Origin of the sequence: Anaerotignum sp. (assembly GCF_040307045.1) — a bacterium.
Classification (GTDB): domain Bacteria; phylum Bacillota; class Clostridia; order Lachnospirales; family Anaerotignaceae; genus Chakrabartyella.
This window is the reverse complement of sequence record NZ_JAWRKF010000005.1, coordinates 57672-288357: the sequence shown is the minus strand read 5'-3', so window position 1 is coordinate 288357 and position 230686 is coordinate 57672. Positions and strand designations below refer to the sequence as shown.

The 230686-nt window shown below is 39.1% G+C and carries 208 protein-coding genes, 6 tRNA genes, 1 other RNA gene, 2 pseudogenes, 3 riboswitches and 2 other annotated features (1 of these 222 running past the window's edge); of the genes and pseudogenes, 99 read left to right on the top strand and 118 right to left on the bottom strand.

Annotated elements, in window-relative coordinates; genetic code table 11:
* The first annotated feature begins 165 nt into the window (after nt 1-165).
* A complete protein-coding gene (locus ABVZ64_RS04865; protein ID WP_352399926.1) occupies nt 166-879 on the top strand; it encodes a GntR family transcriptional regulator in 714 nt (237 codons plus the stop codon).
* 169 nt (nt 880-1048) lie between these two features.
* On the opposite strand, the gene thiE is transcribed toward ABVZ64_RS04865, so the two are convergent.
* The 4 genes from thiE to ABVZ64_RS04845 all read right to left on the bottom strand — a co-directional run bounded on the left by thiE (nt 1049) and on the right by ABVZ64_RS04845 (nt 4197).
* Entirely contained in the window at nt 1049-1687 is a 639-nt protein-coding gene (gene thiE, locus ABVZ64_RS04860; RefSeq protein ID WP_352399925.1) for a thiamine phosphate synthase, read from the bottom strand.
* Complete coding sequence (gene thiM, locus ABVZ64_RS04855; protein ID WP_352399924.1) at nt 1674-2501, bottom strand: hydroxyethylthiazole kinase; 828 nt, start codon at nt 2499-2501, stop codon at nt 1674-1676. Before thiM ends, thiE begins: the two co-directional genes overlap by 14 nt.
* A gap of 187 nt (nt 2502-2688) precedes the next feature.
* Nucleotides 2689-2794, bottom strand: a riboswitch (TPP riboswitch).
* A gap of 27 nt (nt 2795-2821) precedes the next feature.
* Complete coding sequence (locus tag ABVZ64_RS04850; RefSeq protein WP_352399923.1) at nt 2822-3760, bottom strand: recombinase family protein; 939 nt, start codon at nt 3758-3760, stop codon at nt 2822-2824.
* 167 nt (nt 3761-3927) lie between these two features.
* On the bottom strand, nt 3928-4197 hold the full coding sequence (locus tag ABVZ64_RS04845) for a hypothetical protein (RefSeq protein ID WP_352399922.1): 270 nt from the start codon (nt 4195-4197) through the stop codon (nt 3928-3930).
* 74 nt (nt 4198-4271) lie between these two features.
* On the opposite strand from ABVZ64_RS04845, the gene ABVZ64_RS04840 reads away from it, so the two are divergent.
* Both ABVZ64_RS04840 and ABVZ64_RS04835 read left to right on the top strand, forming a co-directional pair.
* Nucleotides 4272-4997 (top strand): S8 family serine peptidase, encoded by a 726-nt coding sequence (locus tag ABVZ64_RS04840; RefSeq protein WP_352399921.1) that lies wholly within the window; start codon nt 4272-4274, stop codon nt 4995-4997.
* A complete protein-coding gene (locus ABVZ64_RS04835) occupies nt 4997-5422 on the top strand; it encodes a hypothetical protein (protein WP_352399920.1) in 426 nt (141 codons plus the stop codon). Before ABVZ64_RS04840 ends, ABVZ64_RS04835 begins: the two co-directional genes overlap by 1 nt.
* Before the next feature lie 50 nt (nt 5423-5472).
* Here ABVZ64_RS04835 and ABVZ64_RS04830 read toward each other — a convergent pair whose 3' ends face one another.
* Nucleotides 5473-6183 carry a helix-turn-helix domain-containing protein gene (locus tag ABVZ64_RS04830; RefSeq protein WP_352399919.1) on the bottom strand — a complete coding sequence of 237 codons (711 nt, stop codon included), beginning with the start codon at nt 6181-6183 and terminating at the stop codon, nt 5473-5475.
* 716 nt (nt 6184-6899) lie between these two features.
* Between ABVZ64_RS04830 and brnQ the strand changes: the two genes are divergently transcribed.
* Nucleotides 6900-8219 carry a branched-chain amino acid transport system II carrier protein gene (gene brnQ / locus ABVZ64_RS04825; RefSeq protein ID WP_352399918.1) on the top strand — a complete coding sequence of 440 codons (1320 nt, stop codon included), beginning with the start codon at nt 6900-6902 and terminating at the stop codon, nt 8217-8219.
* A gap of 219 nt (nt 8220-8438) precedes the next feature.
* Here brnQ and ABVZ64_RS04820 read toward each other — a convergent pair whose 3' ends face one another.
* From ABVZ64_RS04820 to rpoN, 4 genes are all read right to left on the bottom strand, one after another.
* Nucleotides 8439-9824: an NAD(P)/FAD-dependent oxidoreductase gene (locus tag ABVZ64_RS04820; protein WP_352399917.1), complete on the bottom strand. Its 1386-nt coding sequence runs from the start codon at nt 9822-9824 to the stop codon at nt 8439-8441.
* Nucleotides 9825-10231: 407 nt separating this feature from the next.
* Nucleotides 10232-12874 carry an alanine--tRNA ligase gene (alaS, locus tag ABVZ64_RS04815; RefSeq protein ID WP_352399916.1) on the bottom strand — a complete coding sequence of 881 codons (2643 nt, stop codon included), beginning with the start codon at nt 12872-12874 and terminating at the stop codon, nt 10232-10234.
* A 70-nt stretch (nt 12875-12944) separates the two neighbouring features.
* Nucleotides 12945-13172: a binding site (T-box leader), on the bottom strand.
* A 44-nt stretch (nt 13173-13216) separates the two neighbouring features.
* The gene (pdxR, locus tag ABVZ64_RS04810) at nt 13217-14662 is read right to left on the bottom strand and encodes a MocR-like pyridoxine biosynthesis transcription factor PdxR (RefSeq protein ID WP_352399915.1); all 1446 of its coding nucleotides are present in this window, start codon (nt 14660-14662) and stop codon (nt 13217-13219) included.
* 17 nt (nt 14663-14679) lie between these two features.
* Complete coding sequence (gene rpoN, locus ABVZ64_RS04805; RefSeq protein WP_352399914.1) at nt 14680-16041, bottom strand: RNA polymerase factor sigma-54; 1362 nt, start codon at nt 16039-16041, stop codon at nt 14680-14682.
* A 490-nt stretch (nt 16042-16531) separates the two neighbouring features.
* Here rpoN and rsxC point away from each other — a divergent pair, with 490 nt between their 5' ends.
* The 17 genes from rsxC (at nt 16532) to ABVZ64_RS04720 (ending at nt 31449) form a co-directional block, all read left to right on the top strand.
* Nucleotides 16532-17923: an electron transport complex subunit RsxC gene (rsxC, locus tag ABVZ64_RS04800; RefSeq protein ID WP_352399913.1), complete on the top strand. Its 1392-nt coding sequence runs from the start codon at nt 16532-16534 to the stop codon at nt 17921-17923.
* An 18-nt stretch (nt 17924-17941) separates the two neighbouring features.
* On the top strand, nt 17942-18904 hold the full coding sequence (locus ABVZ64_RS04795) for an RnfABCDGE type electron transport complex subunit D (protein ID WP_352399912.1): 963 nt from the start codon (nt 17942-17944) through the stop codon (nt 18902-18904).
* Nucleotides 18901-19440, top strand: a complete 540-nt coding sequence (locus ABVZ64_RS04790; protein WP_352399911.1) for an RnfABCDGE type electron transport complex subunit G — start codon at nt 18901-18903, stop codon at nt 19438-19440. The genes ABVZ64_RS04795 and ABVZ64_RS04790 overlap by 4 nt, the downstream gene beginning before the upstream one ends.
* Nucleotides 19440-20039 carry an electron transport complex subunit RsxE gene (gene rsxE, locus ABVZ64_RS04785; RefSeq protein WP_352399910.1) on the top strand — a complete coding sequence of 200 codons (600 nt, stop codon included), beginning with the start codon at nt 19440-19442 and terminating at the stop codon, nt 20037-20039. Before ABVZ64_RS04790 ends, rsxE begins: the two co-directional genes overlap by 1 nt.
* A 17-nt stretch (nt 20040-20056) precedes the next feature.
* Entirely contained in the window at nt 20057-20635 is a 579-nt protein-coding gene (gene rsxA / locus ABVZ64_RS04780) for an electron transport complex subunit RsxA (RefSeq protein ID WP_352399909.1), read from the top strand.
* Nucleotides 20636-20657: 22 nt separating this feature from the next.
* The gene (gene rnfB / locus ABVZ64_RS04775) at nt 20658-21536 is read left to right on the top strand and encodes an RnfABCDGE type electron transport complex subunit B (RefSeq protein ID WP_502892580.1); all 879 of its coding nucleotides are present in this window, start codon (nt 20658-20660) and stop codon (nt 21534-21536) included.
* A gap of 185 nt (nt 21537-21721) precedes the next feature.
* Nucleotides 21722-21979: a DUF4321 domain-containing protein gene (locus tag ABVZ64_RS04770; protein WP_352399907.1), complete on the top strand. Its 258-nt coding sequence runs from the start codon at nt 21722-21724 to the stop codon at nt 21977-21979.
* Between the two features lie 204 nt (nt 21980-22183).
* Nucleotides 22184-23212, top strand: a complete 1029-nt coding sequence (locus ABVZ64_RS04765) for a rod shape-determining protein (RefSeq protein WP_352399906.1) — start codon at nt 22184-22186, stop codon at nt 23210-23212.
* A gap of 47 nt (nt 23213-23259) precedes the next feature.
* Nucleotides 23260-24105: a rod shape-determining protein MreC gene (mreC, locus tag ABVZ64_RS04760; protein WP_352399905.1), complete on the top strand. Its 846-nt coding sequence runs from the start codon at nt 23260-23262 to the stop codon at nt 24103-24105.
* Nucleotides 24102-24614 carry a rod shape-determining protein MreD gene (mreD, locus tag ABVZ64_RS04755; protein ID WP_352399904.1) on the top strand — a complete coding sequence of 171 codons (513 nt, stop codon included), beginning with the start codon at nt 24102-24104 and terminating at the stop codon, nt 24612-24614. Before mreC ends, mreD begins: the two co-directional genes overlap by 4 nt.
* Before the next feature lie 124 nt (nt 24615-24738).
* Entirely contained in the window at nt 24739-27576 is a 2838-nt protein-coding gene (locus ABVZ64_RS04750; RefSeq protein WP_352399903.1) for a penicillin-binding transpeptidase domain-containing protein, read from the top strand.
* 14 nt (nt 27577-27590) lie between these two features.
* On the top strand, nt 27591-28223 hold the full coding sequence (gene minC / locus ABVZ64_RS04745; protein WP_352399902.1) for a septum site-determining protein MinC: 633 nt from the start codon (nt 27591-27593) through the stop codon (nt 28221-28223).
* 143 nt (nt 28224-28366) lie between these two features.
* Nucleotides 28367-29164, top strand: a complete 798-nt coding sequence (minD, locus tag ABVZ64_RS04740; protein WP_352399901.1) for a septum site-determining protein MinD — start codon at nt 28367-28369, stop codon at nt 29162-29164.
* A gap of 32 nt (nt 29165-29196) precedes the next feature.
* Nucleotides 29197-29481 carry a cell division topological specificity factor MinE gene (minE, locus tag ABVZ64_RS04735; RefSeq protein ID WP_352399900.1) on the top strand — a complete coding sequence of 95 codons (285 nt, stop codon included), beginning with the start codon at nt 29197-29199 and terminating at the stop codon, nt 29479-29481.
* Between the two features lie 111 nt (nt 29482-29592).
* Entirely contained in the window at nt 29593-30741 is a 1149-nt protein-coding gene (locus ABVZ64_RS04730; protein ID WP_352399899.1) for an FtsW/RodA/SpoVE family cell cycle protein, read from the top strand.
* Nucleotides 30738-31133 (top strand): methylglyoxal synthase, encoded by a 396-nt coding sequence (locus tag ABVZ64_RS04725; protein WP_313529748.1) that lies wholly within the window; start codon nt 30738-30740, stop codon nt 31131-31133. Before ABVZ64_RS04730 ends, ABVZ64_RS04725 begins: the two co-directional genes overlap by 4 nt.
* A 4-nt stretch (nt 31134-31137) precedes the next feature.
* On the top strand, nt 31138-31449 hold the full coding sequence (locus tag ABVZ64_RS04720; RefSeq protein WP_352399898.1) for a DUF1294 domain-containing protein: 312 nt from the start codon (nt 31138-31140) through the stop codon (nt 31447-31449).
* A gap of 141 nt (nt 31450-31590) precedes the next feature.
* On the opposite strand, the gene ABVZ64_RS04715 is transcribed toward ABVZ64_RS04720, so the two are convergent.
* The 16 genes from ABVZ64_RS04715 to tenA all read right to left on the bottom strand — a co-directional run bounded on the left by ABVZ64_RS04715 (nt 31591) and on the right by tenA (nt 54239).
* The gene (locus ABVZ64_RS04715) at nt 31591-34452 is read right to left on the bottom strand and encodes an EAL domain-containing protein (RefSeq protein WP_352399897.1); all 2862 of its coding nucleotides are present in this window, start codon (nt 34450-34452) and stop codon (nt 31591-31593) included.
* A 604-nt stretch (nt 34453-35056) separates the two neighbouring features.
* Entirely contained in the window at nt 35057-35761 is a 705-nt protein-coding gene (sleB, locus tag ABVZ64_RS04710; protein WP_352399896.1) for a spore cortex-lytic enzyme, read from the bottom strand.
* Nucleotides 35762-35782: 21 nt separating this feature from the next.
* Nucleotides 35783-36466, bottom strand: coding sequence for a stage II sporulation protein R (gene spoIIR, locus ABVZ64_RS04705; protein ID WP_352399895.1), 684 nt, complete (start codon nt 36464-36466; stop codon nt 35783-35785).
* 55 nt (nt 36467-36521) lie between these two features.
* On the bottom strand, nt 36522-37589 hold the full coding sequence (locus ABVZ64_RS04700) for a Ger(x)C family spore germination protein (protein WP_352399894.1): 1068 nt from the start codon (nt 37587-37589) through the stop codon (nt 36522-36524).
* Nucleotides 37582-38685: a GerAB/ArcD/ProY family transporter gene (locus ABVZ64_RS04695; RefSeq protein WP_352399893.1), complete on the bottom strand. Its 1104-nt coding sequence runs from the start codon at nt 38683-38685 to the stop codon at nt 37582-37584. Before ABVZ64_RS04695 ends, ABVZ64_RS04700 begins: the two co-directional genes overlap by 8 nt.
* A gap of 2 nt (nt 38686-38687) precedes the next feature.
* Nucleotides 38688-40160 (bottom strand): spore germination protein, encoded by a 1473-nt coding sequence (locus ABVZ64_RS04690; protein WP_352399892.1) that lies wholly within the window; start codon nt 40158-40160, stop codon nt 38688-38690.
* A 332-nt stretch (nt 40161-40492) separates the two neighbouring features.
* Complete coding sequence (locus ABVZ64_RS04685; protein WP_352399891.1) at nt 40493-41662, bottom strand: TolC family protein; 1170 nt, start codon at nt 41660-41662, stop codon at nt 40493-40495.
* A 345-nt stretch (nt 41663-42007) separates the two neighbouring features.
* Nucleotides 42008-45013, bottom strand: coding sequence for a stalk domain-containing protein (locus tag ABVZ64_RS04680; RefSeq protein ID WP_352399890.1), 3006 nt, complete (start codon nt 45011-45013; stop codon nt 42008-42010).
* A 509-nt stretch (nt 45014-45522) separates the two neighbouring features.
* Nucleotides 45523-47760, bottom strand: coding sequence for a copper amine oxidase N-terminal domain-containing protein (locus ABVZ64_RS04675; RefSeq protein ID WP_352399889.1), 2238 nt, complete (start codon nt 47758-47760; stop codon nt 45523-45525).
* 728 nt (nt 47761-48488) lie between these two features.
* Entirely contained in the window at nt 48489-49337 is an 849-nt protein-coding gene (locus tag ABVZ64_RS04670) for a YihY/virulence factor BrkB family protein (protein WP_352399888.1), read from the bottom strand.
* 5 nt (nt 49338-49342) lie between these two features.
* Nucleotides 49343-50098 carry an SDR family NAD(P)-dependent oxidoreductase gene (locus tag ABVZ64_RS04665; RefSeq protein ID WP_352399887.1) on the bottom strand — a complete coding sequence of 252 codons (756 nt, stop codon included), beginning with the start codon at nt 50096-50098 and terminating at the stop codon, nt 49343-49345.
* Between the two features lie 296 nt (nt 50099-50394).
* Nucleotides 50395-50832 (bottom strand): allophanate hydrolase-related protein, encoded by a 438-nt coding sequence (locus tag ABVZ64_RS04660; protein ID WP_352399886.1) that lies wholly within the window; start codon nt 50830-50832, stop codon nt 50395-50397.
* A 207-nt stretch (nt 50833-51039) separates the two neighbouring features.
* Complete coding sequence (locus ABVZ64_RS04655) at nt 51040-52059, bottom strand: ABC transporter substrate-binding protein (protein ID WP_352399885.1); 1020 nt, start codon at nt 52057-52059, stop codon at nt 51040-51042.
* A gap of 2 nt (nt 52060-52061) precedes the next feature.
* Nucleotides 52062-52805, bottom strand: coding sequence for an ABC transporter permease (locus tag ABVZ64_RS04650; protein WP_352399884.1), 744 nt, complete (start codon nt 52803-52805; stop codon nt 52062-52064).
* Entirely contained in the window at nt 52802-53557 is a 756-nt protein-coding gene (locus ABVZ64_RS04645; protein ID WP_352399883.1) for an ABC transporter ATP-binding protein, read from the bottom strand. Before ABVZ64_RS04645 ends, ABVZ64_RS04650 begins: the two co-directional genes overlap by 4 nt.
* 16 nt (nt 53558-53573) lie before the next feature.
* Nucleotides 53574-54239, bottom strand: a complete 666-nt coding sequence (gene tenA / locus ABVZ64_RS04640) for a thiaminase II (protein WP_352399882.1) — start codon at nt 54237-54239, stop codon at nt 53574-53576.
* Between the two features lie 222 nt (nt 54240-54461).
* Nucleotides 54462-54572, bottom strand: a riboswitch (TPP riboswitch).
* Between the two features lie 184 nt (nt 54573-54756).
* On the opposite strand from tenA, the gene ABVZ64_RS04635 reads away from it, so the two are divergent.
* On the top strand, nt 54757-55512 hold the full coding sequence (locus ABVZ64_RS04635; protein WP_352399881.1) for a threonine/serine exporter family protein: 756 nt from the start codon (nt 54757-54759) through the stop codon (nt 55510-55512).
* 15 nt (nt 55513-55527) lie between these two features.
* Nucleotides 55528-56007: a threonine/serine exporter family protein gene (locus tag ABVZ64_RS04630; RefSeq protein WP_352399880.1), complete on the top strand. Its 480-nt coding sequence runs from the start codon at nt 55528-55530 to the stop codon at nt 56005-56007.
* A gap of 82 nt (nt 56008-56089) precedes the next feature.
* On the opposite strand, the gene recR is transcribed toward ABVZ64_RS04630, so the two are convergent.
* The 9 genes from recR to ABVZ64_RS04585 all read right to left on the bottom strand — a co-directional run bounded on the left by recR (nt 56090) and on the right by ABVZ64_RS04585 (nt 62916).
* A complete protein-coding gene (gene recR / locus ABVZ64_RS04625; protein WP_352399879.1) occupies nt 56090-56686 on the bottom strand; it encodes a recombination mediator RecR in 597 nt (198 codons plus the stop codon).
* Nucleotides 56687-56707: 21 nt separating this feature from the next.
* On the bottom strand, nt 56708-57043 hold the full coding sequence (locus ABVZ64_RS04620) for a YbaB/EbfC family nucleoid-associated protein (RefSeq protein ID WP_352399878.1): 336 nt from the start codon (nt 57041-57043) through the stop codon (nt 56708-56710).
* 78 nt (nt 57044-57121) lie between these two features.
* Nucleotides 57122-58714 carry a DNA polymerase III subunit gamma/tau gene (gene dnaX, locus ABVZ64_RS04615; RefSeq protein WP_352399877.1) on the bottom strand — a complete coding sequence of 531 codons (1593 nt, stop codon included), beginning with the start codon at nt 58712-58714 and terminating at the stop codon, nt 57122-57124.
* Between the two features lie 396 nt (nt 58715-59110).
* Nucleotides 59111-59287 carry a hypothetical protein gene (locus tag ABVZ64_RS04610; RefSeq protein ID WP_352399876.1) on the bottom strand — a complete coding sequence of 59 codons (177 nt, stop codon included), beginning with the start codon at nt 59285-59287 and terminating at the stop codon, nt 59111-59113.
* A 152-nt stretch (nt 59288-59439) separates the two neighbouring features.
* An RNA gene (ffs, locus tag ABVZ64_RS04605) (signal recognition particle sRNA large type) lies at nt 59440-59703 on the bottom strand.
* Nucleotides 59704-59803: 100 nt separating this feature from the next.
* Nucleotides 59804-60283 (bottom strand): tRNA adenosine(34) deaminase TadA, encoded by a 480-nt coding sequence (gene tadA, locus ABVZ64_RS04600; protein ID WP_352399875.1) that lies wholly within the window; start codon nt 60281-60283, stop codon nt 59804-59806.
* A 23-nt stretch (nt 60284-60306) separates the two neighbouring features.
* Nucleotides 60307-61629, bottom strand: a complete 1323-nt coding sequence (locus ABVZ64_RS04595; RefSeq protein ID WP_352399874.1) for an FG-GAP repeat domain-containing protein — start codon at nt 61627-61629, stop codon at nt 60307-60309.
* 170 nt (nt 61630-61799) lie between these two features.
* Nucleotides 61800-62336, bottom strand: a complete 537-nt coding sequence (locus tag ABVZ64_RS04590; protein WP_352399873.1) for a spore maturation protein — start codon at nt 62334-62336, stop codon at nt 61800-61802.
* Between the two features lie 4 nt (nt 62337-62340).
* A complete protein-coding gene (locus ABVZ64_RS04585) occupies nt 62341-62916 on the bottom strand; it encodes a nucleoside recognition domain-containing protein (protein WP_352399872.1) in 576 nt (191 codons plus the stop codon).
* A gap of 355 nt (nt 62917-63271) precedes the next feature.
* On the opposite strand from ABVZ64_RS04585, the gene ABVZ64_RS04580 reads away from it, so the two are divergent.
* The 3 genes from ABVZ64_RS04580 to ABVZ64_RS04570 all read left to right on the top strand — a co-directional run bounded on the left by ABVZ64_RS04580 (nt 63272) and on the right by ABVZ64_RS04570 (nt 65692).
* A complete protein-coding gene (locus ABVZ64_RS04580) occupies nt 63272-63532 on the top strand; it encodes an AbrB/MazE/SpoVT family DNA-binding domain-containing protein (RefSeq protein WP_352399871.1) in 261 nt (86 codons plus the stop codon).
* Nucleotides 63533-63663: 131 nt separating this feature from the next.
* Nucleotides 63664-64476: an AAA family ATPase gene (locus tag ABVZ64_RS04575; RefSeq protein WP_352399870.1), complete on the top strand. Its 813-nt coding sequence runs from the start codon at nt 63664-63666 to the stop codon at nt 64474-64476.
* A 16-nt stretch (nt 64477-64492) separates the two neighbouring features.
* A complete protein-coding gene (locus ABVZ64_RS04570) occupies nt 64493-65692 on the top strand; it encodes a vWA domain-containing protein (protein ID WP_352399869.1) in 1200 nt (399 codons plus the stop codon).
* A 783-nt stretch (nt 65693-66475) separates the two neighbouring features.
* Here ABVZ64_RS04570 and ABVZ64_RS04565 read toward each other — a convergent pair.
* The 14 genes from ABVZ64_RS04565 to ABVZ64_RS04500 form a co-directional block, all read right to left on the bottom strand.
* Nucleotides 66476-67417 carry an L-lactate dehydrogenase gene (locus ABVZ64_RS04565; protein WP_352399868.1) on the bottom strand — a complete coding sequence of 314 codons (942 nt, stop codon included), beginning with the start codon at nt 67415-67417 and terminating at the stop codon, nt 66476-66478.
* 51 nt (nt 67418-67468) lie between these two features.
* On the bottom strand, nt 67469-69007 hold the full coding sequence (locus tag ABVZ64_RS04560) for an L-lactate permease (RefSeq protein WP_352399867.1): 1539 nt from the start codon (nt 69005-69007) through the stop codon (nt 67469-67471).
* A gap of 630 nt (nt 69008-69637) precedes the next feature.
* Nucleotides 69638-69955: a thioredoxin gene (gene trxA, locus ABVZ64_RS04555; protein ID WP_307884623.1), complete on the bottom strand. Its 318-nt coding sequence runs from the start codon at nt 69953-69955 to the stop codon at nt 69638-69640.
* 516 nt (nt 69956-70471) lie between these two features.
* On the bottom strand, nt 70472-71539 hold the full coding sequence (locus tag ABVZ64_RS04550; RefSeq protein WP_352399866.1) for an HD-GYP domain-containing protein: 1068 nt from the start codon (nt 71537-71539) through the stop codon (nt 70472-70474).
* A 131-nt stretch (nt 71540-71670) separates the two neighbouring features.
* The gene (gene murI / locus ABVZ64_RS04545) at nt 71671-72474 is read right to left on the bottom strand and encodes a glutamate racemase (protein WP_352399865.1); all 804 of its coding nucleotides are present in this window, start codon (nt 72472-72474) and stop codon (nt 71671-71673) included.
* An 18-nt stretch (nt 72475-72492) separates the two neighbouring features.
* Nucleotides 72493-73566, bottom strand: a complete 1074-nt coding sequence (locus tag ABVZ64_RS04540) for a D-alanine--D-alanine ligase family protein (protein WP_352399864.1) — start codon at nt 73564-73566, stop codon at nt 72493-72495.
* 333 nt (nt 73567-73899) lie between these two features.
* On the bottom strand, nt 73900-74481 hold the full coding sequence (locus ABVZ64_RS04535; protein WP_352399863.1) for an ECF transporter S component: 582 nt from the start codon (nt 74479-74481) through the stop codon (nt 73900-73902).
* Between the two features lie 183 nt (nt 74482-74664).
* Nucleotides 74665-74781: riboswitch (FMN riboswitch) on the bottom strand.
* A 273-nt stretch (nt 74782-75054) separates the two neighbouring features.
* A complete protein-coding gene (locus tag ABVZ64_RS04530) occupies nt 75055-75234 on the bottom strand; it encodes a hypothetical protein (protein WP_352399862.1) in 180 nt (59 codons plus the stop codon).
* 316 nt (nt 75235-75550) lie between these two features.
* On the bottom strand, nt 75551-75781 hold the full coding sequence (gene rpsR / locus ABVZ64_RS04525) for a 30S ribosomal protein S18 (RefSeq protein WP_313529841.1): 231 nt from the start codon (nt 75779-75781) through the stop codon (nt 75551-75553).
* A 27-nt stretch (nt 75782-75808) separates the two neighbouring features.
* Nucleotides 75809-76240 carry a single-stranded DNA-binding protein gene (locus ABVZ64_RS04520; RefSeq protein ID WP_313529843.1) on the bottom strand — a complete coding sequence of 144 codons (432 nt, stop codon included), beginning with the start codon at nt 76238-76240 and terminating at the stop codon, nt 75809-75811.
* A gap of 15 nt (nt 76241-76255) precedes the next feature.
* Nucleotides 76256-76543, bottom strand: coding sequence for a 30S ribosomal protein S6 (gene rpsF / locus ABVZ64_RS04515; RefSeq protein WP_313529845.1), 288 nt, complete (start codon nt 76541-76543; stop codon nt 76256-76258).
* A gap of 159 nt (nt 76544-76702) precedes the next feature.
* Nucleotides 76703-77140, bottom strand: a complete 438-nt coding sequence (locus ABVZ64_RS04510) for a DUF6773 family protein (RefSeq protein WP_352399861.1) — start codon at nt 77138-77140, stop codon at nt 76703-76705.
* On the bottom strand, nt 77130-77285 hold the full coding sequence (locus ABVZ64_RS04505; RefSeq protein ID WP_352399860.1) for a hypothetical protein: 156 nt from the start codon (nt 77283-77285) through the stop codon (nt 77130-77132). Before ABVZ64_RS04505 ends, ABVZ64_RS04510 begins: the two co-directional genes overlap by 11 nt.
* A gap of 14 nt (nt 77286-77299) precedes the next feature.
* Complete coding sequence (locus ABVZ64_RS04500) at nt 77300-77500, bottom strand: helix-turn-helix transcriptional regulator (protein ID WP_352399859.1); 201 nt, start codon at nt 77498-77500, stop codon at nt 77300-77302.
* A gap of 172 nt (nt 77501-77672) precedes the next feature.
* Between ABVZ64_RS04500 and ABVZ64_RS04495 the strand changes: the two genes are divergently transcribed.
* Nucleotides 77673-78716, top strand: coding sequence for an MBL fold metallo-hydrolase (locus tag ABVZ64_RS04495; RefSeq protein WP_352399858.1), 1044 nt, complete (start codon nt 77673-77675; stop codon nt 78714-78716).
* A gap of 21 nt (nt 78717-78737) precedes the next feature.
* The gene (locus ABVZ64_RS04490; protein ID WP_352399857.1) at nt 78738-80879 is read left to right on the top strand and encodes a Tex family protein; all 2142 of its coding nucleotides are present in this window, start codon (nt 78738-78740) and stop codon (nt 80877-80879) included.
* Between the two features lie 68 nt (nt 80880-80947).
* Here the strand turns inward: ABVZ64_RS04490 and ABVZ64_RS04485 are convergent, their stop codons facing one another.
* Nucleotides 80948-81541 (bottom strand): dienelactone hydrolase family protein, encoded by a 594-nt coding sequence (locus tag ABVZ64_RS04485; protein ID WP_352399856.1) that lies wholly within the window; start codon nt 81539-81541, stop codon nt 80948-80950.
* 210 nt (nt 81542-81751) lie between these two features.
* Nucleotides 81752-84346: a cation-translocating P-type ATPase gene (locus tag ABVZ64_RS04480; RefSeq protein WP_352399855.1), complete on the bottom strand. Its 2595-nt coding sequence runs from the start codon at nt 84344-84346 to the stop codon at nt 81752-81754.
* A 373-nt stretch (nt 84347-84719) separates the two neighbouring features.
* On the opposite strand from ABVZ64_RS04480, the gene ABVZ64_RS04475 reads away from it, so the two are divergent.
* A complete protein-coding gene (locus ABVZ64_RS04475; RefSeq protein WP_352399854.1) occupies nt 84720-84950 on the top strand; it encodes a hypothetical protein in 231 nt (76 codons plus the stop codon).
* Between the two features lie 106 nt (nt 84951-85056).
* A complete protein-coding gene (locus ABVZ64_RS04470) occupies nt 85057-85248 on the top strand; it encodes a ferredoxin (protein ID WP_352399853.1) in 192 nt (63 codons plus the stop codon).
* Between the two features lie 595 nt (nt 85249-85843).
* Here ABVZ64_RS04470 and ABVZ64_RS04465 read toward each other — a convergent pair.
* The 6 genes from ABVZ64_RS04465 to ABVZ64_RS04440 form a co-directional block, all read right to left on the bottom strand.
* The gene (locus ABVZ64_RS04465) at nt 85844-87349 is read right to left on the bottom strand and encodes an IMP dehydrogenase (protein WP_352399852.1); all 1506 of its coding nucleotides are present in this window, start codon (nt 87347-87349) and stop codon (nt 85844-85846) included.
* Nucleotides 87350-87569: 220 nt separating this feature from the next.
* Complete coding sequence (locus ABVZ64_RS04460; protein ID WP_352399851.1) at nt 87570-88061, bottom strand: Gx transporter family protein; 492 nt, start codon at nt 88059-88061, stop codon at nt 87570-87572.
* Complete coding sequence (locus ABVZ64_RS04455) at nt 88062-88424, bottom strand: NusG domain II-containing protein (RefSeq protein WP_352399850.1); 363 nt, start codon at nt 88422-88424, stop codon at nt 88062-88064. It lies immediately after the preceding gene.
* A gap of 91 nt (nt 88425-88515) precedes the next feature.
* Nucleotides 88516-88588: transfer RNA gene (locus ABVZ64_RS04450), tRNA-Phe, on the bottom strand.
* A 111-nt stretch (nt 88589-88699) separates the two neighbouring features.
* Nucleotides 88700-90244, bottom strand: coding sequence for an alanine/glycine:cation symporter family protein (locus ABVZ64_RS04445; RefSeq protein ID WP_352399849.1), 1545 nt, complete (start codon nt 90242-90244; stop codon nt 88700-88702).
* Between the two features lie 166 nt (nt 90245-90410).
* A complete protein-coding gene (locus tag ABVZ64_RS04440; RefSeq protein WP_352399848.1) occupies nt 90411-91670 on the bottom strand; it encodes an L-cysteine desulfidase family protein in 1260 nt (419 codons plus the stop codon).
* Nucleotides 91671-91898: 228 nt separating this feature from the next.
* Here ABVZ64_RS04440 and ABVZ64_RS04435 point away from each other — a divergent pair, with 228 nt between their 5' ends.
* From ABVZ64_RS04435 to asnS, 5 genes are all read left to right on the top strand, one after another.
* The gene (locus tag ABVZ64_RS04435) at nt 91899-93275 is read left to right on the top strand and encodes a sodium-dependent transporter (protein ID WP_352399847.1); all 1377 of its coding nucleotides are present in this window, start codon (nt 91899-91901) and stop codon (nt 93273-93275) included.
* A 229-nt stretch (nt 93276-93504) separates the two neighbouring features.
* The gene (locus ABVZ64_RS04430) at nt 93505-93732 is read left to right on the top strand and encodes a hypothetical protein (RefSeq protein ID WP_352399846.1); all 228 of its coding nucleotides are present in this window, start codon (nt 93505-93507) and stop codon (nt 93730-93732) included.
* A gap of 28 nt (nt 93733-93760) precedes the next feature.
* Complete coding sequence (locus tag ABVZ64_RS04425) at nt 93761-94591, top strand: carbon-nitrogen hydrolase family protein (protein ID WP_352399845.1); 831 nt, start codon at nt 93761-93763, stop codon at nt 94589-94591.
* Between the two features lie 40 nt (nt 94592-94631).
* A complete protein-coding gene (gene msrB / locus ABVZ64_RS04420; protein ID WP_352399844.1) occupies nt 94632-95603 on the top strand; it encodes a peptide-methionine (R)-S-oxide reductase MsrB in 972 nt (323 codons plus the stop codon).
* An 80-nt stretch (nt 95604-95683) separates the two neighbouring features.
* Nucleotides 95684-97078 (top strand): asparagine--tRNA ligase, encoded by a 1395-nt coding sequence (gene asnS, locus ABVZ64_RS04415; protein WP_352399843.1) that lies wholly within the window; start codon nt 95684-95686, stop codon nt 97076-97078.
* Between the two features lie 64 nt (nt 97079-97142).
* Here asnS and ABVZ64_RS04410 read toward each other — a convergent pair whose 3' ends face one another.
* From ABVZ64_RS04410 to ABVZ64_RS04350, 13 genes are all read right to left on the bottom strand, one after another.
* Nucleotides 97143-97391 carry a hypothetical protein gene (locus tag ABVZ64_RS04410; RefSeq protein ID WP_352399842.1) on the bottom strand — a complete coding sequence of 83 codons (249 nt, stop codon included), beginning with the start codon at nt 97389-97391 and terminating at the stop codon, nt 97143-97145.
* 669 nt (nt 97392-98060) lie between these two features.
* The gene (locus tag ABVZ64_RS04405; RefSeq protein ID WP_352399841.1) at nt 98061-98795 is read right to left on the bottom strand and encodes an S-layer homology domain-containing protein; all 735 of its coding nucleotides are present in this window, start codon (nt 98793-98795) and stop codon (nt 98061-98063) included.
* Between the two features lie 24 nt (nt 98796-98819).
* On the bottom strand, nt 98820-99626 hold the full coding sequence (locus ABVZ64_RS04400; RefSeq protein ID WP_352399840.1) for a hypothetical protein: 807 nt from the start codon (nt 99624-99626) through the stop codon (nt 98820-98822).
* Nucleotides 99623-100342 (bottom strand): hypothetical protein, encoded by a 720-nt coding sequence (locus ABVZ64_RS04395; protein WP_352399839.1) that lies wholly within the window; start codon nt 100340-100342, stop codon nt 99623-99625. The genes ABVZ64_RS04400 and ABVZ64_RS04395 overlap by 4 nt, the downstream gene beginning before the upstream one ends.
* Nucleotides 100311-103226, bottom strand: coding sequence for a beta strand repeat-containing protein (locus ABVZ64_RS04390; RefSeq protein ID WP_352399838.1), 2916 nt, complete (start codon nt 103224-103226; stop codon nt 100311-100313). Before ABVZ64_RS04390 ends, ABVZ64_RS04395 begins: the two co-directional genes overlap by 32 nt.
* A gap of 81 nt (nt 103227-103307) precedes the next feature.
* A complete protein-coding gene (locus tag ABVZ64_RS04385) occupies nt 103308-103493 on the bottom strand; it encodes a hypothetical protein (RefSeq protein ID WP_352399837.1) in 186 nt (61 codons plus the stop codon).
* 72 nt (nt 103494-103565) lie between these two features.
* Nucleotides 103566-103724 carry a hypothetical protein gene (locus tag ABVZ64_RS04380; protein ID WP_352399836.1) on the bottom strand — a complete coding sequence of 53 codons (159 nt, stop codon included), beginning with the start codon at nt 103722-103724 and terminating at the stop codon, nt 103566-103568.
* A gap of 149 nt (nt 103725-103873) precedes the next feature.
* Nucleotides 103874-104056, bottom strand: a complete 183-nt coding sequence (locus tag ABVZ64_RS04375; protein ID WP_352399956.1) for an ATP-binding protein — start codon at nt 104054-104056, stop codon at nt 103874-103876.
* Between the two features lie 19 nt (nt 104057-104075).
* Nucleotides 104076-105173 (bottom strand): ATP-binding protein, encoded by a 1098-nt coding sequence (locus ABVZ64_RS04370; RefSeq protein ID WP_352399835.1) that lies wholly within the window; start codon nt 105171-105173, stop codon nt 104076-104078.
* Nucleotides 105170-105916, bottom strand: a complete 747-nt coding sequence (locus ABVZ64_RS04365; protein WP_352399834.1) for a LytR/AlgR family response regulator transcription factor — start codon at nt 105914-105916, stop codon at nt 105170-105172. Before ABVZ64_RS04365 ends, ABVZ64_RS04370 begins: the two co-directional genes overlap by 4 nt.
* 192 nt (nt 105917-106108) lie before the next feature.
* Nucleotides 106109-106972, bottom strand: a complete 864-nt coding sequence (locus ABVZ64_RS04360) for a CPBP family intramembrane glutamic endopeptidase (protein WP_352399833.1) — start codon at nt 106970-106972, stop codon at nt 106109-106111.
* Nucleotides 106973-107275: 303 nt separating this feature from the next.
* On the bottom strand, nt 107276-108292 hold the full coding sequence (locus tag ABVZ64_RS04355; RefSeq protein ID WP_352399832.1) for an alpha-hydroxy-acid oxidizing protein: 1017 nt from the start codon (nt 108290-108292) through the stop codon (nt 107276-107278).
* Between the two features lie 170 nt (nt 108293-108462).
* On the bottom strand, nt 108463-109344 hold the full coding sequence (locus ABVZ64_RS04350) for an aldo/keto reductase (RefSeq protein ID WP_352399831.1): 882 nt from the start codon (nt 109342-109344) through the stop codon (nt 108463-108465).
* 421 nt (nt 109345-109765) lie between these two features.
* Between ABVZ64_RS04350 and argC the strand changes: the two genes are divergently transcribed.
* The 10 genes from argC to ABVZ64_RS04300 all read left to right on the top strand — a co-directional run bounded on the left by argC (nt 109766) and on the right by ABVZ64_RS04300 (nt 122403).
* Nucleotides 109766-110695, top strand: a complete 930-nt coding sequence (gene argC / locus ABVZ64_RS04345) for an N-acetyl-gamma-glutamyl-phosphate reductase (RefSeq protein ID WP_352399830.1) — start codon at nt 109766-109768, stop codon at nt 110693-110695.
* 15 nt (nt 110696-110710) lie between these two features.
* Complete coding sequence (gene argJ, locus ABVZ64_RS04340) at nt 110711-111925, top strand: bifunctional glutamate N-acetyltransferase/amino-acid acetyltransferase ArgJ (RefSeq protein ID WP_352399829.1); 1215 nt, start codon at nt 110711-110713, stop codon at nt 111923-111925.
* 16 nt (nt 111926-111941) lie between these two features.
* Complete coding sequence (gene argB / locus ABVZ64_RS04335; protein ID WP_352399828.1) at nt 111942-112799, top strand: acetylglutamate kinase; 858 nt, start codon at nt 111942-111944, stop codon at nt 112797-112799.
* A gap of 162 nt (nt 112800-112961) precedes the next feature.
* Nucleotides 112962-114134, top strand: a complete 1173-nt coding sequence (locus ABVZ64_RS04330) for an aspartate aminotransferase family protein (protein ID WP_352399827.1) — start codon at nt 112962-112964, stop codon at nt 114132-114134.
* Nucleotides 114135-114303: 169 nt separating this feature from the next.
* Entirely contained in the window at nt 114304-115209 is a 906-nt protein-coding gene (argF, locus tag ABVZ64_RS04325; protein WP_352399826.1) for an ornithine carbamoyltransferase, read from the top strand.
* 15 nt (nt 115210-115224) lie between these two features.
* Complete coding sequence (locus ABVZ64_RS04320; RefSeq protein WP_352399825.1) at nt 115225-116313, top strand: carbamoyl phosphate synthase small subunit; 1089 nt, start codon at nt 115225-115227, stop codon at nt 116311-116313.
* Nucleotides 116300-120337: a carbamoyl-phosphate synthase large subunit gene (gene carB, locus ABVZ64_RS04315; RefSeq protein WP_352399824.1), complete on the top strand. Its 4038-nt coding sequence runs from the start codon at nt 116300-116302 to the stop codon at nt 120335-120337. Before ABVZ64_RS04320 ends, carB begins: the two co-directional genes overlap by 14 nt.
* A gap of 158 nt (nt 120338-120495) precedes the next feature.
* Nucleotides 120496-121035, top strand: coding sequence for a rubrerythrin (rbr, locus tag ABVZ64_RS04310; RefSeq protein ID WP_352399823.1), 540 nt, complete (start codon nt 120496-120498; stop codon nt 121033-121035).
* Between the two features lie 144 nt (nt 121036-121179).
* A complete protein-coding gene (locus tag ABVZ64_RS04305) occupies nt 121180-121686 on the top strand; it encodes a GNAT family N-acetyltransferase (protein WP_352399822.1) in 507 nt (168 codons plus the stop codon).
* A 96-nt stretch (nt 121687-121782) separates the two neighbouring features.
* Entirely contained in the window at nt 121783-122403 is a 621-nt protein-coding gene (locus ABVZ64_RS04300) for a DUF3267 domain-containing protein (RefSeq protein WP_352399821.1), read from the top strand.
* Nucleotides 122404-122472: 69 nt separating this feature from the next.
* Here the strand turns inward: ABVZ64_RS04300 and ABVZ64_RS04295 are convergent, their stop codons facing one another.
* On the bottom strand, nt 122473-125001 hold the full coding sequence (locus ABVZ64_RS04295) for an FAD-dependent oxidoreductase (protein WP_352399820.1): 2529 nt from the start codon (nt 124999-125001) through the stop codon (nt 122473-122475).
* 80 nt (nt 125002-125081) lie between these two features.
* Nucleotides 125082-125462, bottom strand: coding sequence for a desulfoferrodoxin family protein (locus ABVZ64_RS04290; RefSeq protein WP_352399955.1), 381 nt, complete (start codon nt 125460-125462; stop codon nt 125082-125084).
* A 163-nt stretch (nt 125463-125625) separates the two neighbouring features.
* Here ABVZ64_RS04290 and ABVZ64_RS04285 point away from each other — a divergent pair, with 163 nt between their 5' ends.
* Nucleotides 125626-126285: a Crp/Fnr family transcriptional regulator gene (locus ABVZ64_RS04285; RefSeq protein ID WP_352399819.1), complete on the top strand. Its 660-nt coding sequence runs from the start codon at nt 125626-125628 to the stop codon at nt 126283-126285.
* A 38-nt stretch (nt 126286-126323) separates the two neighbouring features.
* Here ABVZ64_RS04285 and spoIIID read toward each other — a convergent pair whose 3' ends face one another.
* Nucleotides 126324-126581 (bottom strand): sporulation transcriptional regulator SpoIIID, encoded by a 258-nt coding sequence (gene spoIIID, locus ABVZ64_RS04280; RefSeq protein WP_352399818.1) that lies wholly within the window; start codon nt 126579-126581, stop codon nt 126324-126326.
* 319 nt (nt 126582-126900) lie between these two features.
* Here spoIIID and ABVZ64_RS04275 point away from each other — a divergent pair, with 319 nt between their 5' ends.
* Entirely contained in the window at nt 126901-127980 is a 1080-nt protein-coding gene (locus tag ABVZ64_RS04275) for a PTS sugar transporter subunit IIC (RefSeq protein WP_352399817.1), read from the top strand.
* Nucleotides 127981-128060: 80 nt separating this feature from the next.
* Here the strand turns inward: ABVZ64_RS04275 and ABVZ64_RS04270 are convergent, their stop codons facing one another.
* On the bottom strand, nt 128061-128999 hold the full coding sequence (locus ABVZ64_RS04270; RefSeq protein WP_352399816.1) for a carbohydrate kinase family protein: 939 nt from the start codon (nt 128997-128999) through the stop codon (nt 128061-128063).
* A gap of 158 nt (nt 129000-129157) precedes the next feature.
* Between ABVZ64_RS04270 and ABVZ64_RS04265 the strand changes: the two genes are divergently transcribed.
* The gene (locus tag ABVZ64_RS04265; RefSeq protein WP_352399815.1) at nt 129158-129883 is read left to right on the top strand and encodes an SIMPL domain-containing protein; all 726 of its coding nucleotides are present in this window, start codon (nt 129158-129160) and stop codon (nt 129881-129883) included.
* 492 nt (nt 129884-130375) lie between these two features.
* On the opposite strand, the gene ABVZ64_RS04260 is transcribed toward ABVZ64_RS04265, so the two are convergent.
* The 18 genes from ABVZ64_RS04260 to dnaA all read right to left on the bottom strand — a co-directional run bounded on the left by ABVZ64_RS04260 (nt 130376) and on the right by dnaA (nt 151921).
* Nucleotides 130376-130463, bottom strand: a tRNA-Ser gene (locus ABVZ64_RS04260).
* Nucleotides 130464-130633: 170 nt separating this feature from the next.
* Complete coding sequence (gene serS / locus ABVZ64_RS04255) at nt 130634-131923, bottom strand: serine--tRNA ligase (RefSeq protein ID WP_352399814.1); 1290 nt, start codon at nt 131921-131923, stop codon at nt 130634-130636.
* A 76-nt stretch (nt 131924-131999) separates the two neighbouring features.
* Nucleotides 132000-132203: a binding site (T-box leader), on the bottom strand.
* 116 nt (nt 132204-132319) lie between these two features.
* Nucleotides 132320-133123, bottom strand: a complete 804-nt coding sequence (locus ABVZ64_RS04250) for a Cof-type HAD-IIB family hydrolase (protein WP_352399813.1) — start codon at nt 133121-133123, stop codon at nt 132320-132322.
* Nucleotides 133124-133317: 194 nt separating this feature from the next.
* Nucleotides 133318-134136, bottom strand: a complete 819-nt coding sequence (locus ABVZ64_RS04245) for a DUF4446 family protein (RefSeq protein WP_352399812.1) — start codon at nt 134134-134136, stop codon at nt 133318-133320.
* A 6-nt stretch (nt 134137-134142) separates the two neighbouring features.
* On the bottom strand, nt 134143-135045 hold the full coding sequence (locus ABVZ64_RS04240; RefSeq protein WP_352399811.1) for a ParB/RepB/Spo0J family partition protein: 903 nt from the start codon (nt 135043-135045) through the stop codon (nt 134143-134145).
* A 3-nt stretch (nt 135046-135048) separates the two neighbouring features.
* Nucleotides 135049-135822 (bottom strand): ParA family protein, encoded by a 774-nt coding sequence (locus tag ABVZ64_RS04235; protein WP_352399810.1) that lies wholly within the window; start codon nt 135820-135822, stop codon nt 135049-135051.
* 139 nt (nt 135823-135961) lie between these two features.
* Nucleotides 135962-136873 carry a YegS/Rv2252/BmrU family lipid kinase gene (locus ABVZ64_RS04230; protein ID WP_352399809.1) on the bottom strand — a complete coding sequence of 304 codons (912 nt, stop codon included), beginning with the start codon at nt 136871-136873 and terminating at the stop codon, nt 135962-135964.
* 17 nt (nt 136874-136890) lie between these two features.
* Complete coding sequence (gene argS / locus ABVZ64_RS04225; RefSeq protein ID WP_352399808.1) at nt 136891-138585, bottom strand: arginine--tRNA ligase; 1695 nt, start codon at nt 138583-138585, stop codon at nt 136891-136893.
* Nucleotides 138586-138809: 224 nt separating this feature from the next.
* Nucleotides 138810-139538, bottom strand: a complete 729-nt coding sequence (locus ABVZ64_RS04220) for a FadR/GntR family transcriptional regulator (protein ID WP_352399807.1) — start codon at nt 139536-139538, stop codon at nt 138810-138812.
* A 77-nt stretch (nt 139539-139615) separates the two neighbouring features.
* Nucleotides 139616-140794, bottom strand: a complete 1179-nt coding sequence (locus tag ABVZ64_RS04215; protein WP_352399806.1) for a CapA family protein — start codon at nt 140792-140794, stop codon at nt 139616-139618.
* A gap of 88 nt (nt 140795-140882) precedes the next feature.
* Nucleotides 140883-141179 carry a hypothetical protein gene (locus ABVZ64_RS04210; protein ID WP_352399805.1) on the bottom strand — a complete coding sequence of 99 codons (297 nt, stop codon included), beginning with the start codon at nt 141177-141179 and terminating at the stop codon, nt 140883-140885.
* 114 nt (nt 141180-141293) lie between these two features.
* Nucleotides 141294-141809 (bottom strand): GGDEF domain-containing protein, encoded by a 516-nt coding sequence (locus ABVZ64_RS04205; RefSeq protein WP_352399804.1) that lies wholly within the window; start codon nt 141807-141809, stop codon nt 141294-141296.
* 796 nt (nt 141810-142605) lie between these two features.
* Nucleotides 142606-145113, bottom strand: coding sequence for a DNA gyrase subunit A (gene gyrA, locus ABVZ64_RS04200; RefSeq protein ID WP_352399803.1), 2508 nt, complete (start codon nt 145111-145113; stop codon nt 142606-142608).
* 246 nt (nt 145114-145359) lie between these two features.
* Nucleotides 145360-147261 carry a DNA topoisomerase (ATP-hydrolyzing) subunit B gene (gyrB, locus tag ABVZ64_RS04195; RefSeq protein ID WP_352399802.1) on the bottom strand — a complete coding sequence of 634 codons (1902 nt, stop codon included), beginning with the start codon at nt 147259-147261 and terminating at the stop codon, nt 145360-145362.
* Nucleotides 147262-147697: 436 nt separating this feature from the next.
* A complete protein-coding gene (recF, locus tag ABVZ64_RS04190) occupies nt 147698-148795 on the bottom strand; it encodes a DNA replication/repair protein RecF (protein WP_352399801.1) in 1098 nt (365 codons plus the stop codon).
* 188 nt (nt 148796-148983) lie between these two features.
* Nucleotides 148984-149196 carry an RNA-binding S4 domain-containing protein gene (locus ABVZ64_RS04185; protein WP_352399800.1) on the bottom strand — a complete coding sequence of 71 codons (213 nt, stop codon included), beginning with the start codon at nt 149194-149196 and terminating at the stop codon, nt 148984-148986.
* A 36-nt stretch (nt 149197-149232) separates the two neighbouring features.
* Nucleotides 149233-150345, bottom strand: a complete 1113-nt coding sequence (gene dnaN, locus ABVZ64_RS04180) for a DNA polymerase III subunit beta (RefSeq protein WP_352399799.1) — start codon at nt 150343-150345, stop codon at nt 149233-149235.
* A gap of 244 nt (nt 150346-150589) precedes the next feature.
* Nucleotides 150590-151921 carry a chromosomal replication initiator protein DnaA gene (gene dnaA / locus ABVZ64_RS04175; RefSeq protein WP_352399954.1) on the bottom strand — a complete coding sequence of 444 codons (1332 nt, stop codon included), beginning with the start codon at nt 151919-151921 and terminating at the stop codon, nt 150590-150592.
* A 651-nt stretch (nt 151922-152572) separates the two neighbouring features.
* On the opposite strand from dnaA, the gene rpmH reads away from it, so the two are divergent.
* The 12 genes from rpmH to ABVZ64_RS04115 all read left to right on the top strand — a co-directional run bounded on the left by rpmH (nt 152573) and on the right by ABVZ64_RS04115 (nt 163875).
* Nucleotides 152573-152707 (top strand): 50S ribosomal protein L34, encoded by a 135-nt coding sequence (gene rpmH, locus ABVZ64_RS04170; protein WP_352399798.1) that lies wholly within the window; start codon nt 152573-152575, stop codon nt 152705-152707.
* Nucleotides 152708-152799: 92 nt separating this feature from the next.
* Nucleotides 152800-153171: a ribonuclease P protein component gene (gene rnpA / locus ABVZ64_RS04165; protein ID WP_352399797.1), complete on the top strand. Its 372-nt coding sequence runs from the start codon at nt 152800-152802 to the stop codon at nt 153169-153171.
* A 16-nt stretch (nt 153172-153187) separates the two neighbouring features.
* On the top strand, nt 153188-153400 hold the full coding sequence (yidD, locus tag ABVZ64_RS04160; protein WP_313528672.1) for a membrane protein insertion efficiency factor YidD: 213 nt from the start codon (nt 153188-153190) through the stop codon (nt 153398-153400).
* A gap of 71 nt (nt 153401-153471) precedes the next feature.
* On the top strand, nt 153472-154524 hold the full coding sequence (locus ABVZ64_RS04155; RefSeq protein ID WP_352399796.1) for a YidC/Oxa1 family membrane protein insertase: 1053 nt from the start codon (nt 153472-153474) through the stop codon (nt 154522-154524).
* Nucleotide 154525: 1 nt separating this feature from the next.
* Entirely contained in the window at nt 154526-155143 is a 618-nt protein-coding gene (jag, locus tag ABVZ64_RS04150; protein ID WP_352399795.1) for an RNA-binding cell elongation regulator Jag/EloR, read from the top strand.
* Nucleotides 155144-155281: 138 nt separating this feature from the next.
* Nucleotides 155282-156667 carry a tRNA uridine-5-carboxymethylaminomethyl(34) synthesis GTPase MnmE gene (mnmE, locus tag ABVZ64_RS04145; protein WP_352399794.1) on the top strand — a complete coding sequence of 462 codons (1386 nt, stop codon included), beginning with the start codon at nt 155282-155284 and terminating at the stop codon, nt 156665-156667.
* 17 nt (nt 156668-156684) lie between these two features.
* Nucleotides 156685-158091 (top strand): MATE family efflux transporter, encoded by a 1407-nt coding sequence (locus ABVZ64_RS04140; protein ID WP_352399793.1) that lies wholly within the window; start codon nt 156685-156687, stop codon nt 158089-158091.
* 91 nt (nt 158092-158182) lie between these two features.
* Nucleotides 158183-160066 carry a tRNA uridine-5-carboxymethylaminomethyl(34) synthesis enzyme MnmG gene (gene mnmG / locus ABVZ64_RS04135; protein WP_502892579.1) on the top strand — a complete coding sequence of 628 codons (1884 nt, stop codon included), beginning with the start codon at nt 158183-158185 and terminating at the stop codon, nt 160064-160066.
* A 142-nt stretch (nt 160067-160208) separates the two neighbouring features.
* Nucleotides 160209-160643 (top strand): hypothetical protein, encoded by a 435-nt coding sequence (locus ABVZ64_RS04130; RefSeq protein WP_352399791.1) that lies wholly within the window; start codon nt 160209-160211, stop codon nt 160641-160643.
* A 4-nt stretch (nt 160644-160647) separates the two neighbouring features.
* Complete coding sequence (gene rsmG / locus ABVZ64_RS04125) at nt 160648-161364, top strand: 16S rRNA (guanine(527)-N(7))-methyltransferase RsmG (RefSeq protein ID WP_352399790.1); 717 nt, start codon at nt 160648-160650, stop codon at nt 161362-161364.
* A 543-nt stretch (nt 161365-161907) separates the two neighbouring features.
* A complete protein-coding gene (gene noc, locus ABVZ64_RS04120; RefSeq protein ID WP_352399789.1) occupies nt 161908-162747 on the top strand; it encodes a nucleoid occlusion protein in 840 nt (279 codons plus the stop codon).
* 267 nt (nt 162748-163014) lie between these two features.
* Nucleotides 163015-163875 (top strand): AraC family transcriptional regulator, encoded by an 861-nt coding sequence (locus tag ABVZ64_RS04115; RefSeq protein ID WP_352399788.1) that lies wholly within the window; start codon nt 163015-163017, stop codon nt 163873-163875.
* Nucleotides 163876-163913: 38 nt separating this feature from the next.
* Here the strand turns inward: ABVZ64_RS04115 and ABVZ64_RS04110 are convergent, their stop codons facing one another.
* The 3 genes from ABVZ64_RS04110 to ABVZ64_RS04100 are packed head-to-tail and all read right to left on the bottom strand — an operon-like array spanning nt 163914 to nt 165859.
* On the bottom strand, nt 163914-164396 hold the full coding sequence (locus ABVZ64_RS04110) for a PaaI family thioesterase (protein WP_352399787.1): 483 nt from the start codon (nt 164394-164396) through the stop codon (nt 163914-163916).
* 18 nt (nt 164397-164414) lie between these two features.
* Nucleotides 164415-164900, bottom strand: coding sequence for a PaaI family thioesterase (locus ABVZ64_RS04105; protein ID WP_352399786.1), 486 nt, complete (start codon nt 164898-164900; stop codon nt 164415-164417).
* Nucleotides 164901-164914: 14 nt separating this feature from the next.
* Complete coding sequence (locus ABVZ64_RS04100; RefSeq protein ID WP_352399785.1) at nt 164915-165859, bottom strand: alpha/beta fold hydrolase; 945 nt, start codon at nt 165857-165859, stop codon at nt 164915-164917.
* Nucleotides 165860-165971: 112 nt separating this feature from the next.
* Here ABVZ64_RS04100 and ABVZ64_RS04095 point away from each other — a divergent pair, with 112 nt between their 5' ends.
* The 9 genes from ABVZ64_RS04095 (at nt 165972) to ABVZ64_RS04055 (ending at nt 172485) form a co-directional block, all read left to right on the top strand.
* Complete coding sequence (locus ABVZ64_RS04095) at nt 165972-166178, top strand: hypothetical protein (RefSeq protein ID WP_352399784.1); 207 nt, start codon at nt 165972-165974, stop codon at nt 166176-166178.
* A 106-nt stretch (nt 166179-166284) separates the two neighbouring features.
* Nucleotides 166285-166357 (top strand) — tRNA-Thr (locus ABVZ64_RS04090).
* An 8-nt stretch (nt 166358-166365) separates the two neighbouring features.
* A tRNA-Tyr gene (locus ABVZ64_RS04085) sits at nt 166366-166446 on the top strand.
* 33 nt (nt 166447-166479) lie between these two features.
* Nucleotides 166480-166553, top strand: a tRNA-Met gene (locus ABVZ64_RS04080).
* A 256-nt stretch (nt 166554-166809) separates the two neighbouring features.
* Nucleotides 166810-167523 carry a polyphosphate polymerase domain-containing protein gene (locus ABVZ64_RS04075; protein WP_352399783.1) on the top strand — a complete coding sequence of 238 codons (714 nt, stop codon included), beginning with the start codon at nt 166810-166812 and terminating at the stop codon, nt 167521-167523.
* Complete coding sequence (locus tag ABVZ64_RS04070) at nt 167516-168208, top strand: DUF4956 domain-containing protein (RefSeq protein WP_352399782.1); 693 nt, start codon at nt 167516-167518, stop codon at nt 168206-168208. The genes ABVZ64_RS04075 and ABVZ64_RS04070 overlap by 8 nt, the downstream gene beginning before the upstream one ends.
* A gap of 15 nt (nt 168209-168223) precedes the next feature.
* Nucleotides 168224-170215: a carbohydrate-binding domain-containing protein gene (locus tag ABVZ64_RS04065; protein ID WP_352399781.1), complete on the top strand. Its 1992-nt coding sequence runs from the start codon at nt 168224-168226 to the stop codon at nt 170213-170215.
* A gap of 372 nt (nt 170216-170587) precedes the next feature.
* The gene (locus ABVZ64_RS04060) at nt 170588-171262 is read left to right on the top strand and encodes a response regulator transcription factor (RefSeq protein WP_352399780.1); all 675 of its coding nucleotides are present in this window, start codon (nt 170588-170590) and stop codon (nt 171260-171262) included.
* Nucleotides 171259-172485, top strand: a complete 1227-nt coding sequence (locus ABVZ64_RS04055; protein WP_352399779.1) for a sensor histidine kinase — start codon at nt 171259-171261, stop codon at nt 172483-172485. The genes ABVZ64_RS04060 and ABVZ64_RS04055 overlap by 4 nt, the downstream gene beginning before the upstream one ends.
* Before the next feature lie 169 nt (nt 172486-172654).
* On the opposite strand, the gene ABVZ64_RS04050 is transcribed toward ABVZ64_RS04055, so the two are convergent.
* The gene (locus ABVZ64_RS04050) at nt 172655-173020 is read right to left on the bottom strand and encodes a hypothetical protein (RefSeq protein WP_352399778.1); all 366 of its coding nucleotides are present in this window, start codon (nt 173018-173020) and stop codon (nt 172655-172657) included.
* A gap of 138 nt (nt 173021-173158) precedes the next feature.
* Here ABVZ64_RS04050 and ABVZ64_RS04045 point away from each other — a divergent pair, with 138 nt between their 5' ends.
* Nucleotides 173159-173818, top strand: coding sequence for a Crp/Fnr family transcriptional regulator (locus ABVZ64_RS04045; RefSeq protein WP_352399777.1), 660 nt, complete (start codon nt 173159-173161; stop codon nt 173816-173818).
* Nucleotides 173819-173877: 59 nt separating this feature from the next.
* Here the strand turns inward: ABVZ64_RS04045 and ABVZ64_RS04040 are convergent, their stop codons facing one another.
* From ABVZ64_RS04040 to ABVZ64_RS04030, 3 genes are read right to left on the bottom strand one after another with little or no spacing between them, the layout of a single operon-like run.
* Nucleotides 173878-174453 carry a 4Fe-4S binding protein gene (locus ABVZ64_RS04040; protein ID WP_352399776.1) on the bottom strand — a complete coding sequence of 192 codons (576 nt, stop codon included), beginning with the start codon at nt 174451-174453 and terminating at the stop codon, nt 173878-173880.
* Nucleotides 174446-174646: a 4Fe-4S binding protein gene (locus ABVZ64_RS04035; RefSeq protein ID WP_352399775.1), complete on the bottom strand. Its 201-nt coding sequence runs from the start codon at nt 174644-174646 to the stop codon at nt 174446-174448. The genes ABVZ64_RS04040 and ABVZ64_RS04035 overlap by 8 nt, the downstream gene beginning before the upstream one ends.
* Before the next feature lies 1 nt (nt 174647).
* Nucleotides 174648-174848: a 4Fe-4S binding protein gene (locus ABVZ64_RS04030; RefSeq protein ID WP_352399774.1), complete on the bottom strand. Its 201-nt coding sequence runs from the start codon at nt 174846-174848 to the stop codon at nt 174648-174650.
* 121 nt (nt 174849-174969) lie between these two features.
* On the opposite strand from ABVZ64_RS04030, the gene ABVZ64_RS04025 reads away from it, so the two are divergent.
* Together ABVZ64_RS04025 and ABVZ64_RS04020 are read left to right on the top strand one after the other, a co-directional pair.
* On the top strand, nt 174970-175488 hold the full coding sequence (locus ABVZ64_RS04025; RefSeq protein ID WP_352399773.1) for a C-GCAxxG-C-C family protein: 519 nt from the start codon (nt 174970-174972) through the stop codon (nt 175486-175488).
* A 17-nt stretch (nt 175489-175505) separates the two neighbouring features.
* Complete coding sequence (locus ABVZ64_RS04020) at nt 175506-176546, top strand: GNAT family N-acetyltransferase (RefSeq protein ID WP_352399772.1); 1041 nt, start codon at nt 175506-175508, stop codon at nt 176544-176546.
* 77 nt (nt 176547-176623) lie between these two features.
* Here the strand turns inward: ABVZ64_RS04020 and ABVZ64_RS04015 are convergent, their stop codons facing one another.
* The 5 genes from ABVZ64_RS04015 to ABVZ64_RS03995 form a co-directional block, all read right to left on the bottom strand.
* Complete coding sequence (locus ABVZ64_RS04015; protein ID WP_352399771.1) at nt 176624-177346, bottom strand: MBL fold metallo-hydrolase; 723 nt, start codon at nt 177344-177346, stop codon at nt 176624-176626.
* 128 nt (nt 177347-177474) lie between these two features.
* On the bottom strand, nt 177475-180597 hold the full coding sequence (locus ABVZ64_RS04010) for an efflux RND transporter permease subunit (protein ID WP_352399770.1): 3123 nt from the start codon (nt 180595-180597) through the stop codon (nt 177475-177477).
* A gap of 3 nt (nt 180598-180600) precedes the next feature.
* A complete protein-coding gene (locus ABVZ64_RS04005; protein ID WP_352399769.1) occupies nt 180601-181713 on the bottom strand; it encodes an efflux RND transporter periplasmic adaptor subunit in 1113 nt (370 codons plus the stop codon).
* Complete coding sequence (locus tag ABVZ64_RS04000; RefSeq protein WP_352399768.1) at nt 181710-182189, bottom strand: MarR family winged helix-turn-helix transcriptional regulator; 480 nt, start codon at nt 182187-182189, stop codon at nt 181710-181712. Before ABVZ64_RS04000 ends, ABVZ64_RS04005 begins: the two co-directional genes overlap by 4 nt.
* A gap of 622 nt (nt 182190-182811) precedes the next feature.
* Nucleotides 182812-183960 (bottom strand): M20 metallopeptidase family protein, encoded by a 1149-nt coding sequence (locus ABVZ64_RS03995; protein WP_352399767.1) that lies wholly within the window; start codon nt 183958-183960, stop codon nt 182812-182814.
* A gap of 119 nt (nt 183961-184079) precedes the next feature.
* Here ABVZ64_RS03995 and dapD point away from each other — a divergent pair, with 119 nt between their 5' ends.
* From dapD to ABVZ64_RS03955, 8 genes are all read left to right on the top strand, one after another.
* Nucleotides 184080-184793 (top strand): 2,3,4,5-tetrahydropyridine-2,6-dicarboxylate N-acetyltransferase, encoded by a 714-nt coding sequence (dapD, locus tag ABVZ64_RS03990; RefSeq protein ID WP_352399766.1) that lies wholly within the window; start codon nt 184080-184082, stop codon nt 184791-184793.
* A 133-nt stretch (nt 184794-184926) separates the two neighbouring features.
* Entirely contained in the window at nt 184927-185361 is a 435-nt protein-coding gene (locus ABVZ64_RS03985) for an immunoglobulin-like domain-containing protein (protein WP_352399765.1), read from the top strand.
* Nucleotides 185362-185644: 283 nt separating this feature from the next.
* Nucleotides 185645-185884 (top strand): DUF2508 family protein, encoded by a 240-nt coding sequence (locus ABVZ64_RS03980; RefSeq protein WP_352399764.1) that lies wholly within the window; start codon nt 185645-185647, stop codon nt 185882-185884.
* A gap of 27 nt (nt 185885-185911) precedes the next feature.
* Complete coding sequence (locus tag ABVZ64_RS03975; protein WP_352399763.1) at nt 185912-186154, top strand: pro-sigmaK processing inhibitor BofA family protein; 243 nt, start codon at nt 185912-185914, stop codon at nt 186152-186154.
* Nucleotides 186155-186382: 228 nt separating this feature from the next.
* On the top strand, nt 186383-187399 hold the full coding sequence (locus ABVZ64_RS03970) for a rhomboid family intramembrane serine protease (RefSeq protein ID WP_352399762.1): 1017 nt from the start codon (nt 186383-186385) through the stop codon (nt 187397-187399).
* A 236-nt stretch (nt 187400-187635) separates the two neighbouring features.
* The gene (locus ABVZ64_RS03965; protein WP_352399761.1) at nt 187636-188220 is read left to right on the top strand and encodes a uracil-DNA glycosylase; all 585 of its coding nucleotides are present in this window, start codon (nt 187636-187638) and stop codon (nt 188218-188220) included.
* A 107-nt stretch (nt 188221-188327) separates the two neighbouring features.
* The gene (locus tag ABVZ64_RS03960) at nt 188328-188858 is read left to right on the top strand and encodes a flavodoxin domain-containing protein (protein WP_352399760.1); all 531 of its coding nucleotides are present in this window, start codon (nt 188328-188330) and stop codon (nt 188856-188858) included.
* Between the two features lie 4 nt (nt 188859-188862).
* Nucleotides 188863-189570 carry an SDR family oxidoreductase gene (locus ABVZ64_RS03955; RefSeq protein WP_352399759.1) on the top strand — a complete coding sequence of 236 codons (708 nt, stop codon included), beginning with the start codon at nt 188863-188865 and terminating at the stop codon, nt 189568-189570.
* Nucleotides 189571-189699: 129 nt separating this feature from the next.
* Here the strand turns inward: ABVZ64_RS03955 and ABVZ64_RS03950 are convergent, their stop codons facing one another.
* Nucleotides 189700-190053, bottom strand: coding sequence for an arsenate reductase family protein (locus tag ABVZ64_RS03950; RefSeq protein WP_352399758.1), 354 nt, complete (start codon nt 190051-190053; stop codon nt 189700-189702).
* A gap of 191 nt (nt 190054-190244) precedes the next feature.
* Here ABVZ64_RS03950 and proC point away from each other — a divergent pair, with 191 nt between their 5' ends.
* Entirely contained in the window at nt 190245-191057 is an 813-nt protein-coding gene (gene proC / locus ABVZ64_RS03945) for a pyrroline-5-carboxylate reductase (protein WP_352399757.1), read from the top strand.
* A gap of 116 nt (nt 191058-191173) precedes the next feature.
* On the top strand, nt 191174-191632 hold the full coding sequence (locus ABVZ64_RS03940; RefSeq protein ID WP_352399756.1) for a cupin domain-containing protein: 459 nt from the start codon (nt 191174-191176) through the stop codon (nt 191630-191632).
* 95 nt (nt 191633-191727) lie between these two features.
* Here the strand turns inward: ABVZ64_RS03940 and ABVZ64_RS03935 are convergent, their stop codons facing one another.
* The 5 genes from ABVZ64_RS03935 to nifJ all read right to left on the bottom strand — a co-directional run bounded on the left by ABVZ64_RS03935 (nt 191728) and on the right by nifJ (nt 199524).
* A complete protein-coding gene (locus ABVZ64_RS03935; RefSeq protein WP_352399755.1) occupies nt 191728-192846 on the bottom strand; it encodes a DHHW family protein in 1119 nt (372 codons plus the stop codon).
* Between the two features lie 11 nt (nt 192847-192857).
* Entirely contained in the window at nt 192858-194276 is a 1419-nt protein-coding gene (locus ABVZ64_RS03930; RefSeq protein WP_352399754.1) for an MBOAT family O-acyltransferase, read from the bottom strand.
* Between the two features lie 52 nt (nt 194277-194328).
* Entirely contained in the window at nt 194329-194901 is a 573-nt protein-coding gene (locus ABVZ64_RS03925) for a DUF4358 domain-containing protein (RefSeq protein ID WP_352399753.1), read from the bottom strand.
* Between the two features lie 141 nt (nt 194902-195042).
* On the bottom strand, nt 195043-195699 hold the full coding sequence (locus ABVZ64_RS03920) for a DL-endopeptidase inhibitor IseA family protein (RefSeq protein ID WP_352399752.1): 657 nt from the start codon (nt 195697-195699) through the stop codon (nt 195043-195045).
* A gap of 294 nt (nt 195700-195993) precedes the next feature.
* Nucleotides 195994-199524 (bottom strand): pyruvate:ferredoxin (flavodoxin) oxidoreductase, encoded by a 3531-nt coding sequence (nifJ, locus tag ABVZ64_RS03915; RefSeq protein WP_352399751.1) that lies wholly within the window; start codon nt 199522-199524, stop codon nt 195994-195996.
* A gap of 440 nt (nt 199525-199964) precedes the next feature.
* Here nifJ and ABVZ64_RS03910 point away from each other — a divergent pair, with 440 nt between their 5' ends.
* The 13 genes and pseudogenes from ABVZ64_RS03910 to ABVZ64_RS03850 all read left to right on the top strand — a co-directional run bounded on the left by ABVZ64_RS03910 (nt 199965) and on the right by ABVZ64_RS03850 (nt 214262).
* Nucleotides 199965-200897, top strand: a complete 933-nt coding sequence (locus tag ABVZ64_RS03910) for a hypothetical protein (RefSeq protein WP_352399750.1) — start codon at nt 199965-199967, stop codon at nt 200895-200897.
* 168 nt (nt 200898-201065) lie between these two features.
* A complete protein-coding gene (gene greA, locus ABVZ64_RS03905; RefSeq protein ID WP_352399749.1) occupies nt 201066-201542 on the top strand; it encodes a transcription elongation factor GreA in 477 nt (158 codons plus the stop codon).
* A gap of 114 nt (nt 201543-201656) precedes the next feature.
* Nucleotides 201657-203099, top strand: a pseudogene (gene lysS, locus ABVZ64_RS03900) (lysine--tRNA ligase); the annotation flags it as partial.
* Nucleotides 203100-203481: 382 nt separating this feature from the next.
* The gene (gene cdaA / locus ABVZ64_RS03895) at nt 203482-204336 is read left to right on the top strand and encodes a diadenylate cyclase CdaA (protein ID WP_352399747.1); all 855 of its coding nucleotides are present in this window, start codon (nt 203482-203484) and stop codon (nt 204334-204336) included.
* Nucleotides 204333-205604 carry a CdaR family protein gene (locus ABVZ64_RS03890; protein WP_352399746.1) on the top strand — a complete coding sequence of 424 codons (1272 nt, stop codon included), beginning with the start codon at nt 204333-204335 and terminating at the stop codon, nt 205602-205604. The genes cdaA and ABVZ64_RS03890 overlap by 4 nt, the downstream gene beginning before the upstream one ends.
* Before the next feature lie 20 nt (nt 205605-205624).
* On the top strand, nt 205625-206974 hold the full coding sequence (gene glmM, locus ABVZ64_RS03885) for a phosphoglucosamine mutase (protein ID WP_352399745.1): 1350 nt from the start codon (nt 205625-205627) through the stop codon (nt 206972-206974).
* Between the two features lie 139 nt (nt 206975-207113).
* Nucleotides 207114-207187: transfer RNA gene (locus ABVZ64_RS03880), tRNA-Arg, on the top strand.
* 890 nt (nt 207188-208077) lie between these two features.
* A complete protein-coding gene (locus ABVZ64_RS03875) occupies nt 208078-208854 on the top strand; it encodes a ZIP family metal transporter (RefSeq protein ID WP_352399744.1) in 777 nt (258 codons plus the stop codon).
* Between the two features lie 269 nt (nt 208855-209123).
* On the top strand, nt 209124-210047 hold the full coding sequence (locus tag ABVZ64_RS03870; RefSeq protein WP_352399743.1) for a sensor domain-containing diguanylate cyclase: 924 nt from the start codon (nt 209124-209126) through the stop codon (nt 210045-210047).
* A 228-nt stretch (nt 210048-210275) separates the two neighbouring features.
* Nucleotides 210276-210422 (top strand): six-cysteine ranthipeptide SCIFF, encoded by a 147-nt coding sequence (gene scfA, locus ABVZ64_RS03865; protein ID WP_307884490.1) that lies wholly within the window; start codon nt 210276-210278, stop codon nt 210420-210422.
* Nucleotides 210423-210542: 120 nt separating this feature from the next.
* Entirely contained in the window at nt 210543-211919 is a 1377-nt protein-coding gene (gene scfB, locus ABVZ64_RS03860) for a thioether cross-link-forming SCIFF peptide maturase (protein WP_352399953.1), read from the top strand.
* A gap of 5 nt (nt 211920-211924) precedes the next feature.
* Nucleotides 211925-213271, top strand: a complete 1347-nt coding sequence (locus ABVZ64_RS03855; protein WP_352399742.1) for an aminotransferase class V-fold PLP-dependent enzyme — start codon at nt 211925-211927, stop codon at nt 213269-213271.
* Nucleotides 213272-213482: 211 nt separating this feature from the next.
* Nucleotides 213483-214262 (top strand): sulfite exporter TauE/SafE family protein, encoded by a 780-nt coding sequence (locus ABVZ64_RS03850; protein WP_352399741.1) that lies wholly within the window; start codon nt 213483-213485, stop codon nt 214260-214262.
* A gap of 124 nt (nt 214263-214386) precedes the next feature.
* Here ABVZ64_RS03850 and ABVZ64_RS03845 read toward each other — a convergent pair whose 3' ends face one another.
* From ABVZ64_RS03845 to ABVZ64_RS03835, 3 genes are read right to left on the bottom strand one after another with little or no spacing between them, the layout of a single operon-like run.
* Complete coding sequence (locus tag ABVZ64_RS03845; RefSeq protein WP_352399740.1) at nt 214387-215925, bottom strand: ATP-binding protein; 1539 nt, start codon at nt 215923-215925, stop codon at nt 214387-214389.
* A complete protein-coding gene (locus ABVZ64_RS03840) occupies nt 215922-217313 on the bottom strand; it encodes a vWA domain-containing protein (RefSeq protein ID WP_352399739.1) in 1392 nt (463 codons plus the stop codon). Before ABVZ64_RS03840 ends, ABVZ64_RS03845 begins: the two co-directional genes overlap by 4 nt.
* A gap of 11 nt (nt 217314-217324) precedes the next feature.
* Complete coding sequence (locus ABVZ64_RS03835; protein ID WP_352399738.1) at nt 217325-218506, bottom strand: leucine-rich repeat domain-containing protein; 1182 nt, start codon at nt 218504-218506, stop codon at nt 217325-217327.
* Between the two features lie 253 nt (nt 218507-218759).
* Here ABVZ64_RS03835 and lnt point away from each other — a divergent pair, with 253 nt between their 5' ends.
* Nucleotides 218760-220142 (top strand): apolipoprotein N-acyltransferase, encoded by a 1383-nt coding sequence (gene lnt / locus ABVZ64_RS03830; protein WP_352399737.1) that lies wholly within the window; start codon nt 218760-218762, stop codon nt 220140-220142.
* A 527-nt stretch (nt 220143-220669) separates the two neighbouring features.
* On the opposite strand, the gene ABVZ64_RS03825 is transcribed toward lnt, so the two are convergent.
* From ABVZ64_RS03825 to ABVZ64_RS03800, 6 genes and pseudogenes are all read right to left on the bottom strand, one after another.
* Nucleotides 220670-221059 (bottom strand): hypothetical protein, encoded by a 390-nt coding sequence (locus tag ABVZ64_RS03825; RefSeq protein ID WP_352399736.1) that lies wholly within the window; start codon nt 221057-221059, stop codon nt 220670-220672.
* A 137-nt stretch (nt 221060-221196) separates the two neighbouring features.
* Complete coding sequence (locus ABVZ64_RS03820) at nt 221197-222276, bottom strand: ABC transporter substrate-binding protein (protein ID WP_352399735.1); 1080 nt, start codon at nt 222274-222276, stop codon at nt 221197-221199.
* The gene (locus tag ABVZ64_RS03815; protein WP_352399734.1) at nt 222273-223070 is read right to left on the bottom strand and encodes an ABC transporter permease; all 798 of its coding nucleotides are present in this window, start codon (nt 223068-223070) and stop codon (nt 222273-222275) included. Before ABVZ64_RS03815 ends, ABVZ64_RS03820 begins: the two co-directional genes overlap by 4 nt.
* Complete coding sequence (locus tag ABVZ64_RS03810; protein ID WP_352399733.1) at nt 223070-223912, bottom strand: ABC transporter permease; 843 nt, start codon at nt 223910-223912, stop codon at nt 223070-223072. Before ABVZ64_RS03810 ends, ABVZ64_RS03815 begins: the two co-directional genes overlap by 1 nt.
* Nucleotides 223913-224490: 578 nt before the next feature.
* Nucleotides 224491-225495, bottom strand: a pseudogene (locus ABVZ64_RS11930) (ABC transporter ATP-binding protein); the annotation flags it as partial.
* A 17-nt stretch (nt 225496-225512) separates the two neighbouring features.
* A complete protein-coding gene (locus ABVZ64_RS03800; RefSeq protein ID WP_313528539.1) occupies nt 225513-226046 on the bottom strand; it encodes a helix-turn-helix domain-containing protein in 534 nt (177 codons plus the stop codon).
* A 603-nt stretch (nt 226047-226649) separates the two neighbouring features.
* Here ABVZ64_RS03800 and ABVZ64_RS03795 point away from each other — a divergent pair.
* From ABVZ64_RS03795 to spoIIP, 3 genes are all read left to right on the top strand, one after another.
* Complete coding sequence (locus ABVZ64_RS03795) at nt 226650-227834, top strand: aminotransferase-like domain-containing protein (protein WP_352399731.1); 1185 nt, start codon at nt 226650-226652, stop codon at nt 227832-227834.
* A gap of 522 nt (nt 227835-228356) precedes the next feature.
* Complete coding sequence (locus ABVZ64_RS03790; protein WP_352399730.1) at nt 228357-229541, top strand: aminotransferase-like domain-containing protein; 1185 nt, start codon at nt 228357-228359, stop codon at nt 229539-229541.
* A 265-nt stretch (nt 229542-229806) separates the two neighbouring features.
* Nucleotides 229807-230686 carry the 5' portion of a stage II sporulation protein P gene (gene spoIIP / locus ABVZ64_RS03785; RefSeq protein ID WP_352399729.1) on the top strand. 194 nt of this gene lie beyond the right edge of the window, so the window shows 880 of its 1074 coding nt (coding positions 1-880); it begins with the start codon at nt 229807-229809; its stop codon lies beyond the right edge, outside the window.

The window sequence follows — 230686 nt, the reverse complement described above, 5'->3', positions numbered from 1 at the left end:
AATAAAACATTTATTTTGTCATTTAAATTTTCATAAAATGAACAAAAACTTAAAAATTCTTGTTTTTTGGGGAATAAAGTGGATTTTTTTATCAATGTAAGATATAATGCATTTAGGGTTAAGAGAAGAAATGAAATCTTAAATTATTAAGGATGGGGAACTATTGTGGAAGAAAAAAATTTACAGCCTTTTGATGGCAAAAAACTCACACTAACAAACCAGATTTATCAAGAAATAAAAGATAGCATTACTAGAAAACAATTTTTGCCAGGGGAAAAGCTTAACATTAAAGAACTAGCAAGAAAGTACAACGTTAGCGATACCCCTGTGAAACAAGCACTTCAGCGTTTGGCAGATGAGAAAATGGTGGTAAACACCCCCAATAAAGGCATGAGCGTGCGCACGCTAACCCCTCATGAACTAAATGATATTTTTGATATGCGCTTGATGATGGATACTTTTTTTCTTAAAGATATTATCTCTACCTTGAACTACAATAATAACCTACGGCAACAGCTAATAGAAAACCTTGAGGAACAAAAGCGATTCATTCAAACCAGCGAGTCCTCTAGCCACCCCGAAACATACTTTTCACTAGATATGGAATTTCATACTCTTTACCTTACAGCATCTGGTAATCAGAAGGCCGTTGAGGTGTTTACAGAATTACAACCTTTTACATACGCTTCAGGAACATACTTAAACCAGCCACACTATCGTGACTGTGAGTGTGTAGCGGAACACGAAGCAATCTTAAAGGCCGCATTTAATGCAGACCTCAATGCACTAAACCATGCTATTCAGACTCATATTGCTAACTCACGACGTGCATTGCAATTAATTTTTAAGGTGAATCAGATGGTTCTACCTAGCGAATAAAAAAACCCCTCTTGGCATAAGCCGAGAGGGGTTTTGAATCCAAAAAAGTCTCACAAAAAATCAACTCTTTGTTGAATTCCTAGGAAATCACTAATAATTAGTTTTTTTTTTAACGATCTGAAAAATCTTTTTCACTTGTCAAACAACACTTTTTTTCGTACATCATTTTCTAGTTGACAACTCTCTCAACCTTTTCTTTCAACTCTTCTGATGCTTTTTTAATATCTTTTGCCCCAAACAAAGCTGAAACTACGGCAACACCATCAATTCCTGTTCCTATGAGTTCTTCAATATTGTCTAAACTTATGCCTCCAATGGCAACAACTGGAAGTTGAACTGTACCACAAATTCCTCTTAATTCCTGAAACGATACCTCTGATGCATCCAATTTTGTCGATGTATTAAATATAGCGCCCACCCCTAAATAATCAGCACCCCGCTCCTTGGCAAGCAAAGCCTCTTCCACCGTACGTGTAGATACTCCAATAATTTTATCCGGACCAATCTTTTCGCGCACACTGCCCGCTTCCATATCACTTTGCCCAACATGAACTCCATCAGCATCGACTGCCAAGGCGACCTCAATATTATCATTAATTACAAAAGGCACGCCATGCTTTTTGCAAACAGCCTTTACTTCTTTTGCCTGTTCCACAAACTCATCAAAAGAGGCATCTTTTTCTCGTAGTTGAACAAAAGTTGCTCCCCCTTGCAACGCCTGTTCCACATCATCAGCCAGCTTTCTATCTTTCAGCCATGTTCTATCCGTTACTGCATAAAGCAACAAACTCTTTTTATCTAGCTTCAATTTTTATTCCCCCTTCTAATGTATTGTCGTTTATCAAACTCATAGCATCAATAATATAAGTACGATAGGAGGATGTACCTCCCAATTTGGTGTTCATCAACCTTTCATATGCAATTTCTCCACACAAGCCCATGACCGCTACTGCCGCAGACGCAGCATCTAGTAAATGATCCGGATTCGCCACGCAGTAGGCCGTTACCACACCACTTAGCATACATCCTGTTCCTGTTATTTTGGACATGAGTGGATTGCCATTGCGAATTGCATATGCCCGATTTCCCTCTGCGACAATATCAATGGCGCCTGTCATTGCAATGACAGCTCCCGTTTTTTTACTTAGTTGTTTTGCAAATTGCACCATATCATCCAAATTTTCTTCCGTAACACCATCAGCAATGTCTGCATCAACACCTTTTGTTTTGCCCTCCCCCCCGAAAAGTGCTTTTAACTCTGAAACATTGCCACGAATAACAGAAAAATGGATTTCTTCTAAAAGGCAAAGAGCAGTTTCTGTACGTAATTTAGACGCACCCGCTCCTACGGGATCTAATACAGTAATATGTCCCAACTCATTTGCTCTTTTTCCTGCTAAAATCATTGATTCAATGGTACGAGCATTTAATGTTCCAATATTGATATTTAAGCCTCCACAAATGCTAGTAATTTCAACAACTTCACCCACATCATCCGCCATAATTGGGGAACCACCACAAGCAAGTAATATGTTGGCCACATCATTGACTGTTACATAATTCGTAATATTGTGTACCAAAGGTACCGTTTCTCTCACGTTTTTTATAATGTTATTATCCATTGTTTTCCTCCTTTATATATTGAAACAATCCATATTTTTATAGCAAGAATACCTACATCCAATCATGGTCCTAATTTTCCCTGTTTCACAATGTGTCTGAAAATAAACGTAACTCCATTGTTGAAAATTTACCTATTCTGACCAGGGAAATAACTATTAAAAAAAGACACTCCCTTGGGGAATGTCTTCATAAGCGAAGTATGTTCCCTACGTTGGCATTATCCAAATCAGGTTAACGGTCGAAGTATTGATACTTCCTCTCAGCCTGTCTACAAGCTCCCATTTGATTCTATTGAAATTTCTTCTTAGATTTTAGATTATCATAAGGAAATATCTTTGTCAAACTCTTTCCTCCTGACTCCTCTACGGTTCTGCTCCATTGTTTTCTGAACTGTTTCAAAAATTTTTTCGCTTAAAATAGCCTCATGGGTATGCTTCACCACTACCCAATGTTGCCTTGGCACCTCTACTGTTTTTTGAGATTTAAAGCTTATTTTTTGTTCTTTCCCTTGCACCATATGCCCAGCGTAGACGGGATTCGTCAGTATTTTCCTAACTGTACTGGCACCCCATTGGCTACAAAGTTTCCGTCCTAAATCCTGCCCTCTACTCTGTTTTTGCTGGGAGGGTGTGGGAATCCTTTCCAAGCTAAGCTGTTCCGCAATTTTTTTACAAGAAAAACCAGATAAGTACAAATCATACATATATCGCACTACCTTAGCCTCCTCCTCTAGGATTACCAAGTGATGTCGATTTTTTATATCTTTTTCATAGCCATAAGGTGCATAATTTCCTAAAAACTGCCCTAGCTCCATTTTTTTTCTTAAAACGGAGCGAATATTTTCTGAAAGCTCCTCACAATACCATTCATTTACCAAGCTATTGATTTGCCGCGCCTTTTTATTTTCTTTTTTTGCTGTATCCACTCCATCCACCACAGTTACAAACCGAATTCCCCAAAGTGGAAATTTTTCATGGAGATAAATTTCGGCCATTGCCGCACTTCGGGTAAAGCGTGATTGTGTTTTACACAGGATAATTTCAAATTTCTTCTTCTTGGCATCCTCAATCATACGGCAAAAGGATGGGCGGTCTTCCCTTAACCCTGAGTAATCTTCATCCTCATAAACATCATAAATTTCCCAACCATTTTGCTGGGCATAAGCAATCAACATAAGCCGTTGATTCCGAATGCTTTCACTCTCCTCGCCCGTTCCATCTTCCACTGACAATCGGCAGTATAGGGCAACCTTGGACATGAGAACATCCCCTTTTTTTCATCCTTACTACCTATATATACATGAAAAAAGCAGTCTTATCCCCGTTTGTAAAAAATTTTTGTGCTACGCTATACAAAAAGCATTTTGTTCACTTACTTCCAACCTTTTTCACATTAAAAAACCCGCATCTTCTGCGGGTAGATATCTTAGTCCAAATTTTTGAATAGATATTTTTCACAACGAGGGCAACAAGTATCCTCTTTTATTTTTCTCCTGCAATCCAGTGTTTTTTTACAATGGGGGCAAATGTAAACCTTTGACTCTAAAACAAAGGTAAACACAACAAGTGCAATCATTAAAACTAAATTATGTAGAAAAACAAAACTCATTGCTGCCACAGCCAGCAAAAATAAATCTATCTTTTGAAATTTTTTGTATTTATCAAGTAACGCCTGGCCTTTATCAGAAATTTTCACAGATAACCCCCCATTTTTGCATCTCTTTCTTTTTATTTTATCGCAATATGGATGCAAAAGCAACATAAACATACGTGACTCATGTCACGGGCATCGCCTGTGGCAATGGTACGCTTTCCAATGGCCGCTACTGCGGAATATCACCAGAAGCTCATATCATTTCCTTAAAAATCTTGGATCACAACGGCCAAGGCAGCTCTTCCCATGCAGTTGCCGCATTAAGATGGATAATGGACAACGCTACAAAATATAATATAAGAGTAGTAAATTTATCCATCGGTTCTAATGACAGAAAGGTTAATCAACCTTTAAAAGAAAGTGTAGAGGCACTTTGGCGCAGAGGAATAGTTGTAGTAGCTGCCGCAGGAAATCCCGACGGACGTAGGGGATACCAACCCCCACCTCCCATTAGCCCCATCGTAATTACGGTGGGAACATGGGAAGACCGTGATTTTTTTATTCGACATAAACCCTTCTCACTCTTCACCAAGGAGATTTCCTATTTACCAGATATTTGGGCACCCGGAGAAAACATTGTTTCTGTGCTCTCCCCGGATTATCAATTCTCTATGCCCAACCGAAGTCGGGAAAATATTATTTATCCCAACTATATCAGTATGAGCGGCGCCTCTATGGCCACCCCCTTGGTAAGCGGGGGGGCTTCCTTGTTATTAGAGCGATTCCCCTATGCCAGACCCAATGATATCAAGGCTGCCTTGATAAAAATTGCAACTGAAAACGGAGGACTGCTGGATAAAAGTACCTGTCTTACTCAAACAGGAAAGGTGGTTTTGGCTTAATGGAACGAAATATGGTTTATGAACTTGCAAAAACTCTTCAACAAACAGAAGGTCTGGAAAGAGACTTCCTGGAGATGACTACATCTTTACGAGAAGCAATTGAAAAAAACTATGTTCAGAAAATACAACTGGCTGCCGGAGACCAAAAAGCATTGGCCGTAGAGCATCCGCCAAAAGAAGTTACCCTTTTAAGGGCAATAGCCCCATTTTTGGACGAAAAAGGCCGTGGGCAAATTAGCGATCTAACCCGCTCATTGCTTTTCATGCACACACTACAAAGTGTAAATCAGAGTGTTTCTAGCATCGCTCAGGATGGTGGCCTTATCGCCGCGAGAAGTAGCGATGGTACAACAGAAAACCTAAACCCTCAGACTGCAAAGATTGCAGGCCTACTCATGACCCTCGCCTTAGTGGATAAATTTTGAGAAAAGAAAAAGCCTTTTTCTATTTGGGAAAAGGCTTTTTCTGATTGACATTAATTAATAACAAACATATTCATTTTCTTAATCTGCTTTATGTCTTCTTTCGTGAAAATCAATTGCTCTTTCATCTCCTCGTTCTCCTCCATAATATCAGGGGAGAGCAAAAACTTAAATGATGCCGGTAAAATCGGCTGCGTAGAAAGACCTGATAGCATTCCTACCATTCTGCTATTATGTGTAAAGGAGTTTATGGCATACATAAACACCTGTTCCACTTTATTGTTTTGGTTTTCAAAGTTAAAATTGGTAAAGGCATCAAATTTGCGCATTGTTCCATGATAAAGGAATTTGCAGTTATAGCAATTGCTATAGTCCTCCAAATCGGAATAAAAATTTGCATTATATATGCCATTTTCCCCAACACCTTGCACCTCAATAATGTTTTTAACAATACGGTTTCGTCTGCCATCGTAAAAATACAGGTAATAACGGGTTTTGCCCATTTTTCTCCTTGCAATGGCATCCCCCTCTGTTTCACTAACAGCAGTAGGATTTTCATAATCAACAAGCTGATTTACAGAAATGTCCAGGGCTTCTGATATAGAAAATAGGGTTTCTATGTCGATTGAGATATCCCCATTTTCATATTTCGAAACCGTTGCTTTGCTTTTGTTTATCATCCCTGCAAAAGCCTCGATGGTCAAATTTTTCATCTTTCTGTAAAGCCTGATCCGTTTACCCACATGGATACTGACTTCTTTCATAAGTTCCTCCTATTTTCTTTTCCCATTATTAGATTCATCTTTCTTCTAATCTAATTTAGCCTACAAATTGATAGTATTCTTCAAATTCCGATAAATTCCTTTGTAAAAACAATTTATTTTTCTAAAAATACAGATTTTGTTCATTTTTGTCCTCCTGTGAAGAACAAGTTTCATATAACAATATTTGTTTCAAAAAAAGAACAACCCAATTTGCACCATTTTCCGTACATAAATGAATTATTTTCCACTGTCAGTAGAATTTTTACATTTTTGCATATAATTTTACAATAAGTATTGTTCATCATTGTAGTACATATCATTCCAAAATTTTATGGATTTTATAGAAATTTAAATGATTTTTATTACATAAATCATAATAAAAACTACGTATTTCACAAAAAAATTAGAATGAAAAGTTTTTCACTCCCCAAGCTCACTTGCATATTGTACATTTCACTAAAATAATAAAATCTTTGAATTTGTACCGGTTTTAACTCTATTTTATACTTATTCCGCTATTTTTCAATAGTTTTTTTATTTTCGTTACGTTTTCTTAACATTTTGTTTCACTAAACTATTTTTCATCCATTTGAAATCTTGGCCATTTTGTAACATAATAATACCCATGCCGCAACTTGACTTTTTTAAGCCTAATAAAAGTTTTTTGCGTTATATGAGAGAGCAGAAAAGAAAGAAATTTTGAGGAGGTCTCATCTATGAGAGAAAAGAACAAAAGCATGATTGACGTTGCAGTAATTGGTCTTGCACTATTTGCAATGTTCTTCGGTGCAGGCAACCTGATTTTCCCCCCATACTTGGGCACGAATGCAGGTAGCAATTGGTTTACAGGATTTATATGTTTCTTTATTGCCGATGTTGGTTTGGCATTGGTAGCGATTCTAGCAATGATAAAAACAGGCGACGTTTCAATGAATGGTATTACTGGCAAGCTCGGGAAGGTTCCTTCAACAATCATCAACTCTTTGATTGTATTATGTATCGGACCCTTTTTAGCTATACCTCGTACCGCTGCAACCACCTTTGAAATGGGCGTAATGCCAATGTTCCCTTTCATTAACTCTTGGGTATTTGGCGCTATTTTCTTCGGTCTGGTACTTTTATTTACCATTCGTCCTTCCGGCGTTGTAGATGTAATTGGTAAGTTTTTAACCCCCGCTTTGGTTATCTGCCTTCTAGCTTTAATCGTCATAGGGTATGTTAACCCCATCGGTGAAATCATTCCCACAACAGGCTTTGATACTGTAAAAGAAGGTATTATGGCAGGTTACCAGACAATGGACGTTTTGGCGTCTATCGTATTTGTTATCATTATTATCTCTGCCGCAAAGGGCAAAGGATATACCGAAACCAAATCTACCATGAGTATTGTAATTAAATCCAGTGTTTTTGCTGCAGTTGCATTGTTCATTATTTATGGTGGTTTGGCATTCTTGGGCGCAACAACATCCGCTGGTGGCTTTGAAGGTTACAACCAAACTGCATTGGTTGTTGCCATTACACAGACTTTGATTGGCAACTACGGCGTATTGGTGTTAGCCATTATCGTATTCTTCGCTTGCTTAACAACAGCAATCGGTTTGGTTTCCTCTTGTGCTTCTTTCTTTGAAGAACAGACAAAAGGAAAAATTTCTTATAAAGCAATGGTTTTAATTACTGTTGGCTTCAGCTATGTTGTTTCCAACTTTGGTATCTCCACAATCATCAGCATTGCAGCTCCAATTTTGAACTTGTTGTATCCTGTTGTTCTTGTTATGATCATTCTGACATTCTTCAGCAAACATATCAAAAACAACAACATTTACATCGGTGCAGCAATCTTAGCATTATTGGCAAGTGCTGCTGACGTACTATTAGGCTTTGGCCTTCCTTTTGAATTTATCAGAACATTGCCTTTTGGTGCATATCAGTGTGGATGGGTTGTACCAGCAATCATTGGTGGATTTATTGGTAAATGTATCCCTATGTCACAGAAAGCTCTGATGGCAGCAAATAAAAGAAACTCTGATGTAGCATAATTTTATCCAACTTCCTAAATATGAAACAAATAGCAGCGAAGAAGGACAGTGTAAACTGTCCTTCTTCGTTTGAAAACCTAGGGGATCAATTAAGGATGATTCCTTTGTACGAGAAAATCTCCATGAATTGGTTAAATTTTATAGCCCAAAGATAGCACTAAAAATAGAATTATCCATTCAAAAGCCCCAATTCTAATTTTGAATTGGGGCTTCATTTATTTACTTCTTATCAACAATCTTATCTGCCACATATAAACCATTTGCCGCTGCCTGAGATAATGAACGGGTAAAGCCGGCACCGTCACCGATAGCATAGAAGCCTGGGCATCCGTCCAACTCAAACTCTGTGCACTTAGGTCTTGCAGAGTAGTACTTACATTCAATACCATACAACAATGTATCACAATTCGCTGTACCAGGGGCAATTTTATCTAAAGCATGGAGGGTCTCGATAATATTATCCAACTGACGTTTAGGCATACAGAGACTTAAATCCCCTGCCACCGCATGCAGTGTGGGTCTTGTAGTTGACTTTGCAATACGGCTTTCATCGGAACGCCTGCCGATCTCCAAATCGCCCAGACGCTGCACCATAACTCCACCACCACTAATCAAGTTAGCCAAACTCGCTACATACCTTGCATATTCAATGGGCTTCTTAAATGGCTCTGTAAAACGGATGGTCGATAAAAGTGCAAAGTTAGAGTTCTGCGTCTTTCTTTCCTGTTCACGATAGGAGTGTCCGTTTACCGTTAAAACCCCACCCGTGTTTTCCGTAACCACATTGCCTCTTTCATTAAAGCAGAACATTCTGGTTGTATCTCCGTACTGTTTAGAACGATACCAAATCTTTGGCTCATATATTTTTTTGCTGAAGTGATCCCAGATCATGGCTGGCAATTCTACACGCACACCAATATCTACTTGATTGTTTTTCAAAGAAATTTTATTCTTTTCACACCAATCAGCAAAGAAACGGCTACCTACACGGCCCACAGCAAATATAATCTTATCTGCTGTAATGACTTCTTTTTCTCCTCTATGCACCAAATGGATTTCTCTGGTGTCTTTATTTACATCTGTGGCTTCTGTATCCACAGCGATATCTACTTTATCTTCCAAATATTCAATCAGCTTACGCATCGTATCAAAGTTGCTATCTGTTCCCAGGTGTTTTAACTGAGCCTGGCTCATATGCAAATCATATTGTAAGCACAAACGCTTCAAATCATCATTGGGCATGAAACGGTCTGTGGTTGCGCCAAACTTCACCAAAACCTCATCCGCCTGCTCAATATAGTTGATTACTGTTTGAGGCTCCAAAAACTCTGTTAACCAGCCGCCGTACTCTGTGGAAATAACATATTTACCATCAGAAAACGCACCTGCCCCCGCCATACCTTCCATAATTGCGCAGGAGGAACATTTGATACATTTATCAACCTTACCTGTCACAATAGGGCAATGGCGCTGCTGTATGGCATGTCCTTTTTCCATAATCAGCACTTTCATTTCGGCATTTTTTTCAATCAAACGATATGCAGTCATAATACCACCGATACCACCACCGATAATCACTACGTCATAATGCTTTTTCAAATTCATAGAAGCACCTCCTAATGTGGCATTTTTAAATGCCTAATCAATTATTCATACTTTTACATTCATTTTGCATAAAAATTCTTCGCGCGCAGAAAAAGAGCGAAACTCATCTATACTTTGGTAAGAAAAGTTTCGCTTTACTTACGACTTATTTTAACTTACTTCTATGTATAAGTCAAGGGGTACTTTTGTCTCTATCCAATTTTTAATGATTACACTTCGCATAATCATTCACAACTAAGAAAGACCAAGAAAGCTGTTTTTTCTTCACAGACATTTCCACGCAATACTGTCCCCTTTATCCATGGCGAATTTTATTCCCGTTAGCCCTTTCTTCAAAAATGCAAAAAAGTAGCTTCCCTAATAAAGGACAGCTACTTTCTCAATTTTATGAAACGACTTGATTAAAATCACTTTACCTGCTGTGAAATTATTTCCTTTGCTGTTTCCAGAGCTTGTGCAATCTTTGTTGCATCTTTACCACCTGCTTGTGCCATATTGGGACGGCCACCACCGCCACCGCCACAAACCGCTGCTGCTGCTTTTACGACATTTCCTGCATGCACGCCCCTAGCAACTGCATCATCCGTTGCCATAACCAAGAGATTTACTTTACCATCTGCGCCGCCAACTAAAACAACAACGCCACTGCCCAGTTTATTCTTCAACTGGTCACCTAAGGTACGCATACCATTGCCATCCAAATCTTTTACCTGTGCCGCCAAAACAGCAACTCCGTTGATTTCGACTTTTGTATTTAAAATATCGTCTGCAACGCCACCAGCTAACTTTGCTTTCAGCTTTTCTAGCTCTTTTGCTAAATCCTTTTGCTCTGCCACCAATTGCTCAACCCGGGCAACCAGCTTGTCAGGAGTAGCCTTCACCAAACGGCAGATTTCTTTCAATTCGTCTTCCTGGTCTTGATAGTGTTTTAATGCTTCTGTGCCCGTTACAGCTTCAATACGGCGCACACCTGCAGCAACACCATTCTCGGACAGAATTTTAAAGGAGCCTGCCTGTGCTGTATTTTCCAAGTGGGCACCCCCGCAAAGCTCTATGCTATAACCACCCATATCAACCACACGTACAACATCGCCATATTTCTCACCAAACAGCGCCATTGCACCTTTGTTTCTGGCTTCATCAATGCTCATCTCCGCTGCTTCAATTCTATAACTTGCAAAGATAGAATCATTAACCATTCTCTCAACAGCTCTCAATTCTTCCTCTGTCATTGCTGTAAAGTGAGTAAAGTCAAAACGCAAACGATCTGGACTTACATATGAACCTGCTTGTTCCACATGACTTCCCAAAACAGTTCTCAAGGCTTTTTGCAGCAGGTGAGTTGTACTATGGTTTCTGGCTGTTGCCATGCGTCTTTCCCAATCCAGGGTAGCCATTGCTTTTTGTCCAACAGAGATAGAGCCTTCTGTCACTTGACCAACATGGGCAATTTTACCGCCAATTACTTTGATACAATCTGTAATGGCAACAATGCCGCTTTCGGTTTTGATTGTGCCATGGTCTCCTACCTGACCACCGCTTTCAGCATAAAAGGGTGTCTTATCCAAGAAAATAGAAACGCTATCACCATTTTGAGCCGCATCTGAAACTTCATTTTCTGCAATTAACGCAAGGATTGTTGCTCCCTCTACTACCTTTAAATCGTAACCAGCAAATCCTGTTACCAAGTCAACAGGCAACTCATGATAAACTGTTTCATCAGCACCCATATAGGTTGATTTCCCCCTTGCTGCTCTTGCTCTTTCTTTTTGCTGCTTCATTTCATCGGCAAATGCGTCCTCATCAACCTTCATGCCTGCTTCTTCTAAAATTTCCTTAGTCAAATCAATAGGAAAACCATAGGTATCATATAAACGGAAGGATTTCTCCCCACTCATTGTTGTCTGACCAGCGGCCCTCATCTCTTCCATGTCTGACTTCAAGATTTCCATGCCATTATCAATGGTCTTATAGAAACTATTTTCTTCAATAGAAAGAATTTTAAAAATATATTCCTGCTTATCCACCAACTCAGGATAAGCATCGCCACTGCAAGCAATTACTGCCTTAGAAAGCTCTGCCAGAAACTCCCCCTCAATTCCTAAAAGCTTACCATGGCGTGCCGCACGGCGAAGCAAACGACGAAGCACATAGCCACGGCCTTCATTAGAAGGTAAAACACCATCGGCCGTCATCATGGTTACAGAGCGGATATGGTCTGTAATTACGCGAACAGAAATATCTGTTTTTGCGTTTTTTCCATATTCTACATTTGCTCTTTGACAAATGGCATCCCGGATGGATTTTACAGTGTCTACGTCAAAGATGGAATCCACACCCTGTAAAATCGTAGCCATACGCTCTAAGCCCATACCTGTATCCACATTTTTCTGGGCTAATTCTGTATAGGTCCCATCAGGCTCTGCATTAAACTGAGTAAGAACCAGGTTCCAGAACTCCATATAACGGTCACAATCACAGCCTACGCCGCAATTAGGGCTATCACAACCGTACTTTTCCCCTCTATCGAAATAAATCTCTGTACAAGGACCACAAGGGCCAGTACCGTGCTCCCAGAAATTGTCCGCCTTACCTAATTTTTTAATTCTATCACGGGGCACACCTACCACGTTATGCCAAATATCTCCGGATTCGTCATCTTCTTCGTAAATTGTTACATATAACTTATCTTCGGGAATTTCCATCACTTTTGTTACAAACTCCCAAGACCATGGAATAATTTCATTTTTGAAATAATCACCAAAAGAGAAATCCCCCAGCATTTCGAAGAATGTGCCATGACGTGCTGTTTTACCAACATTCTCAATATCCCCTGTGCGAATGCACTTCTGGCAGGTTGTAACCCTTTTGCTAGGGGGAATTTCCTGGCCAGTGAAGTATGCCTTCATGGGAGCCATGCCCGAGTTGATAAGCAACAAGCTCTTGTCGTTGCGGGGAACCAAAGGAAAGCTCTGCAAACGCAAATGTTCTTTACTTTCGAAGAAAGAAAGGAATGCCTCTCTTACTTCATTCACACCCATATATTTCATATTAATCCTCCTTAAAATAGTACTTCCTATATCATCATTAAGAATGAAAAAAAGCCCCTGATCACTATGGATCAGGGACGAATAAACCGTGGTACCACCCTGCTTACGGTTCTAAAGGAAACCGTCGCTTTCATGCCGTTAACGCCGACCTACGCCGCAACATACTAATTTTTCCGTCACAGAGCTGTGAAAAATCCAAAAAGACTGCTTCTCTAACGGGCTTCCGAGAACCTCTCACCAATGGTCCTCTCTCTGCAAAGGCCTGCCGTTAAATACTCCTTCTTTTTATGGCTTTTGAATTTCATTCAATTAAGAAGATTATAGTAAGACGTTCTTGGTTTGTCAAGAGAAAGGATATGTTCTTTCCTCTAACATTTTATCTATCGTTTCACCCATACGTTTTAAACCAACTTCTATTTTATCATCATCCAAGCCGCAAAATCCTAGGCGAATATGCCCACTATCTTTACCACTAATTTCAAACTGCGTTCCTGGGGTTAGTATAACGTTCTTTTCTAACATTCTGCTGCAAAAAGCTTCTGCCCCAATACCTTCAGGCAAATTAATCCAAAGGCTTACACCCCCATGGGGCAGTGCATAATTCACCTTTCCCCCCAAATATTTCTTTGCCAGAGAGAGAGTCCGACGATACTTTTGACCCCCGAAATGGCGCATCGTTTTTGCATGGTGTTCCCACCCATTTTCCCTTAGGTATTGTTCCATTGCTTTTTGAATAAATCCTGACGTAGAAATGTCCGTGGTGTACTTTGCCTCCATAACTCCCTGATGGATTCTTTTGGGCAAAACCATAAGCCCCATACGAAGACCTGGCATTAGTATCTTAGAAAAACTCTTAATATATACTACCCTGTTTTTATAATCCAACGCTTTTAACGGTACTGGCGTTTCTTTGTTGTAATAGAAATCGTAAAAATCGTCTTCTTCTATGATGTAGGTATCATATCTTTCTGCCAATTCTAGCAGGCGTCTTTTCTTTTCCATGGAATAGGAAATTCCCGTAGGGGTCTGGAAATAGGCCATCATATAAATAAACCTTGGTCGGTAAAGCTTTAAGTAATCCTCCAAAACAGCCATTCTCATGCCGTCATTTTCCATTGGTATTTCTATCAACTTTGCCCCTCTGGATAAAAATGCCCCAGCCGCACCATAAAAGGTGGGGCTTTCCACAAAAACCACGTCTCCAAATTGAACCAAAGCTTTTGAAATAACATCTATACCCTGTTGAGCACCAGAGATAATCTGTATACTGTCTACTCCCGTTTTGATTCCATAGGTTTCTAAATAACTGCATAGTTGATGCCTGAGGGGCTGATAACCCATGCTGTCGGTATAACGAAAGGCTCCACCTTTTTCCCGCTCCAGCACCTCATTAAAGGCTTTTTTAAAGGCATCCACAGGGAACAATTCATGGGGCAGAGATGTATTTGCAAAGTTAATGGCTTTTTCAAAGGAAATTCCTGTGTCAAAGTTATGCAAGTTTCCCTTTGCCACAGGCTCTGGTATTGCCTCAACAGGCAAAGGAGATACGAAAGTTCCGCTTCCCTTTCGGGAATACACCATTTGCTTGCTTTCCAAATGCTTATATGCAGAAACAATCGTGACATTGTTTACCCCATATTCCTCAGCCATTTTCCGAATTGGGGGCAACTTACTATCAGGGGGCAGAGTCCCCTCTGAAATCAGCTTTGCAAGCCCATCGGCCAACTGCTGATACAACGGCACCTGCCCCCCCTTAAATAATTTTATATAAAAGATTGTATCCGGCATAGGATTCTCTCCTTTTTTTACTCGTAGCGCTTCCTACCCGATGCACCAGCAATACCCATACCTTCTCGGTATTTTGCAACGGTTCTGCGAGAAATTTGAATTCCTTCTTTTTGCAATTTTTCCGTTAACTCTCTGTCACTATAGGGTTTCATTTTATTTTCTTCTTCAATCATAAATCGTATCTTTTGCTGAATACTATCGGCAGAAACCGTTCCTTCTCCATCAGCTGATAACGCCTTTGAAAAAAAAGAATTGAGTGCAAATACGCCCCTATCACACTGGATATATTTATCCCTTACCGCACGGCTTATTGTGGATTCGTGCACCTGCATCTGCTCTGCAATATCCGACATACGCAAAGGTTTCAAGGATCCATCGCAACGTAAGAAAAATTCTTTTTGCCGTTGGACAATGCACTTTGCAGTTTCAAGCAATGTGCTTTCTCTTTTTGAAATACATTGCATTGCCCATTCTGCCTGCTTGAGTTTATTTGAAATATAATCTTTCGTTTCCTGGGAACTGCCCTCTCGTAAAATTTTGATGTAAGATTGGCTAATATAGAGCTTAGGCGTAGCCGAACTATTGATCGTGACCAAAAGCTGACCATCCTTCTTTTCCACATAAACATCAGGCAATATGTATTCCACAGGCTTATCACATATAAAACCCTGTCCAGGTTTGGGTTCGCAGCTTTTAATTTCTTCAAAGGCCGTCATTGCTTCATCTAGGCTGACTTTAAGCTGTTTTGCAACATGGCTCATCCTATTTTTTGCCAAATCATGTAAATGCTTTTCTACCATAGTAATAGCAAGCCTAGAAGCATTTTTCTGCTTTAATTGTATGAGTAAGCATTCTTCTAAACTTCTTGCACCAACCCCTGGTGGATCTAAAGACTGCAATAAATTAAGGACTTCGACACAGCAGGATTCTTCTATGGGGAACTTCTCTTGGGCGGCTTCCATGGCACCTTGCTCCAGGTAGCCACTTTCTTCTGTGCTTTGGGCTAAAAATCGCAACACCCGCTTAACCCCTTCATCCACCTTTAATATATTGATTTGAAACAATAGATATTCCCTCAGACTCTCTCTTTCCCGTCTTCCAACAGTTTCCTGTTGTTCCCTCTCATCTTCTTGCTCCACTCGATACATGCTTCGGTTTTGTTCATCAGCTTCTTCCAACCATTCTAGTTTTCGCAAAAGCTTATCATCTTTTAATGGCTCCTCCGCAGAAGTATCCTGCCATTCCAAAAGGGGGTTCTCTTCCGCCAATTCATGAATATATTCCGACAGCGTAATTGTATTCATCTGCAAAATTTCAACAGATTGCTGCATTCTTTGTGATAAAATTTGTTTTTGGGCTAGTTGCAGGGACAAATCCACAATATCACCTTCTCCACTTATATTTTAACAATAAGTTTCTCTTGTCTTTGGCACTTTTTTCATTTTATCACAGTTTCATCGGAAAAAAAAGCTACAATTCTGCCATGTTTTAATAGGTTTCTGGTTTAGAGTGTTCAATTTTTGTCAAATTGCCTTAAAATTCCTAAGGCCACACCCTATCATTTATGGTAATATATTATCATTTACTTTTTTAGATAATAATAGTAAACTAGAATAGGTCTTAATACCTAGCATACAAACTGATTGTATGCATTCCTATACATATAAATTAAGGTGAGCACAGGGAAATTTAATTTGTATCTTTTTGGTATAAATTAGGTTTTTCAGTTTTTTTCTGCAAAAATGTTGTGAAATCACCATTTTTGTATTAAAATACAGCTGATGTATGTATAGTTCTATCATTTTAATTAAAGGTATAACTAATCACCGCGCTTCCCAAGCGCAAAAACACTTGACAGAGGGGGATAATATGCAAGCTTTAACGTTTAAACGTGGAGTTCATCCGCCTGATGGAAAAGCTCTGTCCGCAGAGCAGCCTATTCAGGTGGTACTCCCAAAGGAAAACTCTGAGTTGTTCTACCCCATGAGCCAGCACATCGGTGCTCCTTGTGAGCCTCTCGTTGCAGTTGGCGATCATGTAAAAGTTGGTCAGAAAATTGCAGAGTCACCCGCATTCATGTCTTCTCCTATTTTTGCCAGCGTATCCGGCGAAGTGGTGGACATTCGTCCAATGCTGGTTCCTGGTGGTACCATGGTAAAATCTATCGTTGTGAAAAACGATGGAAAGATGGAAGAAATTGAAGGCCTGAATCAGGGAAGAGACTACACTACAATGACTAATGATGAAATTCTTGCAGCTATCAAAAATGCAGGCGTTGTTGGTCTGGGTGGTGCTGGTTTCCCCACACACGTAAAATTAAACCCACCAAAAGACACTCCTATTGATCACATCTTGATCAATGCGGCAGAATGTGAGCCTTACCTCACATGTGACTACCGTTTGATGGTGGAAGAACCCGAGCGTATTGTTAAGGGTCTGCAGATTATGCTTAAATTGCATCCCAATGCAAAAGGCGTTATCGGCATCGAAATGAACAAGCCTAAAGCAATTGAATCAATGACAAAGGCTTGTGAAGGCATCAGTAACATCGTTGTACAGCCCTTAGTAACAAAGTTCCCTCAGGGTTCTGAAAAACACCTGATCTATGCGATCACAAAAAGAGAAGTAAAATCAGGCGCATTGCCCGCAAGTGCTGGTTGTATTGTTGACAACGTCGACACTGTTATTGCAATCGAAAGAGCCATTTGTAAAGGCAGACCTTTGATGAGAAGAGTTGTAACAGTTTCTGGTAAGGGTATCAAAAACCCCGGTAACTACAAAATCCGCACTGGTATGACACTGCGTGATTTGGTAGAGGCTATCGGCGGTTTTAACGAAGAAAACCCTCCTGTAAAACTAATTGCAGGCGGTCCTATGATGGGGCCTACTCTTTATACTTTGGATGTTGCATCCGTAAAAACAACTTCCGGTTTGCTTTGCTTCACAAAAGAAGAAGCTTACATTCCTGAAGAAAAGAACTGTATCCGTTGCGGAAAGTGTGTAGACCACTGTCCTATGGGTCTTATGCCTTTCTTGCTGAACGCTTGTGCATTAAAAGGCGATGGCGAAGCTTTCGTAGCTCACCACGGCTTGGATTGTATCGAATGCGGTAGCTGCTCCTATGAATGCCCTGCAAAACGCCAGTTGGCACAGTCCATTCGTGCTGTGAAGAAGGTTGAAGCAGGCAAAAAAGCAGCCGCTGCGGCAGCTGCAAGAGCAAAAGCAGAGGCAGAAGCAAAAGCGAAAGCAGAAAAGAACTGAGAAGGGGGAGAGTAAAACATGGCTAATTTTGTAGTATCCGGTACCCCTCACGTACGTTCTAAGGAATCTATCCAGAGCATCATGCGTGATGTAATCATCGCTCTGGTTCCTGCTTCCGTGATGGGAATTTACTTTTTTGGTGTTCAAGCACTAATTTTAATGGTAGCAGCCGTTGCATCCGCTGTTTTCTTTGAATGGCTGTATCAGAAAATTATGAAAAAACCCGTTACCATCAGTGACTTAAGTGCTGTTGTAACAGGCTTACTTTTAGCAATGAACTTACCTGCATCTGCACCTGTTTGGGTTCCTATTGTAGGTAGTGCATTTGCAATTATTATTGCAAAACAACTTTTTGGCGGTTTGGGTCAGAACTTTATCAACCCTGCCCTTGCCGGTAGAGCTTTCTTATTGGCATCCTACCCCACAGAAATGACAACTTGGACATCCGCTGGTAACTTCGGTGCAGATGCAGTTGCAGTTGCAACACCTTTGGCACAGCTCAAAGGCGGCGTTATGCCTGATGCAAGCTTTGTTGATGTTTTAGTTGGTAATATCGGTGGTTGTATTGGTGAAACTTGTGCAATCGCATTGATTATCGGTGGTATCTACCTGATTGCAAAACATGTAATCAGCTGGAAAGTCCCTGTAATCTACATTGCAACTGTTTTCATTTTAACAGCAGCAATCGGCAGAGATGGCTTGCGTGTTCCTGTTTATGAAATTTTCACTGGTGGTTTAATGCTTGGTGCATTCTTCATGGCAACAGACTACGCATCTTCCCCTGTAACAGCTAAGGGTCAGATTATTTTCGCTGTTGGCTGTGGTTTGATGACAACATTGATCAGAATTTTTGGTGGTTACCCCGAAGGCGTATCCTACTCTATCCTGATTATGAACCTTTGCGTACCTCTGATTGAAAGATTCACAGAGCCTACAATCTTTGGTGCATTACCTAAAGTTAAGGAGGCGAAGAAGGCATGAACACAAAAGAAGTTGTAAAACCTGCTGTGGTATTGCTGATTATCGCCAGTGTGGCTGCTGCCGCTTTAGGTGCAGTACAATCGATTACAGCAGAACCCATTAAAATCCAGGAAGAAAAAACAAGAGCAGCTTCCATGCAGGCAGTTATGCCTGAAGCAGGCTCCTTTGAAGAAATCACAGATGCAGAATTAACTGGCTCCGTTACTGCAGTTTATAAAGCAGACAACGGCGGTTTTGTAATCACTACAGCTCCCGGCGGTTTCGGTGGTGCTGTTGATACAATGGTTGGTATTGATGCTGACGGCGTTATCACAGGCCTTCGTGTTACAAAACACGCTGAAACACCTGGTTTAGGTGCAAAATCTACTGAACCTTCCTTCTACGAACAGTTTACAGGCATGTCCGGCACGCTGGCTGTTACAAAGGATGGCGGCGAAGTTGTTCCTATCACAAGCTCCACAATCACATCCAGAGCTGTAACAAGCGGTGCGAATGACGCATTGGAATGGTTTGCTGCGAACGGAGGTGCTTACTAATGGCTAACCCATTGAAATTAATTAAGAACGGTTTAATCGACGAAAACCCTACCTTTGTGCAGGTAATCGGTATGTGTCCTACGTTGGCGGTTACAAGTTCTGCAATCAACGGTATCGGTATGGGTCTTTCCACAGCAGCGGTTTTGATTTGTGCAAACCTTTTCATCTCTCTGCTGAGAAATGTTATTCCTGATAAAGTAAGAATTCCTTGCTTTATCGTTGTTATCGCTGCCTTCGTAACAGTAATTGAGTTTATGTTGAAGGCATACTTGCCAAGCTTAAATGCATCTTTGGGTCTTTATATCCCACTGATCGTAGTTAACTGCCTTATCTTAGCAAGAGCAGAAGCATTTGCTTCAAAGAACGGTCCTGTGGCATCCATCTTTGATGGTATTGGTATGGGCCTTGGCTTTACAGTTGCTTTGGGCATTTTAGGCTTAGTTCGTGAATTTATCGGTGCTGGTACTTTGTTTGATATCACAGTACTTCCCGAAGCATTCCCTAGAACATTATTGTTCGTAATGGCTCCCGGTGCTTTCTTTACATTGGGTTGCTTGATGGCGGCGTTGAATCACTTCAGAAACAAAAAGAAAGCTTAAGAAGGAGGGAAAATTAAATGGATTTAATCTTATTGGTTTTGGCCGGGATCTTCGTAAATAACTACGTATTGTCCCAGTTCTTAGGTATCTGCCCCTTCCTCGGTGTTTCTAGAAAAGTTGAAACAGCAGCAGGCATGGGTATGGCCGTTATCTTCGTTATGTCCTTGGCGGCAGCAGTTGCTTGGTTGGTTTACGACCTGATTCTGGTGCCCTTGAACATCACATACCTGTATAACATTGCGTTCATTTTGGTTATCGCATCCTTAGTACAGTTCGTAGAAATGTTCTTAAAGAAGGCTGCCCCTGCTTTATACCAGGCACTGGGCGTATTCCTTCCTTTGATCACAACAAACTGTGCCGTTTTGGGTGTTGCCGTTTTGAATATGCAAAAAGGTTACAACTTCATCCAGGCTGTATTAAACGGCTTTGGTGGTGCAACAGGCTTCGCTCTGGCGATTGTTCTGTTTGCTGGTATCCGTGAAAGAATCGCAGACAATGATACACCGAAAGCCTTCGATGGTTTCCCTTTGGCATTGCTTACAGCAGGCCTTATGTCCATCGCATTTTTAGGCTTCTCCGGCCTCATCAAGCTATAATACAAGGAGGGTGACAAAAATGATCGAATTGATGAATATTATTAACCCGATCCTTAGTATCGGTGGTCTCGGTGTTGTTTTTGGCGCAGGCCTTGGCATCGCTGGCGAAGTATTCAAAGTTGAAGAAGACCCTAAAATCGGCCAGATTTTAGAAGTACTTCCTGGCGCAAACTGCGGTGGCTGCGGCTTCCCTGGTTGTGGCGGTCTTGCTTCCGCTATCGCCGCTGGTAATGCACCTGTAAACGGTTGTCCCGTTGGTGGTGCTGCAGTTGCTGAAAAAGTTGGTGCAATTATGGGTGTTGAAGCTTCTGCTGCAGACCCAATTGCTGCCTTCGTAAAATGTGGCGGTACATGCGAAAAAGCAAAAGAAAAATATGAATACTTTGGTATTGACGATTGTAACATGGCAGTTCAGCTAGCAGGTGGCGGCTCCAAAAGCTGCTCCTATGGCTGTCTTGGTTTGGGTAGTTGTAAAAAAGCTTGCGCTTTTGACGCTATCGAAATTATCGATGGAATTGCCGTAATTGATAAAGATAAGTGTGTTGCTTGTGGCAAATGTGTCTCCGCCTGCCCTAAACATATTATCGAACTTCTTCCTGCAAAGAATAAAGTGAAAGTTCAGTGTTCTTCTAAGGACATTGGCAAAAACGTAATGCAGGTTTGCTCTGTTGGTTGTATTGCATGTAAGATTTGTGAAAAGAATTGTCCTTTTGACGCAATACATGTAATTGACAACATAGCAGTAATTGATTACACAAAGTGTAAGGCTTGTGGTATCTGTGCAAACAAATGCCCTAAGAACGTTATCACAGGTAAGAGACCTACACCCCCTGCCCAGGAAGCCCCTAAGGCTGCACCTGCTCAGGAAGCTCCCGCTAAGGAAGAAGCGAAAGCTGAATAATTTTGTAAATTTAAGGACACATTCAAAAGAATGTGTCCTTTCTTAATATTTTTTTATATTTTCTGCCCTTTACCCACCCCCGCAAATATGTTATAATGTATACCGTTGAGCGGCAGACTAAAATCACTTTTAAATGCCGCTCACAATATATTTTATTAACAAAAGAAACTAAGGGGGCGCCTATTATGAGAGGACAAACACAGAATGTTTGGGTTTTGGTTTTACTGCTTTTAGCTGGCGTAGTTTTAGGTGGTTTTATTGGAAATGTTTTAGGAGATGTTCCTGCGTTAAGTTGGCTTGCTTATGGTAGTAAATTTGGTCTGTCATCCCCACTTGTCTTAGACTTAGGAGTACTTACCCTACAGTTTGCTTTTACCATTCGTTTTACCATCGCAGGAATCATTGGGATTATCGTTGCATTGCTGGTATATCGCAAACTATAATCGTCATAGCCGCTTGGCGGCTTTTTTTCTGTCGTTTTTTTGGTTGCAAAAACCTGCCCTTTTTTGAAAAAGACAAGGTTTTTTATTGAAAAGGATGTTAAAAAGAGTTATGATAAAATATAAGGCTTTTATTAAGGGGCCGCCTGTTTTAGCATATAAAATCTGTATATTTCACAGAGTTTCCTATAAGAAAGGGGCATGAAAATGTTTTCGAAAGATATGGGTATCGATCTTGGTACCGCTAACACACTGGTATATATGAAAGAAAAAGGCATCATCGTGAATGAACCCTCCGTTGTTGCAATAAATACACAAACAAAAGAAGTTCTTGCTGTGGGTAACGAAGCAAAAGATATGATTGGCCGTACCCCTGGCAACATCGTTGCCATCCGCCCAATGAAAGATGGGGTCATTGCAGATTTTGACGTAACACAGGCAATGCTTCGCTATTTTATCAATAAAGCTTATGTACGTTCTATGTTTGGCCCCAAGCCTCGCATCGTTATTTGCGTACCCTCTGGTGTAACTGAAGTGGAAAAAAGAGCCGTTTTGGAAGCTGCCATTGCCGCTGGTTCAAAAGATAAAGATACCTATCTAATTGAAGAACCCATGGCTGCCTCCATTGGTGCCGGCCTTCCCGTTGCAGAACCCACTGGTAGCATGGTTGTGGATATTGGTGGTGGCACTAGCGAGGTTGCTGTCATCTCTCTGGGTGGCATCGTAACCAGTACCTCCCTGCGCGTAGCAGGGGATGCCCTAGACAATGCTATTGTGGGTTATATTAAAAGAGAGTTTAATCTTGCCATCGGTGATAGAACAGCAGAAGAAATCAAAATCACCATTGGTTCAACTTTCCCGTTGGAAAAAGAAGAAAAAATGGAAATTCGTGGACGAGATTTGATAAGCGGTCTACCTAAAACCGTTGAAGTAACTTCTATTCACATTCGAGAAGCATTGTCAGAGCCTGTGGAATCTATTATCGAAACAATAAAGCAAACCCTAGAAGCAACCCCTCCCGAGTTGGCAGCTGATATTATGGAATATGGTATCACTTTAACCGGGGGCGGCGCAATGTTGAGAGGGCTAGATAGACTGATCACCTCAGAAACAGGAATGCCCGTTCATATTGCCAACGAGCCTTTGAACTGCGTTGCCGTTGGGACAGGCCTTGTTTTGGAACACATTGACACGCTAAAATCTGTGCTGATCTCTCCCAGAAAAGCACTTTTTTGAAATGAAAAATTACGGGATTACACCTAACCTTGAAGGAGCGTTTAATTTTGATTCAATTATGGGAAGAACATAAAAAGAAAATTATCGCCGTGATTGCAATCGCCATTACTGCTGTTGCGTTATTTGTAGGCGGGAAAAATTTGAATGCCTCAGCGTTGGAAAGCGTAATAGGCTTTGTTGTTACGCCCTTTCAAGATTTAACAACAGGAATCGGGAGTTGGGTGGAAAACACGGCTTCATCTGCTCAGGATAAAACAAAGCTTCTTGAGGAAAATGCTAAATTGAAGGAAGAAGTGGCAAAGTTGCAGGACGAAAATAAACGTCTAGAGCAATATGAAAAAGAAAATGAAGCATTATCCTCGTTGCTAAAAATTTCTCAAAAATACCCCAATTACAAAAGTACAGGGACCAATATTATCGCTAAAAACCCAGGGATATGGTATGATACCTTTACAATTAACAAAGGCACATCCCATGGTGTTTCTGCCAATATGATTTTAATTGCACCAGGCGGAGTGGTTGGAAAAATTCTGGAAAGTGGCAATAACTATTCCAAGTCCCAGTCCATCCTTGACAGTAGAAGTGCCGTACCTGCTATGAGCCTTCGTACAGGGGATTTAGGCGTTGTAAAGGGCGATTACTCCCTTATGAATGATGGACTTTGCAAGATGGAATATATCGATGGAGAAGCACAGATTGCTGTGGGGGACGAAATTGTTACATCCCACCTCTCTGAGGTCTATCCGGAAGGTCTTTCCATCGGTAAAGTAATAAAAATCGAAACCGATACCAATGGTCTCACAAAATACGCAGTAATTGAACCTTTTGTAGATTTAAAACATTTAGACACTCTTTTGGTAATCGATAAAAATACAATGGAGGAAAACCCTTGAGAATCATCGTTACAGCCGTTGTGGTTTTGATTAATTTCATATTGCAAACAACCCTGTTTCAACATTTAGCAATTCAGAGTATTTTTCCAAATACCGGGCTGATCATTGTGGTTTCCTATGCTCTTTTGCGGGGAAGCAAAGAGGGTTGTATCGTTGGGGTTTGCACAGGGCTCTTGTTTGATATTTTTTTTGGCACTGCTGCAGGGTATTACGCTTTGCTATTCCTTGGCATCAGCTACTTTACAGGCCGAAGCCAGAAGAACTTCTATCGCGAGAACTACCTCCTCCCCATTTTATTTTGTGCAATGGCCGCAGGGTTATATGAGTCTTTCCACTTCTTAACGGAACTGGTATTAAGAAAAGATGGAGATATCCTCTTTTTCCTAGTGAAAATTTTTCTTCCTACCCTGGTATACACCGCTGTAGTCACCATTCCCATCTACCGAATCTTATTTGGCATTAATGAATGGTTGGAACTTAAAGAAAAATACAAATATCGATTGTTTTAATAAATTTTTGGGGGCTCAAGGTAAAAACCCAAAAAAGATTCTGACACAGGTTTTATACTTTGTTTGGTGCATACATCTTACCAAAATATTTTGACCCCCCGTCTGTTTCCAATAGGAGGAACCGATGAGACACTATATTGATCATTTTATTGAATTATGTAAAAGCCGAGTTTTCGTCATGCTTTGCGGAATTTCTTTGCTTTTTTTCATATTAGTATTACGTCTATTCTCCTTGCAGATTATACATGGTGAGGAATATGATAAGTCTATTACTGCCAGCGTCTCCAAAACCGTCAACGTACCCGCATCCCGGGGAAATATTTATGACCGGTATGGGCGTCCGTTGGCAACCAATACTGTTGCATACTCTGTGCAAATAGATGATAGTATCACCGTAGATTTGAAAGATTACAAAGAAGAATTGCTCGTACAGCTAACCAGTACTTTGTGGAAGCAAGGTGCAACCCCTAATGACACATTGCCTATTTCTTCTTCCGCTCCCTACACCTTCACCTTTGAAGGCACGGAGCGGGAACAGCGAAAAGCAGAAAAAAGTTGGAAAGAATCTTTGGGCTTCCCTAAGGGCATGGATGATGCTACTGCCCAAGAAAGTTTAAACTTTTTATTTGAAAAGTATCACGCACCAACATCCTATACAATGCCTCAAAAAAGAGCATATGTGTCATATTATATCACCTTAACTGACAAAAACCTTATGGCTCTAACTCTAGCAGAAAAATTATCTGAGTTTGGCGAAACTTTGACCGATGAGCTTCCTTTAGCACGGGAGTATCCCTACACACTACAATTTAACGAAAGCGAAACCAGAGAAGAAAACTGGAAAGTTGGCGTTGGTATGGAGGATGAAGAACTGAAATATGACTCTCTTGAAACCTTAGATTATTTAAGGGACTTTTTCGGTCTACCGGAGGGCTTACCAACTGATGTAGTTAGAAATACTGTGGGCATTCGTTACTCCCTTTATCTGCAACGCTATCAGCAGTATAAGTCCGTTACCATTGCCACTAATATCAGCGAAAAAACGTTGGCCTATGTTGAAGAAAATCAGGATATTTTCCCAAATGTGCTTGTTGACACAGTATCCCTAAGAGAGTATCCCCAAGGGGAGCATTTTTCCCACATCTTAGGATATATTCGCCAGATGACCGAAGCCGATTACGCCTTATATAAAGATGATTTAGATTCAGAAGGTAACCCCATTTACTCTCAAACAGATGTTGTTGGCCAAACAGGTATTGAAAAACTTTATGAAAGACAACTTAACGGGATCGACGGCAAGGTATCTATCGAAGTAGATAACCAAGGCCGCCGTATGAGCGTCATTGATTCAACGGAACCAGTTCCCGGAAAAGATATCTTCCTTACACTGGATAGCGAATTACAAAAAATTGCTTATAATGCCCTTGAATCTGAATTGCAAAAAGCCGTAATTGGAAAATTAACTTCTTACGGTAAAAACTCTGTTTCTATTACAGATATGTTTACCGCAATGATTAAAGCAAACCATATTTCGGCTTCTAAGCTTATGAAGGCAACAAGCGGTGTGCAAAAGCAGGTTTTTGACGGCTTCTTGGCTGCAAACCCTGGTTTCTCCAAGGAGGATGAGGATGCCATTTCAATGGTTCAAACATACCTGCTGGATAATTTGACTCGAGGCACCTTCTCATCAAGGGAAGCCCTTCTGGTTGCTATGGAGCAAGGCACATTGGCAGCTTCAAAAGAAGATATGGCAGCTGTTCAAAACGGCAGCATTTCTCCATTAACCATGGTTTTAAATAAGCTGAGAAGCGGAGAATTTAGCCCCTCCGACACAGCTTTGGATCCTTGCACCGGCTCAGTGTTTGTTACAAAAATAGGTACTGGCGAAGTTTTAGCCAGCGTTTCCTATCCGTCCTATGATAACAATCAGCTTGTAAACAACTTTAACAACACCTACTATAACGACCTATTGCAGGATGGGAATACACCCTTGGTAAACCGTCCCTTAAAACAAAAAAAGGCACCAGGCTCCACGTTTAAAATGATTACAGCCCTAGCTGGACTGGAAACGGGGGCTATCTCCACAAACACCTATATTCGTGATCAGGGGATTTATAGAGATGCTGGTACACCATATGCCCGGTGCTGGATTTATAGCAACACAGGAGGTACCCATGGTATCCTTGATGTAGCAACAGCCCTAGAAGTATCCTGTAACTACTTCTTCTATGAAGTTGCCTATCGCATGGGTAATGCAAAAGATGGCACTACCAACGAAGGCATTACAACTTTAAACGAATATATGGCCGCTTTTGGATTAAACACCCTAACGGGTTTAGAATTAGATGAATATGCGCCCACAATGGCCTCCCCTTACTACAAGGAACGTACTGTAAAAACATTTAACCCAGATGCAACCACCAGCCAGACTCGTTGGACTGACGGTGATACCATTCGTGCTGCCATTGGGCAATCAGTACACAGCTATACACCTGCACAAATTACAAAATACGTTTCTACCTTGGCAAATGGTGGTACATTATACCGTTTGCACATGATTAGCCATTTGCAAAATCCAGATGGATCCCTATATTATCGTGTTGATGAAACCATTGAAAATGTAACAAATTTTCAAGAAGAAAACCTTCAAAAGGTATATCAAGGTATGAATCAGGTTACAACCGGCTCTCGTGGTACTCTGCGTTATTCCTTCAGAGATTTCCCAGTAAAGGTTGCCGCAAAAACAGGAACCGCCGAGGAGGATAAAACAAGAAGCTCCCATACATGGTTTGTTTGTTTTGCTCCCTATGATGATCCTCAAATTGCAATTACCGTTATGATTCCCTTTGGCGAGGGTAGTGGCACTCCCGCGCCCGAAGTGGCAAAGGCAATCATCACTGAATACTTGGGATTAGATTATGCGCCAGAAAATACCAACTTACAGACTGTTTTGACACAATGATACAGGAGGGTATTATGAATTTAGAAAACTATGTTATTTTCAAAGGAACCAAAGACGGCGTCACTGTGCTTTTTGATGAAAACGCAACATTTGATGAGCTTTGTGAACAATTAGAAAAAAAAGTACAAGAAGCCGGAAAATTTTTTGATAATGTGAAAACCTCTTTGGCTTTCAAAGGCCGTACATTTTCCGAAGAAGAGGAACAGCACCTACTACGTATTATAACCGACCACACAACAATGGAGATTACCTTTTTAAAAACAGAAAATAACGAACTACTTCAGTTAACAACCTTATTAGAAAAGGAAATGTCTCCTCATAACTTAACAAAATTTCATAGGGGCTCCTTAAGAAACGGTCAAAAAATAGAGTTCGATGGAAGTGTAGTCATTATCGGTGATGTAAACCCTGGTGCAGAAATTAAAGCAACGGGGAATATTATCGTCTTAGGACAGCTTAAGGGAATGGCTCATGCAGGGTGTCAAGGTTTAACAGATGCATTTGTCGCTTCGGTGTATATGGCTCCCGTCCAGCTTAGAATTGGTGATATTATAACCAGATTTCCTGAGGAGAATAAACGGGGTCCTAAGCCCCCAGAATACGCATTTGTACAAGAAGGGCAAATTTTCGTCATGGCGCTGTCGTAAAATAGGATTTTTTTTCTGTTTTAACTAAAAAAAATGGATGCAAATCTTGCTAGTTTTTGTTAATATAGTAATATATACGTAGTTCCCAATTTTCATATTTTGGGAAAAAAGAAAATTTGGCTTCTGGATTAGGAGGAACATAGATGAGTGAAGTAATCGTAATTACCAGTGGCAAGGGTGGTGTAGGTAAGACAACTACAAGTGCCAACCTTGGCTGCGGTTTAGCGGTAATGGGTAAAAAAGTTGCATTAGTTGATGCTGATATTGGTCTGCGCAACCTTGATGTTGTTATGGGCCTGGAAAATAGAATTGTTTATGACCTTGTAGATGTTGTAGAGGGTAATTGTCGTTTGAAGCAAGCCTTGATTAAGGACAAGCGTTATGACGGCCTGTTCCTTTTACCTGCTGCGCAAACAAGAGACAAAGATGCAGTTTCCCCCGAGCAGATGCAAAAGCTGTGTGAGAGTTTAAAGGAAGAAGGCTTTGACTTTATCTTAATCGACTGCCCCGCAGGCATTGAACAAGGCTTTAAAAATGCAATTGCCGGCGCTGATAGAGGGGTCGTTGTCACAACTCCCGAGGTTTCAGCCGTAAGAGATGCTGACCGCATTATCGGCCTGTTGGAAGCAAATGGCCTAAATAATCCTATGTTGATTTTGAACCGTTTACGCATTGACTTGGTTCAAAGAGGCGATATGATGAATATCGAAGACGTTACAGAAATTTTGGCGGTTGACATTCTTGGGGTTGTACCCGATGATGAAGCAATCGTTATTGCAACAAACAAAGGAGAGCCTGCCGTAACAAATCAAGAATCTCGTGCAGGACAAGCTTATAGAAATATTGTACAGCGTATTTTGGGACAAGAAGTACCAATTATGTCCTTTGAAGAACAGCCTGTAAGCTTTTTTGAAAAGTTGAAGGGCTTATTCCGTCATTAAACCTCACTACCTAGACGAAAGGATGTGTCCCGATGGATTTCTTGAGCTTTTTTAAAAAGAAAAATACGCCACCATCTGGTAGCGTTGCCAAAGATAGATTAAAACTGGTTCTGGTTCATGATCGAGTGAATTGTTCCTCTCAGGTTCTTGAAATGTTAAAAACAGACATTATCAAAGTTATTTCTAACTATATGGAAATTGACGAAGAAGAACTGGATATTCAAATTACCCAGACCCAGTCCGAAGAAAATAACGGAACAGTCCCTGTATTGTATGCAAATATACCTATCAAAAGTATGCGTAAAGTACAAGACTAAAAATACAGCAAGTGAGCCGAGAAAAGCGGTATATTTTACCTCTTATTGTCCTCGGCTTTCCTTGTTTCAGCAATACGGGTGATTTTTACCCCGGTCGGAGGAATTTGACCCATGGAATTCAAAAAATATTTTCAGAATTTTGATTGGTGGTTATTAGGTGCAGTTGCAGTTCTCACTGTTTTCGGACTGGTTGCCATCGCCAGTGCAACTCACGTAAATCTTGGAGAAAGTACAACTTTTGTTGTAAAACAGGGTGCCTTCTTTTTTGTAGGAATCCTCTTGATGCTCATTGCGGCAAATATTGACTATGAGTATTTTTCACAGTTTCATATCCCTATTTATTGTATCAACTTATTATTACTGTTAGCAGTACTATTGATTGGTACTGGTGCAAAGGGGGCTGTTCGCTGGATTGCCATTGGCCCTCTCACCATTCAGCCATCAGAATTTGCAAAGATTATGATGATTTTTTGCCTAGCACAAACAATCACAATCAACCATCATAAAATAAATCGCCTTCCTTTTTTGGCATACCTATGTGTTTATGTGATGGTTCCTATTGTGCTGATTCAAAAGCAGCCGGCCCTTTCTGCAAGCTTGGTATTGATTGCAATTTTCTGTATTCAGCTTTTTGTGGCAGGCCTTAGTTATACCTTTATACGGAACGTGCTTATTGTTGCCGTTCCTCTAATTGGTTTCATCCTATGGGACGTTGCAAGGGAATATCCATTGATTATGGATAAAATTTTTGAACCTCATCAGTTCAACCGTATCCTCTCTTTCGTAGATCCAAAAAGGGATGCAAGCCTATATTACCAAACTGAAAAATCAATCAGCGCCATCGGCTCTGGGCAGCTTACAGGGCAAGGCTTGTTCAGCGGAACACTAAACCAATTAAGCTATCTCCCTGAACCTCATAACGACTTTATTTTCTCTGTTATCGGCGAAGAATTTGGTTTTATAGGTTGTATATTTGTTTTGGGAGTCTTGCTTTTTATCGTATTTCGTTGTATAGTAATAGCAATATCATCCAGAAATTTATTTAGTCAGTTGGTAGTCTCTGGCATAGCGGGAATGTTTGCATTTCAAACTTTCGTTAACGCAGGTGTTGCTCTGGGTATCCTACCCAATACGGGTATGTCCCTACCATTCGTTAGTTACGGCGGTAGTTCCATGTGGACCAATATGGTTGCTATTGGCCTTGTATTAAACATAAGAAAAAAAGAAACAAAATCATTGTTTGAGGGAGGATTGTTATGAATATCGGTTTGATCGCCCATGATAATAAAAAGAAATTAATGGAAAATCTTTGTATTGCTTACAGACACATTCTTTGTAAACACGACATTTATGCAACAGGCACCACTGGCCGTCTTGTTGAGGAGGCCGCAAATTTAGTTGTCCATAAGTATCTCTCTAGCCGACTAGGTGGAGAGCAGCAGATGGGTGCGCAAATTGTAAACAACGATATCGATGTTATGATATTTTTAAGAGACCCTGTGTCTCCTCAGGATTATGAATCAGAGGTTAACTCTATTTTCCGACTTTGTGATATGCACAATATTCCCCTGGCCACAAACTTGGCCACTGCGGAAGTACTTCTGCTTGCGTTGGATAGAGGCGATTTGGACTGGAGAAATGTGGTGAGATAAGGTTATGCTTAATATGGAATTTAACGGTACTGCTTTTCTGATTTTGGTTGGTTATTATCTTATCATTAATCTAACAAATTATTTTATGATGACCTTTGATAAAAAGGCTGCAATAAACCAAAAAAGGCGAATACCGGAAAAAAATTTCTATCTTATGGGTATACTGGGCGGAGGTCTGGGCGGTTTACTGGCGCAGATTTTTAAAAGACACAAAACACGCCATTTAGATTTTATCTTTGTATTTACCCTAACAGCAATCCTGCATATCTTGGTGATTTATCTAATTATGGGTAAATTTGTTGTTACTTTTCACTGAAATAACCCTTTTGTATACCGATATTACAAAAAAGTAGCGGCAAAACTGTTTATTTTAACAGCATTGTCGCTACTTTCTATTTACGCTCTATGGGTACCCAAAACAAAACCTTTATTTTACACCTGAATTTTGATATCAAATTTATACGGTATGAACAATGGTTATTTCATCCGCTTTATATGCCACATATATAAATTTCCCAATCTCCATTGGCCTTGCGAAGTAGAACCCTTGGAGGTAATTACACTGAATTTGTCGTAAAAACTCGACCTGCTCTCTGGTTTCTACCCCTTCACAAACACACTGAATATTAAGGGATTTTGCTATACTCACAATGGCCGTTAACACATTCTTAGTTTTCCCAGTCAACAGTCCTTGCCTGAGAAATTGCTTGTCAATTTTAATACAGTCCACCTGCTTTCCCCCCAACATATTTAGGGAGGAATAACCACTTCCAAAGTCATCAATAGAGATTGAAAAACCGATTTTTTTCAGATTATCAAAAGATTCAAGAACCTTCTTTTCATTGCCATAAATATACTCTGTTATCTCAAGTTCAATCAATCCATAGTCTATGTCATACCTATCTGCAATCGCCTTAAGCCTTTGGCTATAATCCTCATCATTTGCATGCTGTCTGGACTGATTGACCGCAATCGGTACAGGCTGTATCCCACTGTCTATTAATCTACGCTGCAATCTACAGGCTTTTTCAAACATGTAGTCATCCAGTTTTATTATAAACCCACTTTGCTCAAAATAAGGAATAAACTCATCTGGAAAAATAATATTTCCATTTGGCTCAATCCAACGAACCAATGCCTCCGCACCACAAATTTTACCTGTCTGGGTTTCATACTGTGGTTGTAAATACATATGAAACTCTTGGTTTTCAAGGGCCTTTTGCATCTTTGCATCTATTATTTTTTCCCTTAACACTCTATTCTCCAACTCATCAGAATAAAAATAGACGGCTGTTTTCTGTCGCTTGGCTTCAAATAATGCCAATTCAGCCTTATCCAAGTTGATTTGTACATCCTCATTCAAATAATTTTGATATATACCCACATGGAAATCCAAGGCGACTGAAACAACTTCATCCCTATACTCACCAAGGTTTGAAAGCACGCAATGTAAATAATCATCTATCCTTTGTTTTTCCACAAAAGGCAAAATAACCACATAATTTAATGAGGACGTTAGTGCCAACATGGCTCCCTGATCAGTACAATTTTTTAACACTTGAGCAACAAACGCCCGTATGTCATCACCCACTTGTACTCCTAAAACCATATTAATTTGTTTTAACTTCCCAATATCTAAAACTATGGTTGAAGTATTCTCTTTACAATACTTTCCACCAAAGCGTAGAAGAAAGTTTCGATTATTCATTTTTAATTCTTTATCATAATAGGCCGCCTTATGGAGCTTACGGTAATGGACCACAGCCACGGTTAAACATAAAAGCAACAGTAACTGCCCCACACGCACAAACCATTTGTAATATTGTTCAAAAAAAGATTGGAAATTATATTCCGGAATTTTATTGTTTAACATAATTGTACTAATCTTCTCACCATCTGTTGCCATTATTGCCCGATCCATTAAGCTAAGGACTACCGATCCACTTCTATTATTAAAGTTAATGCCCATGCTTAAGTCCAGCTGAGGCACATTAAAATCGTAGAGCCTGTCCAGCTTTTCAGATAATTGGGGACTTGCACCATCTGTCATATCATCTAGCATTATAAAATCCACTTCCCCCGACTTAGCAGCCGCAATGCTACTTACTAAAGAATCATAGACTTTGACGTTCCAGTGAGGATAGTAATTTTGAATATATGTATGAACGCTTTCAATATTCCCAATGGAAGCAACATTATTAGGACTTTGAAAGTCAACTATCTTCCCCTTCTCCGTCCAATAAGAATAGACTCCATGAATATAAGGCTCAGTAAACACTAAATTGTACCGTTTTCCAAGCTGCGGTGATTCTACCATGCCAAGTAGTATATCTGATTTTTGTTTTATTGCATTGTCAATACTATCAGCAAAAATAACCTCATAGGGTAGCCCATATACTTTTGTAAAATAATCTATCAGCGCCGCATACGGCCCAATATATTTTCCCCTTTCTTCATCATATTGAATTAGCTTTGTTCCCTTTTCAATTGCAAATTTAATTGGTTTAGCGGAGTCCATAAAAGTCTGTTCCTCTTTGGTACTTGCCAATTCATATTCTATTCCTTTTAGATGCTTATCCCGCAACTGCACCTCAAAACTGGGAAAGGCAACCTGTAGTTTATGTTTTGCCTCAGCAAAATGTTTGAGGATAGGTTCATTTTTCTCCTTTGAAATAAAGCAAAGCTCCATGGTATCTATTAGATCAACCACTTTAAATCCTTCTTCGTTTTCGTAGAAAGGAAGGGCCGCTAGTTCCAGTTTCCCTTGTTTTATATCATTTTTCAAAACAGCCATATCATCATAATAGACAGGCATTACATCGATGGCATGTTCCTTTTCATATTTTTCTATCATTGCCAAGGTAGCGGGCATTGTATAACCCACATTTTTTCCACGAAACGAAGATATTCCCTTATAAAACAACTCCTGATTGGTTTTTGATGTGGAAAGGGTAAGCTGTATATCCGTTATTTTCGATGATTTAACTAGACCCTGGGACAGATTGTAAGGATAGTCAATGATAATATCCAATTCCCCCTGATTTAATTGCTCTTGCAACCTTTCTCGCGATGCAAATACGTAAATAAATTTGTAGCGCTCAAAGGGTGAACTCATAAATTTATTAATCTCTTGGATATAATCTGGAATAAAGCCTTGATGGTTTTCGTCTGCCTTCTGATTACAGAGAAATTTATTTCCTTCCACGCACCCGACCTTAACAGTACGTACCACTTGATTCACTTCGGATGCAAAACAGTTAACACCGCCTAAGCACATCAACAAAATGAAAGCCACTATCCCTTTTCTAAAGGCTGACAATGTAAATCCCCCCTATCAATCATTACTCCAAGCTTATAACCAACTTTTGTTGCCCTTTTCTCTAATGCAATCAATGAATTACTTGTCCACCAATATCATTGAGAGGTCCCTTTAATGCTTTGGCCAAACAGTACAAATCACTCATATATCCAATTTGCTTTACTGTTCTCTATTTATCCTTAGTGATAAATAGCTTTAAGCGTTATACAAGACAACTTGGTTAAAAATTAATATCAACTTCTTTTTTTACTATAAAAAGGCAGTTAAAAATCCATCTCTCAGAAACATAAGGTACATGTATTGACATTATTTCTAATGGTTATGTTTAAAACATTAATTAAAACACTACGCCAGGTATAAAATAACGTCTAATTAAAAATAAAGAATTTATTCAGAATAAACATGGCTATAACACTAATAGTATTATTTTTTAGTAAAATTTGCAATATCTGATTTTTATTTTTACATAAATTGTATAAAAATTTTTGTTGGGTACATCTGATTAAGCCAATGCACAAGTGCCTATTTATTTTCCATGCTGAACATAAAAAAGGTCTTCTATGAACTTAAATAAGCATAGAAAACCCCATTCTTATTATTTAATTTATTTTTTTCCAAATACATGTCTCCCAATTGTGTGGGTAACGGGTATGGACCAAATCCACCGACTTGTAGCAGTAGCAGGATTCCAATAGTATAATGCACCATCAACGGGATCCCACCCACTAAGGGCATCCTTAGCAGCTTGTATTGCGACTTCATTTGGAGTCAAGTAAAACTGTTTATCACGAACGGCATCAAAGGCGCCTTCTTGGAAGATAACCTCCGCAATCGTATCGGGGAAATTTTCATTTTCAACTCGATTTAAAACCACAGCACCTACTGCTACTTGACCTTCATATGGTTCACCACGGGCTTCACCATGAATAATAGACGCCAACAGCATCAATTCCTCCTCACCCAGATTTTCCAAACTACCACCTCCGGAGGGCTGCTCCGTTATAATTCCTAGGGCATTTAGTGTTGCGGTTCCGGCAATTCCATCGGGAGTAAGATTATTTACTTCCTGAAATTCTAAAATAGCTTCATAAGTCTTTTCGCCGAATATACCATCAACCGTTCCCCTATAAAATCCTAGATCTTTCAAACGCTGCTGAGTCTGTTGGACCAGCTCACCCCTAGTACCCCAAGTAACAAATTGAGCCACTGTTTGAGCTTGAGGCTCAAAACTTTGTACCGTATGTCCAAATAAACAGAGCGAAAGCGCAAGCATACAACACCATGCAACGCCTTTTCCCCATACTTTCATCCTTCCGCCCCCCGTCAATGCTTAATTTCGTTCTTGCCACCACTCCACAACTTTAAATTTTACTTTTGGTGTAATTTCATTTTGAGCCAAAGAGGAAACCACCAAAAATTCTTCTTCTGTCAGTGTATTTTCAAGCCTTTGATGGCTTTCTTCAGTGGAATATCCCCAAGAAGCATCAACATAGCACATTTGTGGGTATAATACACACCACCAATTTTGCCCTTCTGCCTCACCAATTTCTATACGTAGCGCATCATAAACACCTGCTGGAAAAATCAAGTCATCATATCGCTTAAAAGGAAACTCTTCCCTTACTATAGATACACCAACGGCGTAATCATATCCTTGGGCAACAACCTCTTCTTGGGCTGTTGTACAGATTTTTTCCTTTACCTTTTCTAGCTCTTTCAAAGTTTCTTCTTTGCTTTCGCAAGAAGACAAAATATGCCCGTACTCCTGCAAAACTCGATCCCTAACCTTTAGCTTTAATGCCTGATCCTCTTGTGAATCACTATTTGCCAAAACATGAAAACGCACAACTTTTGCTGAAATACCACCCTGAATCATTTGAGAGTATCCTTTGGTCCAATGAGCCCCAAAAGCTGCACTAAATGTAACTCCAATTACAACGGCGGCACACCAATACCACTTTTCTTTTTTCCAAAGGTCTTTTATTGTTTTCTTTAATTTATTTAATCTACTCATGTCCTCACCCTTTTTCTTTGTTAAAGGGATGATTTCCTTTTTTTTGCTTATTTAATCATCGAATTCTCCCTGTATCTCGAATTTTTATTTCTGGCTCCACAACAATCGTCACGTCCTTCCAAAAATCTCCAGAATATTCAGGATCCACACGACGCAAACGCACCGCCAAACCTAAAAGCTCCGCTGTATCTTGTTCTTGTGCTATTTTCATTGTATTTTGAATTTCTGTTTTTATGATTTCAGAGAAGAGATTTTCCAATTTTTTTGTTCCTTCCTCGGAAAAAGCATCTTTACTTGCGTTTCCTAAAAGATCACCATGAATACGCAAACGGATCAAACACTCCGTTTTACCATCCTTCTGGGGCTTAAAATCGTAGTCTACATCACCACGCACAACCCTCAATGGAACACGTTTTCCATTTTGATCTGCCTCCAGTACAGCACCCTCTGCCTCACCCAACAAAAATAAATACCCCTGCTCCTCTTTATCATTTAAAAAAGTAGAGAGTTCCATATTTACAACTGCAACGCCTCCCCCTAAATAGAGGCCACTTTCCGTTGGCTCAATTCTAGGTAAAATACTTGAACCTCTTTGTTCTGCCAGCTCGGTAAAAAAGGTATCCATATCTAACCCTTTCGTAACACCTACCTCTTTTGCAGTATTCTTAAAAAAGTCCCATAGGAAAAGGCCTGTACCATTATCTTCTTCCATCATTGACTCTATACAGGCTTCTGCCTTAGCCTCTGTAGCCAAAACTGTTACCTTTTTGGATATATCCTGGCTTCGCTCTAGTTCTTCTAATAAAGACATCAACAGTATTTTATCCTCCAGTATGCTCTTGCCAAAAACAATCATTTTTAGCTGTCCCAGCTCTGTTTTGCGGGAATTTCGGCTATCGTTGCTAGCTATGGCATCCGCCAGGGTTTTCCCCTCACAAACCATCTTTTTGGGCTCTTTTTCTTCCGTTTTAGCGGGAGCAAAGGATATAATATACCCCTCATCCTTTTTATCCACTCCCATAGTAATCATATACTCTCTGTCCTCTGGATCCCTTTTATCCCAACATCCTGTTGTTATAAAAAGGGGCAATACCGTTAATACAATCCATTTCCACTTATTCATATTTGCCCCTCCCTTTCATTGCATCGATACATAGGGCAACAAAAGGCAAAAGGATCAAAAAAATACCATTTAGCCATGGCGCAACCCTAAGCCTTAGCCAGTAAGCAGATGCCATATCTTGAGGTAATAAAGCTACAATAAACACAATAGGAATCCATAAGAATAACCATCGGTTGCGCTTTCTAGCTCTGCCTCGGAACATCCTGATGCATAAATCTGTTGCAAAAAAAAGCAAAATTGACACATAAAGAAAGGTAGTAACCATCCAAAACCAAAGTAGAAACAAGTCCTGTCTTCCTAAAAAAATCCCGGAAAAGCTCACTCTTTCTAACATCTGTAAGGTTGGTAGCAATTTTCCCGATAACACTTCAGCACCATATACAGCCAAGGATAAAAATACCAAAACTGTAGTCGTAATGGTGGTGACCATACAAGTCAACCAGATACGTCTACCACAGTGGGCCCTTTTTTCTAAATACGGAAAGATAAATAAAAGGGCAACCATACCTTGAAATACAGGTCCAAAAAAGGGTGCACTACTCCAAATACTTTTCAAATCTGGAATTTGGATAGGCAAAACGCGGTTATAGTCAGCGGAAATAGCTACAAAAATTAAAATAAAGATTAAGGGAACAAACACAACAAAAAACAAAATTTCAGATGCCCTAGCACTGCACTCACATCCCTGGACAGCCGCCAAACCACACACCATAAGCATAAGGGCAATTAATAGCCACAGAGGCGTTAGCGGAAGCATAGCAGACGAAATAACATCGCAGAACAAGCGTAGCTCTAAGGCAGCATCAAACACCAATTTAGCACCCAAGCCGAGGGCAAACACTGTGCCCAAAAGTCGACCAAATGAGTGCTCAAACCACTCTACTGCCGTATAGGTAGGATGTTTTTTCCCCATATAAACTAAAAAGACTGCAACCAATGAAGCAACAACACCCCAGATTATTGTTACAATCCAGCAACTATTTCCTGTAGTCTCTGCCAATTCGCTTGGCAAAAACAGAACTGCCGTACTAAAAAAATACAGCAGTAGCATAGATTCCAGCTGGCGCACAGAAATTTTATGGTTTTCTGCAAACATAATTAATCTCCTCCCTTTCGCCCTCTTGCCGATGGCCTAGTAAATATAGGGCGTCGTTTCATCTTTTGTAAAGGCATACGAAAAATAGTATCTTCCCAGTCCACATCATCGTTTACGGATGCAGAACAAAATGGATACATAAAAGGAATTCCATAAGAAGTTAAGCTACACAAATGGGCTAGAATAAATAATAAGGACACCCACAAACCAAATAACCCAAATATGGCTGCAAAAAAAATAGTTAAATATTTACACAATCGAAGCCCGGAAACCAAAGATACATTGGGAATAACAAAAGTACAGATTCCCGTAAGGGCAGAAACAATAACCACGGCAGGGCTTACAATGCCGGCCTCCACTGCTGCTGACCCAATAATGATACCACCAACAATACCAATGGTTGAACTTACAGGGGATGGCAGCCTAATTCCTGCCTCTCGCAACAACTCAAAGGCCAATTCCATTATGACAACTTCCCCAACTACAGAAAATGGTATGTTTTGCCTTGTGGTAGCAATCTTCAAGGCTAGCGCCGTTGGTATCAATTCAGGATGATATACCGACAGTGCAATGTAAAGCCCCGGTAACGCAATTGCCACAAATGCCGCCACATAGCGAATGGCACGGATAAAGCTCATAATCTCCCAGCGGTCATAGTAGTCCTCCGCCGCTTGGAAGAAAACATTCAGCGTTACAGGAAGCATCACAACAAAAGGCGTGTTGTCAATAACTAATACAACCCGTCCCTCTAACAAGGCAGATGAAGCCTTATCAGGCCTTTCTGTCATTTGCAATTGAGGAAAGGGGGATAGCCAACGCTTTTCCAAAAGCTGCTCAATATATCCACTGTCCAAAACTGCATCTAGACTCATAGTATCCAACTGTTTTTCAATCATTTTCAGTGTTTTTGGCCGTACCAAATCTTCCATATACATTAGTGCCACATCCGTTTTACTTCTTGCACCTATTTTCTTTCGCTTCAGCTTTAGCTTTGTATCCCGAATTCGGCGGCGAATTAAAACAATATTAATAGCCATGACCTCCAAAAAAGCATCCTTTGGCCCTTGAACCACCACTTCCGTTTGCGCTTGATTCACCCCTCGGGAAGGAAACCCTTTTGTGGAAGCCTGCAATGCAAAGGCATTGCCATCCATAAACAGCACCGTATCCCCCAGTAATACCGCATCATATACTTGCTGTAAGTCTGTTATCTTGCTGATTTCCCTTACCGCAATAATATCCTCCATTAAAACTTCCAGCAAACCACTATCGTTACACTCTTTGTATCGACTCATTAGGTTGGTCATAATAAAGTTTTGGATTGTGTCACCGTCTATCATATTATCCGTATAAACCATAAATAGCCTTGATTTACCGCTACCCACGACAAATTCACGCATCACAATGTCGCCACAGTCTCGAAACGACTCTTTGATGGCAACTATATTTTCTGCCAGATCTTTTGAAATCTGCATACATCCACCGCCTTCCATTTTTGCTTATTTTTCCTTAAAATGCAAAAACTATACATCGGGATTTCTGCATCAAGCAAGATCATAGGCCTCCGTTTGTATCCCTGTAACTCTCCCCAATAAAAAGATATAAAACCTTAATTGCCATTATCCAAGGGATTCATTTTTTACAACCACCCTGGCCGTTGACCAGCTAAAATATACCTGGCATAAGGGATAAGAGTAAAAGCTCCCCCTTAAGTTCTGGATATGAAAACTACAAGGCATTTACTTGCTTCACACACAAAAAAAACGCCCATATTCAATATGGACGTTTCGTTTGATTTTATATTCAATTAAGCCATTGAGCCACCACCAACAATTAAATCGGTGTTTTTAAATGAAAATACCTGCATATCATATGCACGTGCTAATTTTTCTAAAGCAAGTTCCCTCTGGGATACTCCCAATTTTACCTGATCCAGCGTAAGCTTTGTAATATTTCCTGCAGCATAATTCACTTCTGCAGTTTTCAAATCAGCCTGAGCCTGAGCTAGATCAGCCTTTGCCTGATTATAATTTGCTTCCGTTTGCTGCAATTGAACATAAGCATTACGAATTGCAATTTCCTTATCCTCTTTTGCTGCCTTCAAATTCCTTTGCGCTGACTCATAAGAGTTTTTATTGCTCTTATTAGAAGAATCCGGTGTAGATTCCGATAAGTAGTTTTTGTTGAACTTTGCATCCTCAACTGCCTGCTCCTGCAACAAGATACTGTAATCCTTCTTCATCTGGGCATTAATATAAGCCTCCAAAGAGCCCTGTAACACATAGGGTTCAAAGTCCGCATCATATTCTACTTTGTACTTCTTATCAATTGATTCTCCAATAATATTATTTAAACTCATATACATCTGTTCTAATGTTTTTTCCAGCTGATAAATGTTTACCTTGCTTGCATCATACTCTGCTTTTAATTGGTCTAACTTATATTGACTTATCATTCCTAAACGATACTTTGTTTGACCCTGCTCGTATAATGTTTTTTGAAGTTCGCCGGTTTGCTTTAACAAATCTAAGTTTGCCTCATTCTCCACGATGGAAGAAAAGGTATTTTTTAAGGTAGCTTCAAGAGCTAAGCTTGCAATCTGCGCTGCATACTTATTCTTTGTCATACCACTATCAGTATTATATACTGCTGATGAATACATATAAACTGCATCGTTTACCCATTTTTGATAATCATAAGTAGGCACAGAAAAAGAGCCAACTACATCCCATAAATCCTCTTTGGATTCTTGCAAAAACTCATTGTTTTTTTGCAAATCAATTAGCTTAATACTATGTTTCTTTGCCTTTTCCAGAGCCTGCTCGTAGGTCAAAACAGGAATATCTTGAGCTGCTGCTTCAGTTACAGCCACCTCTGTTGCGGAAGGTGTTTCTGCACCGTATGCTGTTGTACCAAAAAGAGTCACCGCCAGTGCTAAGGCCACCACACCTTTAGTGCTTCCTATCATTTTTTTCATGGTATTTCCTCCTCAAAGCCGCTTTTGTTTTTATGATAAAACTAATTATAACATATTTTTTAGAAAATTCTAGTACATTAAGGATTTCTTAATCATTTCTTTTGAGGATTTTATTAATCTTAACTTGGTTTTTCAGAAAATTCGAAAATACAGTTCCACGCAAAATATAGGGTTATTCCCTATCACACAAAAACCACCAAAGCATACGTTAAAACTGAAAAATAGGAAACAGAACCTAATATTGTTTGGAAGTAAAATTTAACGAACCTCTAACAAATATACTTTTCATAAAAAAAGGAACCCCCTAAGGGGTTCCTCTTAAACTACTTAGAAACTAAGTAGTAATTATTTTGTGCCACCATTCAATGTAGCTGTCTTTGTAGCTGCATCCCATGTTACATCTGTTACGCCCAAAGCTGTACCCAAATCTCTCAAAGGCAAGAATGTTCTGCCGTCTCTGATTTCAGGAGCTGCGGAAGCAGGGATTGCGGAACCATTTACATAGATTGTCTTCTGACCAACAGTCATAGTGATGATTCTCTGTCCGTACATGATTGTAACTGTTCTAGCTTCTGCGTTCCACAATACGTTGTTTGTGTTTACGCCAAGAGCCTTGGAGATTGCTCTTACAGGCAACATTGTGTAACCAGCGTCGCTGATGTAAGCTGCTACGTCCAATTCAACTTTGTTTTCGCCAGCTACCAAGTATTTTTCGCCAACAGGTACTACTACCTTAGTTGTGAAAAGGTTATCCTGGTCTCTACCGGATGTTACTACGTTAACGAATGCTGCTCTTACAACTTCACTGTAATCGCAAACGTCTGTTACATAGCTATCTTCTTTAATATCCTTAACTGCAGGACGAGTAAAGTCTTTACCTACTGCATCTTCCAATCTCTTAATTTCGTTAGCCAAGTCTTTATCTGTATTGATATCATCAGCAGCAAAGAGTAACTGTGCTTCATATGCCTTAGCTAAAGTAGATTTAATCTTCAAATCATAAGCGCCTGCAGGAATGTTTCTCTGCATGAACAACTTCATATCTTTGATAGTTACTGTTGCTTTCGCATCAGATTCATCCTTAACATAGAAAGAAAGTTCGCCTTTATCCTTGGATGTTGTATCTTTGATTTCAAGATCTGAATCTTTGTCGATTTCAAATGTTGCGTCTTTTTCGAACTGAATCATATCGCCTTTATCTACTGCAAATGTGAATTCAGCTTCATCCTTCGCCCAGAGACCTTCTTCTGCCTCTGTGATTACGATAGATGTAGGAACTTCTGTATTCCTGTAGTCGATAATCAAATCGTTCTGTTCTGCCTTAACTGTGTAAGGTTTAACAAATTTAGCGATTTTTACTTCCTGTTTGTCAACCAAAGCGCCTTCGAATGTCAACTTAACGTCGCCTTCGAATGTAGGGTCAGCAACCAATTCCAACTGGAATGTTACTGTTGCTGGATCCTTCTGGAGATCTACGTTAACATCATCAAATACTCTCTTTTTGAACTCAAAGTTCTTGTGATCGCCATTCTGGTATGCATCAAAGAATGCTTTTTCCCAATCAGAGTTCTTTACATCAGAAACTGATGCATCTTTACCACTGCCTTTAGTTACAAAGAAGTTGTCTGTATCTATTACCTTTACATCTGTTACATAAACGCCTTCAGGCAAATTAAAGTTAAAGCCCTGTCTCATGGACCAAGCGCCAGCAAATGTTTCTTCAGCTGTTACTTCCAAAGACAAGTGATCGGAGTCATCTGTAATACCGTAGTTTTCAACATTAACGCCACTGTAGATTACTGGAACATCATCATCTTCGTCTACAGTAAGGTTTACTTTGTAATCAACAACTTTAGCTACTTCGCAAGAAGCAGAATCCATGTTGCTGGATTTAGCTGTGATTGTTGCAACTGCACCAGCTTTTGCGGAAACTGCTTCAATCTCAGTACCCTTTAATGTGATTTCATCTTTACCTTCTTCAGTAACAGTCAACTTAATTTCGTTTTCGTCAACCCAAGTTACGCTAGCAAACTCAGCTGTACCCATGTTTTTCTTTACAAACTCAAATCCTTTGCTTAATTTCAAGGAAATTTCTGTATCCTTTTTAAAATTATCAACTGCGGATTCAATCTTTAACCCATTGCTATTTAAAGCAACGATTTCTTCTTCAGCTACGTCTACAGTTTTCTTTACAGAAACTTTAAGACCTTTGCCAAGGATTGAAGCATAAACCAAGTCATCTGTTTTTACCATCTTAGAATCTACAGATACTGTTGCTTTTCTGCCTTCACCTGTTTTATCCATAATGGAAATCAAGTCAACATAAACAATATCATCCTTATGCAACTTACCAACAATTGTAAACTCTAACTCATCATCCACAATTTTAATGTCTTTGAAAGTCACGTTGCTAACAGCGCCTGATGCTGCTAATGCTTTGTCATATGCAGTTTGAGCGTCTGCTGTTGCTTCCTTTGCTTTGTCTAAAGCAGTTTTTGCCTTGTCCATAACATCTTTAGCTGCAACAACTGTAGCATCGGCTGCAACGAGTTCTGCTTCTTTTTCTGCTACTGCATCTTCATAAGCTTTCTGCTTTGCTACTGTGTCAGCCATTGCTGCTGTCAAAAGATCCTGTTTTGCAGCAAGCACTGCATTTGCGTTGTCTAAAGCAGTTTTTAAGGTTGCAAGTTTAGCTGCATCGGGATCAGGTTTTACTTTTTCTTCATCATAAGCAGTCTGAGCAGCTTCAACTTTGCCTGATGCTGTTGATACAGCTGTTACTGCTGTACCTGTTTCTGATGTAGGATTGTATACTACTAATGCCGCATCCAAGTTTGTTTTTACGTCAGCACTTGCTAGTGCTGCTACTGCATCATCATGTTTGTCTGCTGCTGCTACTTTTGCTTTATAGTCTGTTGCTGCACCATCATAAGCTTTCTGCTTTTCTTCTTCAGCTTTTTTTGCATCATCCAATGTTTTCTTGGCTGCTACTAGTGCTGCATTGCTTGTGTCAACAGCTGTGCTGTCATCCAAACGCACACCAAGATTTTTGGATGTGTCAAAATTTGCTTTATCCCAATCTGCATTGTCCAAAGTAACTGTTACATCCATTTCAGGTGTAGAACCACTTGTCAGCTGATAATCTGTACCTGTTACTTTCAACTGAAGTTCAGGGATATCGCTAGCATTGAGTTCGCTACCCACACTAATTTTGCCACTGAAACCTTTGGATTTTTCCAAGGCATCAATAACCTTAGCTGTAGCAGTAACATCTCCCTTTGCAAACGCTGTTGCAGGAACAAGGGAAGCTACCATAGCTGCAGCCATAACGAAAGAAATAAACTTCTTCATCGTTAAATTCCTCCTTTTAATTTTAAGTATTTGTTTGTGTTTCGTTTTATAATTATACAACGAATGCAGTTCAATTGTTCAGCCTTGCTACTTATGTCCCTTCCTGTTTCGTTTGCCAAACCTTGGCTCCTTCGCTCTTCCCTCACACCCATTCAGGAGAGTCGACCTCCGTCCCCAAGCTTTGCCTCCCGTCCCATTCCGTTTCACAAATAGGAAAGCCTTACCATTTACTATGCAAGGTTATTATACGCATGGATTTTTAAAATGACAAGAGATTATGGCAAAATGTAACATAACTGTAATAATGGTGAAATGCTGGTTTTGTCCCCTTGTAATATATAACAACCCCTTGCAAATGAAGGATTTTAATGGCTTATATAGATAGAAATTCCCGTATTTCCTTTTGATTGTCCCCTCAACACTTAATCTGGCTCAACATTCCCCTCAATAAAAAAAGAACCCCTTACGGGGTTCCTTTCTTTTTGCTATATGCACGCTTTCAGTAATAATTACTTGCTGCCGTTCATTGTAGCTGTTTTTGTAGCTGCATCCCATGTGATGTCTGTTACGCCCAAAGCTGTAGCCAAATCTCTCATAGGAAGGAATACTCTGTCACCTGTGATTTCAGGTGCTGCGGAAGAAGGAATAGCGGAACCGTTTATATAAACAACCTTCTGGCCTACTGTCATAGTGATGATTCTCTGACCGTACATGATTGTTACAGTTCTAGCTTCTGCGCTCCACAATACGTTGTTTGTGTTTACGCCAAGTGCCTTGGATACTGCTCTTACAGGCAACATTGTGTAACCAGCTGCGCTGATGTATGCAGGAACGTCCAATTCAACTTTTTCTTCACCAGCGATCAAGTAAGATTCGCCAACAGGTACTACTACCTTTGTTGTGAAGAGGTTATCCTGGTCTCTACCACCTGTTACTACGTTGATGAAAGCTTCTTTTACTGTGTTGCTGTAATCGGAAACGTCATCAATGATGTTGTTGTCTTTACCATCTGCTGCGTAAAGAGCTGCTTTATCATATGCTGTGCTCATGGATGTTGCAACCTTCAGGTTGTAAGCACCTGCAGGTACGTTTCTCTGCATGAACAATTCAATATCTTTGATTGTTACTACTGCTGCTTCATCATCAGATTCAGACTTGATTGCAAATGCAAGTTCGCCATCTTCTGTTTTCTTATCTTTCAATTCCAAACTGGAATCTTCATTTACAGCGAATGTTGCGTCATCTTCAAACTGAATCATGTCGCCTCTATCTACTGTCAATGTGAATACTGCATTTGTATCCCACAAGCCAGCTTCAGCTTCTGTGATAACGATAGGTGTTTCGATCTTTGTGTTTCTGTAATCGATGATTACGTCGTTCTGTTCTGCCTTAACTGTGTAAGGTTTAACAAATTTAGCTACTGTTACTTCCTGTTTGTCAACCAAAGAACCTTCGAAGCCCAATACTACGTCGCCTTCGAATGTAGGATCAGCTACCAACTGTAACTGGAATGTTACTGTTGCAGGGTCTCTATCCAATGTTACGTTAACATCGTCAAATACTCTTTTTGCGAATTCAAAACCTGTGTAATCAGCTTTTTTGTAAGCTGCTTCGAAAGCTGCTTCCCATTCAGATGTACCAGCTGCTACGTCGTTCTGAACGAAGTTTTCTGTTTCGATAACGTCTACGTCTGTTACGTATACGCCTTCGGGCAATGTGAAGTTGAAGCCCTGTCTCATGGACCAAGCGCCAGGGAAGGATTCTTCAGCTGTGATTTCCAATGTCATATGATCGGAATCATCTGTCAAGCCTGTGTTGTTAACGTCTGTACCACTGTAAATTACAGGGATATCTTCGTCTTCATCAACAGAAAGTGTTACTTGGTAATCAACAACCTTAGCAACTTCTACGGAAGCTGTACCAACGTTTTTCGCTGTGATTTTGATTGTTGCAACATCGCCAACTTTAGCTGTTGTAGCTTCAATTTTGATGCCTTCTAATGTGAATTCATCATCTGTTGTAGCTGTGAAAGTTGCTTCGTTACCATCGATTTTCCAATCGGCAAGGCCTGCTACTGCAGTGTTAGCAAATTCAAAGCCTTTGCTCAACTTCATTGTGAATTCTGTGCCAGTTGTGTAAGAACCATCAACTGTAGGTTCGATTGTCAAACCTTTGCTGTAAAGTTCTGTTACTTCTTCAACTGCTACATTTACTGTTTTCTTAATGGAAGCTTTGATGCCTTTGTCTACGATTGTAGCGTATACTAAATCATCAGCTGTTACCATTTTGGAGTCTACGGATACTGTTGCTGTTTTGCCAACGCTTACTTTTGTCATTTTAGAAGCCAAGTCGATAGCTACAACATCATCTTTCGCAAATTTACCTGTAAATGTGTATGTTACTTCATCTTTTGCAAAATCTTTTGTTGCTACAGTGATTGCTGCAGGCGCATCAACCAAAGCTTCAAACTCATCATTTGCATCTGCTGTAAATTCAGCACCATCCAATGTTACTGTTACGTCAACAGTGGGTGTATCGCCACCTGTTACCTGGTAGTCTACACCTGTGATCTTAAACTGCAATTCTGGCGCATCAGCCTCTGTGATTACACCATCGAAATCTTTGCCTTTTTCCAAAGCGCCGATTACTTTAGCTGTAGCGGAAACTTCACCTGCTGCAAACGCTGTTGCAGGAACAAGGGAAGCTGCCATTGCTGCAGCCATAACGAAAGAAACTACTTTCTTCATCGTTACATTCCTCCTTTTAAAATATGTACTTAGTTTTCGTTTTCGTTGCATAATTATAAAACGAATGCAGTTCAACTCCCCCTCCAATTGTTTCGCCACAGCCGTTCAGCTTGACAACCTTTGAAACGCCGTTTCTTTTCACCCATACTACAAAAAAACTTAATTTCGCCACTTATCTCACCGAGCGTTGTTTTGACCCAACTGCAGTGCGTTGTTTACTGTGCTTGATTATTATACGAATCATTTTGCAACTTGACAATAACTTATGTCAATCTGTAACGTAAATGTAACACAAGTGCAATATTAACGGCTATCTTGTAATATAATAAGCATATATATGGTTTTATATGAAATAATTAACAGTATATATTTGTAATAAATTGATAATTATAGTTATTTATGCTAAATTTTCTAATTTTCATAAGAACATATAGTGATTGTCCGTTTTTTAATATCACTCCTTTTATAATGTTTACATAATTTCAAAATTCTTCTAGATATATTTTCTTTATGAGTAAAATTACAACCCTTTTAAACAAACTTCCGCTAAAAACACCTTCTTTTTTTGATGCAACATAAAGTACACACACTATATCTGTAATATCCACTTCTTAATAAAAAAAGAAAAAGTTTTTTACAAAAAAAAGAGCGAAATACTCTCGCTCTTTTTTTCTATGCAAAATATATTCATTTTTTAAACAACAAAGGAGGCTAACTATTAAAACCAATTAGCCCCGTTTTTTACCATATTCATTTCTTAGTGCTTGGTTAAATGCTGCACCCATCAGCATAGCAATTACACTTGCATTAAGCCAAACCAGAAAGGCTATAATTGCACCAATTGAACCATAGATCACCGAGTATTTTCCCATATGGTCGACATAGTAGGCAAAACCCACAGAGAAAACAACCCACGCTACCATTGATAACACTGCACCGGGAAAAACATATTCTTTCTTAGGACGAATATTGGGAGAAAGAAAATATACGCCCGAAATGACACACAATACCCCTAAGGCAATGGGTAGAAAACGAACTTTTGTCCAAATTTCAATAAAAGTGTCTGCTAAAGGTACAAAGACGCTGATAAATTCCAGAGCACTTTGGCTCACTAACAATACAATTAACAATGCTGGCACAAAGATAATAATTAAGAATGTGAGGAAAATAATACGCAAAGTATGCCTTTGTGGCTTTTCCCCTCCATAAATCTTATTTATTGCGGCCACCAAGCTCTTAACCGCCCGCAGGGGGAACCAAACAGTAAAAACCAACCCAAATGTAAGCCACGCACCGCTACTGGTTTCAGTCATATGAGCAATTGTCAAGTTTATTAAGGTTACCACATCATCTGGTAGCAGTGCAGAGGCGTCTCCTTCCACCGTTATCATGGGCAAATGCAGAAATCCTAGCAACGAACTAATAAAAATCAAAAATGGGAATATTGCAAATATTAAATAATAGGTTAAAGAGGCTGCAGTTTTACTGATTTCATTTGTAAAGTAGCCATCAACCGTATGAAACACCACTCTCTTCCACGGTCGATCCACCTTTGCAGCTAATCTTCTCCTTACCATAGCCCTCAACCTTCCTTTTTCTGTTGAAAGAAATATGCAACTTTCAACAATGCCTTCTCGCCCATGAATTTCTCACCTACATGGGCAATTTTCATGGCAACCCCTGGTATCATGACCACCTTTTTTGCAAACATCCCATCAATGGCATATTTCGCAACATCAAAAGAACGCATTCCCTTTAGGGCAAATCTAACTCCTGCCCTATCGTTAAATCCAGTATTCACAGGCCCAGGGCAAAGGGCACAAATATGCACATGGCTACCATCTTTACGTAGTTCCTCATATATAGCCTCTGTAAGCCTCAATACATAGTTTTTCGTGGCATAATAAGTTGCCATCAACGGGCCTGGTAAAAAACCCGCTGAAGATGAAACATTTAAAATGTACCCTTTATCCTTTTTCCGAAAATCTGATAAGAACAATTTGGTGAGAATATGCACGGCTCTTACATTCAGATCTAACATGTTCAGTTCTTGCTCCAAAGGAATTTCCCAAAAACGCCCAAAGGCGCCATATCCTGCGTTATTTACCAAAATGTAGATATCCTGCTCCTTTACTGCCTCATACAGTTCATAGCATTCTCTTTCCACAGATAAATCAGCAGAAATAATTTGTACATCTGTTTTCAAATGCTTTTTCGCCTGCTCCATTTTGCCTGCATCCCTACTTACTAAAATCAAATCATAACCCATGCGGCTTAAAATAAGGGCCATATCTCTACCAATACCACCCGAAGCCCCTGTAATCAATGCTTTCATCATTTCACTTCCTATTCCTATTCGCTTAAAAATCTATAACCGAAACCCAACAAATTGCTACCCTTTTGCGTTATTTACCTTTTGACTATTTTTCCACTTTTCTATCTGCTTTTATGCTTCATATATTTACTATACGAATACTTTTCCAAAATATCAGTCTAGCAAACCTTTGCAATTTAAATATGCAAGTAAATCTTATGTGAATTCTATTCCACCTTTTGGTTCTCCAATTTCCTTTTTTCGAACACCATTCTATCTCATACCCAAATACATATGGGTTATTATCGCAATCTTACCTCTTATTTCTGCTCTGGCATAGATTTATCCACCAATTCTCTTGCTTTGAGGTAGTTTCGCCAACCTCCATATTGGGAAATTTCCTTCATCCCCTCTACCAAAAGAGGTTCTCCAATAACACCAAGAACTTGTTCTCCTCTTTCCAGCATAACCTTTCCGATAGAAAGCCCTTGGGGCTCCCTTTGTAATACCTGGGCAAAACCTGCCGCAGGTACTTCCCAAATTTCCACATCTACGGTGTTACAGTTAGGATCTTCGCTACGGCTACGTATCATAGCTGGATGGCGATCCTCCACACTCCACAGACGATAGCTTTTTTCTGTCTTATCCTCACGAACAAAGGTTGCCCCTACCTCTAGTAAATTTTCTTCAAGCTCCAAACCTCTCATCAATGTTCCATTTACAGCCAACAAAACCCCTTTTTCTCTCTTTCCATTCATGGAATTCCCCCCAGTCTGTAGTCCTATCTTCTATGATTATTTTTTAAATCACAATCATTCCATTTTATATTTAAATTCAGGAATTCTACCAATAAAGTTATAGTAGCACACTGTTAAGCCCATGTAAAACCAAAACTTTACAGCTCCATTTTTTCATAAACAAAAAAACGAGAGTCTAAACTCTCGCTTTTTGTAAACCCATCTTGATCACTGAGCCAAATTTACTACCAAAGAAGAAACGTCGGTCTTTTCAGAAAGAACGCCTCTATCGTAAAGCCAATCTGCATTTTGCTGCCATACACTTGCTTCCTGATGTAAGAAAGGGGCATCCGCAGTTTCCATTACTGGCAATAACATTTTCAAGCTCTGTTCTTCCACCGTCTTGGACAAAGGGAAGTTTTCCGCGTTTTGGTTATCCAACAAAATTTGTAAGCTTTCATCAGGGTTTGCCTTCATATCCGCAAAAGCCTTCTTACAAGCACGCAAAAACTTCTGGATTTTTTCCGGATTACTTTCTACTGCATCCTTGCCTGCTAAACATACCAATTCATACTGCTGAGGCACACCGTAGTCAGTAGGGTAGAAATAATTAATTTCAAAGCCATTTTCCTCTAATTGAGGTACTTCATGGTTCACCATATTTCCAATGGTAGCATCCACCTGACCAGTGGTTAAAGCAGTTAATAAATCAAAGCCAACATCAATAAACTGACAATCATCTGTAGAGAGGCCAACATTTTCTAGCATGGATTTTGTAATTTCTTCGGAAAGTATGGTTCCCGCATAGCCAATTTTCTTACCTTTTAAATCCTCTGCACCCTTTATGCCACTATCTTTTAATGCAATTACTACATTTAAAGAACTCTGGGTCAATGCGCCCACAGAAACAACAGGAACTTTTTCTTCCGTTGCAGTTAAAATAGCATCTTGCAAGTAATAAATGCCTAAGTCAGCCTTACCAGCTGCCGGCAAGGAAATACCATCGTTTGGGTTTGCTGGGAAATTAATTTTTAGATTTAAACCTTCTTCTGCAAAGTATCCCTTTTTCAATGCAGTATAAAGGAAACTATGAATGGCATTGGGGTACCAGTCTAAAACGATAGAAAAATCCTCTGTCTTTGCTGTATCCTCTGGGGTAACTGCGGTTGCTTTGTCACTTCCACCGCAGCCTGCCACGCCAATGGCCATAGCCGCTGTCATTAAAAAAGCTAGTATTCTTTTTTTCATGATTATATTTCCTTTCTCCAATTAACCGTCTTATTCTCAATCATTGTGATCAACCAAACAGTCAGCATCGCAACAACGGATAGCAATACTACCGGGGCAAAAACCCCTGCACCGTCTAGTTGGGTCATCATTCTCTTGCTAAAATACCCAAGGCCCTTTTGTGCCCCCAACCACTCTGCAATGGCGGCTCCAATCACACTAAGGGGAATTGCCATCTTAATAGCAGAAAAAAAATGGGGTAATGCAGTGGGCAGCTTTAGTTTTAAAAAAATATCTTTTTTTGTAGCACCATAAGTATATAGTAATTCCTCCATCTCCCGCTTAGTGGACTTAAAACCGTCAAAAACCGTAATAGCAATGGGGAAAAACGTAATTAAAATGGTAACCAAAACCTTGCTCCAAATGGAATATCCGAACCAAAGGATAAATAAGGGTGCAATGGCTGTGGTTGGAATAGTTTGGGAAGCCACAATCACGGGATATAGTGCTTTTTCAACCTTTGGGCTCCAATCCATGGCAATGGCCAAAAACAATCCCAAAAACACCGAAATGAAAAGACCAAGAGTTGTTACCCCCATGGTAGCTGGCAAATGCACTGTAAATAAAGGTACTCTTAACTCCCAAAGTCGAACCAAAATATCAGTGGGGGATGGCAATATATATGCCGCATCAATTGCCATGGCAATTCCTTGCCAAATAGCTAGTAAAATCAGCACTAGTATAAAAGAAGGCAGATTCTTTTTCATAAACCCACACTCCTTCTCAGCTTTCCTATCAGGCTTTCCTTTAACTCCACTATTTCGCCTCGTTTTAAGTCTTCACGCTTTCTGGGATATCCCAAAGGCACCTGAATACACTCCATATCCGTAAAGGGTCTGGCATTCTGGATAATATAAATATACTTTGCTAGAAAAATTGCCTCCTCCACATCATGGGTAATAAAGATTATTGTTTTATGATAATGCTCCCATTGCCTAAGCAACCATTCTTGCATCTCCACCCTAGTCAAATAATCTAAAGCACTAAAGGGCTCATCTAACAAAAGCATTTCAGCGCCAGAAAGCAGTGTTCTTGCAAAGGCCACTCTTTGCTTCATCCCCCCCGATAAATCCCTAGGGAATTTATTTCTATACCCTGCCAACCCCACCTGTTCTAATACTTGAGCCGCTTTTTTTTCTTGTTCACTGGCAGGAACCTTAGCAAGCTCCATAGGTAGACAGACATTTTTTCCAATATTTCGCCAGGGAAAAAGCAAATCCTTTTGGGGCATAAAAGCGCTATAATTTTTTATGGTTTCTATGGGTTTTTCATCCACTAAAATTTTCCCTTGATCTGGCTTTTCCAAACCACTCATTAAGCGAAACAGGGTGCTCTTACCACATCCGCTTGCACCAATAATTGCCACAAGCTCACCGTCTGCTACCTCAAAAGACAAATCCTTCATCATCCCTTGTGTATCTTCCGGATATCGGAAGGATACTCCTTCAAACCGCAGCATAACGCCACACTCCTTTTTAATCCCCCATATCCATATGGTAGGACATTGCCCAAAATTCTCTTTCGTATCGACAACAATTAACGAATATTTCTAACAAATATGCTTCCCTTTTTATTGTTATATCAGACCCTAATTCGTCCACCAACTCCATAATTTCTTCCACACCCTTGCAATATTCCTCAGAAGAGTACCCTCTGACCCACTCTCCGTAGAAAGGATGGTCAACTGCCCCAGGGATTTTTTTGTGGTGCTCGCCAATCATTTTGTAGCTCCATGCACAAGAAAGGACTGCAACCAATACATCCAAAATATCCCCTTTATGGGCAACATCCAACATATAAGATGTGTACGATTGATTGGCTAGGGCAGTTTTTGTTGTTGCAATTTCCTCATCGGTTATGCCCAAACGCTTCATATAAGTCTTATGTACGTCCATTTCACCATCCAAGGTATCATGAACCATGCAAGCAAAACGACGCATCAAAGCCTCATCCTCTGCTTTAATAATACCCATAGCAAAGACCTTTGAGTACTGTAATAAGTATCTATAATCTTGCACCATGTAAAATCGGAAGCGATCCTCCCTTAAGGTTCCCTCACCCAATTCTTTTACAAAAGGTTGTTCTAGATATCCATGCCAAATATCCTTCACTCCCTCATACAGCCTGTCTGTAAACTTCATTTTTTTCCACCTTTCTTTCAAATCAAGTTTTTAAGGCAAGAATACGAAAATCACATTTTTCAATGTTTTCACCCACTCTTTACAATACTCCATGAAATAAAAAATAATTATATTTTCATCTAACATTTAAAACGTTGCAAATGTTATTTGACTTTATTAGAATAATTAGTAAAGATTGAGAACAATAAAAAAACCTTTCCCAAACAGGGAAAGGCCTTGCGCTTTCGAATTCATTTGCTTCCCTCCGTTGGTACTAACCACATCAAGTTCAAAGGGTTGGAACGAAAAAATTCCTCTCAGCTTCAACGAATCAAAGCACCCCCAGCCTTTTTTATTCAGTTATAATGGGTTCATTATAGTATAAAAACCAAGTCTTGTAAATAAAATTATCCTTAGTTTGTAAAAATAAACGTAATTAGAAAAAATATCCTTGCGTTTTTTGAAAAAGGCGTTAAACTGTATGTTGCACACTTTACACAAGAAACAATTTTAGTTATCAGAAAGGAGGAATAAAAACATGATGGATGATAATAAACTTTTAAAATTCGCACTTGATGCTGGAGAAATTATGCTTGCAAGCGGTGCCGAAACCCATCGTGTGCAAGATACTATGCATCGTATTTTATCGGTCAGCCATTCAACTGGTGTAGAAGCTTTAGCTATGAGTACTTTTCTAATTGTAAGTATTCCCAGTAACAAATCCGGCTCTCTCACTTTAACAAGGGGTGTTTATAATCGCTCCGTAAATTTTGAGAAGATTTGTTCTGTTAACGATATTTCAAGGGCTTTTGTATCCGGTCAAATTACCTTAGGGCAGGCATCAAGGCGATTGGACGAAATCAGCCACACCTCTGCCTACTCTCCTATTTCACGCATCGTAAGCTCTGGTGTCGCCTGTGGGGGCTTTACTATGGTATTAAATGGATCTTGGATAGACGGCTTAGCCGCCTTTGTCTTTGGCCTCATTATTGGGGTACTTTTAAGTTATAGTAATAAAACAAAGATCCCCTACTTTTTTAGCTGCCTAATTGGTGGATTTATTGCAGGGGCGGGCTCCGTTTTATTTCATAAATTTTTGCCTACTGCTGGTACAGATATGATTATCATTGGTAGCATAATGCCCTTACTTCCTGGGATGACTATGACAAATAGTATTCGAGATATTATGGAAGGCAACTTTATCAGCGGCACCTCAAAAATGGCAGAAGCCTTATTAATTGCCTTTGCCATTGCCGGCGGGGTAGGTTTTGCCATTACAGCGCTGGGATATTAAGGAGGGATAACCAAGATGACTTTTTTAACTATATTATTTGAATCTCTCATGTCTTTTTTTGCTTGCATTGCGTTTTCTATCTTATATAATGCACCCAGAAAAGAGCTGGTTTATTGCGGTGTATCAGGCGCCATTGGTTGGTTTATATATGCACTTTTAGGCCTATATATTAGCCCCACCATGGCTACCTTGATTTCTGCTGTGTTTGTTACGGCTTTTTCTCGGTTCGCCTCCTATCACAGGCAGGCTCCTTCAACCCTTTACCATATCCCAGGCATTATGCCTTTGGTCCCTGGTACCGTGGTATATAACACCATGACGGCAGCCTTGGCTGGCATGATTTTAGAAACCTATTCCAACATATTACTCGGTTTAAAATTAGCTGGTGCAATTGGGGCTGGTTCTATATTAATGTTGGCATTGCCTTATTCCTTTTTTGAAATTGTCCCAAGGAAGAACAAAAACGAAAAGAAGATTTCTTCCACCCATTCATAATGAAAAAGCTAGAATTTATACATGATCAAAAAACAAAAGGCAGAAATCGATTTTTCGATTTCTGCCTGAATCATTTTATAAATCACAATTCTCTTCTGCCTTCCAAAGCTCGAGAAAGGGTTACTTCATCTACATATTCCAAATCTCCGCCAACAGGAACACCATTTGCAATTCTTGTAACCTTTACTCCCAAAGGCTTCAAAAGCTTGCTAATGTACATAGCGGTTGCTTCCCCCTCCACATTAGGGTTTGTAGCAAGTATGACCTCTTTCACAACGTCATCCATGCGGCTCACCAATTCCTTAATGCGGATATCCTGAGGTGAAACGCCTGTCATGGGTGAAATGGCGCCATGTAACACATGGTAAACACCATGGAACTCTTTGGTCCTTTCATAAGCAGCCATATCTCTAGGGTCTTCCACCACCATAATGACACTACGATCCCTTTTTGCATTAGCACAAATGGGACACACATCCTCCTCTGTTAGGTTGCAACAAATAGAGCAATATCGAACTTTATCCTTTGCCTGTAGAATTGCTTCAGATAAGGCAGCCACCTGTTCTCTCGGCATATGAATGATGTGAAACGCAAGCCTTTGGGCTGATTTCCCCCCAATTCCGGGCAGGGCTGCCAACTCTTCAATCAACCGCGTAATGGGATTTCCATAATAATTCATAATATCCCTCTTTTATCTCAATTAAAAGCCCATGCCCATTCCGCCGCTCATTCTGCCCATTTCATTGTTATACATTTCTTCGACCTGGCGAATTGCTTCATTTACAGCAGAAATAATTAAGTCTTCCAACATTTCAACATCATCGGAATCTACGACATCAGGGTTTAATTTTAATTCTTTAATTTCTTTTTTCCCTGTAATCACTACCTTAACTGCACCACCACCGCTAGTCATTTCCAGAGTTCTTTCTGCCAGCTCCTCCTGCTTTTCCAGCATCTGCTTTTGCATTTTCTGAGCCTGTTTCATTAAGTTATTCATGTTCATACCGCCCATACCGGGAAATCCGCCTTTTGCCATATGTCAATTCCTCCTAAATTATCTTTTATCATCTATTTGTATTATTCTATAATAAAACCCCTATTGCACGCAAGTCTTTTACTCCTCAAAATCCGCCTCTGGAAAATAACTGCTAAGGAGGCTGGCAAATTCCCCATCCTCTTCCGCTTCTTCTGCCTTACCATAGGTAGACTCAAACCAACGGTCATATTCTTCCTTGGTTATTGTCCGTATTTCAAAGGACTTGCCCGAAGCCTTTTCCAATATCGCCTCAATTTGTTGCATATTTTTATGCAGCATATCTATCAATGCTGCATAGGCACAAACCAGATATACACATTCATCCTCTTTAAAAGCAATGTCCACCTGCTTCAGCTGACTTTTTAAAATAACATCGTCCACTTCATTTCGTAAGAGGGGCCATTCCTCTTGAATGGTTTTTCGATCCTCAGGTAGAGCTGGTGGTTTTTTCTTAAGTTTTGATGCCTCTCTTTTCTCAGGCTTTTCCACTGCTTCATGAACCTGAACACGAACCCCTTGGGATACCTGTCTTTCCAGCCCCGCAACCTTAGCCGCCAACGCTGTCACATCCATCTGCGTCCATGGTGCACATAGACGTAATAGCTCGACCTCCAATAGAATTCGATCGTTGGTGCTGTAACGCATATTACTTTGTAAATAAGAGAAACGCTCTATGAGAAAAATTGCCTCATGGGGGGATAAAAATCTGCTGCATCCTTTCAAGCGCTCTAAATTTTCAGCTGACAAGTCCAGTATTCCCTTGGCATCAGGAATGGTGCTGACTAACAAAAAATTGCGCAAATGCACCAGATATTCGGAAACAAATTGCTTCATATCCCTGCCCGCAGCCATCATTTCTTCAACCAACTCCATAGCCCGCCGGCTATCCTTCTTCCCCAATGCCTCTGTCATATGAAAAAGCACCGTTTGATCCACCGCCCCCATAACATCCAAAACCATCTCTAGTGTGACTCGCTCTCCACTATAAAATGCAAGGCATTGGTCTAATATGCTTAAAGAGTCACGCATAGATCCATCCCCCAACTGGGCAACATAGCGCACAGCCTCGGGGGAAATTTCTTGTCCTTCTTGGGCCAGGTATTCCATTAGGGTATTGGCAATATCACCGGTAGTAATTCGGCGAAAATCAAACCTCTGGCATCGAGAAAGAATTGTTGCGGGAACTTTTTGAGGGTCCGTTGTTGCCAAAATAAAAATAACATGGGCAGGTGGCTCCTCCAAAGTTTTCAACAAAGCGTTAAAGGCGCTGTTTGAAAGCATATGCACCTCGTCTATAATATAGACTTTGTAATATCCTTCTGTAGGCGGATATTTCACTTCTTCTCTAATTTCTCGCACATTATCAACACTGTTATTGGAAGCAGCATCTATTTCAATTACATTTACACTTCTTCCTTTCAAAATATCCCGACAAAGGGCACATTCATTACAAGGCTCCCCTTCTTCCGTTGGAGAAAGACAATTTATGGCACGAGCAAATATCTTTGCAGTGGATGTTTTCCCTGTGCCTCTGGTACCACAAAATAAATACGCATGGGAAACCTTCCCTGCTTTCATCTGGTTTTTCAGGGTTTTCACAATATGCTCTTGTCCAATTACGCCAGCAAAGGTGTTTGGCCTAAACTTTCTATACAGTGCAGTGTAGGACATGGTCTCCCTCCTTTTTTCTCTCAAGACAGTATACCATATTGCTAAAAAAATGAAAAGCATCCTAACTTGACTAAGGTTATCTGAAATAGATATTACTCCCAAAATATGATATGTTTAGCGAAATGGGTTTCGTACAATACTTTCATTTCGCCCTTTTCCTCTATGCATAGCCTCACCCTATTCATTGTTTTTTCCTTCGTAATTCCACTAAATACCATAGTCTTTAACTCCAAAATACATAAGCAATGCTACAAAGGAAAAAAACCACTATTTCCATAAGGGCATGATTTATGAAAATTCATCAGAAAAAAACAGTGTTGACCTTTTAGATTTTCTCACAGAACAACCAACAGCCATTATCTTTCAAATCTTTTTTACGAGACTCCCTTTGAAACATTAAGCAACGTCATTAGAACCATTCCTGATGATGCTTATTCCGTATTCCAGTGGGAAGAAGTGGCTCAGTACATACTTAGAGAAAAAATCTCCTTCGCCTCTGCAACACAAGGTATTCATTGCCTTGACGCCTTTGGCAGGGCAGTTGAAGAACCCCCCAATACGTTTTTGAAACATTATAAGCCTCTAGGCATTTACAATCCACCTATGCCCTAAGAAGTTCCATCATATTACTTATCACAAAAAAAGCAGGTATCAGTCAAACTGATATCTGCCTTTTCATTTCATTTTACATACTCCCAAACAACTCTAGGGAGTTTTATAGAAATCCGTGCATCTGTTTTTGTTACAACGCCCAACGCGTTACCACGTTCCATGACTCCTCTCTGGCACCCTTACAACACACAAAAGTTGACTGCTTAGTGCTGCTGCCTTCCGACCCTGACACGGTTCACAGGCTCCTGTTGCGTAAGACCCGAGCATCAACGCCACTTTCCCTGGGCAGGCCATCATGCGCCGTACCGAGAACAGACATCACCCTCACTATAGCGGATTGTGAGTACAGGGCACCGCTACCTCCCCGGCTAGCACGGAAATATTACCGTCGTTAAATACATCAGTTAAGCTTCAAAAAATAAGTCATTAAATAACTAACTTTTTAGTCTTAAATAGCTTTATCAGTATAACCTCTTTTTATTCCTCTGTCAATATTGCACCACCGTTTTTACGAAACCGCCTAAAAAATAATCTCATCAATTGGCTACACTCATCTTGTAAAACACCTTCTTCCACCATTACCTGATGGTTGAATTTTGGCTCATTTAGTATATCCAAGATAGACCCTGCACAACCTGCTTTGTTATTTCTGGTTCCAAAAACTACCTTAGGAATACGAGCCTGCACAATCGCCCCAGCACACATAGGGCAAGGCTCAACGGTCACATAAAGGGTACAATCCTCTAACCGCCAATCTCCAACCACAGCTGCCGCTTCATCAATGACATCCATTTCGGCATGGCGCAACGGATTTTTGGCCGTATTTCGCAAGTTATGTCCTCGGGCAATAACTTCCCCATTCCGCACCATTACGGCACCAATGGGCACTTCCCCTGCAGAAAAAGCCTTTCTAGCCTCAATCAAAGCCTCTTGCATATATTTTTCACAATCCAACATATCTTACCCTTTCCTAGGAGGGGTTATGATTTTGAAAGGTATAAACTACCTGTTCTACCTACCCCTTCTGTTATATTCCAATAATCATCTATACCATCGCCATTCCAATCACAGGGATAAATGGCCTGTCCATATTGAATATCTTCATTTGATGAACGAAGCCCTCGCTCCGTAAGGATATATCGAATGGTGGTTCCAGTTGCATCACAAATGTATACCTCTTTTACACCATCACCATTTAAATCTCCGCTGTACAAGGCACCATAAAGACTTTCAACCCCTAAATGAGTACTCCAAAGCTTTAAAAGCCCTGACTCTAAATGATGGTATAAATATAAATCCATCCCATCTGTAAGCAAATATTCTATTTCTCCATTGCCATCCAAATCCGCAGTATGACATTGGGTTACGCGATGGCGAAGAGACTCTTTTCTTGTTCTATGCCACCCCCCTTCACCAAAGTCATAGGTTTCCATGGCTTGGTCAATGAACAGAAACAGCTTGCCATCTTCTGAGCCTAGGGCAGTACATCCTTCCCTTTCCAATTGCACCTCACCGACAACCTGCAATGAAGAATCATATAAAATCACTTTCTCCGAACGATGAAATACGGGATCCCCTTCAGAATCCACCTCCGTCACTTCAGCCAAAAGAACCGCTAAGAGGTCTTCCTCTCCACTTTCAACATAAGCTACTGAAACGGCCTGCAAGCCTCCTCCGGGTGACAGGGTACGCATGCGACTCACTACACTACCTGAAAGATGATACAATTCCACCTTACCATTTTGTATTGACGCAACAACACCCCTTCGATCTTTCGTCAAAAACCCTTCTTCCGGTAAGCTTCCATTTAATACACGGTACTCCGTATTCATGCCTGTCCAGTTTTCATAAGCAGAGAATTTTCCGTTTGCTAAAAAAGGGTTTCGCTCCCTTAGGCTATATGCTGCATCATCAAATCCGCCCATGTAATATACCCCTGCTAACTGGTTGTTGACAAAAATGCAGTTGACCTCGCCAGCAACATCCCCATTATAATGGAGCAACTCTGCTGCTGCCATAACACATGGGGCCCCGGCAACGGGTTTTAACGAATATCCGGCATCTTGGGAGGCGCTCAACAAACGGGCGCTTTCTTGGCTTTCCTGGGGGACCTCTCCAGCACGGAAAGCCAAACTATCTTTATCGTAGCTCCAATAATACTCATCCATTATCCCATCAATCTGTTTTATATATGCTTCCTGCTCCTTGGCAGATAGGCTTAAGCTTTGATCTGTTTCATCACTGCTACAACCCGTCATGCAAAATAAACACACACCAAGCAGCAGCCACATCGCTTTTTTCATGGTCTCATTCCTCTCAAAGGGCTTATTAAGACTTCATTTATATCTAAGTATTCACATTGACTGCCGAAAAATCACTACTGCGCTTCCCTTTATTTCACAATATCCATTTTGATCGACAGCTTTATTCTATTTCTTTTCTATTATATAATAAGCCCTTCGATTTTTCAAATTCAATTTCCAAAAGCCATTTGTACCAACACAACAGCTGCTATCACCCCTACAAAGTTTGCAACCAATGCACAGGGCAGAGTATATCTAGTTTTCCTGATTCCTATGGAAAGAAAATACAAACTCATAGTGTAAAACACCGTTTCTGTACAACTCATCATGACAGACGACACCCGTCCTAAAAAAGAATCAGGACCAAAATTTTGAAAAATATCCAATAAAAGTCCTGTGGCCGCAGAGGATGAAACCAAACGTATCAAACTAAGGGGTGCCAGTTCTGCTGGAAAACCCACTTGATCCGCCAAGGGGCGTATCAAATTTGTCAAAATATCTAATAGCCCGCCGGCGCGAAAAACTTCCACAGCAACAATCAACCCAATCAAAGTGGGTAAAATATCAATTACTGTTTTTAAGCCATCCTTTGCTCCCTCTAAGAAAGTTTCGTACAATTTGACCTTTTTCATACAACCAAAACACACGATAAATAAAACCGTAACGGGGATGATGAAATCTGAAATCACTAATAATAATCGCATCATTTTATCACCCTGCCCTATCCATTATTTTGGCTGCAACGATGCCCACCAGGGTGGTTATAAATGTTGCTGCAATACCCACCCCCACAATTTCAGCGGGCGCTGCTGAGCCATATTCTGTTCGATACGCTAAAATATTAACTGTAACTAGCTGCAAGGATGACATATTAATGGTAAGAAACATACACATGGCTCCTGTAGCACATTCTTTTTCTCGGTTTAACTTTTGCAATTCCTTCATGGCCATAAGACCTGCAGGTGTGGCAGCCCATCCTAACCCTAAGAAGTTTGCAGCAAAGTTAGCTGCTATGTACTGTCTGGCCTTATGATGCCTAGGTACGGATGGAAACAAAAAATCCATGGCGGGCGTTAGTTTTTCCGATAAGAGATCAATCATCCCTCCTTTTTCTGCAATTTTCAATATACCAGACCACATTGCAACTACACCAGCCATGGTAATTGCCAGCTCAACTGCGCTTTTTCCCCCACTTAACACAGCTGCCGTAACCATATCCATGCGCCCCAACGCTGCCGCAGTTAAAATGCCACCAATTATAAAAAACCCCCATATTGCATCTAGCAAAGTTTGTCGCCTCCTTTGATTCCTATTGTTTTAGTGTATGTTTGTATGCTATCTATTCATGCTTGGAGCCTTTCTGAAAACTTTACTTTTCTGTTTCCACCACAATTACCCCGACAAAAAGCACTCTTAGTTTACAAATATTTATATTTTTTATTAAAATTAAATTTTTTTCTTATTTACTTCTAAAGAATTATAAAATCATCAATTTTTTATTACATTCTTACAGCAAAATAAGAACTTACCTATTCTTTCCAGTAATTTTTTGTTGTAATTTGCCAATATTCATGCTAAACTTTCTCTATGCTATACACTTGTCGAGGACTGAAAAGAAAATTACAATCCAGAGGTGAAACAAATGAAATCTACAGGTATCGTTCGTAAAGTGGATGAATTGGGCAGAGTAGTGTTGCCTATCGAACTACGCAGAAATATGGGAATCGAAATTAAAGATTCCTTGGAAATCTTTGTCGAGGAAGATTCCATTGTGCTCAAGAAATACGAACCCGCCGATATTTTTTCCGGTAGTATGGAAGATCTTATCGACTATAAAGGCAAAAAAATTTCTAAGGCATCTATCTTAGAAATGGCAAAGCTGGCTGGGCTTGAACTGAAGTAAACTACATAAAACCGCCGAAATACCGCTTTTCCCCGAAAGAAAAGCGGTATTTTTATTGACAAGAGCATATTGTCTCCCATAAAATAATGTTATTATAATTAAATTGTATACAAACGAAGGGTGGATAAAGCATGAATACAACTTTTCAAGGCAGCAAGGATTATGTGGCAAGTGACGAGTTAATGCGTTCCGTTAACATCGCCATAGCACTACAGAAGCCTTTGCTGATCAAGGGTGAACCTGGAACAGGAAAAACGATGTTGGCAGAAGCAATTTCCGCCGCATTAGGAAAAAAACTAATTATTTGGAATATTAAGTCAACTACAAAAGCGCAGGATGGCCTTTACGTTTATGATGTGGTGCAGCGTCTATACGACAGCCAGTTTGGCAACGAAGGCGTAGACGATATTAAAAAGTATGTAAAGTTGGGAAAATTGGGTGAAGCCTTTTCCGCCGATGAGCAGGTTATCTTGCTTATTGATGAAATTGATAAGGCTGATTTGGAATTCCCCAACGATTTACTTTGGGAATTGGATAAAATGGAATTCTATATCCCCGAAACAAAAGAAACAGTAAAAGCAAAACAGCGCCCCATTGTAATTATTACTTCAAATGCAGAAAAAGAATTGCCCGACGCATTCTTACGTCGTTGCATTTTCCACTACATCCAGTTCCCCGATGAGGAACAGATGAAAGAAATCATCAAGGTTCATTATGATAACATTGAAGATCATCTTTTGGATCAGGTTTTAGAAACCTTCTATTGGATTAGGGAATTATACAATATTCAGAAAAAACCAAGTACTTCTGAAGTAATCGACTGGATTCAAGCTTTGGTTCTAGGTGGTATTGATCCTGAAAAGATTAAGGCAAAAGTCCCCTTTGCCGGAGTATTATTAAAAAAGAACGAAGATATTGACACAATGAGAAGATTCTTAAAGTAAAAGCAGGTGAGCCTATATGTTTACTTCATTTTTTTACCTACTTCGATCCAGAGGGTTGAACGTTTCTTTAAACGAATGGATGTCTCTGATTGAAGCGTTAGATATGGGGCTTCACGGGTCCAACTTTACGGGCTTTTACTATCTTTGTCGCAGTGTTCTTGTAAAAAGCGAAACAGACTTTGATAAATTTGACGGGGCTTTTTTGGAGTTCTTTAAAGATATGGAATTTGCTACCGATGAGCTTCCCCAGGAACTTTTAGATTGGCTTGAAAACCCTAAGGATGCACCAGGAACAGAATTTGACATGGATCGGGCAATGGAAAACGATCTCCTGTCCCAATCTGAAATCCAAAAAATGTTTTTGGAGAGATTGGATGAACAAAAAGAAGAACACAATGGCGGTAGCTATTGGGTTGGTACTGGTGGTGTTTCTGTTTTCGGCAATAGCGGCTTTAGCCCAAGGGGTATCCGTGTTGGTGGAGAAGGCGGAAAGCGTCGCGCCTTTCAGGTTGCAGGAGATCGTAAATTCCGAGACTTCCGTCAAGACAACACACTGGATACTCGTCAATTTCAAATGGCTTTTCGTAAGCTTCGCCAATTTTCTTCCCGTACTGAAGAAGCAAGAACAGAATTCGATATCGATGGAACAATCCGTGAAACCTGTGACAATGCAGGCAGTTTAAAAGTTGTCTATGAAAAGCCAAGAAAAAATACAGTTAAACTTCTTCTTCTTATGGACAGTGGTGGTTCGATGGAATATTACAGCCGCCTTTGCAGTTCACTGTTTCAGGCTGTAAGCAAGTCTAGCCACTTTAAGGATTTGCAGGTATTTTATTTCCACAACTGTATTTATTCAAAGATTTATACAGAGGCGGACTTACGCCCTCGATCTGTTATCTCCACAGACTGGATTTTAAATAATATTAGTAGCGAGTATAAAGTTATCATCGTTGGAGATGCCCAGATGGAACCTTCTGAGCTGTTAGACCCAAGTTATTACTCCTATGGTGTAAGAGACCAGGTAACAGGCCTAGAATGGCTGAAACGATTTAAAGAGAAATACCCCCATATTATTTGGTTAAACCCTTCCGAACGCCCAACCTGGGGCGGATGGTGGGCAAAAACCTACGATATTATTAACAAAGACTTTCATATGTACCGCCTGTCCCTGGACGACTTGAATGCAGCACTTAAAAAATTAATGGTTTCTAGATAAGAGGCACAAAAATAAGGGCATATACCAATATGAATGGGTATATGCCCTTTATTCGCCCTGTTAAAGGCTGAACACCACAACAGCCATATCAAGTTCTTTGTGCCTAGCTTTACTTGTCCAGGCCAAAATAACTTCAAAATAGTGGAATACGCATTACACTTTATAAAAGTGAATGTCTCTCCCCTTCTTGTGCAGTCCCCTTCAAAACCTCATACTACCCCGAAATTAGAAATGTCTCTTTGCCTGTGTCTATTTTTTACAATGAAAAGTTTTTATGGCGACTTGGCTAGGAACGCTATGGCGTTGTAACCAAACTCACAATCATCGGAAAAAACAAAAATCAAAAATTTGCCTTATCCTTTGGCTATTACAATAAGTCCATTCCAATAGATCAAACATTTGGGAGGAAATTTGGCTCTTTTGGGATGCTGCGTTTTAACTTTCCATGATTTTCAGAAATGCTCCTTTGGGGCTTATTGCTCCTTCATTTTTTACAACCCCATCAATATACTATAAAATGGATTGGGTAGAGGGAAGCACCTAGGGGGTGCAGCAATCCTTTTTATAGCTGACAGATCGTTCCATATGAAGCAGTATTACTCCCAGCAGATTACATTTCCTAGCCAAAAGACAATTTGGTAACCAAATAAGGGATATTAGATTTAAAAGCTTTTGCTTAAATAAACCGGTGGTTTATTACCATTACAATCAAAGAGAACTATATTTAGACCCACTTATCTATAAAAACTCTTATCTTATAGGAAATTACAAATTATAGCCGTCTTAGGCTTCTTCATTAATAAAGCCGATATTGGTGCGAATTACATCACAAGAATGATGGAACTGTTCCAATTCTTCTTCAGTAAGGTTTAATTCAAACACTTCTTCCACACCATTCTTACCAATTACACATGGTGTACTGATAAAGATATCATGCTGACCATACTCTCCATTCATCTGTGTGCTACAAGGCATAACAACCTTTTCATCATGGAAAACAGCATATACGAAACGGGCAAGGGTAGAAGCAATTCCAAACTCTGTACAACCCTTGCCTGCAAAGGTTACCCAACCGCCTCCAGTGGCTTCCTTTAAAACTGCTGCTTTATCTACATCGTACTTTTTATCTTTTTCTGCAAGCTCCTTGAGGGGTTTTCCATTTACTGTGACGTGGGACCAAGGTGCCATCTGAGAGTCACCGTGTTCACCTAAGGTGTAAGCAACCAGTGATTTATGGTCGATACCCATTTGTCTAGATAATACAGCTTTAAATCGAGAGCTATCCAAACCTGTACCCGTACCAAAGACACGAGATTTGTCAAAGCCAGAAAGCTTATGTACCTGTCTTGCAATGATATCGCAAGGGTTTGTAATTACAATAAAAATACCGTCAAATCCTGCATCAACCACCTGTTTTACAAAACTGTTTACCATACCAATGGATACGTTCAACTCATCCAAACGGTTTTGGCTCTTTGTAATAACTCCAACACTAACCACAACCACATCACAATCTTTTAAATCAGCGTAGCCACCTGTGCGCACCTCAACACGGTGAGGAAGATATGCCACACTATCTCTCAGATCCTGACACTCACTAATTGCCTTTTGCTCATTAATATCTACTAAAATCAATTCATCCACAATACCTTGAACCGATAAGCTATACGCACAATGCGCACCAACATGACCAACACCGATGATACCAACACTTCTTGTCTTCATTTACAGACCTCCTAATAATATGTATTTCATTAAACTTCCTCTGGGGAAATATTACAAACCAAATGTAGGGAAAATCATATGTGTATAAACCATACTTAACACCATGTAAATTGTAAGAATAACCACAAAGGCTGCCAAAGTACGTTTTAATACTTCGCCCTCTTTACCGATTACTCCCACGGTAGCGCAAGCAGCAACGACGTTATTTGGGCAAATCAAATTACCCAAGGACGCCCCTGCATTCTGCCCTGCAAAAACTGTGATAGGATTCAACCCCAACATATCTGTTGCGTTCAAATGCATAGGTGCAAACATAATATTGGAACCCAAACCTGTGCCAGTAATAAAAGAGCCCGCCGAACCAATGGCAACTGCCGCAGCTGGATAGAACTGACCAGCGGTATCCGCAATGGTAGAGGCAATGATTTGAATCATACCAGTCTGACTATTTTGCATGATGTAAGAAACCGTTAACAACGAGCCCATGGTAACCAGTACGGGAATGACGCGAATAGCGGTCTGCTTCATCGTATCAAAAAAGCCTTCTAAGCTAACGCCCAAAATTATACAACCAATGCAAGCACATAAAAACACTACAACATCCACCCAAACAATGTATCCAAACGTAGTAAGGATAGGGAATGGAACTGTGTAACGAACCACAGGCAAAGCAATCAATAATACCAAATAAGGTGATAATGCATGAAAGGAAGAATACCGTCGGGTTTCACCATCACTTGCCCCCTGGAGACTAGTATCTGCCTTATAGCGAAACTCCTCAGGCGTTTTAATTTTTACAAATCTCAAATAAAAAACAGAACAAACAATTGATAGCAAGCCAGTTCCAAGGCTAGTGATTTCTGGGCCAACAAAGTTGGACAAACCAAACATGATCAACCCTGTTGTAGTACCCGAGAAGAACAAATAAGGGAAAATCCCTTTAAATCCTTTTTTTCCAAAAGCAATCATAACAATCAAAAATGGAATAACAAAAACACCAAACATATGAATTCTACCAACCATCGCTGAGTTTAAAGCAGCGGTGCTAATACCTTGGTCAACCAGATATGCACCACCTGTAATGGTAGTAAGACCTGCACCACCCCAAGAACAGGGAGTTGCATCACCCAGAAGGGCAACCACAATTGCAACAATAGGATTAAAACCCAATCCTACCAAAAAGGGTGCCGCAATTGCCGCCGGAGAACCCGCCCCAGCTGCCCCCTCTAAGAAGATAGGAACCATCAGCCCTACAATAATCAACTGGGCTCTACGGTCATCTGTTACATCCGCCAGAGTATTTTGCACCTGCTTCATCGCCCCCGACCTTTGCATCAGGTTTAAAAGCAAAAAGGATGAAAAAACCAACATTACAATTTTTGCCCCTTCTTTAATGCCCTTCCATAACAGACCATCAACCATGGCAACGGTGTCTTTAAAGGCAACGTCAGCTGGACTAAAGTAGGTAAATGCTAAAACAATAATATAAACCAGCCCTAAAGGTGCAACCTTCATCGCGGGCATCTTTAGGACTACGATACCTACCAAAATCAATACCAACGGGCTTATCGCCATTACAAAATCCATCATTACCATCTCCTTTTTTCTTTGTTCATACAAAATCATCTTCTATTCTACGTTTTCTACTTCCTATCCATTTTTATAAAACAAAAGGACCCATGGCCATCGCCATGAATCCCTTTCCTCATTCGTATCTAAGAGCCTTTTACGCTCCTATTTCCCATATATCAGAGGTTTTTCACATGACAATCAGCACTATTCTTCTCTTTGCCCAAAATAATCACCAGGAGGACCAGAAGGATAGCGCTAATAATCTGCACAAGACCATATTGAGTTGTCTCAAATGCGTAACAATTCATTGGGAATAACCTCGCTTTATTTTCTTAAAAATGGAATGACAAAACGATACCACTTTCTTTTTCAGGTGTCAATGCAGCTATTTTCATGGTTTTTCCTTAAATTGTACACATTTTTATGCAAAACAAAATTGATACCGACAAAAATACCAAGGAATTACACTAAAATGTATTTATTCACGTACATTCATTCCAATGAAAATCTTTCATTGGGTACTTTGTATACTAAATATAAATATTTTTTTCTACGAATTTGTATTAAAAAAAATACAAAAGCACTGCAAGACAATTGTCTTGCAGTGCTCCCAACTAAATATCTATGAGGAGATGTATTGCTAACTTTTTATTCGACGATACTGTCCAGTTTCTGCTTTAAGATAGCAGGGGGTGTTACACCAACAACACCGTCAACGGCCTTACCATTTTTGAAAAATAACATATTGGGCACACTCATGATTTGGTATTTTTCTGCTAAATCCATGGATTCATCAATATCTACTTTAAATACTTTTGCTTTCCCTTCGTATTCAGCGGAAAGTTGTTCTAAAACTGGCCCCATCATTTTGCAGGGTCCACACCAAGTAGCAGAAAAATCAACTAAAACAGGAACTTTACTTTCAATTACTTCTTTTTGAAATTTATCTGATTTAATCTGTAACATATTTTCATTCCTCCTATTTCTGATTTTATCCAAAACCATTAAACTTATTCTTTTTGTGAGTATATCATACAAAGAAAAATAAATCAATATATTTTACTAAATAATAGTAATTATTATTTATATATTTTTTTGGCAAATGTATATTTATTTTCAAACGGGCAATAATGACTATCGAGGATGTTATTCTCCCCCATACAATAACATTCTTTCTACTTCTTCCCCTTAAAAAAGGACAGGAATATTTCCTGCCCTTTTTTCCTTTATTTAAGTTCCTTTAAAAGAGAGATATCTTCATGCCCCCATATTTCCTAAGGTTTTGGATAAAGTTTATAACTGTCCTTGTTAGCACCTCTCATGGGTATAAAACCATGCAAAACCTATCCATTCCCCTATGTCACAATACTCATCAAACTTCTACCACATTTTTCTTCTTAGAAATAAAAATAAGTTTTAACCTGGTTCAACATCTATTACCCATAGCAAAGTCTTTTTAGATTCTTTCACTTTGCTCCACCTTTACTGGGTATGCATTATCCCTGGTATCTCCTGGGAAAGAGCCAAAAAGTCCTGGAGCAACGTAGGATTAAAGATCCCGCACTCACCATTGGAAATCATTTTTAACGCTTGTTCATGGGAATAAGCCTTTTTATAAACTCTCTCACTGGTTAATGCATCATAAACATCGGCCAAAGCAACAATCTGTGCCCATGGTGTAATCTCCTGTCCTTTTAATCCATCAGGATATCCTTTTCCATCCCACCGTTCATGGTGATGTCTACAAATATCATATGCATAATGGTATACCCCGTTCTGATTTATCGTTGGAATTTGGTCTAAAAGCTCACACCCCCGAATCGTATGGGTTTTCATAATTTCAAATTCATCCTCAGTAAGCCTGCCAGGCTTATTTAATATTTGGTCAGGAATTGCTATTTTTCCTACATCATGCATGATTGCTGCTGTTGCAATCTTATCTAACTCTTGTTGGTGAAGATCTTCTTTTAACCTTGTATTTTCTAATAAAAAAAGTGTTAAGTCATGAATACGCTTAACATGTTCACCACTTTCACAATCTCGGAACTCAATGGCCGTGGCTAATGTCACAATTATTGCATTGTTTAAACCTTGGATTTCTTTGGTTTTTTCAACTAGCTTCATCTCTTGAATTTTTACTTGCTCATTCAGATTATTTCGCATATTACATAACTCAATAACACTCTCAATTCGCTTTTTCACAACATGAGGAACAATAGGCCTTTCAATGACGTCCATAACCCCCAATTCGTATGCCAGGAGTGTAGTTTCTTCTCTACACTCCACTGTCATCAAAAAAACGGGAACTTTTTTTATAAACCCCTGTTCATGCAGAACCTGTAAAACCCCAAAACCATCCATTTTGGGCATAGTCATATCCAGCAGTATGGCCACCAAATTATCTCCCTGTATACCAATCATACTTAGGGCGTCAACACCGTTCTCAGCCTCTAACACAATATAATCCTTTTGAAAAATTCCACGAAGAATGGCACGGTTTCCCTCAACATCATCCACTATTAGCATTGTTTTCCTTTCTTGCATAGCCATGTTTCTCCTCCTGCATTGACTTTAAACCCTACGTCCAATTAATTACAAAACTTGGATATTCAAAAAAGTACAGTAAAAGGGAAACGTGCTGTAAAACATGAAACTCTTTACACTACACCCTTCCCTTATGATTAAAATTTTTCAATATCAATAATCTCTGCCGTATATCCCTGCTTTAAAGCCTTTTGGCAAATAGAATAAAACATATCTGTAGAGTCACTCAAATAAAATGCCCTTTTGCCCAAGGCTTCTCCTGTGTTTCCAAGTCCTTTTTCCTGCAAGAAAAGTTTCACTTGCTTAGCCGTTGCTTTTGCCGGATCCACCAGTTTCACATTGTCTCCAACTGTAGTCCCAATGCAGCGCTTCAGTAAAGGATAATGGGTACATCCTAGCACCAAAGAATCAATGCCTTTTTCCATCAATTCTACCAAATATTTTTCTGCGGCCAAGCGTGCCACTTCATTCTCTGTCCAGCCTTCCTCAGCCAAAGGTACAAAGAGGGGGCAGGCCTTTGAAAACACCTGCATCTGTTTATCCTTTTTGCAAATCATATTTTCATATGCGCCTGAGCGTACCGTACCCGCTGTACCAATTACACCTATTTTTTTGTTTTGCGTTGTACGAAGGGCTTCTGCTACACCTGCATCCACCACACCAAAGATAGGCACATCAAAAGTACGATGTAGTTCTTCCAAGCTGTTTGAGCTTGCAGTATTACAAGCAACTATAATTGCCTTGACTTCTTTCGTCAGCAAAAATCGTACATCCTGCTTAGAGAATTTTGTAACAACCTCTTTTGACTTACTTCCATAAGGCAGTCGAGCTGTATCACCAAAATAAACGATGTTTTCATGGGGCATGACCTTCATCACCTGTTTAACTACAGTTAATCCACCCACCCCTGAATCAAATATACCAATTGGTCTTTTATCCATAAGGTTCCTTCTTTCTGCTTAGCCTCGAATGCCGTTATCCTTGGCCAGCGCCAATTCGATTAAACAATCCATCAATTCTGTTTTTGTTACACCAACTGACTCCCAAAGCATAGGATACATACTAATTGAAGTAAAGCCAGGCATTGTGTTAATTTCATTTAAAAGAACACGCCCCGTTTCCACTTCAATGAAAAAATCCACACGAGCTAAACCGCTGCCATCCACAGCCTGATAAATTTTTGCTGCTATCTTTCGTATTGTTTTTTCTTCGTCTTCTGTAATTGGTGCAGGAATCACTGTGCGTGACTCACTATTATTATATTTTGCATCATAATCATAGAATTCAGCTGCTGATAGGACTTCACCAACACCACTTACAGCAGGGTCCTCGTTGCCCAAAACGGAACATTCGAACTCCCTGCCTATAATTGCTTCTTCCACAATAATTTTTCTATCATACTCCGCTGCCAATTGCAATGCTTTTACCAAGTCATTGCGATCCTTGGATTTGCTTATCCCTACGGATGAGCCTGTGTTGGCAGGCTTTACAAAACATGGATATCCTAATTTTTTTTCTACCCTTTCTACGACTTTTTCTATTTCTCCCAGTTCCTCTTTGGTAAACCAAACGTATTTTGCCTGGGGAATATTTGCATTTTTTGCTATTAATTTAGTAAACACTTTATCCATACAAACAGCGGAAGATAAAACACCACAGCCTACGTAGGGGATACAAGCCATTTCTAAAAGACCTTGAATCGTCCCATCTTCTCCCCAAGCTCCATGGAGGGCAGGAATAACCACATCCACAGGAATAACCTTTACATGGCCATTGACTATCTTCAATAACGCCTTCTGCTTTGCATCTGGGCTAATAATTGCCGGAGTTGCATATTTCTCCCACTGACCCGTACTAATATGTTCTGTTGGTCCTGTATAAATAAGCCATTGCCCCTCTTTTGTAATTCCAACGGGAATGACCTGATACTTCTTGCTATCCAATGCATTCAACATTGTTGTTGCCGATTTTCTAGAAACTTCATGCTCCGATGACTGCCCGCCAAATAATACGACCACGGTTTTTCTGTTCATGTACAAACCTCTTTTCTGCTCCTACGAGCTGAGTCCAATCAGTACCATTATATGCAATCTGCCTTACGCTGACAATAAAAAAATATATGAATCCCTTTTTCAGCTTAATTTAACCCAAAAAAAGAGGTCGTTCCTTCGTGTTCAGTCAAAGGAACGCCCTCTTGATTTTATAGTATAGGAATATTTGCTTCAAAAACACAGTTGCATTTTTCTACTCAAAAAAATATCAAAACCCATATCCACATAATATTTTTTTGAATAATATTGAATGCCCTTGGCCAAAAACAAAAGCCATTTTACTTCACCCTATTGGTGAACCAATCCCTAAGCCCATTAATTTCCCTTTAAAAGATGGGAAATGGATTTATACAGTAAAAATGTAATTGTGCAGTTGATACCAGCCTTTAATAAGTTAAAGGGAATTACGATAGGTACCAACATAGAAATTACTACTTCTAAAGGCTGACCCATAAATAACGGTGTGAAAATCAAATTCATGATTACCATGGCAACAGTTTGTACCAAAGCACCTGCAACCAAGGCAATTAATGCGTTCTTTCTCGTTTTATTTCTTTTATAGATGCTACCTGCAACCAAAGCACAAGCCCCAGTGGCAAAAATATGCATGACAATACCAATAATACCACCACCAGCACTAACTGTCATCCCCTGAATTACAGAAACAACAATTGTAAGCACCAATCCAGCCACAGGGCCATAGGCAAAGGTTCCGATTAAGATGGGAATATCCGCAGGGTCATATTCCAAAAACGCAGCAGCAGGAATTAAAGGAAAGTGAATTGCCGCCACCAAGACAACAGCGATTGCTGCAAGCATCCCCAAAGACACCATAATTCTTGTGGACATTTTTTTCTTGTCCCTTGTTACATTTACTTTTGTTGATACATTTTCCATTTTACTTCTCCTCCATTTTTTGTTTAGAATTTTCAGGCTCATCGTCAAGACACGTAAGCGAACTTTTTCTTTTTAAAGCAAAAGAAAAAGCCTGAAAAATCTTCAGGCTAAACAAGCAAAATAAAGGCTGAGGTTTATTCGCAACAAAAAAACTAATTTCCCCATGCGAAAAAACATCAAACTTTTATTCTTCTTCCATCCAGACTATACTGTCGGTTTTGGAATCTCACCAAATCCTGCGTAAAAACGCTCGCGGACTTTACCGCCGATCGGGAATTGCACCCTGCCCTGAAGAATTTCATATTTAATTACAATCTCATTATATAGTTATGTGAAAAGATTGTCAACAACAATTCTCACGTTTTTTCGCATTCTATTGGAATCAAAACCAAATTGTAACATTTCATTGAATGCCTATATCTTTGCGTTTTTGTCTCAAGACCTTCTCAAGGCCTTACTGCTTAGCTTATTGACGCCAAGATTAATTACATGAAGGGCTTCTAAAAAAGTCCATAACTTTCATAACCTTTGCCCCTAATAACAAAACTATGGTCCAACTCAATTTGGGGTAACTTATTTTTTTGCTTTATGATTAGGCTTCTTACCAACAAATTTACTAATTACTACATTTAATAAAAACATTGCTATTAAAAAACCTAAAAACCAAGGCAAAATTTCAGGCCTTTGTTCTGCAATATTGCTTGCGGTTTCTGCACTTCTAACCATTTGGTTTAATGATGTTAGAATATACACTTCTTATCAAACCCCTTTCTCTCCACCAACCACGATACCCTTCGCACTGCAATCCTTCTCATTCTTTTTATATTTCTTTATGCAACATTACTCTATTTCATTTTACATCCGGCCCTCTAGGCACCATCTGGGTAGAGTCGTTGTATGCCACACAACCTTAGTTAAGTGTAACTATCATCCTTGGCTAAAGCCCTACCCTTATTAGAAACTTTCTTATTTCAAATTGGAATACCAATAAATTCGTAGGTAGTAAAATGATTATATCATAAATAAGAAAAAAACCCTGAAATTTTTACAAATTTCAGGGTTTTGATAATTAGTCCTGTGTATAAGGCATCAGGGACACGTGTCTTGCTCTCTTGATAGCAGTTGTCAACGCTCTCTGGTGCTTAGCGCAGTTGCCTGTAATTCTTCTGGGAAGGATTTTTCCTCTTTCGGAAATATATCTTCTCAGCTTATTTACATCTTTGTAGTCAACTGTTGTTACTTTATCAGCACAACACTGGCAAACGCGTTTTTTTCTACGACCACGTTTTTTCTGAATCATGTTTACGTCCTCCTTCTTTACTGGATTTTAGAAGGGCAGATCGTCATCTTCGATGCTTTCATCAATAGGATAGAAACCATCGTCTTGGGCAGTCTGCTTTGGTGCAGCAGGCGCATCGGCTCTATGGCCTTCGGAAGATGCTTTGCTTTCCGCAAAGAACTGTTCTTCCACGACTACGTCTGTACTCCAGCGTTTCTTGCCCTCGTTGTCATCCCAGGAACGAACCTGGAGTCTGCCAACAACACTAACCATCTGGCCTTTTTTGAAGTATCGTTCCGCGAATTCGCCTGCTTTACCAAAAGATACACAGTTGATAAAGTCAGCATCGGGCTCGCCTTGGCGCTTAAAGCGGCGGTTCACCGCCAAAGTGTATCTGGCAACAGCCAAAGGTTCACTCCCCTGAGAATATCTCACTTCGGGGTCCTTCGTCAGTCGGCCCATAAGAATCACTTTGTTCATAGGATTACCTCCTTCTTACGCCTCTTTGCGAATAATGAGATAACGTAAAACGTTTTCCATAATACGCATACGTGCTTCGATTTCTGCGGGAGCATCAGCGGGAGCTTCGAATGTTGTGAAGCTATAGAAACCTTCGTTTACTTTTTTGATTTCGTAAGCGAGCTTTCTTTTGCCCCAATCATCAACTTTTTCGATTTTCGCGCCGAATCTTTCCAAAGTAGCCTGAACTTTCGCTACTTCTTCTACTCTGCCTTCTTCGTCCAGTGCGGGACTTAAAACCATTGCTAATTCGTACTTGTTCATGTGGGTTACACCTCCTTTTGGACATATGGCTCTCCCCATTTTGGGAGAACAAGGATTTTTACAAATCGGCATAAATACCGATACTAAAACAACATATCACAAATACCCTTGTACTGCAAGGTTTTTTTTGCTTTTCTCAATATTTTCTTGGGATATCTGTTAATCATCGTATTCTTTTGCCAATTTTTCCATTCTGTGCTGCTCAATTCGAACAAATACAATTCGAACTAAGAAAAAAACAACAAAAAATGTTACTATATACCCAAAAGCAAATTCCAATGAAACTTGCTGCCCACTACTAACCCAAAAGAAAAAGAAAAATGCAACACCAATAATTGCCGCTATAATATTCTTTTTTGGGCTAATCTGATCATGAAGGTTTGTAGCAAGCACCACCCCTAACTGGCGACTACGCACCATTTGGTAAATTGGCGTAGCAATTAATAATACATATTCGGTGGTGCATTGTGCTAAATCCATCTTTAAATATAGTGATTTTACAATAAAGGAAAGGGCAATAAATAAATACACCAACTGCATGAATTCTGCCATAATTTTATTTTTTGATTGTTCTAATCTTTCATCTTTAATTTTCATAATAAACACTCCCTCCATTTTTCTGCTTCATTCCATTCTCCTCCAGCTTATCCCGAAAATAACAAAATGCCATAAACCAATCTTCTGTCAGTTTTCCTTTCGATTTTTCTAAGCACTCATCCTCAATAATTCTCTGCACTAACACGATGACCACTCCTTTTATTTTTCCTCATCCCAAAAAAGCTCATCCAATGTCTTTCCCAAAGCCTTACAAAGAGCAATGCACAAGTTTAGCGTAGGATTATACTTTCCTGCTTCAATCATACCAATGGTCTGCCTTGTCACGCCTACTTTCTGAGCAAGCTCGTCTTGAGAAAGATCTAACGCTGCCCTGGCAGACTTAATTTTTAAGTTTTTCATTCTTTTGCCCCTTTCCCTTTTCTATATTTTATTTATACAATATATTTTTCTAAATGTCAATTATATATTGCATAAAAAGTAAAATAAATTGCTTTTTGCAATGTTGCTTGTTTAAACATCCCTTTGGCTTTATAATATAACTAGCAAAACTTAGGACGAAAGGATAACCTACATGATTACAAAAGTTTACGAAAATCCAACGATTTATAAAATAGATGTTCCGCTACCCAACAACCCACTCAAAAATTTAAACTCCTACGTCATTCAAGACGGTGGCGAAAGTCTAATTGTGGACACAGGCTTTAACCGCCCCGAATGCAAGGTAGCGTTATTGGAAGGGTTGCAAGAATTAAAGGTAAACTGGGAAAAAACAAATATGTTTCTCACCCATTTACATTCTGACCATTCTGGCCTTGCCCCTGCTGTGATGCATGAAAATCCAGGAAAAATTTACATGAGCAAAAAGGATCATGATTATTTAGGCTGGATTTTAAATGGAAACCGTTGGGATACCTTTGATGGTATTTACCAAAAAGAAGGATTTACCGAAGAACAGGTTGCTTGGCTTAAAGATGAAAACCCCGCTAGAGGCTTTGAGCCCGATTATTATTTTGACGCAGAAATCGTGGACGATGGTGATCGGATTCAGGTTGGCTCTTATGGCTTTCAATGTGTCTACACACCAGGGCATACGCCAGGGCACATGTGTCTATACCTGCCTGAGAAAAAGTTAATGCTCTCTGGTGACCATATTCTGTTCGATATTACTCCCAACATTACCTCTTGGGTAGCTGTGGATGATTCATTGGGAAATTATCTAGATAGCTTGGTAAAAATTCGTAATTATGACATGGAAACAGTTTTACCTGCTCATAGAAAAAATGAGATGGATGTTTATGTACGAATAGATGAAATCATTCATCACCACTTAATCCGACTGGAAGAAACCATTGATGCTGTGGGCGATTTTCCCAACGCTCATGCAACAAAAATTGGCTCTTGTTTAAAGTGGTCCATGCGTGGCAAAACTTGGGATGAGTTCCCCCTCTCTCAACGTTGGTTTGCCGTAGGTGAAACTATGTCCCACCTGGACTATTTAATTCAACGAGACCTAATGGAAAAAACCGAGGATGAATTTTATGGCTACAAATTAACAAATACCGCTGAAGCCTGCAAAGAGAAACTGAACCAGCACTGGCGTGGGTATGAAAAATAAAAGAAAGGCGTAAAAGTAAAAATGGATATCTTGAAACGTTTACAAGAAGAATTAAATATCAAATTTTCTCAAATTGAAAACACAGTGAAACTTCTGGACGAAGGCAATACAGTTCCCTTTATTGCCCGCTACCGTAAAGAAATGACAGGTTCTCTGGATGATCAGATTATTCGCCAACTATCCGAGCGACTGATTGCCCTCAGGAATTTAGAAGAAAAAAGAGAACAGGTTAGAGCCTCTATCACAGAGCAAGGAAATCTCACCGAAGAATTGGAGAAAAAACTGGATGCTGCCATGACCCAAACGGAAATTGACGATATTTATCGTCCTTTCCGCCCCAAACGCCGCACTAGGGCCTCAATTGCCAAAGAAAAAGGATTAGAGCCATTAGCAGAAATGATTTGGGGACAAGTTCTTTTGACTCCATTAGAAGAATATGCTGCTCTTTTTGTGGATGAAGAAAAGGGAGTTTCTACAATTCAAGAGGCCTTAGATGGTGCAAAGGATATTTTGGCGGAACAACTATCTGACGATGCAAATTTAAGAAAAATGCTGCGAGAGGATTGGATGAAATATGGCCTTTTGGTCTCTCAAAAAATCAAGGATGAGCCATCTGTATATGAAATGTATTATGATTACTGCGAAACCCTAAAAACCATAGCTGGCCATCGTATTCTTGCAATTAACCGTGGTGAAAAAGAGGGATTCTTATCCGTAAAAATTCAAGGGGAGGACGAAAAGCTTTTTGAGAAAATGGGTCACTATGTTATCAAAAAAAATAGTCACACCAGAGAAATTCTACAAGAAGTGATTGAGGACAGCTACAAACGTCTCATTGCTCCCTCGTTGGAGAGAGAACTGCGCAACAACTTTACAGAAAAAGCGGAAGAGTCTGCCTTAGGTGTGTTCCGTGAAAATTTAAAACAGCTTTTATTGCAACCTCCTATTGTTGGTAAAGTCGTACTGGCTTTGGATCCCGCTTTCCGTACAGGCTGCAAAATTGCTGTTATTGATGAAACGGGAAAACCCCTTAAAACTGCTGTTGTCTACCCAACTCCTCCCCAAAATAAAAAGGCGGAAGCCGAAAAAACATTGAGGGAACTCATTGAAACTTATGGTGTTGAGCTTATTTCCATTGGCAACGGCACAGCCTCAAGAGAATCTGAACAATTTATAGCAGAAATGTTGAAAAATTTGGATAGAAAGATTCAATACATTATCACCAACGAAGCAGGTGCCTCCGTTTATTCTGCCTCTAAACTGGGTGCCGAAGAATTTCCTCAGTACGATGTATCCTTAAGAAGTGCTGTTTCCATTGGCCGGAGAATCCAAGACCCCTTGGCAGAGTTAGTAAAGATAGACCCCAAATCCATTGGTGTGGGACAATATCAGCACGATATGAACCAAAAGCGTCTAGGTGAGGCCTTGGGTGGCGTTGTAGAGGATTGCGTAAACAGCGTAGGTGTGGACCTTAACACTGCAAGCCCCTCTCTCCTTTCTTATGTTGCAGGCATCAACAATACTGTAGCCAAAAATATTTTGTTGTACCGTGAAGAAAACGGTAAATTCAACACTCGTAAAGAACTTTTAAAGGTTCCAAAACTGGGGCCAAAGGCATTTTTGCAGTGTGCTGGTTTTTTGCGCATTCCTGAAAGCGACATGGTATTAGACCATACAGGGGTACACCCCGAAAGTTATCAAGCGGCAGAAAAACTCCTTCAGGCTTGCGGATATACCCTTCAGGATGTGGCAAACAAGCAAGTGACAGAGCTAGCTAAAAAAATACCTTCTCCTGAAAAAATGGCAGAAACCCTGGGTATTGGCATCCCTACGTTACAGGATATTATCCATGAGTTAGAAAAACCCGGACGTGATCCCCGTGAAGATGCACCTGCACCCATTTTGCGTAGTGACGTCCTTTCTATGGAGGACTTACAAGAAGGCATGGTCTTAATGGGTACCGTTCGCAATGTCATTGATTTTGGAGTTTTTGTAGATATTGGTGTTCATCAAGATGGCTTGGTGCATATTTCTCAAATTTGCAACCGCTTTATTAAACATCCCTTAGAAGCCGTAAAGTTGGGTGATACGGTAAAGGTAAAAGTTCTTTCCGTAGACATTGATAAGAAAAGAATCGCTTTGACTATGAAAAATATAGACTAAGTATCTTAGCGCTTCAGAATTATCATATTCTATAATCAAAATAGGGAATCCTCCTTAAAGAGAATTCCCTATTTTAATTCATCCGCTAAAAAGCGGATAATAAATTCCTCAGCAAGCTGTGCTTGAGCATCATTAAAATGCTTTGAATATGGATCCATAAAACCATGCCCTGCATCCATACTAAAAGAACACAAGCCCTGTTTCCCTTGTAAGCTCTCCATAACCGCACCAACTTCAAAGGAATCCTCCTTTGCGAATAATAACAAAGTTGGACACATGGGATTCAAGTCTGTATAATCCCTGATTCGCGAGCCGTAACAAGCCACAACGCCACTGCACAATGGATTTTCGCAGCACCTCCACGCAATGGTCGCCCCAACACTAAAACCCAGAATAAAAACCTTATTATACACCTTCTTCAAATTTACAATAAGGCTACAAACATCTTGATACACATCAAACCCAACATGAGTGGTAAAGAAATCATACGCTTCTTTGGACTCCTCATATCTAAAGGAAGGTCTTTCTAGTAAATTTGGACAAATAACCTCAAACCCCAAATCTCTATACTTTTGACATTGACATTTTATAAAATCATTCACGCCATAAATCTCATGTAGAAAAATAATTACTTCCCGCTTTTTTGTCTGCCGCCTAATCAATATTTTATCCTCTCAATATAAAATCACCATTTTCTTATTTACTCCATTATATCTGCATAGGTAGCTCCCAACAAGCTCCATTTTCCGCAATAACTATGGTTCTTTTTAATCCAAACCAATAATTATTCGCAAATGTCTGCAAAAAAACAGCGACAGTCAAAGTTCTGCCGCTGTAAAAAATAAATCTATGCCTCTAAAAGCATACCATTCTTATCTTCCTTTAACCACACGACCCAATTGGATTAAAGCAGTAGGAACAAAAGCCAAGCCGATAATCTGTAAGATGTGAGTTCCTGAAAGGGCATTGTTGATATCAAACAACCCGTGTAAACCAGGAACAAACAATACTGCCATCAATAAAACTGCACCTACTGCAAATGCGCCATAACTGTAAGGGTTATTGGGCAAGCGGAAAATGGAACGTGCACCACGGCAGTTAAATCCATGGAACAGGCGAGCCATACATAGAGTTGCAAACGCCATAGTACAAGCCATACCATCGTTCACACTCATACCAATATAGAAAGCAATGATTGTTACTACTGCAATCATACCGCCCTGCATTACTAATCTACCCATAAAATCTTTAGTCAAAATGCTTTCTCTAGGGTTTCTAGGTTTGTCATTGAGTAAGTCCCCCGTAGGTTTTTCCATGTTGACCGCTAATGCAGGCAAACTATCTGTCAGTAAGTTGATAAATAACAACTGAACTGCTGTAAAGGGCAATGGTAACCCAAACAAAGAAGTAAATAACACCGTAATAATGCCGGCTAAGTTACCCGAAAGCAGGAACTGGATGGAGTTTTTGATATTGGCATATACATTTCTGCCATTTCCAACGGCCTTCACAATGGTTGCAAAGTTATCGTCGGTCAATATCATTGCTGCTGCATCTTTGGAAACCTCGGTTCCAGTAATACCCATGGCAATTCCGATGTCAGACTGCTTTAGTGCAGGAGCATCATTTACACCGTCTCCAGTCATGGCAGCGATACAACCATTTTCTTGCCAAGCTCTAACAATACGAATTTTATGCTCTGGTGAAACACGGGCATAAACAGAAATATCTTTTACCCGTTCACGCAATTCATCATCGCTCATATGCTCTAATTCAGCACCTTCAATTGCCCTGTCACCCTCTCGCAAAATACCTATTTCTTTTGCAATGGCAGAAGCTGTTACCTTATGATCCCCCGTAATCATAACGGGGCGAATGCCTGCCCTGCGGCAATCGGCAACGGCAGGAGCAGATTCCAAGCGAGGGGGGTCCATCATGGCGATAAGACCAACAAAGGTTAGCTGGCTTTCATCATCCAATGTTAGCAGACGCTTTTCACCAATTGGTTTTTTTGCAAAGGCTAATACTCTTAAGCCCTTAGAAGAAAATTCCTGATTTTGCTCTAAAATAGAATCTAGATCATTTTTCCTCATTTCTCTTACTACATTATTTTCCACAACATTTTTACATCTAGCCAATAACACATCTGGGGCACCCTTTGTCATCATCAAAAATTGCCCCTCAATTTGATGCAACGTGGACATGAGCTTACGGTCAGAGTCAAAGGGCAATTCACTCATACGAGGATAGGTGTTCCTTATATCTCCTTCATTTCCACCTGCCTTTCGGCAGAAAGTTAACAACGCTGTTTCCGTAGGATCACCTATTTGGGCGTCACCATTAATAGCGCCATCGTTACAGAGCACTCCTGTTATAATCAATTCTCTAAACGGTTTTTTGTTACAATCTACATCATCAGCATCTGTTGTGCCTTCCAACGTAAAGGTTTTTTGGACTGTCATTTTGTTTTGTGTCAATGTGCCTGTTTTGTCAGAACAAATTACTGAAACACAGCCCAAACTTTCTACGGCACGCAAATTTTTAATGATTGCATTTTCCTTTGCCATTTTTTGCGTACCAATAGCTAACCCAATGGTTACAATAGAGCTTAATGCCTCAGGAATCGCCGCAACAGCCAAGGCCACAGCAAACATTAAAGCATCTGTCATGGACTGCCCACGCCATACGCCCAGGGCAAACACCACTGCACAGATTCCTAAAATAATGAACGATAGTTTTTTTGAAAACTCATCCAAACTTCTTTGGAGGGGTGTGGATTTTTCTTGTGCAGACTGCATTAAATTTGCAATCTTTCCAATTTCTGTCTTCATCCCTGTGCCTGTTACCAATACAACAGCACGGCCATAAGAAATCAATGAGCCACTATATACCATATTTAAGCGGTCTCCTAAAGGCAACTCATCTCTTTCGATGATATCAGCAGATTTATTTACGTTTTCTGACTCTCCAGTTAGGGCACTTTCACTTACTTGCAAAGAGTGATTCTCTAAAATACGACCATCTGCAGCAGCAACATCACCGGCCTCTAAAAGCAAGATATCACCAGGTACCAACCTTGAAGCAGGAACTTCTACTTTTTCACCATCACGAATCACTCTGGCATTGGGGGCAGACATGGCCTTTAAGCTTTCCAAGGATTTTTCAGCCTTAAAGTGCTGCACTGTACCCAAAATTGCATTTAAAATCAAAACTGCAATAATAACAATTGTTCCCTCAATCCCACCGGTAAGGGCAGAAATAACCGCTGCTGCAATCAAGATCACAACCAAGAGGTCGGCAAATTGTTCGAAGAAAACCTGGACAATACTCTTGCGTTTTCCCTCTTTCAACTTATTTTCACCGTATTTTTCTATTCGCCTTTCCGCCTCGTCCCCCGAAAGCCCATGCTTAGAGGTTCCATACTCTTGGAACAGCTCATCCTTTTTCCTCATCCAAAGTTTATCCATTTCCATTCTCCTTTCAGTGCAAACAAAAAAAGACCTCCATTGCACCTATCATAATTTTTCGGTACAATAAAAGTCTTGCTTCCTAAGGATAAAAAGTATCCTATGGGCAACGCCCGGGCTGATAAGCCGAGATGACGAACGTTGGCGACGCATGATGCGTAAGCTACTCCCTCTTATTTGAATGAATTCTATCACAACAATGATAAAAAATCAATACAAAAAAATCCAATTACCGAAAAATATTTCTTTTCCATTATTCCCAGTAACGTATTTATATAGTCTTGTATATTTTTTAACACTTCCCCTTTTCATGTACACATTTTTTTGTTATACTAGTCTAATAATAACCCCAAATAAAAAAGGAGGGATTGGGATGATCCATGAAAAATTTACCATTACAGGCATAGACGAAATGGTTTATCACCTGAGCAAATACAAAGATAAAACGGATTGGCAAATAGATTTTTACAATATATACGGTGCTTTACTGCTTTCTTTTGATAGCGACGAGGAAACGCTACGCCGTCTTAAGGATCCGGAAGAAGCATACAGAATGGTAACGGAATGGATGGATGTTGCACTGATGATGGGAAAAGAATATTAATCCCCTTAGAAAAGAGATGCTTTTGCATCTTTTTTTTGTGAAAAAATTGCATATCTTTTTCAGAAAGTGAAACAATATTACAAACTGTTTGAAAAGGAGAGATTATATGCAAGCATATGTAAATGAAAAATGTATTGGTTGTGGTCTTTGCGTTAGCCTTTGCGGTGATGTTTTTTCTATGGATGATAATGGTTTGGCGAAAGCCATCCCTGAAAATGTTCCTCCCAGCACAGAGGCTATGGTAATTGAAGCAAAAACAAACTGTCCCGCAGTTGCGATTGAGACAACAGGGCACTAATACTTGTTAACTGCATAAAAGCTTAGGGAGGAATCCATAGGGATACCTCCTTTTTTCAATTTCTATTATTTTTCCAGCTTTTATGACTGAAATGAAAGATTAGATACTGACCAAACTTCTCATAAAAGCATTGAGTAGCCCCCAGAAACCTTAAACCAAGACATTCCCAAATCTACCAGAGGTATTATATCGACTAAAAAAATAATTGGGCAAATTATTTTCTAATAATATACAAAACAAAACATGCCTACCATTACCCTATAAAGGAGATTTTTTGCCCCAACCATAAAACGAAAATAAAACCCAACGCATGGCAAAACCATATCCACAATAAGCTGGGGGTTGTAAGGCAACTTTGTAAAACAAAAGAACTGGAAAAAAAATATGTAAAAACCCCTGCCTTTTCTTTTTCCACACAAATATTTTCATGCATTTAGTAAAATTTTATTGATTGTAAGGCATTCTAATTATCTGGATAAAAGGTTTTTTTGATTTTTGCTGTAAACCAACATGTTTCATCTTTTTCTTGTTAAAATAAATAAAAAAAGTGACACCTACAAAGAGCAGTGTCACTTTATCTTTTCGTCTATTTGTATTATTTAAAGTTTAAGCTATTGTCTTTAAGCAATACGTCATGGGCACCACCTTCTACCAAGCTCGTGGTAGAAATAACTGTAATCTTTGCTTTTTGCTGCAATTCAGGAATGGACAAAACACCACAGTTACACATTGTGGATTTTACTTTCTTCAAGGATAGACCTACGTTGTCACGCAAGCTGCCTGCGTAGGGAACATAGGAATCAACCCCTTCTTCAAAAGAAAGTTTTGAGTCGCCACCCATGTCATATCTCTGCCAATTTCTAGCACGAGCAGAGCCTTCACCCCAGTACTCTTTCATATAGCTACCATTGATGTTAACTTTATTGGTAGGGCTTTCATCAAAACGAGCAAAGTATCTACCCAACATGATAAAGTCCGCACCCATAGCCAATGCCAATGTCATGTGGTAATCGTAAACGATACCCCCATCCGAGCAAAGGGGAATATATACGCCTGTTTCTTTGAAATATTCATCCCTTGCTTCTGCTACCTCAATTACAGCAGACGCCTGTCCACGACCAATGCCTTTTTGCTCTCTAGTGATACAAATGGAGCCACCGCCGATACCGATCTTTACAAAGTCAGCCCCACAATCAGCCAAGTAACGGAAACCTTCTTTATCCACAACGTTACCAGCACCAATTTTAACGCTGTCGCCATAATTCTTTCGTACCCAATCCAAAGTATCTTTCTGCCATTCGGAATATCCCTCAGAGGAGTCAATACAAAGAATATCTACCCCTGCTTCAACCAAAGCTGGAACTCTAACCATATAATCTCTGGTATTAATACCTGCGCCAACCACATATCGCTTATCCGCATCCAACAGCTCTGCAGAATTTTCCTTGTGACTATCATAGTCCTTACGGAATACCAAATACTGTAATCTGCCTTCGTTATCAACAATAGGCAGCTGATTGATTTTGTTATCCCAAATGATATTGTTTGCTTCTTTTAAGCTTGTCCCCGCCGGAGCAGTAATCAACTGATTTAAAGGAGTCATAAACTCACTTACCTTTGTGTCTCTATCCATACGGCTAATTCTATAATCTCTGCTGGTAACCAACCCAACCAATTTGCCCTGAGCTGTGCCATCTGTGGTTACTGCAACAGTAGAATGGCCTGTTCTCTGCTTCAAATTCAAAATATCTTGCAAAGTATCTTCGGGGCCAATGTTAGAGTCGCTGATAACAAAGCCTGCTTTATACGCTTTTGCACGAGCTACCATAGCCGCCTGACTTTCCACACTCTGAGAGCCGAAAATAAAGGAAATACCGCCCTCCTTCGCCAGAGCCACCGCCATTTTATCGTCAGAAACTGCCTGCATCACCGCAGAAGTTAAAGGGATGTTCATTTCCAAAGCAGGTTTCTCACCTTTTTTGAACTTCACAACGGGTGTTTTCAAACTCACATTTTCAACTGTACATTCCTTGGAAGAATAACCCGGTACAAGTAAAAATTCGCTAAAGGTTCTGGATGGTTCCGTAAAGTATTGCGCCATTTTTTTCTCTCCTCCTGATGAAAAATAGGGAGCGTATTTTCTGTACGCTCCAACTTGAAATCATTATTTCATAAGATTTTAGCACTAAAAATCCCCCTGTACAAGGGGGACTTAATATTTTTTATGTTTTTGTTCAATTCGTCGGTTTTTCTATCGTTTTAATAGAAATTACTTTACGAAAAGCCATCTCATGTGTTTGAATCAAGAACATTCTTCCATTTCAAAGGCGTCGATTTAAATATCCCAAAGACATTTTTGCAACAATTCCAATAACCGTTCCTGTTGCAACTCCAAAAAAAAGTAAAAAAGGGAAATAATATAATAGCTTTAAATTTTCAACTACCATAGTAGCAACAATTATCTGACCTATATTATGAAATACACCCCCGGCGATACTAACACCGATTATGCTGAACTGATTTGTTTTTTTTAATAGTGCCATGATACCAAAACTTAAAATTGCTCCTGCTAAGCTATACAATAGTCCCGCGAACCCTGCAAAGAGTAATCCTGAAAGAAGGACACGCACAAAGGAGATAAAAAATGCTGCCTTCCCGTCCATAAAATATAGAACAATCACTATAATCACATTTGCCAGTCCTAATTTCATCCCAGGTACCAAAAGAGGCATTGGTATAAGCATTTCAACATAACCCATAAGAATTGCTAAGGACGCAAATAAACCATAATATGCAACTCTCTTACTTTGCATTTATCCCACCACCATATCAAACTCAGTTTCCTTCTCCCCCACAATCTCAACCACTAGTTTATGGGGTAAACAAACAATGGTTTCCCCTGTAAGATGAATTTTCTTATGTTCCACGCATATCTGATCCCGACAGTCTGCATCTTCAATAAAAACATATCCATCTTGTATTTTTATTATATTATAACCCTGTTGCGTTTCCACTGTAAATTCAGCATCTTCCCGCAAAGGTAACTCTACCTTCACTTCACCATCCACCAAAACCCTAGCAAATCCGCCCTCTTCTGCCCTTGAATAGAAAAACAACGCCAGGCCAGCTGCCAGAACCAGAAGAATAATAATGAGTATTTTGTCTGCTTTTTTCATATCCTGCACGCCTTTCTTCCACATAGGAAAAAAAGGAAGCCTTAGCTTCCTTTTCTTTGTAGTAGGATTTATTAAAAATAAACTAAACAAATGCCCAGAGCCGGAATCGAACCAGCGACACGAGGATTTTCAGTCCTCTGCTCTACCGACTGAGCTATCTGGGCATGTCTTTCTCACTGACGCCATACCAGTATATCCAAAATATATTTAAATGTCAACACATTTTTTGTTTTTTTGCGGGCAAGCTTAACCCACCCGCATTATTATTTGTCGATTTATAGTTTTTCTTTAGCCCTTTCATCCCAATATTCACAAGTAATGCCTACCACTTCAGATGTAAAAGGCTCTCCCTTTTTGGTCTTATAATGTTTGGTTGCCCGGAAGGCAAATTTTGCACCAACAAACAAAATTGGTAAGTTGCAATAAACAATAAGGATATTTCCCAAGTCTGAAATATACCACAAATTATCCAGTTCCAAGCCCGCCAAAACTGAAAGAACACCAAATGGGATAAACACCAACGCTCCTAATATTCGGATAAAATTAGTGAAACTCTTCTTCTTGCTAATGCGGTTAGCAGCAATCTCCGCAAAAATAATAAAACCAACCACACAAGTATAGGCGAATAAGCCATAACAAATACTAACTAAAAGAGTAATGATTCCATCTGCCCCCGTTCCCGGTGTTAATGATGTGATAGAAGCCAAGTATAAAGGAAGCTTTTGTCCATGCAAGGTCTCCCAACCTGTAGGATCGTTCCAAAGCTGCGCCATAACTACAATAAAGCCTGAAAGGGTACAAATAATAATTGTGTCTAGGAAAACGCCCAATGCCTGCACACACCCTTGCTCACAGGGGTGTTCCGCATTTGATGCCGCCGCAGACATGGTAATTGTACCTTGCCCCGCCTCGTTAGACATTAGACCACGCTTAACGCCCTGAACCAACGCTGTTCCGAAGAAACCGCCAAATATGGCCTCAGGTGTAAATGCCCCCTTGAAAACGGCACCAAAGAAAAATGGCACTGTGCCAATATTTAAAACGGCAATGACCAATACTGTAGTACAATATAGAACAGCCATAATTGGCACTATTTTGTCCGTAACCTTTGTAATTTTACGAATACCACCAAAAGCAAAAATACTGGTTCCCACAATTAAAACTACGGAAATGACATAGTATAGGGCTGAAGTTCTATCGTATGTATTACCTGTGACCACCTCTGCAATAGACCCAACGGATGAAAAAACATTGAACGCCTGGGCAGGCAAACAAAACATGGCATACAGAATAAAAATTGCCGACAGTGCTACACCAACCCACGCCCGATCCCCCATGACTTTTTTACCATAAAACGGAAGTCCGCCTACAAACTCATTGCCCTTCTTTTCTTTAAAAATTTGGGCTAAAGTTGCCTCCATAAAGGCCGTTGCCATACCAAAAAAGGCACTTATCCACATCCAAAACAACGCACCAGGACCACCAACAGAAACCGCCCCAGTAACCCCTAAAATGTTTCCCGGCCCAACACGCATTGCCGAGCTTAGAAAAAATGCTGCTAATGGTGAAATACCTATGGCTGCCGCTCTTTGCCTTGTCAAAATACGAAGGCCTTCTCGAAAATGCGTCACTTGTATAAAGCCTGTTTTTATGGTGAAAAAAATGCCAGAGCCGATCAGCAAAACCACTGCAAAACTTAAGTTCCCCAAAATTGGAATGGCGGCGTACCATTCAAAGTTTGTAGGAAAGTCCCATAAAAAATCGGCCACCGGAACAACAAATTCAAACACACCGTTCACTGCATCAAAAATTTCTTTCAAAGGATTCCCTCCCAACTGGTTTTTTCGTAAATTTTATTTCCCATACTGCATCACACAACTAACGTGAATACTATTTTTTTCTTCCTTCTATCTTTATTTTATTTTTCCTATCTCCTAATTTTCTACGAAATGCAAAATTGTTTCTGTTTTTACATACTGGTAGCCATTATTTTTTTTGCTGCATTATATTAATGATGGTTGTATCCATAGTATACATCCCCTCGGTAGAGATTCTTCCTAGGTTTTTGGTTGTCTGCTCTGCTGAAGAACCAACAACACCAAAATAATTTGGTATTGCTTTTTTATTTATTGCTAGCATGGCAGATAAAAAGGAAGTATAAACCCCTGTTGACGCCTTTAGAGAACACCCTGTGCTGCCTCCATCACAAATCATACCTGTAAGATTTGCCGCCAAATGATTGATGGCATTACTTACTTCTGTCGCCCCGCCACCCATAAGAAATGTAAGGCCAGCTGCAGCACCACTACCGCCACCTAGAACACAACCACAAAGGGCGGAAAGCCTACCTGTGTAATGCTTACTAAAAATAGTAACCAAACAACTTAAAGTAACAGCTCGTATGATTTCATCCTCAGAGGCATTTATGCTTCTACCATAGGACACCACAGGTAAAGAACAAACAATCCCATGGGATCCGCTTCCCACAATGCTCATTGCTGGGAACGGCAAACCGGAAAGCCTGGCATCCATAGCCCCACAAGTTAGTTTTTGTGCTTGATAAATCATATCAATCCCCAGAACACCTTTTTGGTGAAATGCATCCAAAGTTGCACCTATAGATAATCCTAATCCCTTTTGACCCTCCTCTGAAAGCCTGCAGTTCATTGCTATCATTTCTTTAATAATGATAAGCTCATCAATGGAAACTGTGGAGGCATAATCCACCATTTCGGCAATTGTAATGGTGTCAAAATCAAGCATCTCCTGTGCTGTTTCTTCCTTGATTTGTTCTTTAATCAAAACAATCTCGTTATTTTTTGCCACATAAACAATATTATCGTGTGTCCCCTCGATTCGAGCAATACCAATACCCCTTGTTGTCGTTACCTCTGCTTCTATGTAGATACTTTCCCTTTCCTTCGCCAGTGAAAGGTCCACGGGGATGGATTTTGCCTGTTCCACCTGTTCTCCGGTAATGCCCTTTAAGCACTCCAATCCCAATTCCCATTTTCCACCTAGGGCTCCCAGTGCCGCTGCCATTTCGCAACCTAGCTCCTCGGTTCCAGGAATACTGCAGGAGAAACCGTTTTTATACATACCTCCGTTCATGCTCATTTCAATATGCAGCACCGCTCCTCCAACTTCGGCATATGCTCTTGCTGCAGCTAAAGCAATTGCACCTACTTCTGTTACCCCCAGTGCCGGCCGGATTTCAGATTGCAACAATGTTGTAAAGTGCGTCATTTGACCCCCTCTTTCTAGTGTTTCTTTTGTATTTTCTATTGCTTTCAGTATACCGTCTCCCCTATAGAAATACCACTTTTTTCTATGTACCATTTGAAAAAATTTCTTAATTCTTTATGTATACTGCATAATTCCCTAATTTTACTTGTTTTTTGCCTCTACGTTTTCTATAATGAAACAGCTATTATTTTTTTACAGCAAGTATGCTGTTATTTTTAGGAGGGTATTATGGATCAACAAAGAGAAAAATTCTCATCAAGACTGGGATTTATCCTGATTTCTGCCGGCTGCGCCATCGGACTTGGAAATGTTTGGAAATTCCCTTACATTACCGGTCAATACGGTGGTGCCGCTTTCGTATTGATTTACATTCTGTTTTTAATTTTATTAGGCATCCCCATCTTGGTCGCCGAGCTATCCGTTGGTCGTGCCAGCCAAAAAAGTGTAGCAATGTCAATGGATGTTCTACAACCCAAAGGAACAAAATGGCATTTTTTCAAGTACTTTGCCATGGCTGGTAATTATATTTTAATGATGTTTTACACTACTGTTGCCGGTTGGATGATTTATTACTTCTTTAAAATGGCAAGTGGTGGCTTTGTAGGGTTGGATAAAGATGGTGTATCCAATGTTTTCGGTTCTATGCTAGGTAATCCTGGATTAATGACAGGTTTTATGGTTATCGTTGTTGTGGTTAGCTTTGGCATTTGTAGCCGTGGCTTACAAAAAGGAGTTGAAAAAATTACAAAAGTAATGATGGTATTATTGCTTTTGTTAATGCTGGTTTTAGCAACTCGTTCTATTTTCTTAGAGGGCGGCGAGGATGGTCTGCGTTTCTACTTAGCTCCCAATTTCTCGGCTTTAAAGGAATATGGCATTGTGGAAGTTCTGTTTGCCGCTTTGGGACAGGCCTTCTTTACCCTTAGCATTGGTATGGGTGCTATAGCAATTTTCGGTAGTTATATTGACCGCTCTCGTTCTTTAACTGGTGAAGCTATGTGCATTACCTTTTTAGATACAATGGTTGCTTTGATGGCTGGTTTAATCATATTCCCTGCTTGTTTTGCTTATGGCATTAACCCGGATGCTGGCCCTAGCTTAATTTTTATCACTCTGCCAAACGTATTTAATGCAATGCCCGGCGGTCGATTATGGGGTTCTTTATTCTTTTTGTTTATGTGTTTTGCTGCATTTTCAACTGTTATCGCCGTTTTTGAAAACATCATTTCTTTCGGAACAGATTTAACAAAGGCAAGCAGAAAGAAAGTTATTGCTTACAACTTAGCTGCAATTATCATTCTTTCCCTCCCTTGTGTCTTGGGCTTTAACGTTTTAAGTGGAGTTCAGCTTTTGGGCGAAGGTTCAACCATTTTAGATTTTGAAGATTTTATTGTCAGCAACAATATTCTTCCCTTGGGCAGTGTTGTTTACGTATTATTCTGTACCTGGAAAATGGGTTGGGGTTGGGACAACTTTATGGCTGAAGCAAATAGCGGCAAAGGCATAAAATTCCCTAAATCCATTCGTTTCTATGTCCAGTGGTTCTTACCTATAGTGGTATTGTTCGTATTTGTTATGGGCTATAAATCACTATTCTTCAGCTAAAACGAACAAAAGCATCCTTCTATTGTTTGGAAGGATGCTTTTTTCGTGCCTGTTTTCCTAATTTAAATTATTAAGGCTAGGAGTTAAAATCCTTATGGGTAATAAGGTGAAAACGAACATAGGAATTTCGGTAAAAATCCCCTACTTTTACAAATAGAATTGCATTTCGTTTTAAAGCATTGTACGATGATAAAGAAGCGGTGCTAAATGAAATAGAAAGATATATCTTATGAAAATCAAATTGGCAACCCTTATATCATCATCCATTGCATTTATTAGAGAATATAGCCCCTACGGCTCGGAAAACATTGTAACCATGGAGGAACTTAAGTCGTGGGTTCCAGTCAATCATCTGAAGAATGAAAATGTAGTAATTTGGGGCATAGTCCATGATAATACTACACCAATGACCAAAGATACAGGCACTTTGTGTGTTTTTACCGTATACTTAGTTTAAACTGACAATAAGAACGGAGGAGATATTTATGAAATTAGCTCTAATCCAAATGAAAACCAAAAACACCCCAGAGGAAAATCTAGTGGAGGCAAAAAAGATGCTGGCTAAGGCGGCAAAAGAAAATGTCCATATTGCTGTTTTTCCCGAAATGTTTGCTTGCCCCTATGACAACAGCTGTTTTCCACGTTTTGCCATGGATCAAGAAAGCCCATTTTTAATAGAAATGGGGAACTGCGCCGCAGAATTAGGCATTTACATTGTGGCTGGGTCTGTTCCTGAAAAATCTAATCATAAAATTTATAATACCTCTTTTGTTTTTGATCCAAAAGGGCAGAGAATTGCCAGACACCGTAAAATCCATTTGTTCGACATCGATGTGGAGGGGGGGCAAAGGTTTGTTGAGTCCGACGTCCTTTCACCCGGACAGGATTTTACCACTTTTGATACACCATGGGGAAAACTGGGGCTTATGATTTGCTATGACATTCGTTTCCCAGAAGTTGCACGTTTATTAGCTCTTCAAGGTGCAAAAGGCATTATCGTGCCCGCTGCTTTTAATATGACTACAGGTCCCGCCCACTGGGAATTTTCTTTCCGCGCCAGGGCTTTAGATAACCAAGTGTTTATGGCAGGGGTTGCACCGGCCAGAGATACAATGGCATCTTACATCGCATGGGGACATACCATATCCACTGACCCATGGGGTGCAATATTGACCCAGATGGACGAAAAAGAAGGCATTGCATTTGTAGAATGGGAAATGGAGAAACTGGACAAAGTACGCAGAGAATTACCCCTATTAAAACACCGCCGTACAGACTTATACCGTTTAACGGAGGTTCCTATTTCTCCTGAATAAATAAATAAAAATCTTTAAAATTAAATAAGGAGTTTTTATGATGAAAGAAACAATATATTTAGCTGGTGGCTGTTTTTGGGGCACCGAAAAATACATGGAATCTATAGAAGGTGTGCTCTCCACTCGTACAGGGTACGCCTTGGGGAAAAAAAATGGCGTGGAGGCACAACTTCCACAAACTGTTACCTACGAACAAGTTTGCGGTCATATTGGACATGCAGAAGCCGTAGAGGTTGTATTTGACCCGAAAAAAATAAACCTTGAAGAAATTCTTACGGAGTATTCCTATACCATAGACCCAACCTCCATAGGAAGGCAAGGCATGGATATTGGTATTCAATACCGCACAGGTATCTACTATACCGTGACAGAACAAGAGCCCATCATCCTTACTTTTCTTAAAAAATTGCAGCAAGAATACAATGAGCCTGTAGTGGTAGAATGTCTGCCCTTATTACAATTTATTCAGGCTGAGGAATACCATCAAAAATATCTAACCAAAAACCCAAATGGATATTGCCATATTAACTTTGCAATAATCGCAAAGAAAAAACAACGATTGGTTAATCCTGAAAAATATCCAAAGCCTGAAAGGGAAGTCCTTAAAAAAAGCCTTAACCCGTTGCAGTATGCCGTTACCCAGCAAAACGAAACGGAACCACCATTTTTTAATAAATATTGGCAAACACAAGAAGACGGTATTTATGTGGACATCACAACGGGAGAGCCCCTGTTCACCTCAAAGGATAAGTTTCAATCCGCCTGTGGTTGGCCTGCCTTTGCAAAACCCCTTGACCCCAATACAATCGTGGAGTATGATGACTTATCCCATAACATGATCCGCACTGAAGTTCGCAGTCGGACAGGCAACGCCCATCTGGGTCATGTTTTTGATGATGGCCCAAAAGAGTTGGGTGGTCTACGCTATTGCATCAACAGTGCCTCATTGCGCTTTATCCCCAAAAAAGACATGGAAAAGGAAGGATATGGCGAATTTTTGCCTTTTCTATAAGAAAATGGTTGTGTTTTTTACACTTGGAGGCTAAAATAAGAAACATATGAATTCAGAAATAAGAAAAGGAGCGATCTCTTGTGGATTTGACAACAGTAAAATCAGTCTACCGTGATACGGCTACCTATGCAAACAAAGAGGTAACCATTGGCGGTTGGATTCGTACTATGCGTGTTTCCAAAAACTTTGGCTTTATTGAGCTAAATGACGGTTCTTTCTTCAAAAATATTCAGGTTGTTTTTGAAGCTGAAACCTTATCTAACTATACAGAAATTACAAAGCAAGGCGTGGGTGCCGCTTTAATTGTAAAAGGACTTGTATTGGAAACACCCGATGCAAAGCAACCTTTTGAGTTAAAGGCATTGGAAATCGAAGTAGAAGGTACTTCTACCCCCGAATATCCTTTGCAGAAGAAACGCCATGGCGTTGAATTTCTACGCCAGATTGCTTATTTACGCCCCAGAACAAATATGTTCTCTGCAACATTCCGTGTTAGAAGCTTAATTGCATATGCAATTCATAACTTCTTCCAGGAAAGAGGCTTTGTTTATGCACACACTCCCATCATCACAGGTAGTGACTGCGAAGGTGCTGGTGAAATGTTCCGCGTGACAACCTTAGACTTGAACAATCTTCCTAAAACAGAAGATGGAAAAGTAGATTTCTCCAAGGACTTCTTTGGCAAAGAAACCAACTTGACTGTAAGCGGTCAGCTTTCTGCTGAAACCTTTGCTATGGCTTTTCGCAATGTATATACTTTTGGTCCTACTTTCCGAGCAGAAAACTCCAATACAGCTCGCCATGCAGCAGAATTCTGGATGATTGAGCCGGAAATGGCTTTTGCTGATTTGCAGGATGATATGGAACTTGCAGAAGATATGTTAAAATATATCATCCGCTATGTTATGGAGAACGCTCCGGAAGAAATGGAATTCTTCAACAGTTTTGTTGATAAAACATTGTTGGAGAGATTGCAGAATATTCTGGACAACAACTTTGCCCGTGTTACCTACACAGAGGCTGTTGACTTGTTAATTAAGAGTGGCCAGGAATTTGAGTATCCTGTAGAATGGGGTATTGACTTGCAAACTGAGCATGAGAGATATCTAACAGAACAGATTTTCCAAAAACCTGTTTTTGTAACCAACTATCCTAAGGATATCAAGGCATTCTATATGCGTATGAACGAAGATAACAAAACCGTTGCCGCAATGGACCTTTTGGTTCCCGGTGTAGGTGAAATTATCGGCGGTAGCCAGAGAGAAGAAAGACTAGACCTCTTAGAAAAGCGTATGGATGAACTGGGTCTTAATAAAGAGGATTACTGGTGGTATCTTGACCTTAGAAAATACGGTGGTACCAGACACGCAGGCTTTGGCTTAGGTTTTGAGCGCGCTGTTATGTACCTAACTGGCATGGGCAACATCCGTGATGTATTACCTTACCCTAGAACTGTGAAAAATGCAGAATTCTAATTTTATGACAATTTAAACCCACGAGCAATGCGGCGAGTGTTCACATGGAAAATTTGTGAACCTCCTAACTATGAGAAATATTAAGCGGATAGCTACGGCTATCCGCTTTTTGCTGTCTCAAATTGCAGGCTGAAGCCATTAGCCCATGCAAGCACTCCACAAACACCAAACATTTCTTCGGTGCCTCAATATCAAACTCTTTCTTCACATTTTTTTGCATATCAATGTCAAGGTAGTGAATCCAATTTTCTTGCGGAACAGTTTGTGAATATTTTTCAGCTTTTTCCTTTACCTCAATGTTCCCAAGGTTCATATTTTAGGAAGCCGACAAACTTATCTACTCTATGGCCTTATGCTTACCCTGACAAGATCACCCAGTATACACAGAAAATCATAGGCAATGGATTCACTTAGTTTATTAAAAAGGATTATGAGTCACCGCTCTTTTTGTATGGAAGAATTGAAACATACGCTTGAGCTACAAGAAGTCTGTACCCAAGCGGTCACCACCTGTTTGGACAAAGGTAACCGCTGGGACAAAAAAATGGCCAAGACTCTGTGTGAATTTACTCAGGCGTATCCCAGCTTTGCTAAAGCTACGATAAAAGTACAGTATGGGCTGTTGCCAAAGAAAAAGTCTAAGTATCAAGGTACCTTGCTTTGCTAACTCAAGTGGGGCAGGTTCCTATTGTAATAATGATGTATGGGCACCTTCCCAGGATTGGGAATTTTACTAATTTTTCTCTAAAATAATTGCCTGATCATTGCTATTGGCATCTTTATTTACGCCAGCTGCTTATCCATTACAGGGGGTAAACGCTAAGATACACACCACCACAAGGAGAAGTTTAAAAAAGATTTTCATGGTACTGCATGGTACTGCCTTCTGTGACGCTTTCAGTCACAGAATTGGGTTGTTTAAAGGAGGCGACAAGCATTCCGCTCACCACCTCCAGTTTGAATCTTTTAACTTTATGGGTTGTTAATTTTTAGAAAACATTCTGACAAATCTTGTGAGAATCGTTGCTACTTCCCCACGAGTAGCCTTACCACGTGGATCAAGGATGCCATTTCCTTTTCCCGAGATGAGGTCGTTTTCTACAGCCCAAGCCATCGGAGACTTTGCATACTCAGAAATTATGTCTGTATCGGTGAACTCCGTCAAATTGGAATGCTTGGATACATTATAGCCCTTGAACTGGGCATAGCGGTAAAGGATAGATGCCATCTGCTCACGGGTGATGTTATCGTCCGGACCGAACTTACTGTTGCCGTAGCCCCCTACAATTTCGTTTTCTTGTGCCCAGTTCACGCCCTCTGCATAGTACGCACCTCTTTCTACGTCCTTAAACATGGACGTTACACTTGCAGTTGGTTCCTTTTCCATTCTCCAAAGTACTGTAGCAATCATTCCACGAGTGGTGTTGCCGTAAGGTCTGAAGGTGGTTTTGCTTGTGCCACTAAACCAAACACTGTTTACTCCAGAATAAACTGCATCTACAAACCAGTCGTTTTCCTGTACATCATCAAAAGCTACGCCTGTTTGAGGATTCACGTGACCGTTGCTGCTTGCTTTAAAGATGGCTTTCAATGTTTGGTTTTTTGTTACATCTTCAAAAGTATAGCTCGCCTTTGCACCAATGCTTCTACCGTCTACCAAAACATCGGAAACCACATAGCCCATATCGGGGATAAATGTTAAGGTTTGATCTTGCAACTTACGTATTGTAACCGTATTATTTCATCCGCCGTCAGGAGAAATGTTGCCGTTACCCTCCTTAGTAATTTTTATATCGTAGTAGTCGTAGGAGTATGCTCCACCAGATGAACTACCGCCAGAAGCTTTAATTGTAAAAGTTGTTGTTGCAGTGCCTGTTGTTGAAACAATATTAAGGGTATAGGTTCCTGCGGAAAGCGTTTTTAGGTAACTGTTTTTCAATGTTACGATTGTACTTCCCGAAGCCTTGGTATAATGGGCATCTTCCGTTAGCGTAGTTGGTGCAGTACCTTGTTTTCCTACTTCAACACCCTGAAAATTTGCAAGATCTGCACTTGAGGTAACTACCAAGTCACTGGTTGTTGAGGCTATAATGCTTTGATTTGCCCCTGCGGTAATGGTAGGAGAAGCTATTTCCAATTTAAGCTGGTTGTTATCTGCCACTGCCACAGCAAAATTGCTGTTATCAGCGGTGAAATTTTCTGCATAGTCACTGTTCGTCACAGCATCACCTGAGGTAAACACACCAGTTTGCGATTCAACGGAAATATCCGCCTTCATCTCTAAAATGGAAACACCGATTTGGTTTGTATTGGTCAGTGCCTCTGAAATTTTAATAGTGGGTATAATCGGCGCAGTTCTTGAACCCATATCGTTAATTAAATAAACAAGGTCAATATTGCTGTTTGTATTTCCCACTTTATTATCAGAAATATTGATATCTCCACCTAGAGTAATGTCTTTTAGGCTCAGGATACCAGCTCCAACTAATCTAGAGGTATTACCCGTAATGCTACCACCCAGCATTGTAAAGTTAGCTAAATTAGTCACAGCCCATAAGTACCACCACCATTATGTAAGATACTACCGCCATACATGGTGGATGTGCCTGCTTCATTATAGACACCGGCAGTTTCTTTAGCAAAATTATCAGTGATAGAACCACCATACATGGTAAATATTCCGCTATTATCTATGGTATTACCCGTTGTTGTATTTTTGGTAATACTGCCACCGTACATAGAAAATGTGCCCCTTAAATCAATGATAATCGGTGAGTAATTGTTATTAAGTCCTGTGATTTTACCACCACTATTTTGGCTGCCGTCACAGTCGCACAGGTTTAGTGCACCAGAAAGATAAAACACCGGGTCTGTCTTCTCCTCCACATTTAAGCCCCTTGCGTCTAGCTTGTATCCATTTAAGCATAGGTTCATGGTTTTACCCTCAGCTATGTAAATTCTTGCCGGCATCGTCATATCATGAGTAAGATAGTAGTTCCCTTCCAAGGATACAATGCCATCCCAGTCATCGGGGAGCGGCTCATATTGAACAACGCTATGGCTTGTGTGGTGGCCGATGTTTGTATCGCCACCGCAGACACAGTGGGAGTGAGGTACAGTCCATGCTGTACCAAATACAGGGTAGCCACCATTGGTGGGGGTGCTTTTGTTGTCGGCTTTCCATGTGTAGTAGTCGGTACTGGCGGTGGTGTATACCCAAGTGTTCAGGCTGTCAACGAGTAGCAGCTCTGATATCGCCCTCAAACCCAGAAATTGCTCCAGCAATCGCATTGCTGTCTGCGCTGATGGCTGTGACGCTGCAGGTGTTAAAACAGTTGCCTATTGTCGTTGTGCCATTGTCTCTTGAAGCTGCAACTCCCGTAATGCCACCAACATAAAGATCGCCTGCACCTCCAAAGGTACTCTTAACGCTGCCGGAGGCGATGCAGAGGTTTTGAATGCGTGCTCCACCTATGCTCTTGAGCAGACCGGCGTAGTTTTCCGTGCTGTCAATGGTCAGCCCTGAAATGCTGTGGCCCTGTCCATCTAACGTTCCGCTGAACAAGGTGCCGTTACCCACCGGCGACCTCAGAAATGCAGACACGTCTATGTCATTGTCCAGATAAATTGCGTAATCAAGATAGCTGCTGCCATTTGCGCTCCACCACGCCCCACCCTTGGCGGTTTTGATATGTAGGGTATCTCCGCCGGTAATTTCATAGTCCCTGCCGCTTGCCGCCTCTGTGCCATCAAAGCTACCGTCTGCATACTGTGCCGCCGTGGGGAGTTTCAGTTCCCAAGTAGCGCTTTTCTGATTATACGCACACGTGGTTGCGACTGCTTCAGTCGTTCCCGTAAGCCCAGCATAAACGAGACGATCGCTTGCTTGCGTGTTGCCACTGGCAAAAAGAGTACCGCTTACAAAGCGTATGCCCTGACTCTCACCTGATGAGTTGCTATACAAACCATTGCTAAATGCTGTGTCACCGCCAGTTGCTGTAACATTTGCTAAATCTGTAATGATAAGCTTCATTCCTGCCGAAATTCCTCTACTATTCCCCCATTGACCGGTGGATTTCCCCCCTATTGCCACTACGGTAACATTGCCACCTATGGTAATTGTTTTGTTAGGCAAACTGCCGATTCCACAGCTGTTATTTGAAGTTGTTCCACCCGTTGCGGTTAGTACGCCTGTGCCAATAAAAGTCACCGAGCCATCGGCATAAATACCTGAGCTATTCTCAGTGCCGTCATAGGTGCTGGTTATCACATTCACTCCTGTGCAAACCACTGTTGTGTTATCGGGTAGCTTTATCGCAATGGGTGCACTTGTGGAAAAATCAACACCATTTAAGGTGAGCGTAAAACCATCAGTGTCATTACCAGACCAAGTCGACTTGTCAGTTCCAAGCAGACTTTCTGCATATAATGTATTTTGATTTGCCACTTTGGTAAAATCAACAAACTCAGGCGTAGGTACGATTTTAACATATTTGTTTGTAGTGGAATTCTCCAACAAGGGTCCTATATTTATTGGATCATCTCCACACCAAACGGTATACCCTTCCGCCACAGTATTGTTGCCGCCTTGGAATATGCCATTAGTGATTGCGATACCTGCCACACCACTACCACACTTGGCAATTAAGGAGACAGCCCCCGAAATATTTACACTACCGACAATCCCCATGCCTGAAAGACGTGTATCGCCATTACTATTTCCACCTGTTGCAGTAAGTGTTCCGTTCCCTTTTACAACAATATTGCCTTTAATTCCTGCACCTCCACCAGTGGATTCTCCAGTGCCCGGCCCTTCAACTCCGCCAGTAAAAGAGCTGTCCGATACAATGTTTAGAACTGTTCCGCCAGTTACAGTTAGGGCGGTTACGCCGTCACTATCTGGCTTCCCTTGTGGTGCACCAATGGTAATGCCGTCAAGGTTTAGGGTAACATCACTTGCATTTACCACAATGGCATTAGAGGTGTAGGTCACACCGCTTTTCATAGCAACGGTGTATTCGCCACCTGCCGCAAAGGTGAGGACACCGTCTGTAAAGGTGGGGGCGGTATCGCCCTCGACCACACTCACCAAAAAGTCACCATATACCGTAGGGGTGCTAGGGTTGGGGGATATTTTGACATATTTTTTTCCACTGAAGCTATAGTCTTCACTGCATGAGCCTGTTGTTAACTCACTGCCGTCAGTATTGGCGTTGACAGTAAACTGTAAATTCTTAGACTTAGGGATACTGTTCCCCCAACCCGCAAAATTAGCTGCCGTATTTTCACCAACAAAAAGTACTGTGCTGTCATGGCTCATGACTAATTTTCCGCCGCCGGAATTATGCATATAAGCTTGTTTTTTACTTGTAATGGACAAATTTCCAGCGTTTTTCAGCTCTATTTTTGGGCTATTAGAAACATTCCAATCATAAATGCCCACAACATACTCCGGTGTTGTTTGCTCGTTAATCATAGTTACCGTTCCACCATCAATTGTCAGAGTGCCGCCGTTTGTACTGCCCAGCGAAACACTCGCTAAAGTTGTGGTGGAACTCCCGGTGGCATTTCCTGCAGTCAAAGCAAGAGAGCCACTGCCGGTTATGGTAAGGGGTTTATCAACACTAATATTATACAATCTTGATAATGAGCTACTTCCTCCACCAAGGTTAATACTATTGCTCCCAATTAAGTTAATTGTACCACTCTCTTTAGAGTAAATACTTGCGCTATAAAAGGGAGAATTTGTGCAAAACCCGGCTTCGTGGGTAATGGTTGCATTATCTAAAGTCAAGGTATTTGTATCGGCATCATAGCTCACTGTACCCGTTATGCCCGTGCCTGTGATATCACTTGCGTTGTCTGAGGTGACTTGTGTGCTCCCCACCCAAACGTCGTAATTTGTAACACTCCTTGGTGAGCCAAGCAGCGCAGGTTGCTCTAGCACCTTCTCACATTCCTCGCACAAAAAGCCACACACTACACCCTCACTCGCAGGGGTATAACCACAATTCTCATCATGCTCATGGTTGCAAGGCGCACCCTCCACCGCAGGGGTTTCAGCCACAGCAGGTATATAGGCACAGTCATCTACATGGTCAATTACACCATCTTCATTTGTGTCAGTACATCCTTTGTCGCAAGGCACTTCCTCTATTTCTGGGATTGCTTCAACTGCTGGAATAAATCCGCAAGCCTCATCATGCTCGTGGTTTCACGCCACATCCTGTTATGCAGGAGAATACCCGCACGCTTCATTATGCTCTGTGTGATGCTCGCACAAATTCATTGCTACACTGTCTGCAATATCGCTGATGCCCAAAGGGGCGATGCTCTGTGTAGCAAAGGCACCCATTGGCATCATGGTGAACACCATACAGAGCACAAGTAATAGGATTACAAGTTGTTTCTTCATTGTTTTCATCCTCTCAATCTAATATTTTTTTTGGACAATAACACACGCCCACTTCAAGACAGCGAGGCTTGTCTAAATGAAAATCAGCGTAGACACAATACCAACATCTATTTTCCGGAGCACCTTCCCTCGGGGTGAAGGCTGGGCAAACCTGTTTCGGCCAGACATTCCCTCAGCATTAGGTGCAGCTAATTCCATATTGCTATTTCGCTTGTTTTCACGCTCCTGCATCTTTAAATCACCTCCTTTTTCCCAGTGTTTGTATACCCAAAGACAATAGCATAAAAAATAAAAAAACAACCCTATATTACAAAATAGGGTCGTTTTTTTACAAATTGTTCCCAATATTATTCGAAATTTGACTTGACAAACAGGCATATTTATGATTGGTAGCAGAAAATTCTTACGTTAAAAATGCCATTATCCGCTTTGTAAATCACATCTCCACAGTAATGCCCAGCAAAAGTTCCAATTGCTTTTGTACCGATACCATGCCCTGTTTTTGTTGATGTGGGAATGCCGTTTTCACCAAAGAGAACTTCGCCTTGGAATGAATTTTCTATTTCTATGATGAGCTGCTTCTCACAAAAAACTGTAAGGTTGAGATAGCGTTTTTTCTCCCTGTGGCATCAAAGCACAGGCATTTATCGCATTTTCCATCAGGTTTGAAAGTACCATAGAAAGCTCCAGGGAGTCTATAAATGGCTCTTTTGGTATCTCGGTGCGTATATTACAGGAGATTCCATTGCTTTCGGCAAGAGCTGCATAGTAGCCGATTGCGGCTCCTGTAGCAGGGTTTTCACAATACATTTTTTGAGGGCTATTTATAGAAATCTTTTGCTGACGGCTCAGCAAAATTTCCATTTCCTCCATATTACCCTTTGATAGTAGTTCAAGCAAGGCATTGTTAAAGTGGCGACGATCGTGATTGAGTATACTCATTTTCTTCTGGGACTCGGCCATTAGTGTAATACGTTGCTCCATAGAGTGTGCGGCTTGACGCAGGAGCTTCTGGCTATTTTGCATTCTTTGGTTTTCTTGCCGAGCGGCATACTCCCTTGTGAGGATTTTGAGCGAGTGAATAATTCCAATATAAATTGATAGTCCAAGCAAAATGAGAAGAATAAGTGGCAAAGAGTTATCATATAGCTGTTCTTCAATAACGCCTTCAAAAAAGTAGCCTAAAAAACATATGAACAGAAAAATTACAGGCAAAAGGTAAATGTGCCAATATTCAAGAACTTTTCGGTAAAGCTTAGATACCCATTTGCGAAATGCAAAAGCGATAACACCAAACAAAATAAACCGTAAAAAGGTGATGGCATAGTAAGGGTTAGGGAAAAGGTCGCAAAGAATATAGCTTAAAAATACCACAGCGGCATAAATGTTTAGCATGGTCAGATAGCTAAAGCACCACTGCATTATTTTATCCTTAAACAAGGGTTTTCGTGCAATCCCTATAACGAATAGCATAATTAAGTCAATATAAAATACAGCGGTATAATTTTCTGCAAGATAGAAGTAGAAGTTTGCACAAATGTTTATCATCAGCAGCACTACTGTTACAAGTACATACACCCATTTGCTTTTGTATTTTGGTGTTGCCATAGTGCAAAGGAGCAAAATAAGCATTGCGTCAGTGACAAAGGCCCGCAGCAAATCGGGGAGAAGATTTGTCATGGCTTTTGCCCCTCCCTTGCCAGACGGTAATCAAGACATTTGTCACGAACAGCGGTATATTGCTTTTTGGAAACGGGAACAGAAATACCACCACGCAAAATCATCTCCTCACGTGTAAGCTGTTCTACGTGGTGCAAATTTACCGTAAAAGAAATATGCGGCTGCAAAAAATCTGGTCTACTTAAAAGGGAGGCAATCTGTTCTGTAAAGCTTTGGGTGGAAGAAAGACTGTGCAGCTTTTCTCCACTTATAAGTAAGTAGGTAACGCCTCGTCCTTTGTACTCACAACAGAGAATACTACGCACAGAGACCACAAAAATACCCTCCTTGGTTTTCACTGTAATGGTTTCGTCTTCTGCCTCAACCTTTGACAAAGCGAGAGTTAAAGTGGAAAAAAGGGCCTGCTGACTTACGGGTTTTACTAAAAAGTTGATAGGGTTTGCTGCAAATGCTTGCAGAGCAAACTGAGGTTCGGTGGTGGCGTAGATGATTTGAGCTTCTCTATCAAGGCGCCGAATCTCTTTGCCAAGGGATATTCCATCCACCATAGGCATTACAATATCCAGTATATATAAATGAAACCGACAGCTTTCACAGGATGAAAGTAGTACATCGGGGTGGGAAAATTCAACAAGTTCTGCAAATATTTTATTGTGCTTGAGAAATTGACGAGTTAATTCTGTTAAAATGGATAATTCTTTTTCGTTATCATCACAAATCGCTATTTGGAGCGTTTTGTTCACCTCCATTTTAATATAATATTTTATCATGTTTTGGTGGTTTGTGTCTATTGTATGTAGATAGGTGTTCAAAATTAAAAGCAACCGCACCTAATATTCTTGAGGTGCGGTTGCTTTTTTCTTATTCAGTTTGTCTTGACCCTCGATCCACAAGTTGCGTTTATGACTAATCATATTTGTTTCGGGGCTTCTTTTTTAGCTTTCTTTTGTACGAAACGTAACTTTTTTATTTGCCTTTGTTCTCTGGAATAAGATAAGCACAATGATAAAGGAAAGTGTTTGGGCCATGGCAATCCGCAACACTTGCAACTGATCCCCACCAGACACTCCTGTAATATGTAATATATTGATAATGGTATTATTAAAAAAATGATCCGCCATGGGTACCCAAAGGTTTCCACAAATTTTTGTCAGCAGGCAAAGCTTTGCCCCCATAAGGCCAGACATTAAAACCAAACTCAGCATAGCGATACAAGTAGGTAATAGCCCCATCTGTCCATCTAAAAAGCTTCGCATAGGTGCTGCAATATGCCAAAATCCAAATAAAACAGAGGAAATCACCGTAGCCCTAAGAAATGAATTTTTTTCTTCTGCCATTTTCAAGAATAACCCTCGAAAGACCCCTTCCTCCATTACTACATTCATGATGTTCCCAGCAAAACAAACTAAATAAAATTTCAAAGCTATTTGATTTCCAATGTTCCCTCCAATTTCATAGCTGGTAACATAAAGCTCCAGACTAGGAGTATTCCCAGAAACATACTGTGCCACAAATTCTATTCCATAGGCAGGGATAAATACCAAAAGCCCAAGGCCTAAGCCTAAAACGATATTTTTACCAATCAGCGTCGGTGCAAATCCAATTTCTCTCCAAGAAATAGATTGATATCTTAAAGCTATTAAAAGAATCAAGATTCCTATTAATTTGTGAATAAATGCCTCTCCCAATATGCTTTGGTCTGTTCGCAGAACCAAATATTCGAACCCTCTAAAAATAAAACAAAAGACATAAATGCCTAGAATAAAACAGAAACTACCAAATTTTTTTTCTTTTTCCATTTTAAACTCCTTTGAAGTAAATATATCCTACATAAGAAATGCACTTTTATCCTAGCATTCCTATTTTTCTTTGCAAAGGTTTCTTCTGTTAATAATTGGTAGAAGCTTATCCCCATGTCTTATCACAATTTAACACAAAGGTTTGTAGCTTTTTGTTTTCGCAAAACACCAGGAACAACAGGGGTTCTCGATGCTTAAATTAGGATGTTTTTTGGGAATTTACCATCTCAAAAAAACAGCGATCCATCGCATAAGCTGCAATCTTCGCTGTTTTTATAATCTTTTTGGGTTGGAAGACTTCTTTTATCTTCTAATCATATCTCTTGTGATTTCTGCTATATCGGTAGCACCGCACATAGCCATGGTATCACGCAGTTCTTCTCCCACCTTATTAATATAGGCCGAAACGCCCTCTACACCGCCACCATAAACAGCAGTTACAAAAGGTCTTGCAATGATTACTCCGTGGGCACCCATAGCAAGGGCTTTAAATACATCCCCTCCCGTACGAATACCACCGTCAACAAAAATCTTCATATGATCACCTACTGCGGCAACAATTTCTTCCAAAACATCAGCCGTTGCAGCACAACCGTCCAAAACTCTGCCACCGTGATTTGATACTACAATTGCACTTGCCCCTGCTTCTTTTGCTTTTAATGCACCTTTTACACTCATAACGCCCTTAACAATAAAAGGAACCTTCGCCAGGGAAATAATCTCCTTTAATTCTGCTGTGGTTTTGCTCCCAGCAGGAGGTATCATATTTTTCAAAAAAGGCAATCCCGCTGCATCAATATCCATTGCAACAGTAAAGGCATCACTTTCAGCCACAAGCTCCATTTTTTCAGCGATGGTTTCAATATTCCATGGCTTAATGGTAGGAATACCCAGTCCCCCTACTGCCTGAATTGCCCTTGTTGCCCCCACCATAACGTCAGGGTTCACACCATCACCAGTAAATGCTGCTACACCACACTGGCAACAAGCAGAAACCAATGTCTCATTATAGGTAATGTCGCTGTATTTATCGCTATAATGTAATTGCACTGCCCCTACAGGTCCAGCAAAAAATGGATATGCAAAATGCTTTCCAAACAATTCAATACTAGTATCAATCTCTTTGTTTTCACAAATGGTATCCATATTTAAATAAATTTTTCTCCAAGCATTATAATTACGAGTAGCCGTATCCCCAATTCCCTTTGAGCCAGGACCAGGCAACTTATTACCGCAAGCCTTACCATTACAAACAGGACAGGCAAAGCATTTATCTCCAATACAGCTTCTTGCTACTTTTACTACTTCTTCATATGTCATTTAAGAACCCCCTTTTTTAGGCATATCATATCACAACAAAATGGGGAAATCAAACCCTTCCAGCGCAGATTTCGCGTTGTATTAATTCATCCCTAAAAACATTCATAGTATACCAAAAATGAACTTTTTATAATTATACATTAATACGCCTATTTTTTATTTTATAAAATTTATCTAAGTCTTTTTTCACCGCTTGCCGTATAAATTTCATACCATTCCCAACGCTCCAACTTCACATCTAAAGCCTTTATGGCATGATCTAATCGAGAGAGTTTGCTACTACCAACGATGGGCATCGCCTTAACCGGATGATACAAAATCCATGCGTAGGCAATCTCCTCTGCTTCAACACCATGACGATCACCGATTTCTTCAAGCTTTTTGTGCACGTTTACGTAAGGCTTATCCCCAGAGGTAAAAATCTTTCCGCCCGCCAAGGATGACCATATCATAGGATGAATACCCTTTTGTGTCAGCATATCCATCATACCGGAATCAAAATGTTCAAAGCAGCAAGGGTTCCACTCGATTTGATTGGTGCAGAGCTGATTTTTAGTAAATTCATTTAATGCTTGAAACTTAAAGGGATCAAAATTAGAAACGCCAATTTCTCTTACTAACCCTTCTTTTTTCAGCTCCAGCATTGCCTTGCCTACTTCCTGAGGAGAAAAGCATGGATCCTCTCTATGAATTAAATACAAATCCAAATAGTCACAACAAAGACGCTGTAAACTTTCCTTGCAGGAGGTCTTAATCCTCTCATAAGACGTATCATAATATTTTAAACCATCCTTATTAAAAATACCCGTTTTGCTCACTAACTGAATTTGATGGCGTAAAGCAGGATTTTTTTGAAACACCCTCCCCAATTGGGTTTCACACTCACCAAAGCCATAAATTTCAGCAGTGTCTAGGGTCGTTACTCCTCGGTCTATACAACCTTTTATAAATTTCTCCAGGGTTTTTGTATCCCATTCCCAATTTGTCAGACGCCAAAACCCTTGAATAATGCGAGATAGAGACAACTCTTCTGTAATCTTCATGTATTCCATTGAAACACCTCCTTAGTTTATATTCATTATTGTTCGACACAAGCAAAAATATCCCTTTGACACAACGCACAATTAATATTTATACCCCTTATAAATAACTTTTATTGCATAATGTGTATCAATTACCAGGTTATATTTGCATATTTATATTTATTTCGCATATTATTCATACCACGTTTTGTAACATTTCATTCGCACTCACAACTGTATTTTGATAAATACACATCATTTATAAAATATGCAATAAAATAGCCACTAATATTTGTTTGTTTATTATGTATTTTATCTTTTCTTATTGTGCATATCTTTGTTTTTCATCTACAATTCACCGAAGTTGTATAATTATGCATTTCTATATTGACTTTACTGTTCAAAGGTATATAATAGAAAAAAATAAATTGTTCGAAAAGGGGTACAGCCTATGAAATACAAAGTATATATAGACGGTCAGGCAGGCACCACAGGGTTACAACTGCGTGAGCGCTTAGAATATCATCCTAATATTGAATTACTCCTCATTAGCGAAGCACTGAGAAAAGATGAATCAGAAAGAAAAAGACTTATGAACAGTGCCGATGTTGTATTTCTTTGTTTACCCGATGAGGCGGCAATAGAGGCAGTGAAACTGGTTGAAAACCCTAATGTTTGTATTATCGATGCTAGCACTGCCCATAGAACCAACCCTCTTTGGACTTACGGCTTTCCTGAACTCTCAGCAAAACATAGACAGAAAATTGCATCATCAAAGCGAATTGCAAACCCCGGATGCCATGCAACTGGCTTTATTGCTGCAGTCTATCCATTGGTAATGATGGGTATTGTGAGCCCAGATTATCCCTTTAGCGCCCATAGCATCACAGGGTACAGCGGTGGTGGTAAAGGCATGATTCAGGAATATGAAAAAACAGATAGACCTACGGAATTAGATAGCCCCAGACAATATGCATTAGGCCAAGCCCACAAACATTTGCCGGAAATGCAATATGTAACTGGAATATCTTCGGCACCTATCTTCTCCCCCATTGTCTGCAATTTTTACCGTGGTATGGAAACCTGCACTCCACTACATACAAACCTGTTTTTGAAAAAAGTAACAAAAGCGGAGCTTACGAAAATGTTAGCTGATTTTTATAAAGAATCAAGCCTGATCACCGTAGCCCAGGAGAAAAGTGGTTTTTTGTCGTCCAATCGCATGGCAAACCAAAACGGACTTACCCTTTATTTGGAGGGAAATGACCAACGCATGACCCTGATCAGTATGTTTGATAACTTAGGCAAAGGTGCATCCGGCGCCGCTGTTCAAAATATGAATATTGTCCTCGGTCTGGATGAGACCGAATCATTGATATAAAAAGGAGGAACTCTAATGCAGAAAATTTCAGGCGGCATAACCGCCCCCAAAGGCTTTCTTGCCGGCGGACTCCACTGTGGAATCCGTGCTAATCAAGACAAAAAAGACCTGGCCATGATTTACAGCCAAACCCCTTGTTCCGCTGCTGCCGTTTATACACAAAATAAAGTTTTTGGCGCACCCATCACCGTAACCAGAAATAACTTAGCAGATGGTACAGCCCAGGCAATGATTTGCAATAGTGGCAATGCCAATACCTGTAATGCAGATGGCGTTGAAAAAGCAGAAGCTATGTGCAAAATGACGGCAGAAGCTTTGGGGCTTTCTCCCAAAGATATCATTATCGCATCCACTGGTGTAATTGGGGCTGTACTGCCCTTAGATCCCATTGCGAAAGGCATCAAATCTTTAGTACCTCAACTCACAGCAGAAGGTGGCACTTTAGCGGCAGAGGCAATCATGACCACAGATACAAAGGCAAAAGAAGAAGCTTATATCATGAAAATAGGCGGAAAAACAGTAACCATCGGGGCTATGGCAAAGGGTAGTGGCATGATTCATCCCAACATGGCAACCATGCTTGGTTTTTTGACAACAGATTGTTCCATTTCCACCCCCATGCTTCAGAAAGCCTTAAAATTAGCGGTGGATGATACGTTCAACATGGTTAGTGTTGATGGTGACACTTCCACCAACGATATGGTTTCCATCATGGCAAACGGTATGGCAGAAAACCCTACAATATGCAAAGAAGGCCCTGCGTTTGATGCTTTCCTCACTGTCATCAAGGAAATTTGCACATCCATGGCGAAAAAGATTGCAGGCGACGGAGAAGGTGCCACAAAACTTTTGGAATGCACTGTTAGTGGTGCTCCTAGCACTGCCCTGGCAAAATCAATCTCAAAATCAATCATCACCTCTAGCTTGGTAAAATCTGCCCTGTTTGGTGCTGATGCCAACTGGGGACGAATCCTTTGTGCCATTGGCTATACAGAAGGTGAATTTGCCGTAGACACCATTTCCGTTGACATCTCCTCCCCAAAAGGAAGTATCCATGTTTGTGAAAACGGTGCCGGCGTTGCCTTTGATGAAAAATTGGCAAAAGCCGTTCTTTTGGAAGAAGAAGTACACGTTCAAGTTGAAATGAACCAAGGTAACGCAACAGCAACGGCATGGGGCTGCGACTTGACTTATGACTATGTAAAAATCAATGGAGACTACCGCACCTGATAGGGGGGTTTAGATAATGATTACAGATTGCAACACCGTGAAGGCAAATGTGCTAACTGCTGCCTTACCATACATACAGAAATACACAGGCAAAACTGTTGTGGTGAAATATGGCGGCAACGCAATGGTTCACCCCGATTTAAAAAAGGCCGTTATGAGTGATATTATTTTGCTCTCCTTAGTGGGAATTCATGTGGTACTGGTACATGGCGGAGGGCCAGAAATCAGCGGAATGCTAAAAAAACTAGATATCCCTTCCCGTTTTGTTGACGGCTTGCGATATACTGATGAAGAAACTGCACAAGTGGTGCAGATGGTTCTGGCCGGTAAAACAAATAAGGATCTTGTTTCCCTCATTGGACAATTAGGGGGCAAAGCCATCGGCCTTTGTGGCATTGATGGCGGCATGATTAAAGCCAAAAAAATTGATGGGGACTATGGTTATGTGGGTGAAATCACCAATATTAATACAGAGCCAATCACCCAAGCAATCCAAAGTGGATACATCCCCGTAATTGCTACCGTTGGCACAGATTGTAAGGGGCAAACCTATAACATCAATGCTGACACAGCGGCAGCTGAAATTGCGGCGGCACTTAAAGCAGAAAACATTATTACTCTTACGGACATCAGAGGACTAATGAGGGACATCTGCGACGAGGACTCTTTGATTCCCGTTGTGAAAATTGATGAGGTGGAAAAACTGGTTAGCGACGGCATTATTAGCGGTGGTATGCTCCCAAAGGTCAAAAGCCTGGAAAAATCCGTTCTTTCAGGCGTAGAAAAAGCAGTTATGATTGATGGAAGAATTGAGCACTCCATTTTAATCGAAATGTTTTCTGATGAGGGTATTGGTACCATGTTCATCAAATAAAACCTTTCAATACCGTATTGCTATATCCAACTACACACGGGATTTTTGAATATAAGAAGGTATGAAAATATTTCTACTAATGTTTACAAAGGCCTGTACACATTGAAATAATATTGCAATACCTTACAGAGCAAAAGAATATTATAAAGGACGGTGAGCCCAGTGAGCTTTGATGCAGTTCAACAGAAAGATCAAGAATATATCATGCATACCTATGGACGTTACCCTGTTGCCTTGGACCATGGGAAAAATGCAACTTGCTATGATACAGATGGAAAAGAATATATTGATATGACCAGTGGCATTGGCGTAAATGCCTTGGGTTTTTCAGATAAGGGATGGATTGAAGCCATTACTGCACAACTTCAAAAGTTGCAGCATACTTCAAATCTTTACTACACAACCCCTTGTGGCGAAGTAGCAAAAATGGTTTGTGAGAAAAGTGGAATGAAAAAAATGTTTTTTGCCAATAGCGGTGCTGAAGCAAACGAAGGCGTTATTAAGGCTGCCAGAAAATATAGCTTCACAAAATATGGCCAAGACAGAAGCACCATCGTCGCTTTGGAAAATTCTTTCCATGGCAGAACAATGGCCACCCTTTCTGCAACAGGGCAAGATGCTTACCATAATTACTTCTTTCCCTTCGTAGATGGATTTGTATTTGCAAAAGCAAATAATTTGGAAGACACTATTTCTAAATTAACCGATGATGTTTGTGCCATTATCATGGAAATGGTTCAAGGGGAAGGCGGCGTTCTTCCTTTAGAAAAGGACTATGTAAAGGCAATTTATGATATTTGCAAAGAAAAAGATATTCTCTTTATTGTGGATGAAGTGCAAACCGGCGTAGGAAGAACTGGTTCTTTCTTTAGCTATCAGCAGTTTGGTGTCCAGCCTGATTTGGTTTCCTGTGCAAAGGGGCTTGGCGGCGGCCTACCCATTGGTGGTGTTTTGTTTGGTGAAAAAACGGAAAATTGCCTAGTTGCTGGGGATCATGGTTCCACCTTTGGCGGAAACCCTGTTGTTTGTGCTGGCTCCATAGAAATTTTAAATCGCTTAGATAATGATTTTTTGGATGAAGTAAAAAAGAAAGGGGAATTCTTGAGAAAAGAAATTTCCGCCATGCCCCATGTCACAGATATAGCTGGAATGGGCATGATGCTAGGTATCAGCCTTGATGTGGATGCAAAAGAAGTGATTCACAAGTGCTTAGATAAGGGCTTAATGGTTTTATCCGCTAAAACAAAAGTAAGACTTTTGCCTCCTTTGACCATTACAAGAAAAGAATTGGAAAAAGGTCTTACCATACTAGCTGAAGTGCTGAAAAATATGTAAAATAAAATATGGTTATCTCGTAAAACGCAGCTTCAGGCTAAGTGGTTTCAAAAGTAAAAACCTTTTAGGGTTTTATTAATTGAGTAAAAATCACCTATGTCCTCCTGCGTTTTGCGCTGTATATAATTACTGTTTCCCTAAAGAGCAAAAGAAAGAGAGGCGTGAAATTATGAAACATTTTTTAAAGCTGTTAGATTGTACCCCTGAAGAAATTATTGACCTTTTGGATCTGGCAGATCAATTAAAAAAATATGTGAAAGAAGGAAAAGAACATCATTTCCTCAAAGGTAAAACCTTAGGCATGATTTTCGAAAAATCTTCAACTCGTACCCGTGTTTCCTTCGAAACAGGAATGTATCAATTAGGTGGACATGCCCTTTTTATCAGCTCTAAGGATGCACAAATTGGCCGAGGTGAACCCACTCAAGATACTGCCCGTGTACTCTCTCGCTATGTTGATGGGATCATGATTCGTACTTTTGAGCAAGAAGAAGTAGAAACCCTTGCAAAGTATGGTTCCATCCCCATTATCAATGGCTTAACCGACCTTTGCCACCCCTGCCAGGTAATGGCTGACCTCCAAACAATCCGTGAGTACAAGGGTAAATTAGAAGGACTTAGAATGTGTTACATCGGCGATGGCAATAATATGGCTAACTCCCTAATCGTAGGCGGTTTGAAGGTTGGTATGAGGGTAAGCGTTGCCTGCCCAGAAGGATATAGACCAGCAGATATGGTTTTGGAATTTGCAAAAGAATATGGGGATAAGTTTATCCTTACGGACGACCCTAAGGTTGCAGCGCAAAATGCAGACGTGGTTCTTACCGATGTTTGGGCTTCCATGGGCCAAGAGGAAGAACAAGCCATTCGTGCAAAAGCTTTTGATGGATACCAAATTAATAATGAATTAATGGCCCTGACTAACGAAGGCTGTATGGTTCAGCACTGCCTGCCAGCCCACAGAGGAGAGGAAATTACTGCTGAGGTTTTCGAAGCCCATGCAGAGGAAATTTTTGATGAAGCAGAAAACCGGCTTCATGCGCAAAAAGCAATTCTCGTAAAATTAATGGGTTGATAGGATGTGATACCGATGAATAAAGCATATTTAGTTCTACAAAATGGTAAAGTTTTTCCTGCCAAACGTTTTGGTAAACAAGGAGAAATTACGGCTGAGTTAGTTTTTACAACAGGGATGGAAGGTTATTTGGAAACATTAACCGACCCTAGCTATCACGGCCAAATCGTTGTGCAAACCTTCCCTCTTATTGGAAACTATGGGGTGATTTCTGATGACTTTGAAAGCAATGCCCCTTCTCTTTCTGCATACATCGTAAGAAACATTTGCGAATTACCCTCAAACTTTAGAAATGAGGGCTCTTTGGCAGATTATTTGGAGGATCAAGGTATCATCGGTCTTTGTGATTTAGACACTCGTGCTTTGACAAAAATCATTCGTGAGTATGGGGTTATGAATGCTGCAATTGTGGATGAACTCCCTGAGAATATGGAGCCTTTTGCCAGAAATCTTGCCAATGCTGCTTTAAGCAGTAGTGTTGAAAAAGTAACTTGCAATGAAGCCTATACGAAAAACCCTGAGGGGAAAAAGCATGTGGTTCTTTGGGACTTTGGATACAAAAAAAATATGGGAGACGAACTAATCAAAAGAGGTTGTAAGCTGACTATCGTTCCCGCCCATACCTTGGCAGAGGACATTTTAAGTTTAAGTCCTGATGGCATTTTGCTTTCCAACGGCCCCGGGGACCCCTCTGACAACAAAAGTATTATTGAAAACATCGGAAAAGTTGCTCAAAGCAAAACACCTATTTTTGGTATTTGCCTAGGCCATCAAATGTTGGCTTTGGCAAAAGGGGCTATCAGTACAAAATTAAAATATGGACACCGTGGGGCAAATCAGCCTGTTTGCTACACACCAACAGGTAGATTATATATCACAAGTCAAAACCACGGTTATGCCATAAAATCAGAAACACTCCCCCCTTCAGCAGTACTATCCTTTACCCATGTAAATGATAATACCTGCGAAGGAGTTGAATATACAGATATTCCTGCGTTTTCTGTACAGTTTCACCCCGAAGCTTGCGGTGGACCCAAGGATACCAACTTTTTGTTTGACCAGTTTATGTCTTTGATGGGAGGAAACGAAAATGCCGCTGAATAAAAATTTAAAACGAGTGATGATCATTGGTTCTGGGCCTATTGTAATTGGCCAAGCGGCAGAATTTGACTATGCAGGCACCCAGGCCTGCCGTGCGCTAAAAGCCCTTGGATTAGAGGTCATTCTAATTAATCCCAACCCAGCAACCATTATGACAGATAACGCCATTGCAGATAAAATTTATATTGAACCACTAAATACCAATGTTATTAAACGAATCATTAAGAAAGAAAAACCCGATGGTCTTCTATCCACATTAGGTGGTCAGAATGGTTTAACCTTATCCATGCAGTTGGCTAAAGAGGGCTTTTTGGAACAAGAAGGCGTGGCTTTATTAGGATCTCGTTTAGATACCATCGATAAAGCAGAAGACAGATTGATGTTTAAAGAAACTATGGAAAAATTAAACCAGCCTTGCATTCCCTCTGAGGTTGTAACAGATATCGACAGTGCATTGGCCTTTGCTAGTGAAATCGGGTATCCAGTTATTGTACGTCCTGCGTTTACATTAGGTGGTAGCGGCGGTGGTATTGCTAATACCAAAGCTGAACTTTTGGAAATTGCACGCAGTGGCTTGGAAGCATCCCCCATCCATCAAATTTTAGTAGAACAGTGTATTTCAGGTTGGAAAGAAATCGAATTTGAAGTAATGCGTGATGGCCATGGGAACGTAATTGCTGTTTGCTCTATGGAGAACTTTGATCCTGTGGGTGTGCATACAGGTGACTCCATCGTTATTGCACCTGCAGTAACCTTAGCAGATAAGGAATACCAAATGTTGCGTACTGCCGCTTTGGATATCATTACAGAATTGCAAGTAGAAGGTGGTTGTAACGTACAATTTGCTTTAGACCCCGAAAGCTTTCGCTACGCTGTCATTGAAGTAAACCCCCGTGTTTCCCGATCCTCTGCCCTAGCCTCCAAGGCAACAGGTTATCCCATTGCTAAGGTTGCAGCACAGATTGCCGTTGGCCTTACCCTAGGGGAAATTGAAAATGCGGTAACGGGAAAAACAAGCGCATTCTTTGAGCCAACCTTAGACTATGTGGTTGTAAAATTACCAAAATGGCCCTTTGATAAATTTGTATATGCAAAAAGAAAACTTGGCACTCAGATGAAAGCAACGGGAGAGGTTATGGCCATTGCCCCTACCTTTGAGCAAGCATTATTAAAAGCTGTGCGTGGGGCAGAGATTTCAATGAACACGCTAAACCTACCCGCCCTAGCCAGTCATAGCGATGCAGAAATCAAAGATATGCTTTATGACGTGACAGACCGCAGACTTTTTGTGGTTTACGAAGCATTAAAGCGCGGCATTACGATTGAAGAAATCCACGAAATCACACTCATTGATGAATGGTTCTTAGGTAAGCTAACAAATATTTTGGCAACAGAGAGACGTCTTGGGGAGGAAACCCTTACCGAGGAGTTATATCTCTTATCCAAAAACATGGGATTTTTGGATAAGACAATATATGCCCTTTCAGGACAAATCCATCCCCACCGTCCATCCGTTTATAAAATGGTAGACACCTGTGCCGCAGAATTTGCAGCCCAGACACCTTATTTCTACGCAACCTATGATACAGAAAATGAGGCTGCCGAATTTATCGAATCCCATAATGACGGCAAAAAAACAGTCATTGTTTTTGGCTCTGGCCCCATTCGTATTGGGCAAGGAATCGAGTTTGACTATGCCTCTGTCCACTGTGTTTGGACATTAAAAGAAGAAGGCTATGACGTTGTAATGGTGAATAACAACCCAGAAACGGTGTCCACCGACTTTGACACAGCAGACCGCCTTTACTTTGAGCCTCTCACCCCCGAGGATGTTATGGATATTATTGCCACAGAACAGCCTTACGGCGTTGTGGTTGCCTTTGGTGGGCAAACAGCCATCAAGCTTACAAAAGCCCTGTCTGAGGCAGGCGTTCGTATTTTAGGTACATCCGCCCAAAGCATTGATGCAGCAGAGGATAGGGAAAAATTTGATGCAATACTTGAGGACTTGCATATGTCTAGACCAAAAGGCTTTGGTGTGATGAAAAAGGCTCATGCCATAAAAGCTGCAAACCAAATGGGCTACCCTGTTTTGGTTCGACCATCCTACGTTTTGGGCGGACAAAATATGATAATTGCATTTTCCGATGAGGAAGTGGAACGATATATGGATATCATCTTGGATGGTGGCATCGAAAACCCTATTTTGGTGGATAAGTATTTGATGGGGACAGAAGTGGAAGTAGATGCCATTTGCGATGGGGAAACTGTGCTGATTCCAGGTATTATGGAGCATGTAGAAAGAGCAGGCGTCCATAGTGGTGACTCCATTGCTGTTTACCCGGCTTGGAACCTGAGTGGTCCCCTTACCCGTCGTCTTATGGAAGCAACAGAAAAACTTGCACTGGCTTTGGAAACAAAAGGGCTTATTAATATACAGTACGTTATTTTTGAAAATGAAATCTATATTATCGAAGCCAACCCTCGTGCATCCAGAACCATACCCTATATCAGTAAGGTTACAGGCTTGCCCGTTGTGGATATTGCTACAAAGGTGATGCTTGGAAAAAAATTGAAGGATATGCCATATGGCATCGGTTTATACCGTCAATCTTTATTCTCCGCTGTAAAGGTTCCTGTGTTCTCCTTTGAAAAATTAACTGATGTAGACACCCACCTTGGCCCTGAGATGAAATCCACAGGGGAAGTTTTGGGTATTGGTCGTACCTTAGATGAAGCAATTTATAAAGGATTGGCTGCGGCAGGTTATCAAATGGAGCAGCGTGGCGGTGTATTCCTTACTGTGAAGAAACGTGACAAAGTAGAAGTGGTTCAACCTGCAAGAAAACTCCACCAACTTGGTTTTAAACTTTATGCCACAGAAGGAACAGCATTTGAACTCAAGAAGTATGGTATCCCTGTAACAGAGCTACCTACAATGGTTGATGGCATTGATGAAATCATGGAACTATTAGAAAGTGGCAAAATTCAATATATGGTTTCCACTTCAAACAAAAGCACCTTGCCTCAGCTTGCCAGCGTTAGAATTCGTAGAAAAGCAACAGAACGTGGTATTTTCTGTTTAACCAGCATTGATACTACAAATGCTCTGGTAAATGCGTTGTCTAGTGGCTTCCATTTGAATAATATGGAGTTGATTGATATTGCCCACCTCCCCAGAGAGAAAGAGAAGCTTCACTTTACAAAAATGCGTGGTAGTGGCAATGATTATATCTATTTTGATTGCTTTGAGCAAGAAATTAAAAATCCTGAATTTTTGAGCGTTTGGCTTTCCAGCCGCCGCAATAGCATTGGTGGTGATGGTATAGTGCTAATCGAGCCATCTAACATAGCAGATGCAAAAATGCGGATGTTTAACGCCGATGGTACCGAATCCGCTGTTGCAGGCAACCCAATCCGTTGCGTCGCAAAATATATTTATGATCAGAAAATGATTGATTCAGAACAGGTCACCATTGAAACAGGAAATGGCATAAAACAATTAGAGCTTTTCATTCGAGAAAATGAAGTTTACTCTGTCTTAGTTCATATGGGTAAAGCAGACTTTAATCCCAAAGCTGTGCCCGTGACCCTAGGCGATACACCTGTCATTCATAAATCAATTACCTTGGGTGGTAAAGAATACTTCATTACTTGCCTATCTATGGGTAATCCTCATTGCGTCATTTTTACAGAGGATGTGGAATATATTCCTTTACAGGAGATTGGGCCTATGCTAGAAAATGCTGATTTCTTCCCCGAAAGGGCAAATATATCCTTTGCCTCTGTGGAGGATCGCACTACCCTTCGAATGCGTGTGTGGGAAAGAGGAATCGGGGAAACATGGGCTTGTGGTACTGGTGCATGTGCTGTTGCCGCTGCTGCCGTTGCTTTAGGCCATTGCCCTGACAAGCAGGATATTACTGTGAAACTACGGGGCGGAGACCTGATTATTCACTGTGATGAAAATAACATCACCATGACCGGTGATGCCCGCAAAGATTTTGAAGGTTTTATAGAAATTTAAAATAAATATCAAACAATAAGGAGGTATCTGTTCACAGGTATCTCCTTTTTGCTAATATTTTAAAATAATCACATTCCACTTGTTGACAATCATTATTATTTAATATATAATAATAACAAGAGAGAAGGTAATTAAAAATATTTAGCGGAGGTGTTTTTATGAATTTAAAAGGGTCAAAAACTGAAGCAAACCTATTGTCTGCATTTGCCGGTGAATCCCAAGCAAGAAATAAATATACATACTATGCAAGCAAGGCAAAAAAAGAAGGATTTGAGCAAATTGCTGCACTCTTTTTAGAAACAGCAAACAATGAAAAAGAACATGCAAAAATCTGGTTTAAGCTGTTGCATGAAGGTACAATTCCTTCAACAGAAGAAAACCTTTTAGACGCTGCTTTAGGGGAAAACTATGAATGGACAGATATGTACGCAACTTTTGCAAAAGAAGCAAAAGAAGAAGGATTTGATCATATCGCTTATCTGTTTGAATCAGTTGGTAAAATTGAAAAGGAACATGAAGAAAGATATCGCCAGCTTTTAGAAAATCTAAAAACAGACAAAGTATTTTCTAAGGATGAAGAAACGGTATGGCAGTGTGAAAACTGTGGACACAGACATGTAGGTAAAGATGCCCCTGGGGTATGTCCTGTATGTAATCACCCTCAGGCTTATTTTCGTTTGGCTTCCCAGAATTACTAAGGTGAAGGAAATACCTGGGTAATTGACTTAAATACGAGTAGAAAAAAGAATTGATACTCCCCTATCAATTCTTTTTTTTTATGTATTTCTTTCTTTCTAAATCTAAGCTATACTATATTTATATAAAAGAAAGGGGGCTAACCCATGATTCATCCAGCTACAATAAAGGATGCAACTGCCATAAGCTATATCCACGCTGCCAGTTGGAAAGTTGCCTACCAAGCATTATTGCCCCAAGCGTATTTAGATCAATTACCCTATGATTTTTGGGTCGAAGCTTTTACAAATTGGATCTCCACCGGTCAGATGACTGCGAAACTCATCTATGATCAGCAAACCCCTGTGGGCTGCATTGCTTACTGCAAATCCAGAGATGCCGCCCTTGCTAATTGGGGAGAAATTGTCTCTATCTATTTACTGCCCCAATATTTAGGAACAGGCCTCGGCAAAAAGCTTATGCATTTTGCCCTAACGGATCTAAAAAAACAAGGCTTTTCAAACATATATCTATGGGTACTAGAAAATAATCGTAGGGCCATATCCTTTTACGAAAAAAGTGGTTTTATTCGTACTGATGATAAAATCAAAATGGATGTTGGCGGAAAAGAAATCACTGACATTAGATATATTTACTCTTTTGATCATAAATAAAAAGGATGGCTTACGCCATCCTTTTTTGACAGGTTTTCCTTTGTGTGATATGCTATGGACGTTTAATCTAATTACAAAACTAAGGGGAAACCACCTATGAAATACATAAAAAAACTACCAAAAACAGATATCCAATTAAAACAGTCCCTCCTTGAAAGTGGATGGAAACAGATAAAAGAGCCTAAAACATTAGGTATGTCTATTCTTCTTTCACTGCCCCTCTCCTTTTTACTGGGTGGGTTTGTATTATGGATTGCTTATACCCTAAATCCCTTGTTGTTTTCGTTCTTTGCACCAGACTCCTTAAAAATATCCTTTACCGTCAACTTAAAAACATTGGTATATTTCATTGCTATTTATTTTTATATGCTGATACACGAAATGGTTCATGCTTTTTTTGTTCCTAATTTCATTAAATCTGAAAAAACCTTTTTTGGATTAAATGGAATGTTCGGCTTTGTTTTTACCACAGAACCAATGAAGAAGAACCGATTCCTACTCATTTCGGTCATGCCTTTTTTTCTGTTATCCATCGTTCCTCTATTTATTCTCAATCCTTTTGGAATTTTAAATTGGTACACCCTGGGATTGTGCTTAATTAATGCTACTGGCTCCTGTGTTGATTTTTTAAATATGCTTTTCATTGGCTTTCAAGTTAAAAACAACAGTACCATCATCAATAATGGATTTGAAACTTACTATTATTTTACAAAATAAAGGCCTCAGCACCCTTGGTTCTGAAGCCTTTTTATTTTACTCAAATTCTGTCCCAGAAAAAGTTAATTTTTATTTCAAAAATTCTGAAAAGCATTTCTTTTCTTCAATTGCCTGAGTAACTTTTGCAATGTTTGAAGTATCGCCTAAAAGAATAGCTCCGCAAAGGATATTGTTCTGGAAATAATATTTCTCCAGGGTATTCTTTCTTTCGTCCTTTACCTGCATTGTCTTATAGGATACACCTTCTTTGCTACCGGGATCTCCCATGGCAAACAGCATAGTACCCATGGCAGCTAAAGTAACACCATAAGGCTTGTTTGTATAGGTCAGACTATCACCAACTGCATTAGCCCCAGCAATACGTCCCATTTCAGAAGCAACAGGCCAAATAGCCATATTCACACCCTCAAACTGAGCACAATCACCACAAGCATACACATCAGGAGCACTGGTACCCATTGTTTCATCTACCACAACAGCACGGTCGCAAGTGATACCAGCCTCTGTGGCCACAGCTATATTCGCCCTTACGCCAGTAGAAACAATAATCAAGTCTGCGGGGATTTTTTCGCCACTATCCAACACAACACCATCAACCTTACCATTGCCACTAATTTCAGTAATTTTTGCACCTGTCACGATACGAATACCCTGATCATTTGCAATTTTTGTAAGCATTGCTACGGATTCACTATCAATTTTGCCTGCCATCAGCACAGGTGCACCTTCTAAAACAGTAACTTCTAATTTTTCTTTTCGCAGTTCCCATGCCGCCTCGAGCCCTAATACGCCACCACCGATAACAACGGCGGACTTGGCATTATGTGCCCAAAGACTTACCTTTTCTATGTCTGCAATGGTCCTAACTGCTGTTACATGGTCTAAATCTTTGCCCTTAATAGGAGGAACAAAGCTATAAGAACCTAATGCGTAAATACATTTATCATATGCAATAACCTGACCATTGGAAAGGAAAACTTCTTTTTTGGCTGTATCTAATTTTTCAACCTTAATGCCCAACTTTAAATCCACTTTATTATCTTCATACCAAATTCTTTCTACACTTGCAATGGCATCACCACTGATTGCACCAAACATACTCTTTGTTAGCATTGGTCTATCATAAGGTAATTCATTTTCTTCAGAAATCATTGTAATGAACGCCGTCTTATCGCGCTCTCTAATGGCTTTTGCTGCGTTTAAGGCTGCTGTTCCACCACCCAAAATAACAAAATTTTCGTTGCTTTCCTTGTAGAAATTAACATCTGCCACTTCAACAGGAACAAAGTTTTCTGGGCCTACGCCACAAACAGGGCAACGCTCCATGGAAGAATCAAAAATTTCACCACAAACCAAACATTTAACAAGAGTACCTCTTGCACCAGTCTTAGTGCCCAAATCCTTCTGCTGTAACTTCTGACCAAAACGATAGCCAAACTCAAAGGCTTCTAAAAGCTCTTTTTCTGACGGTTTAAACTGAACACGGAAACCATCAATAACACGCATATCTAACTGCTTTAGACGCTCAATCAAGTGGGGTACACCTTCGCCGCTCCAACCATAGCTACCAAAGGCACTTGCAAGTTTTCCACCATGAACCGGTGCAAATAAACAAGTGGTTAAATCCCAAATTGGTTTCAATGCTTCCCCTAAAATTGTAGGAGTTCCTAACAAAATACCGTCTGCCGCTGCAATTTCACCTAAAACCACAGCTGCATCGGCTGTTACCATATCATAGGTTTTTACTTCAATATCGCCACTTTCATGAATACCTTCTGCAATTTTCTCTGCCAATTCACCAGTATAGCCATATGCACTTACATAAGGCATTACCACCGTTGTTTTTGCATTGGTAGGAATCTTACACCATTCGTCATAAATCTGAATCAATTCATCTATATGACTATCCAATACAGGGCCATGACCAGGGCAAATCATATCAATCTCCAAAGATTTTACCACTTCCAAAGCATCTGTCATATAAGGCTGTTTAAATGGACCTAGGATATTATCAAAATAATACTTAGTAGCCCGCATATATCCTTCTACATCCGTTACATTGCTTCTTAATATACCTTCATGAGCATAGTGAGAACCAAACGAGTCGCAGGTTACCAAAACCTTGTCTTCAACAATGTAGGTATACATACTGTCTGGCCAATGGAGGTTTGGCAAGGAATAAAAACGCAATGTTTTATCACCAATTCGTAGTTCATCACCATCTTTAACCGGAATACTATAAAAGTCACGGTTCACAATTTGCTTTAAAAAACCAATTGCTGTTGGTGTTGCAATAACCTTTGCACGAGGGCATTTTTCGATAATATGGCAAATGCTTCCTGCATGGTCTGGTTCTGTATGGTCTACAACGATATAATCAATCTTTCCAATGTCCAGATTTTCAACCAATACATCTTCATATTCATCCCAAAATTTTGCTTTGGCTGTTTCGAAAAGAACGGTTTTATCTCCGCACTTTAAAATATAAGAGTTATAGGTTGTCCCAAACTCAGTCATCATAATAATATCAAATACTCGTAAATCTTTATCCAAAATTCCTGCCCAATAAAGATCTTTTTTTAATTGCAATGTTTTCATGGAGCCTCCTCCTTTTTCTCTCTTTTATTATTTATAAAAATCAAAGACCGGTTTATACCGGTCTTTTGGTTTGTTTTATATTATGCCTCGTGCTTCCAAAGACCATGTAAATTACAGTATTCATAAGCAGCAACTAATTTCTCATTATCTGCCAAAACAAATACAGCTTCAGGGGCACCTGTATGATCTAAATATTTAATCTGTCCGCCTTTTGTTGTTTCTAAATAAATCCAAGCAATATGATGCTCTTCTAACATAGGATGAGTTACTTCACCAACAAACACTTTCACATGATTGCCTTCAACAGTTACAACAGGTACGTGTTTTTCTGTTGCACCATCGCTTGTATTGGCCTTCAATTCCTGCATCTTTTCTCCACAACAAACAACGGGAACACCTTTGTCTTCTACCATCATAATAATATTTTTGCAGTGGTTACATCTAAAAAATCTTGGTTTCATCATTTTTTCCTCCTTCATATTCCTTTGTTTATATTCACCTTTTACTTTTTCCTTTTTTGCTGTTTCCATACTTGAAAAAAATCAACTTTACATTTTTGTAAATATATGATAGCATATTCACAAACATATTACTGTTGCATTTGCAACAATTAGGAGTGTTTTTATGGATAATTTGATAAAAAACCCAATTTTTACAGGGGTATCCATTGAAGATATGGAAAAAATGATTGTTTGTTTTGAAGGCGAAAAGAAATCTTTCCGTGAAAAGGATACTGTTTCTGTCTATGGGGAAGGCTGCCAAAAAGTAGGCCTGCTTTACCATGGCTGTGTTTCTATCAATCGCATTAATGCAGATGGCACATTAGATATGCTAGAGTACATTGAAAACTCAGGTATCTTTGGTGCTGCATTTTCCTTTTATCAACATGAAGATGAATTTATTGTGCTTTGTGAAAAAGATTGTACCATACTTTTTGTTGATAAATCCCAAATTACAAAACGATGTAGCAATGCCTGCGCACATCATACAATCGTAATTGAAAACTTACTTTCCTTTATGTCAGAAAAAATTTCTAGTTTAACAGAAAAAGTGGATATTTTAAGCCATCGTACAATTCGCGAAAAACTTTTATGTTATTTCCGAGTACAATCGGCAAAAACAGGTACTAATTATTTTCAACTACCTTTTTCGTTTCTGGCTTTGGCAAATTATCTATGTATTGATCGCAGTGCAATGATGAGGGAATTAAAAAAAATGAAAGAGGATGAAATTGTAAAAATTCATGGTAAGAAAATTTATATTAATTATACGCAAAAAAGCTGACACAAATTTGTGTCAGCTTTTCCTTACATAAATAATTTTTAACCTTTTAACCTATGCAGATATTTTTCTTTGGTGGCCATACCACCTCTAATATGACGTTCTGCTTTGTTGACTTCAAGCACACGACGAACGGACTGGGCCAACTCAGGATCAATACGTTCCACACGATCTGTAATATCTTTATGTACCGTGGACTTACTGATTCCAAATTTTTTAGCCGTCTCTCTGACAGTGGCGTTAGTATGGATCATAAATTTTGCCACCTCTACCGCCCTCTCTTCGATATATGTTTTCAACCGTAGCACTCCCCTAAAGATCATCTTGGATTATTTATATGCGAACACCATTGTCATATATGAACCTTTTTCGGGATTTCTAAAAGAAGTATATTTTTTCTAAACTAAGAAACGAAAATCTTTTATTTTTTGTACAAATTTAGTTTAGACTATTTATTTCGTATATCATACTATTATAATCTATTATTTATACAACATTTTTTCTGAAACAAAAAGGAGTTTTTTATAAAAATGCATTGTTTTCCAAGAGGCTAGAATGTATAATAATGTTTAAATATTCAAAAAAAAAAGTGTTTATGAGTTTTTAAGGGAGGCTACTATGAATAAAAAGGATACTGACCAGGGTTTTGGTTCATTTTTAAAGCGTAAAGACATTGAGTTTTCTGCCAAACGCTATGGAATTGAAGCCCTAGGCGCAATGGCACAAGGGTTATTTGCTTCGTTGCTTATTGGTACGATTATTTCAACATTAGGGCAGCAACTTGGAATTGAAATTTTAGTTGAAATTGGCGGCTTTGCCAAAGGTGTTACTGGATCTGCAATGGCAGTTGCCATAGGATATGCATTAAAGTGTCCCCCACTTGTTTTATTTTCTTTAATTGCCGTAGGTGGAGCTGCCAACAGCCTTGGTGGAGCAGGGGGCCCTCTAGCCGTATTTGTTGTCACCCTCTTTGCTGCAGAATTTGGTAAAGCAGTATCAAGAGAAACAAAAATTGATATTTTGGTAACCCCATCTGTTACAATTGTTATTGGTATATTATTATCCATGTGGTGGGGTCCCTCTTTAGGTGCTGCCGCAAATGGAGTGGGTAAAACCATTATGTGGGCCACGGAACTTCAGCCTTTTTTGATGGGCATATTGGTTTCTGTAATTGTGGGTATCGCATTAACACTTCCCATCAGTAGTGCAGCCATATGTGCTACACTTGGCCTTACAGGACTTGCTGGTGGTGCCGCCGTTGCTGGTTGTTGCGCACAGATGATTGGGTTTGCAGTTATGAGTTTTCCGGAAAACAAATGGGGTGGATTGTTTGCACAGGGTATCGGCACCTCAATGCTACAAATGGGTAATATCGTACGAAATCCAAAAATTTGGATTCCTCCCACACTGGCCTCTGCTCTAACTGGGCCAATTGCTACCTGTATTTTTCAGATGAAAATGAATGGTGATGCCGTAGCATCTGGCATGGGTACTTGTGGGTTTGTTGGTCAAATTGGTTTGTACACTGGTTGGGTGAATGATATTACATCAGGAACCAAAGAAGCAATTACAGCATTTGACTGGTTAGGAATGGGATTAATTTGTTTCTTTCTACCTGCTGTTTTCACGTTACTTTTTGCATATATTCTTAGAAAAATAGGCTGGATCAGAGAAAATGATTTAAAATTAAACTTATAAAAAATAGAAAGGCGAAGTTCAACTAACTTCGCCTTTCTATTTTTTATAAGTTTCATAGTATGATTCTAAATTTGAAAAAATCAAACTTGTAATAAAAATTTTTGTTGCAAATTGAGTGGCATTTTATTCAGTGCTGCTTTAAAATCCTTCTCCTCAAGAAGACCACCCTCTTTGGCTACCACTGCCGCTGAAATATAATTTGCCACCTCTATAGCCTCGGAAAAAGACAAACCAAATCTTCTGGATGCAATGACAGCACCCATATGAGAATCCCCCGCACCAATGGTATCAACCACTTTTGTTTTTACAGGAGGAGCAAATAAATCTGCCTTTCCATCAAAGCAATATGACCCTTTATCTCCTAAAGTTACAATTACAGGGCGTTGGGTTTTAGAAAACAAAACTCTGGCTGCCTGCTCTACGGAGTCTGCCCCTACAAAATCCATAATTTCTTTTTCATTTAAATGCATGATCGGATGAAGCTTCAAAACCTCATCAATTCTTTGTCTATCAATTTTCATAATTCTTGGACTTGGAGAAAAATAAATTTGGTACTCTGGATGTTTTTTTAAATAATGAATTATGTTCATTCCCGTATACTCTTCTATTTCCAACCCACAGATATAAACACTATCAATGGTTTGTGTTTTAATATTTTCTAAATAGGATTCATAAAAGGTATACTCAATACCATGGTCAACGATAAAGGTTCTTTCCCCTCCCTCTTCAACCATACAATAACAACAACCATTTTCTTCTTCAGGCCGTCTTACATAAACTTTGACGCCCCTTTCTCTCAATTTTTCTAAAACGAAATTTCCATAAATACCACCACCAACGGCTGTACAAAGGCTATACGGTGCAGAAAACAGACGCAAAATATCTGAGGTTAGATATGCGCAGCCCCCTAAGGAACGACTTTGCTTTGATATATGAACATCCTCTCCCGTTACAGGTAAGTGAGGAATATTTACAATAACATCCACAACGGAAGAACCAATTACCAATGTTTGTTTCATAACTTCACTCTCTCCTAACTGAATTCACTTTCTCAAGTATAACATATATCCAATAAAAATCGAATATTTTCTTTTTTAAGGGAACTGAGAGAAAATTTCCACGTCTAAAAGAGTGGAAAATATTGTATGATTTTTTAAGGTAAAAGGAGGACAAGAATATGAAAAATTTGAAACAAGTGTTTATTACTACTTCTCTTGCAACGGTGCTTTTGTTTGGTTCTGCCACGTCAGTATTTGCTGCAGAGGGTAATTTTATTACCACCAATGGCACAGGAGTTGTTAAAGTTCAACCCGATACAGCTCAGGTATCATTGTCCATTCAAACAATGGGAAAAACAGCAAGCTCCGCTCAAAAAGAAAACAACAAAATTTCTGCTAACGTAGTTGAAAAATTAGAGCAAATGGGTGTGCCAAAAGATAAAATTATTACTGGATATTCTTACGTTTATCCCTCCTACACATACGACGACATTACGCAAAAAAGAAACATTTCTAGTTATACTGCAAACACCAGTATTGATGTAACCCTTAAAGATATTGATAATGTAGGAGCATATGTTGATGCCGCTTTAAGTGCAGGTGCAACAGGCTTTAACAGCGCTATTTTTTCCATAGAGGATCCTTCAAAGTATTATGGAGAAGCATTAAAGGCTGCAGTAAAAAATGCATCTTCCTCTGCTTCTGCTATTGCTGCTGCTTATGGAACGCCTCTTGGCCAGATTCAATCCGTTGTAGAGCATGCATCTTACTCCTCATTTGAGGAATCCTCTTACAGAGAAAAAGCTTTGGCAGACACTGCTTATGGTAACACTGCCGGTGGTACAGTAATCAACTATGATAAAATTCAAATTTCTGCTAGCATTACTGCTACCTATGAAATCTGATCAATAAAAAGAACCCGTACCATTTAAGTTATAAGTGGTATGGGTTTTTCTTATTGATGAAATAGTATAATAATGGGTTTTTTTCCAATTCATTTCCTGCCATTTTTAAAAAAATCATATCCCCATTTTTGTCTGTGGTAATAGAAAATTAGAGCCTTTAGATCCCCTGAAGGATTCTACATACTCAGCTACAATTAATTGTTTTTTCTACCTTTCATAAGAATGATAAATTGTATCCATAAATTTATAGAATCTATATTTTTTACATCTTACCATATCTTTAACCATAAGTTTTTTATATAACTCAAGGCTTCCTTTTCATATTTGAGATACAATCACTATGCACCCCTACTATCATGTAATCAATATATTTTTATGCCCTAATACATGGTAAACCAAATGTCTATAGTAAACATCTACGTGCCTCACACGTGATTTTTTTCTACAAAATAAAAACAGATAAAAAGGAAAACCTTTTTATCTGTTTTTGGACGGAGAAGGAGGGATTTGAACCCTCGCGCCGCGTTAACGACCTATACCCTTAGCAGGGGCACCTCTTCAGCCTCTTGAGTACTTCTCCAAACGCTTACTGCCAAAATATCATAACATTTTTTATTAATCTTGTCAATCAAATTCTAATAATTTACCCAAGTTTCCATAAAAATTTAATGATATATATTTTAAATATTATTTTTCTTCTTTTGTTTGATTTAGGGGGCTTTGAAAATCTCCGCCCCCTCATTTTACAAATTAATTTTTAGGTACCATTTTCTCAATTCCACCCATATAAGGACGCAATACTTCTGGGATACGTACAGAACCATCTGCCTGTAAATTGTTTTCCAAGAAAGCAATTAACATTCTAGGAGGCGCTGCAACGGTGTTATTTAAGGTGTGTGCAAAATACTTTTTGCCATCTTCCCCTGCAACACGGATACCCAATCTTCTTGCCTGTGCTTCGCCCAAGTTGGAGCAACTACCAATTTCGAAGTATTTGTTCTGTCTTGGTGACCAAGCTTCAACATCAACAGATTTTACCTTTAAATCTGCTAAGTCGCCAGAGCAACATTCCAATGTACGCACTGGAATGTCCATTGTACGGAACAAATCAACAGTGTTTTGCCACAGTTTATCATACCACATAGGGCTTTCTTCAGGTTTACAAACAACAATCATTTCTTGTTTTTCAAATTGATGTATACGGTATACACCACGTTCTTCAATACCATGAGCACCTTTTTCTTTACGGAAACAAGGAGAATAGCTGGTTAATGTATAAGGTAATTCTTCTTCTTTGCTCATTGTATCGATAAATTTACCAATCATAGAATGCTCGCTAGTACCAATGAGATATAAATCCTCACCTTCAATTTTATACATCATTGCATCCATTTCAGCAAAGCTCATTACCCCTGTAACTACGTTGCTACGAATCATAAACGGTGGAATACAATACGTGAACCCACGATCAATCATAAAGTCTCTGGCATATGCCAAAATTGCAGAATGCAAACGGGCAACATCACCCATTAAATAGTAAAAACCATTACCTGCAACTCTTCTTGCTCCTTCTAAATCAATACCGTTAAATCTTTCCATAATTTCTGTATGGTATGGAATTTCAAAATCTGGTACAACAGGATCACCATATTTCTGAACTTCTACGTTTTCACTATCATCTTTACCGATAGGAACAGAAGGATCAATGATATTGGGGATTGTCATCATTATTTTCTTGATCTTTTCTTCAACGTCTTTTTCTTTTATTGTTAACTCATCTACTCTTGCAGCTTCTGCAGCAATTTTAGCTTTTACTTGTTCTGCTTCTTCTTTTAAGCCTTTTGCCATTAAACCGCCAATTTCCTTGGAAAGTTTATTTCTTTCTGCACGAAGCACTTCAACTTCCTGCTTAATAGCTCTGTTTTCAAGGTCTAATGCAATCACCTCATCCACCAAAGGTAATTTGTTATCTTGAAATTTCTTTCTAATATTTTCTTTTACTACTTCTGGATTTTCTCTTACAAATTTAATATCTAACATCTTTTTTCCTCCTTCTATCTTATATATACCGAATTTGGGAAATCGGAGCAATAAAAAAACCCCCAATCCCATAAAAAACAGGGACGAGAGTATTTCCCGCGTTGCCACCCAGATTGCCCGAAAATTATTTCGAACCTCTTAAATCAGCGATAAAGGGCTTACCCTTCCGACTTTCATCGGCAGCTAAGAAAGTGGAGCATTTTCTTTCTCTCATCGGCTCGCACCAAACGCCGACTCTCTGAAGAAATACAGAAAACTTAGCTTTCCTATGGGCGAGTTTTCGCCACACGCTATTTGCCCCACTATTATATCCCAAACTGTCAATAAAAATCAATACTTTTTTCTAAGCTTTTTATTTTCAATCATTATTTCTAATAAGTTGTGTGTTATGTTAACTTAAAGTATAAACTTTTCTATAATTTCTGCGATTGCATCTTCTTCACACCTATTTTCTGTAACAAAATCAGCAATTTCTTTTACTTCTGGTTCTGCATTAGCCACAGCAATACCCAATCCTGCTTTTTTTATCATAGAAATATCATTGTCACTATCACCAACAGCAATCACCAAATGAATAGGTACTCCGGCTTTTTTGGCTGTCTCTTCCATTATATTACCCTTGCTTACACCTTTTTTAACAACTTCCATAAAGATTTTGCTTGAAAAAAAACAATCCAGTTCGTCACTTGCAATTTCTTTTACCTTTTTCTGCACCAGAAGTAGCTTTTGTTTTTCACCTGTAATCAGACATTTTGTAAACTCACCCTCATGTGAAAGAGGATCTTCCATTATTTTTACAGAGTTTCCCATTACTTGACAGTATTTTTTTACACGCTCACTTTCCGTTTCAGCCATAAAAATTCGGTCATCATAATAATAAAGTTCTAAGTCTAATTTTCTGGCATAATTCACAATGGGGGCAAAAATTTTTGGCGAAAAACTTTCCTTTATGGCTAAAGACATATCTCTTAAATCATAGACTGCTCCACCATTTTGGCAGATTACATACCCCTCTTTCCCAATCAAATGCAACTCCTCTAGATAACGCTCAACACCAAATACACCTCTGCCTGTACAAATTACAAACTGAACGCCTTTTTCTACAGCTTTTTGAATTGCTTCTTTATTTCTTTCTGACACGTCAGTATCATTTTTTAGTAATGTTCCATCCATATCAGAAAAAATCATTTTGTATCCCATAAACTTCTCCTTCTTAAACTAAGTTATCAACATTTTGTGGATAACTATATAATTTTCTCACGATTTTTCTTTGTTTTCATAATATTACCTTTTGTTATCCACATTTTCCCCATAATTTATACACATATCCACATTTCTGTAATAAAAAAGGGTGGTTCTTAGGAAAACTAGTTTTTCCTTTTTCCACCCTATTTTTATTTATTTTCTTCGTCTTCCACCTGCTTTTTTATAAAAATAGGTGATTCTTCGACAATACTTTCTTCACAAAATTCATTATCAAAATCAACCGTATCATCATTCATGATCTCTACCGCTGCAATTTGACTAGCTATCATTTCTTCCTGTAAAATTTGTTCTTTTTCAGCTAATGTTACATCGCCCAAGTCTACACTCATCTCTACTGACCCATCATCTTCTACTATTTCCAGGTGAATTTGCTCCTCCATTACAGGAACTTTATCTTTCCTTCTGAAAGTTGGCTTGAATTTAATTTTAACTACTTTTTCGTGCTCAGGATGATACGCCCGATCTTTGGCCATTTCAACAGCCTTTATTTCTTCATCAGAAAGCATATAGATACTTACACCCATCTGGATGGGTTTGGCATAGGTAAAAGAGCCTGTTCGGCTATGAATACCATTTAAAACCACGCCATTATCTTCCCCGTCCAGCAGCGCTAAAGCAAAACATAAATTGCCACCCATTTCATCGAAAGGATTATAACGAATCAATCCAACTTTTTGAATATTGCTTTTCATGGTTTTATCCATATCTGTAACCATATCCAGCAGCTTGCCATACTTCTCTTCTATTGATTTTGATGTTTCATAATACTTTTCAAGTTTCATTTCTAAATTATGGCTAGGTCTTCGGTTTGCACCCATAAAAAATTCGTATTTTTTCTTTTGTCTACTTAACTTAACAAATAATACGATGCACAGAATGAAAAGTACAAGCACGGCTATTCCTAACCCTAAAAGGATATATATGATATAATCTTGTAACATTTCCATTGATAATTATCCTTCCATTCTTTTCATAATGGTAATAAGTCTATCCAAATCTTCTTGAGAATAATATGTTATTTCAATTTTTCCCTTGTTTTTCATTTGATTAATTTTGACTCTAGTAGAAAAAATAGTTTTCAACTCTTCCTCAACAGCTTTTTGATTGGCATTTTTTTGGGTATTTTCTTCTTTTTTTGCATTTTTTGCAGTTTCTTTTTGGCTTAATTCTGCTTTAACCAGTGATTCTGTTGCTCTAACACTTAGTTCTTCTTCAATAATATGTTCAGCTAATTCAAATTGTCGCTCACCATCTATAATAGGTAATAAGGTTCTTGCATGACCACTTGTTAGTTTATTTTCAACAACAAAATTCAATACACGATTATCAAGTTGCAGCAAACGCAATGAATTTGTTATTGTAGAGCGACTTTTTCCCACTTTTGCTGAAATTTGTTCTTGATTCAATCCAAACTCTTCTTGAAGTCGACGGTAACTTTCAGCTTCCTCAATTGGATTTAAATCTTCTCTTTGCAAGTTTTCAACAAGAGCTGCTTCAAAGGCCTCAGCTTCTTTCCATTTTTTTTCGATAACAGGAATTTTCTTTAGTCCTGCTATTTTTGCTGCCCTCCATCGTCTTTCTCCAGCAATTATTTCATAGTAATCTTTATTTTTCCTTACAACCACTGGTTGAATCATTCCATAATTTTTAATTGATGCTGCAAGCTCTTCAAGTGCTATTTCATCAAAATACTTTCTTGGCTGCTTGCGGTTTGGCTCAATCATATCCATATCCAATTCCCAAACGTTGGATCTGTTTACTTCTTTTCCAGTTTCTTTAAAATCTTCTAATTTATTATTAATCAGCGCTTCTATGCCCATTCCTTTAGATCCTAGTCCCATTTTTTTTGCAGCCATGGATCAACTCCACTCCTTTTCTATAACTTCTTCTGCCAAAAGTGAATAACTCTCTGCTCCTTTTGATTTAGGGTCATATAGGTGTATTGGCAAGCCATGACTTGGCGCCTCGCCCAGACGTACATTTCTGGGAATAATGCTTCTATATACATTACTACCTAGGCTACGCTTAACCTCTTCTACCACTTGTAATGACAAATTTGTTCTTGCATCATACATTGTAAAAACAATTCCTTCTATTTCTAGGTAGGGGTTTAATCTTTTTTTAACCAAGTTAATGGTATGTAGTAATTGCTCCAGCCCTTCCAATGCAAAGTATTCACATTGAATAGGTACTAAAACAGTATCTGCTGCGGTTAAAGCATTTATTGTAATTAAATTAAGAGAGGGTGGACAATCTATAATAATAAAATCATATTCATCTTTTATTTTACCCAATTCTTCTCGCAATATAAATTCTCTTTCTTCCTTCCCAATCAGCTCTATCTCTGCCCCAGTAAGGCTTATATTTGCTGGAAGCACTTCTAACCCATCAACGCAAGTAGGTTGTTTTACCTCCACAATTGTTGCTTCTCCTAAAAAGATATTATAGATTGTAACTTCCAAATTATTTTTATCAAGGCCGAGGCCACTAGTGGTATTCCCCTGCTGATCTGCATCTATAACAAGTACTTTTTTTCCGTTAGCCGCAAGACTTGCAGATAAATTGATAGCAGTAGTTGTTTTACCTACGCCACCTTTCTGGTTTGTCACCGCGATAACCCTAACTTTACCCATAGTTCTCCCGCCTTTCTTTCCATATCTGAAAAAATTATAGCACATCCCTGATGGAATGAAAAGAAAAACAGCAATGTTTCACGTGAAACATTACTGTTTTAATATTTTTGTTATAATCCCTATGTTTCACGTGAAACATTTACATTCTTTTTGGGCTCACAAATACTTTAATTGCCTTAGGAATAACCTTTAATTCAAAAGGCATTTTAGGTCCCATCTCCCCATCAACTGTAGATTCCATTATTTTAAAATCATCTTGCAGACATTCAATTTTAAAATAATTATCTCTTAAATAAAGAATATTTTTTGTATCATTAATATGATCCCCCGTCAGCATCTTCAGAAAAACAGGAGGTAATTCAATAAGGGGTTTTGCTCTGATTGCTAAAAATTCAAACATTCCATCTTGAATGGAAGCCTGAGGTGAAAGTTTTGTAAAGCCTCCTGTTCCCGCACTATTCATTATCATGTAAAGATACAAATATTCCTCAATCACTTCCTTACTAGTTGTAATTCTAAAAGGAATTTTATGAAAACTAGGTATCTGTTCAACTCCTTTTAAATAATAAGAAAGACTTCCTAAAGCATTTTTTACATCTTTATCCACTGTTTGAGAAACATTGGTTAAAAGACCACCGGCACAAACATTGATAAAATAAGTTTTGTCATTTACAATTCCTAAATCAATGGGAACGGGACTTGTACTAATAATTGCCCGGCAACTTTCCTCAACTTGCCCATTTTTAAATCCTAAATATGTGGCAAAATCGTTTGCAGTACCTGAAGGAATAATACCTAAAGGTATATTTAAATTTCGGCTCATTAATGCATTTAAAACTATATTAATTGTACCATCCCCACCAGAAGCAACAATAACATCATAGTCATCATCCATTTTAGAAATATGTTTTGAAATATCACCTTCTGCCATAGAACGAAAAGGATGTACTTCATATCCACCTTCTTGAAAAATGCCAATGCATACATCTAAGTCAAACTTGAAACTTTTATTACCTGAGAAAGGGTTATAAATTAGCTTTAGCTTTTTCATGCTAAAACACCTCGCTTTTACATTTGTTCAGGTGCATCAATACCTAAAAGATTTAAACCTTGTTTCATTACAGTTTTAACTGCAACAACTATTGCCAAACGAGCTTGTCTTACTTCTTCTTCACTATTTAAGATGGGATTATCATGATAGAACTTATTAAATGCTTGAGCAATTGCAACCAAATGACGTGTTACAACTGAAGGCTCTAATTTATTGGCAGCATCTCTAATTTTATCTGGATATGCTTCAAGTAGTTTACAAATATCCAATGAGGCATCGTCAGAAAGTTTAGAATATTCAATGTTTTCAAAAGAAATTTCTCCTGCACGCTTTAAAATACTGCAAGCCCTTGCATGTGTATACTGCACATAAGGTCCAGTTTCTCCATCAAAGTTCAACATTCTCTCCCAGGAGAAAACAACGTCTTTAATACGCCCATTGTACAAATCATTAAAAATAACTGCACCAATACCTACCTGTTTCGAAACTTCTTCTTTATTTTCCAAACCCGGATTTTTTTCCTCTATTATTTTTTTGGTTTCCCCAATAGCTTGACTTAACAAATCTTCCATTAAAACCACATTTCCATGACGTGTAGATAATTTTCCACTATCTAGGCTTACCAATCCAAAAGGAACATGAATCAGGTCTTTATACCAATCATATCCCATTTTATGAATGACTTCAAACCACTGTGCAAAGTGCAAATTTTGATCCAACGCTGTCAAGTAGATACATTTCTCAAAGTTATACGTCTTTTTACGATAAAGTGCGGCAGTAATATCTCTTGTTGCATATAATGTTCCGCCATCTTTTCGAATAATCAAACAAGGGGGCATATTCTTGTCTTCCAAGTCGACAATCAGTGCACCTTCACTTTCTTTCAGAATGTTTTTATTCTTCAATTCTTCTACAACAGGAGCCATTTTATCATTGTAAAAGCTTTCTCCTGTATAAACATCAAATTTTACACCCAACATTTCATAAACGCGCTCAAATTCTTTGATACTAATTTCATAAAACCACTTCCACAGGGTAAGAGCCTCTTGATCCCCCTCCTGCATTTTTACAAACCAAAGTCTTGCTTCATCATCCAAGGACGGATTATTTTCTGCTTCATCATGAAATTTAACATAAATACGCATTAATTCCTGTATTCCGTTATTTTCAACAGCTTCCTTACTACCCCAATTACGATAAGCAACAATAAGTTTGCCAAACTGAGTACCCCAATCGCCAAGGTGATTAACACCAACACAATTGTATCCCAGTTCTTCATGAATTTTATAAATTGCATTACCAATTACAGTGGAACGAAGGTGACCAACATGAAAAGGCTTTGCAATATTTGGAGAAGAGTAATCAATGACAATGGTCTTTCCATTGCCAATGTCACTCTTTCCATAGTTATCTTTATCTTTTAAAACATCTTTCAAAACAGCTTGGGCGTATACTCCTTTATTGATATAAAAGTTAACATAAGCACCTACAACTTGAATTTGTTCAATAAATTCTGGTTTATCAAGTTTTTCTACAATTTCCTGTGCAATCATAGGGGGCGCTTTACGAAATACTTTTGCTAAACGGAAACAAGGATATGCAAAATCTCCCATTGTTTTATTTGCAGGTATTTCTACTGTGGCTAAAGCATCCTCAAATGATACATCAGCTGCTGCTGCTAAAAGCTTAGCAACCTCCACTTTAAAATCCATATTATGAATCCTCCAATCAGAATAAGCGATCAAAAATTTAATTCATTTCAATATATACAAAATAGTGCATACTTCTTTCAACTTTATCACAAAAACCTTGTAAAATCAAGGAAAACACCAATTCAAAAAGACATAACATTTTAACTTTCAATAGAAAAAGGCATCCCAAATAGAGTTTCACAGTGCTCTATTTCAAAGATGCCCATTTTGATTACTTTATAACCTTAGCCATATTTTACTGTTAAGTTTACATAAGAAATATGTTCTCTCATTATGGCATATGCTGTTTGATAATCTCCATTTTTAATTGCATTCAAAAGTTTGCCGTGCAAATCAATGGTTACATCAATCGCTCTTGGATTTTGGGTAAGAGATTCCCTAAGAGCTAGCCGAATTCCTTTTTCAAAGGATTCCTTTGCTGCAATCATTGTACTCATAAGAAGTTTATTATGTGTTGCTGCTGATACTTGCATATGAAACATAGAGTCGTAATCAACAAATAAATTCACATCATTCTTACTTTCTATCATTTTTTCATAGCAAAATGTTAAGTCTGCAATATCTTCCGGCGTTGCTCTTTTAGCTGCATAACTAGCCGTTTCAGCCTCCAACATATATCTAAATTCTAAAAGGTCACCCAAATCAGAATTTTCAACAGTAATACAAAACGGGGCAATATTTACGATATTATCAATCTCATTTACAAACGTACCAGCCTTGGATCTACGAATGAAACCAAACACTGCCAAAGCCGTATATGCCTCTCTCAACGTACTGCGTCCCACACTTAACATGTCACTTACAATATTTTCGTTAGGTAACATATATCCTGCGGGAAGCTGCCCGCCCATTATTAACTCTTTGAAACGCTGGAACAAATTTTGGGAAATATTGCATTTACCTAAATCTTTAGTCAAATAGACTATATTTTCCGCAAGATAGTCTCTGTCCATACAGTTCCTCCCATATGTTTCTTTTTTAACAATTTTGTTTCTATTTTATCATTGTTATCGTTGCATGACAAGCATTTTCAATATTTTTGCAACACATATTCTTCTTGGATTTCAGAAAGGGGAACTTCTTTATTTAGAAGGAAGGATGCTGTTTCAGTATGAACTTCTTCTAGTCGTTTTTGGTCCTTCCTGCGTATTAATTTATCTTTTTCACTCTGTTCTAAGGTTAACATTTCATATACACTACGAACAACAAAATCATTTTCATTTTGAGCATTTCTAAATTGGGTCCAAATCGGCACAAAGGATACCTCTTTCACATTTGGTGGTTCATTTCCCACTTGTTCCACAGTTAAGTGCAAAACAATGGATGCATTTCTGGGTGGAGTTGTTTGAGACGATATAAAATTTCCTAATGAATAAATAATAAATCCATCGTGCACACCATAGCCATGATCAATTTTTCTATACTCCATGGGTTGTAAAACATGGGGATGGCTAGCAAGTATAATATCTGCCCCTGCAATAAACATCAAATCTGCCCATTCTTTAAAAATATCCCTGGGATAAGATTCATATTCATTACCCATATGGGGCATTACTACAACTACATCAGCTATTTCCCTAGCTTTTTTGATATCCATGGTCATCTGATCATCATCTATTAAGTTAACTAAATAAGAATCCGGCACAGGAATGCCATTTGTTCCATAGGTATAGGATAAAAATGCAAACTTAATTCCATTTACCTCTTTCACCAAGATTTTATCCCGTTCTTCTTGGGAGCGATAAGTTCCAATATGCTCAATCCCATACTCATCCAGCTTGTCCAGGGTGCGAATTAATCCACTTTTTCCAGTATCCATACTATGGTTATTGGCTGTGGTCAAAACATCAAACCCAGCATCTTTGATTACATCTAAAAAAGAATCAGGCGTGTTAAAGCAAGGAAAGGATGAATAACCCCTATCAGCTCCTCCAAATGTTAATTCTAGATTACCCAATACCAAATCATAACCATCAAAATATTTTTTAACATCCTGAAAATTATGCATAAAATTATATGTGCCAGTGGTAGAGTCATATGCCTCGTTATACTGATAGTCGTGCACCATAATGTCTCCAACCACAGCTATCTTTGCTTCTTTTACAAATGGTTTACTCATACCACCAGACACAAAAAACTCCTGTTTTTCCTGCATAGAGCATGCAGTAAGTATAATACAAGCTAAAAGCAAAACGAAACTTTTCTTCATTGGACACCCCCTAGTTATCAAAATTAAAAAATACTCAGTAAAAATTCAAAAATAGACAAATATAGTATTTGTCTATTTCCCATAAAAATTAATTATTTTCTTCTTCTTGCAGGCTTAAGGCCGTGCCATTTTTAATAGAACGACGGCAAATAAAATAAATAAACCAACATAATAAAGCAGGACCAAAAACCAAAACAAAATAAATCCAGTTTTTCCAAGTGAAATACACCCAAATAGAAAGCAATACCATAATCATAGGTAAAATTAATCCTGTCCACTTAGAATTTTGACTTGGTCTGCTTGCAACAACCCCTTCAATAAAAACCATACATAGAACCAATGAAAGCACTTTCCCCAAAGCTAAAATAAACTCTATATCCCACATCTTCCTATACACCTCGGTCTTTTTGTCTATACTCCGATTCTAGCAGTCTACGCAAATTTTGTCAAATAATCATCAAAATTTCTAATCTATTTATATATTTTTTACAAAATAAAATTACCGATAGCTTTGTTCCTTTTCATTTCTCTTTTGTATTTTTTTAAACAGATACAATTCATCATCTGCATTCTTAATTGCCTCTTCAACCCTACATAAGCCTTTTTTATAATAACCATGACCAATAGATACATTGGGAATTTTCTTATCTTTTTCTTTACAATTTGCTATTTTCTTTAAAAATATTTTTATTGCATTCTGAATTGTGGTTTCATCTGTTATCTTGGATATCACGCAAAACTCGTCACCGCCAATTCGAAAACACAAACCCATATTCTGAAAAACCTCTTTTATACAGCAAGCCACTGTGAAGAGACATTCATCACCAAACTGATGTCCATAGGTGTCATTTATCTCTTTAAATTCATCTACATCAAAGATCAAAATGGTAGCCTGATTTGACTCCTCCACCCGCTCTACCTCACAGGCGTAAGCACGACGATTGAGCAAATTGGTTTGTGGATCAAACTTTTCACAAATCTCACAAAAATAGGCATAATAAATAGTAATTGCCATAGAAATACAAATCCATGTAGTATGCACCGTAGGAAGTATAACTTGAATACTAGTCCCAAATATGATAAAAAGCAATAGTAAATACAATACAAAACTATTTTTGCTCTGATATCTTTTTTTTAGCCGTATTGTTTCATATATCAGCAACAAGATTCCACATATATAAGCCAAAATATAAATGAAAAACCAAGGTCCTCGTGTATAAACATTTACCGCTGATATTGTAAACACCAAACCAAAAAAAGGGGAGCATATAGTCATACACATATTTAACATTGCCGGAAATATCCAAAATTTTATATTTGTATAATTAGCATTACAAAAAGATAGTGTCATAAAAATAGGAATAAAAGGCGAAATAGAAAAACCAATTACATTACAAAAAAAACTTTGCAAACGAAAGTCAGAGAAGGGTTTTTCGAAAAAATAAGTTCCTATTTCACAAATTGTAACGATAATTGTAGCTATGATGGCATATGTAAAGAACATTTTCATTTTTCGATCTAAAATTTCATTATTTCTAATTATGATACAGAGCAATAACATTGCCATTGTGCTGACAATACCTAGAAAAATATAATGATGTATCATTCTATCTATCGCCTCTTTCAATTGCTTTGTTTATTCTATGCTTTTTATAATATTAATTTATAAATATTCTTTATTGATCACAATTTTACCATAATTTAGTTGTATAATATAATAAAAATGAATTTATTAGAGATTTTTAATGAATTAAAACATATAAAATAAAACTGCACTTTAAAATTGTGCAGTTTTATTTTATCAGTATCTTTTAATCAATATCAACCATTGTTTCTATTGTTTCTATTGTTTCTTCTATATCAGCAAAATCATCTTTTATATCATCTTCAGAAATCTTTGCAATGCCCACAACTGTTATACCATCATTTAAGTTCATCAACTTTACACCCTGTGAAACACGACCAATGATAGAAATATCCTTTGCTCTCAAACGAATGATGATTCCCTCTGAAGTCATGAGCATAATTTCTTCATTTTCATCAACCAAAAGAACGCCAGTTAATAAGCCTGTTTTTTCCGTTAATTGATGGATTTTCATCCCTTTACCACCTCTATACTGAAGGGTAAATGCATCTGTTTCAGTACGTTTTCCATATCCTTTTTCTGTTACATTTAGAATTTGTAATCCTTCTGAAAGTTTTACAGCAGAAACAACGTAATCATCCTCACGCAAGGTTATTGCTTTAACACCTGTTGCTGTACGTCCCATTGGCCTAACATCTTTTTCAGAGAACTTAATGCCTAGTCCATTTCTTGTTGCAACAAGAATTTCGTTTTCTCCGTTGGTTGTCATAACAGTAATCAAGTTATCATCTTCTCTAAGATTAACAGCGATTAAGCCACCTTTTCGAATATTCGCAAAACTTGCCATTTCTGTTTTCTTAATAATACCTCGCCTTGTAATCATCACAAGATATTCATCTTCTTTAAACTCTTTTACAGGAATAATGGCTGTAATGTTTTCTCCAGGAGCAATTTCTAAAAGGTTCACAATTGCCATTCCCCTTGCAGTACGCCCTGCTTCAGGAATTTCATACCCTTTCATTCGGTATACTCTTCCTTTATCTGTAAAGAACAATATTGTATCATGGGTTGAAGATAAAAACATATCTTTTACAAAATCCTCTTCCCTTGTCTGCATGCCCACAATACCCCTACCGCCTCTATTTTGGCTCTTATAAGTATCTAAAGGTGTACGCTTAATATAATTCAAATTAGAAAGTGTCATAACACAAGTTTCTTCTTCAATTAAATCTTCCAAGTCAATTTCTCCTGGATTCTGCACCAATTGGGTACGACGTTCATCGCCAAACTTATCTCTAACGATTGTAATTTCATCTTTGATCACACCCAACATTAATTTTCTATCTCCCAATAAAGACTTATAATAAGCAATTTTTTCCATTAAGTCTCTATATTCTGCATCAATTTTTTCATGCTCCAGACCCTGTAAACGGCGTAGCTGCATTTCCAAAATTGCCTGAGCTTGAACATCAGATAATTCAAATCGTTCCATTAAGCGCTCTTTTGCATTATCATAACTGGTACGAATGATACGAATAACCTCGTCAATATTACTGATGGCGATACGTAAGCCTTCTAAGATATGAGCTCTTTTTTCAGCTTTATCCAAATTAAACTGTGTTCTTCTTGTTACAACATTTTCTTGATGCTTCAAGTATTCTTCAATAATGCGCTTTAAATTTAAAACTTCAGGCTTTCCATCCACCAATGCAAGCATGATAGCACCAAAACTTTCCTGAAGCTGTGTATATTTATAAAGCTGATTTAAAATAACATTTGCGTTTACATCTTTTTTCAGTTCAATAATAATCTGAATGTCATCACCGGCAGAAGCATCATACAAATCACTGATGCCCTCGATACGCTTATCTTTAACCAATTCTGCTATCTTTTCAATCAACCGTAGCTTGTTTACCATATATGGAAGTTCGGTCACTACAATTTTTTCCCTACCGTTTGCCATGGATTGAATTTCAGCCAATGCACGCACCAAAATTTTACCCCTACCAGTACGATAAGCAGCACGAATTCCACTTTTTCCAAGAATGGTGGCTCCTGTGGGAAAGTCAGGACCCTGAATATGCTCCATCAACTCTTCTATATCAGTTTCCTTATCGTCGATAGTATTATCAATCATACAAATAACACCATTGATGACTTCCGTTAAATTATGAGGTGGAATATTTGTGGCCATACCAACAGCAATACCAGAAGAACCATTCACCAAAAGGTTAGGAATTCTTGCAGGCAAAACTGTGGGTTCTTTTTCATTTTCATCATAGTTTGGAACAAAATCCACGGTATCTTTTTCAATATCCGCCAATAATTCCGCCGTAATTTTGGACATTCTTGCTTCAGTATAACGGCTGGCCGCTGCACCATAACCATCAATGGAGCCAAAGTTACCATGACCATCTACCAGCATATAGCGCATAGAGAAATTTTGTGCCATACGAACCATTGCTTGATAAATGGAACTATCGCCATGAGGATGGTACTTACCCATGGTATCACCCACAATACGAGCTGATTTACGATAGCTTTTATTGGGATCCAAGTTCATTTCATTCATAGAATAGAGAATACGTCTTTGTACAGGTTTTAAACCATCTCGCACATCAGGTAATGCACGGGCAACAATTACACTCATAGCATAATCGATATAGCACTTTTTCATTTCCTCGTTAATATCTATGGAAACGACCTTATCTATTTCTCTGATTTCGTCGCTCATTCTTTCACCTCGTTTTTATTCTAAACCTTCTTGGGATAGGGCCTTGGAATTCTAGGCCCTTTAGGGAATTCAACCCTGGAACCATCTTTGCAAAAACTTTGTTTTTGGGATTAATCAGACCATATTTTTAGAGTATTATGGGCTTCTAAATTTCTCTATCAATAAACCACCCAAAATTAGGCCATTACTTATTGAGTAGTAAAATGAAAAAACCTTAAGACCAATTTTCTTTTTAATTTTTTAAGATTAAAAATCCATCTCTGCATACTGAGCATTTTCAGCAATGAATTCCCGTCTTGGTTCAACACTATCACCCATCAACATACTGAAAATTTCATCCGCAAGTAATGCATCGCTAATATCAACTTTTTTCAAAATACGATGTTCTACTGCCATGGTAGTATCTCTTAGCTGATCAAAGTCCATTTCACCAAGACCCTTATAACGCTGCACTTCTTTGATGCCAGTTTTACCAATTTCGTTATATAGCGCATCCAACTGTGCATCATCATACACATAATAGTGCTGTTTATTTTTCTCTACACGATAAAGAGGAGGCTGTGCAATGAAAACCTTTCCTTCTTCAATTAAATCGGGCATATAGCGATAGAAGAAGGTTAAAAGCAACGTACGTATGTGAGCACCGTCCACGTCAGCATCGGTCATAATAACAATTTTGTGATAACGCAATTTATCTAAATCAAAATCCTCTGAAATTCCTGTACCAAAGGCAGTAATCATATTTTTAATTTCTTCACTGCCTAAAATTCGATCTAGTCTTGCCTTTTCCACATTTAAAATTTTACCACGCAGAGGTAATATGGCTTGCGTCCTAGGATCTCTAGCCTTAATTGCACTACCACCCGCAGAATTACCCTCTACAATGTAAATTTCGCACTCATAAGGATCTTTACTTGTACAATCTGTTAACTTACCGGGAAGTCTTGTATTTTCCAATCCGGTTTTGCGGCGAACAAGCTCCCTTGCCTTTCTGGCCGCGTCACGGGCTCTAGAAGCCGTCATACCCTTTTCGATAATGGTTTTTGCTACCGAAGGGTTTTCTTCCAAGTAATAGGTCAAATATTCGCTCAGAACACTCTCCACAGCATTCTTTGCTTCACTTGTTCCCAATTTAGCCTTTGTCTGACCTTCAAATTGGGGATCCTCAACTTTTATACTAATAACAGCAGAAATACCTTCCCTAACATCATCACCAGAAAGCTTTTTATCTGCATCTTTAAGAACACCAATTTTTTTACCATAATCATTTAATGTTTTGGTCAGTCCGCTTTTAAAGCCAATCAAATGGGTACCACCATCAGGTGTATTGATATTATTTACAAAGCTAAATATATTTTCTGTATAGCCATCATTGTATTGAAATGCAACTTCCACCAAAACCCCATCTTTTTCACCAGTGGCATAAAAAACATCATCATATAAAGGCTGGCGACTTTTGTTGATATACGAAACAAACTCTTTGATACCACCTTCATAATGGAATGTGCGCTGTTGCTCCATACCTTCTCTTAGGTCAATTAGATTGATTTTCAAACCTTTTGTTAAAAAAGCAGTCTCACGGAAACGCTGCTTTAAAATATCATAAGAAAAAACAGTTTCCTCAAAAATTTCAGGGTCAGGTAGGAAATGAACATAGGTGCCATGCAGCTGGGATTCACCAATTGTAGTAACAGGCATTAATACATCCCCACGGGCATACTTCTGCTCATATATTTTTCCATCACTGTGGATATTAACTGTTAGCCAGGTTGACAGTGCATTTACCACCGAAGCACCAACACCATGCAAACCACCAGAAACCTTATATCCTCCACCGCCGAATTTACCACCAGCATGTAAGATCGTAAATACAACCTGCACAGCCGGTATGCCCTTTTGATGCTGTATTCCAACAGGAATACCACGACCATTATCCATAACGGAAATAGAATTATCGGGATGGATTTTTACTGTAATTTCATTACAATATCCTGCTAAGGCCTCATCCACCGCATTATCCACTATTTCGTAAACCAAGTGATGCAGACCTCTTGAACTGGTAGAACCGATATACATACCAGGACGCTTTCTAACAGCCTCCAACCCTTCCAGCACTTGGATTTGACTTTCATTGTAATCTGATGACATAAAACCTCTCCTTCAACTAAATCTTCTTGGGTTCCTCATCTTTTCTTTGTGCCAAAGAAAAAATAGGTTCGTTCTTGAAACCTATTTTGAATCAAATATTAATGATATGAAAAATGAATTAACATTTTACACATAACTTAACTCAGTTGCACCGAACACTCTAAATTCTATAGAAAACCTTAAAAAAAGCAGGGTTCTTTTTCATAAAACTTAGAAAGTTTACCTTGCATAACTATTATAACATTTTAAAATCAATTCTACAAGGCAAAAACCTTATATTTTCAAGGAAAACAGTAATTTTCACAACTTTTTTTTATTTTTTTTCTTCCTTATTATTTAGTTGAACAATTTTTTCCTGAATTTGATTCAAAAAAAGTAAAAAAAACCAAAAATAACAAGAATAAAAAAAGTGTAAAAGAACTTTTTCTTTTACACCTTAAAATAATATTTCATTTTCTGGAGAAATTTGACCGTTTTCAACAAAAAACAAATTATTTTTGCTAATATATTTCTTAATCGCATCTTCAATTCCAGTACAGGTTAAAAAAGCTTGCAGGCCTTGAATGCTTTCCATTAAAAATTTTTGCCTACTCTCATCCAATTCTGATAATACATCGTCTAATAAAAGAACAGGATCTTCTCCCGTTTCTTCCCGAATTAAATCAATCTCTGCCAACCTAGTGGCTAATGCAGTAGTCCTTTGTTGACCTTGAGAACCAAAACTCTTAACCTCCTTATCACCGATGTAAAAAAGGATATCATCTTTATGGGGGCCATAGTTTGTGCTTCCCAAATAAATATCTCGCTGCAAATTTCGGTTAAGCTTTTCAGTCATCTGTCCCAATTCACAGCTTGGTTTATATATTATTTTAAGCCGATCTAAGCCCCCTGTAAGGGCATTAAGTTTTTCAGCGGCAATTATATCTAACCTTAATAGAAAATCCCTTCTAGCCCCTATAATTCGCTCACCATATTCAATTAATTGCTGATCCCACGCAAAAAGGGTTTCTTGTAAGGAAGGCTTCTTCTTAATTTCCTTTAGTAAATTATTTCTTTGTTTTAAAATTCGGTAGTATTGTTGTAGGTCAAAATAATAAATACGACTCAGCTGACAAAGTTCCATATCTAAAAAACGACGTCTTTCCCCTGGTCCTTCTTTAATCAAAGAAAGATCCTCTGGAGAAAATACAACTGTATACAATGTGCCAAATAAATCTCCTAATTTCTTAATTGGCACACCATTTCTTGCAATTCCCTTTTTGGTATCTCTTTTCAAATGAACATCGATACGCTCGTTTCGGTTTTTCTTTGCCACAACTAGACGAATATGACTTTCTTCTTCATCAAATCCAATCATTTGCCAATCATTTTTTGTCCGCATGGAACGTCCAGTTGCACAAAAATAAAGGGATTCCAAAAAATTTGTTTTCCCTTGGGCATTCTTCCCGTAAAACACATTAATCCCTTCTGAAGGCTTTATATGAAGTTTTCCTAGATTGCGAAACCCCTGCAATGAAACCTCTAATATCTGCATAAATATCCACCCAGTATACACCTAAAAAATAACAAAAAAATCATTCATTTCCAAATAATAATATATCGTTATATATTTAACATTATTCAAAATTTTAGGATCATTTTTTAAAAAAGCACAAAAAAGGGATATACTATCCCTCTTAAAGTGTAATATCGTAAAATTCAATTGTTAAAAGAATATCATACTTAATTTACAACCTTTATTGAACCAAATCCCTTTACTTCAACAATATCATTGGCACGGATTTTCTTGCCTCTTTCCAAAGCTTGTTCTCCATTTACATAAACCAAGCCTTCCGAAATTAAAACTTTTACATCAGATCCTTGTCCAACTAGCCCTGCTAACTTTAAAATTTGCTGTAATTTAATGAACTCGGTATGAATAACAACTTCCTGCATAGAGTAATCCTTCTTTCTAAATTAGTTTACATAAAATTATATTCTTAATGGAAGAATTAAATATTTAAAAGAATCTCCCTCAACAGGTAAAATTGTGCAAGGGCTTAAAGAAGCAGTAAAGTGAATTTTCACTCTATCTTCATCAATAGAACGAAGGGCTTCAATGAAGTAGCGAGGGTTAAAAGCAATAGAAATTTCTTCCCCTTCAATTTCTGCTGAAATTTCTTCAAAAGCAGTACCCATATCACTTTTTGCAGTAATTTCTAAAGATTTTGTTTTAATTTTGAAGCGAACAGGAGTTTTTCTATTATCTCTAGAAACCAAAGATGCTCTTTCTAAAGATTGAATTAACTCACTCTTATCGATCAAAATTTCTGTTTTAAAATCTTCTGAAAAACTTTGCTCATAGCGAATAAAGTCTCCCGCAATCAATCGCGAAACCATAATTGCTGTCCCTAGATCAAACAGAATATGTTTGTCTGTTACATAAACAGAAACCAAATCTTCTTCTTCTTGAGATAGAATTTTATTTAATTCACTTAACGTTTTACCAGGAACAATGACTTCATTTTTTCCATAACTATTTAGTAGATTATTTTTACGATAAGAAATTCGGTAACCATCCACAGAGACAATGTTTAAAAAATCCTGACTAAACTCGAATAATTCACCAGTTAATACAGGTTTTGAGTTATCTTGAGCAATAGAAAAAATGGTTTGTCGAATCATATTTCTTAATTCATTTTGCTTCAAAGTATAGGCTTGATTCTGTTCAACTTCTGGTAAAGCAGGAAAATCTTCTCCACCTTGGCCCATAATTGTAAACTCAGAGGAACCACAAATAATGGTTACTGCATTTTTGTCATCTGAAGACAGGATTACATCTTCACCATTTAAACGACGAATAATTTCGTTAAAAATACGAGCTTCTATGGCAATTTCGCCTTTTTCTATAATTTCGGCATCGATGGATGCTGTTTTTATACCCAATTCTAAATCATTTCCAGTTAAAACAAAACCTCTTTCATCAGCTGTTAACAAAATACATTCTAAAATGGGTAAAGTTGTTCTGTTGGAAACTGCTTTATTTACAATGTTAATATATTGCAACAGTAGATCTTTTTTACATATAAGCTTCAAGTTGTACACAACTCCTTTTCACACAGTCTATAAAGAAATAAATAAGATTTTAACCGCAGTAGAAGTAGTAGGGGCTGTGGGTTTGTGGAAAACCTGTTTTTTCCTAGAAAAATAGGAATTCTCACTGTTGGTAAGTGATGTGGAAGGGATGTGGGTAGACTGATAGCTTATCCACAGTATTCACAAGGTGGAATAAAACCTTCAACTTATCCACAGGTTGTCCCTTGTATGATCCACAAGCCAATGTGGAAGATTATTGCCCCTTTATTTCTTTTTCTAATTGCAAAATCGTGTTTTGCAATGCCGTATCATTTTCTAATTGCTTTTCAATTTTGCTTATAGCATGAATTACAGTTGTATGGTCACGCCCGCCAAAGCTTTCACCTATTTTGGGCAAGGAAATATCTAATAATTTTCTACAAAGATACATAGAAATTTGTCTGGGAAAAGCAATATTTTTAGGTTTTTTGCTTCCCTGCATATCTTCAACACGAATATTGTAATGCTCTGCAACAATTTCCTGAATTAGATCAGGCGTTAAAGGTGCAGAGGCATTTTCGCTAAAAATGTCTTTTAATGAGTTTTCTGCCAATGTAATAGAGATATTTTGATTTGTTAAGGTTGCAAAAGCAACAATACGTGTCAAAGCCCCTTCTAATTCACGAATATTTGATGCAATATTTTTTGCAATGTAAGCCATTACATCATCCGGCACCTGAAGATTATCACGTTCTGCTTTTTTTCGTAAAATCGCAATTCTTGTCTCATAGTCGGGTGGCTGAATATCAGCAATTAAGCCCATTTCAAAACGGCTGCGCAGTCTGTCTTCTAAAGTTTCTATTTCTTTTGGAGGCCGGTCCGAGGAAATAATAATTTGTTTGGTTGACTCATATAATGCATTAAAGGTATGGAAAAATTCTTCCTGTGTTCCTTCTTTTTTAGAAATAAATTGAATATCGTCAATGAGAAGAACATCGATATTTCTATATTTATTACGAAAAGCTTCGTTTTTATTGTTTTGAATCGAAAGAATTAATTCATTGGTAAAGGTTTCACTTGTTACATATAATACTTTTGCAGCATTATTATGATCAAGAATATAGTGTGCAATTGAATGCATTAAGTGAGTTTTACCTAAACCAGAGTTTCCATATAAAAATAAAGGGTTATAATTTTTCGCAGGAGCCTCTGCAACAGCTAAAGATGCAGCGTGTGCCATACGGTTACTGTTACCTACTACGAATGAGCTAAAAACGTATTTAGGATTTAGATTTCTTGGAAAATCGGTATTTTGCTTTTGCGTATCATTTTGTTGCATCATTTTTAGAGGACGTTCATTACCAAGCAAAATAATAATCTCTAAATCTCTTTTTAAAACCTGTTTGAGGGTATTTCGGAGCAGGTCAAAATAACGTTTTTCCAGCATGTCTTTTGCCAAAGGATTTTCTACTTGCAAATAAAAGCAATTATCCTGAATGCCATAGGGCACAATTGGACGAAACCATGTCTCAAAACTAACGGCAGAACTTTCTTCTTCGATAATTTTTAAAGCTTCGTTCCAAAATTCGTTTACTTGTTCCATTATGTACCTCCTGTTAAATTTTTGTGAATAACTAGACTGTTATCCACAAACGAATATGGTTGGGCTGTGAAAGAAATTTGTCTTGATGATAGACAAGCCCAGGTTGTTCACAACGATTGCTTTTTATTTGCCCACATTAATCAACATAATATTTTTTATGAAAAAACGCGAAATAACCCACTTCGAACAATAAGAGTGGACAAGAGGGATGTAGTTTTCAAGAGCTCTTTCACAAAAAAAATGAGTTATACACAGGTTTATCAACAGATTGTGGATAACATAAATTTTGGTGCGGCAAAACATGTGTGAATTCTGTGGATCAACTTCTTGACACCTTGGTCATAGTATAACAAAAGTTATCCACAACCGCAATGAAAAAATCAAGTTATCCCCATCCAAAAAATAGTTTCATAAAAAAAATTACCCATTTTTATTCTGTTTCTACTATATATAGATAAAAAAAATAAAAAAAAACAACATATTAGAACAAAATAAAAAAAAATTGTCAAAATATAATTTTTACCTAAAATGCCAGAGTTTTAAGGCTTTCAAGGGAAATATTTTTCTTGACGAGCCATTTCTTTTTTACTATAATAGTAGCAGTGCTCGTAAAAAGGGCAGTGAAACGCTGCAATAAAGGAGGTGCGTATAACTATGAAAATGACATTTCAGCCTAAAAAGAAACAAAGAAGCAGAGAACATGGCTTTAGAAAAAGAATGAGAACTGCTAACGGCAGAAAAGTGCTTGCTGCAAGAAGAAAAAAAGGTAGAAAAGTATTATCCGCATAATCCTCATACCAAAACGTATATTAGGCCGCTGAAAGTGGCCTTTTGTTCATATGAGGAACATTTTGGCACTACCGAATGAAAGAAGGATTATTATGAAATTCACAGAATCTTTGAAAAAAAATTTTCAGTTTCGGTATGTATACAATAGAGGTAGATCTATTGCCAACCGCCATTTGGTTATGTATGTGGTGAAAAATGGGACACAAGGGAACAAATTAGGTATTTCAGTCAGTAAAAAGGTTGGAAAGAGCGTCGTTCGTTCCCATGTGACTCGCTTGATTCGTGAAAGTTACCGCAATATGGAGGAAGATCTTCGTTGTGGCTATGATATTGTTGTCATTGCCCGTGTTATTTGTAAGGATTCATCTTATCATGAAGTCAATGCCTCCTTGCGGCATCTATTAAAAAAACATCAATTACTTCTTTCCCAGCAAGAAAAAGAAGCAGGGAAAGATGGAGAATAAGAAGCGAGATGAAGATATGGGTAAAAAAATTTTCCTATGGTTAATCCGTTTTTATCAGGTGGGTATCTCTCCCTTAATTGGGCCACATTGCAGGTTTACTCCCACCTGTTCTCAGTATGCGTACATCGCCATATCTCGTTATGGCATATTTAAGGGCACATATCTTGCCGTCAGAAGACTTCTGAAATGCCATCCCTTCCATGAAGGCGGCTATGACCCCGTTCCCTAAAACTCTATTGTCTGTGAAGGTTGTCCTGCGGGGCAAAAAATTCTATTTGTTTGTTTAAGGAGGCATAAAAAGTGTTTGGAAGTGAAATGTTAGCAGGTGTCGCATTGACGACGCTTCCGTCTGTAAAAATGCCCGGTAGTATATTGGGGCCCATTGCCGAGTTAATGGGTTATGTTTACAATATGCTTTTTGATGGGCTGCACGGTATGATGACTGTGGGCGTATTAGGCTTTGCAATCATTATATTCACCCTGATTGTGAAATTAATTCTGTTCCCTTTGATGGTGAAGCAGCAAAAATCTTCATTTAAAATGCAGATGCTTCAGCCAGAGTTAGAAAAGATTAAAAATAAATATAAAGGTAAAACAGATCAGCTTTCTCAGCAAAAAATGGCTATGGAAATGCAGGATTTTCAAAAGAAAAATGGTATAAGCCTTATGGGTGGATGCTTGCCTTTGTTAGTTCAGCTTCCAATTTTGTATGCTTTGTTTTATTTATTTCAAAATGCATATGTTTATGTTGATGTTATCGGCCAGAACTACACAGACATTGCAAATGCAATTTTACAGATCCCAGCAGATATTAGAATGGAAGTTTTTACACCCTATGCACAAAGTTTCGTAGACATGTATAAGAGTGTTGATGTAATCAAAACAAGTGGTTTTGATATGAGCCGTGTTGGCGATGTGGTTATGTTAGTAAACTACCTGGGTATTGATGACTGGACATCAATTATGAGCCAGCTTGGACCCCATGGAAATGGATTGGTAGAACTTCTGGCATCAAAAAATAATATTGAAACATTCTTGACTATCCCTTTGGTAAGTGCAGCAGGTTTAAAATGGCCAGGTGTAATTATCCCTGTTTTTGCTGCAGTGTCTACTTATGCTCAGTCTAAAATTATGATGGTAATGACACCTAGTGCAAATGCAGACCCTAATAATCCAGCTATGGCAATGACAAAAACAATGACTTATGTTATGCCATTTATGATGGGCTTTTTCTGTATATCAATGCCTGCAGGCCTTGGTCTATATTGGACAATCAGTAATATTTTCGGTATTATTCAGCAGGTAATCTTACAGAAACATTATAAGAAGAAATTTGCGGGGGAGGCTGCTTAGAATGGATGAAATTAGAAAAAGCGGTAAAAGCGTAGATGAAGCCATTGCTGCTGCCTTAGCTGAGTTAGACGCTTCAAAAGAAGATGTTTCCATTACTGTGCTTGAAGAAGGTTCAAAAGGCTTTCTCGGTGTATTTGGTGGAAAAGATGCAGTTGTTTTGGTTAAGAAAAACTTTAACCCCGAAAAAGCGGCTGAAAATTTCCTAAGAGAAGTTTTTTTATCCATGGGTCTCATTGTTAAAATTGAAACTCAGATAAAGGATAAACATTTATTAATTAACCTTACTGGTGAAGATATGGGAATCTTAATTGGTAAAAGAGGGCAAACTTTAGATGCACTACAATACTTGGTAAATTTGGTTGTTAATAAAAATAGCAATTCTTATGTAAGTGTAATGCTAGATACAGAAAATTATCGTCAAAGAAGAAGAGAAACATTGGAAACCCTTGCATTTAACTTAGCAAAAAAAGTAAAGCATACGAAGAAAAATGTTGTGCTTGAACCAATGAATCCTTATGAAAGAAGAATTATTCATTCTGCGTTACAAAATGATCGCTTCGTCACAACTTACAGTGAAGGTGAAGAACCTTATCGTAATGTTGTAATTACTTTAAAATAAGAGCAAAAAAAACCCGTTACAGGAACTCTTGTTGCGGGTTTTGCTATATTTAAAAAAGAAAGCCTTTTTTTGTGCTTTGTAAAGATAATTGAGGTTGAAAGTACCAAGATTTTTAGGTCTTTTTAGTAGGAGGGGAAAATGAATAAAGTTAACCAGTTAGATGATATCATAGCTGCAATTTCAACTCCCTTGGGCATGGGGGGCATTGGTATTGTTAAAATGAGTGGCCAAGGATGTATAGATTTGGCTGATGGCTTGTTTTTTGGAAAAAAGCCCCTTTCACAAAAGAAAAGTCACACCTTATCCTATGGAAAAGTAATTGATCAAGATGAAGTTATAGACGAGGTTTTAATTTCTGTGATGAAAGGTCCTCAAACATATACAAAAGAAGATATTGTAGAAATCAATTGCCATGGAGGTTCTTTGGTGACACGCCGTGTTTTGGAGGCAGTGTTAAAGAAAGGAGCTAGATTGGCAGAACCTGGGGAATTTACGAAAAGGGCATTTTTAAATGGTCGGATGGATTTAACTCAAGCCGAAGCCGTCATTGATTTGATTCACTCCCAAACGGATTTATCACGCCAAGTGGCAGTCAATCAGCTTGAGGGAAGGTTGAAAAAAGAAGTCCATTCGATGCGAGAAGTAATTTTAGATATGATTGCTTCCATTGAAGCGGTTATTGATTATCCTGAGCATGACGTTGAGGAGGAAACCTATAGTAATATGGAACAGGGAGCCCTAGGCCTATTAAAGCGGATGGAAACATTATTGGCAAATGCCGATCGTGGTAAAATCATTCGGGAAGGTTTAGAAACTGTTATTGTAGGCAAGCCAAATGTGGGAAAATCTTCTCTACTAAATTGGTTGTTAGAGGAAGAAAGAGCAATTGTTACTGATATTCCAGGTACAACTCGTGATACTGTTGAAGAATATATCAATGTGGATGGTATCTCAATGAAAATTGTGGACACTGCTGGTATACGTGAGACTGGAGATGTAGTGGAAAAAATGGGGGTAGAGAAATCAAAGTCCTATGCAGAAAAAGCGGACTTGGTTTTGATGATGCTTGATGGTTCAAGGCCATTGGAAGGGGAAGATAAAGAAATTTTATCTTTTATTCGGGGAAAAAAGACACTAGTTTTAATTAACAAAACGGATCTGGAGCAAAAGATTTCTTTGGAAGATTTAGAACAATACATCTCAAAAGACCAAATCATTCCAGTTTCCATTAAGGAGAACCGTGGATTTGACGAACTGATCAATGGATTAAAGGAATTGTTTTTTAGCGGTGAACGGGTGAATGCCCAGGATGCTTTATTGGGAAACACGCGCCATAAAAATGCACTGTTTCAAGCCAAAGAGGCTATGGAACGTTGCTTGGTTACAATTCGTACCCGTATGCCTGAAGATTTTATATCTATGGACTTACAGGATGCCAACCGTGCTTTGGGCGAAATCACTGGTGATGTGGCAGATGAAGAAATCATTGATCGTATTTTTACAAAATTCTGTTTGGGTAAATAATGAAATGGAGTGTATGTATGAAACAAAATGAGATCAATCAGCCAAAAATCGCACCACAAGAAAATGAGTTAGGCGTTTTACCAGTTAAGCATTTATTGGTAAAACTAGCAGTACCCGCAATAGCAGCACAGATTGTAAATGTATTATATAATGTTGTTGACCGTATGTATATTGGGCATATTCCCGTTACGGGAGCATTATCCTTAACAGGGGTTGGTGTTTGTATGCCCCTTATCATGCTGATTTCAGCTTTTGCGGCCTTGGCAAGTATGGGTGGCGCACCCCGTTCTTCAATATTGCTGGGTAAAGGTGATAAAGAAGAAGCGGAAAGAACTTTGGGTAACTGTACTATGTTATTAATTATACTTGCAATTACCCTTACCCTAATTTTAGTGTTCTATTCTGAGCCGTTGCTTCTTGCATTTGGTGCCAGTGAAAATACCATTGGATACGCTTTGGATTATATGAATATATATGCCTTGGGTACCATTTTCGTACAATTAGCATTGGGTTTAAATTCTTTTATTTCTGCCCAGGGATTTGCGAAGGTAAGTATGTATACAATTTTAATCGGTGCAATCAGTAATATTATTTTAGATCCAATTTTTATTTTTTTCTTTGGAATGGGGGTAAAAGGAGCTGCGTTGGCAACGATTATTTCTCAGGGTATTTCTGCAATTTGGGTAGTTGTATTTTTAACGGGGAGTGGCACAACCCTTAAATTAAGGTTGAAAAATTTTAAAATTCATGGAAAAACCCTTTGGCCCTGCATTTTATTAGGTCTTTCTCCTTTTATCATGCAATCCACAGAGAGTATTATTAGTATTTGCTTTAACTCGTCCCTATTGAAATATGGTGGCGATACAGCTGTAGGTGCCATGACAATATTAAGCAGTGTTATGCAGTTTTCTATGTTACCATTGATTGGACTTGCCCAAGGAGCTCAGCCAATTACAGGTTATAATTTTGGTGCCAAAAAGCCTGAGCGTGTAAGAGAAGGTTTTCATTTATTATTGAAATCAAGCTTGTTATATTCCATGGGGTTATGGGCCATTGTTATGTTATTCCCCAAAGGGGTTTCTTCAATGTTTGCCAGTGATGCTGCACTGTTGGATTATAGTGCATGGGCAATGCGTTATTATATGCTATTCTCTGGCATTTTCGGTATTCAGATTGCTTGCCAGCAAACATTCATTGCAATCGGAAATGCAAAAACGTCTTTGTTTTTGGCAATTTTGCGTAAAATATTATTATTGATACCCTTTATCTACATATTACCCATGTTTATTGATGACAAGGCAAAGGCAGTTTTCTTAGCGGAGCCTGCCGCGGATTCGATTGCAGTAGCAACAACTGCTATCTTATTTATGGTTCAATTTAAAAAAGCAATGAAAAAACTAGAAGAAGAAAAGAGAATCGCCTAGTTTATTCAAATGAGGATAAGTCTTTTTTACTAGTTTGGTTTTTGAATAAAAATGAAGTGGAGTTATCTCCATGATACTAAGGAGTTATGGAATGATGTATGAGGCAGAAACCATTGATGTTGCTGTTGTTGGCGGCGGCCATGCAGGTTGTGAGGCGGCCCTTGCAGCGGCAAGAATGGGAATGAAAACCGTTATGTTTGCCATAAGTTTAGACAGTATTGCTATGATGCCCTGTAATCCATCCATTGGTGGTAGTTCTAAGGGGCATTTGGTGAGAGAGATTGATGCTTTAGGTGGACAAATGGGGAAAACCATTGATAAAACATATATTCAAACAAAAATGTTGAACACAGGAAAAGGACCAGCTGTATATTCCTTGCGTGCCCAGGCAGATAAGATAAAATATCAAGCTGATATGAAGTATACCTTGGAAACTACACCCAACTTAAAAATCAAACAGGGTGAAATTGCTGAAATTCTTATGGAAGATGGAAGTGTTTCTGGTGTTGTCACAACAGGTGGTGCAATTTTTCGATGCAAAGCCATTGTTCTTTGCATGGGTACGTATATGATGAGCCGCTGCTTACACGGTGACGTGATCGTCCCTAGTGGACCAAACAACTTGATGCCTGCCACAAAATTAAGCCAATGTTTGAAAGACTTAGGGATTCGTTTGTATCGTTTTAAAACAGGTACACCTGCGAGAATGTTGAAAAGCTCTTTAGATTTAGAAAAAATGCAACCTCAATATGGTGATGAAAACATTGTTCCTTTTTCTTTTGAAAATAAACCAGAGGATATTCAAAAAGAACAAGCATTATGTTGGTTAACTTATACAAACGAAAAGACCCACCAAGTAATTCGAGATAATTTGCACCGTTCGCCCCTGTATGGTGGAATTATTGAGGGTACAGGCCCTCGTTATTGTCCATCTATCGAAGATAAGGTAGTTCGTTTTGCAGACAAAGAACGCCATCAGCTTTTTATTGAGCCAGAAGGCGAGGGAACTGAAGAAATGTATATTCAAGGGATGTCCTCCTCCTTGCCTGAGGATGTGCAGATTGCCATGTACCGTACCGTTCCCGGGCTGGAGCGATGCGAAATTACCCGTTTTGCTTATGCGATTGAATATGACTGTATTGATGCAACACAACTAAAATTGTCTTTGGAGTTTAAAGATTTTAAGGGGCTTTTTAGTGCAGGTCAGTTTAACGGAAGCTCTGGATATGAAGAAGCAGCAGCCCAGGGTATAATTGGTGGTATTAATGCAGCAAGATATTTGCAGGGAAAAGAACCCATTATTTTACAGCGGTCTGATGGTTATATTGGCGTATTGATAGATGATTTGATTAGTAAGGGAAGTACAGAACCTTATCGAATGATGACAAGCCGTGCTGAATTCCGCTTATTGTTGCGCCAGGATAATGCAGACCAAAGGTTAACTCCCATTGGTTATGAAATTGGCTTAATTCCTGAAGGACGTTATCGTGCTTTAAGAGAAAAAGAAAGACTGGTTGCTATGGAAATTGAGCGTGTAAAGGCTTTAACCGTTGCGCCAAACCCGAAAACATTGGAGGTGTTGACACAATACGAAAGTACTCCAATTAGGTCAGGTGTAAAGCTGTCTGATTTAGTAAAACGCCCAGAATTAGACTATGAGAAGATTGCCCCTCTGGATTTAGACAGACCAGAGCTTCCTTCTGATGTAAAAGAGCAAGTAAATATACAAATAAAGTATGAAGGTTATATTGGACAGCAGTTGAAGCAAGTGGAGCAATTTAAAAAGCTTGAAAACCGCAAACTACCAGAAGATATGGACTATCAGAGTATTCAAGGTCTGCGAATTGAGGCAAAGCAAAAGCTAGATGCAATTTGCCCTAGCTCCTTAGGTCATGCTTCTCGAATCACAGGGGTATCTCCTGCTGATATTTCTGTACTGTTGATTTATTTAGAACAACAAAAGCGCAGAAGCTAATTATTGCGAACCAACTGTAACCTTTTCCCATTGGGAAATTCCTTACTAATCACATTCCTTAAAGAGCAAAATTTTTTTTTGAATGAAAAGAGATAACAGTTACCAGCTGTTTTGAATATTCATTAGCAAAGGAGGGGGTTAAATGAAATTTTTTCTGCCTTGGAAGGGAAGTGGGAGTTACGAACCCCAAAAAGACAGAAAGTTAATTTTACCAAAAGGGACATTTCCGTTAGAAGATTTATGCTTTAATACAGTTCGCTCTCCTTATTTTTCATTGCCGAATCCTAGTGGAACCGTGAGGTCATTTTTAAGTGCATTGGAAAAAGACTGCGAGGAGGAAGCAATGGGATATCTTTCCAACACTGTTGCAATAATGGCAGACTTAGATGGCATAAAAAAATTATTTGGAGAGAAAAAAGAGTTACATTTTTTTTCCGATGATATACAAAATGAGATAAGAACAGTTTCCTTGGCTTGCAGATGTGAGCAAGGATATACAGAGGTGATTTCTGTGCGGATGGTAGCAGAGCCTAATCACTTTGGTAAATGGAAAATATATTGTATTGAAAAGGAGTAGCTCAATGGATAATAAAATGCTATTGAAATCTTGCTGCCAGCAGATGCAGATTTCTCTTTCACAAGAGATGACAGAGCAGTTTATGTCTTATATGTCTTTGTTGTTGGAATGGAATGAAAAAATGAATTTAACGGCCATCACAGAAGAAAGAGAAGTTATTTTAAAGCATTTTGTTGACTGCTTAAGCTTGGTGCCTTATTTAGAGGTGACGCAAGAAACAAAAATCATTGATGTTGGAACAGGGGCGGGTTTTCCCGGTCTTCCTGTGAAAATTGCTTGTCCCAATGTTTCCATGACACTTCTGGATTCTTTGCAAAAAAGAATCGGTTTTTTAGAACAAGCAATAATTGAAATGGGTTTAAATAACGTAGTGTGTGTTCACGCTAGGGCGGAAGATGGAGGTCAAAATCCTCTGTATAGAGAAGCGTTTGATTATTGCGTATCTCGTGCCGTGGCAAATTTAGCAGTGTTATCTGAATATTGCTTACCTTTTGTAAAAATTGGAGGAACATTAGCGGCTTTAAAAGGGCCTGACGCAACCGCTGAGATTTTAGAGGCTAGAAGTGCTTTAGAAAAGCTTGGAGGCAAGGTAACCAGGGTCGTAGATGTTACAATACCTTTTACAGAATTGTCCCATAAACTTATCTTTATTGAGAAGGTATCACCAACGCCAAAACAATATCCTAGAAAAGCGGGTAAAATTTCAAAAAACCCACTATAATAATAAACTTAGACAGTATTTCTTTTGAGATGCTGTCTTTTTTTATAGAAGGAAAGGGATTTTTACTTATAAATATTTGGCTAAAAAAGCTTAGAACCACCCCATAAAAAGAACCAAGAACATGACTAAAAACATAACCAGGGAAATATTAGATAATAGATGTAGTGCTGGATAGATTTTTTAAACCTGATATTGTGTATCAAAAATGAGGGAAAATCATTTGTTTAGGCAGGGTTTTAATCTTAAAAAATAGAATATATAGTGTCTTAACTTAAAGAAAACAATATATATAGTATGAAAAAAGAGATAATTTGACGATAAATTGCCTTAAAAATGAAAAAATTCCACCAAGCTACGACAACTTATACAACCCTTCGAGTTTTTTGTGTCTGATGCCGCATCATTTTGTCGAGGGTGGAGTGTTTTTGTTGTACGCTTTTTCTGTAAAAATGGATTAGCTATGATAGAATGAAAAAAAAGAAAAATGCCGTTGATTTGTAAAACTATCTCGGTTTCCATAGAATAAAAAAGGAGGAAATACATATGGAGGTTTTGAAATTTCCCGAAATGCGTTTGAAAAAGGAGAAGGCTGTATATCAATTGCCTATCGAAAAAGTTCGTCCGAATCCATATCAGCCTAGAAAGTACTTTAACATTAGCGCATTAGAGGAGCTGGCAGAATCCATAACTGCATATGGAATTTTGCAACCCATTACTGTTCGAAAGATGAGTGGCGGATTCTATGAGTTGGTAGCAGGGGAAAGGCGTCTGCGTGCAGCGGAAATGGCAGGACTTACCACAGTACCAGCAATATTTATTCAGGTAAGCGATAGCGATAGTGCAGTTTTGGCATTTATCGAGAATATTCAACGACAAAACTTAAGTTTTTTGGAAGAGGCGGAAGGTTATCGCAATATGATGGAGGACTATGGCCTAACCCAAGAGGAGTTAGCCGCAAAGCTATCCAAAAGCCAATCTGCCATAGCCAACAAACTGCGTGTTTTAAAGTTGGAAGACAGTGTAAAGAAAGAATTGTTGGATAACCATTTCACAGAGCGTCATGCAAGAGCATTGCTAAGGCTTCCAGATGAACAAAGTCGCCTCGTGGTAATGGCACAAATGATCCGTGAGGAGATGAATGTAAAACGGACGGAAGAATTGGTGGAACATACACTGGAGGAAATGAGACATAGACATACGGAGAGAGGGGAAAGACGGGAGAAACGCTATATTACAGATTTCCGTTTGTTTACAAACACCATAAAGCAATCATTAGAAGTGATTCGCCGCAGTGGAATGGATGTGGTTTATGAAGATACCCAAAATGATGATGAGTGTGAAATTGTGATTCGCATTCGTAAAAATGCAGTGGAATCGGCATGAAGCGTAAGGCAGAAGTAATCCTGGAAAGATGATTTATGCATACTACTTTTGATATTTACTTATTACCTTTGAAACGGATAAAAGCTTAGAAATGGGGTTAAGTTTTAGGCTAAAATACTAAGTAATCAGTTATTTGGGCTTCATGACAATGATTGTATAAAAACACCTTTTATGATACAGTGTAAAAAAACTCTCTTTATTTGCTACAAAACCGAGAGGAAGGGAAAATAAAGAAATGCTATCCTTTTATCATAGGAGGTAAACAATGTGGATTGGATACAACGACTAAATGAGGCGGTAGACTATATTGAAAATAATCTCGATGAGGAATTTAATGTTGAGGTAGCGGCAAGAATTGCTGCTTGCTCCACATTTCATTTTCAACGTATGTTTACCTATATTGCCGGAATTACCATTGGGGAATATATTCGGAGAAGAAGAATGACATTAGCGGCTTTTGAATTCATACAGGGGAACCAAAAGGTTATTGATATTGCTGCAAAATATGGATATGATTCACCCACAGCTTTTAATAGAGCATTTAAGGCGATTCATGGTATAGCTCCATCCATGGCCAAAAACCAAGGTGTTAGTCTAACGGTGTATCCCCGCATTACTTTTACCTTATCCATAAAAGGAGATGAAGTAATGAATTTTAGAATTGAGAACAAAGATGGATTTAGAATTGTAGGGTTTGCTACGAAAGAGCCAATGACAATGGAGAACTGCTTTGAAAAAGTACCATTGTTTTGGAGTGAGGTTGTGAAAAAAGGCGGCATTGAAAAAATTTGCAGTATTATGGATGGTTCACAGCCGAATGGCGTTTTAGGCGTGTCAACCTGTGATGATGGCGTATTTAGTGGATATTTTATTGCTGCTGCAACCAATTCTTCTTGTCCAGAGGAGATGGAGGAATATATAGTGCCAGAGGGAACATGGGCAATCTTTGATTGTTTTGGCCCAATGCCCCATGCAATTCAAAATTTACAACAAAGAATTATTACTGAGTGGCTACCAACATCAGGTTATGAATATGCGGCGGCACCCGACATTGAAGTTTACTTTCAGGGTGATCAGAGTGCATCGGATTATCATAGTCAGGTTTGGCTTCCTATTGTGAAAAAATAAAATAAAAAGGGGTGTAGAATAATCTATACCCTCTTTTTTTATTTTGTTTGATCCATTTGTTTATCTAAAACCATAAAGGTTGTGGTCGCTGTTGCTGCTAAAATATTGTTTCTTTTTATTCGTGCTTCACCTACCATACTTACCACAGTTTTGCCATGGGAAATGATACGGGCATGGTACTCTACGGTATCATTGGGTAGAATGGGCTGCAAAAAAGTAGTTGCAATATTAATGGTACAAACCATGTTTGGCTTTGCATAGTAATGACAAAGCAAGCCAAAGGTTGTGTCAAACCCCGTAACGATAATGCCTCCATGCAGTCCGCCCTCGGGGTTTAATTCCCAATCCTTTACATCAAAGGATAAGGTCAATTCTTTTTTTTCATGACTACAAGAAACAAAAGAGGGGTTTAATAAGTCTAAAACGCCTACATTTGTCATTGTGAAAGCGGAGGTATTGATTTGGGAAAACCACTTTTCCATAACTGATTGATTAGAATCTTTTTTATTGAATACTACCATATGTAGTACCATCCTTTCTTATATTAATGGGTTGTTTTGAACTTCTTTTAGAACTTTAAAAACGGCTGAAGAACTTGCAGCCAACACAGTTCTATTCTTGATCCATGCTTCTCCAGTGATGTTGCATAAGGATCTGCCCTGAAATTTAAATTTCGCCCTAATATGAAAAGAGTCTCCTAAAAAGATAGGCTTATGGTATGTGGTATTTAGACTTACGGTGGTAACAACGTGAGGCTTTGTATAGAAATGGCAAAGAAGCCCCAAAGTAGTGTCAAAGGCCGTGGCAACAATGCCGCCATGAATCACATTTTGAGGGTTTAACTCCCATTCTAAAACATCATAGGAAAGTTCAACTATTTTTTCCTCAAAGTTACAACTAACAAATTTTGGTTTAATTTTTGATACAACGCCATGGCTAAGAAGTCTGGAGCCATGGGTGGTAACTTGCTGAAACCAGGTTTCCATAGCTTCTTGTGATAGCGTTGGTATTTCTAGATGATTCATTACAAGATTCCCCTTTATTTCAAATATTCTTGAACAATATTAGTAAAGGATTGACTGTTTTCCAGGTGAGGAAAGTCGCCAACACTTTCAAATATTACGTAGTCGCCATCTGGACGAGCTTCTTCTGCCCATTCCATGTTAGAAATAGGATTTGATTTATTTTCTTCACCCCAAAAGATCCAAAAAGGTACACTCAATGCAGTGAATGCTGCTTTTGTATCTGAACGCCAAAAACCTGTTTTAATGGTAGCATATGAAACCTGCCCTTTCTTGCTTCTGCGAGCGGAGTAATGGCATTGGTCAATGAGCTCTTTTGCAATTTTTTCTTTTGCAAAGAATGATTCCTCCAGTGTTTCTTTAATTTTGCCTTTTGAAGTTCCCATCAAGAATTGCTGTGTCCCTGAAACGGGAAGAAGCAAACTGTGAAGGGGTTCGGTATCTTCATTTGTGGCAAAGCCACGTCCAAAACCCTCTGGAGATATGAGCATAAGCCCTTTTATTTTTTCAGGATAAAGCATAGAAGTAATTAGTGCCAAATCGGCGCCACCGTTAGAGGCTAAAATGCAAGCGGGACGGTGAATAACCGTTTCCATGAAATCGTGAATACAACGGGCGTATTGATAGGCTGTCCATGGTTTATCTGGTACAAAGGAGGAACCGAAACCCGGTAAATCCAAAGCGTAAACATGGTAATTTTCTGATAAAGTATCAATAACCATATCCCATTCCTTGCGGCTTGTTCCTAACATCATGCTGTGGATAAGAAGCAAAGGTCGCCCACGGCCTACAGAGGTATAGGCAATAATGCCGTGGGAAGACGAATATATTTCAAAATTGGTATCATCAACCTTTTTTTCAGCTTGCCAAAAACACGCTTTTTGCCAAAAAATCAACCCACCCAAAAGGCCGGCTGATGCAGCAGAAAGAGAAAGTGCTGCCTCTTTTACTTTTTTATTCATTTCAGACCCTCCTCCTTTAAATAACTTCTCTTTTATTATGAACGGAAAAACGTCATTTGAAAAGAGAAATTTTCATAGTATGTTAATAAGTTTTTGGGAAAGGAGCTTTTTTATGCAAGAATTTCTAACTTTGGCAGGACAATTATTTATAATTTTATGTATTCAGTCCATACTAGAAGTAATGGCTTCTTCCAGGAGGCAAAACCATCTGCAAAAACCAATCGCGTTGGGGTGCTATTTGGCATCAATGCTTTTGGTATTGCATTTTATGCAAGAGTATTTAGGAGATATTTTGCAAACTTTAAGCCATATTTATTAGCAAAAAAACAAATGCAGTAGTTTTTTGTCCAAACTCGTAGAAAAATACTTGACGAATTCAAATTCCTGTGTTAGTATATTATTCGTACTCGATTTGCGAGTGATTTGCCGATGTGGCTCAATTGGCAGAGCAGCTGACTTGTAATCAGCAGGTTATCGGTTCGAGTCCGATCATCGGCTTTTCATATGGGTGGATTCCCGAGCGGCCAAAGGGGGCAGACTGTAAATCTGTTGCGATAGCTTCGAAGGTTCGAATCCTTCTCCGCCCATTGTAATTTCAAAATTTTATAATTTCTTATTGCCGCGGAGTGGAGCAGTCCGGTAGCTCGTCGGGCTCATAACCCGAAGGTCGTCAGTTCAAATCTGGCCTCCGCAATTTTAAACCTTGAATATTTTTTCAAGGTTTTTTTCTTTGTCCAAAATTATTTCATATAACAGCCTTTCTTTACTCATTTTTGAAAAATTTTAATCCTTTATTTTTCTCCTAGTTTAACAAATTAGATTTTTTTAAATTCTCTAAAATAAAAAAAATTACTTAAAATTTAAAGTAGGTTTTAAGTTGCACCGATATACTTTGCCTTGGAAAAAAGAGTTAGGCTTGTAGATAACCAGCAAGCAAGGAGGCGATAAAAGTGTCAACACCCACAACTTTTGAAAGAAAGGAAGTCAAGTATTTCATTTCGTATCAGCAAAGAGGAGAGCTGTCAGCCCTGATTGAACGGTATATGAGTCCTGATACCTTTGGAAAATCAACCATTATGAATATTTATTATGATACGGATGACAAACAGTTCATTCGTCATTCTATGGAAAAGCCGGTATATAAGGAAAAATTGAGAGTGCGTAGTTATGGAACTCCCACACCGGATTCCACGGTTTTTGTGGAACTGAAAAAAAAATATAAAGGAATTGTTTATAAAAGGAGAGTATCCATGAGTCAAAGTGATGCAAAACTTTGGTTAGAAAAAGATGCCGTACCACCCCAGGATACACAAATCATTCGAGAGATTGATTATTTTACTCACACCAATGCAATTAAGCCTTCTGTATTATTGTCTTACCAAAGAGAGGCATTTTTCGGAAAAGAAGATTTCGATTTTCGTATGACATTTGATGATGCTATTCTTTGGCGGGATTATGATATTTGCCTTTGCAAGGGGGCTTATGGTTCGGAGTTATTGCCAAAGGGAATGCAGCTTTTGGAGGTAAAAGCTGCATTGGGCATCCCCTTATGGCTTAGCAAATTTTTTAGTGATAACTCCATTTTTAAGACCAGCTATTCCAAATATGGCAATGCATATGTTGCCATGACACAAAGGGAGAGGAGGGACAAATTTAGTGCTTAATTTTATTTCAGGAAATGTTTTAAATCCAATAGTGGAAACCCAAATTCCGTTGTTATCTTTTTTTCTTTGTATAGCCACAGCGCTGTTTATCGGTTTTTTGTTAATGTTGGTTCATAAAAAGCAAAGAAACAGCTCATCTGGTTTTTTGATAACTTTAGCAATGTTGCCTACGGTGGTTGCCATGGTAATCATAATGGTAAATGGGAACCTGGGAGCAGGTGTGGCTGTTGCCGGTGCATTTAGTTTGGTTCGGTTCCGTTCTGTTCCCGGAACAGCAAAAGAAATTGGTGCAATTTTTATTGCCATGGCGGCAGGCCTTGCTGTAGGAATGGGTTATTTGACATTAGCAATTATATTTGCAATCATCTTGATGCTGGTGGAGTTGATATACAACTCAAGAAAAATGAAGAGCTTTTTTAGCAATACCCAAGATCGTCAATTGCGCATTACCATTCCCGAAAATCTTGACTATACTGAAGTTTTTGATGATATTTTTGAAAAATATTTTAAAGAGTGTGATCTTTTGGAAGTAAAGACAACAAATTTGGGAAGTTTATTTCGCCTAACGTATCAGGTGACTATGAAAAATGGAGTAGAAGAAAAAAAGATGATAGATGCCATTCGATGTAGAAATGGAAATTTGGAAATTAGCCTTTCCAGACCATTAAGCCATAATGAGCTATAAACTAGGAGGTACGCGATGAAAGGGAGAAGAAGAACAGCAATAGCCGTTGTAACCATGGCTTGCTTGCTTTGTAGCTGTAATCAAGCAACAGTAAAGGGCGAAACCACAGATTCAACCATTGCCACTGGCGAAACAAAAGTAATTGCAACACCGCTAGACCCAACTACATTGTTTAGTGATAGGGATAAAGCAGGAACCTATGACGAAAGTTCAGCTGTTTCTATCAGTTTAAACGCCACAAAGGTAACAACCTCAGATAGCACCAAGGTTAGCATTAAAGGTTCTGTGGCAACCATTCAAGATGAGGGTGTTTACGTTTTAAGTGGTAATCTTACCAATGGTCAAATTATAATTGATGCGAAAACAGCGGATAAAGTCCAACTGGTTCTTAAGGGAGTGGCCATTAATTGCGATACCAGTGCAGCTCTCTATGTTCGACAGGCAGATAAAGTTTTTGTGACTTTGGCTGCTAACTCAGAGAACATTCTTACCAACAAAAGCGAGTTTGTTGCCATTGATGACAACAAAATTGATGGTGTTGTCTTTGCGAAGGATGATATTACAATCAATGGAAGCGGCACGTTATACATTCATGCGGCTTATGGCAGTGGTGTTGTTGCAAAGGATGAGTTGACATTGGTAGGAGGTACATTTGAGGTGACTGCGGCAGAGCATGGTTTTGCTGCAAAGGATAGTATCTGCATTGCAGATGGAACCTTCCAAGTGAACGCGGGCAAGGATGGATTCCATAGCGAAAACAAGGACGAGGCAACAAAGGGATTTATATATGTTGGGGGCGGAAAATATACTATTACATCCCAAGGGGATGGCTTTGATGCAGCAGCACTGCTGCAGATTCATGATGGAACATTCCAGATTGTATCCGGTGGAGGTCTTGAGGTTTCTTTAGCAGATGATACCAGTGCAAAGGGAATAAAAGCTGGTGGTGATGTGCTTATCGCTAAAGGTAGTTTTGCTCTAGATTGTGCTGATGATGCAGTACATACCAATGGCAGTTTCTGTGTTAAGGATGGTAGTTATACAATTGCCACAGGTGATGACGGATTCCATGCAGATAGCCAAGCCATTATTGAGGGGGGAACAATTAAAATTACAAAATGCTATGAAGGTATTGAAGGTGAAAAGGTGCTTATTTCTGCAGGCGATATTCACATCGTTGCATCCGATGATGGTATAAATGCAGCAGAGAATGGCGAGGCTAATGATGAGAAAGAATTTCCCCAACAAAATAAAACAGAAGATGGAGAAATGCCTGCCTTTGATACTGATAAGGCTCCTCCAACAGATGGAGAAAGACCTGATTTTGATGGAACTACCAGTGCAACAACAATGGGTAATCCACCAGTGCAACCACCTCAGGGTGTAGAGGGAAAAAATGGACACATGCCAATGGATCCTATGGGCAAAGGTGGCGGTTTTAGAGCAAGTGAAAATTGTGACATTACCATTTCTGGTGGCAAGGTTATCATTGATGTAAAAGGTGATGGGATAGATTCCAACGGAACCATCCATTTCTCTGGCGGTGAAGTCTATGTGACAGGCCCTGAAAGTGGTGCTGACTCCCCCATTGATGCTGATGGTGAGGTGACCATCACAGGAGGGAAGGTTGTTGCTTGTGGTTCTAACGGAATGTTCCGTGGATTTGGCAGCCAATCCACCCAAAGCTGGGCACAGTATAACCTGTCATCTTCTGAAAGTGGAAAAGTAACATTAAAAAGTGGAAGTACAATCGTTTTGGAATATAATCCAACAAGAGCTTATCCAACAGTTGTGATCTCCTGCCCTGAATTAAAGAATGGTTCATTTTACACTATAGCAATGGGAGAGCAAAGCCAGAGCTTTATAATGAGTGGACTTAGTTATTCCTATGGCACAGCAAATTCATTCGGCAATAGAGGCGAAAAGGGACAAATGAATGGCACTAGGCCAGAAAAGACAACAATGTCAAATGGAACGAAGACACAAAAAACAGCACAAATATCTTAACTTGACATAGAGAAGCCGGGCTTACGCCTTAGTCCGGAGATGAAGGGCTCTCTAAATAAGTTAAATATCTAAGGTGTGGGTAATTTGCACCAGGCAAAAAATGGGGATCTAAAACAAGTCATATTGTTTTTTGTAAATGAATAAAAATATGGAGTAAATTGTTTGGTTTAAACTTCATTTAAGCTATCAAGTTTATAATAAGTTAAACAGTATTTAGCCCTATTCAATATTTTATTCTTATCTAAAATATTGATAAAAAGACCTATTGCCGAAAAGACAAATAGGTCTTTTTTATAGTAAAAGAACACATTTTTATGGTTTATGGTACAATGGGAAAAAGATTTTATTTTGCTTGTCAGGAGGTGGTCACCTATGAGGATTTTATTGGCTGAGGATGAAAAAGAGCTCTCTAATGCATTGGTAACATTTTTGCAACGTAGCGGCTTTTCTGTTGATGCTGTTTATAATGGAGGGGATGCTTTGGATTATTTGGAAGCGGATAATTATGATGGCGTTATTTTGGATATTATGATGCCTAAGGTAGATGGTCTCACCGTTTTAAAAAGATTGCGAGAAAAGAGGAATAGGATTCCTGTTCTCATGCTAACTGCCAAGTCTGAGGTTGATGATCGGGTTTTGGGATTAGATAGCGGAGCCAATGACTATTTGACAAAACCCTTTGCTATGAAGGAGCTAATTGCACGGCTTCGTGCCATGACCAGAAACACAGAATGCAGTGGGGATAACCTATTAACAATTGGAAATATGACACTGGACCGTAGCACCTTTATCCTTTCCACCCAAAAAGCACAAATACGCCTTATGGGAAAAGAATTTCAAATGATGGAATTATTACTGTTAAATCCCAATCAATTAATATCGGCGGAGCGTTTTTTGGAGCGAATTTGGGGTTACGATACCCAAGCGGAGATAAGTGTGGTTTGGGTTTATATATCCTACTTACGCCGTCGCCTCACAACTGTGGGGGCAAATGTTCAAATAAAATCGGTAAGGAATTCGGGTTATACTTTGGAGGTTATATCATGAGCGAAAAATTAAGGCTTCGTTTTATTGGTATCGCTTCGCTATGCGTATTCATTGTGCTTTTTTTGTTTCTTGTTTGTATCAATGTATGGAATTATAGTAATATGACCCATAACGCAGATAGAACACTAAATGCCATCTCTGCCAATAACGGCATTTTTCCAAAGATTCATAAGGACAAGCCCAAAGGAGAATTTATTCCTGAAAAGAGATTAGAATTTTCGCCCGAGGAGCCTTTTTCAACACGATATTTTTCAGTCACCTTAAATGGGGAGCAAGAGCAAATTGCCATTAATATGAATAGTATTGCCTCTGTTTCCTTGGGGGAAGCAAATGATATGACAAATTCAGTGATGGAGAAGGGGAAGGACAGGGGTTTTTATGGCTCTTATCGATACCACAAAACGGAAGTGGAAGAGGGAACATTACTGGTGTTTTTAGACTGTACAAAAGATTTGTTTTTTACAAATAATTTTCTTTTAAACAGTATTTATGTGGGTGGTGCGGGCTTTCTGGCAGTTTGCTTCTTAATTGTGCTTCTTTCAAAAGCAGCGGTGCGTCCTGTGGCGGAAAGTTATGAAAAACAGAAAACATTCATTACCAATGCAGGTCATGAGTTAAAAACGCCCCTTTCTATTATTGATGCAAATAGAGAGGTGATAGAGATGGAAAATGGAGAAAGCCAATGGACGCAAAGCATTAAACATCAAGTAGAACGTCTAACCAGGCTAACTAACCAGTTGACCACCCTTGCAAAAATGGAGGAAAGCCCAGAAAAAAAATTCTTGGAAAACATTGATTTATCTAATATTATTAATGATGTATGTGACGAAATGGAAGCCTTTGCCCAAGGGCAGGGAAAAACCATTGTGTCATCCGTCAGTCCCAATGTAATGATAAACGGGAATGAAGATCAGTTACGCCAATTGTTGTATATCCTTTTGGATAATGGCGTAAAGCATTCGAAGGAGAACTCTGTTATAGAAGTAACTTTAGCCAATAATGGAAAATTAACCATTAGAAATCAGGCGTATTTGGAACAGACAGGGAATATGAATATTTTGCTAGAACGCTTTTATCGTATGGACTCCTCAAGAAGCAGACAAACGGGTGGTTATGGATTAGGCCTTTCCATTGCAAACGCCATTGTGGAGCAACATAAAGGCAAAATTTCTATTATGGCGTTAAAAGACGATACTTTAGAGCTCACAATTACTTTGCGATAAAAAGAAAAAGCATCCCCCCGTTGGTAATTACAGCTTGGTGATGCTTTTTTAGACTTGGTTTTTCAATTAGTTTTTTCCAGTAAATAGTAAAGAATGCGTGAAATGTTATGAATGACTTTTCTCCATAGATTTACCAAATGGATTTAAGATGTTAAGGGGATGGATGGGGTTAACATTCTAAAGCCTTCAAGTCTATGCCATCTTCTCTCATATTCTCTAACAATTGGGCGTGGAAAAAGCAACAGCCATAGCAAGGATAGAGAAGCATATGGCTTTCCATAATTAAAATCAAGCTATCTTCTATTGCTGTGTAGGGGGTTTCTTTTGTTGGAAAAGGGCAAAAACGCCCTAATTCTAGGGAGGAAACCTTTCCAGAAATCAAGCATGCAGCTTTATTTTTATCCCCCAAGAAAGAAGATCCTTTTTTTAGATGGACTAATTCTCCGCAAAAACAATCCATCATGGTTTGTAGCCCTTGGATAGATATTTTTCGAAAAAGGGGTAAAGCTTGTAAAAGTTCAAATTCTGTTTTCATCTTTTGTACCTCCATATATATGTATGGCTGGATTTTAGCACGAACCTTGGGTTCCGTCAAGGAAGGGGTACTTGACATTTATGAGATAGCAACATAAAATCAAACCATATCATGGCGGTTGTATAAAGGAGGATAAATATGGTTCCCAAGCATATAGAAGTTTTACCATTTTTTAAAAGTCTTTCCCAAGAGGAGAGAGGGTTTTTTGAAAAGAATCAAAAAATTCTTACTTTCCAAGAAGGGGATTTGATTTATACACCGGCAAAGGGCTCTTTGGGTATGGTGCAAGTATTAAAAGGCGCAGTACGTGCCTATTTGATTTCAGAAGAGGGAAAAAAAGCAACCATCTTTCGCTTGCGTGAGGGAGAGTTTTGCATGCTCACCATGTCTTGTGCCATGTCTCAAATTACTTTTGATGTGGAGGTTGAGGCTTGCGAGGACTGCCAGCTTTTATTACTACCGACTGAGGTTTTTGCTAGCGTAGAGCAACAAAATATTTATGTCAAAAATTTTTCGTTGGAGTTGATGATGGAGCGTATGTCATCTTTGGTGGAAGCGGTGCAGCAAATGATGTTTTTAAACCTGGAGCAACGCCTGGCTTCTTATATTCTGGATGAAAGTAGTCAACGAAAAAGCGATACATTGTATTTAACCCAGGAGCAAATTGCAGAGAATATCGGCAGTGCCAGAGAAGCGGTAAGCCGTACTTTAAAACGTATGAAAGAAAAAAAGTTAATTTCTGTAGGTCGTGGTTGTATTCAGATTTTAGACAAAAAAGGACTGTATTCATTGCTTTGACATGAGAACAGGGTACCATTGGTTTTAATGATACCCTTAGAAAGGGGGATACAAGATATTCATTCCTCTTTATATTTTGCTTTACATATCAGTTGCGTCATAGTTCCCATAGGGCAATATACACACCAAGTACGAGGGCGGAAAAGGATCATTGTAATAAAACCCAGTAATGTAGAGGTCAGCATAATGCTATAAAAACCAAATGCAAATTGTTTCACCCAATCTGCCACAGGAGCAGAGGAGGAGGCAAACGCCCAAGGTAAAGAAAAGCTCCAAAGAAGGGTAACAATTTCTTTTAGATTTCTTTCGCCGGAAAACACCAAATAGGTGGAGAAAATCATGTTGAAAAACATGACCATAAAGAAAGTTAAAAAGCCATAACGAAACCACTTACTATAAATCCACTTTGGGATAGGTCGATTTAAAGAAAAGCGTTTTCCTAGAATGGAAAACAGTTGTCCTCTGCCGCAGTAGCGGTTGCAATACCCTTTTTTACCCCCGGAAAAGGACATGATCAGGGGAATAAAAAAACAGATTAACCCAAGCCATGCGAATAATATATTGAAAAATCCTAAAATCAAATAAACAGAGGATACAACCCAAAGATATTCATACCAATTTTTTTTCTTAGCCAAGGGAATCAACCTCCTTTATGGAGATGATGTCGGCTGGGCAGGCTTTTGCACAGATGCCACACCCAATACAAAGGGACTCATTTACTTTGGCATAAATTCCATGGTATATTGCAATAGCATTTTTGGGACATACTTTTTCACAACAGCCGCAGGACACACAATCCTTTGTGGATACGGTTGCAATTTTTTTCATACTAAACCTCCTGTGTCATATATAGAGCTTTTTTTGGACAGGTCATTGCGCACCTACCGCACCCGATGCAGATGTCCTGGTGGACAGTGGGGGCAGCATTTCTTTTATCTTGTGTTAAGGCGCCAACGGGACAAACCCTTACAGCGGGACAAGCGTGGTCCTGGGGGCATTTGTTCACATCAATTTTCGCAATTCTTTTCATTTTATTTCATCCTTTCAAATTTTAAGAGAAAGTTTTTTATTTTTATGGTATGATGATATCATAAACCGTTGCATAGTTCCGTAACTTTGTTACGAATTTTGAATTTTCAGGAGGATAGCCAATGAACGAGGAAACAAAGGAACTGACTTTGGTGGAACAAGCAGAACAAAACAGCAGTAACTATTTTCGACAAGGATTAAACTGTACAGAGTGTATTATGTGTACTTTTTTAGATATCTACAATAAAGAGATGCCAAGAGAAAGCTTGGCTTTGGCAACGGGGTTTGGTGCAGGATTGGGGAATACAAAAAACACTTGTGGTGCAATTACAGGTGCAGTTATGGCGTTAAGCAGTGTGGTTGGCAGGAAAGATCCCTTTGCCAAAGAAACCGTAGGGGAGAGGGTGGCTGAGTTAAAAGAAGTGTATTCCCTGGTGGGGGAAATGGTTCATGAGATTGAAAACAACTATGGAACATTGATTTGCAAAGAATTATCTGCGCCTTTGGGTGAATTTGAGGGAAAAGCAAGAAAGAAAAACTGTATGCAGATTATTGGCTATTGTGGTGGGCTGGCCATGAAATATGCATTAAAAGCAGAGGAATTAACAAAAACAAAAGAACTTGCAGCAAGTGAAAACTAAAAAAGAGGTGGTTTGAAATGAAAAAAAGCATTTTGGCAGCCATGGCGGCATTTTTTTTATTTGCTATGCCTGTAGCTGCACATCCGCCCATACAAGTATATGTTGACGGACAGACGGTTTCCTTTGACCAGGCACCTGTGATTATAGATGACCGCACTTTAGTACCCATGAGGGCCATATTCAAGGCGTTAGGAAGCCAGGTAACTTGGTCGGAGCCTAACCAAACAATAACATCCACCAAAGGTGGGGATACCGTTGTTTTAAAGATTGGAGACACAGGTCTTTATAAAAATGGACAGCTGGTATACACTATGGCAGTACCAGCCCAGATTATAAACGAAAGAACATTGGTGCCTATTCGTGCCATTGCTGAGGCTTTTGATGCGGATGTTGCATGGGATCCTATTGGTTATGTCATTACCATTTTGTCATCGGGCAGTGAAGTAGAGGGTGGGTATCATACTGATGTAAAGGCAGATGATGGTACAACCGTGTTATCTTTTAAAATGGATCTTCAAGATAGCAACGGCAGCAATGGAACAAAAATTAAAGACTCCCTTGAAATGGAAGTGAAATCCTTGGCTAAGGATTTTATAAATGACTTTGAGAACCAAGCAAAAAAAGAATATGAGTCGGCAAAGGTTCAGGGGCTACCTTTTACACCTTACTATTTTGTGGGCTCCTATGAGTTAACCAGGGATGATAGTAAGTATGTATCCTATTATGGCACCAGCACCCAGTATACAGGGGGGAGTGAAACGATAAGGGGATGTACGTCTCATACATATTCGGCTAGCACCGGAAAAGAGTTAACAATTTTTGATATCATTGATGATAGTGAAAAGGAACTTCACAACTTTTTCGTTTCTTCTTTTACAGCATTAATGGAGGAGAGGCCCAAAAGTTTTTATTCCAATGGAAAAGACCGATTGGAAGTCTATTTGGATGAGGTTGGATTTTATGTAATAGGAGATGGCCTTGGGTTCTATCTACCTCCAGAAACAATTGCGCCCAACGAAACAGGAATTGTTTCCTTTACGGTGAAGTATGTAGTTTAAAATTTCTTAGCTTGTTGCCAGGATAAAGTAAGAAGGAAATGGGACAAAAAAAAACACCCATAGGGGTGTTTTTTTATTTATAATTTTTTCCATTCGGATTTTAACTCTGAAATAATCTCCTCTTTTGTTTGAGGGGGATGATGGCCTTTAATGGCATAGCGAAATTCTATACGCTCAAGTTCATCAATATACGCCATTAATAGTACTTTATCATATACCCATATATCTCCCTGGGGAACAGAACAATAGGAATCACCCAAAAAGATGACACCGTCCTGAGGAATAATAAACACCACAGAATCTCTGCAATGGGGTGAAGTGATTTCTTTTAATATACAGGTTACATCTCCCAAATCAATCGTCATGGAACCATTGAAGCTGATTTCAGCAGTTTTGACTTTGATATCCCTTCGGTGGGTGTATTCTTTGCGGATGTGTGTATCTGAAAAAGCAGTTTCTTCACCTGTTTCCAGGCGTTTTGCCATAGAGGCATCATCCCAATTCCATTGTATCATCTTTTCTAGTTCTTTATTGGTTTTTCCGCCTGCAATGGTCACAGCATCTGTGGCCCACAGGCCAAAGCTATGATCCCAATGGGAATGGGTAATAGAAAGATAACGTGGTGAAGGTAAGTGGTTTTCCTGCAATTTTTCTATAAAATGATTGTAATGGGCGGCAGAGTTACCTGCATCCATCATGAAGGCCCCATTTTTTCCTTTTATATATCCAAGGGTTGGTCGATCCGTTTCGGGATCGTGCTCCATATAATAAATATGTTCCGTAAGTTTTGTAAACTTCATACAATTGTTCCTCTCATCTGAAAGTGTTATACATGGAAAGTACCGTTTATTATTAGAATAAACGGTACTTTATTTTTCTTTCAGTATATCCCTAGTGCAAGGGGAAAAGCAATATAAAGTTTCTATTTTTAATTTAGTTGTACTTTTTTCGGATTTTTATCTGCTTTTGCTGCTCTTTTTGTTGCTTTCTTTTCTTTGCGCTTAGATTTACGCTCATACATCCAAATATAAATCACGGGTATAAACACCAGGGTTACAACGGTTGAGAAAGCAAGACCAAAAATGACACCAACTGCTAAGCTCTGCATCATTTCGCTACCTTCTTGCTGGCTTAATGCCATAGGAAGCATACCCAAAATAGTGGTTAGGGTGGTCATTAAGATTGGGCGCAAACGTCTAGGTCCGGCTGTTACCAAAGCATCATAACAGCTTAGACCACGACCCATCAGTTGATTTACATAGTCCACCAATACAATGGCGTTATTTACTACCATACCCACTAGCATTACAAAACCCATAAGGGCAGGCATGGTTACGGAATGGCCCGTTAAGAATAGGCCCAAAATACCGCCGGTAATTGCCAAAGGCATTGAAAACATTACGATAAAAGGATAACGCATGGACTCGAACTGAGAAGCCATAATCATATAAACCAACAGTACAGCAATGACCATACACAGCATGAGACTTCTAAAAGAGTCCATCATCATTTCCATAGAGCCAGAATAGCCAAAAGTACAGCCTTCAGGGAATGGGAAAGATGCCAATGCCTGATCTACCAATTTTCGTGCCTCACTACCGGCTAAGTTTGGTGTATTGGCACTGATGCTGATATAGTTCTTTTGATTTTCTCGAGAAATAGAAGTGGCACTCTCACTAATTTCTACAGTAGCTACATCAGAAAGGGGAACTTGACCTCCCGTTGGGGATGTAACTGTTAAGTTATTTAAGTCTGTTAAATAGTTAAGTTGATTTGTATCGTAGCGAATCACTACGTCTAATTCTGAGCCATTTACTTTATATTTGGTTGCAGTAGAGCCGGAAATGGCAGTATTCAAAGCGCCGGCAATGGCAGATGTAGTGATGCCATAATGAGAAGCCTTACTACGGTCAATGACTACTTTTGCCTCTGGCACAGTACTGCCGGTGGACCCCTCTACATCGGTGAAACCTTTAATGTTGCTTATTAGCTCCACAATTTCATCTTCAATCTCCATTAAAACTTGGTTATCGTAGCCATATACGTTAAATGTAACATCGGTACCGCCCATACCGCCCATTGCTGCATCCGAGGAGGATACGGAAAGGTCAATACCGGGAATATCGCCTAGAAGGCTTTTGATTTCATCGCAAACCTCAGAGGTGCTACGATGTCTTTGATTTTTTGAAACCAAGTTCATAGAAATGGTTGCAGAGGCAGTACCGCTTGACATCATTCCAGCACCAACATTTGCATAAACGGTTTCGGCCTCGGGGATGGTTTGCAAACGATAAAGTGCTTCTAAAACCGTTTCTTCGGTAGTATCCAAATCAGTACCGTTAGGGAGGGTGATGGTAATACTTGCTGTACCCTCATCCATTTCCTCCATAAAATCCATACCGGCCATAGGCACAGTGGACAAACTGCCGATAAAGATGGCCAGCACAATCAAAACTGTTTTCTTACGATGTGCCAAAGCCCAACGCAAAATACCATCGTAAGATTGAGAAAGACGATCTAAAGCCCCATCCCATTTGGAAAGAGTAGAGGAAAATTTTTTATATTTTCTAAGCTTTGTTTTCTTATCTTTTTGCAATAACAATGCACAAGCCATAGGTACGAATGTTACCGCAACTACCAGGGAGGAAAGTAGTGCAAAAGTGATTGAGAAGGACAGATTTTGTAAAAGCTGTCCGACAGAACCTTTTACGAATGCAATTGGTAAAAATACCGCTACAGTTGTTAAAGTGGAGGCGGTGATTGCCATGGTTACTTCCTTAGCACCTACCTCGGCTGCTTCAGCAGGTGTATACCCACGCTCATAATACTGATAAATACTATCCAAAACTACTATGGAGTTGTCTACTAGCATACCGATACCTATGGCAACACCTCCCATGGAAATGATGTTTAGGGACATATCTGCCAGGTACATTAAGGCGAAAGTTGCCAAAATGGAAGTAGGGATAGATACGGCAATAATAGCTGAAGTAACTGCATTCTTTAAGAACAATAACAATACAAAGAAGGCAATCAAAGCACTCAGGAAAGCAGTTCCTGTTACGTTTGAGATAGAATCCTTGATATAGCCCGATGTGTCTGTTAAGAGGCTAATCTGCAGTTCTGGATATTCTTTTGCAAGCTTATTCATTTCTTTCTGAATCTTATCGCTTGTTTTTACTAAGTTTGCAGTCGACTGTTTGTCGATGGAGATCAAAATACCTTTTTCCCCATTTATATAGGAGAAGGCATCTCTATCCTTCTCAACTTCATCCACCTGTGCAACATCGCTAAGCTTAATCATTGCGCCTGTGGGTGTGGTTATGGGTAAAGATTTGATTTCTTCTATAGAAGAAAACTGACCAAGTGTACGAACCTGAACGGTGGTGTCACCTTGGGAAAGGGAACCCGATGGCAAGTTCATATTTTCAGCGGCTAAAAGCTGTGCAAGGGTATTGGTATTTAGGTTATATCCTGCTAATTTGCTAGGATCAACGGTAATACGTACTTCTTTTTCAATACCACCGTATAGCCCAACGGAGGCAATACCTTCAATTCGCTCAAAACGAGGGGCGATGTTATCCTCCAATAGGTCGTTCAGGGTATTTAGGTCCAGGTTTTTTGCCGTAACACCTAAGTTAATGGGAATAGCGTTCATATCCATTTTAAAGATAACGGGATCCCCAACATCATCAGGCAGGGCATTTTTTGTTCGGTCAATTACATCTCTAAGATCCAGAGATGCCATGTCAATATCTGTTCCATCAACAAATTGGATTAAAACCATAGAGTTGTTGGAATTTGAGATAGAGGTAATGGTATCCACATTGTTTACCGTTCCTAGAGCCTCTTCCAGAGGTTTTGAAACGAGGTTTTCTATTTCTTCGGGTCCCGCTCCTATATAAGTGGTACTTACCAATGCAACGGGAATATCTACGTTGGGCATTAGTGATAGATTTAAGCTGGTATATGCCACAATACCTGCAATGAAAACCATCAGTGACACCATGATCGTAGTGACAGGACGGCGTATGGAGAGTCTAGATAACATGGTTTATTCCTCCTTTGCCGTATCTTGTTGTGAGATTTTTTCTGCTGGAGCAGCATCGCTGGCAATGGTTACTTTTTCACCATCGGTTAAGTATGTTTGACCACGAGTAACTACTTGTGTACCTTCTGGTAAGTTAGAGGTAATTTGAATTGTTTCACCGGTTTCGATACCAATGGTTACAGGAGTTTTCTTGGCAGTATCCCCCTCTATCACGTAGATATATGTTTCATCATTTTTTGTTAAGACTGCATTTCTTGGCAGAACCAGAGCATCATCAGCCTTTTCTTTTGTGAAACTAACCTCAGCCAACATTCCCGATTTGATCACGCCATCTTTGTTATTTAATTCAACCTTTACAGAATATGTACCTGTTTGATTTGATGCAGGGCTAATGGTGGAAACTTTACCAATTAGGGGAACTTGGGAAATGGCGCTCATTCTTACCTCAACCTCATCTCCAATTTTGATGGAATTGACTGCTTGTTCGGATACGCCAACCTCAACTTTAATTGTGGAGAGATCCATAATCACATAAGCGGGGGTGGACTGACTAGCAAAGCTGCCCCTTTCTACGCTTCTGCTAACAATTACACCGGACATTGGCGCTGTTACAGAGCAATCTCCAATATTCTTTTGTAAAACTTCAAGGTTAATTTCTAAAGCTTGAATATTTGCTTTAGCAGACTCAAAAGCTAATTTTATTTGATCCATTTCCGTCTGGGAAATGATTCCTTGATCAAACAAAATTTTGTTGTTGTTATAGGTTTTCTCAGCATTTTCCAAGTTAAGTTTTGATACATTGTAGTTTGCCTGGGCACTACGCAATTGGTCATTTAAGTTTGAGGAATCAACAGTAAAGAGAACTTGATTTTCTTTAACATTGTCGCCAACTTCAAAGTTATAATTGAGTACTTCCCCTGGTATGGTTGGTGCTACAGCAATTTCCTTTGCTGCAGATGCCTTTCCAGAATAAGTAAAATTGCTGGAAATGGTATCTTTACCAATGGTGGAGACTTCAACCGTGCGCAATATGGTTTCTTCTTCTTGGCTGGCGTCGTTTGTACACCCAGCTAAGAGTGCTGCACAAAGACTTAATAATATGAGTTTTTGTTTCATTCTACAGTTCCTCCTGTTGATAGTAAATGATTAATCGCAGTGAGATGGGTGCAAAGGATATTTCTTGTTTCATTGTCAAAAGAATCAAAAAAACAACCTGCAACGTCCATCAACGCATTTTCTGTTGCAATAACAGCTTCGTTGCCCTTTTCCGTCAGATAAAAATATATTTTTCTGCCGTCATCACCTTTTGTGGGAGATTGTTTTTTCAAATACCCTTTAGCCACCAATTTTGAAATGCTTAGGGAAATACTACTCTTGCTGAGGCAAAAAAAATGGGAAATATCTGAAACAGTGTTTAACCCAAAATCCCTTATATGTAGTAAAATATGAAATTGTTGTACGGTAAGTTTTTCTTCCTCACCTTTTCCGTTTGTACTAAAAACCTGTTCTAAATGAACCCTGCTCCAGCAAACCAAATTTAGGTTTAGGGTTATCAGAAGCTCCGCAATTCTCTTGCCGCTTACATCGGACATAAAGCATCCTCCTCTATCCGCTTACAATATGCAACTAATTTTATGATAAAACTATTTTCGTGTCAATCAATTTATTGCAATTTATCATTAAGAAATTTTAAAGATTTTAATGAATTTATAAAATAAGTTTCTGAAAAGTATTCATACCATAATATTTATTTCAAATAAAAAAAAGATTTTCTTTATATGGGGTGATTAATCTAATGATTTTATGGCTGTATAAAAGGATGTATTTTACCTAAAACCGTCACAAGTGAAAAAATCGTTATATTTTTTCATGCAGGGGTTATTAATTTTTTTTCCCTAAGGGGGATGTTCATCTGAATCCATTCTGGTGGATATGTTTACCATTTAGGCAAGGGAAAAAATTTCTATAAAGGCGGTTTCCTATCTAGAAAAAAAGGGTCAAGGTAATTTGGTATCCAACATATAGGTGCTACCATTGGCTTACATATAGATTGCCGTCCTGCAAGGATAGTGGATGGGGAAAAAGGAAATAACAAAATAAAAGAAAAAAGCATTTCATTAAGACAGAAATGCTTTTGTAGGGCATTATGAGTTTGAATCAAGCCCTACTACGTATGTGTATTGCTTGCTATATGAGGCGTAAGGGGAAACAGCATTAATAAAGCCCTAGTACCTCCAATAAGTTTACGTAGGTATCAACACCATGGCATAGTATTTTTTCATCAAAATCAAAATCTGCGCTGTGCAGTGAGTGTATGAACCCTTTTTCAGGGTTACCTGAGCCTAGAAAGAAGAAGAGGCCTGGCACTACCTGTTGAAAAAAGGAGAAATCTTCAGCCAGCATATAAGGCTGTGTTGTCATATAATTGTTACCACAAGCTTTTTCTAAGGCTTCAACCAAAGAGGGGTCATTGTTGACAACGCGATACATATGGTTAAATTCTACGAAACCTTGGCAACCATACCCGGCAGCAATATTTTCAACGGTTTCCCCAATTCTTTTTATCATTTTTTCATAGACCTCATCGCTAAAAGCACGCATGGTACCCTCCAACCGCACCTCCTTTGCTAAAATATTACAAGCTTCTCCTCCATGGATGGAGCCAAAGGTTAAAACGCCGCTGTCCAAAGGGGAAATATTTCGGGATAAAATAGTTTGCAAGCCGCAAATAACAGCACCAGCGGCCAAAAGGGCATCCGCCCCCAATTGGGGTTGTGCACCATGGGCACTTTTACCTAGAATACGTACATATACTTCACCGTTTCTTGCCATCATGCCACCTGCTTTGCAGGCAATCATACCCTGAGGTACCTGAGGGAAGATGTGACATCCAATCACCTTGGAAATATTGTATTTTTCAAGGATACCTGCTTCCACCATAAGCTTTGCGCCCCCAGGGCCTTCTTCAGCTGGCTGAAAAATTAAAATAACATCACCTTTTGGACGCTGATTTTGTGCCATAAGATATTTAGCAAAGCCTAGAAGAATGGTCATATGTCCATCATGGCCACAGGCGTGCATAAGGCCATGGTGGCAGGATGCATAGGGCCTGGGCATTTCTTCCACAGGCAGAGCGTCCATATCGGCACGAAATGCAATGGGTTTTTCTATGCCTTGTCCTTTAATTAGGCCGATGACTCCAGTTTCTAGACTACGTTCAACCCAGTCCACGCCCATTGATTTTAGTTTATCTTCCACATAAGCGGCAGTTTTATGTTCTAAAAGACCCAACTCCGGAATTTGATGCAGATCCCGTCGCATCTGTCTTAGATCTTCCTCCATATTTAAAATATCATCACGCAAACAAATCGCTCCTTTTTAATCATTTTTACCATTGTATCACAAAAAACTATGGAAGAACCTTGGAAAATCCTTTTTTTTCATATATAATATTGGACATACTATCATGATTGGAGGAACAAATGATGAATTATGACATGACGAATCCTTATGAGATTGCAAAATATATTAAGGATGCCAAAAAAGTTACACCTGTAAAGGTTTACGTTAAGGGTGACTTAAAGGGTTTAGAAAAGGAAAATATAAAAATTTTCGGCAGTGATAACTTTTGGATTTTAATTGGTGATTGCGTTTTGGTAAAAGAGGTTTTAGATACCAAGGCTGACTGCATTGAAGAATATCATATGGAATATGATAGAAGAAATTCTGCGGTGCCTATGTTGGACGTTACCAACTTGGATGCACGTATTGAGCCAGGCTGTTTTATTCGTGATCGTGTGAAAATTGGTAAAAATGCAGTTGTGATGATGGGCGCTGTCATTAACATTGGCGCAGAAATTGGCGATGGTACAATGATTGATATGAATGCAGTTTTAGGTGCTAGAGCTACTGTTGGTAAAAATGCACATATTGGAGCAGGTGCAGTTTTGGCGGGCGTTTTGGAACCCCCTAGTGCAACTCCCGTTATTGTTGGTGATGGTGCTTTGGTTGGTGCCAATGCTGTTGTTTTAGAAGGCGTTAAGATTGGTGCAAACGCTGTTGTTGCAGCGGGCGCTATTGTAACGGCAGATGTGCCTGAAGGTGCTGTTGTTGCAGGCTCTCCAGCAAAAATTATCAAGATGAAAGATGAAAAAACAGAAGGCAAAACACAGATTTTAGAAGACTTAAGAAAATAAAAAAATGGAAGATTAAGGTTTGGCGAAATATTCACCAAGCCTTTTCTATTGCTTGCAAGACAAAGTAGGTTGTGATACCATGAAGATATTCCTTTGAAAAGTGGAAAATTATGAATAGTGGAGAGGGAAGTAAATGAAAATCAGAAAAAAATTGATGGTTTTTCTTGCTGTATTAATGGTTTTTTTAGTGGGGTGTGGCAGTAATAATAATGGGGGAACTGCTTATACTGAGGTGAATGTAGAAGATGGAATCAAGTTTTCATTAAATGACGACACGTTAAAAAGTTCTAGAGCAACCTTTACGCTAACAAATGAAACAGAGGCAGCCGTAAATTATAGTACCCATGAATACCATTTTGAACAGATGAAGGATGGCCAGTGGCAAGAGTTTACAGGCACAGCTCAATCCGATTGGGAGAAGGAGACGTCTGTGTTGGAAGCAGGGGATGCGGTAGAGTTGAGTTATGACTGGAAGACACTTTGTGGGAGTACCGCAAAAAATATGCAATATCGATTGATAATACTTGTAAACGATAGTCCTGTTGCTGCAGAATTCGCTGCCCAATAAAAAAAAAGACCCTCCACCAACAAGGTGGTGGGTTTTTTTATGGGAAAAAACAAGGGATTGTTTTTATAAGCTGAAAAAAATCTAATTTTGTTTGTTTTGCGATTTAAGAAAGTTAATATTATAAGAAAGAGTAAACAATTTTTTGCATAAGATATTTGGTAAACATGAATGTGTAGGGAGAAAAATGATATAAATTGCTTTCTTCTATGTGAATTAAAATACTAAACGGGAATAAAACCTGTTTTTTTTGCTTATATTAGGGTAACAGGAAGGAGGCAAAAGTGTGAATAAAAGCAAACAAAAAATGGATACTGTGCTAACAGAAGGGGAAAAAGTATTACTTGCCATTCAGGAGATTCAGACAAAGTTGATTTGTGCACGACAGGGATTTGAGTCGGCAACAGATGCAGCTTTGGTTGATAGTTATATTTATGAAATCACCGCTTTGCACAAAAAGTATGAATATTATCTAAAAACTGCAAAAGAAATGGGGTTGACGGCGTCTTTTCGTAAGATAGGCTGAAAAGTACAGAAGGGGGAGAGCAGTATTATGACAGAAGTGTTATCAGTCATGATTATAAGTTGTTTGATCATTTTAGCTTTAGCTACATTATCGAAACCATTAAAGGTATTATTTCGTTTTATTCTTTCCGCAGCCATTGGTGGATGTTGCCTTTGGCTTTGTAATCGGTTTGGATTACAGGTTGGCGTAAACCCTGCCACCATTTTTACCGTTGGGTTACTTGGGACACCAGGATTTATCGGACTATTAGTATTAAGTTTTTTTCTTTGAATTAAACTATAATTATTTGACAATTAGTTTCGAATGTGTTATATTTTTTGTGGATAATATTGTGGATAATATTGTGGATAATCATGACTTCCCTGTGTATAAAACTTGATTGTTTACAATTCCACGGAAAAAGAAATCCTTATGCGATAAGATTTAACCCCATTTCTTATCTATGAAAAACTCACTGCATTGCAGTGAGTTTTTTCATAGAAAAAGTAGGTGAAAATTGTGGATAACTCAATAAATTTTATAGAAATTTTGAATGAACAACTATTGGCTCATAGCTTTGAGGCGGTCAAAGATTTAAATGGAACTATAATACCTGGAATTTTTATTCGTATGGAAAATCCGGTATTATATATTATAGGTATATGTGAAAAACAAAACCAACTTGAATTAACCAATGTTTTGACTGCTTTTACAAAACAAATGTCTGTAGAGTTAGAGGATTTACGGTGTAATCATTTGGTTAGTGTTAGCATACAGCTGGGAGAAGAAGATGGGGAAGCATATTTGCCATCTTATTTGGATGAGCGAATACATACGGTACACTGGAGATACTCTTTGGTAGAGAAAAAAGTGTATGCAGGTCATGGCGAACCGAATCGACTGTTGGGGATAGAGAAGCTGTTATTTTTATCATCGCAAGGGAATAAAGCGGAAAAACCAATGGTACCGGCCATGGTAGCGGGAAGGCCTTGGGTAAGCATTGGTATTTTTGCTATTTGTACATTGTTGCTGATATATACCACTCTTTCTGGGAAAGGCGGAAGTACCATTGTTACTTTTGGCCTCAGTAGAAGGGGCATTTTAAACGGGGAGTATTACCGATTTTTTACATCTATGTTTTTGCATAGTGGCATGCCACATTTGATTTCCAACGGTATTTTTCTATTTTATTTTGGCGTTAAGGCAGAGTATTTATTAGGAAAATGGCGTTACTTGGCGTTATACATGATTTCAGGCCTTTGCGGCGGGCTATTCAGCATAGCTTTTCATAATGTTTTAGCTATAGGGGCTTCGGGGGCAATATATGGCCTTTTAGGTGCTATGTTGATTCTTACTAAAAAATATGGCCCACGGTATACCCAGATGAACTATTCAACGATGTTGCTGTTGGCCTTTACTTCCATTGGTTTTGGATTTTTAGATATGGGTGTAGACAATTTTGCCCACATCGGGGGCTTTCTTGGGGGTATAGTGGTATTTTTATTTTATATGAGGGATGAACGGAAAAATAAGTAGTTATCCACATAAAAAGTGTGGATAATGTGGAAGTTATCCACCTGCAAAATATGCACCACAAGATGAATATTAGTCGTTCCCTAAATTTCAATGGTTTTTTGATATAAAACTGTCGAAGATAAAAAATTAATACTAGATATTGGGGTATACATAAAAAGTTATCAACAGAAAACCTGTGGATAAGCCTGTGGGAATGTGGACAACTTTGTAAATGTGGAAAGGAAATACCGTTTTTTATGAATAAACAGATAGAATTTCAAGAAAAATTGACACAAAACTTTAAAAATTCTAATTTTACAAAAAAAACCCTTGTTTTTGGAGAAGGGGCAGATACACCAGTGCTCATGATGATCGGTGAGGCTCCTGGTGGCGATGAGGAAAAGCAGGGCAGACCTTTTGTTGGAAAGGCAGGCAAAAACCTTTCTTCCTTTTTAGAGGTAATTGGTTTACAACGTGAAGAAATTTACATTACAAATGTTGTTAAATTAAGACCCACAAAAGACAGCCCGAAGACGGGTAAGGCAGTAAACCGTCCCCCATCTAAGGAAGAAATTTCGTTCTTTTTGCCTTATCTAAAAGAAGAAATTCAGTTAATCTCACCAAAGGTGATTGTGACATTAGGCAATGTACCTCTTAAAGCTGTTACCGATGATAAGGGGATAACTATCGGTGATGTTCATGGTAAGCCATACTCTTTGGAACAAACCAGGGTGTTATTTCCGTTATATCACCCAGCTGCAATCATATATAATCGTGGGTTAACGAATATATATCAGCAGGATTTACTGGTTTTGAAGGAGTTATTGCGTGGGATTAAGTGATTAAGAAGGCATAGCTACCTTATTTTGTAACGAAGATAGGCAGATAAGTGCAAGGAGGATAAACATAGAAAAAATAAGATTGTCTTTGTGTTAAGGAGGTAGAATATATGGGGAAGACGGCTGTGGTATATCGTTCTGAGTATGGAAGCACAAAAAAATATGCAACCTATATAGGGAAACAATTGCAGGCCCATTTGTTTTCCACGGATGAGATTAAAGATATATCCGACTATGATACCATCATTTATGGCGGGGGGATTTATGGAGGTTCTTTAAATGGGAATGATTGGCTAAAGAGGAACCAAGAGATTTTGTGTAAAAAGAATTTGATTATTTTTACTTGTGGAATTTCAAATCCAAGTGTGGAAAAAAACATGGAGACTATATACACAGGATTGAAGCAGTGCTTAACTGAGGAATTGCTTCGTCATGCCAAGGTCTTTTCCTTCCGAGGAGCTTTAGACTTTAAGAAATTAAAATTTACCCATAAAGGTATGATGACAGTTATGTTTCAAATTTTAAAGGGAAAAAAGGAACGCAGCGTAGATGAGGAAGAACTGCTAAAAAGCAGGAAAGAACCCATTGACTTTGTTGACCTATCTGCTGTGGAGCCTATGATCACATATGTAAAGGAATAAGATTATGGAATTTCAAGACAAAATTGTAGTAGTGACGGGTGGCGTACACGGAATTGGCAAGGCAATTTCTGATGCCTTCACCAAGGAAGGCGCTATTGTGTGCATCATTGACCGGGAAAAAAATGATTATTTTACTGGAGATATTGGTGACAAAGACACCTTAGAGGCTTTTGCAAAGAAAGTGTTGGATGGATATGGAAAGGTTGATTATATAATTAATAATGCAATGATTTCCATGGGAGGGATTAATGCCTGTGGGTATGGAGCTTTTGATTATGCTCTTCGTGTAGGAGTGATTGCACCCTATTATCTTACCAAGTTATTTAATCCGTATTTTGCCCCTGGAGCAGCAATTGTTAATATATCATCTTCCAGGGATCGGATGAGTCAGCCTAACACAGAGAGTTATTCGGCGGCGAAAGGAGCTATTTCTTCCTTAACCCATGCACTAGCCATTAGCCTGAGTGGTCGGGTTAGGGTGAACTCTATTTCACCGGGGTGGATTGATACAGCTCATATGGTTTATGACGGTGCAGACGCACAACAACATCCTGTGAAGCGGGTGGGAAACCCCATGGATATTGCAAATATGGTGTTATATTTATGTAGCGACAAGGCTGGGTTTATTACCGGTGAAAATATATGTATCGATGGTGGAATGACCCGGCAAATGATCTATCATGATGAAAATAGTTGGAGTTTTGAAGAATAAAAAAGCACCCATTTGCGGAATTTGGCAAAATGGGTGCTTTTTATAAGATTGTTATCCCAATTCCTTGACATGAGTAAAAGCCGTTCCAATTACCTTTGAAAGAGGCTTTCCTTTTATAGTGATATAGCTCTATTGCAGATTTTTCCATTCTTCTTCTTTAAAACCAACCAAAACAAAATCATCACCAATGATTAATGGGCGTTTTACTAACATACCATTTGAGCCTAAAAGCTCCAACTGCTCTTTTTCGCTCATTTGGGCAAGTTTGTCTTTTAGCCCCATTTCTTTATAGAGCAGACCACTGGTATTAAAAAATTTTTTTAAGGGCAAACCGCTCATTTTCCACCAAAACTCCAACTCCTCTGGAGTTGGGTTTTGTTCCACGATATGACGATCAAAGTACTCTACTTTGGCGGAATCTAACCAATTTTTTGCCTTTTTACAGGTGCTGCATTTTGGATATTGTAAAAAAATAACGCTCATGTTATGACCTCCTTTTTACTACATTATAGTATGTTGTTGCTGTATGGGCAAGGATAGTTAGGATTGCATTTTAAAATAAACGGCAGTACAATGAAAAAAAGTTTTTTCTATTTATTTAATAATATAAGGGTATTGTTCTATTTTTTCTGTGATAAAGGAATTCAAGATAGTTGCGAATGGAGGAAAATAACATGAACTTCGGTTTTATTGGCGCGGGAAATATGGTTGGTGCTATTGTGAAGGGGATGACCTTGGGCGAGGCAGGGTATAAAGGAAAAAATATTTATGTGACAAGCAAGAGCGTATCCTCTGCGGTTAAGCTGGCTGAGGAGTGTGGTGCCAATGTTTGTACAACATCAAAGGAAGTGATTTCAAAAAGTGATGTAGTGATTCTTGGGGTAAAACCAAATGTGCTTTCAGAAATTTTGCCTCAGTTAATGCCTGATTTTTCCAAAAAAATGCCGGTTGTGGTGTCTATTGCAGCAGGAAAAACCTTAGAATACCTAAGCCAGCATTTGCCTGAGAAAACACCAATTGTAAGGGTGATGCCTAATATAAATGCAAAAATCGGAGCATCTACAACTGGAATCTGTGGGAATGAATATGTCAGTCCTGAAGTGAAATTGTTGATAGAAGACATTTTTTCTACAATTGGAACAGTTGTAGAAATTGATGAAAGTCAATTTGCTATTTTTAGTGTAATTGGTGGGGCTTCTGTAGCATTTGCGTACCTTTATATGGATGCGTTGGCTCATGCTGCATTAAAAGCAGGTATGCCTAAAAAACAGGCATTGAAAATAACTGCTGAAACGGTGTTGGGAAGTGCAAGGATGGTATTGGAAGGCGGAGAAGCACCCTGGCCTTTGATTGACCAGGTATGCTCCCCTGGTGGGACTACCATTGAAGGAGTAGCGAGTTTGCAGGCGGGGGGATTTGAAACCACCCTGGTTAGAGCTTTTGATGCCGTTTTGGCAAAGGATAAAGCCATTGGTGAAAAAAAATAATAAAAGGCTAGGACAGTTTGAATGAAAAGGAAAAAGCAACCCCTTTCACAGGACAATTTCTAAACTTCCCTTAAAACACATAAGAATAGACTAAAAAGAAAAAGGGGAAGAAAAAAATGAATCAAAATGGAATGCGAAATTTTTTATCTGGTATGCCACAAATTACCGATTATGGTCCTGATCCTTTTGTGGCGAATATCAATATGCTGGCAAAGCAAAACCAAAATTATCGAACTGTGTTATGGACGGGGAAGGATTTACAATTAGCCCTAATGAGTATTCCGCCAGGAGGGGACATTGGGGTTGAAATTCACCCCGATGAGGATCAATTTATTCGAGTGGAGGATGGCGTTGGAGTTGTGCAAATGGGAAGCAGTAAGGACAAATTGAATTTTCAACGTAATGTGGATAGTCAATATGCAATTTTTATTCCAGCAGGAACGTGGCATAATTTGATCAACATTGGAAACAAACCTTTAAAAGTTTATACGATTTATGCACCACCACATCATCCCAGCGGAACTGTTCATACAACCAAACAAGCAGCTCAGGAAGCGGAGGAACACGAACATTAATGAGAAAAGCCTTTTGATAAGAAGTATAGTCTTTCAAAAGGCTTTTTTGTTTTGTATTTATTTCAGGTTATAAGGTTATAAGGTTACTGTTTGTGTTAACGTTTTATGGCGTAAAAGTCCGTGTCCTCAGCAAAATTTATAGAGTTATATAAAACTAATACATCTGTAATGCTTTGGGTTGCAAGAAGTTCTTTTGTAGAACCATTAAAATACCGATAGTCAATCATAGTTATTGTTTCAAAGTTTGCAGTTAGGAAAGGGACAAAACAATGGGCAAAGGAATCTTTGATTATCAAAAGATGCTTACCGTTGGCACTGTTCGTTTTTATTTCTGTGATGGCATGGTTTCCGTCTAAGAAGTAGGCGTATTTATCCCTTTTGGCTAATGCATCATTTTGATATAAGCTCTCGGATTCCTTTTCATAGTCATAGGTGACATGGATACCATCATCGGCCACATAGCGATAGATGGAGTCTGTCTGAATATAAGGCAATTGAACCTTGGAATAGACGGTACCTAAGAAGGAATCGGAAACCAGTTCTTTGGCATAGGTATCCTCCGAAGGGATGACAAATTCCCAATGGCGGCAAAGCTGTTGATAGGCAAAAAACGCACCTTTTGTTGTCCAATGGTGATCGGTTCGATAGTAAATATCATCATTTTGGTTTTTCGAAAGAATGGAAAGGGTATTTAAAAACTTATCTCCCAGTGCGCCCTCTAGTTTTTCAAGAATGAGTTGTTGGTCATATTGGGTTGCAAAGGACGGGAGCTTATCCCTTAGTATAAATGGGGCGGTAGGAACAATCATAGCCACAGGGGTAATATTTTTTTCCATTAGGGTTTGGAAAAAGGTTTTTAGGGACTGAATATTTTTTTCTAATTGTTGTTCTTTTATGGTGTCTACTTTTTCAAATAAATAACCATCCTCACCAAAATAAACGCCGTTGCTGTCTTTTTTTCCAACCAAGTATTCAGACATTACGTTTAGGCCGATAAATGCGTCCCGAAAGGGAAACTGGTCAGTGGTATAGGTTTCAAATTCTGCGTTAAATGTACCATCCAGTAATTTTTCTCTGGAAAACTTGGGAAAAGTAGCAAGATAACGATTTTCACTTTCAGAAAAACCTTTAACAGGTGTTATGGCATTTAATGCGGTTAATCCCCCCAAGAGAAGGGCAAATGTTATTGTAATCATATAATGATTTGATTTCATAAATCGCCTCCTTAAAATCTAAAATACATAAATGGGTTGTAGGACGAATTTATTATAAAGGCTACACATAATAAGAAGATGATCGCCATAAAAATGGTAGTTGCAATGCCATAGGCCAGGGTATCCCTTTTTTCTTTCCAAAGAGTATTGCCTATGAGTTTGGGCATGGGGGTGCTGCTTATTACCATAATAGCAAGAAGCAGGCCATAGGAGGAAAGGAAATACAGGGTTTGTGTATCCCAATAGGAATTACCGTTTAGGCCAAATAAGGTTTTTAAATACGTCCATACCTGATTGATATCGTCGAATGCAAAGATACACCAACCAATCAGAATAAAGAAGCAGGCATAAACATGGCGTAATAAAGCAGGGGTTTGTGCCAAAATGCGTAACAAAAATTGTTTTTCAATGACTAATAAGACACCAAAATAAATGCCCCAAAGGATAAAGTTCCAGGCGGCGCCGTGCCAGAAGCCCGTAAGAAGCCAAACGATAGAAATATTAACAATGGTTCTTGCGGCTCCCTTACGATTGCCACCCAAGGGGATATACACATATTCTCGAAACCAAGTGCCTAAAGAGATATGCCATCTTCGCCAGAATTCTGTAATGCTTTGAGAGATATAGGGGTAATTGAAATTTTCTGGGAAAGAAAAACCTAGCATTTGCCCTAGGCCAATAGCCATATCGCTATATCCTGAAAAATCAAAGTAGATTTGAAATGCAAAGGCCAGCAAGCCAATCCAAGCTGTTATTACAGGGAGGCTAAGGGGGTTCATGGCTGAAATGGTATCCCACAAAAGTCCGATGGTATTGGCCAAAAGAACTTTTTTTCCCAACCCATGAATAAATCGTAAAGCACCCTGGGCAAAAGCGTCCATGGTTTCCTTTCGTTCATCCAACTGGTGGGCAATGGTTTGGTATCGGACAATAGGCCCTGCAATGAGCTGAGGAAATAGCGCCACATATGCACCAAAGGAGATGATGTTTTTCTGTGCCTTTACGTCACCACGGTAAACATCAATGCTATAACTCATGGTTTGAAATGTATAAAAGGATATACCTATAGGTAGGGGCAGTTGTAAAGGGGTAATGTCCCAACCCATGGCTTTATTTAGGTTTAAAATAAAAAAGTCGCTATATTTAAAGAAACAAAGCAAAGCCAAATTAATCATAATAGAAGATATAAGAATAAGGCATGCTTTTTTCTTTTTAGAATGATTTAGAAATTTTTCAATAAAAATGCCGTGGGTGTAATCTACAATGGTAGAAAAAATCATGATTAGTACATAAAATGGCTCTCCCCAGGCATAGAAAAACAAACTGGATAGAAAAAGAACCCCATTTTTCAAAGAGCGTGGGCTTATAAAATAAAGAACAAGTACCACTGGTAAAAAATAAAATAGGAATGGAATACTGCTAAAAACCATAATTTACTCCTTATATTTTAAAAGGGCAGATTTTTCTGCCCTTTTGGAAAACTTATTGATTTACAACTTCATTGATGGCGTCAATTGCTTTTTGCACTTCATCTTGTGCAAAAGAAAGCTGTGCAGATTCCTCCTCGTTTTCCTCATCAATAGCACCTAACATAATGAAGAATACGTATTCATCCACGCGATATACTACGGATGAATTGATTTTTGCTAAATTCATTGGGTATTGCATGGTGTCAGCCAAAAGGACATCTCTATATTCGTTTAAAGAGGCTTCTACTGCATCAGCCTTACCCTCTTGAGTCTCTACAATTACCAAAGTGTCTACGAAGGTACCAATCATAGGGATTTCAGCCAAGAAGTTTTTCACATTGCTTTTGTCCACACCATATTTTTGTGTAAAACTTTCCTCATCTAACTGGGTGTTGGGCAGGTAGTTATCACCATAAGCGTTGCGGATTGCTTCGTGGAAGGTAGAGATGAGACCACTTTCTACACTTACTTGTTCTCCGTTGTTTGTTGAGCCTGAATCAACTGTTCCAGAGTTTCCACAGCCTGTTGCAATTCCCATTGTAAGGATAGCTGCTAACCCCAAAATAAATAATGTATTCTTTTTCATATATTTCCTCCTGTATTCAATTCGTTCAAAATCTTTATTAGTATGACGCAAAAAAAATAAAAAAGTTCTAATTATTTTATTTTTTTGAAAATTTTCATCCATAGGTTTTGATAGATGGCATGTGAAAAGGTCTTGTTAAGTTTAGAAGAAGCAGGCAAACTGATCAAATTTCCAAAAATCCCCTTCCTTTACCATTGCAAAGGTAAAGTCTTGGGTGGAAAAGTCTTGAGGGTTTGGGGGTTCAGCGTAGAACAGTTCACCGACATAAGCTTCTTGGGTATTTGAGTAATACGCTGTAGCGGTAAAGGTGATCTGGTTCTCATTGTCCATACTTTCATGGAAGATATGCCCTGCATAAAAGATATTGGCTCCACGGCTTGCATCCATCATATACAAATCTCCATTTTCAGCCTTCAAAAAGCGAATGCTGTCGGGGCTTAAAATTTCTCTATTTATAAAGTCTTCGGTAAAGTAGTTGGCTAAATAGGACTTGAAGGATTCAAAGGACTCATAATTGGGTTCATCTACTTTATAATAAGTAAAATTGTCCTTTTCTATTTTTTTGGTTGTATCACAGTTAAAACTACCAAAAACAATTTTTAAGTAGATATCTTGTGCGTCTGCATAAAGTTGTTGCAAATCGGTTTCTAAAAGTGGCATCCCATTTGTTGAGGTAAAGTTTTTATCTGAGGTTGACACGTCTGTATCGGGCGAAGTTTTTATATTGTTGCCACATCCCATGGAAACAAAAGTAATTAAAATAACACAAGCAAAAAGAATATGCAATCTATTTTTCATAATAATCTCCTTTCGGTAGTTAAAATTTCCTTATCAAAGCTATTATAACATAATCTTTATTTTAAAATGCATTGTTAATCCCATTCAAAAAAACATTTCAGAGAAAAACCAGAGAGAGTTAGGTAGGCGTGTTAATGCCAATTGTAGTTTTGAAGATTTAGATATATTTTTTATGATTAGTCTACACAGCTTTTTTTATCAAAAAAAAGAAAGAGTATCATTTTGGAGAATGATACTCTTTCTAGTATTTATTAGGGTAGATACGAATGCTTCATTATAAATTTGGCAGGCGAATTACTGTTCTGCCATTTTTTTATAAGTTTCATATTTCTGTTTTGCTTGCTCAGCTGCTTCTTTCAACAAAACTTTTGCAGTTTCGGGGAAGGTACGAACCAAAGAGGAATAACGAACCTCGCCCATAATGAAGTCATTATAATCCATAGTTGGCTCTTTGGAGTCTAAAATGAACGGATTTTTGCCTTCTTTTTTCAAATCTGGGTTATAGCGATAAAGGAACCAATATCCAGAATCCACTGCCATCTTTGTTTCTAGCTGTGCGTTGGCCATACCCTTCATAATACCGTGGTTTATACAAGGTGCATAAGCGATAATTAAGGATGGTCCTTTGTACGCTTCCGCCTCTTTCATTGCTTTAATCAGCTGTGCGGGGTTTGCTCCCAATGCCACCTGTGCAACATAGATATAGCCATAGCTCATAGCCAGCATACCTAAGTCTTTCTTAACAGTAGGTTTACCACCGGCGGCAAACTGTGCAACTGCGCCGATAGGTGTTGCCTTAGAGGACTGACCGCCAGTATTGGAGTATACTTCGGTATCCACAACCAATACATTTACGTCTGCACCTGATGCCAAAACGTGATCTAAACCGCCGTAGCCGATATCATAAGCCCAACCATCACCGCCATACATCCACATGGATTTTTTGGTTAGGTGCTCTTTATTATCCAGAATAAAGGCTTTTAGTTCTGCGCCTTCAGCAGAAATTGGTGCTTGTTTCAAAGCAGCAATTAATGCTAAGGAATCTTCTTTGCTTCTATGACCATCATCATAATGATCAAACCAAGCTTTTGCAGTGGACTGGAACTCTGCATCGTCGCAAACTGCCATTAAATCTTTCAACTGCATTGCCACACGTTCTCTTTGCTGTTCAACAGCCAAAACCATACCTAAGGAGAACTGGGCGTTATTTTCAAAGAGGGAGTTACTCCAAGCAGGACCCCAACCATCTTTGTTTGTTGTATAAGGCACACAAGGTGCAGCAGCGCCCCAAGCCTGAGTACAACCTGTTGCATTGGCAAGGTACATTCTGTCGCCATAAAGCTGTGTCATCAATTTTGCGTAAGGTGTTTCACCACAACCTGCGCAAGCACCGGAGAACTCAAGCAAAGGCTGTTCGAACTGACTGCCTTTTACGCTATATTTGTCCATAGGGTTTTCTTTATAGGATAGGGATAAGGAATAATCCCAGTTTGTCATCTCGCCTATTTGTGTATCCAATGGCTTCATAGTCAGTGCCTTTTCCTTTGCTGGGCATGCAACAACACAAGCCCCACAGCCCTGGCAATCCAATGGGTCTACCTGAATACGATACTGATATTTTGTAATTTCTCCTGCACCATTTGCTCTCTTTGTTTCATAGCCTTCAGGAGCCTTTTCAGCTTCCTCATCCGTTAACAAGAAAGGACGGATACAAGCATGAGGGCAAACGTAGGAACATTGGTTACACTGAATACAGTTGCTAATATTCCATTGGGGTACATCGATGGCTACACCACGCTTTTCATAGGCAGAAGTACCCAGAGGGGCAGTTCCATCTTCTCTTCCTAAGAACACGGATACAGGCAAAGTATCACCTTTTTGCGCATTCATGGGAATTAAAAGTTTTTCAACATATTCGGGGAGGATGCGTTTTGCATCTTCTTTACTCACATCTTTTGCATCTTTCCAGCTTTCAGGTACGTCGATTTTAACCAGACCGCTTAAACCTGCATCCACAGCTGCAAAGTTCATATTAACAATCTTTTCTCCCTTTTTACCATAGGATTTTTCGATGGCAGCTTTCATATAACCAACAGCATCTTCTGCAGGAATGATGTTTGCCAACTTAAAGAAAGCGGACTGTAAGACAGAGTTTGTTCTGTTACCCAAACCGATTTCACGGCAGATTTCTACGGCGTCTATGGTGTAGAAATCAATATTGTTGCTTGCAATGTATCTTTTCACTTCTGCTGGCAGATGTGCTTCCAGTTCTTCACCTTTCCAACCGCAATTCAAGAGGAATGTACCACCAGGCTTGATTTCGGACACAATATCATATTTGCTGATATAAGACTGCTGATGACAAGCAACAAAGTCAGCCTTAAATACCAAATAACTGGAGCGAATAGGCACATCACCAAAGCGTAAATGGCTTTTTGTGATACCACCGGACTTCTTAGTGTCATATTCGAAGTATGCCTGCGCATATTTATCGGTATGGTCACCAATGATTTTGATGGAATTTTTATTGGCACCAACCGTACCATCGGAGCCTAGACCCCAGAATTTGCAAGCAATTGTGGATGCATTTGTTACTTCAGGTTCTGGGCCAACGCTAAGTGATGTCATACTAACATCGTCGTTGATACCAACAGTGAAGTGGTTTCTCTTTTCGCCCTTCATATTGTCAAAAACGGAAACAATTTGAGCAGGTGTCACATCTTTGGAAGAAAGGCCGTACCTGCCGGCAAGAACCAGGGGTGTTCTGCCTTTTTCCATTAAAGCGGAACAAACATCTTCGTAGAGGGGTTCGCCCAATGCACCGGGTTCTTTTGTTCTGTCCATAACAGTAATGATTTTTGCTGTTTCAGGCAGAGCTGCCATAAAGTGATCCATAGAGAAAGGACGATACAAATGAACCTGTAAGAAACCAACTTTTTCGCCTTTTTCGGTTAGGAACTCAACAACTTCCTGAACTGCGCCCGAAACGGAACCCATGGCGATAATTACGTGTTCTGCATCTGCAGCACCAAAGTAATTGAAAAGCTTATAATTTCTGCCTGTGATTTTATTGATTTCATTCATATAATCTTCCACAATGGCAGGAAGTCTCTTATAAAAAGGAGAGCATGCTTCTCTATTCTGGAAGAAAACATCGGGATTTTGCACGATGGAACGCTGTACAGGGCGTTCAGGGTTTAACGCATTTTTGCGGAAGCTTCTTAATGCATCCTGATCCAACAATTTTCCGATTTTTTCGTAATCCATTACTTCAATTTTCTGTAATTCATGGGAAGTACGGAAACCGTCGAAGTAGTGGATAAAAGGCACGCTGCCCTTAATTGCTGCTAAGTGAGCCACACCGCCCAAATCCATAACTTCCTGAACGGAAGCAGAAGAAAGCATGGCACAACCGATTTGGCGACAACTCATTACGTCGGAGTGATCTCCAAAGATGGAAAATGCATGGGTACCTACGGTTCTAGAGCTAACGTGGAAAACACCAGGTTTCAACTGACCAGCGATACGATACATAGGAGGAATCATTAATAAAAGACCTTGAGAGGCAGTATAAGTAGTAGTTAAAGTACCTGCTTCCAATGCACCGTGCATTGCACCAGCAGCACCAGCTTCGGACTCCATTTCAACCAAACGTACTGTTTGGCCAAAGAGATTTTTCTTTCCATTTGCAGACCAAGTGTCAACGTGTTCTGCCATAGGGGAGGATGGGGTGATAGGATAGATGGTAGCGACTTCGGTAAAAGCGTAGGAAATATACGCAGCAGCTTCATTACCATCCATGGTTTTCATGATTTTAGGATTCATGAGAAAGCTCCTTTCATATACAGTATACATTATTCCATAAAAATTCAGCCTGTATCTAAAATTTATGATACAGGGTAAAAACATTTTTGATAACTTTATGATAGTTTATTACAGAGTAGTTGTCAATATTTCACCAAATATATTTATTGGAAAACAGGTCAAAAAGGTGTAAAAAAATATTTTTTGTATAATTTTACTATACATAGATTGTATTAGATTTAAAACATATATAATTATAGTAAAAATGAAATTAATGTATATTTTTTAAAACAAAATAAGTTGGTAAACATGGGATTGATATTGTATAAAAATACAAACAACCTCTGACGAATGGGGGATAAATATATTTCGGAGGTGCTGAGATTGGCTACAAGGGTGTTTATTGCGGAACAATGTATGACAACAAGTACATAACTAAAAATCTCAAAGGGGGAGATAATATGAAAATTGCGGAGGTTCGATTTTTAGAAAAGGGAGAGAACATAACATTACCTGGTTGGACACAAATTTTGCCAGATACTATGAGAAAAAAGTATATTCTTTCGAAAAAACCCTTTACCATTGAGGAAAAGGATAATGTGCTGTATGGCATTTTATCTTTTGCTGCGGGGCAAGGGCTGCCGGCGTCCTGGCGAGAAAAGGCAGAAGATATGGTAAAAACCTTAGCCGCGGAGGGCGCGGGGATTGTAATACCACCTTACGAAGGGGAATTTCCGCAAAAAATTTTGCCTGTTGCCAGGGGGCGGGTTATGTCTGCTTTATTTGCTTTTGATGGAGCTCAGGAGGCATTGCGGCGACAGGGAAAAAATCCGGAGGAAGCGCATTATTTAATAGCGGGTAATGATGCTGATGTTTTGCCCTTGGTTTTGGCTGGCATAGGTGATTATGTGAATCATCTTTCATTTTTTGTGGATAACATTGGGGAGATGGAGGAAATTCAAGAAGATCTTTTTGTTGAGAGAGGCTTGCTTACAGAAGCTTTTTCATCCCCCAAAAACCAATTATTTACAGAGGCGGATGTTGTTATTGTTTGTGGTATGGAACAAACAGGTTATGAGCATATTTTAAAAAGATATGCTGTTTTTGTTGATGCCGTTGGAAATCGCCCTGCACTGCGTAGATTGGTACAGAGGCGGTGGGACGTTGCGGTGACGGAAGGGTTTTATTTTAGTTATGATGGACGACAGATGGAATGCAGAAAGGCAGAGGCAGAGGCATTCATTAGCGATATGGCCTTTCGAAGTTTTTGGATGGAACATTTTCCAAAGGAAGAAGCTAGAGATATGTATTTGGGATTAAAGGAGAAGGGCTTTTTGGTGGCAGGATTTTTTGCACTTGGTAAACGGGTAAAAATTGCGAAAAATCAAGGATAATTTCGATATTTTGGGGTATAAAAGATTGACAACCCTTCTTTAAGTAGTATATAATTTATCAATGAATTTTGAGGGTCAAGGCCCTCTTTTTTCCTTGTATATGCGGTATTGACAAGGAAGTTGAAAAAATACGGAGAGTTCCGGGAAAAAAGGGAGATGACGACGGCCATGGCAGATAAAAAGGTTGTTTTGACTTATGAAGGTTTGAAAAAGATGGAAGATGAACTGGAAAACCTGAAAACCGTCAGAAGAAAAGAAGTAGCAGAGAAGATTAAAGAGGCAAGAGGACAGGGGGACTTGTCTGAGAATGCGGAATATGACGCTGCAAAGGAAGAACAGGCCGAAATTGAAGCAAGAATTGTGGTTCTTGAAAAAATGCTGCGTAATGCAGAGGTTATTGATGACGATGAAGTTTCCAATGACGTCATTGGTCTAGGTTCGACAGTAGAGCTCTATGATATAGAATTCGATGAAATTATGAATTACACAATCGTTGGTTCAGCAGAAGCGGATCCCATGAATGGACGTATTTCTAATGAGTCTCCAGTAGGTATGGCGTTATTGGGACATACAACCGGGGAGAGAATAAAGATCGATACACCTGACGGAGAAGCTGAATTTGAAGTAAAATCTATTAAAAGATAAAAACGAGTGGAAAAGTGTGGCATTTGCAAAGTACAAAAGCCAAGTGGGAATGGAGGAAAGAACGTGGCAGAGCAGAATGAAAACGCACAGGAAAAGGAACTAACCCAGCAAGAGCTGAGTGAGCAAATCCTTATCCGTCGCGATAAGCTGGCACAATTGCAGGCGGAAGGCAAGAATCCCTTTGAAATTGTAAAATTTGACATGACTCATCATAGTGATGAAGTAAGAAATGGGTTTGAGGATTTAGAGGGCAAAGATGTGGCAATTGCTGGTCGTTTGATGAGTAAACGTATTATGGGTAAAGCATCATTTTGCAATATTCAGGATCGCAACGGAGTTATTCAGTCTTATGTGAGCCGTAATGATATTGGTGATGAGGAATATGCGGCATTTAAAAAGTTTGATATTGGTGATATTGTTGGTATCAAAGGCTTTGTTTTCCGCACAAAAACAGGGGAAATATCTGTACATGCGAAAGAAGTTACGCTGTTGACTAAAAGCTTACAGGTTCTGCCAGAAAAATTTCATGGTTTAAAAGATCAGGAATTGCGCTATCGTCAAAGATATATGGACTTAATCGTAAACCCTGAGGTTAGAGATACGTTTATTAAACGTTCTAAAATCATCAGCGAAATCAGAAGATTTTTGGATGGTAGAGGCTTTTTAGAAGTGGAAACACCTGTTTTACAGACCATTGCAGGTGGTGCTTCTGCAAGACCTTTTATCACACACCACAACACTTTGGACATTGATATGTATTGTCGTATTGCGTTGGAATTGCCTTTGAAGCGTCTGATTGTGGGCGGCTTTGAAAGAGTATACGAAATTGGCCGTGTATTCCGTAATGAGGGTATTTCTGTAAGACATAATCCTGAATTCACTTTGATGGAATTGTATCAGGCATACACAGACTATAATGGCATGATGGATATTACAGAGGATATGTTTCGTACGGTTGCAGAAAACGTATTAGGCACAACCAAAATTCAGTATGGTGGTCATGACTTAGATTTGGGTCAGCCCTTCCAAAGAAAGACAATGGTTGAGTTGGTTAAGGAATATGCTGGGGTAGATTTTGATGCAGTAAAGAATACAGAAGAAGCTAAAGCTTTGGCGAAAGAACGCCATATTCAGTTTGAAGATCGTCATGCAAAAGGAGATATTTTGTCTCTATTCTTTGAAGAATTTGTTGAAAAGAACCTAATTCAGCCTACTTTTGTAATTGACTACCCTGTTGAGATTTCTCCTTTGTCTAAGAGAAAGCCTGAAAACCCTGAGTATACAGACCGTTTCGAGTTGTTTATCGTAGGTAGAGAATATGCAAATGCATACTCCGAGTTAAATGACCCTATTGACCAGCGTGGACGTTTTGAATATCAGGAAATGCTGCGTGCAGCTGGGGATGATGAAGCAAACATGATTGATGAGGACTTCTTAACGGCACTGGAATACGGTATGCCTCCTACTGGTGGTTTGGGTGTAGGTATTGACCGTTTTGTTATGTTATTGACAGAATCCGTTTCGATTAGGGATGTCATTTTATTCCCGACCATGAGACCGCTCTAAAAAAATGTGGAAGATGAAGCACGGAAATCTAATTTATAAGGATTTCTGTGCTTTTTTATTTTGTCATTGCTGTTTTTTGCATCGACATAAGTATTTTTGCTATAATTGATTATATAGGGTTTTTTTTCATAGACTTTTTATAACAATTCATTTTGGTTTATGTTATAATGTATACCAATCATAGGAAAGCGGGAAGCAAGGTTTCAGTTTTCCTGATGATATCAAAGGAAGGGAAAAACAGAAAGATTTTTTAACAAAGGCACGCAAATTTCCTCTGTTTTTGACAAAACTATGGTATTATGTTGTTATATAATGATAAGCTATATTTTTGATTGGAAGGAATGTCACATTTCTAAGGGATAGGGTGTGTTTTATGGATGCGATGAAAAATTTTTTGGACAATTTAGGGGTAACAGGCTTTGTTCGGCCATCCGTTGGATTTTCTGATATTTTGGATATTCTGATTGTTGCCTATATTATTTATAAAATCATTTTCTGGATTAAGGAGACTAGGGCTTGGGTTTTATTTAAAGGTATTTTGGTGATTCTTGCTTTGGCAGCGGTTGCAACCATTTTGCAGCTAAATACAATTCTTTGGATATTATCCAATACCATCTCTGTTGGTATTATTGCGGTTATCGTTGTGTTCCAGCCTGAGCTAAGAAAAGCGTTGGAACAATTGGGAAAAGGTCAATTTTTTTCGTATTTTATGCGAACAGAGGAAGAAGAGAGCCAGAAGGCTTCTTCCCGTACTGTGGATGAGATTATTAAAGCTGCAGATAAGATGGGTGCCGCTAAGACAGGGGCTTTGATCTTGATTGAGCAAGAGGTGCCCTTGGGGGATTTAGAAAGAACGGGTATCCCTATTGATGCGGCAATTTCAAGTCAGCTTCTAATTAATATTTTTGAGCACAACACACCTTTACATGATGGTGCAGTTATCATCCGAAGAAACCGTGTGGCAGCAGCAACTTGCTTTTTGCCCCTAACAGACAGCAATGAAATCAGCATGGAGTTGGGTACCAGACACAGGGCGGCCATTGGCGCAAGTGAGGTATCGGATGCTTATGTCATTGTTGTGTCTGAAGAAACGGGTTCTATTTCTGTGGCTAGGGGTGGTGTGCTTTACCGTGATTTGACTGCAGAGCAACTAAGAACTATGCTTTCACAAACCAAGAAAGTAGGAAAAAAGAAACTCTCTTTTTGGAAAGGAAGGCAGGATAAATGAAGAAGTTTCAAGAAATGCTGATGAAGGATTTGGGGTGGAAACTGCTATCTATTGCCATTGCCATCATTATGTGGTTTATGGTAATTAATATCAATCAGCCCATTGATACTAGAACCTATTCCAAATATATAACACTTGAAAATATGGATGTATTAACAGACCGAGGGCTGACGGTGAGAAATGCGGGTGAGCTAACCTCCACGAAGGTAAGCATTAAAATTAAAGCCCAAAGAACAGCGTTAGATCGCTTAAATCAATCTAATGAATGGTTACAGGTATCCGTAGACTTATCGGGCTTAGGTAACGCCATGGATGGAGATAAGGTATCGTTGCCTGTGGACGTTGAAATGATAGGTGGGTATACTGGATACAATATTGTAAGCAAAGTTCCCACAACTGTGGATGTTTATATAGAGAGGGTGGCTAGCAAGGAACTTCCCATTGAAGTTGTCATTAGCGGAGAATTACCTAAAGATGCTATATATGCAAGCCCACTGTTAAGCACAGAAACCGTTAGAGTGACAGGACCTGCATCGGCAGTTGAGCAGGTTGTGGCAGTGCGGGCTGGAATTAATGCCCAGGATGTTGTAGGAAGTGTGCAGCTTGGGGCAAAACTTGTTGCCTATGATGTAAACGGCACTGCAGTAAAGGGCGTAAAACTAAGTGTTTCTGATATTACGGTAACATATAATTCTCTGAATGCAAAGACAATTCCAATTAAAGTGAATATTTCAGGGACACCTGCTGAGGGATATGTGCTAGGGGATACGGTAAGCACACCCCAAAATTTAGAAGTAATTGGTACGCCTGAGTTGTTGTCTGAACTCATGTTTTTACAACTTCCTGATATCGATATTTCGGGTAGTAGTGGCAATGTGCGAAAGAGCTATGCTGTTAAAGATTATCTGCCTAATGGCGTAATACCAAAGGATACAAACAATTTGACAATTCAGGTGAATGTGCAAATTATGGGTGTAAATAACCGTGAAATAGCTGTTCATTCGGATCAGTTGGTTGTAACTGGGGGAGATAGCGGAAAGAGTTATGCAATCAGTGGTAGTGTAAAAGTTACGATTACTGGTGATGTAACAGTATTAGATAGTATAAATGAAGGTGCTTTGTCGGGCATTGTTGATGTCAGTGGCCTTTCTGTAGGGCATCATAAGGTTCCTATCCAACTTGAATTGCCAGAAGGGGTAACAGCTGGATATGCTTACATTGATGTGATTATCACGGAAGATTCGACTATGCCTGATAATGAGTCGTAATGGTTGGAGGAAAATGAAAAATGGGAAAATTATTTGGTACTGATGGTGTAAGGGGCGTTGCCAACACGGAGTTGACCGGGGAGATGGCATATCAGTTGGGTCGTGCGGGAGCATATGTTTTAACCAAAGAGAAAAAACATGCTCCTAGAATTTTGGTAGCCATGGATACACGTATCAGTGGAGATATGTTAGAATCTGCATTGGTTGCAGGAATTTGTTCAGTTGGTGCTCATGCTGTAATTGCAGGGGTAATACCTACACCTGCGGTGGCATATTTGGTGCGTCATTACCGTTTGGATGCAGGGGTTATGATTTCTGCATCCCACAACCCTGTAGAATATAATGGGATTAAATTTTTTAGTAGCCAAGGCTATAAACTAAGTGATGAGCTGGAAGATGAAATAGAAGATATTTTGCTTAGTCGCACAGAAGTGCTACCCTGCCCAACAGGTAGTGGCATTGGCACAAAGTCTTATGCGGAAGAAGCCTTAGATGATTACATTGGGTTTTTAAGAGGTGCTACGCAGGAGCGGTTTCAAGGAATTAAAGTAGCCTTAGATTGCGCAAATGGGGCATCTTATAAAGCGGCGCCCATCACAATGTTGGACTTGGGTGCGGAGCTTTGCATTATCCATAATGAGCCAGATGGAACAAACATTAATGAAAAATGCGGATCAACCCATATGGAGGATCTAGTTGCATTTGTAAAAGAAAACAATGCTGATATTGGCTTTGCCTTTGATGGGGATGCGGACCGCTGCTTAGCTGTGGACGAAAACGGTGAATTGATTGATGGAGACAAAATTCTTGCAATTTGTGGATGTGAAATGAAAGCAAAGGGTGAGTTAAAAAACAATACCATTGTGGGCACTGTTATGTCTAACCTTGGGTTAACCATCATGGGGCGTGAGAATAATATTTCTATATTGCAGGCTAATGTGGGGGATAGATATGTACTAGAGCGTATGTTGGCAGAAGGTTATAACTTGGGTGGAGAGCAATCGGGCCATATTATCTTCCTTGACTATAATTCGACGGGCGATGGTATTCTAACAGCTATTCAGCTTTTGGCAGTCATGAAACGCACAGGGAAAAAAGCATCAGAATTAGCTGAGGTTATGGAAATTATGCCCCAGGTTTTAGTAAATGCCCGAGTAAATAATGCCCGCAAGAATGAATATATGGATGTACCTGAGATAAAAAATGCAATTGAGGAATTGCAGGAAAAGTTTTCTGCCGATGGAAGGGTGTTGATCCGTACTTCGGGCACAGAGCCTTTGGTACGTGTGATGATCGAGGGTAAGGATAAAGAAGCCATGGAACGGGAAGCCAAAAAGCTAGCATCATTTATCGAAGATAAACTTCAATAAAAAAATTTCCCTGTTGCAGTATAAATTACTTGACTGTAACAGGGGATACGCATAAAATAGAGAAGGATTGTTTTTAGAAATTTAAAATTTCTGGATTTTGTTTTTATTTCAGGAGTTTCAACATCAATCTATTAAAAACGTCTCTGTAGCTCAGTAGGATAGAGCGTTCGCCTCCTAAGCGAAAGGCCGCTGGTTCGACTCCAGTCAGGGACATTAAAAGTATGGTTTGAGCTTTGCTTAGACTATACTTTTTTTCTTTTTGTATGATATAATCGTGGCAAAGATTTTTTGTATGCCACGAAAGGAAAGGACGATATGAGCGAGTTGGAGTTTATAGAAAGCGGAAGGGTACCAAGTACATTTTAAAATTGGCAAGTAGCTCAAACAAAATGTATCAAAACTATGATAAATACGTTTTATTGGTTACAAGTTCAAAGGTTCAATTTTACTATTTATAAAAAATGCTTATGAACAAAACGATACTTCGGCATGAAAAAGAACGCAGAAATGCAAAAGGGTGAAATCAGGTTGCATCTAATTATTGGTTTATAAATAACCAGATGGAGCTTTATTTTCACATATTCACTAGGAAAAGTTATAACGATCGGTTAAGGGCAAGATGGAGCTCATCATTCAAATATGACTGCTGAGTGTAAACTGTTTTGATAAAAAATAAATACGGAATTTATTACTAATTTGTTTTACAAAGCCTGAGAGAAAATATTACTATGCTAATTTATGTTCAACAAGAGATTACATAGGATATTTTGAAAGTAGCAATAGGCAGCCAATGGGATGAATGTTGTACAATGAAAGACAAATTTTTTGTTGTGTCGTAAAAAGTTGGAAACAGAGACATAATAAGAGGAATATGAAAGAGTTGAGATTTACCAGTTGGTTTACCCAGTTACCCCCCAGAAGGTCACTTTGCATAAGAGTGCAAAGCAACATTGTCTGCGTTGGATGTCACCCAGGAAGCCAGATAAGAGTGAATATGCAAATAGCATTTTAGTATGGAACATTTTTATTAAAGCGGAAGAAAATACCCTTGTTTTGACGGTAGAAAATTGATAAAAGTAAAAAGATAAAAAGAGGTGATTTTTATGAAAGAAGCTATGATTTTGTTAACACCCTTTATTGGTACCACGTTAGGGGCAAGTATGGTGTTCTTTATGAAAGGTGAGATGAATCGTAAAATCAGGAAAATGCTTCTAGGTTTTGCTGCAGGGGTTATGATTGCCGCATCGGTATGGTCTTTATTAATTCCTGCATTGGACTTATCAGAAGGATTGGGAAGATTGTCGTGGTTACCCGCCGTTATAGGGTTTATGCTTGGTATCATATTTTTATTAGCACTTGATACGTGGATTCCCCACTTACATCAGAATAGCCAAAAACCTGAAGGAATACCCAGTAAGCTATCAAAATCATCTATGCTTATTTTGGCAGTAGCTTTGCATAATTTACCCGAAGGCATGGCAGTGGGTGTTTCATTTGCCGGTGCTTTGATGGGAAATTCCGGAATTACTTTCATGGGGGCATTTGCCCTAGCATTGGGAATTGCTATACAAAATTTTCCTGAGGGTGCAATTATATCTATGCCCCTTCAAAGCGAAGGGATGAGTAAGAAAAAAGCATTTTTATATGGAGCTGCATCTGGGATTGTGGAGCCAATGGGTGCGGTAGTTACTATTCTTTTGGCGGAACAGGTGGTACCTTTACTTCCCTATTTCCTTGCTTTTGCCGCAGGTGCAATGATTTATGTTGTTGTTGAAGAGCTGATTCCTGAGGCACAAGAGGGAGAGCACTCTAATATAGGAACAGTGGGCGTAGCGGTAGGATTCGCTCTGATGATGATATTGGATGTAGCGTTGGGGTGAGAGGGTTCCTACGTTTAAAGGTAGAGAGGAATAACCATTTTGATTTTGGGCTGGTATAAATTTTGCATTGCCCTTATATAGCCAAAACCATATAAAAAAATTACAAATGTATGTCAAGTTGATACGTGTCAAGCCAGGTTAATATAATACACTTTGTTATTATTAAAAATTAAATTTATCACTACCTTTTCTTGTTTTTTTAGTTGTTTATCGATAGAATGAAGTTGGGATTAAGTAGCAGAGTGGATTTACTGGGAGTGATGTGTGCAATGAATTATGCTGAGAATTTGCAACAGCTAAGGAACTATAAACAAAGGCTAACAATCGCTTTAAAATCCGGAAAAATTTGTGTTTTTGAAGTTGATTTGCGTCGACAGTTATATACATTTTTTGAGAATTCTGAAGATATTTTTGGGGTGCCTGGGGGAAAAATTCTGAAGGAAGTGCAGCCCTTTAGCATCCTTCCTCCCGATGAATACAGATTAGCTGTATCCGATTATTTTTCCCATCCTGCTGATTTGAAGGTCATTGAAGAGGCTTTTGCAAAAACTTTATCCGGTCACTCCACTACCTATGAGGCAAGAATGAAAGCGGGAGATACCAACTTTATTTGGTGTAAAATTGATATCTCACCAATTATGGAAAAAAATGTGCCTGTACGGATGATTGGGGTCATAACGGACATTAGTGCCATTAAGGCTAAAACAGAATTGCTGACAAAAAAAGCAAGTTTGGATAGCTTTACGGGGCTATATGCAAAGAAATATATGGAGGAGCGCATTAAAGTAATATTGGAGAAAGAAAACAATAAAAAACATTATTTCATTTTATTTGATTTGGATAACTTTAAACAAGTGAATGATACATATGGACACATAGAAGGAGATCGTGTTTTGCGGGGGATTTCTGAGCGCTTGAAGTATATTTTTAGAACTACAGATGCCATTGGCCGCTTTGGCGGTGACGAATTTATAATTTTGGTGAAAGATTTGGAAGAAAGGGAAGATCTGATAAAGTATTTAAACCTCCTAATGGACAGTAGTGATAACGATTATGGAGTGACAAAGAGCATAGGGGTGTCGGTTTATCCTGAAGATGGACGTAATTATGAACAGCTTTTAATGAAAGCAGATGTAGCACTATATTATTCTAAGTGCGGAAAAAATAAATATACCTTTTTTTCTGAATTATAAATGGATGGAAATGATCAGATGGCGTAAAGGGGAAAATAGGCCCTCAAAAAGTTGTTATAGTAGGGGAAAATCCTTGATTTCTTAAGGTTGCGCCTTGACAATCAGGGTATGATGTTATATACTTTTTCAGTGTATAAAGCGGTTTATTGGTGGAAGTGTTATCCTCTTTCGGGCAATAAAAGCGCATTGAATGATTAGAATTTTCATAAACAGAATGGAGATGAAACCATGGAGAGAATCAAAACAATTGAAACTCGTGACCTGAAAAAGAGCGTAGCTGTTGGTGGTTGTGGCGAATGCCAGACATCCTGCCAGTCTGCTTGCAAAACCTCCTGTGGCGTTGCAAACCAGCCTTGTGAGAGCAAACAGAAGTAAGCTCAAAAGGATTGACAACGAATCCGCCGCCTTCTTTTCAGTAAGGCGGCATTTTTCGTATTTGGGGGTGCCGTAAAAGGGTGGGATTTCACTCTTGGGCAGTAGAAAGGATTGAAAAAATTGGTACATCAATATAAATTAAACGGATATAACATTGTATTAGATACTTGTAGTGGCTCTGTTCATGTGGTGGATGAGGTTGCTTATGAAATTATTCAGATGTTTGAAACTCATGATAAAGATGAAATTGTAAAAGAGATTTTGGCCAAGTTTGCAGATAGAGGGGATGTAACACAGGAGGAAGTTTGCCTATGTATCCAGGATATCCAGACTTTAGCTGATCAGGGAAAGTTATTTACCAAGGACGAATATGAAAACTTGGCTATAGATTTTAAAAATAAAAGCAATGTAGTAAAGGCTCTTTGCCTTCACGTTGCCCATACCTGTAATTTGAATTGTAGTTACTGCTTTGCAAGCCAGGGTAAGTACCAGGGAGATCATGCCCTCATGAGCCTTGAGGTAGGAAAACAAGCACTGGATTTTTTGATCGCCCATTCTGGCAGCAGAGTCAACTTGGAGGTTGACTTCTTTGGTGGTGAGCCTTTGATGGATTGGGATGTAATCAAACAGTTGGTTGCGTATGCAAGGGAGCAGGAACCAATTCATAATAAAAAATTCCGTTTTACCCTTACAACGAATGGAGTTTTAATTAATGATGATGTCATTGATTTTGCAAACAAAGAAATGCACAATGTTGTATTATCTTTGGATGGCAGAAAAGAAGTCCATGACAATTTGCGCAAAACCATAACAGGTGAAGGTAGCTATGATTTGATTTTACCCAAGTTTAAAGAGTTTGTAGAAAGGAGGGGGCAAAAGGGCTACTATATGCGTGGTACTTTTACCCACAACAATGTAGATTTTACCAATGATATTTTCCATATGGCTGATATGGGCTTTACAGAATTGAGTATGGAGCCAGTTGTTTGTGACCCATCGGATCCCTTTGCGTTAACGGAAGAAGATTTACCAAAGCTGTTTGAACAATATGAAATTCTGGCTAAAGAAATGATACGTCGTAAGAAGGCAGGAAACGGGTTTGAATTCTATCACTATATGTTGGATTTGACAAATGGCCCTTGCGTTTATAAAAGAATTACTGGTTGTGGATCGGGAACAGAATATATGGCTGTTACCCCTTGGGGGGAACTATTCCCTTGTCACCAATTTGTTGGTGATGAGAAATACAGCTTGGGAAATATTTGGGATGGTGTGAAAAATACCGACGTTCAGGATGAATTCCGCCATTGTAATGCATATGCAAGACAAGAATGTAGAGATTGCTGGGCAAAGATGTACTGTTCCGGAGGTTGTGCCGCCAACTCCTACCACGCTTCTGGTAGTATTCAGGGTATTTATGAATACGGTTGCAAGCTGTTTAAAAAGCGTATGGAATGTGCCATTATGATGAAGGTTGCAGAAAACGTAGAGGATTAAGAGCCATGGATACGCCTATTTATGATTTTGTAAAAGAATACCAAAAAAAGGGCGCTGTTCGCCTGCATATGCCGGGGCATAAGGGCAGACCCTTTTTGGGGTGTGAACTATTTGACATTACTGAAATCAAAGGTGCAGATGATCTTTACCATCCCCAGGGGATTATAAAGCAAAGTGAGGATAATGCAACCCAGTTGTTTGGTTCTAGAAGAACCTTTTATACTACAGGTGGCTCATCCCAAAGTATTGGTGCTATGGTGTACTTAGCTATGCTTCATAGCAAAAAAAGGCAGGATAAACAAAAAATTTTGGCCGCTAGAAACGCCCATAAGGCCTTTTTGCATGCTTGTGCGTTGTTGGATTTAAATGTCCAATGGGTTTATCCACAACAAGAAACCACCCTTTGCGCTTGCCCTATATTGCCAAAACAGCTTGATGAGATTTTGGGTTCTCTAGAGATTTTGCCCTTTGCCTTTTATATTACCTCTCCTGATTATTTAGGGGGAATGGCGGATATTATGGGGCTTTCTGAGGTATGTAAGAAATATGGCGTTCCTCTTTTGGTGGATAATGCCCATGGGGCATACCTACGTTTCTTGCAGCCATCCTTACACCCATTAGACTTGGGGGCGGATATGTGTTGCGATTCTGCCCACAAAACGTTACCCGTTTTAACTGGTGGTGGGTACCTTCATGTTAGTAAAAGCGCCTTGGAATCTTTTCAAGAAGACGGAAAGAAAGCATTGTCTTTATTCGGGTCTACCAGTCCATCCTATTTAATATTACAATCATTGGATTTGTGTAACCGTGCTTTAGCAGAAGGATATGGGGATAGAATTCTTGCGTGCCAAAGGGATATAGACCTGCTTGCCCTAAAATTGCACAAAAAGGGATATGCCTTACACCATGTTGAACCCCTTAAGCTGGTGATTCAAAGTGGAAAGATGGGTATACTTGGGCATGATCTGGCAGAGCGTTTAAGAAAAAGCGGCATAGAAGTAGAATTTGCCGATGCAGATCATTTGGTCTTTATGTTTACACCAGAAAATAAGGCCTCGGATTTTGAATTGGCTGAGGATGCCTTAGAGCCAGTAATTTCACAGGGAGTTAAGGCGCCCAGGACTGTTTTGCCTTCCAGAGGGGAGCAGGTTATGTCTATCCGGCAAGCCATGTTTGCCAAGAGATGTAGTGCTTTGACACAGCAGTCGTTGGGGCGGATTTGTGCAACACCTGTTGTTTCTTGCCCACCGGCTATCCCCATTGCTATTAGCGGGGAGCGCATCACCCAAGAGATGATAGACCTATTTTTTCTTTATGGCATAGAGGAAATTGACGTGGTGGTAGAGGAATAGGACACAGGTGGGTTCTGTTATGTAATCAAAATTGAAAGTGATTTCCAACTTCGGCGTGCAGTTTATGCACGCTTATTTTATGTAAATCAATCTTTAAAATAAAGGCCGGTTGAAAGGGGTAAAAGAAGGGATATGATTGAAAAAGAGAAGAAAAATGATACGATGAGGCATATTTTGACTTGATGGTAGAGGTTTAGAAAGGCGTGTTTGTATGTTCACAGAAGTAATGGTTTCCGTTCCTAATTTTATTATGCTAATGATTGCGTGTTTTTTGGCGGGGTTTTTGGACTCTATTGCTGGGGGTGGTGGATTAATTTCCTTGCCTGCATATACGCTGACGGGTATGCCAATGCATTTGGTTTACGGTTGCAACAAATTTTCTGCGGCTTTTGGAACAACAGTTGCAACTTTGCGTTACTGGAAGCACAAAATGCTGGACATTCATGTGGGGATATTAGCGGCGGTTGGAGCTTTTTTTGCATCGGCATTGGCGGCTAAGGTTGTACTTTATTTAAGCGACAGTACGTTGAAAACAATGATGTTGGTGATATTGCCCATAGCAGGGGTGATTACCATTGTAAATAAAAATATGGGGGGAGAGAACCTGTCTGACTCCTTCTCAAATAAGAAAAAAGTAGCTTTTGCATTATTAATTGGTGGCTTTATCGGGTTTTATGATGGGTTGGTTGGCCCTGGGACAGGAACGTTTGCATTGATGGCTTTTTGTCTGATTATGAAATACGATATGCGCACGGCATCGGGAAATGCAAAATGCTTAAATTTAGCATCTAATTATGCGGCGTTAGTGGTATTTTTAATTAAGGGAACTGTTTACTTGCCCATTGCCATTCCAGCGGCTCTGTTTGGCATTGCTGGCAATTTTATTGGGGCAGGTGTTGCTATAAAAAGGGGAACAAAGGCCATCAAATTGATGTTAATGGTGGTGATTGTATTGCTGTTTTTGAAAATGGCGTCAGATGTGTTATTCTAAAAGGGATACAGCTTTGAAGTAAAGGGGAAATTATTATCTATTTTTGAGATGATTTATGAAGAAAAAAAAAGCAGAAGCGATTATAAACCAGCCTTGGCTTCATTTTTTGCTTCTGCTTCTTTATTTAGAACAACAAGGTGCCTTCTGCTTTTGCCGATTCAATATCCTTTAGAATGCTTTTCTGTTTTTCATCAAACAACAGCTCTTTGTTATACTGGTAGTATTTTTCACTGCCATTTTCGCTGATAAATTTTACACTGTAAAAATTGGTGGTTAGTTCAGTGATAAAAATAACCATTTCTTGACCAGCACCAAAGGCTTCCTCTAAAAACAAGAAGGCATTATCCAATTCATATGTGGAGGTATCAATGATAGTTTGGCGGGTCTGCACTTCGTTGGAAAAGATGGTTTTGACTTCTTGGAAGACTTCATCTTTGTCTTGAAGGCCTAGGCCTTTGATTTGATTTTCAAAGGCTAATAGTTTTTCTATGGTCATAAGGCGGCTTTTCTTTGTGCTTTGATCCAAAAGTTCCGTCTTTTGTTCTTGACGATAGGCGTTTTCTTTTTCCTCTATAAAGCTTTCCATGAGTTTTTCCCATGGGGTTTCCTTGCAATAAGGGCTTTGGAAACGATCCTTTAATTCTAATAAGCTCTGATGCAACTCGGTGGTAAATAAATCGCGTTCATATGCCAATCTAAAGTCATCAGAAAGACGGCTTAGTAGTAACCCAAGCACACTAAGTTTTTCATCAAAAGAGGCGGTAGATAGCTTTGAAACTGCCTGAGGAGTGAAGGTACCCTTCAAAATATCCTCCACATGGTAGTCTGTTTTATATTTATTATAAAGGTCTAGATAATTGGCAAAATCTCGGGCTATTTTTTGATGTTGCAAGTATTGAGCAATCATGCTGGCATCAATGGCAATGCCCATGGTTTCGTAAACCTTTAATATGGTGGAGAGATCCTCCCAACCTCTGGCGGTCACAAATCGTTTACCATCCACGGTGGTCTCCATGGCATAGAAATTATTTTTCTTTATTTCCAAGTAGGACATAATGGCCCCATGAACAGAGTGCTTATAGGCATATTCTTTCCAAACCTGGAAGTCAGGCTCCACATCGATTTTTTTAACACGATCCAAGGTAACAACGTCAAATTCTCGAACACTCTTGTTATATTCGGGGGGATTGCCCGCTGCAACAATCAGCCAGCCTTCGGGAACACTATGGGCACCAAAGGTTTTTGCTTGCAAGAACTGAAGCATGGCGGGGGCCAAGGTTTCCGAGGCACAGTTAATTTCATCAATAAATAAAATCCCCTCAGTCAGACCCGTTTCTTCCATTTTGTTGTAAACTGAGGCGATAATTTCACTCATGGTATACTCTGTAACAGCATATTCTTTGCCGCCATACTCCTTATGACTAATAAAGGGAAGGCCAATGGCACTTTGGCGCGTGTGATGGGTAATGCTATAGGAAACTAGGCCCACACCACACTCCCTAGCAACTTGTTCCATAATGGCGGTTTTGCCAATACCTGGGGCACCCATGAGCAAAACAGGGCGTTGACGAACGCGGGGAATTAGGTATTCACCAAATTCATTTTTTATGAGATAAGCCTCTATGGCTCTTTTGATTTCTTCTTTTGCTTGTTTTATATTCATACTCTTTTCTCCTTATCATAAATAGAGAGGTCATCGGGACCAAGAACGACTTTCATTGCCCAAGGGGGTACATTTAAGTCCAAATATTCTTCGTGAAAAAATACAAAGGCTGTATCGTAGGTTGGACGATGACGAGGAAATATGCCATAGCCATCGGTGAAATAGATCAAGCCTTTTAGATTTTGAAATGATTTTTCTAGGATAAGCTTGTCTACATATTCGAACACAGGGCGAAAATCGGTACCACCACTGCCCATAAGGCGAAAGTTTTCCATATATTTTTCTAACTCCTCTTGGGAGGTTATGATGACATCTTGTTGCACCTTGGCGTCACTTTGAATGATGTGAATGTTAACTTTGTGAAAAAAGGATTCACTGCTTTTTAAAATGGCGTAGGTTTCTTCTAAAAAACGACTTACTGTCTGGCCTTCGCAGGATTCTGAGGTGTCGATGGCAATGACCAATTCTTCAATTTTTTTCACTTCTTTATATTCTAAAGATTCAATCAAAGGCAAATTTCCGTATAAAGATAAGCCGTAGGTATAAAAGATATAATCATAAGAATCATCATCTACCCTGAGGTCTTCCTTTAGGGTGACAAACTTTTCGAGAAATTGACGGTAGTCATACTTCTCTCTATTTTCTATCTTTAAAATTTGCAGCAAATGGCCAGCATTTTCCCCCATTTCCTTTGAGAAGGTTTCCAAATTGGTTTCCATTTTCCCTCCAATTTGTTTCCATTTTTCTTCCATATCTTTTTGTTTTTGCTGGTTCTGTTTTGTTTGATCTTGGTTTTCCTGTTTTTCCTCGTTGCTTTGGTTATCATTATCCTGATTTTGGTCGTCTTCTTTTTTATGTGCCCAAAAAACATGATCATCCACCCAAAATTCAAGCTGCAATTTTCCAAATTCTTTTTCGGAAATATGACGTTGGGATAAAATTCGGTAGATGCCTTCTGCTGAAAGTACCTTTAGCTCTTTTTTTAGCTCAGTATACATTTCATTTCTACGGTCAGAAACCACAAGGTGGGTGGCCTTTGCCGGCAGAGCGTCAATGATAGATTCTACGGCAATGTCACAAGCCAGGCCCCAAAGGGATTCATCCCGTTTCCCTGTATGGAAGGGATGGCGGAAAATACAATGAAGTAGCATATGCAAATAAAGGCGGTTGACCAACACGGGATCGGATTGGTAGCGTTGAACAAGATAACGAGGGTTAAACAAGATTTTTTCCCCGTCTGTTCCTACATAAAGGGAGGAAAGATTCATTTCATATCGCAGACCGCTTAGAGCCATATCTAAAAATCGCAAGGAAAGATATAATTCGTTGCGAGAGGCATTTAAAATTGCACTGCCGATTTGTATCAGCCGTTGATGGTTTTCGTTCATAGTTGCCTCCTTTACAAATCAAAGGTTTTTTTCTTTGGAGTCGTAGCTGTTTTATGCTGATAATCCATAAGAAAACTTAGTATTTCGGTTTTTTTCTTTTTTTGAGCCAGTTCAATAATCTGAGGTAAGGTTTCTTGTGTAAACAAACTCCATTGTGTGAATTTACGGATTACCTCTAAGTTATTTTGTTCTAAAAAGTAGGCCGTTGCAAAAATCAGATGCTCCCGTACATAGGTAAGATAAGTTTCACGCCTATTTTCTTGTAATCGGTAGGGATAGGAAAGGCGATACACCGCCAGCAATAATACCAAAACTGCTGCATCTTCCCTTTTGGTTAGATAAAACAATTCATCGTATCTACGGAAGTCAATATCCGAATTACGGATACACTGGCGAAACAAGTGGCCAGTGCCATAATTTATTTGGTGGAACTGCCTTGCGGGGGTGTCTTCGATATACTCATACTGAAAATCGGGTATCAGAAGTTTAACCCTTGCATCAGGAAAATCTATGGTTAGCAACAATTCATGATTTAAAACTGCAATCAAATCAGATACGTTTTTACATTGTCCGAAATGAATTTCGTATAAACAATCACAATTCAAAAACAACCCTGTTTCCAAATGTTCAACGCTTTGGGGAATATTTATTTTTACCATTGAACGGCAATTATAAAAGGCATAGCGGCCAATAGAGTGAACTCCGTGGGGAAGCTGAAGGGCTTTTAAGCAGCGACAATCGTAAAATGCATACCCGCCAATTACTTTCGTGTTTTGGGGGAGCATCAGTGATTCCAAGGAAAGACAGCCTGAAAAAGTATGTGGCGCAATTGTTTCTAGGGCATCAGGTAGAGGCACACTACGCAAGGCGGTACAGCCGGAGAAGGCGTGGCTTCCAATGTGACTGATGGTGTCAGGAAGGATGATACGTGTAATAGCATCACCATGATCTTGTGGGAGAGCAGAAGTTCTTTCCTCAAGCGCTGGGCAAAAGCAAAGTTCTGCCATACTTTCCTCCTCTGCTAAGGGCTGTTCCTGTAAAATAGCAAAAGCGTAATCTGAGATGGCTATAACAGGTTTGCCGTTGATGCTTTCTGGGATATTTAATTGGCTTGCTCTGCCTTTTGCACCTAAAATGGTAATGCCCTGAGCAGAATCTTTATAATATAACATAACCTGTTTTACTGATTTCATAATTGTATCCTTTTCTATTTTAATCTTCTGTCCCATTATACTTCTTTCTCATGGGTGGTGTCAAAAAAAGCGCGTGGAATTTAGAAAAAATTGGATATAATAGTTGTTAAGTGAAACTTTTTAATGGGACTATTATGTTATTGTAATGTTTTGCAAAATTGAAACTGTTAATCTTGAAAAATATGGGTTTTTTTCTTGGCTTTGGATGAAACGAAACCAAAGTTATTTCTGAATGATGTTTAGGGGGTATTCTTTGCATTCCTTAGTTTCTATCGTATCTGGTATTTTAACTGCCGCGGCTTTTAGTGGAGAGAAATGCTCCGTTTTTGTTTTTGTTTCGTTGGTACCGCTTTTTGTAGTGGGAAAGAGAAGACAAATGGCTAAAAACGTGGCTTTGTTTGCATTTAGTTATTATGTGATTTTAATGCTATGGCTATATCGGCTGACTGCCATGGCAAGTCCTATTTGGCTAACGGTGGGCATTGTGGTGATCGGGCTGAGCATGGCTTTTTTGTATTGGTTGCCGTTTCATGTTTTTAAACCCAAAGGGATATTAGAAATAATTGCAGTATTTACTCTGGCGGATATGATGCCTTCTTTCTTGGGACCCCTTTCCTTTCCTTGGGGGCGTCTTGGGGTGATATTGACTCCTAACCCAGAGTTGATTCAAATTGCATCCATGGCTGGTGCAGTTGGTGTTACGGCTATGATTGTTGCTGTAAATGTATTACTGGCAAAGGCGGTTCGAGGGTGGCAACCCAAATATCTTTTGATTGCGGTATTTATAGTCTGTGGGAACTATATTTATGGAAGTATGGTTTTAAAAAATCCCATTGAACAAAGGAATGCACTGCGTGTTTCTGCAATACAAGGGGGGATTGGTTCAATGGGAAAATGGCAAGCCACCACAGATGAAACACTGGAGAGATATTTCTCATTATGCGAAGAGGCCCTTGTCCAAGGGGGAGAATTATTAATTTTGCCTGAAACAGCATTTCCCATGACACTAAAAGGGGAGGTGCTGGATAGGCTTCTGGAATTTTCTAGTGCAAATCAAGGGGAGATGATAGTTGGTGGATTTTTTCGGGAAGAGGACGGAAGGCTTTATAACTCCTTGGTTAATCTTAGAAACGGAACTAGGTATCATAAACAAAAGCTAGTTCCGTATGGGGAGTTTGCACCTTTTGCTAGATTCTTTGGGCATACCAACAATCTGTCATTTGGTGAGGAAATTTTATTGATTCAAACAGAGGTGGCAACGGTTGGTGCTATGATCTGTTATGACAGTATATTTAGCCCCATTATGCGTCAAAGTGTAAAAGATGGGGCAAGTTTGTTGGTTGTTTCTTCCAATGACTCTTGGTTTGAGCATACGCCTGCGCTATATCAGCATCATGCCCATGGTATTATGCGAGCGGTAGAAAGTCACAGGTATTTGGTAAGAAGTGCCAATACGGGAATTACGTCAGTGATAGATCCATACGGCAGGGTGGTTGATACTTATCCCCCATATTCATCGGGAGTATTAACGGCAGACGTATATTTGCAAGAAAATATAACGCCCTATGTTAAGTTTGGAGACTGGGTGGTTTATTTGGCACTGGGATATTTGTTATTCAGAAGACTTCATGCTTAGTTAGATCAGATTTACAACAGAAAAAGTAGCCTTTTGGGAGTTCGTATATAGGGTTGTTAGCCTAAGGCACAACTCAACGGGGTAGAAAACACCTCAGAATGATTTGATTTTGACCTAAATTTATTGCCCTACATATGGGGCAATAATGCCTAAGAGAACTTGATGGTTGATGCTACTGCAAGGGGACGGACTGGTGCCGCAAAGTTGTGTACATCCAATGGGGGGATTTGAACAGGCTACATCAAAAGTAAGAGGTAGTCTATTACAATTACGTACCCCAGTAAAGGAAAAGCTCAAACGAAGATATAAGAAGTGCTTTTTAAGCCCTCATATATTCAGCCGAATATATGAGGGCTTTATCATTGCTTTAGATTTAAAACAGCAGTATCTGTGCTAGTGGAATGAAATGCTTACTGCAGCAGTAAACCATATTTGATATTTTAGTGGGTGGGGGATCTAAGACTCTGTCCCATGAAAAAGCCTCTCTAAAGTCAGTACACGCCTCCTGTTTAACACGTGTTTTTGATTTAAAAAATTTCTTTGCGGTTTACAATGGAAAAATATTCACCCATACAACAACCCATAACGGCCACGTTACAGCTGTAAAATTCCCAAATTTCATTGTGATGCTCAACCACAGCACCCTGTAAGATGCCATTTAGCATAGCCTTGCTACGAGCAATTTCATTTTTAGGGAAGATGGATAAAAATTCCTCTAAGCTCCCTTCAAAAGCTATTTCTTTTGGTAGAGATGTATTACCAACCATAAGCCAAGACTCCACTTGCCTTGGAGAAAGCAGATGCCCTAGGATTCCACCTGTCTTGAGCCATTCCGCTTTTGCAACGGAGCTATGACTGAGGCAAACTAAAATTTCTGAATATTTGTTTCTACAATTTTCAATTTTATCTGCAAACATAGAAAAGCCTCCTTATAGAGTAATAGGCATTGACCGCAGTCAATGCCTAAGAATTGGACAAAAGTATAAATGAGGTGATAGTCAACACTTTTCTTAAAATAAGGGGGAAGATACCCCAATTGTAGCCGAAAGGAATATTAGTGGGAAGCTTTTACCTTAATCCAAAGTTCCGCCAATTTTTGCTTCAAAACAGGGTTATCTTCGAAGACTTCATCCTTATCATAGTCTGTTCTGGGCAGATATGCTTCGTTCTCACCGTAGGTTCCATCAGGTGCAGCCATATCATCTAAGACTTCCTGATTGGAGGAGGAATATCCCACAGTTTCTGAGTTGTCATAGGAAGCATCATAGGTTAAAACATAATTGATGAATTCATGGGCTAAAAGCGGATTTTCTGCGTTAGCGGGGATAACCATAGCATCGCTCCACAGGTTTGTGCCTTCTGTAGGTAAGAAGAAACTCATATCCTCATTTTCATCCAAAATAGTTGCAGCATCACCGCTGTAAACAACAGCAATATCTTTATTTCCGTTAATCATTCCATCGATTACTTCATCAGTAACATAAGCAGGATCCATGGTGTTATTCATTTCTAACAACCAGTTATAAGCTGCTTCGATTTCACCTTCATCTTCGGTATTCATGGAGTAGCCCAAAGCTTTTAAAGCCATCATGAAAGAGTCTCTTTCGGAGTCGTAAACATAAATGTGGCCTTTGTAAGTTGTGTCATGAAGGATGTTATAGCCTAATTTTTCTACGTCAGCAGGATCTACGTTATTATGATTGTAAACAATACCTACGTTACCCCAGAAATAAGGAACGGAGTATGTGTTGTTTGGGTCGTAGGGAAGATTTTTCACACCTGTTGCCAGATTAGAAATATTAGGGATTAAAGATAAATCTAATTCCTGCACCATATCCTCAGAAATCAATCTTTCAATCATATAATCAGAGGGGACAAGGACATCATAAGCATCCCCTGCTTGCAGCTTTGTATACATCATTTCATTTGAATCAAAGTATTCAACGATTACTTTAACACCAAATTCATCTTCAAAATTGGAGATAAGGTCTTCGCCCATATATTCTCCCCAGTTATACAATTTCAGTGTGGAGGAGCCGTATTTTTCTTCGGCTGCTGCACTAGAGGAACTACCTCCGCCACATCCAGATAGCAATAATGCCGAACCAAGTGCCAATGCAATCATTTTTTTCATGTCACTTTTCTTCCTTTCTTCTCTTTAATGATAGGGATAATATTTACGATTAATAAAACCACCGTGATCAACAAAATTACCAAGGTACTTAAGGCGTTGATAGACGGATTTACACGTTTGCTCATGGTATACACCAAAATAGAAATATTATTTACACCGTTGCCCGTTACGAAATAAGAGATGACAAAATCATCAAAAGACATGGTAAAGGCAATCAATGCACCAGAGATAATTCCTGGCATAATTTGGGGAACGATAACTTTCCATAGAGCTTGCATTGGAGTTGCCCCTAGGTCTAGGGCGGCATCCGCCAAGTTTGGATCTAAGGATCGAAGCTTTGGTGTAACGCTTAAAATAACATAAGGAATACAAAACATTACATGGGCAAGCAACAAGGTTAAGAACCCTTTTTTTACACCCAAAGCGCTAAAGAACATTAACAACCCGATGGCAGTTACGATTTCGGGATTCATAATAGGTAGATTATTGACCTGTTCTACCACACCTCTCACCAGTTTACGGGATTTTGATAAACCAATTGCTGTTAATGTACCCACAATTGTAGAAATAATGGTAGCTAAAACAGCGATAATTACAGTGTAGGCGATAGCCTCCATCATAGTCGAATCGGAGAACATTTTCTCATACCAACGGAAGGAGAAACCTTCAAATCTTGTCAAAGACCTTGAGCTATTGAAGGAGAAAAGAATAATGTAGAGAATTGGTGCATAAAAGAAGATTGCAGTTACACCCAATAAAATTTTCGAGAACAGGCTCGTATTTTTCTTATCCATTATTTACTCCCCCTTCCATTTGCCGTAGGGTCTTTGTCTACTTTCTTGGTTATATACATGGACATCATAATAATGACGGCCATTACCAAGGAAATAGCACTACCGAAGTTCCAGTCACCAGAGGTTAAGAATTCGGTTTCAATGACATTACCAATCAATACATACTGTCCGCCGCCCAAAAGCTTTGGAATAAAGAAACTGGATACGGCAGGTAAAAAAACCAAGGTGATACCGCTGATTACCCCGGGCAGGGAAAGGGGCAGTGTGATTTTTAAGAATGACTGCACCCCATTTGCACCCAAATCGCTGGCAGCTTCCAAATAGCTTTTATCCATTTTCGTAAGGGAAGTATATATTTGTAAAATCATAAAGGGAATGAAATTATAAACCATGCCTAACACCACGGCAAAGGTGGTGTGTATCATGGTGATTGGACCAATGCCCAAAAGACCAAGCAGGCGGTTGATAATCCCTTCATCCTGCAAAATACCCATCCACGCATAGGTACGAACCAACATATTAATCCAAGTTGGTAACGTAATTAAAAGCACCCAAAACATTTTGCTTTTTTCACTGCGGTTTGCAATGACATATGCAATAGGATAACCTAATATAATACAGATTACTGTTGTTATGACAGCAATATATAGGGAGCGCTTGAGCACACTCATAAATACCTTATCGCTGAAAAAACGAGTAAAATTCTCCAATGTAAAGCGGATTGTTGCCACGTCATTACCCTCATGGGTAAAGGCGTACAGCATAATTAAGAGCATTGGAAGGACGATGATAATTACCATCCAGGCGATATAGGGCAAAGCCATATTTCGAAATTGTCTCATGGAACACCCTCCCCTCAGTTTTCCTTAGTCATGATATGAATATCTTCTGGTTGGAAGGTTAGACCTACCTCGGCACCGATGTCATAACGGTCGGTAGTATCTATTTTATATTCGTAGCCTTCGGTGGCAAAAGTTACTTCATAAACACCTGGGGTTACGGTTTCGGGATCGAAGTTATATTTTACGTTGGTAATTTCAACAGATGTGCCGTCTTCCAAGCTCCAGGCAGTGGCATTGGCCCAAGTTTTGAGGTCCGTTTCCAAAGCGATGGATTCATGAATTTCATCGGCTTTTTTGAAGAAATTAACGGCGAAAATTTCCTCCTGATACTCTTTATTTGCAATACGGTTTTCATCTTTTACAATCATATTTACTGTGACTGAGGTGCCAGCAGCAGTTGAGAATGTAACGGGATAGCTTCCGTTTTCTTTTTTGATTGAGTAGCTAATTTCTTTAATGGAAATAAACTCATCTGTTTCTGGGTCCCAAGCCTGTGCATCGGCACGGGCAACGATGGTACCCTCATCTAATTCGTCAACATCATCTACATCCAAATAAAAGTCGTTGGCAGACATTTTTTCGTTAGCATTTTCGTTGTAGACTGGACGGTCATCGGAAACCATCATTTTAACAGTGATGGAGGTACCCACTTTTGTTTCCACTACGGTTTCGTAATGAACTCCTTTAAAAAGAACAGATTTTACGATGCCTTTCAGTTTGCCGTCGGCACGAGGGACAATATCCAAATCCTCAGGGCGGATAACCACATCAACTTTCTCGCTGGGAGCAAAGCCAAAATCCACGCATTTAAACTTTTTATCTTCAAACATAACCAGATAATCTTCCAGCATAACGCCATCAATGATATTACTCTCGCCAATGAAGTTGGCAACATATTGATTAACGGGCTCGTTATAAATATCTGTGGGGGAACCGATTTGTTGGATTTCCCCTTCTTTCATAACCACGATTTTATCAGACATGGTAAGGGCTTCTTCCTGATCATGGGTAACGTAAATAAAGGTAATGCCAACCTCTTGCTGGATTTTTTTTAGCTCCTGTTGCATTTCTTTTCTCAGCTTTAGGTCTAACGCACCCAAGGGTTCATCCAAAAGAAGTACGCTAGGCTCATTTACCAAGGCACGGGCAATGGCAACTCGTTGCTGTTGACCACCACTCATTTCGGTAACGTTACGGTCGGCATATTCTTCAAGATTTACTAACTTAAGCATACGTTTTACCTTTTGCTCAATTATATCCTTTGGTTCTTTTTTAATTTTTAAACCAAAAGCGATATTGTTATATACATTCATATGGGGGAACAAGGCGTATTTCTGGAATACTGTGTTGATTTCCCGTTTATAAGGGGGAACTTTACTGATTTCTTCCCCATCAAAAAGAACGTGTCCTTCCGTTTGCGTCAGGAACCCACCCAAAATACGCAATAGCGTTGTTTTGCCACAACCACTGGGTCCAAGCAATGTAACGAATTCGTTCTCATAGATATCTAAATTAATACCTTTTAAAACTAATTTGCCGTCAAAGTCTTTGACGATATTTTTGAATTGAATCAGCTTTTTCATGTCTGCCTCCCATCATATCAGAATAACGGCGGCGTTGAGATCCAAAGGACCTTTGCCTTCGTTTTTTTGTCGTTTCTCAAAAAATGGCTTGTTTTTCCAGAAAGGTAGAATGTTTCTCCTTTGTGCACAGTAAAACTTTCATCTTGGCAGTCTAGGGTAATACTGCCTTCCAATACATACCCAAATTCTTCACCACTGTGGGGGTCCATCTGAAAAGATTCTCCTCCCTGGGGTAATTCAATCATGATGGGCTCCATTTCATTTTTTTGTGTGTTGGGCACAATCCAGTGGATGGTATAATGCTCTCTCTCATCGACAAAAAAATCCTTTTTGCGAAATACCAATTTTTCTTGTTTTTCTTCTTTGAAAAATTCGGATAAAGTAGTCCCCAATGCTTCTACGATATCATTTAAGGTAGCAATGGAAGGAGACGTAAGGTTTCTTTCCATCTGGGACAAGAAACCCTTGGTTAGTTCGCTGCGGCTGGCCAGTTCTTCTAGGGTAAGACCTTTTTGCACACGAAGCTGTTTGATTTTATGTCCGATATCCATCCTCAACAACTCCTTCTAAGTTTGGAATTTAGCAACACTAAACTTTAGTATTATTTTTACTAAACCTCAATTATTATACAGCAAATACGTTATAATGCAATAAAAATTAAACAAAAAATTCGATATATAAAACTTTTTGACATTATGTATTAAAAAGGCACTTTTTTTAATTGCTTTTTTAGTTTGTTCGCTTATAGCAATGAGGTGGGAGGGTTTTGCAGATTGCCGATAAAAGCTTTGGTTTAGTATTACAAAACATTTCAGAGATGTCTTATAAACACGTGGAAGGCAAGGAGAGGGTTTCGGAATTCAGGGAGTAATAAGAAAAAATGATGAAATTTTTATGTATAATAGGGTTTTTCTCTGTTGTTTTGACGAGATGAGGTGAAAATTGAAAAAATATGGATTTTATTTATATGAAAACATACAGGTATTTTGCCGAGAATCCTTGAAAAAATCACCATTATAACTGTATTTAATAAAATACATTCTTTGAAAAATTTCATTGACAGCAATGGGTTTTTATGGCTTAATAAGTACATGTTTTTATAAAAGTACATTATATTAAGGTTGGAATGCCATCATGAAAGGGGAATAGAAGTTATGGTACGTTTTGCAAAAAGGCTGGAACTTTTGGACAGTTCAGATATTGGTGATCTTTTAAAGCTCATCGCTAGACCCGACATTATTTCTTTTGCAGGCGGTTTGCCCGCACCCGAGTTGTTTCCTGTAGAAGAATTAAAGCAGGCCGGCATTGCGGTCATGGAAGAAATGGGCACCGTTGCGTGTCAATATTCCTCTACCGAAGGTCTTCCTCAGCTAAGACAAAAAATTGCGGAGAGAATGAAAGAAAAAAATAATATTGTCACGAACCCAGATCAAATTTTGATTACCAGTGGTTCTCAGCAGGGTCTAGATTTTGCTGCTAGGGTATTTGTTGACGAGGGCGATGTAATTTTGATGGAAAGTCCATCCTATTTAGGAGCAATTAATGCTTTTAAAGCTTGCGAGCCTACATTTATGGAAGTACCTACGGATGACGGTGGTATGATTATGGAAGAATTGGAAAAAATTCTCGCTACCACAGATAATGTTAAGATGATTTATGTAATTCCTGATTTCCAGAATCCCACAGGTCGCACATGGTCCTTGGAAAGAAGACAGAAATTCATGGAAATTGTCAATAAATATGAAATCCCTGTAATTGAGGATAATCCCTACGGTGAGTTGCGTTATGAAAATGCCAATATACCAGCTTTGAAATCATTAGACACAAAAGGTTTGGTTGTTTACCTTGGAACATTCTCCAAGATTATGGTTCCAGGCTTCCGATTGGGTTGGGTTTGCGCAGAGGATGAAATTCTGTTAAAGTTTAACACCATTAAACAGGGTGCAGATTTACAGTCTTCAACATTAACACAGCTTCAGGCAAACAAATTTATGGATCTTTACGACCTAGATGAACACGTAGCTAAGATTAAAGAGGTTTACAAACACAGACGGGATGTTATGATGAATGCAATGAAGGAGCACTTCCCCGCAGAAGCTAAATTCACCTATCCTGATGGCGGCTTATTTACATGGGTTGAATTGCCTTCCTACATTAATACAAAAGAAATGGCATTGCAGTGTTTGGAAAAGAAGGTTGCATACGTTCCAGGTGGTAGCTTCTTCCCCAATGGTGGAAAGAACAGTTGCTTTAGGATGAACTATTCTTGTATGAGTGATGAAAAAATAATTGAAGGCGTAAAGGCATTGGCTGATGTTATTCGAGCAAACTTGAAGTAAAAGGACAGCTAATTGAACAAATCGTCGTGTATGGTCGTGCATCGTAGTGCATGGTGTAAAAGTAAGACCCTCTCGAAACATCCAAAGATGGATGGAATTCGGAGGGTTTTTCTATTAAAAATGAGATAAAGTTTCTTAAAAAGAAAATGTTAAAATGGTGGTATGTAAGTTTTTTTAATAAATTTAAGGCGAAAAATAAATCATGTTTAAAAATACATACAAAAATAATGGAGAATACAGATGCCCTTTTGGTTGAATTGTTTTTATATAAGTACAATTTTGGGGTCGTATTTTAAGAAAAATTGAAAATTGTTTTGGTTTTTGTACAAAAAAATACTTATTTGAGAATGGGTTTTATGCTATTTTTCAGCAGTGCCTTTTTCAATTTGCATTGACTTTGTTGATTTTTTGTGTTTTAATAAGGTTAAAGAGGAATATTTTAATTGATTTGTCAATGTACTAGAAAAATAAGCCCCTTGTCAGACAACGATTATTTTTTGATTTTTAAGGAGGAAGAACCCTATGGTACGTTTTGCAGACAGAATGAATCTTTTGACTGGCTCTGAAATTAGAGAGTTGCTTAAGCTTACATCTCAGCCTGATATTATTTCTTTTGCAGGTGGTATGCCCGCACCCGAATTATTTCCCGTTGAAGGCATGAAAGCTGCATCAGTTAAAACTTTGGATGAAATGGGCCGTGTTGCCCTGCAGTATACTTCTACAGAAGGTATTCCTGCACTTAGACAGAAAATTGTAGATAGAATGAAAGCAAAAAACAATATTGATACAGATATTGACCATGTTTTGGTTACCAGTGGCTCTCAGCAAGGCCTTGATTTTTCTGCCCGTGTTTTCTTAAACAAAGGCGATGTTGTACTTTTGGAAAGCCCTTCTTACTTAGGTGCCGTTAATGCGTTTAAGGCTTGTGAACCTAACTTTATTGAAATTCCTACCGACAACAACGGTATGATTATGGAAGAATTGGAAAAAGTTCTGGCTTCCACTGAAAATGTAAAAATGATTTATGTTATTCCTGATTTCCAGAATCCCTCCGGCAGAACATGGACATTGGAAAGACGTGAGAAATTCATGGAGATTATCAATAAATTTGAAATTCCTGTTATCGAAGATAACCCTTATGGCGAATTGCGTTTTGAAAACGAAAACATGCCTTCTTTGAAATCTTTGGATACAAAGGGCTTGGTTATTTTCTTGGGTACATTCTCTAAGATTTTAGCCCCTGGCTACAGATTGGGTTGGGTTTGCGCAGAGGATGAAATTCTTGCAAAATTTAACTTTATGAAACAGGCTTCTGACCTTCAGGCTTCTACTGTTGCTCAGTTGGAAACAAACACTTTCTTAGAAATGTACGATTTGGATGAGCACGTAGCAAAGATCAAAGAAGTATATCGTAAGAGACGTGACTGTATGTTGAAAACAATGGAGGAACATTTCCCTAAAGAATGCACATGGACACACCCCGATGGTGGTTTGTTTACATGGGTTGTATTACCTGAATATATGAACGCAAAAGAATTGGCAAAACAGTGCTTAGAACAGAAAGTTGCATATGTTCCAGGTGGCGGTTTCTTCCCTAACGGTGGACATGAAAATACATTCCGTATGAACTACTCTTGCATGCCTGAAGAAAAGATTGCAGAAGGCATTAAGCGTATTGCTGACGTAATCAAAGCAAACTTGAGATAATCTTGTTTCTTTGAGCATACAAACCATAACTCCATATGCATAGGACCCTCGTAGTTACATCTGCGGGGGTCTTGTGTTATAGAAAAAAGCAAAAAACTTGGGTGTATTTTACCCAGTTTTTTTTATTTCGTAAAATAAAAGTGGGTTCATTTTGAGCCTGGAAGCTAGAGGTGTTACAGATTATTGGATACTTTCCCCTTCTATATATTCTTGTTCTATGCTGTTTAATAATGGCATAAACTTTGTATGAAGGGAGGCGGTGTCAGTGGAGCAAAAAGGTGGCAGAGGACAACAACTCGGCCTAAGCCTTTTTGGACTTTTGCTTTTTCTGCTATCCATACCGCTTTTTTTGCAGATGGGTGGTGGACGATGGCTTTTGGCGGAAGTGCTGCCGGGACAAGTACCCCATGGGTCATTGTCTATACAAAGTCTGTGGTCGGAAAAAGAGACGACTAAGGAAAGTGCTACTGTTGCTATTTGGGGTGTTAAGGATGTGGAGTTTGAACAAAAGCACGAAATACATAGCGGCGGAGAAGGTTTGGGCATTACAGCTGAAGTTCTTGAAAAGATGAAGGACTTTTCGTACTTGAAAAGCAACTTTTATACCGTGGATGCAAGAACGACTCTATTAGAAGGTGATATTAATGTGGATGAGGCCTTGTCAATGGATTTTTCCATACAACCCACTACAAAAGAGCCTAAGATTTTGATATTTCATACACATACCAATGAGGATTTTGTTGATAGCGATATGTCCAAAGGGCTTGATGAAGGGATATGTGGGGTTGGTGAGGAGCTCAAACGAATACTGGAAGAGGACTATGGTATTGGGGTATTGCACCATACGGGAGTTTATGATGTTGTAAATGGTGTTGGTCAACGGACGGGGGCATATGAACGTAGTGGCCCAGCGGTTGAGGAGATATTAAAAAAGTACCCATCCATTGAGGTATGTATTGATTTACATCGAGATGGCGTGCCTGATGACACAAGGCTTGTTACCCAAATAGAAGGGAAATCTTGTGCAAAGGTAATGTTTGTAAATGGAATTTGTCGTTTAAGTAAAAATGGTCAGCCTGAGCCTGTTACGTGGTTGGATAATAAGTATATCAAACAGAATCTGGCTTTTAGCCTTCAGATGCAAA

Bases quoted from the DNA above. Each gene is read 5' to 3' on its own strand.
- thiM (WP_352399924.1), bottom strand. From the start codon at position 2,501: ATGGATAATAACATTATAAAAAACGTGAGAGAAACGGTACCTTTGGTA.
- ABVZ64_RS04850 (WP_352399923.1), bottom strand. From the start codon at position 3,760: ATGTCCAAGGTTGCCCTATACTGCCGATTGTCAGTGGAAGATGGAACG.
- ABVZ64_RS04835 (WP_352399920.1), top strand. From the start codon at position 4,997: ATGGAACGAAATATGGTTTATGAACTTGCAAAAACTCTTCAACAAACA.
- ABVZ64_RS04830 (WP_352399919.1), bottom strand. From the start codon at position 6,183: ATGAAAGAAGTCAGTATCCATGTGGGTAAACGGATCAGGCTTTACAGA.
- brnQ (WP_352399918.1), top strand. From the start codon at position 6,900: ATGAGAGAAAAGAACAAAAGCATGATTGACGTTGCAGTAATTGGTCTT.
- ABVZ64_RS04820 (WP_352399917.1), bottom strand. From the start codon at position 9,824: ATGAATTTGAAAAAGCATTATGACGTAGTGATTATCGGTGGTGGTATC.
- alaS (WP_352399916.1), bottom strand. From the start codon at position 12,874: ATGAAATATATGGGTGTGAATGAAGTAAGAGAGGCATTCCTTTCTTTC.
- pdxR (WP_352399915.1), bottom strand. From the start codon at position 14,662: ATGCCGGATACAATCTTTTATATAAAATTATTTAAGGGGGGGCAGGTG.
- rsxC (WP_352399913.1), top strand. From the start codon at position 16,532: ATGCAAGCTTTAACGTTTAAACGTGGAGTTCATCCGCCTGATGGAAAA.
- ABVZ64_RS04795 (WP_352399912.1), top strand. From the start codon at position 17,942: ATGGCTAATTTTGTAGTATCCGGTACCCCTCACGTACGTTCTAAGGAA.
- ABVZ64_RS04790 (WP_352399911.1), top strand. From the start codon at position 18,901: ATGAACACAAAAGAAGTTGTAAAACCTGCTGTGGTATTGCTGATTATC.
- rsxE (WP_352399910.1), top strand. From the start codon at position 19,440: ATGGCTAACCCATTGAAATTAATTAAGAACGGTTTAATCGACGAAAAC.
- rsxA (WP_352399909.1), top strand. From the start codon at position 20,057: ATGGATTTAATCTTATTGGTTTTGGCCGGGATCTTCGTAAATAACTAC.
- ABVZ64_RS04770 (WP_352399907.1), top strand. From the start codon at position 21,722: ATGAGAGGACAAACACAGAATGTTTGGGTTTTGGTTTTACTGCTTTTA.
- ABVZ64_RS04765 (WP_352399906.1), top strand. From the start codon at position 22,184: ATGTTTTCGAAAGATATGGGTATCGATCTTGGTACCGCTAACACACTG.
- ABVZ64_RS04750 (WP_352399903.1), top strand. From the start codon at position 24,739: ATGAGACACTATATTGATCATTTTATTGAATTATGTAAAAGCCGAGTT.
- minC (WP_352399902.1), top strand. From the start codon at position 27,591: ATGAATTTAGAAAACTATGTTATTTTCAAAGGAACCAAAGACGGCGTC.
- minD (WP_352399901.1), top strand. From the start codon at position 28,367: ATGAGTGAAGTAATCGTAATTACCAGTGGCAAGGGTGGTGTAGGTAAG.
- minE (WP_352399900.1), top strand. From the start codon at position 29,197: ATGGATTTCTTGAGCTTTTTTAAAAAGAAAAATACGCCACCATCTGGT.
- ABVZ64_RS04730 (WP_352399899.1), top strand. From the start codon at position 29,593: ATGGAATTCAAAAAATATTTTCAGAATTTTGATTGGTGGTTATTAGGT.
- ABVZ64_RS04725 (WP_313529748.1), top strand. From the start codon at position 30,738: ATGAATATCGGTTTGATCGCCCATGATAATAAAAAGAAATTAATGGAA.
- ABVZ64_RS04720 (WP_352399898.1), top strand. From the start codon at position 31,138: ATGCTTAATATGGAATTTAACGGTACTGCTTTTCTGATTTTGGTTGGT.
- sleB (WP_352399896.1), bottom strand. From the start codon at position 35,761: ATGAAAGTATGGGGAAAAGGCGTTGCATGGTGTTGTATGCTTGCGCTT.
- spoIIR (WP_352399895.1), bottom strand. From the start codon at position 36,466: ATGAGTAGATTAAATAAATTAAAGAAAACAATAAAAGACCTTTGGAAA.
- ABVZ64_RS04700 (WP_352399894.1), bottom strand. From the start codon at position 37,589: ATGAATAAGTGGAAATGGATTGTATTAACGGTATTGCCCCTTTTTATA.
- ABVZ64_RS04695 (WP_352399893.1), bottom strand. From the start codon at position 38,685: ATGTTTGCAGAAAACCATAAAATTTCTGTGCGCCAGCTGGAATCTATG.
- ABVZ64_RS04690 (WP_352399892.1), bottom strand. From the start codon at position 40,160: ATGCAGATTTCAAAAGATCTGGCAGAAAATATAGTTGCCATCAAAGAG.
- ABVZ64_RS04685 (WP_352399891.1), bottom strand. From the start codon at position 41,662: ATGAAAAAAATGATAGGAAGCACTAAAGGTGTGGTGGCCTTAGCACTG.
- ABVZ64_RS04680 (WP_352399890.1), bottom strand. From the start codon at position 45,013: ATGAAGAAGTTTATTTCTTTCGTTATGGCTGCAGCTATGGTAGCTTCC.
- ABVZ64_RS04675 (WP_352399889.1), bottom strand. From the start codon at position 47,760: ATGAAGAAAGTAGTTTCTTTCGTTATGGCTGCAGCAATGGCAGCTTCC.
- ABVZ64_RS04670 (WP_352399888.1), bottom strand. From the start codon at position 49,337: ATGGTAAGGAGAAGATTAGCTGCAAAGGTGGATCGACCGTGGAAGAGA.
- ABVZ64_RS04665 (WP_352399887.1), bottom strand. From the start codon at position 50,098: ATGATGAAAGCATTGATTACAGGGGCTTCGGGTGGTATTGGTAGAGAT.
- ABVZ64_RS04660 (WP_352399886.1), bottom strand. From the start codon at position 50,832: ATGAATGGAAAGAGAGAAAAAGGGGTTTTGTTGGCTGTAAATGGAACA.
- ABVZ64_RS04655 (WP_352399885.1), bottom strand. From the start codon at position 52,059: ATGAAAAAAAGAATACTAGCTTTTTTAATGACAGCGGCTATGGCCATT.
- ABVZ64_RS04650 (WP_352399884.1), bottom strand. From the start codon at position 52,805: ATGAAAAAGAATCTGCCTTCTTTTATACTAGTGCTGATTTTACTAGCT.
- ABVZ64_RS04645 (WP_352399883.1), bottom strand. From the start codon at position 53,557: ATGCTGCGGTTTGAAGGAGTATCCTTCCGATATCCGGAAGATACACAA.
- tenA (WP_352399882.1), bottom strand. From the start codon at position 54,239: ATGAAGTTTACAGACAGGCTGTATGAGGGAGTGAAGGATATTTGGCAT.
- ABVZ64_RS04635 (WP_352399881.1), top strand. From the start codon at position 54,757: ATGATGGATGATAATAAACTTTTAAAATTCGCACTTGATGCTGGAGAA.
- ABVZ64_RS04630 (WP_352399880.1), top strand. From the start codon at position 55,528: ATGACTTTTTTAACTATATTATTTGAATCTCTCATGTCTTTTTTTGCT.
- recR (WP_352399879.1), bottom strand. From the start codon at position 56,686: ATGAATTATTATGGAAATCCCATTACGCGGTTGATTGAAGAGTTGGCA.
- ABVZ64_RS04620 (WP_352399878.1), bottom strand. From the start codon at position 57,043: ATGGCAAAAGGCGGATTTCCCGGTATGGGCGGTATGAACATGAATAAC.
- dnaX (WP_352399877.1), bottom strand. From the start codon at position 58,714: ATGTCCTACACTGCACTGTATAGAAAGTTTAGGCCAAACACCTTTGCT.
- ABVZ64_RS04610 (WP_352399876.1), bottom strand. From the start codon at position 59,287: ATGTTTCAAAAACGTATTGGGGGGTTCTTCAACTGCCCTGCCAAAGGC.
- tadA (WP_352399875.1), bottom strand. From the start codon at position 60,283: ATGTTGGATTGTGAAAAATATATGCAAGAGGCTTTGATTGAGGCTAGA.
- ABVZ64_RS04595 (WP_352399874.1), bottom strand. From the start codon at position 61,629: ATGAAAAAAGCGATGTGGCTGCTGCTTGGTGTGTGTTTATTTTGCATG.
- ABVZ64_RS04590 (WP_352399873.1), bottom strand. From the start codon at position 62,336: ATGATGCGATTATTATTAGTGATTTCAGATTTCATCATCCCCGTTACG.
- ABVZ64_RS04580 (WP_352399871.1), top strand. From the start codon at position 63,272: ATGAAATCTACAGGTATCGTTCGTAAAGTGGATGAATTGGGCAGAGTA.
- ABVZ64_RS04575 (WP_352399870.1), top strand. From the start codon at position 63,664: ATGAATACAACTTTTCAAGGCAGCAAGGATTATGTGGCAAGTGACGAG.
- ABVZ64_RS04570 (WP_352399869.1), top strand. From the start codon at position 64,493: ATGTTTACTTCATTTTTTTACCTACTTCGATCCAGAGGGTTGAACGTT.
- ABVZ64_RS04565 (WP_352399868.1), bottom strand. From the start codon at position 67,417: ATGAAGACAAGAAGTGTTGGTATCATCGGTGTTGGTCATGTTGGTGCG.
- ABVZ64_RS04560 (WP_352399867.1), bottom strand. From the start codon at position 69,007: ATGATGGATTTTGTAATGGCGATAAGCCCGTTGGTATTGATTTTGGTA.
- trxA (WP_307884623.1), bottom strand. From the start codon at position 69,955: ATGTTACAGATTAAATCAGATAAATTTCAAAAAGAAGTAATTGAAAGT.
- ABVZ64_RS04550 (WP_352399866.1), bottom strand. From the start codon at position 71,539: ATGGCTATGCAAGAAAGGAAAACAATGCTAATAGTGGATGATGTTGAG.
- murI (WP_352399865.1), bottom strand. From the start codon at position 72,474: ATGGATAAAAGACCAATTGGTATATTTGATTCAGGGGTGGGTGGATTA.
- ABVZ64_RS04540 (WP_352399864.1), bottom strand. From the start codon at position 73,566: ATGAACAGAAAAACCGTGGTCGTATTATTTGGCGGGCAGTCATCGGAG.
- ABVZ64_RS04535 (WP_352399863.1), bottom strand. From the start codon at position 74,481: ATGGAAAATGTATCAACAAAAGTAAATGTAACAAGGGACAAGAAAAAA.
- rpsR (WP_313529841.1), bottom strand. From the start codon at position 75,781: ATGATTCAGAAAAAACGTGGTCGTAGAAAAAAACGCGTTTGCCAGTGT.
- ABVZ64_RS04520 (WP_313529843.1), bottom strand. From the start codon at position 76,240: ATGAACAAAGTGATTCTTATGGGCCGACTGACGAAGGACCCCGAAGTG.
- rpsF (WP_313529845.1), bottom strand. From the start codon at position 76,543: ATGAACAAGTACGAATTAGCAATGGTTTTAAGTCCCGCACTGGACGAA.
- ABVZ64_RS04510 (WP_352399861.1), bottom strand. From the start codon at position 77,140: ATGAAAATTAAAGATGAAAGATTAGAACAATCAAAAAATAAAATTATG.
- ABVZ64_RS04500 (WP_352399859.1), bottom strand. From the start codon at position 77,500: ATGAAAAACTTAAAAATTAAGTCTGCCAGGGCAGCGTTAGATCTTTCT.
- ABVZ64_RS04495 (WP_352399858.1), top strand. From the start codon at position 77,673: ATGATTACAAAAGTTTACGAAAATCCAACGATTTATAAAATAGATGTT.
- ABVZ64_RS04490 (WP_352399857.1), top strand. From the start codon at position 78,738: ATGGATATCTTGAAACGTTTACAAGAAGAATTAAATATCAAATTTTCT.
- ABVZ64_RS04480 (WP_352399855.1), bottom strand. From the start codon at position 84,346: ATGGATAAACTTTGGATGAGGAAAAAGGATGAGCTGTTCCAAGAGTAT.
- ABVZ64_RS04475 (WP_352399854.1), top strand. From the start codon at position 84,720: ATGATCCATGAAAAATTTACCATTACAGGCATAGACGAAATGGTTTAT.
- ABVZ64_RS04470 (WP_352399853.1), top strand. From the start codon at position 85,057: ATGCAAGCATATGTAAATGAAAAATGTATTGGTTGTGGTCTTTGCGTT.
- ABVZ64_RS04465 (WP_352399852.1), bottom strand. From the start codon at position 87,349: ATGGCGCAATACTTTACGGAACCATCCAGAACCTTTAGCGAATTTTTA.
- ABVZ64_RS04460 (WP_352399851.1), bottom strand. From the start codon at position 88,061: ATGCAAAGTAAGAGAGTTGCATATTATGGTTTATTTGCGTCCTTAGCA.
- ABVZ64_RS04455 (WP_352399850.1), bottom strand. From the start codon at position 88,424: ATGAAAAAAGCAGACAAAATACTCATTATTATTCTTCTGGTTCTGGCA.
- ABVZ64_RS04440 (WP_352399848.1), bottom strand. From the start codon at position 91,670: ATGACGCACTTTACAACATTGTTGCAATCTGAAATCCGGCCGGCACTG.
- ABVZ64_RS04435 (WP_352399847.1), top strand. From the start codon at position 91,899: ATGGATCAACAAAGAGAAAAATTCTCATCAAGACTGGGATTTATCCTG.
- ABVZ64_RS04430 (WP_352399846.1), top strand. From the start codon at position 93,505: ATGAAAATCAAATTGGCAACCCTTATATCATCATCCATTGCATTTATT.
- ABVZ64_RS04425 (WP_352399845.1), top strand. From the start codon at position 93,761: ATGAAATTAGCTCTAATCCAAATGAAAACCAAAAACACCCCAGAGGAA.
- msrB (WP_352399844.1), top strand. From the start codon at position 94,632: ATGAAAGAAACAATATATTTAGCTGGTGGCTGTTTTTGGGGCACCGAA.
- ABVZ64_RS04410 (WP_352399842.1), bottom strand. From the start codon at position 97,391: ATGAACCTTGGGAACATTGAGGTAAAGGAAAAAGCTGAAAAATATTCA.
- ABVZ64_RS04385 (WP_352399837.1), bottom strand. From the start codon at position 103,493: ATGAAGAAACAACTTGTAATCCTATTACTTGTGCTCTGTATGGTGTTC.
- ABVZ64_RS04380 (WP_352399836.1), bottom strand. From the start codon at position 103,724: ATGCAGGAGCGTGAAAACAAGCGAAATAGCAATATGGAATTAGCTGCA.
- ABVZ64_RS04370 (WP_352399835.1), bottom strand. From the start codon at position 105,173: ATGACAAATCTTCTCCCCGATTTGCTGCGGGCCTTTGTCACTGACGCA.
- ABVZ64_RS04360 (WP_352399833.1), bottom strand. From the start codon at position 106,972: ATGGAAAAAGAAAAAAAATTTGGTAGTTTCTGTTTTATTCTAGGCATT.
- ABVZ64_RS04355 (WP_352399832.1), bottom strand. From the start codon at position 108,292: ATGACATATGAAGAAGTAGTAAAAGTAGCAAGAAGCTGTATTGGAGAT.
- ABVZ64_RS04350 (WP_352399831.1), bottom strand. From the start codon at position 109,344: ATGGAATACATGAAGATTACAGAAGAGTTGTCTCTATCTCGCATTATT.
- argC (WP_352399830.1), top strand. From the start codon at position 109,766: ATGAAATACAAAGTATATATAGACGGTCAGGCAGGCACCACAGGGTTA.
- argJ (WP_352399829.1), top strand. From the start codon at position 110,711: ATGCAGAAAATTTCAGGCGGCATAACCGCCCCCAAAGGCTTTCTTGCC.
- argB (WP_352399828.1), top strand. From the start codon at position 111,942: ATGATTACAGATTGCAACACCGTGAAGGCAAATGTGCTAACTGCTGCC.
- argF (WP_352399826.1), top strand. From the start codon at position 114,304: ATGAAACATTTTTTAAAGCTGTTAGATTGTACCCCTGAAGAAATTATT.
- ABVZ64_RS04320 (WP_352399825.1), top strand. From the start codon at position 115,225: ATGAATAAAGCATATTTAGTTCTACAAAATGGTAAAGTTTTTCCTGCC.
- carB (WP_352399824.1), top strand. From the start codon at position 116,300: ATGCCGCTGAATAAAAATTTAAAACGAGTGATGATCATTGGTTCTGGG.
- rbr (WP_352399823.1), top strand. From the start codon at position 120,496: ATGAATTTAAAAGGGTCAAAAACTGAAGCAAACCTATTGTCTGCATTT.
- ABVZ64_RS04305 (WP_352399822.1), top strand. From the start codon at position 121,180: ATGATTCATCCAGCTACAATAAAGGATGCAACTGCCATAAGCTATATC.
- ABVZ64_RS04300 (WP_352399821.1), top strand. From the start codon at position 121,783: ATGAAATACATAAAAAAACTACCAAAAACAGATATCCAATTAAAACAG.
- ABVZ64_RS04295 (WP_352399820.1), bottom strand. From the start codon at position 125,001: ATGAAAACATTGCAATTAAAAAAAGATCTTTATTGGGCAGGAATTTTG.
- ABVZ64_RS04290 (WP_352399955.1), bottom strand. From the start codon at position 125,462: ATGAAACCAAGATTTTTTAGATGTAACCACTGCAAAAATATTATTATG.
- ABVZ64_RS04285 (WP_352399819.1), top strand. From the start codon at position 125,626: ATGGATAATTTGATAAAAAACCCAATTTTTACAGGGGTATCCATTGAA.
- ABVZ64_RS04275 (WP_352399817.1), top strand. From the start codon at position 126,901: ATGAATAAAAAGGATACTGACCAGGGTTTTGGTTCATTTTTAAAGCGT.
- ABVZ64_RS04270 (WP_352399816.1), bottom strand. From the start codon at position 128,999: ATGAAACAAACATTGGTAATTGGTTCTTCCGTTGTGGATGTTATTGTA.
- ABVZ64_RS04265 (WP_352399815.1), top strand. From the start codon at position 129,158: ATGAAAAATTTGAAACAAGTGTTTATTACTACTTCTCTTGCAACGGTG.
- serS (WP_352399814.1), bottom strand. From the start codon at position 131,923: ATGTTAGATATTAAATTTGTAAGAGAAAATCCAGAAGTAGTAAAAGAA.
- ABVZ64_RS04250 (WP_352399813.1), bottom strand. From the start codon at position 133,123: ATGGGATACAAAATGATTTTTTCTGATATGGATGGAACATTACTAAAA.
- ABVZ64_RS04245 (WP_352399812.1), bottom strand. From the start codon at position 134,136: ATGGAAATGTTACAAGATTATATCATATATATCCTTTTAGGGTTAGGA.
- ABVZ64_RS04240 (WP_352399811.1), bottom strand. From the start codon at position 135,045: ATGGCTGCAAAAAAAATGGGACTAGGATCTAAAGGAATGGGCATAGAA.
- ABVZ64_RS04235 (WP_352399810.1), bottom strand. From the start codon at position 135,822: ATGGGTAAAGTTAGGGTTATCGCGGTGACAAACCAGAAAGGTGGCGTA.
- ABVZ64_RS04230 (WP_352399809.1), bottom strand. From the start codon at position 136,873: ATGAAAAAGCTAAAGCTAATTTATAACCCTTTCTCAGGTAATAAAAGT.
- argS (WP_352399808.1), bottom strand. From the start codon at position 138,585: ATGGATTTTAAAGTGGAGGTTGCTAAGCTTTTAGCAGCAGCAGCTGAT.
- ABVZ64_RS04220 (WP_352399807.1), bottom strand. From the start codon at position 139,538: ATGGACAGAGACTATCTTGCGGAAAATATAGTCTATTTGACTAAAGAT.
- ABVZ64_RS04215 (WP_352399806.1), bottom strand. From the start codon at position 140,794: ATGAAGAAAAGTTTCGTTTTGCTTTTAGCTTGTATTATACTTACTGCA.
- ABVZ64_RS04210 (WP_352399805.1), bottom strand. From the start codon at position 141,179: ATGTGGGATATAGAGTTTATTTTAGCTTTGGGGAAAGTGCTTTCATTG.
- ABVZ64_RS04205 (WP_352399804.1), bottom strand. From the start codon at position 141,809: ATGGCAATTACTATTTATTATGCCTATTTTTGTGAGATTTGTGAAAAG.
- gyrA (WP_352399803.1), bottom strand. From the start codon at position 145,113: ATGAGCGACGAAATCAGAGAAATAGATAAGGTCGTTTCCATAGATATT.
- gyrB (WP_352399802.1), bottom strand. From the start codon at position 147,261: ATGTCATCAGATTACAATGAAAGTCAAATCCAAGTGCTGGAAGGGTTG.
- recF (WP_352399801.1), bottom strand. From the start codon at position 148,795: ATGCAGATATTAGAGGTTTCATTGCAGGGGTTTCGCAATCTAGGAAAA.
- ABVZ64_RS04185 (WP_352399800.1), bottom strand. From the start codon at position 149,196: ATGCAGGAAGTTGTTATTCATACCGAGTTCATTAAATTACAGCAAATT.
- rpmH (WP_352399798.1), top strand. From the start codon at position 152,573: ATGAAAATGACATTTCAGCCTAAAAAGAAACAAAGAAGCAGAGAACAT.
- rnpA (WP_352399797.1), top strand. From the start codon at position 152,800: ATGAAATTCACAGAATCTTTGAAAAAAAATTTTCAGTTTCGGTATGTA.
- yidD (WP_313528672.1), top strand. From the start codon at position 153,188: ATGGGTAAAAAAATTTTCCTATGGTTAATCCGTTTTTATCAGGTGGGT.
- jag (WP_352399795.1), top strand. From the start codon at position 154,526: ATGGATGAAATTAGAAAAAGCGGTAAAAGCGTAGATGAAGCCATTGCT.
- mnmE (WP_352399794.1), top strand. From the start codon at position 155,282: ATGAATAAAGTTAACCAGTTAGATGATATCATAGCTGCAATTTCAACT.
- ABVZ64_RS04140 (WP_352399793.1), top strand. From the start codon at position 156,685: ATGAAACAAAATGAGATCAATCAGCCAAAAATCGCACCACAAGAAAAT.
- mnmG (WP_502892579.1), top strand. From the start codon at position 158,183: ATGATGTATGAGGCAGAAACCATTGATGTTGCTGTTGTTGGCGGCGGC.
- ABVZ64_RS04130 (WP_352399791.1), top strand. From the start codon at position 160,209: ATGAAATTTTTTCTGCCTTGGAAGGGAAGTGGGAGTTACGAACCCCAA.
- rsmG (WP_352399790.1), top strand. From the start codon at position 160,648: ATGGATAATAAAATGCTATTGAAATCTTGCTGCCAGCAGATGCAGATT.
- noc (WP_352399789.1), top strand. From the start codon at position 161,908: ATGGAGGTTTTGAAATTTCCCGAAATGCGTTTGAAAAAGGAGAAGGCT.
- ABVZ64_RS04110 (WP_352399787.1), bottom strand. From the start codon at position 164,396: ATGGTAGTATTCAATAAAAAAGATTCTAATCAATCAGTTATGGAAAAG.
- ABVZ64_RS04105 (WP_352399786.1), bottom strand. From the start codon at position 164,900: ATGAATCATCTAGAAATACCAACGCTATCACAAGAAGCTATGGAAACC.
- ABVZ64_RS04100 (WP_352399785.1), bottom strand. From the start codon at position 165,859: ATGAATAAAAAAGTAAAAGAGGCAGCACTTTCTCTTTCTGCTGCATCA.
- ABVZ64_RS04095 (WP_352399784.1), top strand. From the start codon at position 165,972: ATGCAAGAATTTCTAACTTTGGCAGGACAATTATTTATAATTTTATGT.
- ABVZ64_RS04065 (WP_352399781.1), top strand. From the start codon at position 168,224: ATGAAAGGGAGAAGAAGAACAGCAATAGCCGTTGTAACCATGGCTTGC.
- ABVZ64_RS04060 (WP_352399780.1), top strand. From the start codon at position 170,588: ATGAGGATTTTATTGGCTGAGGATGAAAAAGAGCTCTCTAATGCATTG.
- ABVZ64_RS04055 (WP_352399779.1), top strand. From the start codon at position 171,259: ATGAGCGAAAAATTAAGGCTTCGTTTTATTGGTATCGCTTCGCTATGC.
- ABVZ64_RS04050 (WP_352399778.1), bottom strand. From the start codon at position 173,020: ATGAAAACAGAATTTGAACTTTTACAAGCTTTACCCCTTTTTCGAAAA.
- ABVZ64_RS04045 (WP_352399777.1), top strand. From the start codon at position 173,159: ATGGTTCCCAAGCATATAGAAGTTTTACCATTTTTTAAAAGTCTTTCC.
- ABVZ64_RS04035 (WP_352399775.1), bottom strand. From the start codon at position 174,646: ATGAAAAAAATTGCAACCGTATCCACAAAGGATTGTGTGTCCTGCGGC.
- ABVZ64_RS04030 (WP_352399774.1), bottom strand. From the start codon at position 174,848: ATGAAAAGAATTGCGAAAATTGATGTGAACAAATGCCCCCAGGACCAC.
- ABVZ64_RS04025 (WP_352399773.1), top strand. From the start codon at position 174,970: ATGAACGAGGAAACAAAGGAACTGACTTTGGTGGAACAAGCAGAACAA.
- ABVZ64_RS04020 (WP_352399772.1), top strand. From the start codon at position 175,506: ATGAAAAAAAGCATTTTGGCAGCCATGGCGGCATTTTTTTTATTTGCT.
- ABVZ64_RS04015 (WP_352399771.1), bottom strand. From the start codon at position 177,346: ATGAAGTTTACAAAACTTACGGAACATATTTATTATATGGAGCACGAT.
- ABVZ64_RS04010 (WP_352399770.1), bottom strand. From the start codon at position 180,597: ATGTTATCTAGACTCTCCATACGCCGTCCTGTCACTACGATCATGGTG.
- ABVZ64_RS04005 (WP_352399769.1), bottom strand. From the start codon at position 181,713: ATGAAACAAAAACTCATATTATTAAGTCTTTGTGCAGCACTCTTAGCT.
- ABVZ64_RS04000 (WP_352399768.1), bottom strand. From the start codon at position 182,189: ATGTCCGATGTAAGCGGCAAGAGAATTGCGGAGCTTCTGATAACCCTA.
- dapD (WP_352399766.1), top strand. From the start codon at position 184,080: ATGATGAATTATGACATGACGAATCCTTATGAGATTGCAAAATATATT.
- ABVZ64_RS03985 (WP_352399765.1), top strand. From the start codon at position 184,927: ATGAAAATCAGAAAAAAATTGATGGTTTTTCTTGCTGTATTAATGGTT.
- ABVZ64_RS03975 (WP_352399763.1), top strand. From the start codon at position 185,912: ATGACAGAAGTGTTATCAGTCATGATTATAAGTTGTTTGATCATTTTA.
- ABVZ64_RS03965 (WP_352399761.1), top strand. From the start codon at position 187,636: ATGAATAAACAGATAGAATTTCAAGAAAAATTGACACAAAACTTTAAA.
- ABVZ64_RS03960 (WP_352399760.1), top strand. From the start codon at position 188,328: ATGGGGAAGACGGCTGTGGTATATCGTTCTGAGTATGGAAGCACAAAA.
- ABVZ64_RS03955 (WP_352399759.1), top strand. From the start codon at position 188,863: ATGGAATTTCAAGACAAAATTGTAGTAGTGACGGGTGGCGTACACGGA.
- ABVZ64_RS03950 (WP_352399758.1), bottom strand. From the start codon at position 190,053: ATGAGCGTTATTTTTTTACAATATCCAAAATGCAGCACCTGTAAAAAG.
- proC (WP_352399757.1), top strand. From the start codon at position 190,245: ATGAACTTCGGTTTTATTGGCGCGGGAAATATGGTTGGTGCTATTGTG.
- ABVZ64_RS03940 (WP_352399756.1), top strand. From the start codon at position 191,174: ATGAATCAAAATGGAATGCGAAATTTTTTATCTGGTATGCCACAAATT.
- ABVZ64_RS03935 (WP_352399755.1), bottom strand. From the start codon at position 192,846: ATGAAATCAAATCATTATATGATTACAATAACATTTGCCCTTCTCTTG.
- ABVZ64_RS03930 (WP_352399754.1), bottom strand. From the start codon at position 194,276: ATGGTTTTTAGCAGTATTCCATTCCTATTTTATTTTTTACCAGTGGTA.
- ABVZ64_RS03925 (WP_352399753.1), bottom strand. From the start codon at position 194,901: ATGAAAAAGAATACATTATTTATTTTGGGGTTAGCAGCTATCCTTACA.
- ABVZ64_RS03920 (WP_352399752.1), bottom strand. From the start codon at position 195,699: ATGAAAAATAGATTGCATATTCTTTTTGCTTGTGTTATTTTAATTACT.
- nifJ (WP_352399751.1), bottom strand. From the start codon at position 199,524: ATGAATCCTAAAATCATGAAAACCATGGATGGTAATGAAGCTGCTGCG.
- ABVZ64_RS03910 (WP_352399750.1), top strand. From the start codon at position 199,965: ATGAAAATTGCGGAGGTTCGATTTTTAGAAAAGGGAGAGAACATAACA.
- greA (WP_352399749.1), top strand. From the start codon at position 201,066: ATGGCAGATAAAAAGGTTGTTTTGACTTATGAAGGTTTGAAAAAGATG.
- cdaA (WP_352399747.1), top strand. From the start codon at position 203,482: ATGGATGCGATGAAAAATTTTTTGGACAATTTAGGGGTAACAGGCTTT.
- ABVZ64_RS03890 (WP_352399746.1), top strand. From the start codon at position 204,333: ATGAAGAAGTTTCAAGAAATGCTGATGAAGGATTTGGGGTGGAAACTG.
- glmM (WP_352399745.1), top strand. From the start codon at position 205,625: ATGGGAAAATTATTTGGTACTGATGGTGTAAGGGGCGTTGCCAACACG.
- ABVZ64_RS03875 (WP_352399744.1), top strand. From the start codon at position 208,078: ATGAAAGAAGCTATGATTTTGTTAACACCCTTTATTGGTACCACGTTA.
- ABVZ64_RS03870 (WP_352399743.1), top strand. From the start codon at position 209,124: ATGAATTATGCTGAGAATTTGCAACAGCTAAGGAACTATAAACAAAGG.
- scfA (WP_307884490.1), top strand. From the start codon at position 210,276: ATGGAGAGAATCAAAACAATTGAAACTCGTGACCTGAAAAAGAGCGTA.
- ABVZ64_RS03855 (WP_352399742.1), top strand. From the start codon at position 211,925: ATGGATACGCCTATTTATGATTTTGTAAAAGAATACCAAAAAAAGGGC.
- ABVZ64_RS03850 (WP_352399741.1), top strand. From the start codon at position 213,483: ATGTTCACAGAAGTAATGGTTTCCGTTCCTAATTTTATTATGCTAATG.
- ABVZ64_RS03845 (WP_352399740.1), bottom strand. From the start codon at position 215,925: ATGAATATAAAACAAGCAAAAGAAGAAATCAAAAGAGCCATAGAGGCT.
- ABVZ64_RS03840 (WP_352399739.1), bottom strand. From the start codon at position 217,313: ATGAACGAAAACCATCAACGGCTGATACAAATCGGCAGTGCAATTTTA.
- ABVZ64_RS03835 (WP_352399738.1), bottom strand. From the start codon at position 218,506: ATGAAATCAGTAAAACAGGTTATGTTATATTATAAAGATTCTGCTCAG.
- ABVZ64_RS03825 (WP_352399736.1), bottom strand. From the start codon at position 221,059: ATGTTTGCAGATAAAATTGAAAATTGTAGAAACAAATATTCAGAAATT.
- ABVZ64_RS03820 (WP_352399735.1), bottom strand. From the start codon at position 222,276: ATGAAAAAAATGATTGCATTGGCACTTGGTTCGGCATTATTGCTATCT.
- ABVZ64_RS03815 (WP_352399734.1), bottom strand. From the start codon at position 223,070: ATGGATAAGAAAAATACGAGCCTGTTCTCGAAAATTTTATTGGGTGTA.
- ABVZ64_RS03810 (WP_352399733.1), bottom strand. From the start codon at position 223,912: ATGAGACAATTTCGAAATATGGCTTTGCCCTATATCGCCTGGATGGTA.
- ABVZ64_RS03800 (WP_313528539.1), bottom strand. From the start codon at position 226,046: ATGGATATCGGACATAAAATCAAACAGCTTCGTGTGCAAAAAGGTCTT.
- ABVZ64_RS03795 (WP_352399731.1), top strand. From the start codon at position 226,650: ATGGTACGTTTTGCAAAAAGGCTGGAACTTTTGGACAGTTCAGATATT.
- ABVZ64_RS03790 (WP_352399730.1), top strand. From the start codon at position 228,357: ATGGTACGTTTTGCAGACAGAATGAATCTTTTGACTGGCTCTGAAATT.